186 protein-coding genes and 3 tRNA genes (2 of these 189 running past the window's edge) are annotated in these 230686 nt (G+C 51.1%); 94 read left to right on the plus strand and 95 right to left on the minus strand.

Annotation, left to right across the window (positions count from 1 at the left end; translation table 11 throughout):
• On the plus strand, positions 1-359 hold the 3' portion of the coding sequence (locus tag LX87_RS11660; RefSeq protein ID WP_111628424.1) for a PAS domain-containing protein. Its footprint begins 169 nt before the window's first position; 359 of the gene's 528 nt are visible here — the last part of the coding sequence; its start codon lies beyond the left edge, outside the window; the stop codon is at positions 357-359.
• Between the two features lie 108 nt (positions 360-467).
• Here the strand turns inward: LX87_RS11660 and LX87_RS11665 are convergent, their stop codons facing one another.
• Both LX87_RS11665 and LX87_RS11670 read right to left on the minus strand, forming a co-directional pair.
• Positions 468-1994 carry an aldehyde dehydrogenase (NADP(+)) gene (locus tag LX87_RS11665; RefSeq protein WP_229310636.1) on the minus strand — a complete coding sequence of 509 codons (1527 nt, stop codon included), beginning with the start codon at positions 1992-1994 and terminating at the stop codon, positions 468-470.
• A 4-nt stretch (positions 1995-1998) separates the two neighbouring features.
• Positions 1999-2838 carry a fumarylacetoacetate hydrolase family protein gene (locus tag LX87_RS11670; RefSeq protein ID WP_111628426.1) on the minus strand — a complete coding sequence of 280 codons (840 nt, stop codon included), beginning with the start codon at positions 2836-2838 and terminating at the stop codon, positions 1999-2001.
• A gap of 228 nt (positions 2839-3066) precedes the next feature.
• On the opposite strand from LX87_RS11670, the gene LX87_RS11675 reads away from it, so the two are divergent.
• Together LX87_RS11675 and recO are read left to right on the plus strand one after the other, a co-directional pair.
• Positions 3067-5943 carry a PVC-type heme-binding CxxCH protein gene (locus tag LX87_RS11675; protein ID WP_111628427.1) on the plus strand — a complete coding sequence of 959 codons (2877 nt, stop codon included), beginning with the start codon at positions 3067-3069 and terminating at the stop codon, positions 5941-5943.
• 251 nt (positions 5944-6194) lie between these two features.
• A complete protein-coding gene (gene recO, locus LX87_RS11680) occupies positions 6195-6887 on the plus strand; it encodes a DNA repair protein RecO (protein WP_111628428.1) in 693 nt (230 codons plus the stop codon).
• Here the strand turns inward: recO and LX87_RS11685 are convergent.
• From LX87_RS11685 to mazG, 5 genes are all read right to left on the minus strand, one after another.
• Entirely contained in the window at positions 6884-7246 is a 363-nt protein-coding gene (locus tag LX87_RS11685) for a cupin domain-containing protein (RefSeq protein WP_111628429.1), read from the minus strand. The genes recO and LX87_RS11685 overlap by 4 nt on opposite strands.
• Positions 7212-7985 carry an LPS export ABC transporter ATP-binding protein gene (gene lptB, locus LX87_RS11690; protein ID WP_111628430.1) on the minus strand — a complete coding sequence of 258 codons (774 nt, stop codon included), beginning with the start codon at positions 7983-7985 and terminating at the stop codon, positions 7212-7214. The genes LX87_RS11685 and lptB overlap by 35 nt, the downstream gene beginning before the upstream one ends.
• A 5-nt stretch (positions 7986-7990) precedes the next feature.
• A complete protein-coding gene (gene recJ / locus LX87_RS11695) occupies positions 7991-9724 on the minus strand; it encodes a single-stranded-DNA-specific exonuclease RecJ (protein WP_111628431.1) in 1734 nt (577 codons plus the stop codon).
• Between the two features lie 166 nt (positions 9725-9890).
• Complete coding sequence (locus LX87_RS11700; protein ID WP_111628432.1) at positions 9891-11045, minus strand: T9SS type A sorting domain-containing protein; 1155 nt, start codon at positions 11043-11045, stop codon at positions 9891-9893.
• A gap of 71 nt (positions 11046-11116) precedes the next feature.
• On the minus strand, positions 11117-11953 hold the full coding sequence (mazG, locus tag LX87_RS11705; protein ID WP_229310637.1) for a nucleoside triphosphate pyrophosphohydrolase: 837 nt from the start codon (positions 11951-11953) through the stop codon (positions 11117-11119).
• Between the two features lie 174 nt (positions 11954-12127).
• On the opposite strand from mazG, the gene LX87_RS11710 reads away from it, so the two are divergent.
• The 4 genes from LX87_RS11710 to LX87_RS11725 all read left to right on the plus strand — a co-directional run bounded on the left by LX87_RS11710 (position 12128) and on the right by LX87_RS11725 (position 14206).
• Positions 12128-12793, plus strand: coding sequence for a DUF1361 domain-containing protein (locus tag LX87_RS11710; protein ID WP_111628433.1), 666 nt, complete (start codon positions 12128-12130; stop codon positions 12791-12793).
• Positions 12777-13169, plus strand: a complete 393-nt coding sequence (locus LX87_RS11715; protein WP_111628434.1) for a diacylglycerol kinase family protein — start codon at positions 12777-12779, stop codon at positions 13167-13169. Before LX87_RS11710 ends, LX87_RS11715 begins: the two co-directional genes overlap by 17 nt.
• An 84-nt stretch (positions 13170-13253) precedes the next feature.
• The gene (locus LX87_RS11720; RefSeq protein WP_111628435.1) at positions 13254-13907 is read left to right on the plus strand and encodes a hypothetical protein; all 654 of its coding nucleotides are present in this window, start codon (positions 13254-13256) and stop codon (positions 13905-13907) included.
• The gene (locus LX87_RS11725) at positions 13907-14206 is read left to right on the plus strand and encodes a winged helix-turn-helix domain-containing protein (RefSeq protein ID WP_111628436.1); all 300 of its coding nucleotides are present in this window, start codon (positions 13907-13909) and stop codon (positions 14204-14206) included. The genes LX87_RS11720 and LX87_RS11725 overlap by 1 nt, the downstream gene beginning before the upstream one ends.
• 126 nt (positions 14207-14332) lie before the next feature.
• Here LX87_RS11725 and LX87_RS11730 read toward each other — a convergent pair whose 3' ends face one another.
• Complete coding sequence (locus LX87_RS11730) at positions 14333-14725, minus strand: Hsp20/alpha crystallin family protein (RefSeq protein ID WP_111628437.1); 393 nt, start codon at positions 14723-14725, stop codon at positions 14333-14335.
• A 387-nt stretch (positions 14726-15112) separates the two neighbouring features.
• Here LX87_RS11730 and LX87_RS11735 point away from each other — a divergent pair, with 387 nt between their 5' ends.
• The 3 genes from LX87_RS11735 to aspS all read left to right on the plus strand — a co-directional run bounded on the left by LX87_RS11735 (position 15113) and on the right by aspS (position 18557).
• Positions 15113-15682 carry a polysaccharide deacetylase family protein gene (locus LX87_RS11735; protein ID WP_170139352.1) on the plus strand — a complete coding sequence of 190 codons (570 nt, stop codon included), beginning with the start codon at positions 15113-15115 and terminating at the stop codon, positions 15680-15682.
• 4 nt (positions 15683-15686) lie between these two features.
• Positions 15687-16724: a glycosyltransferase family 4 protein gene (locus LX87_RS11740; RefSeq protein WP_111628439.1), complete on the plus strand. Its 1038-nt coding sequence runs from the start codon at positions 15687-15689 to the stop codon at positions 16722-16724.
• Positions 16725-16787: 63 nt separating this feature from the next.
• On the plus strand, positions 16788-18557 hold the full coding sequence (gene aspS / locus LX87_RS11745; protein WP_111628440.1) for an aspartate--tRNA ligase: 1770 nt from the start codon (positions 16788-16790) through the stop codon (positions 18555-18557).
• Positions 18558-18590: 33 nt separating this feature from the next.
• Here aspS and LX87_RS11750 read toward each other — a convergent pair whose 3' ends face one another.
• Positions 18591-19127 (minus strand): DinB family protein, encoded by a 537-nt coding sequence (locus LX87_RS11750; protein ID WP_111628441.1) that lies wholly within the window; start codon positions 19125-19127, stop codon positions 18591-18593.
• A gap of 174 nt (positions 19128-19301) precedes the next feature.
• Here LX87_RS11750 and moeB point away from each other — a divergent pair, with 174 nt between their 5' ends.
• Positions 19302-20447, plus strand: a complete 1146-nt coding sequence (moeB, locus tag LX87_RS11755) for a molybdopterin-synthase adenylyltransferase MoeB (RefSeq protein WP_111628442.1) — start codon at positions 19302-19304, stop codon at positions 20445-20447.
• Between the two features lie 114 nt (positions 20448-20561).
• Here the strand turns inward: moeB and LX87_RS11760 are convergent, their stop codons facing one another.
• The 4 genes from LX87_RS11760 to LX87_RS11775 form a co-directional block, all read right to left on the minus strand.
• Complete coding sequence (locus tag LX87_RS11760) at positions 20562-21353, minus strand: hypothetical protein (protein ID WP_111628443.1); 792 nt, start codon at positions 21351-21353, stop codon at positions 20562-20564.
• A gap of 325 nt (positions 21354-21678) precedes the next feature.
• Positions 21679-22011, minus strand: a complete 333-nt coding sequence (locus LX87_RS11765; protein WP_111628444.1) for a hypothetical protein — start codon at positions 22009-22011, stop codon at positions 21679-21681.
• Positions 22012-22269: 258 nt separating this feature from the next.
• On the minus strand, positions 22270-22806 hold the full coding sequence (locus LX87_RS11770) for a Rad52/Rad22 family DNA repair protein (RefSeq protein ID WP_111628445.1): 537 nt from the start codon (positions 22804-22806) through the stop codon (positions 22270-22272).
• A 274-nt stretch (positions 22807-23080) separates the two neighbouring features.
• Entirely contained in the window at positions 23081-24469 is a 1389-nt protein-coding gene (locus LX87_RS11775) for a sensor histidine kinase (protein WP_111628446.1), read from the minus strand.
• Between the two features lie 142 nt (positions 24470-24611).
• Between LX87_RS11775 and LX87_RS11780 the strand changes: the two genes are divergently transcribed.
• The 6 genes from LX87_RS11780 to LX87_RS11805 all read left to right on the plus strand — a co-directional run bounded on the left by LX87_RS11780 (position 24612) and on the right by LX87_RS11805 (position 38397).
• Positions 24612-25928, plus strand: a complete 1317-nt coding sequence (locus tag LX87_RS11780) for a glycosyltransferase (protein WP_111628447.1) — start codon at positions 24612-24614, stop codon at positions 25926-25928.
• 229 nt (positions 25929-26157) lie between these two features.
• Entirely contained in the window at positions 26158-27816 is a 1659-nt protein-coding gene (locus tag LX87_RS11785) for a carboxylesterase/lipase family protein (RefSeq protein WP_111628448.1), read from the plus strand.
• Between the two features lie 413 nt (positions 27817-28229).
• Positions 28230-32147 (plus strand): PAS domain S-box protein, encoded by a 3918-nt coding sequence (locus tag LX87_RS11790; protein WP_111628449.1) that lies wholly within the window; start codon positions 28230-28232, stop codon positions 32145-32147.
• Positions 32148-32578: 431 nt separating this feature from the next.
• The gene (locus LX87_RS11795) at positions 32579-33748 is read left to right on the plus strand and encodes an efflux RND transporter periplasmic adaptor subunit (RefSeq protein ID WP_229310638.1); all 1170 of its coding nucleotides are present in this window, start codon (positions 32579-32581) and stop codon (positions 33746-33748) included.
• A gap of 29 nt (positions 33749-33777) precedes the next feature.
• Positions 33778-36963 (plus strand): efflux RND transporter permease subunit, encoded by a 3186-nt coding sequence (locus tag LX87_RS11800; RefSeq protein ID WP_111628451.1) that lies wholly within the window; start codon positions 33778-33780, stop codon positions 36961-36963.
• 39 nt (positions 36964-37002) lie between these two features.
• A complete protein-coding gene (locus LX87_RS11805; RefSeq protein WP_111628452.1) occupies positions 37003-38397 on the plus strand; it encodes an efflux transporter outer membrane subunit in 1395 nt (464 codons plus the stop codon).
• Between the two features lie 16 nt (positions 38398-38413).
• Here the strand turns inward: LX87_RS11805 and LX87_RS11810 are convergent, their stop codons facing one another.
• From LX87_RS11810 to LX87_RS11855, 10 genes are all read right to left on the minus strand, one after another.
• On the minus strand, positions 38414-40075 hold the full coding sequence (locus LX87_RS11810; RefSeq protein ID WP_111628453.1) for an FAD-dependent oxidoreductase: 1662 nt from the start codon (positions 40073-40075) through the stop codon (positions 38414-38416).
• A 70-nt stretch (positions 40076-40145) separates the two neighbouring features.
• Positions 40146-40865 carry an SGNH/GDSL hydrolase family protein gene (locus tag LX87_RS11815; protein WP_111628454.1) on the minus strand — a complete coding sequence of 240 codons (720 nt, stop codon included), beginning with the start codon at positions 40863-40865 and terminating at the stop codon, positions 40146-40148.
• A gap of 75 nt (positions 40866-40940) precedes the next feature.
• Positions 40941-42374, minus strand: coding sequence for a RagB/SusD family nutrient uptake outer membrane protein (locus tag LX87_RS11820; protein WP_111628455.1), 1434 nt, complete (start codon positions 42372-42374; stop codon positions 40941-40943).
• A gap of 19 nt (positions 42375-42393) precedes the next feature.
• Positions 42394-45852, minus strand: a complete 3459-nt coding sequence (locus LX87_RS11825) for a SusC/RagA family TonB-linked outer membrane protein (RefSeq protein ID WP_111628456.1) — start codon at positions 45850-45852, stop codon at positions 42394-42396.
• 27 nt (positions 45853-45879) lie between these two features.
• On the minus strand, positions 45880-46893 hold the full coding sequence (locus tag LX87_RS11830) for a FecR family protein (protein ID WP_111628457.1): 1014 nt from the start codon (positions 46891-46893) through the stop codon (positions 45880-45882).
• A complete protein-coding gene (locus LX87_RS11835; protein WP_111628458.1) occupies positions 46890-47624 on the minus strand; it encodes an RNA polymerase sigma-70 factor in 735 nt (244 codons plus the stop codon). Before LX87_RS11835 ends, LX87_RS11830 begins: the two co-directional genes overlap by 4 nt.
• 490 nt (positions 47625-48114) lie before the next feature.
• Positions 48115-48567: a hypothetical protein gene (locus tag LX87_RS11840; RefSeq protein WP_111628459.1), complete on the minus strand. Its 453-nt coding sequence runs from the start codon at positions 48565-48567 to the stop codon at positions 48115-48117.
• Positions 48568-49050: 483 nt separating this feature from the next.
• A tRNA-Leu gene (locus LX87_RS11845) sits at positions 49051-49136 on the minus strand.
• 46 nt (positions 49137-49182) lie between these two features.
• Positions 49183-49255 (minus strand) — tRNA-Gly (locus LX87_RS11850).
• A gap of 117 nt (positions 49256-49372) precedes the next feature.
• Positions 49373-50251: a UbiA family prenyltransferase gene (locus tag LX87_RS11855; RefSeq protein ID WP_111628460.1), complete on the minus strand. Its 879-nt coding sequence runs from the start codon at positions 50249-50251 to the stop codon at positions 49373-49375.
• A 96-nt stretch (positions 50252-50347) separates the two neighbouring features.
• Between LX87_RS11855 and LX87_RS11860 the strand changes: the two genes are divergently transcribed.
• The 3 genes from LX87_RS11860 (at position 50348) to LX87_RS11870 (ending at position 56814) form a co-directional block, all read left to right on the plus strand.
• Positions 50348-51520, plus strand: a complete 1173-nt coding sequence (locus LX87_RS11860; protein WP_111628461.1) for a type III polyketide synthase — start codon at positions 50348-50350, stop codon at positions 51518-51520.
• Between the two features lie 93 nt (positions 51521-51613).
• A complete protein-coding gene (locus LX87_RS11865; protein WP_111628462.1) occupies positions 51614-52690 on the plus strand; it encodes a TerC/Alx family metal homeostasis membrane protein in 1077 nt (358 codons plus the stop codon).
• A 104-nt stretch (positions 52691-52794) separates the two neighbouring features.
• Positions 52795-56814 carry an AAA domain-containing protein gene (locus LX87_RS11870; protein ID WP_111628463.1) on the plus strand — a complete coding sequence of 1340 codons (4020 nt, stop codon included), beginning with the start codon at positions 52795-52797 and terminating at the stop codon, positions 56812-56814.
• Here LX87_RS11870 and LX87_RS11875 read toward each other — a convergent pair.
• Together LX87_RS11875 and LX87_RS11880 are read right to left on the minus strand one after the other, a co-directional pair.
• Entirely contained in the window at positions 56783-58171 is a 1389-nt protein-coding gene (locus LX87_RS11875) for an APC family permease (protein ID WP_229310639.1), read from the minus strand. The genes LX87_RS11870 and LX87_RS11875 overlap by 32 nt on opposite strands.
• Positions 58172-58231: 60 nt before the next feature.
• Positions 58232-59140, minus strand: a complete 909-nt coding sequence (locus LX87_RS11880) for a LysR family transcriptional regulator (protein WP_111628465.1) — start codon at positions 59138-59140, stop codon at positions 58232-58234.
• A gap of 95 nt (positions 59141-59235) precedes the next feature.
• Here LX87_RS11880 and LX87_RS11885 point away from each other — a divergent pair, with 95 nt between their 5' ends.
• Positions 59236-59637, plus strand: coding sequence for a T9SS type A sorting domain-containing protein (locus tag LX87_RS11885; RefSeq protein ID WP_111628466.1), 402 nt, complete (start codon positions 59236-59238; stop codon positions 59635-59637).
• Between the two features lie 124 nt (positions 59638-59761).
• Here LX87_RS11885 and LX87_RS11890 read toward each other — a convergent pair whose 3' ends face one another.
• Both LX87_RS11890 and LX87_RS11895 read right to left on the minus strand, forming a co-directional pair.
• Positions 59762-60643 carry a hydroxypyruvate isomerase family protein gene (locus tag LX87_RS11890; protein ID WP_111628467.1) on the minus strand — a complete coding sequence of 294 codons (882 nt, stop codon included), beginning with the start codon at positions 60641-60643 and terminating at the stop codon, positions 59762-59764.
• A gap of 79 nt (positions 60644-60722) precedes the next feature.
• Positions 60723-61442 carry a 3-keto-disaccharide hydrolase gene (locus tag LX87_RS11895; protein WP_111628468.1) on the minus strand — a complete coding sequence of 240 codons (720 nt, stop codon included), beginning with the start codon at positions 61440-61442 and terminating at the stop codon, positions 60723-60725.
• A gap of 174 nt (positions 61443-61616) precedes the next feature.
• On the opposite strand from LX87_RS11895, the gene LX87_RS11900 reads away from it, so the two are divergent.
• From LX87_RS11900 to LX87_RS11910, 3 genes are read left to right on the plus strand one after another with little or no spacing between them, the layout of a single operon-like run.
• Positions 61617-62171 (plus strand): GNAT family N-acetyltransferase, encoded by a 555-nt coding sequence (locus LX87_RS11900; RefSeq protein ID WP_111628469.1) that lies wholly within the window; start codon positions 61617-61619, stop codon positions 62169-62171.
• Positions 62168-63106, plus strand: coding sequence for a hypothetical protein (locus LX87_RS11905; RefSeq protein ID WP_111628470.1), 939 nt, complete (start codon positions 62168-62170; stop codon positions 63104-63106). Before LX87_RS11900 ends, LX87_RS11905 begins: the two co-directional genes overlap by 4 nt.
• Entirely contained in the window at positions 63103-63915 is an 813-nt protein-coding gene (locus LX87_RS11910) for a helix-turn-helix domain-containing protein (RefSeq protein WP_111628471.1), read from the plus strand. Before LX87_RS11905 ends, LX87_RS11910 begins: the two co-directional genes overlap by 4 nt.
• Before the next feature lie 54 nt (positions 63916-63969).
• Here the strand turns inward: LX87_RS11910 and LX87_RS11915 are convergent, their stop codons facing one another.
• Together LX87_RS11915 and LX87_RS11920 are read right to left on the minus strand one after the other, a co-directional pair.
• Positions 63970-64473, minus strand: coding sequence for a hypothetical protein (locus tag LX87_RS11915; protein ID WP_111628472.1), 504 nt, complete (start codon positions 64471-64473; stop codon positions 63970-63972).
• A gap of 58 nt (positions 64474-64531) precedes the next feature.
• Positions 64532-65305 carry an SDR family oxidoreductase gene (locus LX87_RS11920; RefSeq protein ID WP_111628473.1) on the minus strand — a complete coding sequence of 258 codons (774 nt, stop codon included), beginning with the start codon at positions 65303-65305 and terminating at the stop codon, positions 64532-64534.
• 218 nt (positions 65306-65523) lie between these two features.
• Between LX87_RS11920 and LX87_RS11925 the strand changes: the two genes are divergently transcribed.
• Entirely contained in the window at positions 65524-66402 is an 879-nt protein-coding gene (locus tag LX87_RS11925) for a c-type cytochrome (RefSeq protein ID WP_111628474.1), read from the plus strand.
• Positions 66403-66739: 337 nt separating this feature from the next.
• Here LX87_RS11925 and LX87_RS11930 read toward each other — a convergent pair whose 3' ends face one another.
• From LX87_RS11930 to LX87_RS11940, 3 genes are all read right to left on the minus strand, one after another.
• Positions 66740-67972, minus strand: a complete 1233-nt coding sequence (locus LX87_RS11930) for a PQQ-dependent sugar dehydrogenase (protein WP_111629173.1) — start codon at positions 67970-67972, stop codon at positions 66740-66742.
• A 137-nt stretch (positions 67973-68109) separates the two neighbouring features.
• The gene (locus LX87_RS11935) at positions 68110-70110 is read right to left on the minus strand and encodes an FAD-dependent oxidoreductase (protein ID WP_111628475.1); all 2001 of its coding nucleotides are present in this window, start codon (positions 70108-70110) and stop codon (positions 68110-68112) included.
• Positions 70111-70318: 208 nt separating this feature from the next.
• Positions 70319-73495 (minus strand): PVC-type heme-binding CxxCH protein, encoded by a 3177-nt coding sequence (locus LX87_RS11940; protein WP_111628476.1) that lies wholly within the window; start codon positions 73493-73495, stop codon positions 70319-70321.
• A 364-nt stretch (positions 73496-73859) separates the two neighbouring features.
• Here LX87_RS11940 and LX87_RS11945 point away from each other — a divergent pair, with 364 nt between their 5' ends.
• Positions 73860-74405 (plus strand): hypothetical protein, encoded by a 546-nt coding sequence (locus tag LX87_RS11945; protein WP_111628477.1) that lies wholly within the window; start codon positions 73860-73862, stop codon positions 74403-74405.
• A 159-nt stretch (positions 74406-74564) separates the two neighbouring features.
• On the opposite strand, the gene LX87_RS11950 is transcribed toward LX87_RS11945, so the two are convergent.
• The 3 genes from LX87_RS11950 to LX87_RS11960 form a co-directional block, all read right to left on the minus strand.
• Positions 74565-76247: a PLP-dependent transferase gene (locus tag LX87_RS11950; protein ID WP_111628478.1), complete on the minus strand. Its 1683-nt coding sequence runs from the start codon at positions 76245-76247 to the stop codon at positions 74565-74567.
• Positions 76248-76664: 417 nt separating this feature from the next.
• Positions 76665-76934, minus strand: coding sequence for a hypothetical protein (locus LX87_RS11955; protein WP_111628479.1), 270 nt, complete (start codon positions 76932-76934; stop codon positions 76665-76667).
• Between the two features lie 157 nt (positions 76935-77091).
• Positions 77092-78654, minus strand: a complete 1563-nt coding sequence (locus tag LX87_RS11960) for an FG-GAP repeat domain-containing protein (protein ID WP_170139353.1) — start codon at positions 78652-78654, stop codon at positions 77092-77094.
• A 133-nt stretch (positions 78655-78787) separates the two neighbouring features.
• Between LX87_RS11960 and LX87_RS11965 the strand changes: the two genes are divergently transcribed.
• Positions 78788-80266 carry a gluconokinase gene (locus LX87_RS11965; protein ID WP_111628481.1) on the plus strand — a complete coding sequence of 493 codons (1479 nt, stop codon included), beginning with the start codon at positions 78788-78790 and terminating at the stop codon, positions 80264-80266.
• Between the two features lie 14 nt (positions 80267-80280).
• Positions 80281-81696, plus strand: coding sequence for an RtcB family protein (locus tag LX87_RS11970; protein WP_111628482.1), 1416 nt, complete (start codon positions 80281-80283; stop codon positions 81694-81696).
• Here the strand turns inward: LX87_RS11970 and LX87_RS11975 are convergent, their stop codons facing one another.
• Positions 81697-82251: an RNA polymerase sigma factor gene (locus LX87_RS11975; RefSeq protein WP_111628483.1), complete on the minus strand. Its 555-nt coding sequence runs from the start codon at positions 82249-82251 to the stop codon at positions 81697-81699.
• Positions 82252-82719: 468 nt separating this feature from the next.
• Here LX87_RS11975 and LX87_RS11980 point away from each other — a divergent pair, with 468 nt between their 5' ends.
• The 9 genes from LX87_RS11980 (at position 82720) to argH (ending at position 90718) form a co-directional block, all read left to right on the plus strand.
• Positions 82720-83430, plus strand: coding sequence for a LytR/AlgR family response regulator transcription factor (locus LX87_RS11980; RefSeq protein ID WP_111628484.1), 711 nt, complete (start codon positions 82720-82722; stop codon positions 83428-83430).
• A 133-nt stretch (positions 83431-83563) separates the two neighbouring features.
• The gene (locus LX87_RS11985; protein ID WP_111628485.1) at positions 83564-84448 is read left to right on the plus strand and encodes a trypsin-like peptidase domain-containing protein; all 885 of its coding nucleotides are present in this window, start codon (positions 83564-83566) and stop codon (positions 84446-84448) included.
• A gap of 65 nt (positions 84449-84513) precedes the next feature.
• Positions 84514-85596, plus strand: a complete 1083-nt coding sequence (locus LX87_RS11990) for a M20 family metallo-hydrolase (protein WP_111628486.1) — start codon at positions 84514-84516, stop codon at positions 85594-85596.
• A 3-nt stretch (positions 85597-85599) separates the two neighbouring features.
• Positions 85600-86577, plus strand: a complete 978-nt coding sequence (locus tag LX87_RS11995) for a type I phosphomannose isomerase catalytic subunit (protein ID WP_111628487.1) — start codon at positions 85600-85602, stop codon at positions 86575-86577.
• A gap of 116 nt (positions 86578-86693) precedes the next feature.
• Positions 86694-87137 (plus strand): DMT family transporter, encoded by a 444-nt coding sequence (locus tag LX87_RS12000; protein ID WP_111628488.1) that lies wholly within the window; start codon positions 86694-86696, stop codon positions 87135-87137.
• A gap of 8 nt (positions 87138-87145) precedes the next feature.
• The gene (locus tag LX87_RS12005) at positions 87146-87724 is read left to right on the plus strand and encodes a PD-(D/E)XK nuclease family protein (protein ID WP_111628489.1); all 579 of its coding nucleotides are present in this window, start codon (positions 87146-87148) and stop codon (positions 87722-87724) included.
• A 112-nt stretch (positions 87725-87836) separates the two neighbouring features.
• Positions 87837-88481 carry a 3-keto-disaccharide hydrolase gene (locus LX87_RS12010; protein WP_111628490.1) on the plus strand — a complete coding sequence of 215 codons (645 nt, stop codon included), beginning with the start codon at positions 87837-87839 and terminating at the stop codon, positions 88479-88481.
• A gap of 212 nt (positions 88482-88693) precedes the next feature.
• The gene (locus LX87_RS12015; protein ID WP_111628491.1) at positions 88694-89170 is read left to right on the plus strand and encodes a Dps family protein; all 477 of its coding nucleotides are present in this window, start codon (positions 88694-88696) and stop codon (positions 89168-89170) included.
• Between the two features lie 189 nt (positions 89171-89359).
• Entirely contained in the window at positions 89360-90718 is a 1359-nt protein-coding gene (gene argH / locus LX87_RS12020; RefSeq protein ID WP_111628492.1) for an argininosuccinate lyase, read from the plus strand.
• A gap of 19 nt (positions 90719-90737) precedes the next feature.
• On the opposite strand, the gene LX87_RS12025 is transcribed toward argH, so the two are convergent.
• Complete coding sequence (locus LX87_RS12025) at positions 90738-91598, minus strand: SMP-30/gluconolactonase/LRE family protein (protein ID WP_111628493.1); 861 nt, start codon at positions 91596-91598, stop codon at positions 90738-90740.
• A gap of 97 nt (positions 91599-91695) precedes the next feature.
• Entirely contained in the window at positions 91696-92940 is a 1245-nt protein-coding gene (locus LX87_RS12030) for an MFS transporter (protein ID WP_111628494.1), read from the minus strand.
• 111 nt (positions 92941-93051) lie between these two features.
• Between LX87_RS12030 and LX87_RS12035 the strand changes: the two genes are divergently transcribed.
• The gene (locus tag LX87_RS12035) at positions 93052-93696 is read left to right on the plus strand and encodes a phosphoribosylanthranilate isomerase (protein WP_111628495.1); all 645 of its coding nucleotides are present in this window, start codon (positions 93052-93054) and stop codon (positions 93694-93696) included.
• Between the two features lie 117 nt (positions 93697-93813).
• On the opposite strand, the gene LX87_RS12040 is transcribed toward LX87_RS12035, so the two are convergent.
• The gene (locus LX87_RS12040; RefSeq protein WP_111628496.1) at positions 93814-94245 is read right to left on the minus strand and encodes an Hsp20/alpha crystallin family protein; all 432 of its coding nucleotides are present in this window, start codon (positions 94243-94245) and stop codon (positions 93814-93816) included.
• Between the two features lie 352 nt (positions 94246-94597).
• Here LX87_RS12040 and LX87_RS12045 point away from each other — a divergent pair, with 352 nt between their 5' ends.
• The gene (locus LX87_RS12045; RefSeq protein ID WP_111628497.1) at positions 94598-95938 is read left to right on the plus strand and encodes a tetratricopeptide repeat protein; all 1341 of its coding nucleotides are present in this window, start codon (positions 94598-94600) and stop codon (positions 95936-95938) included.
• A gap of 83 nt (positions 95939-96021) precedes the next feature.
• Here LX87_RS12045 and LX87_RS12050 read toward each other — a convergent pair whose 3' ends face one another.
• A complete protein-coding gene (locus LX87_RS12050) occupies positions 96022-96792 on the minus strand; it encodes an AMP nucleosidase (RefSeq protein WP_111628498.1) in 771 nt (256 codons plus the stop codon).
• A gap of 98 nt (positions 96793-96890) precedes the next feature.
• Between LX87_RS12050 and LX87_RS12055 the strand changes: the two genes are divergently transcribed.
• A complete protein-coding gene (locus LX87_RS12055) occupies positions 96891-97334 on the plus strand; it encodes a type I restriction enzyme HsdR N-terminal domain-containing protein (protein ID WP_111628499.1) in 444 nt (147 codons plus the stop codon).
• Positions 97335-97422: 88 nt separating this feature from the next.
• On the opposite strand, the gene LX87_RS12060 is transcribed toward LX87_RS12055, so the two are convergent.
• From LX87_RS12060 to LX87_RS12075, 4 genes are all read right to left on the minus strand, one after another.
• Positions 97423-98085, minus strand: a complete 663-nt coding sequence (locus LX87_RS12060) for a YceI family protein (RefSeq protein WP_111628500.1) — start codon at positions 98083-98085, stop codon at positions 97423-97425.
• Positions 98086-98145: 60 nt separating this feature from the next.
• Entirely contained in the window at positions 98146-98607 is a 462-nt protein-coding gene (locus LX87_RS12065; protein ID WP_111628501.1) for a MarR family winged helix-turn-helix transcriptional regulator, read from the minus strand.
• A gap of 140 nt (positions 98608-98747) precedes the next feature.
• Positions 98748-100718 carry a BamA/TamA family outer membrane protein gene (locus LX87_RS12070; RefSeq protein WP_111628502.1) on the minus strand — a complete coding sequence of 657 codons (1971 nt, stop codon included), beginning with the start codon at positions 100716-100718 and terminating at the stop codon, positions 98748-98750.
• On the minus strand, positions 100715-101242 hold the full coding sequence (locus LX87_RS12075; protein WP_111628503.1) for a GNAT family N-acetyltransferase: 528 nt from the start codon (positions 101240-101242) through the stop codon (positions 100715-100717). Before LX87_RS12075 ends, LX87_RS12070 begins: the two co-directional genes overlap by 4 nt.
• Before the next feature lie 85 nt (positions 101243-101327).
• On the opposite strand from LX87_RS12075, the gene LX87_RS12080 reads away from it, so the two are divergent.
• From LX87_RS12080 to LX87_RS12100, 5 genes are all read left to right on the plus strand, one after another.
• Positions 101328-101912, plus strand: coding sequence for a Maf family nucleotide pyrophosphatase (locus LX87_RS12080; RefSeq protein WP_111628504.1), 585 nt, complete (start codon positions 101328-101330; stop codon positions 101910-101912).
• 85 nt (positions 101913-101997) lie between these two features.
• On the plus strand, positions 101998-102468 hold the full coding sequence (gene moaC / locus LX87_RS12085) for a cyclic pyranopterin monophosphate synthase MoaC (RefSeq protein ID WP_111628505.1): 471 nt from the start codon (positions 101998-102000) through the stop codon (positions 102466-102468).
• A complete protein-coding gene (locus LX87_RS12090; RefSeq protein ID WP_111628506.1) occupies positions 102446-103066 on the plus strand; it encodes an NTP transferase domain-containing protein in 621 nt (206 codons plus the stop codon). Before moaC ends, LX87_RS12090 begins: the two co-directional genes overlap by 23 nt.
• A 15-nt stretch (positions 103067-103081) precedes the next feature.
• Positions 103082-103558 (plus strand): nucleoside deaminase, encoded by a 477-nt coding sequence (locus LX87_RS12095; protein ID WP_111628507.1) that lies wholly within the window; start codon positions 103082-103084, stop codon positions 103556-103558.
• Positions 103559-103638: 80 nt separating this feature from the next.
• Entirely contained in the window at positions 103639-104301 is a 663-nt protein-coding gene (locus LX87_RS12100; RefSeq protein ID WP_111628508.1) for a thiamine diphosphokinase, read from the plus strand.
• Here the strand turns inward: LX87_RS12100 and LX87_RS12105 are convergent.
• On the minus strand, positions 104298-105182 hold the full coding sequence (locus LX87_RS12105) for a DMT family transporter (RefSeq protein ID WP_111628509.1): 885 nt from the start codon (positions 105180-105182) through the stop codon (positions 104298-104300). The genes LX87_RS12100 and LX87_RS12105 overlap by 4 nt on opposite strands.
• A 123-nt stretch (positions 105183-105305) precedes the next feature.
• The gene (gene porU2, locus LX87_RS12110; RefSeq protein ID WP_111628510.1) at positions 105306-108695 is read right to left on the minus strand and encodes a putative type IX secretion system sortase PorU2; all 3390 of its coding nucleotides are present in this window, start codon (positions 108693-108695) and stop codon (positions 105306-105308) included.
• Positions 108696-108993: 298 nt separating this feature from the next.
• Between porU2 and LX87_RS12115 the strand changes: the two genes are divergently transcribed.
• The 3 genes from LX87_RS12115 to LX87_RS12125 all read left to right on the plus strand — a co-directional run bounded on the left by LX87_RS12115 (position 108994) and on the right by LX87_RS12125 (position 112841).
• A complete protein-coding gene (locus LX87_RS12115; protein WP_111628511.1) occupies positions 108994-109404 on the plus strand; it encodes a PadR family transcriptional regulator in 411 nt (136 codons plus the stop codon).
• 38 nt (positions 109405-109442) lie between these two features.
• Positions 109443-112013, plus strand: a complete 2571-nt coding sequence (locus LX87_RS12120; RefSeq protein WP_111628512.1) for a PspC domain-containing protein — start codon at positions 109443-109445, stop codon at positions 112011-112013.
• 75 nt (positions 112014-112088) lie between these two features.
• A complete protein-coding gene (locus tag LX87_RS12125) occupies positions 112089-112841 on the plus strand; it encodes a head GIN domain-containing protein (RefSeq protein WP_111628513.1) in 753 nt (250 codons plus the stop codon).
• Between the two features lie 94 nt (positions 112842-112935).
• On the opposite strand, the gene kduI is transcribed toward LX87_RS12125, so the two are convergent.
• Both kduI and kdsA read right to left on the minus strand, forming a co-directional pair.
• On the minus strand, positions 112936-113766 hold the full coding sequence (gene kduI / locus LX87_RS12130; protein ID WP_111628514.1) for a 5-dehydro-4-deoxy-D-glucuronate isomerase: 831 nt from the start codon (positions 113764-113766) through the stop codon (positions 112936-112938).
• A gap of 55 nt (positions 113767-113821) precedes the next feature.
• On the minus strand, positions 113822-114631 hold the full coding sequence (kdsA, locus tag LX87_RS12135) for a 3-deoxy-8-phosphooctulonate synthase (RefSeq protein ID WP_374755124.1): 810 nt from the start codon (positions 114629-114631) through the stop codon (positions 113822-113824).
• A gap of 392 nt (positions 114632-115023) precedes the next feature.
• On the opposite strand from kdsA, the gene LX87_RS12140 reads away from it, so the two are divergent.
• From LX87_RS12140 to LX87_RS12155, 4 genes are all read left to right on the plus strand, one after another.
• Positions 115024-115260, plus strand: coding sequence for an acyl carrier protein (locus LX87_RS12140; RefSeq protein ID WP_111628515.1), 237 nt, complete (start codon positions 115024-115026; stop codon positions 115258-115260).
• Between the two features lie 31 nt (positions 115261-115291).
• Positions 115292-116545 (plus strand): beta-ketoacyl-ACP synthase II, encoded by a 1254-nt coding sequence (gene fabF, locus LX87_RS12145; RefSeq protein ID WP_111628516.1) that lies wholly within the window; start codon positions 115292-115294, stop codon positions 116543-116545.
• Positions 116546-116562: 17 nt separating this feature from the next.
• A complete protein-coding gene (gene rnc / locus LX87_RS12150; RefSeq protein WP_111628517.1) occupies positions 116563-117342 on the plus strand; it encodes a ribonuclease III in 780 nt (259 codons plus the stop codon).
• 486 nt (positions 117343-117828) lie between these two features.
• Positions 117829-119355 (plus strand): Do family serine endopeptidase, encoded by a 1527-nt coding sequence (locus LX87_RS12155; RefSeq protein ID WP_111628518.1) that lies wholly within the window; start codon positions 117829-117831, stop codon positions 119353-119355.
• Positions 119356-119451: 96 nt separating this feature from the next.
• Here the strand turns inward: LX87_RS12155 and gmd are convergent, their stop codons facing one another.
• A complete protein-coding gene (gene gmd / locus LX87_RS12160; RefSeq protein WP_111628519.1) occupies positions 119452-120564 on the minus strand; it encodes a GDP-mannose 4,6-dehydratase in 1113 nt (370 codons plus the stop codon).
• 27 nt (positions 120565-120591) lie between these two features.
• Positions 120592-121212, minus strand: coding sequence for an SPOR domain-containing protein (locus LX87_RS12165; protein ID WP_211325303.1), 621 nt, complete (start codon positions 121210-121212; stop codon positions 120592-120594).
• 119 nt (positions 121213-121331) lie between these two features.
• Between LX87_RS12165 and murB the strand changes: the two genes are divergently transcribed.
• Positions 121332-122357, plus strand: a complete 1026-nt coding sequence (gene murB, locus LX87_RS12170) for a UDP-N-acetylmuramate dehydrogenase (RefSeq protein ID WP_111628520.1) — start codon at positions 121332-121334, stop codon at positions 122355-122357.
• 78 nt (positions 122358-122435) lie between these two features.
• On the opposite strand, the gene LX87_RS12175 is transcribed toward murB, so the two are convergent.
• Both LX87_RS12175 and LX87_RS12180 read right to left on the minus strand, forming a co-directional pair.
• Positions 122436-123350, minus strand: coding sequence for an ROK family protein (locus LX87_RS12175; protein ID WP_111628521.1), 915 nt, complete (start codon positions 123348-123350; stop codon positions 122436-122438).
• 175 nt (positions 123351-123525) lie between these two features.
• Positions 123526-124266: an SDR family oxidoreductase gene (locus LX87_RS12180; RefSeq protein ID WP_111628522.1), complete on the minus strand. Its 741-nt coding sequence runs from the start codon at positions 124264-124266 to the stop codon at positions 123526-123528.
• A gap of 148 nt (positions 124267-124414) precedes the next feature.
• On the opposite strand from LX87_RS12180, the gene LX87_RS12185 reads away from it, so the two are divergent.
• From LX87_RS12185 to LX87_RS12195, 3 genes are all read left to right on the plus strand, one after another.
• On the plus strand, positions 124415-125143 hold the full coding sequence (locus tag LX87_RS12185; protein ID WP_111629176.1) for an MlaE family ABC transporter permease: 729 nt from the start codon (positions 124415-124417) through the stop codon (positions 125141-125143).
• A 107-nt stretch (positions 125144-125250) separates the two neighbouring features.
• A complete protein-coding gene (locus LX87_RS12190) occupies positions 125251-126003 on the plus strand; it encodes an ABC transporter ATP-binding protein (RefSeq protein WP_111628523.1) in 753 nt (250 codons plus the stop codon).
• A gap of 52 nt (positions 126004-126055) precedes the next feature.
• Positions 126056-128227: a sensor histidine kinase gene (locus tag LX87_RS12195; protein ID WP_229310641.1), complete on the plus strand. Its 2172-nt coding sequence runs from the start codon at positions 126056-126058 to the stop codon at positions 128225-128227.
• On the opposite strand, the gene LX87_RS12200 is transcribed toward LX87_RS12195, so the two are convergent.
• Positions 128213-129766, minus strand: coding sequence for a polysaccharide biosynthesis C-terminal domain-containing protein (locus tag LX87_RS12200; RefSeq protein WP_111628525.1), 1554 nt, complete (start codon positions 129764-129766; stop codon positions 128213-128215). The two genes, LX87_RS12195 and LX87_RS12200, sit on opposite strands and share 15 nt — an antisense overlap.
• 385 nt (positions 129767-130151) lie before the next feature.
• Between LX87_RS12200 and LX87_RS12205 the strand changes: the two genes are divergently transcribed.
• The 3 genes from LX87_RS12205 to folK all read left to right on the plus strand — a co-directional run bounded on the left by LX87_RS12205 (position 130152) and on the right by folK (position 133667).
• Complete coding sequence (locus LX87_RS12205; protein ID WP_211325304.1) at positions 130152-132140, plus strand: CHU_0125 family OmpA-like outer membrane integrity protein; 1989 nt, start codon at positions 130152-130154, stop codon at positions 132138-132140.
• A 71-nt stretch (positions 132141-132211) separates the two neighbouring features.
• The gene (locus tag LX87_RS12210; protein ID WP_111628526.1) at positions 132212-132994 is read left to right on the plus strand and encodes a TspO-related membrane protein; all 783 of its coding nucleotides are present in this window, start codon (positions 132212-132214) and stop codon (positions 132992-132994) included.
• 181 nt (positions 132995-133175) lie between these two features.
• A complete protein-coding gene (folK, locus tag LX87_RS12215) occupies positions 133176-133667 on the plus strand; it encodes a 2-amino-4-hydroxy-6-hydroxymethyldihydropteridine diphosphokinase (RefSeq protein WP_111628527.1) in 492 nt (163 codons plus the stop codon).
• Positions 133668-133691: 24 nt separating this feature from the next.
• Here folK and gatC read toward each other — a convergent pair whose 3' ends face one another.
• From gatC to purH, 3 genes are read right to left on the minus strand one after another with little or no spacing between them, the layout of a single operon-like run.
• Positions 133692-133979, minus strand: coding sequence for an Asp-tRNA(Asn)/Glu-tRNA(Gln) amidotransferase subunit GatC (gene gatC, locus LX87_RS12220; RefSeq protein WP_111628528.1), 288 nt, complete (start codon positions 133977-133979; stop codon positions 133692-133694).
• A gap of 11 nt (positions 133980-133990) precedes the next feature.
• Positions 133991-134725, minus strand: coding sequence for a lysophospholipid acyltransferase family protein (locus LX87_RS12225; protein ID WP_111628529.1), 735 nt, complete (start codon positions 134723-134725; stop codon positions 133991-133993).
• 3 nt (positions 134726-134728) lie between these two features.
• Positions 134729-136261, minus strand: coding sequence for a bifunctional phosphoribosylaminoimidazolecarboxamide formyltransferase/IMP cyclohydrolase (purH, locus tag LX87_RS12230; RefSeq protein ID WP_111628530.1), 1533 nt, complete (start codon positions 136259-136261; stop codon positions 134729-134731).
• Positions 136262-136564: 303 nt separating this feature from the next.
• Between purH and LX87_RS12235 the strand changes: the two genes are divergently transcribed.
• Positions 136565-137563, plus strand: a complete 999-nt coding sequence (locus tag LX87_RS12235) for a pyruvate dehydrogenase complex E1 component subunit beta (protein ID WP_310587915.1) — start codon at positions 136565-136567, stop codon at positions 137561-137563.
• 53 nt (positions 137564-137616) lie between these two features.
• On the opposite strand, the gene LX87_RS12240 is transcribed toward LX87_RS12235, so the two are convergent.
• Positions 137617-139146, minus strand: a complete 1530-nt coding sequence (locus LX87_RS12240; RefSeq protein WP_111628532.1) for a SusD/RagB family nutrient-binding outer membrane lipoprotein — start codon at positions 139144-139146, stop codon at positions 137617-137619.
• 2 nt (positions 139147-139148) lie between these two features.
• Positions 139149-142325, minus strand: a complete 3177-nt coding sequence (locus LX87_RS12245; protein WP_111628533.1) for a SusC/RagA family TonB-linked outer membrane protein — start codon at positions 142323-142325, stop codon at positions 139149-139151.
• Between the two features lie 386 nt (positions 142326-142711).
• Here LX87_RS12245 and LX87_RS12250 point away from each other — a divergent pair, with 386 nt between their 5' ends.
• Complete coding sequence (locus LX87_RS12250) at positions 142712-143863, plus strand: sigma-54-dependent transcriptional regulator (RefSeq protein WP_111628534.1); 1152 nt, start codon at positions 142712-142714, stop codon at positions 143861-143863.
• On the opposite strand, the gene LX87_RS12255 is transcribed toward LX87_RS12250, so the two are convergent.
• Positions 143860-144969, minus strand: a complete 1110-nt coding sequence (locus tag LX87_RS12255) for a LuxE/PaaK family acyltransferase (protein ID WP_374755131.1) — start codon at positions 144967-144969, stop codon at positions 143860-143862. The genes LX87_RS12250 and LX87_RS12255 overlap by 4 nt on opposite strands.
• A gap of 71 nt (positions 144970-145040) precedes the next feature.
• Between LX87_RS12255 and LX87_RS12260 the strand changes: the two genes are divergently transcribed.
• A complete protein-coding gene (locus tag LX87_RS12260) occupies positions 145041-145565 on the plus strand; it encodes a hypothetical protein (protein ID WP_111628536.1) in 525 nt (174 codons plus the stop codon).
• Positions 145566-145590: 25 nt separating this feature from the next.
• Here the strand turns inward: LX87_RS12260 and LX87_RS12265 are convergent, their stop codons facing one another.
• Positions 145591-146841: an ATP-binding protein gene (locus LX87_RS12265; RefSeq protein WP_111628537.1), complete on the minus strand. Its 1251-nt coding sequence runs from the start codon at positions 146839-146841 to the stop codon at positions 145591-145593.
• A 322-nt stretch (positions 146842-147163) separates the two neighbouring features.
• Between LX87_RS12265 and hemA the strand changes: the two genes are divergently transcribed.
• Positions 147164-148477 carry a glutamyl-tRNA reductase gene (gene hemA, locus LX87_RS12270; protein WP_111628538.1) on the plus strand — a complete coding sequence of 438 codons (1314 nt, stop codon included), beginning with the start codon at positions 147164-147166 and terminating at the stop codon, positions 148475-148477.
• A gap of 80 nt (positions 148478-148557) precedes the next feature.
• A complete protein-coding gene (locus LX87_RS12275; protein ID WP_111628539.1) occupies positions 148558-149175 on the plus strand; it encodes a DUF4230 domain-containing protein in 618 nt (205 codons plus the stop codon).
• Here LX87_RS12275 and eutC read toward each other — a convergent pair.
• Positions 149172-149927 (minus strand): ethanolamine ammonia-lyase subunit EutC, encoded by a 756-nt coding sequence (gene eutC, locus LX87_RS12280; RefSeq protein ID WP_111628540.1) that lies wholly within the window; start codon positions 149925-149927, stop codon positions 149172-149174. The two genes, LX87_RS12275 and eutC, sit on opposite strands and share 4 nt — an antisense overlap.
• Entirely contained in the window at positions 149924-151303 is a 1380-nt protein-coding gene (locus LX87_RS12285; RefSeq protein WP_111628541.1) for an ethanolamine ammonia-lyase subunit EutB, read from the minus strand. The genes eutC and LX87_RS12285 overlap by 4 nt, the downstream gene beginning before the upstream one ends.
• 184 nt (positions 151304-151487) lie before the next feature.
• Between LX87_RS12285 and LX87_RS12290 the strand changes: the two genes are divergently transcribed.
• On the plus strand, positions 151488-152243 hold the full coding sequence (locus LX87_RS12290) for an HAD family hydrolase (RefSeq protein ID WP_111628542.1): 756 nt from the start codon (positions 151488-151490) through the stop codon (positions 152241-152243).
• An 18-nt stretch (positions 152244-152261) separates the two neighbouring features.
• Positions 152262-153404 (plus strand): TIGR03364 family FAD-dependent oxidoreductase, encoded by a 1143-nt coding sequence (locus tag LX87_RS12295; RefSeq protein ID WP_111628543.1) that lies wholly within the window; start codon positions 152262-152264, stop codon positions 153402-153404.
• 147 nt (positions 153405-153551) lie between these two features.
• Here LX87_RS12295 and LX87_RS12300 read toward each other — a convergent pair whose 3' ends face one another.
• Together LX87_RS12300 and yihA are read right to left on the minus strand one after the other, a co-directional pair.
• The gene (locus LX87_RS12300) at positions 153552-154037 is read right to left on the minus strand and encodes a DUF5606 family protein (RefSeq protein WP_111628544.1); all 486 of its coding nucleotides are present in this window, start codon (positions 154035-154037) and stop codon (positions 153552-153554) included.
• Positions 154038-154180: 143 nt separating this feature from the next.
• Positions 154181-154801 carry a ribosome biogenesis GTP-binding protein YihA/YsxC gene (gene yihA, locus LX87_RS12305; protein WP_111628545.1) on the minus strand — a complete coding sequence of 207 codons (621 nt, stop codon included), beginning with the start codon at positions 154799-154801 and terminating at the stop codon, positions 154181-154183.
• A 222-nt stretch (positions 154802-155023) separates the two neighbouring features.
• On the opposite strand from yihA, the gene LX87_RS12310 reads away from it, so the two are divergent.
• Positions 155024-155569 carry a thioredoxin family protein gene (locus LX87_RS12310; protein ID WP_111628546.1) on the plus strand — a complete coding sequence of 182 codons (546 nt, stop codon included), beginning with the start codon at positions 155024-155026 and terminating at the stop codon, positions 155567-155569.
• Between the two features lie 60 nt (positions 155570-155629).
• On the opposite strand, the gene LX87_RS12315 is transcribed toward LX87_RS12310, so the two are convergent.
• From LX87_RS12315 to tgt, 16 genes are all read right to left on the minus strand, one after another.
• Entirely contained in the window at positions 155630-156751 is a 1122-nt protein-coding gene (locus tag LX87_RS12315; RefSeq protein WP_111628547.1) for a glycosyltransferase, read from the minus strand.
• A gap of 24 nt (positions 156752-156775) precedes the next feature.
• Complete coding sequence (locus tag LX87_RS12320) at positions 156776-157942, minus strand: DegT/DnrJ/EryC1/StrS family aminotransferase (RefSeq protein WP_111628548.1); 1167 nt, start codon at positions 157940-157942, stop codon at positions 156776-156778.
• The gene (locus tag LX87_RS12325) at positions 157939-158544 is read right to left on the minus strand and encodes an acetyltransferase (protein WP_111628549.1); all 606 of its coding nucleotides are present in this window, start codon (positions 158542-158544) and stop codon (positions 157939-157941) included. Before LX87_RS12325 ends, LX87_RS12320 begins: the two co-directional genes overlap by 4 nt.
• Before the next feature lies 1 nt (position 158545).
• Positions 158546-159151 carry a sugar transferase gene (locus LX87_RS12330; RefSeq protein WP_111628550.1) on the minus strand — a complete coding sequence of 202 codons (606 nt, stop codon included), beginning with the start codon at positions 159149-159151 and terminating at the stop codon, positions 158546-158548.
• Complete coding sequence (locus tag LX87_RS12335) at positions 159120-160376, minus strand: glycosyltransferase family 4 protein (protein ID WP_111628551.1); 1257 nt, start codon at positions 160374-160376, stop codon at positions 159120-159122. The genes LX87_RS12330 and LX87_RS12335 overlap by 32 nt, the downstream gene beginning before the upstream one ends.
• Positions 160373-161572, minus strand: coding sequence for a glycosyltransferase family 4 protein (locus LX87_RS12340; RefSeq protein ID WP_111628552.1), 1200 nt, complete (start codon positions 161570-161572; stop codon positions 160373-160375). Before LX87_RS12340 ends, LX87_RS12335 begins: the two co-directional genes overlap by 4 nt.
• Positions 161569-162456, minus strand: a complete 888-nt coding sequence (locus LX87_RS12345) for a glycosyltransferase family 2 protein (protein WP_111628553.1) — start codon at positions 162454-162456, stop codon at positions 161569-161571. Before LX87_RS12345 ends, LX87_RS12340 begins: the two co-directional genes overlap by 4 nt.
• A gap of 173 nt (positions 162457-162629) precedes the next feature.
• Positions 162630-163529: an alpha-1,2-fucosyltransferase gene (locus tag LX87_RS12350; protein ID WP_111628554.1), complete on the minus strand. Its 900-nt coding sequence runs from the start codon at positions 163527-163529 to the stop codon at positions 162630-162632.
• A gap of 360 nt (positions 163530-163889) precedes the next feature.
• A complete protein-coding gene (locus LX87_RS12355; protein WP_111628555.1) occupies positions 163890-164756 on the minus strand; it encodes a hypothetical protein in 867 nt (288 codons plus the stop codon).
• A gap of 8 nt (positions 164757-164764) precedes the next feature.
• A complete protein-coding gene (locus LX87_RS12360; RefSeq protein WP_111628556.1) occupies positions 164765-165661 on the minus strand; it encodes a glycosyltransferase family 2 protein in 897 nt (298 codons plus the stop codon).
• 6 nt (positions 165662-165667) lie between these two features.
• Positions 165668-167011 (minus strand): lipopolysaccharide biosynthesis protein, encoded by a 1344-nt coding sequence (locus tag LX87_RS12365; protein ID WP_170139356.1) that lies wholly within the window; start codon positions 167009-167011, stop codon positions 165668-165670.
• 11 nt (positions 167012-167022) lie between these two features.
• Complete coding sequence (locus LX87_RS12370) at positions 167023-168300, minus strand: nucleotide sugar dehydrogenase (RefSeq protein WP_374755125.1); 1278 nt, start codon at positions 168298-168300, stop codon at positions 167023-167025.
• A 9-nt stretch (positions 168301-168309) separates the two neighbouring features.
• On the minus strand, positions 168310-169371 hold the full coding sequence (locus LX87_RS12375) for a GNVR domain-containing protein (protein WP_111628558.1): 1062 nt from the start codon (positions 169369-169371) through the stop codon (positions 168310-168312).
• Positions 169371-171494: an SLBB domain-containing protein gene (locus LX87_RS12380; RefSeq protein WP_229310643.1), complete on the minus strand. Its 2124-nt coding sequence runs from the start codon at positions 171492-171494 to the stop codon at positions 169371-169373. The genes LX87_RS12375 and LX87_RS12380 overlap by 1 nt, the downstream gene beginning before the upstream one ends.
• Positions 171495-171941: 447 nt before the next feature.
• The gene (locus LX87_RS12385) at positions 171942-173402 is read right to left on the minus strand and encodes an OmpA family protein (RefSeq protein ID WP_111628559.1); all 1461 of its coding nucleotides are present in this window, start codon (positions 173400-173402) and stop codon (positions 171942-171944) included.
• 246 nt (positions 173403-173648) lie between these two features.
• Positions 173649-174779 (minus strand): tRNA guanosine(34) transglycosylase Tgt, encoded by a 1131-nt coding sequence (gene tgt, locus LX87_RS12390; protein WP_111628560.1) that lies wholly within the window; start codon positions 174777-174779, stop codon positions 173649-173651.
• Positions 174780-174851: 72 nt separating this feature from the next.
• Between tgt and LX87_RS12395 the strand changes: the two genes are divergently transcribed.
• The 5 genes from LX87_RS12395 to LX87_RS12415 all read left to right on the plus strand — a co-directional run bounded on the left by LX87_RS12395 (position 174852) and on the right by LX87_RS12415 (position 179760).
• Positions 174852-176108: a glycosyltransferase gene (locus LX87_RS12395; protein ID WP_229310644.1), complete on the plus strand. Its 1257-nt coding sequence runs from the start codon at positions 174852-174854 to the stop codon at positions 176106-176108.
• An 81-nt stretch (positions 176109-176189) separates the two neighbouring features.
• A complete protein-coding gene (rsmG, locus tag LX87_RS12400) occupies positions 176190-176810 on the plus strand; it encodes a 16S rRNA (guanine(527)-N(7))-methyltransferase RsmG (RefSeq protein WP_111628561.1) in 621 nt (206 codons plus the stop codon).
• A gap of 62 nt (positions 176811-176872) precedes the next feature.
• Positions 176873-177160 (plus strand): hypothetical protein, encoded by a 288-nt coding sequence (locus tag LX87_RS12405; protein ID WP_111628562.1) that lies wholly within the window; start codon positions 176873-176875, stop codon positions 177158-177160.
• Positions 177161-177270: 110 nt separating this feature from the next.
• A tRNA-Asn gene (locus tag LX87_RS12410) sits at positions 177271-177344 on the plus strand.
• 121 nt (positions 177345-177465) lie between these two features.
• Entirely contained in the window at positions 177466-179760 is a 2295-nt protein-coding gene (locus tag LX87_RS12415; RefSeq protein ID WP_111628563.1) for an nSTAND3 domain-containing NTPase, read from the plus strand.
• Positions 179761-180153: 393 nt separating this feature from the next.
• On the opposite strand, the gene LX87_RS12425 is transcribed toward LX87_RS12415, so the two are convergent.
• The 4 genes from LX87_RS12425 to LX87_RS12440 all read right to left on the minus strand — a co-directional run bounded on the left by LX87_RS12425 (position 180154) and on the right by LX87_RS12440 (position 184063).
• Entirely contained in the window at positions 180154-181020 is an 867-nt protein-coding gene (locus LX87_RS12425) for a DUF8464 domain-containing protein (protein WP_111628565.1), read from the minus strand.
• Positions 181021-181260: 240 nt separating this feature from the next.
• Entirely contained in the window at positions 181261-182454 is a 1194-nt protein-coding gene (locus tag LX87_RS12430) for a VapE domain-containing protein (RefSeq protein ID WP_111628566.1), read from the minus strand.
• 68 nt (positions 182455-182522) lie between these two features.
• Positions 182523-183779, minus strand: coding sequence for a site-specific integrase (locus LX87_RS12435; protein WP_111628567.1), 1257 nt, complete (start codon positions 183777-183779; stop codon positions 182523-182525).
• A 77-nt stretch (positions 183780-183856) separates the two neighbouring features.
• Positions 183857-184063 (minus strand): hypothetical protein, encoded by a 207-nt coding sequence (locus LX87_RS12440; protein ID WP_111628568.1) that lies wholly within the window; start codon positions 184061-184063, stop codon positions 183857-183859.
• A 138-nt stretch (positions 184064-184201) separates the two neighbouring features.
• On the opposite strand from LX87_RS12440, the gene LX87_RS12445 reads away from it, so the two are divergent.
• Together LX87_RS12445 and LX87_RS12450 are read left to right on the plus strand one after the other, a co-directional pair.
• A complete protein-coding gene (locus tag LX87_RS12445; RefSeq protein WP_111628569.1) occupies positions 184202-184861 on the plus strand; it encodes a helix-turn-helix domain-containing protein in 660 nt (219 codons plus the stop codon).
• A 26-nt stretch (positions 184862-184887) separates the two neighbouring features.
• Complete coding sequence (locus tag LX87_RS12450; protein ID WP_111628570.1) at positions 184888-186687, plus strand: DUF262 domain-containing protein; 1800 nt, start codon at positions 184888-184890, stop codon at positions 186685-186687.
• 84 nt (positions 186688-186771) lie between these two features.
• On the opposite strand, the gene LX87_RS12455 is transcribed toward LX87_RS12450, so the two are convergent.
• A complete protein-coding gene (locus tag LX87_RS12455) occupies positions 186772-188757 on the minus strand; it encodes an ATP-dependent nuclease (protein ID WP_111628571.1) in 1986 nt (661 codons plus the stop codon).
• 572 nt (positions 188758-189329) lie between these two features.
• Between LX87_RS12455 and LX87_RS12460 the strand changes: the two genes are divergently transcribed.
• On the plus strand, positions 189330-189725 hold the full coding sequence (locus LX87_RS12460) for a hypothetical protein (protein ID WP_111628572.1): 396 nt from the start codon (positions 189330-189332) through the stop codon (positions 189723-189725).
• Positions 189726-189798: 73 nt separating this feature from the next.
• Positions 189799-190029: a hypothetical protein gene (locus tag LX87_RS12465; RefSeq protein WP_111628573.1), complete on the plus strand. Its 231-nt coding sequence runs from the start codon at positions 189799-189801 to the stop codon at positions 190027-190029.
• A 137-nt stretch (positions 190030-190166) separates the two neighbouring features.
• Here LX87_RS12465 and LX87_RS12470 read toward each other — a convergent pair whose 3' ends face one another.
• Both LX87_RS12470 and LX87_RS12475 read right to left on the minus strand, forming a co-directional pair.
• Positions 190167-190376: a hypothetical protein gene (locus LX87_RS12470; protein ID WP_111628574.1), complete on the minus strand. Its 210-nt coding sequence runs from the start codon at positions 190374-190376 to the stop codon at positions 190167-190169.
• 520 nt (positions 190377-190896) lie between these two features.
• Positions 190897-191685: a carbohydrate-binding family 9-like protein gene (locus LX87_RS12475; protein WP_111628575.1), complete on the minus strand. Its 789-nt coding sequence runs from the start codon at positions 191683-191685 to the stop codon at positions 190897-190899.
• 629 nt (positions 191686-192314) lie between these two features.
• On the opposite strand from LX87_RS12475, the gene LX87_RS12480 reads away from it, so the two are divergent.
• Positions 192315-194741 (plus strand): ABC transporter permease, encoded by a 2427-nt coding sequence (locus LX87_RS12480; RefSeq protein WP_111628576.1) that lies wholly within the window; start codon positions 192315-192317, stop codon positions 194739-194741.
• A gap of 312 nt (positions 194742-195053) precedes the next feature.
• Positions 195054-198740: a PAS domain S-box protein gene (locus LX87_RS12485; protein WP_111628577.1), complete on the plus strand. Its 3687-nt coding sequence runs from the start codon at positions 195054-195056 to the stop codon at positions 198738-198740.
• Between the two features lie 477 nt (positions 198741-199217).
• On the opposite strand, the gene LX87_RS12490 is transcribed toward LX87_RS12485, so the two are convergent.
• Together LX87_RS12490 and LX87_RS12495 are read right to left on the minus strand one after the other, a co-directional pair.
• Positions 199218-200102: a T9SS type B sorting domain-containing protein gene (locus LX87_RS12490; protein ID WP_170139358.1), complete on the minus strand. Its 885-nt coding sequence runs from the start codon at positions 200100-200102 to the stop codon at positions 199218-199220.
• Between the two features lie 152 nt (positions 200103-200254).
• Positions 200255-200770, minus strand: a complete 516-nt coding sequence (locus tag LX87_RS12495; protein ID WP_111628579.1) for a hypothetical protein — start codon at positions 200768-200770, stop codon at positions 200255-200257.
• A gap of 379 nt (positions 200771-201149) precedes the next feature.
• Between LX87_RS12495 and LX87_RS12500 the strand changes: the two genes are divergently transcribed.
• From LX87_RS12500 to LX87_RS12515, 4 genes are all read left to right on the plus strand, one after another.
• A complete protein-coding gene (locus LX87_RS12500) occupies positions 201150-201629 on the plus strand; it encodes a hypothetical protein (RefSeq protein ID WP_111628580.1) in 480 nt (159 codons plus the stop codon).
• A gap of 331 nt (positions 201630-201960) precedes the next feature.
• The gene (locus LX87_RS12505) at positions 201961-202812 is read left to right on the plus strand and encodes a hypothetical protein (RefSeq protein WP_111628581.1); all 852 of its coding nucleotides are present in this window, start codon (positions 201961-201963) and stop codon (positions 202810-202812) included.
• 4 nt (positions 202813-202816) lie between these two features.
• Complete coding sequence (locus LX87_RS12510) at positions 202817-203263, plus strand: hypothetical protein (RefSeq protein ID WP_111628582.1); 447 nt, start codon at positions 202817-202819, stop codon at positions 203261-203263.
• Between the two features lie 115 nt (positions 203264-203378).
• On the plus strand, positions 203379-205550 hold the full coding sequence (locus tag LX87_RS12515; protein WP_111628583.1) for an outer membrane protein assembly factor BamB family protein: 2172 nt from the start codon (positions 203379-203381) through the stop codon (positions 205548-205550).
• Positions 205551-205622: 72 nt separating this feature from the next.
• On the opposite strand, the gene LX87_RS12520 is transcribed toward LX87_RS12515, so the two are convergent.
• Entirely contained in the window at positions 205623-206525 is a 903-nt protein-coding gene (locus tag LX87_RS12520; protein ID WP_111628584.1) for a pirin family protein, read from the minus strand.
• A gap of 151 nt (positions 206526-206676) precedes the next feature.
• On the opposite strand from LX87_RS12520, the gene LX87_RS12525 reads away from it, so the two are divergent.
• The 11 genes from LX87_RS12525 to LX87_RS12565 all read left to right on the plus strand — a co-directional run bounded on the left by LX87_RS12525 (position 206677) and on the right by LX87_RS12565 (position 219681).
• Positions 206677-207045, plus strand: a complete 369-nt coding sequence (locus tag LX87_RS12525) for a winged helix-turn-helix transcriptional regulator (protein ID WP_111628585.1) — start codon at positions 206677-206679, stop codon at positions 207043-207045.
• Between the two features lie 711 nt (positions 207046-207756).
• Positions 207757-210828, plus strand: coding sequence for a SusC/RagA family TonB-linked outer membrane protein (locus tag LX87_RS12530; RefSeq protein ID WP_111628586.1), 3072 nt, complete (start codon positions 207757-207759; stop codon positions 210826-210828).
• A gap of 23 nt (positions 210829-210851) precedes the next feature.
• On the plus strand, positions 210852-212414 hold the full coding sequence (locus tag LX87_RS12535; RefSeq protein WP_111628587.1) for a RagB/SusD family nutrient uptake outer membrane protein: 1563 nt from the start codon (positions 210852-210854) through the stop codon (positions 212412-212414).
• A gap of 34 nt (positions 212415-212448) precedes the next feature.
• Positions 212449-212601 carry a hypothetical protein gene (locus LX87_RS28800; protein ID WP_170139359.1) on the plus strand — a complete coding sequence of 51 codons (153 nt, stop codon included), beginning with the start codon at positions 212449-212451 and terminating at the stop codon, positions 212599-212601.
• 12 nt (positions 212602-212613) lie between these two features.
• Positions 212614-212805, plus strand: a complete 192-nt coding sequence (locus LX87_RS12540; protein WP_111628588.1) for a hypothetical protein — start codon at positions 212614-212616, stop codon at positions 212803-212805.
• A 4-nt stretch (positions 212806-212809) separates the two neighbouring features.
• Positions 212810-213754 (plus strand): sterol desaturase family protein, encoded by a 945-nt coding sequence (locus LX87_RS12545; protein ID WP_111628589.1) that lies wholly within the window; start codon positions 212810-212812, stop codon positions 213752-213754.
• Between the two features lie 37 nt (positions 213755-213791).
• Complete coding sequence (locus tag LX87_RS28805; protein ID WP_170139360.1) at positions 213792-213938, plus strand: hypothetical protein; 147 nt, start codon at positions 213792-213794, stop codon at positions 213936-213938.
• A 33-nt stretch (positions 213939-213971) separates the two neighbouring features.
• On the plus strand, positions 213972-215804 hold the full coding sequence (locus LX87_RS12550; RefSeq protein WP_111628590.1) for a sulfatase-like hydrolase/transferase: 1833 nt from the start codon (positions 213972-213974) through the stop codon (positions 215802-215804).
• 12 nt (positions 215805-215816) lie between these two features.
• The gene (locus LX87_RS12555; protein ID WP_111628591.1) at positions 215817-217199 is read left to right on the plus strand and encodes a sulfatase family protein; all 1383 of its coding nucleotides are present in this window, start codon (positions 215817-215819) and stop codon (positions 217197-217199) included.
• A 3-nt stretch (positions 217200-217202) separates the two neighbouring features.
• Entirely contained in the window at positions 217203-218600 is a 1398-nt protein-coding gene (locus LX87_RS12560) for a sulfatase (RefSeq protein ID WP_111628592.1), read from the plus strand.
• A gap of 223 nt (positions 218601-218823) precedes the next feature.
• Positions 218824-219681: a DUF2306 domain-containing protein gene (locus tag LX87_RS12565; protein ID WP_111628593.1), complete on the plus strand. Its 858-nt coding sequence runs from the start codon at positions 218824-218826 to the stop codon at positions 219679-219681.
• Positions 219682-220056: 375 nt separating this feature from the next.
• Here LX87_RS12565 and LX87_RS12570 read toward each other — a convergent pair whose 3' ends face one another.
• The 5 genes from LX87_RS12570 to LX87_RS12590 all read right to left on the minus strand — a co-directional run bounded on the left by LX87_RS12570 (position 220057) and on the right by LX87_RS12590 (position 229167).
• The gene (locus tag LX87_RS12570) at positions 220057-220998 is read right to left on the minus strand and encodes a sugar phosphate isomerase/epimerase family protein (RefSeq protein WP_229310645.1); all 942 of its coding nucleotides are present in this window, start codon (positions 220996-220998) and stop codon (positions 220057-220059) included.
• Between the two features lie 175 nt (positions 220999-221173).
• Positions 221174-222670, minus strand: coding sequence for a DUF1501 domain-containing protein (locus LX87_RS12575; protein WP_111628594.1), 1497 nt, complete (start codon positions 222668-222670; stop codon positions 221174-221176).
• A 5-nt stretch (positions 222671-222675) separates the two neighbouring features.
• A complete protein-coding gene (locus LX87_RS12580) occupies positions 222676-225423 on the minus strand; it encodes a DUF1553 domain-containing protein (RefSeq protein ID WP_111628595.1) in 2748 nt (915 codons plus the stop codon).
• A 178-nt stretch (positions 225424-225601) separates the two neighbouring features.
• Positions 225602-227986, minus strand: a complete 2385-nt coding sequence (locus tag LX87_RS12585; protein ID WP_111628596.1) for an ABC transporter permease — start codon at positions 227984-227986, stop codon at positions 225602-225604.
• Positions 227987-228144: 158 nt separating this feature from the next.
• The gene (locus LX87_RS12590) at positions 228145-229167 is read right to left on the minus strand and encodes a S66 peptidase family protein (RefSeq protein ID WP_111628597.1); all 1023 of its coding nucleotides are present in this window, start codon (positions 229165-229167) and stop codon (positions 228145-228147) included.
• A 173-nt stretch (positions 229168-229340) separates the two neighbouring features.
• Here LX87_RS12590 and nagB point away from each other — a divergent pair, with 173 nt between their 5' ends.
• Positions 229341-230686: the 5' portion of a glucosamine-6-phosphate deaminase gene (gene nagB, locus LX87_RS12595; protein ID WP_111628598.1), read on the plus strand. It continues 613 nt past the right edge of the window; 1346 of the gene's 1959 nt are visible here — the first part of the coding sequence; its start codon is at positions 229341-229343; its stop codon lies off the right edge, out of view.

The raw sequence follows: 230686 nt of genomic DNA on the forward strand, positions 1-230686 counted from the left end.
TGACCCGAAACTATGAAAAGCTGTTGATTGCCGGGAACACCCTCGTTATTTCCAACAGGGCCAAATCGATTTTGTGGGTAAGTAACCGTTTCTTTTCCATGACGGGCTACAAACCGCAGGAAGCCATTGGCCGGACACCCCGTTTTCTACAGGGCCCGGATACCGACCCCGCGCGGCTTCGTCAATTGTCGGACGATCTGGCGCAGGCGCACCTACGGTCGCGGCCCCGCCCAATCCGACAACAACTGATCAATTACCGTAAAGGAGGAACGCCTTACCTCTGCGACATCGAAATCGACCCCATCTGGACGAAACAGGGCGAACTGACGCATTTTATTGCGGTAGAAAAGGAAGTGTAACGCATGAAAGGAAAACGTTATTTCGCAGAGTTTAGCAGAGAATACCGGAGTTGAGCGGAGACACCGCTTCTCTCCTGACTCGCTGCTAAACTTTGCGATACACGCCTTCTATTTTTTCCACGCGCCATCTACCAACCGGTAAATGCCCAGCGGGTTATCCGCTTTCAGGGCATCCGGCAGCAGTGCATCGGGGAAGTTCTGGTAACAAACCGGCCGGGCAAACCGTCGGATGGCGTTTGTACCGACCGACGTGGAGCGAACGTCCGTTGTGGCCGGATACGGACCGCCGTGATTCATGGCGTGGCTCACTTCGACCCCCGTCGGAAAACCGTTGATCAGCACCCGCCCCACTTTTTGTTCCAGTATTTCCAGCAAATCGGCGTATTCGGGCAGTTCGTCGGGCGTGCCGAAAACCGTCGCCGTCAGGTGGCCTTCCAGGCCGTTGGCCACAGACAGCATCTCTTCTTTTGTGTCAGCTGTGACCATCAGGCTGCTTGGCCCGAACACCTCTTCTGCCAGCTCGGGGTTTTCCAGCAATACATCCGCCGTAGTAGACAGGAGCGTTGGGTGCCCCGACGCATAACTTTCCACGACGGCTTCGGACTGGCTGGCGATTGTAACCCGCGAAACGGAATTGAGTTTCTCAATGCCGGAGGTGTAAGCCTGATAAATTCCTTTGGTCAGCATGGGCGTCGGCTGCGTCTGCGTCATTGCCAGCCGGGCCTGACTGATGAAGGCATCGCCCCCGTCTGACTGCTTAATAATCGCCAGACCGGGATTGGTACAAAATTGCCCCACCCCCAGCGTCACCGAATCCACATACGCCTTTGCCAGATCCAGGCCCTTGTCCTTCAGAATGGCGGGCAGAAAAAACACCGGGTTGGTGCTGCCCATTTCGGCATACACCGGAATCGGTTCCGGACGGCGGACGGCAGCATCATAAATCGCCTTTCCCCCCTGAAACGAACCCGTAAAACCGATGGCTTTGATCAGCGGGCTTTCGACAATCGCCATGCCGACTTCCACACCCCGACCCTGAACCATCTGAAAAACACCTTCCGGCAACCCGCAGGCTTCCACGGCTTTCCGAATGGCTTTCCCAACCAAATCCGATGTACCGGGGTGAGCCGGATGCGCTTTAACCACTACCGGACAGCCAGCCGCCAGCGCCGAAGCCGTGTCACCCCCCGCGACCGAAAACGCCAGCGGAAAGTTGCTCGCGCCAAAAATGCCGACTGGTCCCAGCGGAATCAGCATCTGCCGCAGGTCCGGACGCGGCAACGGCTGGCGATCCGGCAACGCCGTGTCAATACGGGCGTCGACCCAGGAGCCTTCGCGGAGGTATTGCGCAAACAGCCGTAACTGCCCGGTGGTCCGGCCCCGTTCGCCCGTCAGCCGGGCAATGGGCAGGGCCGTTTCCTGGTTGGCGCGTTGGAGCAGCTCGTCGCCCAGCGCCATGATTTCGTCGGCGATGCGATCCAGAAACTGGGCTTTGGCTTCGCCTGAGAGTTTGCGATACGTGTGAAAGGCCGCAGCGGCCTGCCAACAGGCGTGAGCAACTTGTTCCGGGGTTGATTCTTCGAATACACCGGCTAATTCTTCGCCGGTGGCGGGGTTGATGGCTTGAAAACTCATGCTTTTAACGTTGTACGGTATTAACCAATGTACCGATTCCTTCGATTGAAATACGCACTTCATCACCGGCTTCCAGCGTAAAATCATCGCCGGGTACAATACCGGTGCCGGTCATTAAATAACATCCGTGCGGGAAAGTGGTTTCGCGAAACAGGAAAGAAACCAGTTCGTCGTGTTTCCGCTTCATGCGATTGATGGCAATTTTTTCGTCAAAAACCGTCTGGTTATCGCGCCGGATTTCGAGCCGGATTTCGGTATCGGACGAGATGGGCGCTCCCGGCACGTAGAGGCACGGTCCGACGGCCGCCGAGCCGTCGTAGGTTTTGGCCTGCGGCAGATACAACGGGTTTTCGCCCTCAATGCTCCGCGAACTCATGTCGTTGCCGACGGTATACCCCACAATTTTGCCGTTCGAGGTGATAAACAGGGTCAGTTCCGGTTCGGGCACATTCCAGGTAGAGTCTTTCCGGATGCGTACGCCATCGCCCGGCCCTACCGCGCGGGCGGCCGTCGATTTAAAGAACAGTTCCGGGCGTTCGGCGTCGTAAACCCGTTCGTAGAAATCTCCGCCCCCGGCATCTTTCGACTCTTCCATCCGGGCGTTGCGGCTGCGCATGTACGTTACGCCCGACGCCCAGATTTCCTGCTGACTAATCGGCGGTAACAATTGCGTTTCGGTCCAGCTACGGTATTCGTCGGAAGCGGCTGTAGACGGTATTTCCTGCTGGAGAAAGTTGAACAGATCATCCTGATTAACAAGATAGTCCCAGTCATCGCTGGGCGCGCGGTGGAAGCGGTTTTCGTGTTCAACAACGATGCCCTGGCGGGTACGGTATAGTTTCATGAAGGATATGAGGTATTGAGGGTTTCTATAAAGACCGCAAAAATGGTCAATTTTGCGCAGGATTTCAGAGCATACCCATAATTAATGTAACCGGCAGAAATCTATCCCTCCTAAAGCCCCAAACTTCTCCCTATTCGCCTGTAGCTTTTGGTAGGTGCCACTTTGACCATGATTGATTTTCTCCTACTTTTAACATAAATATTGCTAAAGAAACCCGCGATTTTACCCATGTGTAAATTACATTTGCTTACACCGCTGCTGTTTGCCCTTCTCCTCCTGCTACCCAGGGACAGCGCGGCTCAGGCTTCCAAAACCAAATCCAAAGCTGTTCAGGATACCGCCCGGTTTGATCGTGACTACAAGCTCGAAGCGACCATGCTGGGTTATTTTTCTAAAGACGGCGCCCGCAACCCAACGTTAAAAGCCAACAAAGGCGACCGCGTCCGGATTACCATCACCAACGGCGAGGTAATGACGCACGATATTACCCTCGAGAAGCTGAAGCTCAAAAGCAAAACGATTCTCGAAAAGGGGTCCAGTACCAGCATTGTGTTTACCGCTGACCAGAATGACACTTATTTCTGCTCGGTTCCGGGCCACCGCGCAGCCGGGATGGTCGGAAATTTTGAAGTGGTCGAGGGGTCGATTTCTGACGCTACGGTGGCCGGGCAGATTCCCACGAAAGACGGGCAGCCTCTGAACCTGAATTTCGAAACCGGAACGTTGAAAGACTGGGCTGCCACCGGTGACGCCTTTACCAATCCCCTTTTTGCGCAGGATGACCCGTCGCCCGTTCACGAGAAAGACATGCACATCGGTTTCGACGGCAAGTATTTTCTGAGCAGTGGCGGAACCACCCACTACAAACAAACCGGGACCTTAACCTCCGTGCCTTTCAAGGTCACGCAGCCGTTTGCCGCCTTCAAAGTGTCGGGCGGGGCTCTACAGGATACGCGCGTGGAGATTGTACAGGCCGGAACAAACAAGGTTATTTACCACATCACCGGGCAAGGTCGGGCCACGCTGCAACCCGCCGTCGTAGAACTGCAACCGTATCTGAATCAGGAGATATTCATCCGGATTATTGATAACGAAACCGGCATTTCGCAAATACCGTATATCCCGAACGACAAATGGGCGCACATCAATTTTGACGATTTTCAGTTTTACGCCACACGCCCGACCTTCCCCAATGAACTGAAACAGAAGGACATTATTATCCTGCCGCCCCTGGACCCCGTCCTGAATGCCGGTCTTTCGGGGGTGGAAGCGGCCAAAGCGATGACGTTGCCGAAAGGATTTAAAATTACGCTGGCAGCCGCCGAACCGGAGATCATTAAACCGATTGCTTTCACCATCGACGCCCGCAGTCGGCTTTGGGTGGTGGAGTCGCACACGTATCCCGTTCCGGCACCGGAAGGACAGGGCCGGGACCGTATCCTGATTTTTGAGGACACGAACGGCGACGGAACGCTGGACAAGAAGAAAGTTTTTGCGGAAGGACTGAATCTGGTCAGCGGAATTGAGGTCGGCATGGGTGGTGTGTGGCTCGGTGCGGCCCCCTATCTACTGTTTATTCCCGCCGATTTTAAAAATGATAAACCGTCCGGACCAATTCAGAAGCTGCTCGACGGCTGGGGTACGCACGACACCCACGAAACCCTGAACAGCCTGCGCTGGGGCCCCGACGGCTGGCTCTACGGCAACCACGGGGTGTTTACTCATTCGAACGTGGGCAAACCGGGCGCGCCGGATTCGGAACGGACGAAACTCAATGCCGGGGTCTGGCGCTACCACCCGACCACCCGGCAGTTTGAAGTGTTCGCCGAAGGAACCAGTAATCCCTGGGGACTTGATTTCAACGACTACGGCCACGCTTTCATTACGGCCTGCGTGATTCCGCATATGTACCACATGATTCAGGGCGGGCGCTACCAGCGGCAGGCTGGCAACCACTTTAACCCGTACACGTACGACGATATTAAAACCCACGCCGACCACGTCCACTGGGTCGGTGAGCGGGGACCACATGCCGGTAATTTCCGCTCGGCGTCGGCAGGTGGTGGACACGCTCACTCCGGAGCCATGATTTATCTCGGGAACAGCTGGCCGCAGGAATACCGCAACGAGGTGTTTATGAACAACATCAACGGTGCCAAGCTAAACCAGGACCACCCAAACCGCGCCGGGTCGGGCTACATGGTCACACACAAACCGGATTTTCTGTCCATGAACGACTCCTGGTCACAGTGGCTCAACATGAAATACGACGCCAGCGGCTCGGTCTGGGCCATTGACTGGTACGACAAAAACCAGTGCCATAGCGCCAACCCGGATGTTCATAACAAAACGATGGGCCGGATTTTCAAGATCACCCACGAGAATGACAAATGGGCACAGGTCGATCTGTTGAAAGCTTCGGATAAAGAACTGGTTGCGTACCAGTTGAGCGGTAACGAATGGTACGTTCGTCAGGCGCGAACCATTTTGCAGGAACGCGGCCCTAACAAAAAGGTGCACAAGGCGCTGAAAGAAATTCTGGCTAAAAATCCGGATGCCACCCGTAAACTCCGCGCGCTCTGGGCGCTTCACGTTACGAAGGGTCTGACGGAGAACGAACTGGAAGACTTACTGGGCCATGAAAACGAATACGTCAGAAGTTGGGCCATTCAGTTGCTGGCCGAAGACAAGGCCGTTTCGGGCGAAACGCTGAAACGGTTTGCGGCTCTGGCCCAAAACGATAATTCGGCGCTCGTACGGCTTTACCTGACATCGGCCATGATGCGGCTGGAACCGAGCCAACGGTGGGAGGTGCTGGACGCCCTCGTGCAGAAATCGGCGGATAAAGATGATCATAACCTGCCGCTGATGGTGTGGTATGCGTCCGAACCGCTGGCCGCCATTGATATGAAACGGGCACTGGAAATGGCTCAAAAATCGAAATTGCCAAAGCAGTTGCCCTATACCATTCAACGGATTGCTGCCATTGGCACAGACGATGCGAAGAAACTCCTGAAGGACCTGAATGACCGGGTCGGTAAGCTGGAGCACTCGCACGAAAACCATGAAATCCAGCTGCTGCTGGCCAAGGCGCTGGAGGAGTAAGCAGTGAAAGGTACATGATCCATCCGGTGGGTCCAGACATGACTGGTGTCGTTGTGTCTGGACCCACCCGAGGGCGCGCCCCCGGTTATCCACAGTCAACCCGGTAAATCAGAAAGTAACCCAGTGGGGTAAAACATGGATAACGGGGGACACAGCCCTGGGTTATCCGCGAAAAAAGTGCTAAATTAGTAAGTAATTGGCCGCTTGTAGCAGATGCTTTTTACTGGCCTTTGAGATTTTTTACCGATAAAATGCTTCACAAAACCCGGGGAATCGTTCTGAGTTATTTTCGTTACCGCGAGACATCCATCATCGTTCGTGTTTATACCGAGGAATTCGGGCTGCAAAGTTACCTCGTTAACGGCGTCCGTTCAGCGAAGAGTAAAACCAACCGGATTGCGTTTTTTCAGCCGTTAACACTGCTTGACATGGTGGTGTATTACAAGCCGGACAAAGACCTGCACCGGCTTTCTGAAGTTAAAATTAATTATCCGTTCCAGCATATCCCGTTCGATATTGCCAAGTCCAGTCTGGCGTTGTTTGTGAGCGAAATGCTGACTAAAACCCTGAAAGAAGAAGCCAGCAACCTGACGTTGTATCACTTTCTGGAAGATAGTGTCCGGTATCTGGAAGAAGCCGAAGCCGACTACGAGAATTTTCACATTGCTTTTCTGCTGAAACTGGCGTTTTTTCTGGGATTTGGCCCGAGCAACGCCCGTGAGTTCGAAGGTCAGCTACAGGAACAGAAATACCCGTTTCTACCCGACGAGAACACTGAAAAAGCCCTGAATACGTTTCTGCGGCAACGATTGGGAGCGCCTGTCAAGGTTTCCAGACAAACGCGGGCCGAACTGCTGGACGCGCTGGTGGCGTTTTACCGAATTCACATTGACAGTTTGGGCGAAATCAAGTCACTGGCGGTTTTGCGGGAGGTACTGAGTTAAGAATCCCGGTGCACGGTTTCCGGCGCAAACGCGGGCAAACAAACGGCAATGTATTCGGCACCGCCCGGTTCGGGACTGCTGTAACGAACCCACTCACCCGGATGGGCCACTACCGCCTGACCGGCCCGGACTTCCAGCGAACCGCCTTCGTAGTCCACCCGAACCATCCCGTTCAGGACAACGGTTATTTCCTCAAATTCCGGGCGCTGGCCGGGTTCCTCCCACCCTTCGGGCGATACCATCCGGGCCACGCTTACGGCCGAATGCTGGCTGTTGACCCGCCCGGCGTATTCTTCAATCCGCTTAGGTTTGTTCCCGGCGGCTTCAATGAGAGTCGGTTTTTGGATTAAGGTGGGCATATTGCTTAAACTCTTTTCGCTTCAATTCGAAATTTTGTCCCAGATAGACCCGACGCACCTGCTCATCGTTAGCCAGATCTTCAGCCGTTCCCTGTTTCAGAATTTTACCTTCAAACAACAGGTAGGCCCGGTCGGTGATGGATAGAGTCTCGTTGACGTTGTGGTCGGTAATGAGAATGCCAATGTTTCTGTATTTGAGCTGAGCCACAATGCTTTGAATATCTTCCACCGCAATGGGGTCAACCCCGGCGAACGGTTCGTCCAGCAGAATAAACTTCGGATCAACGGCCAGACTCCGGGCGATTTCGGTACGCCGACGCTCCCCCCCCGACAAGACCTTCCCCTTGTTTTTCCGAACGTGCGTCAGACTAAATTCTTCCAGCAATTGTTCCACCTTATTTTTCTGCTCCTGCCGCGACATGTTGGTCATTTCCAGTACCGCCAGAACGTTTTCTTCCACCGTCAGATCCCGGAACACCGACGCTTCCTGGGCCAGATAACCGACACCCAGCCGCGCCCGCTTGTACATGGGCAGGTCTGTAACATCCAGGTCGTCAATATAAACCTTGCCGCTATTGGGCTTGATCAGGCCAACGGCCATGTAGAAAGAAGTGGTTTTGCCCGCCCCATTGGGACCGAGCAAACCAACGATTTCGCCCTGTTCGACCTGGTACGAAACGTGATCGTTCACCAGTCGGGAGCCGTATTTTTTAATTAAGTTTTCGGTTCGGAGAATCATGTTGCCTACTGCTCAGCGCCTACTGTCGCCTTTATATCTTTCAAATATAACTGCAACGATTTATTCCCGTTATAATTATTCTCCTCAATCTGGTAACAAATGGAAAACGGCTGGTCGCGCCGGAGAAAAAGGGCGTGGTGGGCCATGTTGAAACCAATCGCGGTAAACCGTTTATAAGACCCGGCCTGCTGTACGGTTATTTTCAAGTGCTTTTCCTTCATGATGTACGGTTCTCCGACCAGATAAACATCGCTGGTTGAAAAAACGGGCGCCATGTTTTGCGGGCCGAAAGGCGACATCTGTTTGAGAACGTTGTAGAATTTCTGGTCGATTGCATCCAGATCAAGCTCCATGTCAATTTCGATCATCGGAATGAGCTGTTCCTCCAGAATACGCCGGGTAACCACTTCCTCAAATTTCTGCTGAAATGCTTTGATATTTTCCAGCTTAAGCGTCAAACCGGCTGCGAACGTATGGCCACCAAACTGCTCGAGTAATTCGGCGCATTCTTCAATGGCTTCGTAGACGTCAAAGCCCGGCACCGACCGCGCCGAGCCAGCCGCCCGGTTATGCGATTCGGTCAAAATGATCGTTGGCCGGTGATATTTTTCAATGCAGCGCGATGCCACAATACCGATCACGCCTTTGTGCCAGGTATTGTTGAACAGAACCGTGCTTTTGGCATTCAGGAGCCATTCATCACTCTGAATCATGGCCAGGGCCTGCTCGGTAATGCTGGTATCGTATTGCCGACGGCTGTTGTTGTGCTCGTTAATTTCAAACGCAAAATCGGTGGCTTCCTGCTCGCTTTCGGCCAGTAACAACTGCACGGCGGCTTTAGCGTGCTTAATTCGGCCGGCGGCATTAATCCGCGGACCTAACCCGAAAACCACATTGGTAATGTCCAGCGTAGAATTAAAACCGGCAATCTTGATGAGCGCCTGCACCCCAAAACCGGGTGTGGAGTTCAGCTTTTTCAAACCATAGTAGGCCAGAACACGGTTTTCGCCCGTAATCGGTACAATATCTGACGCGATGCTGATGGCCAGTAAATCCAGAAAATCATATAATTGCTCGAGCGGAATTCCCCTGAACAAACAGAGCGCCTGCAACAGCTTAAAGCCAACGCCACAACCCGTCAGGTCTTTGCAGGGGTACTCACAGTCCGAACGCTTGGGATCAAGCACGGCCACCGCTTTAGGGAGTTCGGCCCCCGGACGGTGGTGATCACAAATAATGAATTCAATGCCTTTTTCCCAGGCCTCCTCGACACGCTCGATGGATTTGATACCGCAATCGAGACTAACAATCAGCGAGAAACCATTCTCAGCGGCCCATTCAATGCCCTGCGCCGAAATACCGTATCCTTCCTTATACCGGTCGGGAATGTAATAATCCAGATTGGAATAAATGGTTTTCATGAAACCGTAGAACAAAGCCACCGAAGTAGTACCATCTACGTCATAATCACCGTAAATCAGGATTTTCTCCTCCCGGACCATCGCCATTTGCAGCCGTTGCACCGCCTTGTCCATGTCTTTCATCTGAAATGGATCGTGCAGATGTGGGAGTTCTGGGCGGAAATACGTTCGGGCCTGGTCAAAGTTATATACCCCCCGTTGCACAAGCAGCATCGCCATGAACGGACTTACTTTCAGATCACGGGTCAGGTTTTCAACCGCCAGTAACTCCTCGGGTGACTCCGGTATCGGCCGGTATATCCAGCGTTTCTCACTCATACTGCAAGTTAAAAAAGAAAAAGGTAGTTCGAAAAAGAAAACCTGTGCGCTCGGGCAAACGGTTTAACCAGAGCGTGCCGCTCTCCCTTTATCAACCAAAAAAGAAAGTTGCCCTGTTCCCTGCCACCCAAGATAAGTTATAGTCCATCGTTACCGGCTAACTGATTTATTTAACAAACACCCGAACACTTTTGCAGCCCTGGGCATGCAGTAGATAAAAACCGGGTTTTAACGGAGCTAAAGGCTCCAGTGTCACTTGCCCGGTATTTTTTTCGATGACGCGAAAGGCGATGTAAGTACCCCCCAAATCGGTCAATCGCAGCGACGACCGATCAGGTTCATTCATCTGCACCCCGATGGAGCGGCCGTCGGAGGGGTTTGGGTAAACCGAAAGTGCGGGCAAGTGTTCATCGTGCCGCACGGCAATGATTTTGGAATAGTGCGTTGCTCCATCTTTATCGACCTGCTGCAACCGGTAATAATTCGTCGTCTGATGCGACTGATCATCCACGAAAGAATACAATTGCCGCCGACTGCCATCGCCAAACGCCGTTACCCGACCGATGGACCTAAACTCGGCTACATCGATACTGTGTTCAACAATAAAATGGCTTGCATTGCGCTCGGACGTGGTTTCCCATACTAACTGAATGACACTACGAATGGGTTTCGCCCGAAAATTGGCTAATTCAACCGGCAGCACTACACCCGCCCACTCCATATCACCGATGGTAAATCCCTGCGGGTTGGGATCAGGACCGGCTAACGGCCCGTTTCCGTAAACAATCGTCACATTTTTTACTTTTTCCGGGAAACTCACTTTATTGACATCCGCCCGGGTACTGGACGTTGCCAGAATTTCGTTTCCATTGACGCTGTAGCCTGCTCCGGCCGGAATGACGGGCATGACGGCATTGCCTGCTTCATCTGTCGCCAGAATGATAATCTTGTCCTGATAGTTGTGATTCTGGTTTGTAAAATCGGTTTTATATTGAAGGGCAAGCAGCGGAAATTCTAACCCCATAACGGGATCACTGAATGTAAAACTATAATTCTTCGTTTCGCCCGCATTGCTAAAATTGACGCTGGGTGTATTCAGCCCGGTACCGGCCCGGCGCGGAGACAGATTCGAAAACAAACCGGGGCCGGTGATGCTGATGTCAACAGTAACCGCTGGTGTACCAATGCTGGTATAGGAGTGAGACAGGGCCCCATCCGGATAAAGCGGAGCGGTGGTGTTAAAATCAAGATCCTGGGCCAGAGAAGCAGTAAAACTCAACAAGGCAGCCAGCCCGGCGGAAAGTAGAAAACGGACGTACATGTTACGGTAAATAAAGGTGTGAATTTTTACTTACCGTAAGACGTGTAACGCTCTAAAAGTCACAGGTTAGTTCAAACAAACTGCTTGGCTTCCTGCCAGTAAACTTCCATTTCGTCCAGCGTCATGTCTTTTAATTGTTTGCCGGTCTTGCGGGCCTGTTCCTCCAGGTACTGAAAACGCCGGATAAACTTTTTGTTTGTACGCTCCAGAGCCGTTTCGGGGTTGATGTCAATAAAACGCGCGTAGTTGACCAGCGAAAACAGCACATCACCAAACTCTTTCTCCGCCCGCTCGGCATCGATTTTCTCGTCGGTTTCGGCGTTGAACTCGGCCTTAAACTCCTGCATTTCTTCCTCTACTTTCTCCCAAACCTGCTGTTTTTCTTCCCAATCGAATCCGGCACCCCGGGCTTTTTCCTGAATCCGCATGGCTTTCACCAGAGCGGGCAACGAACCCGGCACCCCGGCCAGCACGGATTTGTTTCCTTCTTTCAGCTTCAGCTGCTCCCAGTTCTGCTTTACTTTTTCTTCCGTATCGGCTACTACATCGCCGTAAATATGGGGATGGCGGGAAATCAGTTTGTCACAAACTCCGTTCAGTACATCGGCAATGTCGAAGGTGGCCCCGGACTGCGGTTCGGAAGCGATACGGGCGTAAAAAACCAGGTGCAGCATCACGTCGCCCAGTTCTTTCCGGATTTCGGGCAGGTCCTTTTCCAGAATAGCGTCCGAGAGTTCGTAGGTTTCTTCGATGGTCAGGTGCCGCAGGGTATCCATCGTTTGCTTACGGTCCCAGGGACACTGTTCGCGCAGTTCGTCCATGATGGTCAGCAGGCGGTCAAAAGCCAGCAATTGTTCCTGCCGCCGGGCGGGCATCGTTTCGAGTCGTTGATTCAGGTTGGTCTGCATCAGAAGTGTTTTTTACAAAGTTACCACGTTTTAACCACCCCAAAAAGCGTTTGATGATCACCCCATCAAATACAAATGAAATGGCCGCCCGAGCCCTTGTTAAATATTTTCGCCCATCTGCTTGTTCCGGACAAATTCCCTTCGCTACTTTGCAACTCAAAGTTCTTTTGCACCATGCTAAACAAACTACTTGCCGTTTACCGCTCCGGCGAAGGCTTACGGATGCTGATTCTGCTGTCGGTCATGAGTATGGCCATGGTCATTGTGCGTTTACACCCGTGGTACATCAAAATGCTTAGCTGGAATTTGTTTCTGGCCTGGATTCCTCTCGTCGTCGCCCTGGCGCTGCGTGAAGGGCTGGAAAGCCGACAGCTTCCTAACTGGGTCCTATGGCCGGGATTGGTCTTCTGGCTCTTGTTTCTGCCAAATTCTCCGTATATTATCACGGACCTGTTTCACATTCAGCACGTTCCGGTAGAAACCCTCTGGTTTGACACCATGATGTTTTTTATGTGCGCCCTCACGGGGCTGCTGGCGGGTCTATACTCCCAGATTCTGGTCCACCGGATGCTGAACCAACGCCTGGGGCATACACGAACGTGGATCATCATGATCGGGTGCCTGATGCTGACCAGTTTTGGCGTGTATCTGGGCCGCTACATTCGGCTTAATAGCTGGGATTTATTCACGGATCCGCTCGATCTGGCACAACTGGTTATTCAAAGTCTGTTTAATCCCTTTGCCCTGAAACTCACACTTTCGTATACTTTTGCGTTGGTGACGCTCTATATCGGTTTCACCCAGTACGTTCAACGCCGTACGCATGAGTCGCTGGATTGACGTTCGGAAAAACCTGCGGAGCTTTCGGTTTGCAGCCGACGGTATCATCGCCCTGTTCCGGTTTGAAAATAACGCTAAAATTCACTTATTGGCAGCAGTGGCCGTTGTGATTGCCGGTATCTGGCTCCGGCTGGACCGGATCGAATGGGCCATGATTCTGACGCAGGTGGCTCTGGTGTGGGCGGCTGAAGCCTTTAATACGGCCATCGAAAAACTCGCCGATGTGGTTTCGCCGGAACGCCATCCGCAGATTAAAGCCGTCAAGGATTTGGCAGCCGGGGCCGTATTGCTGGTGGTTATTCTGGCGGTTGTCGTCGGTATTCTGATTTTTGGTACTAAATTAATGGAATGGTTGGAAAGGACGGGATGGTTTTGATGGTAGCCATTTACCGTTGAGATCCTCTACGAGCAGACCATAAAAAGCATAACAAACCATCTTAACCATTCAATTTCCTTTTTGATGTCCGAATCGCACGAACATTTACAAACCCTGACGGAAATCCGGAGCTTGATGGAACGCTCCTCGAAGTTTCTGTCGTTAAGTGGACTATCGGGGGTTTCAGCGGGAATTGTAGCCCTTTTGGGTGCCGGAGCAGCATACGTGAAACTACAGAACGATCACCTGACGTTGCTCAGTTACGAACGCATGAGCCGACTCAATGGGCCGGACCGTCGGGAAATGGTTGACTTTCTGATACTGGATGGCACCATCGTTCTGGTAGCGGCTTTGCTGCTGGGCATCTTTTTTACGGTTCGCAAGGGCCGACGACAGGGGCAGAGTGTCTGGAACAGCACCTCGAAACGGCTACTCTGGGCACTGGCAGTTCCGCTGGTTGCGGGTGGCATCTTTTGCCTGGCGCTGATCCGGTTCAACCTGATCTGGCTGACATTCCCGGCAACCCTTATTTTTTACGGAATGGCCCTCTGTAGTGGCAGTAAATACACCGTCCGCGACGTTGAATACCTCGGTTTGTCAGAAATTCTGCTGGGCTTACTGGCCCTGTTCTGGACCGGCTATTCACTCCTGACGTGGGCCGTCGGATTTGGACTGCTGCACATTATTTACGGTACCGTAATGTACCTCAAGTATGAACGAGACGAACGAAAGCGCTGATGCGAGAGTTCCTGATAGGTTTTAATAAAGCGTTTGAGAGTAAGGCCCGATTAGGGATTATGTCGGTTTTGATTGTGAATGAAACCCTGAGTTTCAATTCCCTTAAAGAACTGCTGGACATGACCGACGGGAATCTGGCGACGCACCTGCGTGCGCTGGAGGAGCAGGGCTATGTCTCCGTAAAAAAACAATTTGTGGGCCGTAAGCCCAACACTACCTATTCGGCCACGCCAACCGGTCGCCAGGCTTTCACCGAACACCTCAACGCCCTGGAAGATTTTATCCGTGGTTCCGTTTAAAAAATGAAAAAGACCTGCAAACGAATCACCGTGGAGCCGCCGAAGCGGAACGGTTTCAGATTGCAGGTCTTTTTCCGGAAAGCGGTCTGGTTTGTCCAACCGCTCGTGTGTTAGTCAGGCCAATAATTAGAACAGGTTCTGGATTTCTACCCGGCGCTGGAAATGCTGCCCGTCTTTAAACGGCAGATGAACCAGAACGTGGCCTTCTTCCTGCGTGGCCTCGATATGCTCGGCATCAACAAAATCCGGAATATCGATAACCCTCAAAAACATCGGTACGGCCAGGCTTTGGCCTTCCGACATATTTTTTTGCTGGAGTAATGTATATAAAACCAGTTTTTTTCCGTCGATCAAAACATTAAACGCATCGGGGCCAACGCCGGGAGCGGATAATTTAATTACCAACCGGTCTGATTCCTGCTCGGTTTCCATTCGGGTCATGCTCGATCCACCATACAGAGTATTCAGCAAATCAAACTGTCCTCCCATTCCCTGTAGCGTATTTTCTATCGGTTTCATAAGCCTACTTATTGGTTGTATGGTTACTGTTGTTCAAATTACGTACCTAATTTACCATGCCGCTTTTTAACGCCATATTGGCCGCTAAAAGCCAACAACTTTAAAAAAGCCTGCCAATTGGGCAGTAATTTGTTATTTAACGCAAATAATCCTGATTTTTAGGCCGAAAAAATGATAAAATAATCTATGATCTGGCTAATTGCCACTTTGTTGAGTGTGTATGGAGTGTGGCATTTTTTCCGCACCAGGCAAGGATTCCCCGTGTTAATGTTCCACAAAATTCATCCAGAATTGCAAGACACACTAACGGTTTCAATACCCCAATTTGAGCGGCAATTGCAGTGGTTGCAAGACCATAATTACCAGACCATTACACTTGAACAACTGATGAGGTCGCTACAAGACCCAAAATCATTACCCGACCGATCGGTATTGATTACGTTTGATGATGCCTACGTCAATAACCTGACTCATGCGCTACCGATCCTGCAACGGTTTGGAATGAACGCCGTGCTGTTTGTTCCAACGGCTTTTATAGGTCGGTGCAACGAATGGGACGGCTGTACGGAACTACTCATGGCCACCAACCAGCTCCGGCAACTACTCCCGACGTTCGAACTGGCGCTACATTCACACCAGCATTTGAATTATAAACACCAAACCGTAGCGGTGATTGAGGAGGATTTGACCGAGAACATAACGGCTTTTGACACCCTAAACCTGCCCTACATCCGGGCGTTTGCCTATCCGTACGGGGGGCGCCCGAAAGAGGCAGCCACCAAACAGGCCATGCAGCGGGCCATGCAGCAGTTGGGTATCGGGCTGGCGTTCCGGATTGGCAACCGCCTGAACCGTTTCCCCGTGAACAACCGCTACGAACTCCAGCGGCTCGACATTCGCGGCACCGACACCCTAACGCAATTTGCTCGGAAAATACGGTTTGGAAAACTGATCTAATCGCATGAACATCTTTATTGATACCGAACGTTTGCGGGATCTGAACAGCGGCCTGGGGCAATTCTGCCTGCAATTGGGTCAGGAACTGGTTCGGCAAAAACCACCGTCGGCCCGGCTTACGTTTCTGGTTCCGAAAGGACAGGAAGGCGTTTTCGGCACGAACGTTCATTACCAAACAGCGGCCTGGTGGCGGAAGTGGTATAATCCGGGCACCTACGATCTGTGGCACTGTACTCACCAGGATTCGCGGTTCTGGCCCGCATCCCGACAGACCCGAACGGTTTTAACCATCCACGACCTGAACTTTCTGGAACGGACGGATTATAACGACGCCAAAAAGGCAAACCGCCTGACGGCTTTACAGCGCAAGGTTGACCGGGCCTCGGCGATCACCACCATCTCGGAATACACGGCCTCCGTCGCTCGCCAGCACCTGACGCTTCCGAACGTTCCACTGACGGTTATTTACAACGGTAATTCGCTTAACCGCGCCATTGCCCAGCCGCTCGCCGTTTCGAATCCGTTTTTCCTGTTTGTTGGTGTGATTCATCCCAAAAAAAACCTGCACACGCTGCTGCCGCTGCTGGAAGCCTTCCCGGAATGGCAGCTCGTGCTGGCCGGCCCCGACACCCATCCCTACGCAGCCCACCTGCGCGAACAGGCGCAGCACCTGGAAATTGCGGATCGGCTGGTGATGCCGGGCACGGTCACGGAAGCCGTCAAAAGCTGGCTCTACCAACACTGCGACGCCTTTTTGTTCCCGTCCCTTTCCGAAGGTTTTGGCCTGCCGGTGGTCGAAGCCATGAGTTGTGGCAAGCCGGTTTTTCTGTCACGACTGACGAGCCTGCCCGAAATCGGCGGTACGGATGCCTATTACTTTGAATCGCTGGAACCGGAAGAAATGGCCGAAACCGTTTTTGCGGGCCTCAACGACTTCCGCGCCAATCCGTTCCGGGCCACCCGGCTCCGCCAGCAGGCTGCCCGCTTCAGTTGGGAACGAGCCGCCCAACAATATTGGCAGTTGTATACTGATTTGTTGTAAACGGGTTACGGTATTGGATTTACTTTGGCTACCTTTGCGGCTTATTGAACCATTTTGAAGAGTATGCTTCGAACGCACACTTGCGGAGAAATCCGCATCGAACACGTTAATACCCAAGTTATTCTCTGCGGCTGGGTGCAACGCATCCGCGACAAAGGCGGTTTGATCTGGATTGACCTCCGCGACCGCTACGGCCTGACCCAACTGCTGCTCGAAGAAGGCCAGACCGATCCGGCCATCATCGAGACCGCCCGCTCGCTGGGCCGTGAGTTTGTGGTGAAAGCCACCGGCGAAGTGATCGAGCGTAAATCCAAAAACCCCAACCTGCCCACGGGTGATATTGAGGTCCGGCTGCAAGGGCTGGAAGTCCTGAATCCGGCCAAGCTGCCACCCTTCCTGATCGAAGACGAAACCGACGGGGGCGACGACCTGCGGATGAAATACCGGTACCTGGACCTGCGCCGGAATCCCGTTCGGAGAAACCTCGAACTGCGGCATAAAATGGCCCAGCAGACGCGGATTTACATGGACGGCCAGGACTTTATCGAGGTAGAAACGCCGGTTCTGATCAAATCAACGCCCGAAGGAGCCCGCGATTTTGTGGTACCAAGCCGCATGAACCCCGGCGAGTTTTACGCCCTGCCGCAATCGCCCCAGACGTTCAAGCAACTGCTGATGGTATCGGGTTTTGACCGGTATTACCAGATTGTCAAGTGTTTCCGCGACGAAGACCTGCGCGCCGACCGCCAGCCAGAGTTTACGCAGATCGACTGTGAAATGTCGTTTATTACACAGGAAGATATTCTCCAGATGTTCGAAGGACTGGTTCGGCACCTGTTCAAAACCGTCAAAGGCATTGATCTGGCCGAAGTGCCACGCATGACCTACGCTGATGCCATGCGGCTGTACGGTTCAGACAAACCCGATACGCGCTTCGGTATGGAGTTCGTCGAGTTGAAAGGGGCATTCGATACCGTCGATCTGACGTCGGGCAAAAACTTTGTCGTGTTTGATTCGGCAGAACTGGTCATTGGTATTAACGCCAAAGGCTGTGCGGAGTATACCCGTAAGCAGATTGATGAATTAACGGAATACGTGAAACGTCCGCAGATCGGCGCCAAAGGGCTGATTTACGTGCGTTACAATACCGATGGAACCGTCAAATCATCGGTTGATAAATTTTACTCGGAAGACGATCTGAAACAATGGGTCGTGCAATTCCAGGCCGAACCCGGTGATCTGCTGCTTATTATGGCGGGTGATGCGGCTAAAGCCCGGAAACAATTAAACGAGTTGCGGTTGGAAATGGGAACCCGCCTGGGTTTGCGCGATCCCAATCAGTTCAGTGCCCTGTGGGTGTTGGATTTTCCGCTGCTGGAGTGGGGCGAAGACGAAAACCGCTGGTTTGCGATGCACCACCCGTTTACCTCGCCCAAGCCGGAAGACATTCCGCTGCTGGAAACCAACCCCGGTCACGTGCGGGCCAACGCCTACGACATGGTCATCAACGGTACCGAAGTCGGCGGGGGTTCCATCCGGATTTTCCAGCGGGAGTTGCAGTCGAAGATGTTTGATTTTCTGGGTTTCACGCCCGAAGAAGCCAAGGCGCAGTTCGGCTTTTTGCTGGATGCGTTCGAGTACGGCGCTCCTCCCCACGGCGGCATCGCGTTCGGTTTCGACCGGCTGTGCTCTATCTTCGGCGGTGCCGACTCCATCCGCGACTTCATTGCCTTCCCGAAAAATAACTCGGGCCGCGACGTGATGATCGATTCGCCCGCTACGATTTCGCCGGCGCAATTGGACGAATTGCAGATTGCGGTAGCAAAGAAATAACAAAAAAGGGCCGGCATTGCCGGCCCTTTTTTGTTAAAACAGTTTTTCGTTCGGCGGCTTAATGCCTTTCATCCGGATATAAATAGTTGTCTGTCCCCGGTGGTGCGTCTGGTGTTCAAACGCTTTGGCCAGCATCGTTTCGCGGGACATTTCGCGCGGGCCCATCTTTACATTTTCGGCCAGTTGCGCGTCGCTCAGTCCTTTCACCCCATCGATCACAAAGTCATAACTGTCCATCACGGCTTTCGTCAGACCGGCTTTGGTCTTGAACTCCTCCATGGTTTCCATTTTCTTTCCCTGCATCGGATTGGTTTTTCCGGTAGCGCCCGACGCAAAGTTGTAGTTTGCGTTGGCCAGGTGAAGCATTTGTTCGGCAAAGCTCCGGACCTCGGGTGTTGGCTTGAAGTTTACGCCCTCTTCCGGCATTGCATCGAGGTATTCCTTCGTATACTCTTTAGCGCGCTGCCATTCTGCCGTAATCTGACTAACGGTTGTCAGTTTGGTCGAAAAGCCGCTGAACGTTACCCAGAGCATCAGGGTCAGGGCGGTAAATGCAAGTTTTTGTTTCATAGCGAGAAGGTAATGGTTTGAGAACCAAAGTTAAATCTGGCAGCCAGGTTTGCAAGCCCGTTCCCCTGGATTTCTACTCAAAATTGGGCGTAAAATAAAATTCGACACGAAAATGTAATTTGCATCGCTTTTTCGTTTAAAATGTAGATCAGTTTAGCAAGCAACAAATCAACTATGTTATTACCCGCCGAATACACCCGCTACGAAAAGCACCTGAACCTGCCAGAAATTGGCGTGGAGGGACAATTGAAGTTAAAACAGGCTCGTGTTCTGGTGGTAGGCGCCGGTGGATTGGGTTGCCCGGTTTTGCTGTATTTAACCGCGGCTGGCGTTGGTACCATTGGTATTATTGACCCCGATACGGTTGCTATTAGTAACCTGCAAAGACAGGTACTTTACACTACAGAACAAGTAGGTAAACCGAAGGCAACCATAGCCGTAAATTCACTCAAAAAAATTAATCCAGAAATCAGCTTCAACGCCTACGCGTATTCACTCGACCGTTCCAACGCCCGGACGATCATCGACGAATACGATCTGGTGGTGGACTGTACCGACAACTTTACGGTTCGTTATCTGGTCAACGATGTCTGTGTGATGCAGGGAAAGCCGTTTGTTTACGGCGCCATCCACCGTTTTGAAGGCCAGGTTGCGGTGTTGAATGCCCGGCTGGCCCCTTCGGAGTTTCAGCCCGAAGAAATCCGGCGCGGCCCCACCTACCGCTGTCTGTTTCCGGAATTTCCGAATCAGATGGAAATTCCAAATTGCGCCGACACAGGCGTTATGGGCGTTCTGCCCGGCGTGATTGGCACCTACCAGGCCAACGAGGTTATTAAACTGATTACGGGCATTGGCCACTCGCTGAACGAAGAACTGCTGATGGTGGATTTGCTGGCCATGTCGTTTCAGAAAATCCGGGTTCGCCGACGGCTTGATGCCGAAGCAGCCGCCCAGAACGGTTGGGAAGAAGGCCAGCGTATCATCGCAAAAACCGAAATCCGCCAGAGCATCACCCCGCTGGAACTGGCCGAACGGCTGACCAAGGAAGAAGATATTTTTCTGCTCGACGTTCGCGAACGGCCCGAATACAACATCTGCCATCTGGAAAATGCGGTTCTGATTCCGGTCAATATCATCGCCAATAACGTCAAACGTATTCCGGTTGATCGGCCGGTAGTCGTCTACTGCCACCACGGTATTCGCAGCCAGTACGTGATCGATTATCTTCAGAAGGAGTTCGGTTTTACCAACCTCATGAACCTACAGGGCGGCATTAATAGCTGGGCACGGGATGTCCAGCCGGAGATGGAAGTCTATTAGAGCGTTTCCGGGGTAATAAACTAACGCCCGTTGGCTGCTCTTTGGAGCGAAAGCCAACGGGCGTTGCTTTATCCGCTTCGAACGGGTTCAGAACTGGGTTAGCTCCAATGTCCACTACGGTTCTGTCAGTTCTTTGGAGTCCTTTGCTTTGCCATTCAGCTCGTTTTTTTTCTTTTCAATAACCGTACTTTCTTCCTTCGGAGCCAAGTCAGGCATCGGGCTGGCCGGAACGGCTTTCCCCTGAAAGTCGCCCTCAAGTTGCCGCCGACCGTCTTTAATCCGCATATGGCCCGCAAAATCGGTTGCTTTTCTTCCACCAACATTCAGTGAGCTAACCAACCGCTGCAATTGTGTAGGATCATATCCCACCAGATAAGACAGCAGGGAAACCGTTACGGCAAATTTAAAATAGGAAGCCGCCGACATCCCGAGAATAGGCGTAGACATATCGTTCGCATCGACCGGCACGGAAAAACTCGCTACGTACGTACCCGCCACCAGGATCAGGTAAGCCAGAAACCCGCGAAACATCGAAACAACTGGGTGTTCGGTCATGTAAACCAGGCTCCGGTATTCGAACGAATCGTGATCCAGCGCATCAATGTCAATATGAGGTTTTTCGTTAATGGCACTGAGGTTACTGGCCAGCCCCCCAATAACACCCGCCAGGGCCGCCAGTAGTGCGGTATTGGTCGGCGTAAACGTCAGCGCGTACAACCATAGCGTCTCCCAGATGACATGGCCATCCGTATCAAGGGGTTTCAGCTTCGATGACGAGATGCTTAACCCCATAAAAAATAAAATCAGCCAGCCTAAAAAAAGGGCAATCCCCATTAAGCCACGGTTGCGGACATAGTTTTTACCGACGGTCAGTTTTTCAGCAGCAGGTGCATCTTCTGTTTTCATAGCGATACGGGTTAACAGAATAAATGTACACCAGCTATATACTCATTGTCAATACTTTACCAACAAATACGGTACTAGTACGTATCGGTATCCGGTAAAATACGTGCGTCGGCAGATCGGTTCGAAGTCAATCTAATACCGTGTATCTGACCCGTTCCGGTAGTTGTTTTTTCTATTCGGATGAGGGCGGCATTCCGATTTGTGCCCGTCGCAGATCGACAGGAACCGGCGCATGAACTCGCGCCCTCCAAATTTGTCATACGTAGGACAATCAGAATAAACCCCGGCGGTGCCGGGGTTGTGTTTTAAAACATGGTAACTGTTGCTAGATGTAAAAGCTGTGCGACGTCAGAACCAGGTTGGTTTCATGAAAGTGTTCCTCAAACAAGTCCTGCAATTCATGAACATACTGAATATACCGACGCGACTTGATACACAGCCAGCAGTTCATTCCTGCCACCAGACGCGCATTTTCAAAACTCCACGAATACGCCGATGGATCGGGTTGAAAGCCGAAGGCCTGCAACCAGGGCTTGGTCAGCCTGATGGGCTGGAGATCATCGGACGAGAGACTTCTCAGGTGCTGCTCGGTTAGTAGAACAGGCTCCTTCTGAACAACATAATATCGATTACTCTTTGGGGTTATGATTCCATTCATTGTGCGGGGTAATCATGTTTTACCCTTTGTACGCAGAAGAGTAAATTATATTGCTTTTTTAAGGCGCCTTTCTGTACAACATTAGTTAATGGGAAAATAAACGGACTAAATCTTTATAACACATTGACTATCAATGCATTACCAGAAAGTACTTACTATACGTATGTGGACAATCTACGTATGAATACCGGCAACTATAGATACAAAAAAGCCCGGATAATACCGGGCGTAGAATTTAACGGAATCAAATCAACAGAATCAGGCTGCGGCCCGCACCTGAGGTTGAGGACGTTGCAGTTGACGGACATGATCTTCTTTCAGAACGATGACATCCCGCTGCGGTTTGCCGCTGTTAATGGAATCGACCAGCGCATCCAGAAGCCGATAGGCCCATTCCGGAATGTATTTGCCTTCTACTTCCACAAACACCTTCGGAAAATTGTATAAACCCCGACCAAGCCCGAACTGCACGGCGGCCCGTTTCATGGCATCGGAAATACCGCCTTTCACGGGTTCGATGGCCGTCCGGCTGGCACCGTCGGTTTTGCTGATTACCTGACCGGAAGGCAGGGTAACGGTTATCGTACACAGAAAACCGCCGTCAATTTCCCTGATTTCGTTGCTCCAGTTTGCCCAGCCAAATTGCTCATCGAATCGCTCCATGACCGAACGGTTGGTGATGTATGGTACGACAATCAGCTTGGCTGGTTTGCCGTTTTTCGCTTCAATTACCTGCTGCACCCGCCATTCAATCTCTTCTGCCTGTAAGGGTGTCGTTAATTTTTGGAGTTCCATTTCGTTAGTATTTGCTTGCTTAAATATAACAAATACCGGGCAGGTTTCATTCAAAAATTCCCCGAAATATTCACGTAGAAGTGATAGAATAATCACCGTCAGCGGGCATTAATTTAGCTGCCTGACCAGGCAAAACACAAAACCAGTCGTAGCCATTCATCAACACCGTGGTTGTCGAATGGGAGTTCCCGTTGCTTATCGCCAGTGGCTACAGAAAGCAAGGTCAGAATACGCCAATCTATGGGAAGACAGGGAGAATCTGCCAGACAAATCACTACTCCATGTCAACTTCCTGAACCGTAGCGGGACTGGTTAGCAGCAGGGGTAACGTAACCCGAAACCAGCCATTCGCTTCTTCGATGCGTGGAGTTGGATGATTCAGGAGCCGGTATTTGTCGGTGATGTTGGACAGGCCCACCCCGTTGGATTCGACCCGCACAGCCCGGCGCTGGATATTGTTTTCGACCACCAGATGGCCCACTTCCGTCGTGCCGATACGGATTGTCAGTGGTTCTTCCAGCAGCGCCCGGTTATGCTTAACGGCATTCTCGACGAGTAGTTGCAGCGTGAGGGGCGGAAGAAGGGCATCCTGAAACGTGTCGGCTACGGCAATTTCCGTGCAGATACTCTGTCCATACCGGGTTTTAAGCAGATGCAGGTAAGATCGGATGAAATTGAGTTCTACGCTTAATGAGGTCAGTTCCGAATCACCTGCCCGGAGCAGGTACCGGTAAACACTCGATAATTCATCGACGTAATCGGTGGCCTGTTGGGGATTTTCGTCGATCAGGGCGGAAAGCGTATTGAGCGAATTAAACAGAAAATGCGGGTTAACCTGACTTTGTAAGGCTCGCATCTGAGCCTCGGTAAATTGCTGTTTAAGCTGCTGCACCGTGAGGTCGGCTTCCAGTTGCCGGCGCAGATACTGTTCGCGTTCCCGAATCAGTGTCTGTTCAGCCATGATTTGCTGGAGCGCCTGCTGCCGTTGCCGGTACGACAGTCCGAGGGACACGCAGATCAGGTCGAGCAGGATACCCACCTGCATGATAAAAGCCGGATGCCTGGGTAAGGGCAAACGAACAACAACCTCAATCCCCTGGTCAATGTACTGGTTCAGTACCACCGTAGAGAAAATTTCACCCAGCCACAACGCCACAGTACCGACAAAAAAGAACCGGGCCAGCACATCCGTCCGCTTCAGGTACATGATGAAGGTGTAGAGGATGGTCAGGTTGGTCAAAACCAGCACAATACCCCGTTCGATATCGAGCACAATAGCGTGCCAGCCGGTTTGCCACAGCGACGAGAACAGGTTAAAATACGTTTCGGGCAGGGCAAACAACAACCAGGTAACCTGCATGATCCGGTACCAGCGCAGCAGGCGGGGGTAGCTGGTCAGGTTCATAAACGTCAGGGCCAGTTCCAGATACAGCACAGAAAATACGTAGAAAGGAACCGTCCGGACAAACGCCATGATGGCCGGTTCCAACGCCAGCGCATCCCCACCAAAGGCAATGACCCACAGGAAGATATAGAGACTGTAAAGCGCATAAACCCGTTCCCGGCGAATCACCCACTGGATCAGGTTAGCCGCCATGATCACCATCGTGCCGCCAACGAACAGTAAAATCCATTGATCGTAAGTGGGTAAAATCAGGTGCATACAACGTAAGAAGTTGAAGTTCAACGAAAATAGAAAAAAGTTGCTTTACCTGCCGCTTTTTACGGTTCATGGTTAAAAAGGTTGGGGAATCAGGCGCCTACCGGCAATTTTAGCCCGATCAATTAAACAACAACATCTACACATGAACCCTCAGCGCATCCTTTTTGCAACCGTGCCCTTCGACGGGCATTTTAGCCCTCTTACTGGTTTAGCCGTTCACCTTAAGCAGCTTGGCCACGATGTCCGCTGGTATGTTGGCGGGCATTACGGCGACCGCGTCCGGGCCCTGGGGCTACCCCACTACCCCACTGTAAAAGCCCGCGTTATTAACCAGACGAACATGGACGAACTGTTTCCGGAACGGAAGAAAATTAAAAACCCCATCAGCCGCGCCCGGTTCGATGTCAAACAAACGTTCCTCAACCCGATTCCGGGCTACGTGGATGACCTCATGGCTATCCACGCCGACTGGCCCTTCGACCTGATTGTGTACGATCTGGCCTGCCTGGGCGCCTTGTTTGTGCAGGAGTTGCTCGCCATTAAAGGCGTGGCCGTTGGCGTGCTGCCCCTGTTTGAAAGCGAATCCAACCCACCCGCAGACGACCCGCATCAGTTCCCGCTGAAACGCTGGCTGGTACGCCGGGCAAAGCGGGCTAAAGTTTATCTGACCTTCCGGGTGATGATGAAGCCCTGCAACGTGCTCTACAATGAACTCCGGGGTCAATATGGCCTGCCGCCCGAGTCAGGCTTTATGTTTGAATCCGTGTTCCGGAACGCCCATCTGTACCTGCAAAGCGGGGTGCCGGGCTTCGATTACCCGCACCGGCAGTTCAGCCCGAACGTTCGGTTTGTAGGGCCCCTGATGCCACACCGGTCGGGCCAGAAAACGCCGTTTAGGCAGGCAGAGCGTACCCTTCCCTACAAACACGTGGTGCTGGCGACGCAGGGAACATTTGAGAATGATGTCGAGAAAATCATCGTGCCAACGCTAGAAGCCTACAAAAACGACCCCGATACAATGGTTATTGTCACGACGGGCGGATCGGGCACCGAAGCCCTGCGCGGGCGTTACCCCCAGTCCCATTTCCTGATCGAAGACTTTATTGATTATGACGCCGTGATGCCTTACGTGAATGTGTATGTCACCAACGGCGGCTACGGGGGGGTGATGCTCGCGCTTAAACACAAGTTACCGATTGTAGTTGCGGGCGTTTATGAAGGGAAAGATGACATCGCCGACCGGGTTCAGTTTAACCAGGTTGGTATAAACCTCAATACCGAAACGCCCAAACCGGCCCAGATATACCGGGCGGTAACGAAAATACGGACAGATGATACGTACCGCCAGCGGGCGCGGCAGTTGAGCAGGGAGTTTGAGCAATATCAGCCCAATCAGCTAGCCGTGGGTTACATCAACGCATTGATGACCGAGAAGCCCGGCCTGCTGGTTACCACGTAACCGTAAACCCGTGAAGAAAAGTAGATCATTCCGTACCAACGGATCGACAACCGGCTTTTGGCACGTTTCGGCCCGGCAGCGGAATAGCCAACCCAGGTTATCCATCGAGCACACCGGCGGTACTTTTTAAATAACTTTTTGTATTATATATTTCCAATAAATTATACAAATTGCTATTTGCCAATAACATAGCGGCACCTTTTCTTCACCCTTTACTAACGAATATACGATGAAGCCTTCAAGACGGAATTTTTTACAATCGCTGGGCGTTGGCGTGACCGGTTTGAGTCTTTCACAGGAATCGGTTGCGGCTCCTTCGCGCCCGCCTAAAGCCGTTAAACCCGCCGACGATGAGCAAGTGTTGTTTGTGGGCGACAACATTGCCATTGCCAACACCGAGTATGGAAAAGTCCGTGGTTTTATTCTTCGGGGCATTCATCACTTTTTAGGGGTTCCGTACGGGGCCGACACCTCGGGTAGGAACCGCTTTATGCCCCCTCAGAAACCTACTCCGTGGGCGGATGTTCGTCCGGCCCTCTGGTGGGGAAATTCGGCTCCGCAGATTATGGAAAAACGGTATGCCAATCCCTATGCATCGTTTGTGGACCACTGGAATTACGACGATGTATCGGAGGACTGCCTGAAACTGAATGTGTGGACACCTGCTCCGGATACGCAGAAACGCCCGGTCGTGGTCTGGCTGCATGGGGGTGGATTCGTGAATGGTAACGGAATTGAACAGGACGGCTATCACGGCGAAAACCTGGCCCGACTGGGAAACATCGTTTTCTGTTCAATTAATCACCGCCTGGGCGCTCTGGGGTATACTCACCTGAAAGCGGCCGGGGGCCATCCGGCTTCCGGCAACGTGGGGAATCTGGACATGGTAGCGGCCCTCGAATGGATTAAAAATAACATTGCCAACTTTGGCGGAGATCCCCGCAACGTAACCATCATTGGTCAGTCCGGCGGAGGGGCCAAGGTAACAACGCTGATGAATATGCCGTCCGCGAAAGGATTATTCCATAAGGCGGTGGCCCTGAGCGGCAGTTCGCTTTCCGGCGTTAACAAAGAGTATGCCGAAAAATTAGGGCTCAAAGTAATGGAAGAAGCGGGCCTGAAACCCGGCGAAATTGACAAGCTCCAGCAGATTCCCTGGCGCCAGTACATCGACATTGCGAATCGGGCGGTGGAGAAAATGACCGACGAAGCCAAACGGCTCTCTATTCAGCGGGGCGGTTACTCTCCGGTTGCCGACGGCGTAGCACTGAATGCGGACCCGTTTTTCAAAGACCCGGGGCACTTCTCGGCTGACATTCCCCTGATGATCTGCTCGACGTTTCATGAACAAAGCCCCAGCCGGACCGACGCCATGTTAGAAAGCATTTCGCTGGCGGAAGTGAAGGAAAAAATCAAACCTCGCTTTGGTGAGAAATCGGGTGAAATCGTGGATGCGTATGTTAAAAACTTCCCGAAAGCGCGGCCCATTGAAATCTGGGCGCTGATTGTGTCTAACCGAAAGAATGCTATTGCTACCGCCGATGCAAAAGTGTCGCAGCAAAAAGCGCCCGTCTATGTGGCCTGGTTTGGCTGGCAGCCGCCCCTGTTCGATGGCCGGATGCGGGCTTTCCACTGCAATGATATTTGTTTCTGGTTTTACAATACCGATCTGATGCTGACCCACACGGGAGGAGGCAAACGCCCCCGGGCGCTATCGGAAAAGATGGCGAAATCGTTCCTGAACTTTGTAAAAACCGGCAATCCAAACGGAGGGGGCCTACCAACCTGGAAACCGTATACAGTTCAAAATGGCGAAACGATGATTCTGGATGACACGCCGATGCTGGTGAACGACCCCGACCGCGAAGCCCGGAAAGCCCTCGCCTAGCTGTCCAGCGGGGTGATTGACAGGAATTGTAAGGAACGGATGGATTTTAAAATTGATTGTTTAACGGCTTCAACGTCCTTCTGGAAACTGACGCCTGAAAAAAAATGAAAAATTATGATGCATCTGTTTCAGGTTACACAATAAAGCGTCCGAATCACCGTTTCATAGGATAGTAAGTTTCTTCTGCCCCAGCGGTCACCCTGCTGGTGCTTTTTTGTTGGCCTGGAAAATTTTCAACTGAACTTCGCCCGAGCCGACGGTGGTTATGTATACGGTTCTCCGCGCCTTTCTACTGCCAAACTAGTCCCCATTTATTTCCAGACCTGAAAAACTTTATTAAAGGTAAGGTTGCCAGCAATGTTGGTACTTTTTTTGGTAGCTTTTCCATACGAAACTGTTATCAGACAAAGCCAATGCCTTTACCTCCCAAGGAAGACGAGCGGTTAAGAGCCCTGCATCGCTACCAGATTCTGGACACCGTACCGGAACAGGATTTTGATCATCTTACGCAATTGGCTTCCGTTATTTGCCAAACGCCGATGTCGCTGGTTTCGCTGCTCGACCAGCAACGTCAGTGGTTTAAATCACGGGTTGGGATTGGCGTTACCGAAACCAGTCGGAATATTGCTTTCTGCAACCATACTATCCTGGAAAATAAGATTCTGGAAGTAGAAGATGCTACCCAGGATCAGCGCTTTCAGCACAACCCGCTTGTTACGGAAGATCCTCACGTGCAGTTCTATGCTGGCTACCCCCTGATTGATCCCGACGGGTATGCGCTGGGAACCCTCTGTGTGCTGGATCATACGCCCAGAAAACTGAATCCGGACCAGCGGAAGGCCCTACGGATGTTGGGAGAAATGGCGACCAAGCTGATTGTCGATCACCGGCAGAAGCAGGAGCTTCTGTATCTGGAGAAACTGTTTTCCCAGTCCGCAGATTTAATCTGTGTAATCAGTGCCGACGGTTTCTTGCAGCGCCTAAACCCCGCTTTTCCGAAGGTTTTGGGCTGGAACACCAGCAGTTTGTTACAAACCTCGTTTCTAGCGCTGGTTCATCCGGATGACCTTGAACTGACCCGCCAGGAATTGGCTCGGTTAACGCTTGGCGAACCGACGGTTAATTTTTCGCACCGCATCCAGTGTCAGGACGGTACCTACCGACACATTCAATGGGTGATAAGCCCCGAACCCGGCTCCGGCTTCCACTTTGCCATTGGCCGGGATGTGACCGAGGAAAAGAGAAACGAAGTGCGGCTTTTTCACTCCGAAAACCGTTTCCGCTCCTTTTTTGAGAACTCCCAGGGCTGCATGAGTATTCATGATCCGGCAGGAATCCTGTTGAACATCAGCAAGGCTGGTGCCCAGGCTTTAGGCTACGAACCTCAGGAGTTGATCGGCCAATCCTTGCGTACGCTGGTACCACCGGCTCAGCAGCCGGGACTGGAATCGTACCTGAAATCCATCCCCCAAACCGGAAAAGCCAGCGGACAAATTAATCTTCTCCACCGGGACGGCTCGGTACGGACCTATTTATTTAACAACACCCTCGAAACGGATCTGGACGGCTCGATGTATGTCATTAGCAACGCCATTGATATCACCGACCGTCATCAGCTGGAAGCGGACCTGAAGTGGACGAAGCAGATGCTGGACCAGACCAATGAGGTGGCCCGCATTGGTATCTGGGATGTTGACCTGCTGCGAAACACGGTTTACTGGTCGCCCGTTACCAAGGCCATCCATGAGGTTCCCGGCGACTATGTTCCCAACATGGAGAAAGCGATTGTCTTTTTTAAAGGCACTCACCGGGAACGGGTTCAGGAGTGCCTGAACCGGGCTCTTCATTATGGAGAAACCTACGATATTGAATTACAGATTGTGACGGCCAAAGGCCGACCGGTATGGGTTCGCGCCATTGGTACCCCGGAATTTGAAGATGGTATATGCCGTCGTGTGTATGGCACATTTCAGGACATTAACGAGAGAAAAATTGCCGAGCAGACCCTCCTTAACGAAAAATTAAGACTAACCGCCTTTGTGGAACACGCACCGGCTGCGGTGGCCATGTTCGACCGGGAGATGCGTTATATTGCGGTCAGCCGTCGCTGGATGGAGGATTACCGCTTACCGGGGAGCGTGCTGGGCTTGTCGCATTACGATGTTTTCCCGACCATAACCGAGGAGTGGAAAGCCATTCATACCGAGTGTATACAGGGAGCCGTTAAATCGAGAGCGGAAGAGTGGTGGAAACCTTCCGGCTGGGATCAGGAGCAATGCCTGCGCTGGGAAGTAAGGCCCTGGTATCAATATGACGGGACCATCGGGGGCATCGTGATGTTTACCCAGGATATTACGGAAGCCAGTTTGCAGAAGCAGGAGCTGGAAAAAGCCAAGCAACTGGCCGAACACGCCAGCATTGCCAAATCTGAATTTCTGGCCAACATGAGCCACGAAATCCGCACACCTTTGAACGGCGTGATCGGGTTTACGGATCTGGTACTGAAAACCTCGCTCAACGAAACGCAGCTTCAGTATTTGACACTGGTCAATCAGTCGGCCAATGCCCTGCTGAACATTATCAACGATATTCTGGACTTCTCGAAAATTGAAGCCGGTAAGCTCGAACTCGCCATTGAAAAAGTGGATCTCTATGAGACCTGCGGGCAGTCGGCTGACATTATTACCTACCAGGCCCAGCAAAAGGGGCTTGAAATGCTCCTGAACCTATCAGCCGACCTGCCCCGGTTTATTCAGGTTGATTCCGTGCGGCTTAAACAGGTGCTGGTTAACCTGTTGAGCAATGCCGTTAAATTCACCGAAGAAGGAGAAATTGAACTAAAAGTCAGTCCTTTAACCGATCCAACGCAGCGTTTGATTCTCTACCGGTTTGAAGTAAGAGACACCGGCATCGGCATTAAGCCGGAGATGCAGTCACGTATTTTTGAGGCTTTTTCTCAGGAAGATCTTTCGACCACCAAAAAATACGGCGGAACCGGCCTGGGCCTCACCATTTCCAATAAATTACTGGGTATGATGGGCAGCCGGCTGGAACTGATCAGTGCGCCCGGACAGGGCAGCCGGTTTTTCTTCGACATCTGGTTTGAATCGGAAGCCGGTGAACCGCTGCCGGGCCGGGATTTAAGCCTCATCAAAAAGGTCCTGATTGTCGATGACAATGCAAACAACCGCCTGATCCTGCGTCAGATGTTTGGCCTGAAAAGCATTCAGGTGGAGGAGGCTCATAACGGGTTTGAGGCACTTCAAAAGCTTGGCCAGCACGATGACTACGATGTCATTCTGATGGATTACCACATGCCTTACATGGATGGTCTGGAAACGGTGGAAAAAATCCGGGCTCACTTTCCGTCATCGCCCCTAAATCAATCCATTATTTTACTCCATAGTTCATCGGACGATCACCGGATTATTAAAGCCTGCGAAGCCCTGTCGATCAGCCAGCGTTTGCTGAAGCCCGTTAAAATGACCGAGCTATACCGGGCGGTATCTTCTCTGACCCACACCCTCCCGCCCAAGCATACCGTCGTAGCCGCCGAACCCATTCGACTCCAGTCGGCCTCCGTGAACGTATTGCTGGTCGAAGATAACAAGGTAAACCAGTTACTGGCCAAAACGATTATTTCCCGAATTGTACCGGATGCCAGGCTCCGAATCGCCAACAATGGCCTGGAAGCGGTGGAAGCCTATACCCAGGAGCGGCCCGACCTGATTCTGATGGACATTCAGATGCCGGTGATGAATGGCTACGAAGCGACCCAGCGAATCCGCCAACTGGAATCGGGCAGTCATACGCCGATTATTGCCCTGACGGCCACGACCGTCAAGGAGGAGATGGAACGCTGCCGGGCCGTCGGAATGGATGATGTCATCACCAAACCGATTGTTGAACAGACGCTGTTTGGCATCTTCCATAAATGGCTTAGCCCGGCGGAAGAGGTCGCACAGAACGTTGCTCCCACCACGGACTCTACGGATCATTTTGATTTCCAGATGTTAAAAATGCTAACGGAGGGCGATGCGGAGTTTATGCAGGAATTAATAGAGGCTCTTGAAACCGAGTTAACAAACTCATCGTCCGACCTTACCCAGCTAACCAGAGAATTGGATTCCAACGGCTTAAAAGCAGCCGGCCATAAGCTCAAGGGAATGGCCCGGAATGCAGGCATGAACCACCTGGGCCAACTGGCTCATACCCTGGAAACGCTGCAAACAAGCGATGTAAAAGCCGTTCAGGAACTGGTGGATCGCATCCAGACTGAAATAAAACTGGTGTTTTCTCTGGTAGCAGAAGCCAAAAAAAACGAACTATAACTACTCGACCGGACAATTCTACCGAACTGGAAGCCAATCAATTAAACACAGCCTTTTGTACAAGCTCCACGTATACGGGTTATAAAGAAATTTCGGGCACCTTCCTCCTACCAATCAGGGCCACTGCCTAACTTTCTCCTTCCTTGGTTGCCTTACCTGAAAGAAAGTGGTTGAGAGTTATCAAATACCAGCCGTTCTAACGTATGGAAAGGAGACCAGCAGGCAGAGAGAAAATCGGTTGCAACAAGGGGCAACGGTATTTGCAGATAAGGGCAGACGGGTATCCTCTGTCTGCTGGTTTTATCGTGTCCTTCGATTTCTTTCGTGGTATGCCGTTTTGGTAGCCCCGCGTTGAGTAGTGAACTACTCTCTTCTGTGTAAACCGTTTAAGCTCGAATAACGAAGGTTTCACTCCTATTGTCTCCTTTTACATGCGTTCGATAGCACAGTTCATGTCGGTCACCTTATTGGCAGCCCCGCTCTGCTTTTTCTCATGTGACGGGAATAAACAACAGGCCGCCGGGCAAGCAGCCGATGTGGCGAAGGAGTACCCGGTTCTGACCCTTACTCCCCGGACAACAACGCTGAACAGCGATTATCCGGCCACCATCGAAGGGCAGCAGGATATTGAAATCCGGCCGAAAATCGACGGGTATATCGAGCGGATTTTCGTTGATGAAGGAGCCACGGTCAAACGTGGCCAGCCACTATTCCGGATCAGCGCCCCCCAATACGAACAGGAGGTCCGAACCGCCGAAGCTACCATAAAAATTGCTCAGGCCGACGTCAATGCGGCCCAGATGCAGGTGAATAAAGTCAGGCCGCTCGTCGAAAAAAACATTGTCAGCCGGTACGAATTGCAGTCGGCGGAATTCAATTTGCAGTCCAAACGGGCCGCCCTAGCGCAGGCGAACGCAATGCTGGCCAATGCCCGAACCAATCTCGGCTATACCCTCATTACCAGTCCCGCAAACGGCATTGTCGGCAGTATTCCGTATAAAATTGGGAGTCTGGTCAACAGCAACACCCCGCAGCCCCTCACTACGGTTTCCAACATTGGAAAAATCTATGCCTACTTTTCCATTAACGAAAAACAGGTACTGGCCTTTACCAATCGGGTGAAAGGGGCCACCATTCACGACCGACTGGCGACCATGCCGCCCGTTTCGCTGATTCTGGCCAACGGAACGGAGTTTCCCCAGAAAGGCCGAATTGAAGCCGCCAGCGGGTCCTTTAATCCGGAAACCGGGTCGTCCCGGGTCCGGGCCACTTTTCCCAACCCCAATAGTCTGGTGCGCAGCGGCAGCAGCGGGACGGTCCGTATTCCAACCACCGTCGATTCGGCGATTGTCATTCCGCAAAAAGCCACCTACGAAATTCAGGGAAAGACGTTTGTGTACCGGCTCGAAAAAGATGGAACGGTAAAGAGTGTGGCCATCAACGTGATGGAAAATGACGACGGCCGCTTTTATGTGGTGCGGCAAGGACTTCGTCCCGGTGATCAGATTGTCGTGGAAGGGGTCGCTACGCTGCGCGAAGGAGCCCCGATTAAACCCCGGGCGGTTCGGGTCGATAGCGTTTACCAGCAACCGATGGGATGAAGTAAGATCCGTTAGCCAAAGCAGGAAGTATGTTTAACCGATTCATTGACCAGCCGGTACTGTCGACCGTCATCTCCATCCTGATCGTCATCCTGGGCGTGCTGGGGCTGATTTCCTTGCCTGTTTCGCAATATCCCGAAATTGCTCCTCCGACGGTGGTTGTCTCGACTTCGTACCAGGGGGCCAATGCCGATGTGGTACTCAATAGCGTGGTGGTTCCGCTGGAGGAACAGATCAACGGGGTCGAGAACATGACCTACATGACTTCTTCGGCGGGGAACGACGGAACCGCCCGGATTACGGTCAATTTTAAATTAGGCACCGACCCCGACCTCGCTTCGGTAAACGTCCAGAACCGTGTTTCCCGCGCAACTCCGCTACTGCCCCAGGAAGTAACCCGATCCGGCGTAACCACCGCCAAAAGCCAGAGCAGCAACCTGGTCATTTTTTCGCTCTACAGCGATAGCCCGGCTTACGACCAGACGTTTCTGCAAAATTACGCCGAAATCAACCTGATTCCCCTGATCCGGCGGGTAACCGGCGTGGGAGAAGCCAACGCCTTCGGACGGATGGACTATTCGATGCGGATCTGGCTGCGCCCCGACGTGATGGCCACCTACGGACTGGTTCCGGCCGACATTAGCGCGGCTCTGGCCGAACAGAATATTGAAGCCGCACCCGGCCAGTTCGGCGAGCAGGGGCAGCAATCGTTTCAGTACGTCATTAAATACACCGGTCGCCTGAAAGACACCCAGGAGTTTGGCGATGTGGTTGTTAAGGCTACGGCCAACGGGCAGATTTTACGGCTTCGCGACATTGCCCGCATTGAATTAGGTGCCATGAGTTACGCCAGCAGCAGCACCACCAACGGCAAACCGTCGGTGGGTGTCGCCATCAGCCAAACCGCCGGGTCCAACGCCAAGGAAGTGATTGAAGGCAGCCTTCGGGTTCTGGAAGAAGCGTCCCGTACATTCCCCCGGGGCATTAAATACGTCACGCTGGTCAATGCCAATGAATTTCTGGATGCGTCCATCGAGAAGGTGATTCACACGCTGATTGAAGCCTTTGTGCTGGTGTTTCTGGTCGTCTTCGTGTTTTTGCAGGATTTCAGGTCTACCCTCATTCCGGCCATTGCCGTACCCGTTGCCATTGTCGGGACGTTTTTCTTCCTCGGCCTGTTTGGGTTTACCATCAACCTGCTCACCCTGTTTGCTCTCGTACTGGCCATTGGTATCGTGGTGGATGATGCCATTGTGGTCGTGGAAGCCGTACACGCCAAGCTCGACGAGGGCTACACCTCGGCGCTGGATGCCACGAAAGACGCGATGGGTGAAATTTCCGGAGCCATTATTTCCATTACGCTGGTCATGGCTGCCGTGTTTGTTCCGGTCAGTTTTATTGCCGGCTCGGCGGGGGTATTTTTTAAACAATTCGGGTTAACGCTGGCCATTTCCATTATTCTTTCGGCCATCAATGCCCTGACGCTCAGCCCGGCCCTGTGTGCTCTTTTCCTAAAACCTCACCAGGGCGAAGGGCATCAGAAAAAGGGCGTCCTGCAACGTTTTTACGGCTGGTTTAACCGAACGTTTGACAAAACAAAGGCGAAATACCATCAGTCAGTGGCCTTTCTGATTGGCCGAAAATGGATGGCGTGGGCAATGATTGCGGCATTTGCCGGTCTGTTTGTCTTTTTAATGCAAACCACCCCCTCCGCCTTTGTTCCCAACGAAGACATCGGCTCCATCATGGCCGACATTTCCCTGCCTCCTTCGGCCTCTACCGAACGAACGGAAGTAATTGCCAATCAGGTGGAAGCCATCGCCCGCACCATTCCGGAAATTGCCAACATTCTCCGAATCACGGGCCGGGGCATGATTAGCGGGACGGGTAGCAATTACGGGATGGTGGTCATGCGGCTCAAACCCTGGGACGAACGGGGCGGCAAGGGGCAGGATGTCCAGTCACTGATTGGCCAGCTATTTGCCAAAACCAGCGGTATTCGCGACGCCCGGATTATCTTTTTCGCTCCGCCGACCATCCAGGGCTTCGGAACCTCCGGCGGGTTTGAATTCCAGTTGCAGGACCGCAGCGGCCGCGATATTGCCACCTTCTCGAAAATTGGCAACGATTTTATTGCGGCCCTGAACGAGCGCCCCGAAATTCAGTTTGCCTCCACCTCTTTTAACGTCAACTTTCCGCAGTACCAGATTGATGTGAACGTTGCCAAAGCCAAAGTGGCCGGAATCACCGTCAACGACATTCTGGGCACGATGCAGGGCTATTACGGCGGGGTTTATGCGTCCAATTTCAACCAGTTTGGCAAGCAGTTTCGGGTTATGTACCAGTCGGAAGCGGCTTTCCGGGCCAATCCCGAAGGACTGAGTTCCATTTACGTCCGAAACGCCAACGGAACGATGGCCCCCATCACCGAATTCATCACCCTGAAAAGAGTGTATGGTCCGCAGGCCATTTCGCGGTTTAACCTGTACACGTCAATGGGCATTACCGGCTCCCCCAATGCCGGTTACAGTTCCGGGGATGCCATTCGGGCCATCGAAGAAGTGGCGACTCAAATCCTGCCGGCCGGTTACGGCTACGAGTTTTCGGGCATCACGCGGGAAGAGATTTCGGCGGGCGGGCAAACCGTTTACATTTTCCTGCTCGTGGTGCTGTTTGTGTACCTGCTGCTGAGTGCGCAGTACGGAAGTTACGTGTTACCTTTCGCCGTGCTGCTGTCGGTGCCGGTCGGGCTGGCCGGGGCGCTGATTTTCGCCAACATCTTCGGCATTACCAACAACATCTACCTCCAGATCACGCTGATTATGCTGATCGGCCTGCTGGCTAAAAATGCGATTCTGATTGTAGAATTTGCCGTGGAGCGTCGGCGACACGGTATGTCGGTAGTTGAGTCCGCGCTCGAAGGCGCCGAAGCCCGGTTGCGGCCCATTCTGATGACATCGTTTGCCTTCATTCTGGGACTGGTTCCGCTGATGATAGCGACCGGGGCCGGAGCCGTGGGCAACCGTTCCATTGGTACCGGGGCCGTGGGCGGTATGCTGATTGGTACGGTTCTGGGCGTATTCGTCATCCCGGTTTTGTTCGTCGTTTTCCAGACGTTGCAGGAGCGGATCAGCGGAGGGCCGCCCAAGCCGCTGACGCAGCCAAACAGCACCGACCTCCGGCCGACCGAGGTGCCGCAGACCAGCCATCAATAATTACCGAATTGTTCGGATACGGTGTGTAATAAAGCAACTATGGACCCAAAAAAAGGAAAATTCGGACTCTTTGTTTTCCTGTTGGGGCTAGCCGTAGCCTCCTGTAAAGTCACGCAGCCTTACCAGTCCGCACCCGTCCGAACGGATGGCCTGTACCGGGATGTGTCCGCAACCGACACCAACTCGCTGGCGACTCTGCGCTGGCATGAGCTTTTCACCGACACCCTTTTGCAGCAGCTCATTCGAGAAGGCATCGCCCGGAATCTGGACCTGAAAATCGCTTATACCCGAATTCAGCAGGCCGAAGCGTATTACCGGCAAAGTCTGGCCGTTTTTTATCCCGCGCTGAATGGCAACGTGGGAATCACCGAATCAAAACTTTCCGAAGCGCAGGGCTTTGGCATACGAAACAACGCGACGCAGTACCAGCTGGGATTAACAACCGCCTGGGAAGCCGACATCTGGGGCCGGTTACGCGCCAACCGCCGGGCCAGTCTGGCCAGCCTGTTGCAGTCGGAAGCCGGTGCCCGGGCCATACAAACCGGCCTGATCGCCAGCATTGCCAATTATTACTATCGACTGCTGGCGCTGGATGAGCAAGTGGCCATTACCCAGCAGACGGTTTTCAACTGGGACACCACCGTCACCACCATGCGGGCGCTGAAAGAATCGGCCGTGGTTACCGAAGCCGCAGTTGTTCAGAGCGAATCCCAGCGTTACGTAGCCGAAGTGACCATCCCGGATTTGAGACAAAGCATTCGGGAGACGGAAAACGCCCTGAGCATTCTGCTGGGTGCTCCGCCCGCCGGCATTCCACGGGGCAGACTGGATGACCAGCGGATCGATTCTACGTTACAAACCGGCGTACCCGCCCAACTCTTGGCCAACCGCCCGGATGTGCAGCAGGCCGAACAGAATTACCGGTATTATTTCGAACTCACCAATGTGGCCCGGGCCTATTTTTATCCGGCCTTAAGCATTTCCGGAACGGCGGGGTTTACGTCGCTTTCGTTTGTAAATCTGTTTAACCCCATTTCCACGGCCGCCAGCATTGGGGCCGGTCTGGCGCAACCGATTTTCAACCAGCGGCTCAACCGAACCCGTCTGGCCGTTGCCCAGGCCCAGCAGCAGGAGGCCGCCCTCAACTTTCAGAACACACTGCTGACGGCCGGGCAGGAAGTCTCGGATGCTTTGTCGCTGCACGAAAGGGCGCTCGAAAAAATGCGCATCCGATCCAATCAGATGATCGCCCTCCGAAAGTCGGTGGACTATTCACAGGAGTTACTCCGCAACGGTTTTGCCAACTATACCGAAGTCATTACGGCCCGCCAGAGTCTGCTCCAGGCCGAATTAGGCAGTGTTAACGACCGGCTACAGCGGCTGCAATCGGTCGTTAACCTCTACCGTTCGCTGGGTGGCGGATGGCGCCCGTAGCCCATCCCCGCCCCGATCACAACGTGAGCCGCTGTTTGTCTTTGAGCAATACCTCTTTTAGTTTCTGATACGGAAGCTGTTGCGGAGAAATCTTATTGTTAATCGACAACACCGCAGCGGTAGCCGCCGACTGCCCCAGAATCATAAACACGGGTTCCATCCGGATGGAACCGTAGGCAATGTGCGAACTCGACACACAAACCGGCACCAGCAGGTTACGGCATTCCTCCTCTTTCGGCAAAATCGACCCGTAGGCAATGGAGTACGGTTTATCGGGATGAACGCCAATATCGCCTTCATTCTGCACAAACCCATCCGCTTTGACATACCGCTGCGAGTTGTGCGCATCCAGCGCATACGACCCCATTCCCACCGGATTCGGAACCTCGGTCTTACCGAGTGCATCGGCTTCCTTCATCACAAAAACCCCTTTCATCCGCCGGGCTTCCCGGATATAGAGCTGGTGGGGCCAGTTGCCGTTGTCGGTAAACTCATCTTTGGCCAACCCCCATTGTTTGACCTGTTCCTGCACATCTTTCGGCATCCGGGGGTCGTTGGCCATGAAATACAAGAGGCCCTGCTGGTAACGTTCGTGGTCTTTGATAATCTCCTTCCGGCGTTCGTACGAAGCTTCGGGGTAGTCATAATTCTTACCAATGTAATCCGAACTGAACGGGCCGTGGTTGTTGGTATCGGTTTTGCGATTGGGAATAGGGTCAAACTTCTGGAAAGTTTCGCGCCAACCCGAGTCGAACACCCGGGCCAACAGTTCGTAGCGGGCTGGGTCGTAGCCCTCTGGTTTGGGAAACGGCACGCGGTTGTCGGGGTGGTTACTCATGCACAACCGGAAGCAGTAGGCCTGAATTTTGTGGTCGCCGGAGCCTTTCGCCCCGGGTTGATCCGCCGATACCTCGGGCAGAAGACCGCTGCTGGGATCGCCAGGCACTTTGTAGGGGCTTACATTGGCTTTGAAATAGTGACCGTGCTGAAACACTTCCGTTTGTACCCCATTCCAGGTTTCGTTATAGACCTGATTGGCTTCCCGGCCCACGTGGTAGCTGACCCCGGCGGCTGCCATCAAGTCGCCCTCGTAGGTGGCGTCAATGAACATGGCACCTTGGTAAACAGTACCGCTCAGGGTGCGGAACGATTGAATTTTACCGTCTTTCTTGGTGATGCCTTTGGGCGAACGGTCGAGCCATTCGTCGCGGTGAATCGTCAGTTTGTATTCTTTGACAAAATCCTCGAACACCTGCTCGGCGGCATGGGGTTCGAAAATCCACATGGTGCGGTTGGTGCCGTCAAGCGCCGGTGTCCCCTGACCTTTGTTGCCGTATTCTTCGCGCTTCTGCCATTTCCAGGATTCGGGCTTCTGGTAATGCTGGTAGAGCCGCTGGTAAAACTCCCGGGAAAGCCCGCCAATCACTTCTTTGTTGCCGGTATCGGTAAAACCGAGTCCGCCGGAAGACAGGCCGCCCAGGTGTTTGTCGGGCGAGACAACGATAACGGTTTTTCCCATCTTTTTAACCTGCACAGCGGCAATGACGGCGGCCGAAGTGCCACCGTAGATGATGACATCGGCTTTGCGAACCGCCAACGGTTTATGCTGGGGGAGGGTGAAACTGGTGAACGTGGCCAGCAGGCCAGCAAATAAGGTAATGGCAGATCTTCTTTTCATGTTGGAAACAGGAGTCAATGTATAAAAGCAACTGACCTCCGAAAATTACCGGGGCCAGCGGAAACCAGAATCAAACGTTCGTCAATTGTTGCAGGTAAGCCGGGTAATTTTTCCCATTTCCGTCGCCAATCGTGATGCTGTCGCCAAAGCAGACGATCCGTTTTTTCAGGAGTCCGTTCTGACTTAGAAAGGTATAAATAGCAACGGCCATCGTGCGGTAGCCTTCGGCGGTCGGATGAATACCGTCGGTTTTCTGGCTGTTCGCTTCGTTTTTGATTAAACTGCTGACGTCCAGACCAACGTTGCCAATTTTCTCGAAAATGTGGTGCATATCGAGCAGAGGCAGTTTGTGGTCATCCGCCACCTTTCGGATTGTGTCATTCAGCCGGGCTTTTCGGGAGGCATGGCCCTGCGGCTGGTAAAACGCCGGGTCGTGCCGGGTCATCAGATACGGTTCATAAACCGGCAAAATGGTCATCAGCATCACCTGGCTCCGGGCGACCAGCAAGTCCGACACAATCTGCCGAAGGTTCTTTTCGTACTCGGGCAGCGGCACGTACTTTTTGCTGTTCATATCGTTGGTACCCACCATCAGAATGGTCAGCTCCGGCTGGTGGGCCAGACAATCCTTCTGCATCCGGACCAGCAAATCAACCGTGTTGTTCCCACCAATACCGGCATTAATAACCGTAACCGACTCCTGCCCTGGAAACGGCAAACCAACGGAATACAACTGTCCGGCCAGCGGGGCAGCAACCAGGGCCTGTTGCAAAAACGTTCGACGTTGCATACAAAGAAAAGGGGGTACAGCCCGATCCAAACCGTGGTTCCGACCGGGCTGTCGATAAAGACCTGTTTTCAAAAATTAATAGCCGGGATTCTGCGTCAACAGCGGGTTAACATCCCGCTCGGTTTGCGGAATCGGGAACAGATAATGGTGTTCTCCCACGGCAATACCCGGATTCTGCGCTTTCAGGGCAGCAACCAGCCGTTTGGTGCGGGCCAGATCATACCAGCGATGCCCTTCAAAAGCCAGTTCCAGACGCCGTTCCAGCAGCAGGCTATCGCGGAACTGGGCCTGACTCAGGTTGGGGGTCAGATTGGGCAGCCCTGCCCGGTTCCGGATTCGGTTAACAACCGCGTAGGCGTCGGCATTGTTGGCCGACTGCTCATTCAGTGCTTCGGCATACATCAACAACACGTCGGGATACCGGATAATGGGGTAATTATTGCCGCCGTCGCCGTTTCCGGTCGCCGTGGGGTCCAGGTATTTGTTGACGTAACAGGGGAACAGGACGCTGGCCGGAGCCGCAGGCGTTCCGGTTGCCGAATACAGCCGCAGGGTAACGTCCCGGCGTTTGTCGTCAGCCCGGTAGGTATGGTACAGGTTTTCGGTCGGGGGATCATCACCGAAGCCAGCCACCCCGTTGACGCGGTCAAAAGTGGGCCGCATATAGCCCTGCATCCAGCTTCCTTCACCAAAACCGCCACTGAGGGCCTGCACTTCGAAGACGGCTTCCTTACCGTTCTTGTTGGCAATCGCAAAAGCATCGGCAAAGTTGGCCCACAGGTCATACACGCCCAGGTCGATTACTTCCTTTGCTTTGGCGGAGGCTTTGGGCCATTCCTGGCGGGTCAGGTACACTTTAGCCAGAAAGGCTTTAGCAGCGCCCTTGGTGGCCCGGCCCCGGTCGGCGGTGGAATAGGTCGTGGGCAGCACGGTTTCGGCGTCGGTAAAATCCTGAATGATTTGAGCGTACACTTCATCAACCGACGCCCGCGCCACGTTCAGGTTGCTGAGCGAGGTGGTTTCCGTCGTAATCAAAGGTACACCCCCAAACAGCCGTACAAGCGTGAAATAATAGAAGCCGCGCATGAATTTGGCTTCGGCCAGATACCGGTTTTTCAGGTCGTTATCCATGTCGATAGCCGGTACGCGGGCCAGTACGGTATTGGCCCGGTTAATGGCCGTATAAACGGTTGACCAGAGCGACTGAAAGGTGACGGTTGCGGGCGTAAAGGTGTATTTATCGAGGTCGTTTTTAGGCTGGTTGGCCGTCGATCGCCCGTTGCCCCATTCGGCATCGTCGGTGGCCTGATCCTGAATGATCCACATCACCTGACCGTAGAGGTTCGCGTTGTTCAGGGGGTCATATATCGAACTGACGGCGGCTTTGGCATCGTCGGCATTTTTGTAAAAATTGGCCGGCGAAAAGTTGGACTCGGGACGCTGGTCCAGCACTTCACAAGCCGATAAAAGCCCCAGTAGCAGGAAAAATAAAGGAATATTTTTTTTCATCGAAATACGCAGTAAAGATTTAGAAACCAACGTTTAAGCCAAAAAGTAGCGTCTTGGCAGCCGGGTAGCTGGCGTAGTCGAAGCCCTGACTGCGGCTATCCTGCCCAAAACGGTTTACCTCGGGATCAAAACCGGAGTAGCTGGTCCAGGTCAGGAAATTCTGGGCCGTTACATACAGCCGCACCGACTGGATTTTCAGGCTTTGCAATACCGGATTGGGCAGGTTGTACGCCAGTTGCAGATTCTTCAGGCGGAGGTACGATCCATCTTCAATCTGCCGGGTTGAAATCCGGTTGGCCGGACGCACCGTCGAAGCCCGTGGAATATCGGTATTGGTGTTGGTCGGCGTCCAGCGGTTGAGCATGTCGCGGTCCTGATTGGTGGTGCCGTTCAGGTATTCGAGCTCAAACCGGTTGGCATTCAGGATGTCATTTCCGTAAACGCCCTGAAAAAAGGCCGTCAGTTCAAAACCTTTGTAAGCGAACGTGTTGCTGATACCGCCAATAAACTTGGGCTGCGCCCGTCCGATAATGGCCCGGTCATTATCGTCGATTTTCTTATCACCGTTCAGATCCAGATACCGGCGGTCGCCGGGTTTGCGGGCCTGAGGGTCGCTCAGAGCTGCCAGTTCGTCGGTTGTCTGGTAGAGGCCGTTGGTGACATAGCCGTAGAACGACCCCAGTGGTTCGCCCACGCGGATAATGCCCGAATTGATGTTCTGTCCAATGTTGGCCACACTCCCGGCAAAAATCTGGGAGACGCCCCCAATGTCGAGCACTTTGTTGCGGTTGAGCGCAAAGTTGATGTCGGTATTCCAGCGAAACGCGCCGTCGATGTTGCGCGATGACACGCTCAGCTCAATGCCTTTATTCTGTACTTTCCCCAGGTTTTTAATGGCGCTCGAATACCCCGATGTGCTCGGGATGGTCACGTTCAGCAGCAGGTCGCGGGTGCGTTTGAGGTAAGCATCGGCGGTCAGCGTAATGCGGTCATTCAGGAAGCCCACGTCAACGCCAATGTCAGCCTGCGTGGTTGTTTCCCAGGATAAATCCGGATTGGCAATCTGGTTTGGTCCCAGACCGGTTGAAACCGTACCCCCGAAAACGTAATTCTGCGTACCGAGCAGCGAGTACGCCGGGTAGTTGCCGATGCCGTCCTGGTTTCCGGTCATGCCATACGTCGCCCGCACTTTCAGATCACTCAATACCCGGACATCTTTCATAAACGATTCTTCCGAAATCCGCCAGGCGAGGGCCGCCGAAGGAAAATAACCGTACCGCTTATTGGACCCGAAGCGCGAAGACCCATCGGCGCGGAACGAAGCCGTCAGCAGGTATCTCTCTTTATAACCGTAGTTGACCCGCGCCAGATACGATTGCAGCCCCCAGGTACCGACACCGGATTCGGGCGTTAGCGGCACCGAACCCGACGCCAGGTTGCTCGACCCCAGGTTGTCGTTGACGAAGTTCCGGGCCTGAGCGCGGCTGGTTTCGATTCGGCTCGCCTGCTGCGTAAAGCCTAGCAGGGCCGTTAGGTTATGGTCCGACCCGAAGCTGCGAGTGTAGGTCAGCAGGTTTTCATTCAGCCAGGTAAGGGCCTGTGAATTGTAGATGCCGGCACTTCCGCCCTGCGCCAGTCCACTGGAGACGGAGCGGGGCAGGTACGAATCCTGCTTTTGCAGCACGCCGTCCATACCGAGCGAAATGCGCAGATCCAACCCCGGAATGATCTGGTACTCCCCGAAAACATTTCCGAAAACCCGGTAGGCCGTATTGCGGTTTTTGCTGTCCCGGGCCAGCGCAACCGGGTTATCCGCCGTAAACGTGAGGGCAGGATCGGTCATCAGGTAGGCCCCGCTGGCGGCACGAACGGGCAGAATGGGCGGAAATTGCAGAGCCGCCATCGTTACCAGGCCCGCACTGCCCAGATCACCGTCGGTACGCGACTGGTTCGTCACGGTTCGGTTGACAGTCAGGCTGTTGCCGATTTTTATTTTATTGGTCAGCTTCCGATCCAGGTTCACCCGCAGCGAATACCGGTCAAAATCGGAGTTAACGACAATACCGTTCTGCTTGAAATACCCCCCGCTGATGGCATACTGGGTCTTTTCGTCGCCCCCGCTGATGGATAGCTGGTAATTCTGGATCGGGGCCTGCCGAAAGATTTCGTCCTGCCAGTCGGTTCCTTCGCCAAAGGCGTCAATCTGGGCCGGGGTATACACCGCCGGTCGCCCCTCGTTGGTGTTGGCGTCGTTGACAAACTGGGCATACTCGCGCGCGTTCAATACCGGGTACTTCCGGCGGACGTTCTGAACACCGTAGTAGGTTTCCAGGCTAATGGTCGATTTGCCCGCTTTCCCGCGTTTGGTCGTAATGATCACAACACCGTTGGCCCCCCGCGATCCGTAAATTGCCGTGGAAGAAGCATCTTTCAGGACGGAGATGGACTCAATATCGCTCGGATTCAGCGTACTCAGCACATTGAAGCTCGAACCGCTCCCTGCGCCGTCATTTTTAAACGGAATCCCGTCAATTACGTAAAGCGGTTCATTATCGCCCTGAATGGAATTGCCGCCCCGGATGCGGATGCTTGTGCTGCCGCCGGGTGCGCCGGAGTTCTGCGTAATCTGCACCCCGGCAGCCCGGCCCTGAAGGGCCTGATCGAGTGACGTAACGGCCACTTTACGGATTTCTTCCACCGGCACACTCGCTACCGCGCCGGTCAGGTCACTCTTTTTCACCTGACCATACCCCACCACCACCACTTCGTTCAGGGATTTGGTATCGGGCGCCAACTGAACATTGATGATGGAACGGGCTCTAACAATCTGCTCCTGACTCACGTAGCCCACAAAACTAAAAACCAGCGTTGTTTCGTCGTTGGGAACGTTGATCCGGTAACTCCCCTGGGCATCGGTCGTGGTGCCCCGCGTAGTGCCTTGAATAACGACACTAACGCCCGGCAGCCCTTCGCCCGTTTCGCTGGTTACGGTGCCGGTAATGGTTTTATCGACGGCCTGCTGCGCAAACGTGTTCAGACTTTGCAGGGGCGTCAGGGAAGACAGTTCCAGACGGTCGGCTGCGGGTACGCTGGCCGATGAAGACTCGTCAAAACCGATTTTGGAACCACTCTTTGCCGGAAAAATAACGTAGGCATCCCGACCGACTTTCTTATACCGCAAGCCAACGGGCTGCAAAAGCCGGAGCAGACTGCGTTCGAGGGAGCCTTTCGTATTCAACTGATCGGCGGGAATACTGATGCCTTCCAGCAATTTCTCCTCAAAAAGAAGATCAATGCGGTGCTGCTTTTTGAGCTCCATCAGTGCTTCCCGAAGGCTCAATATCCGGGGTTGCTGTTTCTCCACCGTTCGCTGCGAGAAAGGATGATGGGCCAGCAATTGCGCCGAGGATGGGCCAGGTATCGACAGCCCCCAGGCGATTCCGGCCACCAGAACTGGTAACTGTAAGGGTTTTATCATAGGGAATGAGACAAAGGTATAAGCGGATTATTGGGAAGAAATGAGTTCGTAGGTATCCGGGGCGTCCTCCCCGTACCGGACCTTCATGTTGAGCATATCGCACAGAATGGGCAGAATTTCGTCGGCGGTCCGGGCTCTGAAGGTACCGCCCAGTGTGCGCTGCGCCAGGATACTGTCCCGAATGACAAACCGTACGCCAAACCGCTCGGTAAGCTGGTTGGCCACTTCCAACATGGCGGTATTTTTAAAAATAAACCGGTGGTCTTTCCAGGCACCGTGCTGACTGACCGGCTGGCGGTGGTGGAGCGTCAACCGGCCCTGTTGCGAGAGATTGACAATATCCCCCGGCCTGATCACCAGCGGGGGATCCGTCTGGTCTTTCAGGCGAATCTGCACCTTTCCTTTGTTGAGAACGACCTTACTGCCCCGGTTGCGGCTGTAGACAATAAATTCGGTGCCCAACACCTGAACCTCCAGGTTATCGGGCGTATACACCACAAACCGCCGATGGTCTTTTGTGTGCTTTACCGAAAATTCGGCTTCCCCGCTCAGCCAGGCCCGCCGATCGGTCTGGTACAGGTCAAAACGCGGTATTTTCAGGGTGGTGTTTGCATTCAGGACCACTCGGCTTTCGTCCGGAAGGGTAAACGTGCGGACCTCACCGTAGGAGGTTTTATAGTGCCGATACAACAACTCCTCCTTAAAAAACAAAGCCGTTCCGCTGCTTATCAGAAGGAGTACGGAAGCCGCCAGACTCCAGAAAAACCACCGGTTCTTCACCGGTTTCCAGGCAGACACTTCATCCGAGAAAGGAGTTTGAGGATTTTCAGGTCCTTGACGCTGCTGTAACGATTTACGGTAAGCGGTTTCCTGATCGGGAAAAAACTGCGGATTGTCCCGTTCCCATTCCTCCAGCCATTGAAAGTAGAGTTCCTGATTTTCCGGCACTTCCAGCCATTCCTGAACCAGACTTTTCTGCAATGGCGAAGCTTTTCCTTCAAAGACATTGATGATAGTCTGCCTCGATAATGTTGGTTTCATACGTTGAGAAAGATCGCTGACGGTATGAGTTGAAAAAGTAGTGTTAGTTTTTGCTCAATTGCCCACAAACTGACGCACGCCAGCACGGACAATAACCCGTGTTCCTGCAAAACCCGCCGTAAAATTGTTAGAACTTTCGTGATATGCCCTTCCACGGTTTTGATGGAGAGTTGTAATTCCTGGGCAATCATGCCGTTCTTTTTCCCTTCAAACCGGCTCATCATAAAGACCTTCTGGCTCTGGGGCGGTAAGGAGCGGACGATTTCCTCAATTTTTAACGCTAATTCGTTGTATTGCAGCAGTTGCTGCGGGGTATTGACGGTATCCGGTTCCAGGCGATCGTCGGTGATGGCTTCGTGGCCCAGTTCGGAGCGCAAATGGGCAAAGGCGGCATGCCGAACGGAGGTAAACAGGTAGGCCCGGTACGAAGTCGTTACAGATCGGTACAACTGCTTTTGCCAGAACTGGGCAAAAATATCAACAACCAGATCCTCAGCCACTTCCCTGGAATACACAAACCGAACTGCGTGGCTGCACAGGGGATGATAATACCGTTTGAATAAGAGTTGATAGCCCGTTTCAGGATTTTCTTCAAAAGCCTTTCGGATGAATAATTCAGCATCTACAGGAACGGGTTTATTCTCTTCCACCTCCTGCCTCACCGGATGAGCGGGTAAGCCTTTATTGTTGAAAAGCTGGAAGGCATCTTCCGAGTTAACCGAACGATTCATAGGGGCTTAAAAACAGTCTTTTCATTAAAGAGTATTTTTTGCGGGAATACCCTTGCCCTAACCAATAAATTTTTACCATTCAATCTGGAAATAGTACCGAAGACAAGAGACAGGTAGGCCGGTAAATGAAGGAAATCTGACTACGTTGTGTTTAAATTTAGCCGCACAAGTGGCGACGTACCTCCACACTTTGCCTAGTTGTATTCACGAAGCAAAAAGATAAACCACTGTAAATAAACACTATAAACAAAATCATTAAAACTGGCACAATTTCAGCCACTAAGGAAGTAAACTTTACTTTCAGGTGTTCGCTACAGTATAGTAGCCTAACGATAAATCCAGTATTTTCAACTCAACGTTATGACAGTCCGAATTCCAACCAAAGAGTTGGAATTCGGACTTTTTTATTCGCACTTCCGGCGTAGTACCTAAGGCTATAAAACGCTTTTCAGTTGCCGAAACGGTCTGCAAACCGTACGGCAACGGCCCTTTAGTCGTCGACCTCGTCCTCGGTACCCATGCGAGGTGTCACCCGCTCCGATACCAGTTCGAAGCCAGATAGGCCCCCGCCGAATTCGTAGGGCTGAATCGTAAAATCATACTGCTGATTTTCAAAGTCAAGCCCGATTTTTTGCAGTACTCCTTTCAATTGGATGGAATAGCTCCGGCCAGTTTTAGCCAGTTCAAACGCTTCGGGGTCGCCTTCCTGCGTTGGGAACAGATACAGCGCCTTAACGCCCTTCCGGCGGTTTACCGTACCAACTTTATAGTACGGTTTGGACGGATCAATCTGGAGTCCTTCCATCAGTTTTTGAGGAAATGCCAGGCGCCCGGTTTTGGTAACGGTAGTCGTAAACGCAGGTGGTTTAGGGGTTGCTTTAGGAGTTTTCTCCTGGTTTTCCTGAGGGGAAAAGAAACGGATTTTGTCAGCTTTTACTTTCATGGGGCTAGTTAAAATAACTTACTATTTGGCGGAGATAATTTATTATTCGGCAAAGTAAGCAAGCCATCTATAAAGTCAAGAAGAAAAGCTTATCTTTTTCTACGAAGAGAATCAGTCAGTTGCGATTTGTCGGCTGATGATCGACGCGCGCTACAGCCTATTCAGAACCAGACCCGAATCCGCCCGTTGTTTATCTATGCCTAAAACTGGCTTCTAAGCCCGTACTACAACTAGCAGACCGCATGATTCGGAGAATACATCCGGTGGAAATGAAATCCGGAACGACCGGATTTGATAACGGGTCTTTACGTGAAGAAACGGAGCGATCCAATGATTCAGTTACGAAGAAATCATTGCGCAGGATAAAACGGTTCCGTAGAATCTACCCGATCCAGCCGAATACGCAAAAAGCATTTGTTTCACCCTTTAAAACGAAAAAAGTCATAAGCCACTGAAAAACAGCAACCTATGACTCTTCACAAGTACCGGGAACGGGAATCGAACCCGTACGGACATTACTGCCCACAGGATTTTAAGTCCTGCGCGTCTACCTATTCCGCCATCCCGGCGCGGGAATACCGCATTTACAAAAAAAGCACCCCGAAGGTGCTTTTGAGCGAAAGACGGGGTTCGAACCCGCGACCTCGACCTTGGCAAGGTCGCGCTCTACCAGCTGAGCTACTTTCGCGTTTCACGCCGTTACCGGCCGTTTTGTGGATGCAAATATAAGGGGTCTACCTTTTTTGGCAAGCACTTTTCTGAAAAAATTTTCAATTTATTGCCAACCACAGCAGTTCTATTCTGATTATGAACCGGTTAAAATCAGTAAAAAAAGAAAGAAAAAATTCAGCCCTGTGCCCGACAGCAGCGTCATCGTCATCGCCGACCGAAAATCTGCCTGCCTCACATCCCGATTTACCCGCCAATACCAGAGCAGAAAATAAACAACACCCGGCAACAGACAAACCGGCAACAGCCAGAACAGGGCCGCTCCTCTGAAATACTGGTAAAACCCCACCAACGATACCGCAAACCAGAACACGGCGTTCAGAAACGTGCCCCGAACCCCCAGCAACCGGCTCATGGTCAGATCACCCCGGCGGCTGTCTTCTTCGTGCTGATAAATCTGGGTAATGGGATAAACCGCCAGCAGATTCATCGTACACAGCAGAGCCGCCAGCAACGGCTGAGGTTTCATCAATTCCGCAATCGGCAACCGGTCAATAGCCTGAAGCGTCATCAGGTACGTAAACCCGCCCTGAAACAAACTGACAATCAGCCAGCTCATAACCGGATACTTTTTCAGCCGAATCGCCGGGTGACTGTATGCTTTCGAAATAAAACCGTAAATGAGCAGATACGCGACAAACGGCCAGCCCACCCAGATCCCGAGCAGTAACGCCAGCAAGTCGAGCGCCCAGGCGACGTAAAAAAGCGTTTTATCGACCGGTGGGGGCGTTTCCAGAATACCAATGCTGCCTTCGTCTTTATCAAAATAACTATTGTAGGCATTACTGGCCGGATACAGCAGCAAATGAATGACCACCCAGACCACCGCCACCCGAATCCAGTCGAGCGTTCCCAGCCGAAGCGCGTCCGATTGCGATAGCGCAAACAGAAAAACCGGCAGGAGAAAAAATGAAAACGGCACCCGCAAATGGAGCCAGACAGTCCGGAAGGTCATACAAATTATTGAAAGTCTAACATTAATGAGAAGCGCTGGTTATAGCAAGGAATATGGGAAGAACCGGACTGAGCCGGCAACAAGGACCTGGACTACATGGATAGCTACATCACCGCCATTGGCACCGCCGTACCCCGCTACGGCTTTTCGCAGTCACAAATTGCTTCGTTTATGGCGGAAGCCCTCCAGTTTGACGAGCGCAACCGGCGCAAGTTACAAACCCTGTACCGTCTGACCCGGATTGACCGACGACACTCGGTGCTGCCCGACTACGGTACTTCGCCGGGTGAATATACATTTTTCCCCAATACATCGGATCTGGAACCTTTTCCAACGGTCGGTCGGCGGATGGAAATTTACCGAAAGGAAGCGCTGCCCCTGGCACTGGCCGCCATTGAGAATCTGCATCAGAACGGAAAAACCGTTCAGCCGACGCACTTGATTACGGTCAGCTGCACGGGGATGTACGCGCCGGGGCTGGACATTGACCTGATCGAAGCCTTGAACCTGCCCACGACGCTGCACCGCACCGCCATCAATTTTATGGGTTGTTACGGCGCATTCAACGCACTCAAAACCGCCGATGCCTTCGTCCGGGCCGATCCGTCGGCCTGCGTGCTGGTGGTTTGTCTGGAACTGTGTACCCTCCATTTTCAGAAAAAAACCGATGAAGATCAGCTTCTGTCGAACGCCCTCTTTGCCGACGGTGCGGCCGCTGTACTGGTTGAAGCGCAACCCAATCTTAACCAGCCTGCCCCTTCCTTCCGAATGCGCACGTTTTTCTGTGATCTCTGGCCGGACGGAAAAGAGGACATGGGCTGGATTATCAACGACCACGGTTTTGAAATGACGCTCACCTCGGCGGTGCCGACGGTGATTCAGCACGGTATTGGAAAAGCCCTGTCCCGGCTGCTGGAACACGGCGGACTCGCCATTGAAGACATTACCCACTATGCCATGCATCCCGGCGGCCGAAAAATTCTGGAGGTCATTGAGCAGCAACTAGGCATCGATTCTCACGAAAACCGCTTTGCTTACGAGGTCTTGCGGCAGTACGGCAATATGTCGTCGGCCACGGTTTTGTTTGTCCTGAAAGCAATTCAGAAGCAGTTGCGATCAACACCCGAAACGGGCAATATTTTAAGCTGTGCCTTTGGCCCCGGCCTAACGCTGGAATCGATGATTCTGGAAATAATCCCCGCTACCCACCCCGTACAAACGACCGAAGTAACCGACCAGATAGCCGCTAATCCTGCATTCATTCCGTAAGTCCCTAAAATTGTAAATTCAGGAATCAACGGAAATCACGGCCTGTTACTTGAATAGCGTTATATTGCACTTTTATTCCGTTTTTTCACGAATATCATGAGTTACGAAACCATATTTTTCGCCTGTTTTACGCTCTTTGTTCTGCTGGTGATGGCCTTCGATCTGGGGGCATTCTCCAAGCAGAAAAGCCACATTGTGAGCTTTAAAGAAGCCGGAACCTGGAGCGCCATCTGGGTAGCCCTGTCCATCGCTTTTTACTTTTTTATCAAAAACTACGGCTACCTCGTTCATGGTATTACCGACATGGCGCGGCTGGAAGAAATCCGCAACCGCTACGCCGATCACCTCACGCTGATTCCGGGCAATTTTGAGCAAAGTCTGGCCATTTTCCAGAACAACATGGCGCTGGAATACATCACCGGTTATCTGGTCGAATACTCCCTTTCTGCCGACAATATCTTTGTGTTTATCATGATCTTCGCGTCGTTTGGCGTGCGGGAGAAATTCTACAAAAAGATTCTGGTCTGGGGGATTCTCGGCGCCATCATTCTGCGGTTTATCTTTATTTTCGTGGGGGCGGCCCTGCTACAGCGCTTTGAATGGATCATCTATATTTTCGGCGCGTTTCTGGTCTATACCGGTGTTAAACTGTTCTTCGAAAAAGATGAAGATCAGCAGATGGAACCCAAGAACCACCCCGCCGTGAAACTGTCGGCCAAGTACCTGAACGTGTACCGCCGAAACGTGATCGACCACTTTTTCGTCCGCCGGAAAACCGACCGCAAGCTGTTTGTAACGCCCCTGTTCATTGTCGTCATTGTCGTTGCCTTTACCGACCTAGTGTTTGCCGTCGACTCGATTCCGGCCATTTTCTCGATTACGAAAGACCCGTATATCGTCTTTTTCTCGAACGTCTTTGCCATCATGGGGCTGCGGTCGATGTTCTTCTTCCTGTCGAGCATTATGAGCAAGTTCCGGTTCCTCAAAACCGGTCTGGCGGTTCTGCTGACGTTCATCGGTTTGAAAATGATCTTCCACAGCTGGCTGGAATCCGTTGGGTTTGAAACGGTTTACTCGCTGTATGTTATCCTGACCATTCTGGGCGTTAGTATTGTAGCCTCCTGGGTGATTCCGGAAAAGAAAAAAGAGCCGGAGGAAATTCAGGTATAAGCCAACCCCGGGCCGGGTGACCGATCCGGCCCAGGGTTCAACTAAAGTAGTCAAACGTAACGCTATAAATCGGTGCACGGCCTTTCGTCCGTGGGTACGTCCCTATGCAATTATCCCAGACCGTTCTTAAAGCTTATCTCAAACGCCTGACCAACCTCAGCAGCCGCAACCGTTCGCTGTTGCTGACAAGCCTGCCCGTTGAGCAGTTTCTGGATTTGCACGAAACGGATTTTCTGGATAACAAACCGTCTTTTGACCTCATCCGGCAGTTGATGGCCCGCCGTCCGACGATTCCGCTCTGCGACGTACTCGACCCCCGGATGGAAAAGGCCAATGAGGTCAGCAAAAAGCTCCGGAAAATTGCCCGGACCGACCGGTTTATTGAAGCCGAACGCGGGTCCGAAGATTTATACGTCGGGTACCCATTTGTGCGGGGCAAGCTGGCCGACGGTACGGCGATTCACGGGCCGCTGGTTTTCTTCCCGGTTCACCTCCAGCAACAGGGTAACAAGTGGCTGCTGGTGCGCCGGGCCGACGAGCCGATTACGCTCAACCGCAGTTTTCTGATGGCGTATGCCTACTACAACCAGTACATCCTGCCGGACACGGTGCTGGAACACACGCTGGATGAGTACGACAAAGACGCTACGGTTTTCCGGACCCAATTGTACGAATGGCTGAAAGAAAGTCCGCTGGAGATTAATTTCAATCAGGACCTGTTCACCGATCAGTTGCAATGGTTCAACGCGCTCAAAAAGTCTGATCTGGACAAGCTCGAACGGTCGGGCGAGCTAAAACTTTATCCGGAGGCCGTTCTGGGCATTTTCCCACAGGCCGGTTCGTACCTCGTTCCGGATTATGAAGAGCTGCTCGCTGCCGATGATGTAGGACACCGGCTTGAGGGAATTGATGCCCAGAACATTGAACACGGCTTTCCCTTTGCCCCTCTCCCGTCTACCCAACCTTTGATTCGGGAGGAAAACCTCCATACGCCCCTGGCCATTGATGCCTCCCAGGAGGAAGCCATTCGGCGCATCAAAACCGGGGAGTCGATGGTGGTGCAGGGACCGCCCGGCACCGGCAAATCGCAATTGATCGGGAACCTCATGGCCGATTTTGCCGCGCAGGGAAAACGGGTTTTGTTGGTCTGTCAGAAACGGGCGGCTCTGGACGTGGTCCACGAACGACTGCGGCAGGTGGGAATGCAGCCCTTTTCGGCCCTGATTCACGACTTTAAAAACGACCGCAAAGCGCTTTACGATCAGCTTGCCGGGCAGGTCGAGCGGGTGGAAGAATACCGGAAACAGAACTACGGGCTGGACGCCATTCTGCTCGAACGGAATTTTGATCAGGAAAGCCGCCGGATTGATCAGACACTGACGGAACTGCAAGCCTTCAAGGATGCGCTGTTTGATGAAACCGAAGCGGGTATATCCGTCAAGCAATTGTACCTGACCAGCGATCCCACGGCGCCTACCATTCCGCTGGAAGATATCTACACCCAGTTTCGGCCCGATTCGGTAACGGATTTTGTGGAACGACTCCGGGAATACGGCGCGTACCTGAACCGTCTGGGCCCTACCCATCCGTGGGCCGACCGGCTTTCGTTTGCCCCCTTTTCGTTTAACCAGCTACCGGCGCTCAAAAAGCTGCTCCAAGACTTACCCGGTTTTGTCCGGACCACCAGCGAACAGGCCCAGGCATTGACCAACCGCCCGTTTTCGCTGTCCGACTGGCAAACCGTGCAGGAAGATGAATGGGAAACCTCGGCGCTGTTAACCCTGCTCAAACCCGAGCCGTCGGCACAACGCTGGCACTGGGTGCGCCGGTTGCAGCAGGAGCCCACCCACCCGCTTTTCAGGACCGAACCGGAAGAACTCGAACGTCTGGAAGTGGAGATTAGCGAGTGTCTGAGCGGAAACGGTATTGAAAAAAGCCTACCCGTCAGCGATTTACCCAACACCGCGCAACGGTTGCAGGAAGCCATTCAAAGCCGTTCGTCGTTGCTTGGCCGGACGGTTTGGGGTTTATTCAGCAAAGATAAAACCGGTTTGCAGCACCTTGCCGAAGCCAACGGTTTTGCACTTTCCGACGAAACGCTGCCGGTTTTACTCGAACGCGTACAGCGCCGAATCCGGTTTGAACTGCTCCGCCAGCAGATTGAGCAGAAAACCAAGCAGGACGTAACGCCCGAAAACGCCTTTCTAACCGTTCGGCTGGGCCGCCAGGCACTCGAAATCGTCCGCCGGATGAAAGCAGTTCCCTGGCTGAGTCAGCTTCCGGAATCTGCACTGAAAACCGTCGAAGCGTTTGCCAAAACCGCCCGACACCTCTTGGAAACCGGACGGAATGTGGCCCTTCAGTTGAGCCAATGGCAGCTGTTTTTAAGCGAATCGCAAATCGGGCGACTCTGGCAGGAACCGGCCCAAACCGAGACGCTTATGCGGTCGCTGGAGCAGGATGTGGATTTGTTGATCGAAGCCGACCGGTTGAAAGAACGGTTTTCGGACACTGAACGCGAAATTGTGCAGCGACTCGGTGAGCCCTTATCCGTTGAGCGGTTTCTGAACAGTCTGCATCTGGCCTGGATTGAACACCTCGAAACCCGTTATCCGATTCTGCGCAGTGTTTCCTCCCTAAAAATGAGCCAGTTGGAAACGGCGCTTCAGGAAAGCGTTCAGAAAAAACAGGCGCTGAGCCGTCAGATTCTGCTGGTCAAACTCCGCGAACGGACGTATCAGAACCTGGCCTTTAACCGACTGAATAATCTGGTTACGTACCGGGATTTAAACCATCAGGTAACTAAAAAACGCAACATCTGGCCCGTTCGGAAGCTGATGGAACAGTTTTCGGAGGAGGTGTTTCAACTGGTTCCCTGCTGGATGGCATCGCCGGAATCGGTGTCGGCTATTTTTCCGATGAAACCGGAATTGTTCGATCTGGTGATTTTCGACGAAGCCTCGCAGTGCTTTGCCGAGAACGGTATTCCGGCCATGTACCGGGCCAAACAGGTGGTTATTACCGGCGACAGCAAGCAGCTACAACCCAGCGACCTGTACCGCATCCGGTTCGAAACCGCCCCCGACGAAGAAACGCCCGTTGAACTGGAAGTGGAATCACTTCTGGACCTGACCACGCACTATTTTCCGCAGACCCAGTTGCGCGGTCACTACCGGAGTCGCTCGATGGATCTGATTGATTTCTCAAACCGGCTTTTCTACAAAAACTCGCTACAACTTCTCCCGGATTTCCACCAGCTCAACCGCCAGCAGCCCGCCATTCGGTATCTGAACGTCAAAGGAGTTTGGGAGAATAACACCAACGAAACCGAAGCCCGCGCCGTGGCCGACCTGATCGACCAGTTGGCGACCGAACTACCGGGTCGCTCCGTCGGCGTTGTAACGTTTAACTTTCAGCAGCAGCAACTGATTCAGGAGTTGCTGGAAGAACGCACGCTGGCAGGTTTGCAAGCCGGTTCGTCGCCGGTTTTGCCCTCCCCTGAATCCGTTACAGAAACCACGTTCGTCAAGAACATTGAAAATGTGCAGGGCGACGAGCGTGACGTAATTATTTTTTCCATCGGCTACGCGCCCGACCCGCGCGGACGGCTATCGGCGCAGTTTGGGAGCCTGAACGCCAAAGGGGGCGAAAACCGGCTGAACGTGGCCGTGACCCGGGCGCGGGAACGGATTTACGTCGTCACCAGCATTTATCCGCAGCAACTGAACGTCGAAAATACCGCTAACGAAGGGCCGAAAGCCTTGAAGCAGTATCTGGAATATGCGCTGTCGGTGGCCGAAGGAGCGTACTGCCCGCAACCCCGCCAGACCGACCGGATTCCGGGCGCACGGTTGTTGAAAGACGAACTGAAAGATACCCAGCCCGGTCTGGTTGAAGAGTTGCCTTTTGCCGATCTGACCAAAAAACTGGCCGATCACTACGCCGGACTGCTGCTAACCGACGATGATTTGTACTACGAAAGCAGCCCGAAAGACGCCCACGCTTATACGCCGTTTGCGCTCCGGATGAAAAACTGGCCCTTCCAGCGGATTTACAGCCGCGAGTACTGGCGGGGCCGGATAGAGACTAAGCCTACGGTTCTGCCGGGTCCACCAGCGGACTAGCGGATTGGTCGGCCGCATCAAACGGCCATTGTTTGCGAATTCGGGCGGTAATCAGATAGACCACGATGCCCAGGCCAATAACCGTTAATCCCGACACCATAAATGCCTGACCGGTTGAAATAAAAATAAACGTCCAGATGCCGATAACCAGCAAAACCGGTAACGGATAAAGCGGCATTCTGAACGGAAACGAACCGGTCTGTTTCCGCCGGTGTAACAGCAGTAAACCGATGGCCTGACCGATAAACTGCACCACAATCCGCATCGCCAGAATCGCCGTGATTACGTCGGATAAACGGAACAGCAAGCTAAAACCGAAGCCGAGTGCACCCAGAAACAGCAGCGAAATGTACGGAAAATGACGGGTTGGGTGGAGCTTGGCGAAAACAGGAAAAAACTGCCCGTCGGCCGCTGCCGCGTATGGAACCCGCGAATACCCCAGCAATACCGCAAAAAGGGACGAAAACGCCACAATCAGCACCATGAAGGTGGCGATGGAACCCGCCCGCGTACCGTACAGCCGCTCAATGACCGCGCTGATGATGAACTCGCTGTGCTGCGCTTCCTGCCAGGGAATAACCTTGACCACGCTCCAGTTCATCGCCAGATACAACACCGCAATGCCGATGACTGAAATCAGCATACTGATCGGAATGATCCGCGACGGATTGCGGATTTCCCCGCCGAGGTGGCAGACGTTATAATAGCCCAGGTAACAGTAGATGGTTTTAACGGATGCAATGCCCAAACCGGCCCCAAACAGTCCGGAGATGGCTTCACCCGAGGGAATAGCCAGTGAAACCGTTTGTTGCCCACCCGTCAATCCGCCCCAGATAATCCAGCCGAGCGTGGCCAGCACACAGACCCACAGCAGGATGCTGATGCGGCCAATGGATTCGATTTTACGGTATAACAGCATGGTAATCAGAATAACCACTCCGCCTGATACGGCTTTACGCTGCCACTCGTCAAAGGGAATCAGATAAGACGCATACTGCGCAAAACCGATGGCTCCCGACGCCACTACCAGCGGAGCCTGAATCATGGTTTGCCAGACGTACAGAAACGACAGGAGCTTTCCCCAGCGATTTTCGCCGTAGGCAATTTTCAGGAAGTTGTAGCTCCCACCCGCCTGCGGATAGGCCGCGCCCAGCTCCGACCAGACCAGCGCATCAATCAGCGAAATAACCGCGCCCAGAATCCACGCCCACAGAAAATGCGGCCCACCCATGAGTTGAATCACCAGCGGCAGGACCACAAACGGCCCAATGCCAACCATATCGATCATGTTCAGGGCCGTAGCTTGTAACAATCCCAGTCGCCGGGGCAGCGGGGCAGAATCCGTAGAAGTAGACACAATTCAGGTTAGTTAAGAAACAATGAATAAATGGGTTCGTATGCATTCGACGCCGTTTTCCTAGGCCGAACACATGACAGCGTACCCGTCGAGTTCTTTCATGTAAGACGCCAATTTTTCAATGAACGCGTCGGTATACGGCGGGAGTTGCTTGTTTTTCAGGGTGGCGGCATACCAGGTTCGCAGCAGGCGTTTTTCGGTCAGCGAAACAGCCGCTAGTTCGCCCGACCGCAGATAGGGCCGAACCACCCAATTTGGTAACATGGCCACGCCCATCCCGGCTTTTACCATTTCCAGAATCGCTTCGGTCAGCGTCATTTTATACACCCGCGGAGGCCGAAAGTTTTTGTAGAGCATCTTAAAATTAGTGCTTTGCTCATCCGGAATGTTGTACATGATGTAATTCTGGTTGGCAAACTCATCAATTTCAACCCAACTGCGGTGGGCCCATTCGTGATCCGGAGCCACAATCACCATGAATTCGTCCTGAAACAGGGGCGTGTAGTTCAGCTTGGGGTTTTCGGCTTCTTCCAGAATGGCCACATCAATCTTATTTTCGAGCAGGTGTTGCTCGGCAAAATGCGTGGCTTCAATATCAATTTTTACATCCACTTTCGGGTATACGTCGCGGTAGGCCCGCAAAAAACCCGACAGCCAGTGATACGACGTGTAACATTCCGTGCAAAGCCGTACCTCACCAGCATCTTTCTCGGTCAGGCATTTAACCTTCGCCCTGGTTTCGGCCACTTCCTGCAAAATCTTCTCGGCGGCTTCCAGAACCACCGCCCCGGCATCCGTCAGCAGCATCTGCTTTTTGTCACGGATAAACAACTGTGTGTTAAAAAAGCCTTCAATCTCTTTCAACTGGTGGCTTAACGCCGATTGAGTCAGGTAGAGCCGGTCGGCGGCTTTGGTCAGGTTACCACAAGCTGCCACCTCTTTCACCATCTGAAGATGCCGGATTTCCATGATGAGAAAAATTCATGATTTCGACAAAAATAATTCGTTTTGTTAATAATCCAAAAGGCAGCAATTTTGTCCCATCACTTAAACAACATAGTACAATGAAAACGATTGGACAACAACTACTAATGGCGCTTTTTCTGGGGTTAATCGTACCGGTATCCAACGCCCAACCGACCCATACCGGCAATGCCAGCACTGAACAAAAGGCTTTTGATGTAAACCTGTTTCTGGGGCAGCGGGAGAAAATTAACCTGATGCTGGCCGTTCGGCAACCCCGGCGCGTGACCATCCGGCTGAAAGATGCCCGCAATGCCGTTCTGTACAAAGAATCGCTGACCAAAATCCCGGCCAGCCACTGGCGAAAATTCAATTTCGAAGGCATGAAAACCGGAACCTACTACCTGGAAATCAGCAACGGTGATCAGGTTGTGGTTCGACGGATTGAAGTTGGGGCCATTCCCGCAACCGAAACGCAACGGTTTATCAGCTACGCGAATTAAATCACACCAAACCCCTGCAAAAAAGGCTTCCCCGGTATGGAGGAAGCCTTTTTTGTACCTATCAACTTGCTGTTTTACCCTTTACGGCGTCGCCAGCCTTACAGGCTTACGTCCGTCCGTACGGTTATACATCGCAGATTTGAATGCTCTCGCGCAGTGAAGTCAGCGGGTCACGCTTCGGAATAAACTCCTGGGCAACAAAGCCTTTGAAACCGGTATCAACAATGGCCTGCATGATGGCTGGGTAATAAAGCTCCTGCCCATTATCGATCTCATTCCGACCCGGATTGCCGCCCGTGTGATAGTGCGCAAAATACTGGTGATCGCGCCGGATGGTGCGGATAATATCTCCTTCCATGATCTGCATGTGGTAGATGTCGTACAGCAGCTTAAACCGCTCAGAACCCACCCGTTTGCACAACTCAACGCCCCAGGCCGACTTGTCGCACATATAATCCTTGTGATCAACTCTGCTGTTGAGCAGTTCCATCACCATCGTCACACCGTGTTTTTCGGCGCTGCTCATGAGTTTTTTCAGACCCACGGCGCAGTTTTCCAGCCCTTTTTCGTCGTCCATGCCCCGGCGATTGCCCGAGAAACAGATCACCTGCGTCAAACCGGCATTTTTCAGTTTCGGGAAGATGGCTTCGTAGCTGGCGATCAGTTCATCGTGGAATTTCGGGTCGTTGAAACCGTCGTTGATGCCTTTTCCGGCTCCCTGCGCCATCGAACAGGTCAGACCGTATTTTTTCACCACGTCCCACTGGTTAGGATCGAGCAGGTCGATGCCCGTAATGCCCATGTCTTTGGCGGCTTTGGCAAAATCTTCCAGCGGAATTTTGTTGTAGCACCACTTGCATACGGAATGATTGATCCGGCCTTTCAAGGGCGGATAAACAGTTTTTTCGGTAGCGTCCATCTGAGTAGCGAAGGAGTCAAGAACAGAAAAGGTCAGGGCGGTTCCGGCGAGTGTTTTCAGGGCCGAACGGCGGGATGGTGATTTCATAATTTTGAATGAGTAAATGAGTGAATGATAGAATAGCCACTGTTCGCTCCTTTTATCATTCACTCATTCAAAATTGGTTTTAAAGTTCGCGGATCCGGATATTCCGGTACCATACTTTGTCGCCGTGGTCCTGCAAAGCAATCCGGCCGGTATCGTATTTGTTGAAACCTTCCCAGCCTTTGAATTTGCTTTCGCTCACCATTTTCTCCCATTCCGGGCCGCTGGTTGTGTATTCCACCACTTTCTTGCCGTTCAGGTAGTGCTCCACTTTTCCGTTGTTCACCACCAGCCGCACTTTGTTCCATTCGCCCGCTACTTTCTGGGCGGAGAAGTCCGACGGGGGCAGCATATCGTACAGGGAGCCGGAGGTACGGTTTCCGTTCTTACCAGCTTTGGCATCCGGATGACGCTCGTTATCAAGCACCTGCATTTCCGGGCCGGTTGCATACGTCGTCCGGTACTTCGGATCTTCGTGCACCCGGTAAATAATACCGCTGTTGCCTTTCTCCGAAATTTTCCACTCGATTTCCAATTCGTAATTGGTGTATTCCTTGTCGGTAACGAGGTCGCCCCCACCGCGGCCGGTCAGCGTAATGGCACCGTCTTCCACCTGCCACTTATCCGATACGGGTTGCCCCTGTTTCAGGTAGTTATGCCAACCCGTCAACGTCTTTCCATCAAAAAGTTTAACCCATTTTCCTTTTTTGGGACCCGATGCAATTGTTCTGGGTACACTCGCAACGCTAACAACCAAAGCCAACAAGACCACGCGGGTCATCATGCTGAGCGAAATTTTCATAAAATGTCCTTGAGGTCAAGATTAATCCACTGCACCATTGCAGCAGAACAATATTAGAAAACGGGGACGGTTGCGGCAACTTTTTTAGTAAAAAGCTTCTAGAAAATACGTTTTTTAGAAGATTGATAGATTTTTACACCAAAACTTCCGGCGGCTACCGGCAACTTTACGGCGATGAAACACCGAACCGAAATCAATTGCGGAGACGGCATTACGCTGGCACCACCCACGCTGGCCGACACCGAAACCATTGCCCAACTGGCGAATAACCGCGCCATCTGTCTCAATCTGCGCGATAGCCTGCCGCACCCGTACACGCTGACCGACGCTGTTTGGTTTGTTCAAACCGTCGAACGGGGGGCGCTGGGGCTGGTTTTCGGTATTTATCTGGATAAAACGCTGGTCGGCGTGACAGGCGTGGTTCCGCAAACTGACATTCATCGGCTGTCGGGCGAAATCGGCTACTGGCTGGGCGAACCGTACTGGGGACGGGGCATTGCTACGGTTGCCATTCGCCATATGGTGCAGTATACTTTTGAAAACACCGATCTGATCCGGCTTTTTGCGGGTATCATGGCGCCCAATAAAGCCTCGATGCGGGTGTTGGAAAAGAACGGTTTTACGCTGGACCTTATTCAGCGGGCCGCCGTTTACAAGGCCGGTAAAGTGCTCGACGAATACCGTTATAGTCTGATTAACGAAGAAAAATTAGCCGCTCTCCTGCCGTGACCATCGCCGAAAAAATTCTGCACCGCATCAACCGACCGGACTTGCTGCAAACTTTATCCGAAGAACTGACGCCCTCGGAACTGAACTCGCTGTTACTGGAGGTTTTTGACCGGCGCATCCAACGGCTTTCACCGGCCAACCTGCTGCAACACTACCAGAAAAACCGTTTTGTTAAACCCGCCGACCTCGACGTAATGCGTCTTCGGGAACTGGAAACGCGGATTTTGCAGATTTTTGAAACGTTTCAGTTTCGGCCGGTCGAATTGTCGCCGGTCGCTCCGCTGGGTTCGTGTTCGGTCGTAGCCACGGCCGACCAGAAGAAGGTCCTGTCGGCGCTGCGCGGTACGGAAGTGCTGGCCGACGCCACCAACGCCCTGGCACTGCACGCGGCTGATCTGAAAAAAAGCGGACAGTGGCAACCGACGCAGCCCACCGATCAACTCCGGTTGAGCACCATCCAGCGGCACGTCCGAACGCCCCCGGTGACCGTAGCGGGCCATACGCAGCATTTCAAAATCGGCTGTCTGGTGTCGTCGGGGCGCGACACGGGTAATTTTCAGTTTGAGTGCGAAAGCCTGGCCGAGCATCTGGCCGTTATGACGGCGGTTTTGCGCGACACCTTACAAATCAGTAGCTTGCGGTTCAGGTTCATTCAACGCGCTGGCGTCGATCAGGGGCGGTTACTGGACCGGGTTGCAACCCACATTCGGCAACTCCGGAAGGATTTGTCCATCGAAACCGATACCGCGCCGGGTCGGCAGAACCCGTATTATAAAGGACTGCAATACAAAATACTGATAACCGTCGGTGGGCAGGAATACGAGATTGGAGACGGCGGTTTTGTGGACTGGACGCAGCAATTACTGCAAAATAAAAAAGAACGGTTTTTGATTACCGGTTTAGGCGTCGAACAGCTATTCCGGTTGGTAACATGAACAAAGGACGGGTTATTTACGAAGACGAAGCTGAACCGCATTTCCGGCTGGCCTATCCGCATCCGGGCCTGACGGCTTTTGTGGAGTATTATTTTGAAGTAAACCAACCGGCTACCCTAGCTAACCCGCTGTATTTAAATGCCCTGCCGAATCTTTCGAACCTGCTTTGCGTCAGCCTGCGCCCCCAAAGCTGGCTGTCCATTAACCAGAAAAGTGGGGCGCTGAGCACTGTAAAAGGATCACGGTTTCTGGGCAATCTGACCGATTTACACCTGTCTATTTATCCGGCCAGCGTTCACGAGTTTTACGTTAAATTCAAACCGGGGCTGCTTGGTAAGCTTTTCCGGATTAATCCCGCTGAGGTCGAAAACGCGAATGCTGATTTGATGAATTTCATTCCGCTGCCTGAACTGGAGGAGCACCTGCAAACCGCTCCGTCGTTCCGCGAACGGGTGAGCCTGATGGAACGGATGTTAATGAACCGGTTATACGGTTTTACCCCCGATTACCGGTTTGCTATTGTACAGACAGCCTTGAATCGGTTTGGACAAACCACCGGCGACAATTTTCATCTAAGCCAAATCTGCCGCGAACTGGGTGTTTCGTATCCTTCCCTGCACCGGTATTTTACCGAAGTGCTGGGGTATTCGCCGAAATACTGCCAGAAATTACTTCGTTTCAAGAAAGGGCTGCACCTGTACAAACGACACGGGAGCGGCTATTCATTTGAGGAAATCGGGTATACCGATTTTTCCCATTTCGTGAAAAATTCCCGTCAGCTCACCCAACGTTCCCCGTCCGACTTGTAAAAATGAAAAAGGCCTGTCCAGATGACAAGCCCTTTTCACAATGGTTCAACTTACTTACGACTTACTATTCTTCTCGTTATCATCTTCTTTTCCGTAGCCCATCTTGTGCGGGTCGTACCCTTCCGAAGGATTATCGCCTTCTTCCAGAAATGTGGCCCCCTTCCGGTTAAACAAAGCCTCATCCGAGGGATTGTCCGGCAGTCCTTCAACACTGCTGGGTAAACCGCTCTCTACACTGTCCGGTGCGTTGGCCGCATCCCGCCGATTCTGGGCGATGACGTTTGGGTCCACATCCCATTCCTGGAAGGAGCCGTGCGAGTCCGGACGGGTTTCGTGCTGGTGGCTTCCCCGGTACTTTTCTTCCCGGTCTACTGTCAGGTCATAAGCGGTATCGCCCTGATCGGCCGGGGTTATCATGCGTTCTTCGGTTCCAACCCCCTCACTCGGTTTTCCGTAATCGGAGGTACCATGCTGATAGGGATTACCGGAGTAATATTTATCATCCCGCGCCTGCGGATCGAATTTCTCCCTATTATTTGTTTCTTCGTTCGTTTCCATAGTATGGTGAGGGTTGATTCTCTACTATAACTGGAAAATCGGTGCAAGTGTTTGAAAATTATCGTCCCATCCAGCCGCCATCGACGGTCAGAATAGTGCCGTGTACGTAATTGGAAGCCTGCGAAGCCAGATACACAACGGCTCCTTTCAGGTCGTCGGCTTCGCCCCAGCGCCCGGCCGGAATGCGGGACAGAATGGCCGGGTTGCGGTCAACGTCCGCCCGAAGAGCCGCCGTATTGTCGGTGGCAATGTAGCCCGGCGCGATGGCATTTACGTTGATGCCCTGCGAAGCCCATTCGTTGGCCAGCGCCTTCGTCAGCGACCCGATGGCTCCTTTGCTGGCGGCATACCCCGGCACGTTTACACCACCCTGAAAGGTCAGCAGCGAAGCCGTAAAAATGATTTTCCGATTGAAATCCACGTCCCGCGCCAGCATGTCCCGGCCCACTTCCCGACTCACCAGGAACTGGGCGTTCAGGTTGACATCCATGATTTCATCCCAGTATTCGTCAGGATGCTCGGCGGCTGGTTTCCGACGAATGTTTCCGGCATTGTTGATCAGAATATCAATCGGCGGGCATTCGTCGCGAACGGTTTCCAGAAACATGTAAACAGCCGCGCGGTCGGTAAAATCAACGGGAAACGGATAAAACTTGCGCCCCAAAGCCGTCACGGCCTGTTCTACCTCGCTGCCCGGTTCAAGCGTAGCCGACACGCCAATTACATCCGCACCGGCTTCGGCCAGCGCCACGGCCATCGCTTTCCCAATTCCGCGTCTGGCACCCGTCACCAGTGCGGTTTTACCCTGAAGAGAGAATAAATCGAGGATCATAAAACATCATTAAACGTACGAACGGTAAAGGTAACGGATGCCGCGCTTTACCCGCATCGTTCGGCCTTCTCCCTGCGGTTTTTCCCGCGACGAATCCGTCTGGCGTAGGTTTTTATCCGTCCCGCGTAGGTAAGCAGCGCCGGTTTCTTTGGACTTTTGTGAACGAAAAGCTACGGGATTACACCAAGGCCGACCACACAACAACAAATACACTGAACATGCTACGCAAAATTTTGAAATGGACCGGCATTGTGCTGGGTTCCCTGATTGTCCTGCTCCTGACTGGCTATCTTTTCATTGCCAGCAACATCGCCAACCGGACCGACAAAACGTACTCGTTTGCCGCCGAAAGTCTAGCCATTCCGACCGATACGGCAACCATCAATCGCGGTGAACACCTGGCCGTCATCAAAGGCTGCACCGACTGCCACGGTGCTAATCTGGGCGGAAAAATCATGATCGACGATCCGGCGCTGGGGCGGCTGGTTTCTACTAACCTGACCCGTGGCCGGGGTGGTGTTCCTGCCGACTACAGCACCACCGACTGGCTGCGGGCGCTGCGCCACGGGGTTGGCCGCGACGGAAAACCGTTATTGTTTATGCCCTCGCACGAAACGACACTGCTCTCCCGGCAGGACATGGCCGCCATCATCGCGTACTGCCAGCAGGTGCCCGGGGTTGACAACGAATTACCGGAAAATGATCTCGGCCCGGTGGTTAATGTCATGACCTATCTGGACAAAATGCCGCTGCTTTCGGTCGAGAAAATCGACCACAACCGGCCGATGGTCGCTCAGATTGACTCGACCGAGGGCATTGCACAGGGTAAGTACCTGGCGGTTTCGTGCAGCGGTTGCCACCGGCCTACGTTTAAAGGAGGTGATCCGGTAGCGCCCGGCTTTCCGCCCGTGCCGGACCTGACCCTCACCGGAAACCCCGGCAAATGGACCAAAGACCAGTTTATTGCCACACTTCGCACCGGTAAAACACCCAGCGGCCACCAGATCAACAACGACAACATGCCCTGGAAGATGACGGCTCAGTACACCGACAAAGAACTGGCGTCCCTTTACCAATTCTTCCATTCCCTCAACTGACGTTGCCGGTTTCGGCAACAGCGCCGGAACGGGTTTTACGAAAGACGATCCGGAGACGTAAAGAAGACAACGACAAATCCATTGAATACACATGAAAACGATTATTACGGTAGCCCGGCGGCTTACCCAGCGCTGGCGGGTTTCTGCTGGAGCGGGCACAGTTGATTCACCCCTACGAATTAACAAATCCTCTCAAGGGAACCCACGTCATCGACGGTTATTACTGGTTCGGCCAGCCTTACTAAATGGACTACAGAAAGAGTAGCGTTCATAAAAAGAAAAAGCGCACGGCAGTTGCTGTGCGCTTTTTTATTAAGCGTGAATAACGAAACAGGCGTTATTTCTTATCAATCCGGTACAATCTTCCCTGGTCGGTGACGGCGTATAAAGCGCCATCTTTACCCTGGGTTATATCCCGGAAACGCTGGCCTTCATCCGCCAGCAATCTTTCTTCCCCGACCACCTTGTTGTTCTCAATCACAAGCCGTACAATGTGCATACTGCTCAGACCGCCGATAAACAAATTGTTTTTCCACTCGGGGATGTTGTCGCTGCTGTAAAAAGTCATACCGCTGGGCGAAACAACGGGATCCCAGTAGTAAACTGGCTGCTCCATTCCTTCTTTCTGCTGAATGGGCGCCCCAATTTTTTCACCACTGTATTCAATACCGTACGTAATGGTAGGCCATCCGTAATTCTTACCCGGCTGAATCCGGTTCAGTTCGTCGCCACCCCGTGGGCCAAATTCAACTTCCCACAGATCGCCGGTTACCGGGTGAAACGCAAGGCCCTGCACATTCCGGTGGCCGTACGAATACAGTTCCGGTTTGGCATTAGCCTGGCCCTGGAATGGATTTCCGGCTACCGGTTTGCCATCTTTGGTGATCCGGATCACTTTTCCCAGACTGGAGTTTAACGCCTGGGCCTGGGGCCGGGTCACTTTGTCCGAGCGTTCGCCGGTGCTGATAATCAGGTTGCCGTCTTTGTCAAAAACAATCCGTCCGCCATAGTGCAGCGTGCCTTTATAAGCCGGGGTGGCCCGGTAAATTACCGTAGCGCCCTCCATTCTTTTTTCGTCGGCAGAAAGTTTACCTTTGGCAACCGCCGTCAGATTTCCTTCGGGGAGCGGCTCGGAAAACACCCAGTACACCATTCGGTTCTGTTCAAAATTCGGGTCAAGCCGAATACCCAGCAGCCCGCCCTGCCCGTCGGAATTCACCTTGGGAATACCGGCGATGGGTGCGCCCAGGGCCCCGTTTGTGCTTGCGATGCGCATGGTTCCGGACTTTTCAGTGATGATAAACCGGCCATCGGGCAGGCTCGTGATGCCCCAGGGATTTTTCAGTTCGCTGGTCAGGACTTTTCCTTCGTAAGCCGTACGCGATTTTACCCCGCCAATCCGGGTTTGCCCCGCATAGGCGGGTTTGTAGTTCGTATTGGCGGCTTTGGTTTCGACCGGTGCCGCTGTGGTGTCCGTTTTCACCACGTTCGAGCTTTCGGACGTATTTTTTCCGCAGGCAGAAAAAGCAAGCGTACTTCCGGCAAGAAGTAGAGGCAGAATTTTAGTCATTGTGCTTTTTTGTTTCAGGTTAACGTACTTCAAAAATAGAAGTTTTATCGGGGAGGTAACACCAGATTGGCAAAAAGCGTTTGGCCCCGGAAACGCACACGCTAATTTTTAGCTACTTTCTATTCGTCGTCAGTTTGTCAAAACGCCGGTACGAACAGGACGGCATCGGCTACCACCGGGCCGTCGGCCTGCCGGGCGGCAATTTCAACCGATGCGGCTTTGCCTTTTGGCAACTCATATTCGCCCAGCGCAACCCACTCACCCGAGGTCTGGCCCACCACCACAATATCCGCCGGTTTGATCGGAACGGCTTTGCTGGTTTTGCCATCAAACACCGTGATCGTTAGTTCAGAGGCCGTTTTAGCCAGCCGCGGAAAATAGGTGTAAAGACGGTATTTACCCGGTTTGACTACTTCCGGCGTAAACCGCACGGACGCCTTCTCTCCGTTCTGTTCTTCGTGTACCAGATACGAGGGGCCATACCCGGCTTTGCTCTTGTTCTCCAGTCGCCATGAACCCGTAGTTGCCGTCAGCGCCTGATTCTCATTATCCACCAGAATTTCCGATGTGCTGCCATCGGCCAGCGGATCGGCTTTCAGCCGCTGCTGTAGTTTTGGTACGTCAATTTGCTGGACACTCGTGTTACCATCAATCGCCATCACAGCCGCCAGGGCCGTCGACTGGCCCAGCACCATGAACACCGGCTCCATCCGAATCGACCCGTAGGCAATGTGCGATGCCGACAGGCAAACCGGCACCAGCAGATTCTGGCATTCGCTCTCTTTCGGAATCAGCGCCCGGTAGGAGATCGGATACGGCCCAAAACCGCCTACTTCCACGTTGCCTTCATTTTTGGCCATCTTCCTGCCGTCTTTCTCAATGACAATCCGCTGGATATTGTGCGAATCCATTGTGTAAGCCGCCATTCCCACCCCGTCGGTCACCACCTCTTTTCCCTGGCAGTTGGCCTGCGTCATCACGTACGCTCCCACCATCCGGCGTGCTTCCCGCACGTACAATTGCGGGGACCAGTGGCCGTTGTCGGTGTACTCGTCTTTGGGGTAACCCCATTTGAGCATTTCCTGCCGAAGCTCCTGCGGCACGCGCGGATCGTGACCGAAGAAATACAGCAGGCTTTTAGTATACAGTTCGTGATCGCGGATGATCTGCGCCCGTTTCTGATAACTTCCGTCGGGGTATTCATAATTCATACCGATCATGTCGGTCGAAAAGCCGTTGCGGTTGTTGATGTCGGTTTTCTGGTTGGGCATATGGCTCCAGATAAAATAGTCATTCAGAGCGCGTTTCTGGGGTTGAGCCGCGATCAGCCGCACCAGCAATTCGAATTGGGTGGAGTCATAACCAGCCGGGCGGGTGATGGGCACCTGGTTGGCCGGATTGGAAGTCAGACAGATGCGGTAATTGTAAGCCTGGACTTTGGTGTCGCCCGTACCGTTGGGTTCCAGCTTCGCCGGACTGACGCCCCAGACCAGACCGGATTGCGGCTGGCCCGGTGTTTTGTACGGATCAATGCCGTCCGGCAGTTGGTGCCCTGTCATTAGCTGCACCCCGCTAAGCGTCTCGTTGTACCTTGCGTTATCTTCCCGGCCCACAAAGTACGACACACCGGCTTTGGCCATCAGATCGCCTTCGTAGGAGCAGTCAATAAACATTTTAGCCCGAACCGTGCGTCTGGCCGACGGTTTATCCGAATTCTCGAGTACAATCTCCTGAATGCGGCCCTTGGTTTTCCTGACACTGGCCAGCCGGTGTGAAAACAGCACATCCACCTGACCACGTTTAACATAGTCGTTAAAGAGGTTTTCGGCTACGTGGGGTTCAAAAATCCATTGTTCAAACTTGCCGTAGTGCTGGCCGATGCGCCGGTAATAGTCGCGGGAGATGCCGGTGATGGCGTATTTGTTGCCAATGTCGGTCAGGCCCAGACCGCCGGAGGTCATGCCGCCCAGGTGCCTGCCGGGTTCGATCAGGAGTACGGTTTTACCGGCTTTTCGGGCGGTATAAGCCGCGATGACACCGCCCGAGGTGCCGCCGTAAACGCAGATGTCTACCTGCTGCTGAGCAAGGGTCGAGCCGATGAGAAAGAGATTGAGACAGATCAGTATGACGTATCGCATAGTTATAAATCAGTATGTACTAGCGCTTAACAAAAACCGTAGAACCAGCGAAGTCGGTACCCAACGCTATGCATGGATAGCTAAATTCCTGCGGAATAAAGAAGGAAAACGGGGAAAGCTACTGACAACCCGGCTTTTGCCAGCGGTTATAAAACAAAAAGAACTCGCCAGAACGGGCCAGCGAGTTCTTTTTGCAGATCAGACGTTGTTATTTCTCCATCGGATGTTCTTTCAGCAGTTGATCCGGAGAATAAAAATCTTTTTTGTTTTCGGTCGCCATTCTGACCCTCTTAACCTGTTCCGGCGAAATAGCCGAGGCCTGGTTGCCGAACGAATTCCGCACATAAGTCAGCACCGCAGCCAGTTCATCGTCCTTGAGCAGCCCACCAAAGGGCGTCATCGGAACCTGACCGGGGTAGTTCTTGCCCTGTACTTCAATCGGCCCCAGCAGACCTTTCAGCGCCAGTTTGATCAGTCGATCCTGATTACCGTTCACCCAGTTGGTGCCCGTCAGCGGGGGGAAACCGGAAGCCGCCAGACCTTTACCATCGGCCTGGTGGCAGGTAACGCAGTAGCCTTCCCGACCGTAAATCTCCTTGCCCTGGTTGTAGAGCGCCAGTTCGGCTCCTTTCAGACTGGAAGCCACCACTTTTTCTTTGATCGGTTTCACGTTCTCGTCTTTCAGGTGCGCTACGGCGGTGGCGTGGGCGTGAACCATCCACTCGTCCAGCGGTTTTTTAGCGGCTTCCTCCAGAATGGGCAGCCCTTTTTCCGGACTAATCCAGGAAGCGGCCACAATGGCAGCCAACCGTACCCGACTGTTTTCGTCGCGGGCAGCCTGCATCAGCAGATCCGCCTGATCGGCCACCTGATGCCCCGTATACCGGACCACCTGCACGGCTGCGGCCCGGGCGTGGTAATCTTTGGCTTTCAGCATTTGGCGCAGCAACGACTGGTCTACTTTGTTCAGCCCCCAGCTTACCCACAACCCTTCCAGCAGGTGGTGTTCGTAGCGGGGATCGTTTTTGTCCAGTTTCGCAACCCAGGTTTTGAGTTTGGCCAGCACCTGATTCGCATCCCGTCCGCGCAGTTCACGCCGGGTGCGGTAACGGGTGCGGTATTCGGGCAGCTTCAGGTTATCCAGCAGTTCGTCAATACTGGCGCCGTCAATTTTGGCCGGTTTCACCAGCGGCCGCGATGGGTACGTAATCCGGTAAACCCGTCCGTGCGAGTGGTCGCGCAGGGGGTCGCGGGCGTTGTGCTGCATGTGACCAATCAGAATGTTGTGCCAGTCGATGAGGTACAGCGAACCGTCGGGTGCAAACTCCATATCAACCGGGCGGAAGTTACGGTCTTCGCTCACCACCAGATCCATGCGGTGTTTGCTTTTATACCCCGTGCCGTCATCCACCAGCGTGTGTTCTTTTGTTCCCAAAAAACCGATGGTGTTGTTGATCAGGAAATCGCCCTGCAATTCGTCGGGAAAATGGCGGCTCGATACAAACTCCAGACCGGACGTAGGACGCACACGGTGGGCCTCCTCAACCAATTGCGCCGACTTGTGCGTGGCCTGTCCGTACCGCGGAAAGACCGACCCCGGCATCATCCAGCGTACATCGGGGCTGGAGGTTTCGGCAAAGAAAGGCTGCCCCCAGTCATCAAAGGCAATGCCCCAGGGGTTCGGAATGGAAAGCTGCGCCGTCCGTTCCAGCTTTTTGAGTTGCGGTGCGTACCGGTAAAAACCACCATTGGTGGCGCGTACCGGCCCGTAGGATGTTTCAACGTTGGTATGCAGAAACACGCCCTCGCCCGAGTAAATGGCCCCGGACGGATCGACCGTAAAGGCGTGGCTGTTGTGGTGGGTGTCGTGGTCGTCAAAACCGCTCAGCAGAACTTCTACTTTGTCGGCCTTGTCGTCGCCGTTGGTGTCCGTATACAGTTTCAGGTTGGTTCCCTGCGAAACATACACGCCTTCCTTGGCGATTTCAAAGCCCAGTGGCAGGTGTAACCCATCGGCAAAAACCGTCTCCTTATCGGCTTTATTGTCGCCGTTGGTATCTTCCAGAATAATAATCTTGTCGTTGGGTCTGGTGTCGCCGGGCTTGTAATGCGGATAACTCGGCATACACGCTACCCAAAGCCGTCCTTTGCTGTCGAACGACATCTGCATCGGTTTGGCCAGATTCGGAAACTCCTGTTCGGTAGCAAATAGGTCGATTTTGTAGCCCTGCGATACTTTCAGTTTCGCCAGCGCGTCATTGCCGTAGAGGTACGTCAGGCTGCCGTTTTTCTCGGGGTTGAAGTTGGTTTTAACAGGGGGCAGCGGGCGGGTATTCTTATCAGCCGCAGCCAGGTCCGTTTTTTGGCCTTTCGATGCCGCCAGCCAGATGGCTTTATCCCGAATGTCGGTCATCTCCCGGATTTTCTCGATCTCGGCGGGGTAGTTGTCCGGACCAAACGGGTTATACCGACGACCGTAGACGTGCACACCGTTCGGAATTTTGAAGTCGTTGTGCCACATCCAGTTTTTCTCCATCACCATCTCGTGCACCAGTTTGCGGTTGGCCTGGGCTTTGGGGGCCACTTTGCCAAACACCTGATCGGCCAGCAACAGGCCCAGTTTCTGGTAGCCCGCTTCGTTCAATTGCGAACCGTCGATGGTTAAATCTTCTTTGCTGGCGGCATACCATTGCTGCGACGGCGTGAAGGCATCCACAAATAGCACGTTATTTTGCCCGGCCACTTCCTTCATGGCCTGGGTGTACAGCGCCAGATTCTCGTTTTCCTTTTTGCCATTTGGCAGGTCAAACTTGGCCGACAAATCTTCAAAGGCGATGGGCGACACCAGGGCCAGTTGCGGGGCCGAAACCCCGTTGTATTTCTGATTTAGCGTCCATTTTACAAACGCATCCAGTTCGGCTTTGTACCGGTCCAGTCCTTTTTTTCCCTGAAATGATTCATTGTAACCAAAAAATGCCACGATGATGTCCGCTTTCAGTCGGTTGAGCCATTGTTCGGGGGTATCAAAATGCCCTTCACTGTGCGAATTGTTCGCAAACTCGGTTCCTTCAAAAAACTTTTCGGCGCCGGGAAACGCCCACGGTGAGTTGCGGCTGGCGTGGGGCCGAAAGCCGGGCGTGTCGCCCCCGTCGCACATATTCCGGATGAAAAGAGCACTTTCCGGATACCGGACCTGCATTTCGGTTTCGAAGGTCCCGTAGTTCATCATGCGCGAACCCAGGTTGTTACCAAGCAACACGATATGCGCTCCCTTTTTGATTTGTAACGTTTTAGATTCATTAACCTGAAACGCACTGAATGCGATCAGCGCCAATCCAACTGCCGTGAGCAATCCAATGAGGCTTCTTTTTCGGGGTTTAGACATTTGCTTTTTGCGAGTAGAATCCAACTTTTTAAACCAAATTCATTTCAACGACCCACTGGTTTAAAGCAGGTTATGGGATAGGACACTATTCATCTTAGTAATTAAGTCAACGTTGCGATTTTTCTACCTGTGAATGCCCATTTTAATCTGGAGGGTCATCGTCTCCGCAGAGCCGACGCTTCCCTTTCGGATTCAAAATGCCTCTTTCCGATTTCAGCCACAACAATTCAGTCGTTTATTTCAGCAATTCAGTCATCGGTTCCGGCTTTTCGCAAAGCCGGTTTTTGGGTGTACGGATGCGTTTACCTTGCTTTGCACTCATTCTGACAATCAGAATAGCAAACAACAAAACGACTGAACAAGTATGAAAATGCGTTTTCTGGCGCTTATGGCGCTGGTTATCCTCTCAGTCGCCTGCAAAAAAGGCGGCAGTGAAATTGATCCGGAAACGGGTGAACCCTCCGGCGGTTCCGGCAAAATACCGTCTGAACTGGTCGGTAAGTGGTCGTACGGCATTTTCTCTCCGACTAACTTCTGGGACTATAACGGTAAGTATTCCGGCAACGCCTACGAGCAGGCACTGGTATTCGAATTTCACCCGAACGGCACGTACGAAGAATACATCATTAACTCCACCACGAGTTACAACTGCCGGACGGAAGCCTATACGTTTTTCAAAGGAACCGTGAAGGTAAATGAAGCCAATCGGACCTTTACAATTACGCCAACCAGCGGCAACTACCGGGGTTTTTATTCCTGCGCTCCCAAAAGCAACATCAACCGCGACGCCCGCAAAGACGAGCTGAAACAGGAAACCATGAATTATCAGGTGGAATCGGGCAAAGTCGCCATTAAGCTTTCGGATGCCGAAAATCCACAGGGTGTGCGGCTCAAGGCCGTTACCTGGTAAACAAACCGTCCGATTTCATGCATTTCATGACGGCTTTGGGGCTGTTCCGGCTGGTATGCAGCGTCATATTAGGTACTTCCGCGCCAGTAACCAGGTACTATAAAACGAAAGCCCGATATGCATACCGGGCTTTCGTTTTATAAAATCACTCGCTTCGTTCTAGGTCGAAAACGGTCTGCCGGATGGCACAACGATCCGCTGGCGGCTGGACGAAACGGCCGATCGTTTGGCCGTAAATTTCGCGTTGATGTACTCAACCATGTCAATCTCGCCGGTAATGGTATCGCCCGAAAGTTTTCCGTAAAACGTCATCACCAGGTTATCGCCCGGTACACTATACCGGCTCTGGAACCGTACCTCGTCTCCTTCAATCGAACCAATCAGATCGCGGGCCGCAAACTCGCCTTTGTGCGTTCCCGTCAGCCAGTTACCATCCTGTTTTTCAATGATGAACGTATGCTGGCTTTTGCTGGTGTAAAAATCAATGCTCACCTCCCACCGGCCACTCAGATCGGCTGCGGGCGCTTTCATTTCGGTTGGTGTGACTGATGCACTGCGTTTGCGGGTCAGGATTTCATGCACCCGTTTGGCTACAATCACCTCATTACCCGCTCCCATCATGTAGGCAGCAATCGTAATGGAAGTGGTCGGTGGAGTGGAACCGGAAGCAGGCTGTCCCCGCCGAAAACCAGTCCCTACCGCAACCCGGGGCTTGGTGGTTGCCAGTTCATCGGCCACTTCCTGCCCGGTGATGTGCAGTTTCGTCGGGTCCCAGCTAATGGTCAGCATGGGGGTTGCATTGTCCAGCGCGCCTTCCTCCGGCCGTCGCACATTTAGCTGCACCCCGTTGATACCGGACAGCTTTTTCGAGATGGTTTCCAGCCAGGATACCCAGGTGTCCATTTCGGCCTTATGGTCCCGAACGGCCCAGGCTTCCACGGCCGCCAGCATCCCGATTTGCTCCTCGCGTCCAATCTTATTGTTCCGACACGGCCCGTGGTGGGGGGCACTGGCCTGCCAGGCCGACATCAGAATATCTTTATTTCCAAGCAACAGACCGGCGCTCTGCGGCCCCCGGATCACTTTCCCTCCGCTATAGCCCACCACCGACGCTCCGGCCTGAAGGTGGATATTCGGGATGGTAAGCCGTTCAGCGGCTGCGTCGACCAGGATGGGGACATTTTTCGGTTTGGCGATTTTGGCTACGTTGGCAACCGTCCAGGGCTCCTGACCCGGCATCATATAAATCATGGCCGTCCGCGGATTGATGGACGTTTCCAGTTCTTCGAGGGTATGAACCGTAATTACTTTCACTCCGCAGTTCCGGATGGCGTGATCGTACACGTTGCGGGATGACCGGGGAATGATGACTTCCGTTTTTTCAAAACCTTCCAGATTCGGAATACGAATCAGTTTTTCGGGATTGCCGCCCGCCAGAATGCCCGCCGTCACCTCGTTGAGACCCGCAGCGCAGCCCGACGACACCATGCCCCATTCAGCTCCGGTAATTTCAGACAGCCGTTTGCCGATCCCGAAGGCCAGTTCGTCAATCTGAACGTTGTACCGGCTGGCGTACTCCATAGCCTCCTTCACTTCGGGGAGTTCCATCGATGCACCAATGATGGTGAACGTGCCACGGCAGTTGATGATGGGCTCCACTCCGATGGATTGGTAAATCTGCGGCCCGGCTTTCAGCGGTCCCATGGCGGGCGCTACCTGAGCTGCGGCCTTCCGGAACCAGTTTGATGCCGGACGGCTTTCTGCAAAAGCTTCTACACTGCCGACCATACTTCCCGCCAATGGTAGAAGACTTAATTCTTTCAGTATTTCTCTTCGTTTCATACGCTTACAAAGCTGAATTTTAATATAAAATAAGTGGTGAGCTTTCAATGCCTGTAAATTCCGGTATGAGCAGCGCAGGGATCACCTGGAGAGATGGCCTAAAAAACGTCGTATGGCTATGGGGACAATCGAACAGTTATTATTTAAACAACAAGTATACTAATACAGCATGAATTTATCGTAATAAGCGGCTGATTTTTCAGATCGTTTGCCAGAGAAACTGTTTATCCAATCATTCTTTGGCTGCTTCTTCTAGAAGGCATTTCCAGAAGCGGCTCGTTCGGAGGTTAGATACGGGGAGCCTATAAAGAACTCAGCCACAATGCCGTACGGACAAATGGCAACCAGAAACCGTAAATAAACAGATGGGAACAGGCAAAACCACGATTTGATTGTTGGCAGGACCGGCCGTTTTTGTTAATTGGCCGACAGGTAGTAACCATCTTTGAAACGGGTGGCGTAAACGTACAGAATGGCCCAGTTGACTTTTGCAGGTGGCGTTTTGAAAGGGATAAAATCAATGCAGGTATTGATAGGTGTGCGGCACGTTTCTAAATCCTGCTCAATAGCATCCAACCGGAGGCTGAGTTCCTTCAGGCGCTGATTGATCATGCGCTGCCTTCGGGCAATTTCGTCCACTTTCGCCAGCAATTCCTGGCATCTTCCAATCAAATAGCTTTTTTTCATTGGCTTCACTTCGCCGATGAATACGCTTCACCTGCTTTTTTTAGTACCCTTCTAAATCGGGATAATGTTACCACTTAGCAGACTAAAAACCCAATTAGTTAAAAATTTTTTTATTTATTTGTAGATTCCCAAGTTCTAAGCCATTTTATCAGCAAAACTAATCCTGTTTTTTCGTCTGATTTTCGAGGAGCATCACCCCTGCTTTTGTTTTTCGCCACCGCTCCAGCAATTCTTTCGGGGTGGGCGTTACGCGTAACGCAAACGACCCCAGCAGAATATCTTCATCCCCATCCTGATCAACGTCGGCAGCGTCCATCGTCAGCCAGGCTCCCCGATCGGCTTCCGGAAACATGGCGGCCCGGAAACGGTTTTTGCCCCGGTTTTCCAGATAGACAAAGTTTTCCAGCCGTTTCCGCGAAAAATCCGGAAAGAAAGCGATAGCAGCCACATCCAGATCCCCGTCGCCATCGAAGTCACGGGCCAGGGCTTTCGTCGCGCCGTGCATGGGGTAAAACCAGACCTGCCGAAACCGGAAATTACCGTCGTTGCGAAACAGCCGAATACCGTGATACCGCTTCGGGGAACTGGAAAAATCGGCATTGTCGCCGTTGGTATACAGCAGGTCCATATCACCATCCTTGTCAAAATCAACAACATCCAGGTGAATCGAGCCGAATACGGGCGGAAAACGCAGCACGGTTTTTTTCCAGAACCGCCCCCCGCCTTCGTTGTTAAAAATCGCCACCTGCTCATCGCTCTGGGACAACAGCGCCACAATGTCGGCCCGGCCGTCGCCGTTCATATCGGTCACCACGGTTCGGATGGCCCCCGGCACGGGTTCCAGGATGTGTTCAATGTAGGCCGTTCCGGTATTTTCAAACCAGCTCAACTGCCCCAGGTAATACCCAAACTGGCATACCAGAATGTCTTCCCGGCCATCCCCGTTCAGGTCGGCATACGTGGCCTCGACCGGTCGTTGCAGCTTTTGCAGCAATACCGTCCGTTCCGGTTTCTGCGTTGCCGGGTTTAGGTGCAGCAGCTCGCCATTCATTCGATCATTGGGGTCCATGGTGCCCATCGTCAGCACATCCAGACTCCCATCGGCGCGGACACGCAGGCTGGACGGCGGATTGAACGTGACCATCGAATCAACTTTTTGCAGATCTTGGTCCAGAAAAAACAGTTTCCCGCGCCGACTGCCCACGGCTATCCGGCGGCTGCGGGGTTCGTATTGCAGCAGCGTAATCAGGTTATCGACCGGCTGGGCGGGCTGGCGGACTTTAAAAAGCGGCAACTGACTAGTGATTGCGGGCTTTGGAGCCTGGGGCAACGGCTTTTCCGGCGCATTGGTGACGTAGTAATCCGTGATTTTCTGCCAGTCGTCGGGGTGTAGCATGGGTGCGTCGGCAAAAGCGCTGGAATGCATAACCCGTTCAATTTCGTCCGGCCCGCTCATCTGCCGAAAAGGCGATAAGGAGTCCGCCATAAAGCCCATCCGAAGGGCCATGTGCGGCAGGACTTTGTGCTTCCAGATTTGTTTCTCCAGCAAATCCGGCGTCGGAACGGCGTGGCAATTGTTGCAATAGGTCTGGGCAAGCTCCCGTCCACTTAAGCCCGACGGCTCTTTGGGTGTGGTCGACTTTGGGTTCTGTTGACAGGCAAATAAACAGCTTACAAAAAACAAAAAGGCGAAAGACGAAATTGATTTATTAAAAGACATCTTATAAAAAAAGGCATTTAACAAACTTATCACAAAACCGTCTGTTTTCAAACTGGCCAGAAAAGCTGACGGTAGTTTTGCGAAATCACTATCACTTTTTCTTTTTTCTTTGCACGGCACTAACCCTACTCGAATGAACTGTATCCTCGGCGTCGACATCGGAACCACGAATGTTAAAGCGCTCGCTTTCCATCCCGAATCCGGCGAGATTGTTGCGCACGCATCGGCTCCACTGACCACCCTCAATCCGCAACCCGGCTATGCGGAACAAGACCCGGAGGAGGTCTGGAAGAAATTGACGGACGTTCTGGAAGAGGTGTGCCGGGAAGTGGGGCAGCAACAGGGCACCGTCGAAGCCGTGGGATTCAGCGCGGCCATGCACAGCATTCTGGCGGTTGATGACCACGGAAAACCGCTCACCAACGCGATTCTCTGGTCAGACAACCGCTCAGAGAAACAGGCCGATGCGCTGCGGCAGGAGCAGGCTGATCTGGGCAAGACCATTTACCAGCAAACCGGCACCCCGCTGCACCCCATGATTCCGTTGTGCAAACTGGCGTGGTTTCGGGAAAATGATCTGCGGCTGCTGCGCCGGGCCACCGGCTGGCTTTCGATCAAAGAATACATCTGGCATAAACTCACGGGCCAGTATCAGGTCGATTATTCGATTGCTACGGCCACGGGTCTGTTTGACAGCCAGCAAAAGGCGTGGTACCCCGTTGCGCTGGACTATGCCGGCATTCGGCCTGAGCAACTGTCAGAACCCGTACCGACCACCCACGCCAGCAGGCTTAACTACCCCGATCTGCCCCAAACCGTTACGGACTGCCTGACCGGTGCCACCTTATACATCGGTGCATCGGACGGCTGCCTGGCCAATCTGGGCGCGGGGGCCATCGGTGCCGGGATTACCACCATCACGATCGGCACCAGCGGAGCCATCCGGCGCACGGTTCAACGACCGCTTCGCGACGAGCACGGACGGTTGTTCAGCTATATTCTGAATGTTGACGATAAGACCGATAAAAATTATTTTGTTGTGGGTGGCCCGACCAACAACGGTGCAAACGTGTTGCAATGGCTCTCAGAGAAATTGATGCTGGCCGAAACCGATGCGGTGCTGGCCGAAGCGCAAACGGTACCCGCCGGCTCCGACGATCTGCTGTTTTTACCTTACTTACAGGGTGAACGGGCCCCACTGTGGGATGCCGGGGTGCGCGGTTCGTATCTGAACGTCGACTGGCAGCACGGGCGGGCGCACTTTGTCCGGGCGGCTCTGGAGGGTGTTTTGTTCAATCTGCTCCGCACGGAGCGGATTTTATCCCGGCATACCGGCCCAACGCAGGTGATTCACGCCAACGGCGGATTTGCCCAGTCCGAATTTTGGGTGCAGATGATGGCCGACATCTTTGGCGTTCCGGTCCGACTCAACGAAAGCAACGAAAGCGGGTCCATTGGCGCAATTTTATTAACCATGAAAGCTACCGGACGAGTTACCTCTTTGGGAGAAGCGATGCGCTACGTCGGGTTCGGCCAGACGTTTGAACCGGATGCCGAGTGCCACCGACGGTATCAGCAAGTGTATCAGCGATTTGAGAAGGCACTACCTTAATCGTATCCACAACCATGAAATTAAAACTAACCGGTAAGGATCTTCGCAAGATTGGCTATCCGGAAGGAAAAGTCATCAGCATTGCCATTAGTGTCATGCAGCATTCGTTTAAGCATACTTCCCACAAGGAAGCGCTAGAACTGCTGGAGAAAGTGCGGCAAAACCCTACGAAATACCTGAAAAACGAGACACTCGGAACGATTGCCGCCGAACTGATTGAAAAGCCCGCCCCTAAACCCGCCGACGAAATTCCGCTGAGCGAAGAACGGAAAGAATATACGGTTTTCGGGGCCGACCACATCGAAGCCGGTGCCATCAACCAGATGGAGATTGCCATGCGGTTGCCCGTAACGGTGGCCGGTGCGCTGATGCCCGACGCTCATCAGGGATATGGTCTGCCAATTGGCGGGGTCCTGGCTGCCCACAATGCCATCATACCGTACGGGGTGGGTGTTGATATTGGCTGCCGAATGTGCCTGAGTATTTACGACTTACCCGAAAATACCGTTTACGGCGAAACCAAGAAGCTGAAAAACATCCTGCAACGTGAAACACTTTTTGGCGCGGGTCGGGAGTTCAGCAAGCCGATGGACGACGAAGTACTCGACCGGCCCGAGTTCCGGCAAATCCCGTTGCTGCGTGGACTGCACGACAAAGCCGTCCGGCAAATCGGTTCGTCGGGGTCGGGCAACCACTTTGTGGAGTTCGGCATTGCCGAAATCACCGATCCGGACAATGAATTTGGCGTTCCGGCAGGCACGTACCTGGCCTTGCTATCGCACTCGGGTTCGCGGGGGTTGGGAGCCAGCATTGCTAACCATTTTACGCGGGTGGCGATGGAGAAAACCCCTCTACCGAGCCAGGCCAAACATTTGGCCTGGTTGTCGTTAGAGAGTGAGGCAGGACAGGAATACTGGTTATCAATGAATCTGGCTGGCGATTATGCGTCGGCCTGTCACCACCAGATTCACCACAAAATTGCCCGGGCACTGGGTCAGAAACCGCTGGCGATGGTGGAAAATCACCACAACTTTGCCTGGAAAGAACGCCATGCCGGACCGGGTGCCGAACCCCAGGAGCTGATTGTTCACCGCAAAGGAGCCACTCCGGCAGGCAAAGGCGTACTCGGGATCATTCCCGGTTCCATGACACAGCCCGGCTTTATTGTGCGCGGACGGGGCGAAGCCGCTTCTCTGGATTCGGCGTCGCACGGAGCCGGACGCAGGCTCTCGCGCACGGCGGCTAAAAACAGCCTCACGTGGTCGCAGGTCCAGGATATGCTGAATCAAAATGGAATCACGTTGCTCGGCGGGGGCCTGGACGAAGCGCCGATGGCTTACAAAGACATCAATCAGGTAATGAGTTTTCAGCGCGACCTGGTTGATGTAGTAGGGCGGTTTCAGCCTAAAATTGTCCGGATGGATGATTAATTAATCCGCAACAAACTGTCTCTGATACGCTTCAGCGATCTGGTCACGGGTGCGTTTCAGACGCATCTTGACCGCGCTGTTGTTGATATTGTATTGCCGGGCGATGTCGGCAATATCAATGTTTTCTATATACTTAAGCTGGAGCAGGGCCTTTTTATCCGGTTCAAGCCCCTCTAAAACTACAGCCAGCTGACTCAGCATCAGATGCTTGATATCTGTCACGTCGGTATCCTGAACGTTCTCAACATCGACTTCATCCATAGCCACCAGCTCCATCCGACTGGCAGCCCGGGCTCTTTGCCGACAGTAGTTCTGAGAAATGGCGAATAACCAGGTTGAAAAAGCAGAGCGCCCCTGAAACTGATCTATTTTTACAAAAACCTGAAGAAAAATGTCGTGCATATAATCTTCGGCTTTAATCGGATCACGGGTAAATGCCAGACAACTACCATATACCTTCTGTGCGTATCGCTTATAGAGAGTAGATAGACAAGCTGTTCGATTGCTAACCAAGTAAGAACCAATGAGTTCCTCATCACATAACATACATTTCATCGGACAGAAAAAATTAGGATTATAGATACTACTCTGCGTTAATCAGGGAAAAAAATAGCTTGTCTGCCTGCTTTATCAGACGTTAACTGTCCGCTATGTTACAGATTTTGCTTGATTTTAAGGTACTGAGCCCTTTCTATATCAGCCAAACACAAATAATAACCATATCAATCAGCATTTTAACCATATCAAATAGCACGTTTTGGCCCTAATTGCCACTACTCAGACAAAAGTACTTATAACCAAACCGTCTATCACTTCTGTTGTATGTTACCCATTTCATGAAAAATGGAACATAAATAACTTTTCAGGAGTCCTGGGCACATAGAATTTCCTATCTTACTAAGCGGCCTCAATTCTTTTTAATCAATTCTTTGTATGAACAAAACGTTTACGTACATTTACTAGTCGTCATATATTGGTAACCGCCCATTACAACTCTGCCTATTATACCTTATTAACTCGCTTATGCAATACCGTTCCTGTCTTATTATCGAAGATTCGGGTCCTGACGCGGACGTACTTAAAGAATATATCGCTAAAACGCCTTTTTTTTTGGCCCCTCAGGTTTGCTCTAACATACTGGAAGCCTCAACCCTCCTGCAAAGGCAGCATTTTGACCTCATCTTTCTGGATATTAAGCTCCCCGGCCAGTCGGGCCTCGACCTTCTGCGCTTATTTCCAAAACCGTTACCCGTCATTGTCACAACCGCCTATCCAGAATTTGCCGTTGAATGTTATGACCTTTCGGTGGCAGACTATCTCCTGAAACCTTTCACATTTAGCCGCTTTACGCGAGCCCTCAACCGCGCATTGGGCGTCCAACTGGCTTCCAACAGCCTGACGGAGGACAAATACATCTTCTTAAAGGTGGGGCATTCGATGCAGCGTTTCGATTATGATGCCATCGACTATATTCAGGCTTTCGGTACCTACTGCAAAGTATTTATCAATCAGAAGGTCGTGGTTGTCAACGAAATCATTTCCCATCTGGAGAATATTCTTCCCAAGCAAAAATTTCTACGAATTCATAAGTCTTACCTGACAAATCTGGCGAAGATCAACAGCTACAATTACCGGAGTGTCGTTGTCGGTTCGGCAAAACTACCGCTGGGGGCCTCCTACCGTGAAAAGTTTGAAGGTTTTCTGAACCTGCTCGACCGCCGATCCGAAGTATAACCTTCCGGCTAAAGGCGTCCTGGCCTTGAACTGGCGAGCTTATTGATGAATAAGCGGTAGCAATTGAACCCCGTTCGACTCGAATCAAGCGGTGGATTTATTATCTTGCGCCCCTGTTTTTACCACCGAAATTATGTTTGTTGAAGCCATTGAGCGGGTCGACCCTTTCGTGCGTCCTATTTTATCGATCGTCCGGCGGTATGGCAGCAGCGAAGTGATTCCGGCCTGTTCGACCATGTTTTTCGTCAACGAGCAGGCGTATGCCGTTACCTGTAAACACGTTGCCGAGCAACTGATACAGTCGGAAACCATCCACCAGAATTATCTGAAGTTTCAGGGCGAACGCCGTTCGATCATGCGGGCTCCCAATTCGGCACGCCGGCTGGAAGAACTGGAAAAAAAATACAACCTGCGGCAGGAAAGCATCATTCAGATCAAAAATCAATTCGGCAGTTCGTTCGATCAGTCGTCACGAATTACCTACCACCTGCACCCCACGCAGGATCTGGCGGTGATTCATTTTGAAGGGTATAACCAGCTTAAATACAATTCATGCGCGGTGTTCCTGCGCGACAGCAGCAAAATCAGGCAGGGCCGGAGCCTGTGCCGGTTAGGCTATCCCTTCCCCGAATTTACGAACTACCGCTACAACGCAGAACGCGACGAAATTGAATGGACCACCGACGGGCGCACCAGCACCCCCCGGTTTCCCATCGACGGCATCGTAACCCGGCTGCGGGCCGAAAACAACGAGGTTGTAGGGGTTGAAATGAGCACCCCCGGTTTGCGCGGCCAAAGCGGAGGCCCGCTTTTTGATACCAACGGTATTATTTACGGAATGCAGAGCTCAACCCGGCATTTGCATCTCGGGTTTGACATTGAAGACCGTGAAGTGATCGTTAACGGACGCCTGACCCGGGTATCGAATTATCCCTTTCTGAACGTCGGGCAGTGTGTTCATGTTGATATTATCAAGAAGTTTCTGCGGGAACTGAACATCAAATTTTATGAAGGATAGACCCGTTCTATTCCTAAAATGCCCTGAATACCGGGTGAGTGCTTATACCGTAACTTGAACACGTAATGATTTCACAATTAACGGCGTATTCGTTGGAGACACAAACTGAATCGGCGATTGACTTGCTTAAACGTCTTATAGCAACACCTTCGTTTAGTCGAGAAGAGGACCGCACGGCCCTGGTGATCGAAGATTTTTTCCGGGAGCAAAACATCCCCTATCGGCGAACCAAAAATAACGTCTGGACGCATAACCACCATTTTGACCCGGCCAAACCCACGCTGCTGCTTAACTCGCACCACGATACCGTCAAACCCAATGCTTCGTGGACGCTCGACCCGTTTCAGCCCCTCGAACGCGACGGCAAACTTTACGGTCTGGGCAGCAACGACGCCGGGGGAAGTCTGGTGTCGCTCATGGCAACTTTTTGCCATTTCTATAACAAAGAGGACCTGGCCTACAATATTGTCATGGCGGCCACGGCGGAGGAAGAGATTTCCGGGCGTGATGGTCTGGAACTGATCCTGCCGGAACTACCACCCATCGATTTTGCCATCGTGGGCGAACCGACGCAAATGCACCTGGCCGTGGCCGAAAAAGGACTGCTGGTGCTGGATTGCACGGCGAAGGGCAAATCCGGTCATGCCGCCCGCGACGAGGGTGATAACGCCATCTACTACGCCATCAAGGATATTGCGTGGCTGACGAGCAACCCGTTCCCGAAAATATCGCCGACGCTGGGGCCGGTGAAGCTGTCGGTGACGGTCATCAACGCCGGTTCGCAGCACAATGTCGTGCCCGACACCTGCACGTTTACAGTCGATGTGCGCGTCACGGAACAATACACGCTGGAAGAAATTGTCGAAACCATCCGCCAGAACATCCGCTCCACGGTACAGCCGCGCTCCATTCGGCTAAAACCGTCGAGTATTCCGCTCGATCACCCGATTGTGCGGGCCGGTATCCTGATGAACCGCGAAACGTACGGGTCACCGACTACATCCGATCAGGCCCTGCTGGATTGCCCCTCGCTCAAATGCGGCCCCGGTCATTCCGAACGATCACACACCGCCGACGAATTTATTTATTTGCGGGAAGTTGAACAGGGAATCGAGTTATATATTCGAATGTTGGAACAAATCCTGTAAACCATGCTCTACCCACTCACATTTGAGACCATTTTTAAAGATAAAATCTGGGGCGGCCAGAAAATAAAAACCGTTCTGGGCAAAGACTTTTCACCCCTACCCAACTGCGGAGAAACGTGGGAAATCTCCGGTGTTGCGGGTAATATTTCCGTGGTGGCCGAAGGGCCGCTTAAGGGAAAAAGCCTTCAGGAACTGCTGGAACAGTATAAAGAAGAGTTGGTTGGCAAACACGTATACGAACGGTTTGGCAACGAATTTCCGCTGCTGGTCAAATTCATCGACGCCAACGACGACCTCTCGATTCAGGTACACCCGGACGACAAACTGGCGAAAGAGCGGCACAATAGCTTCGGTAAAACCGAAATGTGGTACATCCTTGAAGCCGACCAGGGGGCCACGCTGAACTCGGGTTTCAACCGGGAAGTGACGAAAGAAGAATACGTGAAAGCCGTTGCGGACAACACGCTGATGGACATTCTGAACATCGAAAAAGTCGAGGCTGGTGACGTGTTCTTTCTGCCCGCCGGACGGGTTCACTACATCGGAAAAGGGATTCTGCTGGCCGAAATTCAGCAAACTTCCGACATCACGTACCGCATTTATGATTTCGACCGCACCGACGACAAAGGGCAGAAACGCGAACTGCACACCGAACTGGCCGTCGATGCAATCAACTACCAGCACTACGATCACTACAAAACGCAGTACGATCAGCAGCCGAACCACAGCGTCAATGCCGTTACCAGCGACTACTTTGTAACCAACGTCCTGAATTTCGACCAGGAAGTCCTGCACGATTATACCCATCTGGATTCGTTCGTCATTCTGGTCTGCGTCGGCGGTTCGCTAACCGTCGAAACCGGCGAAGGCTACCGAATCCCGCTGAAAATGGGCCAGTGTGCGCTGCTTCCGGCTTCAACCAAACAAGTAACGCTGGTTCCCGACGGCGACATGACCGTGCTGGAATCATACGTTCCCTAAAGGAGTTAAGAGTGATGAATGAAGAGTGAAGAGTTGGCTCCGCCGGAGATAGCGTGCATCATGCCTACTCATAACTCTCCATTCTTCACTCTTAACTCTTCACTCATCACTCCTGTATGAATTTTATTTACTTTATTTTTGCCTTTCTGGTTGGGGTGGCTACGAGCGTGCAGTCGGGCGTAAACTCGCAGTTGCGGCAGTTGGTAGCGCATCCCATTCTGGCGGCCATGATTTCGTTTGGGTCCGGCTTTCTGATTTTGGGGGTGGCCAGTCTGGCCCTTCGCGCCCCGATACCGGCCTGGGAAACCCTGCGCGAAATCAGCTGGTGGAAATGGACCGGCGGACTGCTGGGCGCGGTTTATGTAACCACGGTTATTATTACCGTTCCGCGAATCGGAGCGGGAAATATGCTCAGTCTGAGCGTGGCCGGTCAGTTGCTGGCCGCTGTGATTCTGGACCATTACGGTTTGCTTGGATTTAAAGAACACGGCCTGACCGTGTGGCGGCTGGCGGGTGTTCTGCTGATTGTGTTGGGTGTGGTGCTGGTGGTGAAGAATTAACGCAAATCATGATTAAATACCGTTTTTATCCGACGCTGTTAAACGTTTTCTCCCGCTATCTGGCCGGGGGTAATTTCTCGCAGCAGCAGTTACTCGACACCATCAACCGGGTACCCTCACCCACCACAGCGGCTCAGGAGCGCGGGGTACGGTTTGAAGATGCGGTGGTCAAAGGAGAAGAAGAGGAACGGTTTAACCCGGATATTCTGGAAAAATTCCGACGGTATTTGCCCCGGCCCATCGTCGAAACCCAGGTGTATTGTCAGTACGAAATCGACGATGTGCTGTTTTATGGATATGTCGATCTGATTGGCAAATTCAAAGCCGTTGACATCAAAACCACCGCTTCGTACCAGCACCCGCGGTACACATTTAACCACCAGAACCTCTATCTGCACGCGCTCAAGAAACGCGGCATCCGGCTGATGGAATACCTGATTACGGATTTTAAGGACGTGTACGTCGAGAGCTATTCGCTGACGCATCCGATTGATAAACAACTCGAAGAAATCCGGCTTTTCAAGCAATTTCTGGAAGAACACCGCGAGTTGATCACCGACCCGAAGATTTTTGTGAATCCGGAGTGAGTAAAATTCTTGTTACACAGAGTTTATCAGAGAAAATCGGAGGTACACAGAGAAACCCTGATTAACTCTGATATTCTCTGATTAGCTCTGTGTAACAACAATCCCCAAACCCATGAAAAAAACCACCCTTCTCCTCGCTCTTTCATTCACCCTCGTGTTCTGCTCCTTCCAGAAAGATAAGTGGATCAAGCTCTTCAACGGCAAGGACTTTACCGGCTGGACCATTCGCGGGGAGCAGGTGAAGAACGACTACCGCATTGAAAACGGCGAAGTTGTGGGCACCTCGAAACCCAACTCGCAGAACACCTTTCTGTGTACGGATAAAAATTACGACGATTTTATTCTGGAACTGGAAGTAAAAGTGGATACGGGTATGAACTCCGGCATTCAGTTTCGCAGCGAAAGCCGTCCGGATTACAAGAAGGGGCGGGTTCACGGGTATCAGGCCGAAATCGATCCGTCGGCCCGGGCCTGGAGTGGCGGTTTGTACGACGAAGCACGGCGCGGCTGGCTGGTCGATCTGAAAAACAACCCCGAAGGACAAAAGGCGTTCAAGAAATTCGATTGGAACAAATACCGCATCGAAGCCGTTGGCAAAACCGTTAAAATCTTCCTGAACGGTGTGCAGACAACCAATTACACCGATACACTCGAAACACGCGGCTTTATTGCCCTGCAAGTTCACGGCACCAAAGTTCAGCGCCCGATGGAAGTCCGCTGGCGCAACATTCGTTTGCAGGAACTGGCGAAGAAATAGACAACTGAGGGTTGCCCGCAACGGGTTGGATGCTGGTCATGGGGCTATGTCTGGTGTCGGCAGGTGGTTTTCGGGTAAAGTAAAACCGGTTATTGCCGAAACTGTGTAAGGAAATACCGTGTTACTTATTTACCGCTTATCTGGCTTAGGGAGAAGATTTTTATACTTTCCCGCCAGTAAACGATTTGCTCATTTACCCCAAACACACTAACATGGAGACGCTAAATCGAATTGGACTGGATACCGAAAAAAGCGAAGAACTCGCCACGCTGCTGAACGAGTTGCTGGCCAATTATTCGGTATTTTACCAGAACACCCGGGGCTATCACTGGAACATCAAAGGCGACAAGTTCTTTGAACTGCACCTGAAATTTGAGGAATTGTACAGCAGCTCGCTGTTGAAAATCGACGAAATCGCCGAGCGAATTCTGACGCTAGGACATACCCCCAACCATAAGTATTCAGACTACGCCCAGTTATCGACTATTCAGGAAAGCAACGAGGTTTCGGACGGACGAAAAGCCATTGCCGAGATTCTGGATGCGTTTAAGGTTTTACTCCAGAAGGAACGGCACCTGCTGTCCCTATCGGCTGAAATCGACGACGAAGGTACCAACGCCCTGATGAGCGATTACATCCGGGAGCAGGAAAAACTGGTCTGGATGTATTCCGCATTTCTGAACCGGTAACAAAATCAGCTTTTTAAAGCTGGAAAGGCTTGACTGTGGATAACCCCGGAGTTATCCACAGTCAAATCCCTGGGGCTGGCGGCTTAGGAAGATTATTACGGATTACCGACTAACGGTTTTTCACGATTTGGCTTAATAGTCCGGAAAGAACCGCTTAATTTTGCCCTTTCCACTGACTCCCTTACAGTCTTGAAACTCTGGCAAAAAGCAACTACGGATACGAATTCCAAGGCGATCGCCGACAAAATCGAACGGTTTACGGTTGGGCGCGACCGCGAAATGGACCTCTACCTCGCCCCTTTCGATGTGCTGGGCAACCTCGCCCACGCCACCATGCTCGAAAGCATTAACCTCCTGACAAGTGATGAATTAAGCGTTCTGCAAGAAGAGTTAAAAACGATTTATCAACAAATTCAGGCCGGTCAGTTTGTGATTGAGGAGGGCGTGGAAGACGTTCACTCGCAGGTAGAGCTGATGCTGACCCGCAAACTGGGCGACGTTGGCAAAAAAATTCACAGCGGCCGGTCGCGGAACGACCAGGTACTGGTTGATCTGAAACTCTTTACCCGCGACCGGCTCTGGCAGGTAGCCGAAGCCGTCCAACGGGTTTTCGACCGGCTGATTATCCGTTCGGAACAGCACAAAGCCGACCTGCTACCGGGGTACACGCATTTACAGATTGCCATGCCATCGTCGTTCGGGTTGTGGTTTGGTGCCTACGCCGAAGCCCTGTCCGACGATATGCTGACCCTACAAACCGCGTACCGGCTGGCCAACCGCAATCCGCTGGGTTCGGGCGCGGGCTACGGGTCGTCGTTCCCACTCAACCGCACGCTGACCACCGAATTGCTGGGTTTTGAAGGTATGCACGTCAACGTAGTGTACGCGCAGATGAGCCGGGGTAAAACTGAGCAAACCGCCCTGACGGCTTTGGCCGCCGTGGCCGCTACCCTCTCGCGGATGGCGATGGACATCTGCCTGTACAATAGCCAGAACTTCGGTTTTCTGACGCTGCCCGATGCCCTGACGACGGGTTCCAGCATTATGCCGCACAAGAAAAACCCCGACGTTGCCGAACTGTTACGGGCCAAAACCAACCGCCTGAAGGCCCTGCCGATGGAGGTAACGCTGGTGATGAGCAACCTGCCATCGGGCTACCACCGCGATATGCAGATTCTGAAGGAAATCCTGATGCCGGCTTTTGAAGAGCTGCTGGATTGTCTGCAAATCACCGATTTCATGCTCGAACACTTGCAGGTTAAAACCAACCTGCTCGATGATCCGAAGTATGATCCGCTGTTCAGCGTGGAGCGGGTGAATGAGCTTGTTTTGCAGGGCGTTCCGTTCCGGGAAGCGTATTTGCAGGTAAAAGCGGAGGTTGAAGATGGGAGTTATACGGCTTCCCGTGAGCTGAGGCACACGCACGAAGGCAGCATTGGCAACCTGGGCAACGACCAGATTGTGAAGCAGATGACTACGGCTTTGCAGGGTTTTGGCGCGGAGAACGTGCAGAAAGCCCTGCATCAATTGGTTGGAACGCAGCCTTAAGGCTGCGTTCCAACGCCTTTTACTCGACCCGATAGGCCACCAGCTTATTCTTGAAAAACGTCGGTACCACTACCAGCTTTTTGCCGGGAACATAGTCGATATCGGCGGAATTGACTTTTTCGTTGCGGGTATCGAGCAACTGCTGTTTCTGGCCGTTGGCCGTGATGTAGAAAAGCCGTCCGTTCCAGTCAGAAACGATATAATCCTTGCCAACGGCCACAATACCGTCCGTGTTGGCCATACCGTCGGCGATTTTAGTCAGTTTTTTGGAGGCCACATCGAGCGATTGCAAGGCTCCGATTTTGGTGCTGCCCACCATCATGGTTTTGGTGCCGACGGCCAGCAAACCGTTCGGATTGTTCAGGTCGCCACCGTCCATCCAGATTTCCCATTTGTCGTCTTTCAGGCGGTAAATTTTGTTGTTCCGGTTGTCCGACACATAGATGGTACCATTTTTATCAACCGTCACATCGTTCAGAAACGCCTTTTTGTCGGTAGCATCCCAGGTTTGTTCGGCCTGACCGTTGCTCAGGTTAAGAGCTACCAGACGGTACACATCGGTTACATACAACCGGTTTTTGTAGATACCCATGCCTTTGGGCGCGTTCAGGCCCGTGGTCCACTTGAGGTTTTCGATTTTACCGTCGAGCGACACTTTCGAGATAAAACCGTCCCCATCCAGCGAATCGGATTTCCCGACGATATTGGCCACGTACAGCACGTTTCCTTTCGGGTCGTACAACACCGATTCCGGTACGCTCAGCGTGGAGTCGGTTTCCCAGACCTTGACAAGTTTCTTTTCTTTTTTCGGTGATTCAAAGGCCGATAGCGTAACGGTCAGTAGGATACTGCCGCCCAGCAGGAAGTTTAGTAAACGCATGATTCGATAGCAGATGGATTTACGCTTTTTGTCGTAAGTAACAATATGCCCGGCTTTATTCCAACCGTTGTCCCGCTTTGTTACCGACGAGCCTTTTTTAGCTTAACCGAACGGCAAAGAGCTCTTTGGAATTGTAGTAGACGTAAGCGACCACCAACAGCGTAACCACTCCGCCCAGCGCAACCGATGGCACCACGCCCAGAAACCGGGCCGCTACGCCCGATTCAAACGCACCAATCTCGTTTGACGAGCTGACGAAAATACCGTTAACAGCCGCCACCCGGCCCCGCATATGGTCGGGCGGAAAAATTTGCAGGATCGTATTCCGGATCACCACGCTGACGCTATCAAACGCCCCTGTCACCAGTAAGGCCACTGCCGACAGCCAGAAGTGGGTTGAAAAAGCAAAAATCAGGGTAAAAATGCCGAAGCCCAGCACCGCAATGAGCATATTCCGCCAGGCGTTGTGCGTGGGCGGAAACCGGGTCAGGAGCAGCATGGTGCCAATAGCGCCCACAGCCGGAGCCGCCCGCAGAATGCCCAATCCTTCGGCTCCTACTTTCAAAATATCTTCGGCAAAAATGGGCAACATGGCCACTACCCCACCGAATAAGACCGAGAATAAATCCAGCGATATGGAATAAAGAATAATTTTGGTTTGAAAGACAAACCGGATGCCTTCGCGCAGGCTGTTCCACAGACTGTCCTGCTGCCCTTCCATTACCGGCACCGGCTTTTTCTTGATCATTGAGATTAAAACCAGACATACCAGCAACAACCCGATTACCACCAGCAGCGAATTATCCAGTCCGAGCCAGACGTACAGAAACCCGGCCATACCCGGCCCGGCAATGGCACCCGCCTGATAAAACGAACCGCTCCAGGTGGAAGAATTGGCGTACAATTCGCGCGGCACCAGAAACGGTTTCAACGACGAACTGGTGGGCGAATAGAACCCTTTGGCCGTACCAATCAATACCAAAACCCCGTAAATAACCGTTAACTGCGCCGTTTGCGACAAATGCGCTACCACCGATGGCTGAAAAACAAGATAAAGAATAACCGACCCCAGAATGATGACTGACAAACTGATTTGCAGGATGGACCGCTTCTCCCGCCGGTCGGCCAGGTGACCGCCAAACAGCGACATGGCAATAAACGGCAGCGCTTCGGCCAGCCCCACGAAACCCAGTGCCAGCGGGTCGTGCGTCATTTTATAGAGCTCATAACCCAGAATGACCTCCTGAATCAGAAGGGTAGCCGTAATCAGAAAACTATTGGTGACAAAAAAGCGAAACTCGGGGTAACGAAGGGCAGCGTACGAGTCATTTGGTGTATTCATACCGCAAAAGTAACTGTTCAAGCAGGATTCTGCTTTTTATAAAGCGCCGGGGTGATTTCTTTGTTCATTAATTTGTCATTATAACTAGTCAAGCCGTCAAAATAATTCGATATGCGCGTTAAAATCTGTTGCATCAGCAGCATCGAAGAAGCCCGCATGGCCGTAGCCGCCGGAGCGTCAGCTCTGGGGCTGGTCGGGAAAATGCCGAGTGGCCCGGGTATCATTGGGGATGAACTCATTCAAACGATTGCCAAAACCGTTCCTCCGCCCATTGCTACCTTTCTACTAACGAGCGAACCCACCGCCGAAGCCGTGATTGACCACCAGCGCCGGGTTCAGACCAATACCGTCCAGCTTGTCGATGCGCTCCCAACGGGCAGTTACCGGGTTTTGCGGGCGGCCCTGCCGGGCATTAAGCTGGTGCAGGTTATTCACGTTCTGGACGAGTTGAGCATCGACGAAGCCCTCGCGTCGGCGGAGGAGGTTGATGCCCTGTTACTGGATTCGGGCAATCCGAAATTAGCGGTGAAGGAACTGGGCGGTACGGGTCGGCGGCACGACTGGAAGCTGAGCCGCCGGATTGTGGAGCAAAGCCGTGTACCCGTCTTTCTGGCCGGGGGGTTGAAACCGGAAAACGTCCGAGAAGCCATCGATACCGTACAGCCGTTCGGTCTTGACCTTTGCAGCAGTGTCCGGACAAACGGAAAACTCGATCCGCAAAAGTTGGAGAACTTTTTCTCACAGGTTCATTCCTAGAGCTTTACGCCTTTTTTAGTTAAGAGAACCCAACAACATGGAATAAAACCGGCTGGATAGAAACACAAAAACCCCGATCCGAGAGGACCGGGGTTTCTTTCTATGCGTCTACTAACCTTACGCTACTGCAATTTGTTTGGGTTCAACTACCGTTTTTTCAATTTTCGGCAGATCGATTTTCAAGATACCGTCCGTATAGGCCGCTTGAATTTGTTCGTTGTTTACGTTTTTCGGTAACCGGAAACTCCGTTCGAAAGAGGTATAACTAAACTCTTTGCGCGTGTAGTTTTCCGTTTTTTCTTCGCCCGCCTGTTCCTGTTTGGCCGAGATGGTCAACTGGTTGTTGTTCAGATTGATGTTGAAATCTTCTTTTTTCAGCCCCGGAGCGGCCAGTTCGATGTGGTAAGCCGTTTCATCTTCGCTGATATTGGCGGCTACCGGTGTAGCGGTTTTAGCCACAGCGGGCGCGCTGAATTGCCGATTGAACTCACGGGCTACCAGATGATTAAATAATGAAGGTACGTGGTTGTATTGGACTAAGGTTCTCATGACTTTATGTTGGTTATGTTTTTAATTTCTTGGTGACGGTATCTCTTTATTCAACTTGTGTACCAATCCAAAAAACAAAAAATAATACGACAAAATGTCATTAATTTTGGTGCATTTACAATTTATTATGACATTTTGTCTTTAACAGGCTTCCAAACTGTCATAATTCAGGCATTGCTCTACTTTAAACAAGTGCTTCGGCTTTCATTTTTCAGGAGTAAGCAGTCTCCCATTTGTAAAAAAATAGTCCATTCGGAACGTGAAAAAATATACTGGATTACTTTTTGTTGTATAAGCAAACATAATTAACTTTATCTTTATTTATACGTTCTATTCAATCGTAATCTCACGTATGTATAATTTTCGCCGTTCTCTCCCCTTTTTGCTATGCGTCGCGCTAAGTACCACGATCTTACGGGCGCAATCGACCGGAGCCAACTTTTTTGAAGCTGGCATTACAAAAAGTAAAACAGGCGATTTTATGGGCGCACTACAGGCGTTTAGCATGGCTATTGGCGCCAACCCGGAAAATGCCCCCAGCTACTACAACCGGGGACTTGCCAAGGCCATGCTGAAGGACCACCGGGGCGCCATTCTGGACTATGACCGGGCTATTGAACTGAATGCGAACGATGCGCTGGCCTACCTGAGCCGGGGAGTCAGCAAGAGCAAGCAGGACGATTACCGCGCGGCCCTGATGGATTTCAGTCGGGCCATCGAGCTGGCTCCCGAAGACGCTCAGGCGTATTACAACCGCGGCATTAGCCGAAGCCGTCTGGAACAACACCGGGGAGCTTTGCAGGATTTCTCCAAAACCATTGAACTGGACCCCAACAACGCTCCGGCGCTTTACGCCCGCGGCATTACCAAACAAAAGCTGGATGATTTTGCAGGTAGCCTGCCCGACTTCTCAAAAGCCATCGAACTCAATCCCAGACGGGCTCAATCGTATGCCGGTCGAGGTGCTTCCCTGATTCAGTTGGCCCAGTATCAGAAAGCCATTGAAGACCTTACGAAAGCACTTGAACTGGCCCCCGATGACGGCGAATCATTTTACAACCGGGGGTTTGCCAAAAGCAAGCTGGAAGATTACAAGGGTGCTCTGCGAGATTACGACCGGGCCATCGGCATTGACGGAACCCATTACCGGGCCTATTACGGCCGTGGTTTCAGCCGTGGCAAGATGGGCGATCAGAAAGGGGCGGTTCAGGACTTTAATACCGCTATTGAAATCAATAACACGAATGTAGAAACCAAGGTGGTTTATAACGGTAAAATATCCCGGGCGGTACTCGATGAGTTACGCAATGCCGTGCATCAACGCAACAAAATCGACGCACTGACATCCGAACGCTCGGAAGCCTATTTCAACCGGGCCATCAGCCGCAACAAAATGAACGACATCAAAGGTGCCACCGCCGACCTGAACAAAGCCATCGAACTGAACCCGACGTACTCCGAAGCGTATTTCACCCGGGGCCTGATTCGCTCGCAGCAAGGCGACCAGAAAGGGGCCATTCTGGACTGCAACAACGCCATCCAGCTTGACCCTAAATACGCCGAAGTATATTACGTCCGGGGCCTCATCCGGCACAGCCTGGGCGACGAAAACGGCGGCTGCCTCGACCTCAGCAAAGCCGGCGAACTCGGCTACACACCGTCCTACAAGGCCATCAGCGACTACTGCAATTGAGTGATGAATTAAGAGTTAAGAGTTGGCTCCGCCGTTGCCTGTAAAGTGGCGGAGCCAACTCTTAACTCTTAATTCTTAATTCTTCATTCAAACCGTAAGTGTTTGACGGATTCGCCGGAGGTGGCCAGTTCCTGTAGGGCGTCGATGCCGATTTGCAGGTGTTTTTCGACAAACAGGCTGGTTACGCGCTTATCGCTTTCTTCGGTTTTAACGCCCTCCGGCACCATTGGATTGTCGGATACCAGCAGCAACGCCCCGTGCGGGATGGAATTGGCAAAACCGACGGTGAAAATGGTAGCGGTTTCCATATCAATGGCCATCGCCCGGATTTCAACCAGGTAATTCTTGAAGTTTTCGTCGTGCTCCCAGATACGCCGGTTGGTCGTGTACACGGTTCCGGTCCAGTAATCCATTTCGTGTTTTTTGATCATCGACGATACTGCCCTTTGCAACCGAAACGACGGTAAAGCCGGAATTTCGGGCCGCAAATAATCATTGCTCGTTCCTTCACCCCGGATGGCGGCAATCGGCAGAATCAGGTCGCCAACCAGCGTTTTTTTCAAACCACCGCATTTCCCCAGAAACAGGACGGCTTTCGGGTTGACGGCCTTCAGCAAATCCATCACCGTTGCGGCCATGGCGCTGCCCATTCCAAAGTTAATGATCGTGATGTTATCGGCGGTAGCCGTTTGCATGGCCCGACCTAGCCCGTGAATCTCTACGTCGAACTTCTGCGCAAACAGCTCAACATAATTGATAAAATTCGTTAGCAGGATATATTCACCAAATTGCTCGATAGGCGTACCCGTATAGCGGGGCAGCCAGTTCTGGACAATTTCGTCTTTCGTTTTCATAGAAATGAGGAGTAGAAGATTGCCGGATCAAAGGGTGGCAGGACTAATTTTTTCTTTACTCCCCCACGCCTTCTCCCCTTCAATCCTTATTTTTGACTATGGACTCGTTAAACCTACCGGTTTTTGATTACAATACGAAGCAGATCGACGGGAAACCCTATATTTTCGATGTGCTCCGAAAGAAGTATGTTTTGATTACGCCCGAAGAATGGGTGCGGCAGCACGTTGTCCACCTGCTTTTAAATCAGTATGGTTACCCCAAAGCACTTATCCGGAGCGAAGGCGGCCTAAAGCTAAATCAACTCCGTAAGCGGACGGATCTTCTGGTATTCGACCGCTCCGGAAAACCGTTTTTGCTGGTGGAGTGCAAGGCGCCCCAGGTTTCGGTCAGCCAGCAGGTGTTCGACCAGATCGCCCGCTATAACCACATCCATCAGGCTCCCTATCTGGTGGTTACAAACGGCCTGACGCATTTCTGCTGCTGCGTTGACCATCAGCTCAATACCGTTAATTTTCTGGACGATCTGCCCCGGTTTGAGTGATATAACGTCCTACGGCCTGAGCCCGTACGTACAAAAAACCGCGCCCTGATTGCAGAGCGCGGCCGTTGATGAAGTTACGAGAGGAGACTTATTTTGCTTTGGCAGAAGAAGCGTTATCAGCCGTGGCAACAATGTTCATATCGACGGTGAAATCATCGTAAATCACTTTGTCACCCAGGTTATCAAAGAACGACTTCGAACCGTATTTGATATCGTATTTGGCGCGGTTGATGGTTGCTTTACCCGTAGCGGTCAGTGTGTTACCGGCAACGCTCACTGTAACCGGGAATGTAACCGGGTTTGTAATGCCTTTGATCGTCAGATCGCCGGTTACTTCAGCCGTGTTGCCGCTTCCTTGTTTTACTTTCGTGATTTTGAAGGTAGAAACCGGGTATTTGGCAACCGAGAAGAAATCATCCGACTTCAGGTGGTTGATCAGCTTATCGTGATACTCCTTGTTATCTTTCAGGTCGCTGCTGGTCATGGTCCGCAGGTCGATCGATACCACACCGCCGGTCAGTTTATTGCCGTTCAGCGTCAAATACCCTTTTTCAGCTTTTACAGGCCCGCTGTGCTCGCCGGTTACTTTTTTACCATTCCAGGTCAGGACGCTCTTGTCCACGTCGATGTTGTAAGTCGTCGTTTTGGCAACGGCTTTTTTTGTGTTGTCGGTATTCCGGTCAATAGCAGTAGCGGGGCTACTAACGGCCAGTGCAAGGGCCACAAATCCAACTAAAACTTGCTTGTACATGAGATTTACGCTTGGTTAATTGATGGTGTAAACTGAAACTTATTATCTGAATTTAAAATGCTATTCTGATGAGCCACGAAGTTTATCCAGCAGCCGGTTTAGTTCGTTGGCTTCGGCTTCCGTGAGGTTATGAAACCGTTTTTCCCACTGATTCTGATGCTGATCCAGGACTTTCAGCAGATCGAGCCCTTTCTGTGTAATCACCACGTCAACGGCCCGCCGGTCGTTGGGGCATTCGGTGCGCTGAACCAACTCTTTCAGCAGCAACTTATCAACCAGCCGTGATGCGTTCGACATCTTGTCCAGCATCCGCTCGGTGATATCGGCCACTTTAACCGGGTTCGGATACTGTCCGCGCAAAATCCGCAGCACGTTGTATTGCTGGATGGTTAAGCCGTGGGGTTTCAGCAAGTACATCTGCTCGTCACAAACCCATCCGTTGGTATACATCAGGTTAACAGTCATCCGATGATACGGCGATCGGAACGAGGTTGTTTGTTTTATGTCATTTTCAATTGCCATGTTCGTCCGTACTGGAAGAAGGGTTGCTACTGGTTTTGTGTAACAAAAGTATGACTTACCCGTTAACAATCCTTTTCTATTACCGTTGCAAATATAATGTCTATACATTTAATGTAACAACACTATATCGTAAAAAAGTTTCAGCGGAATGGAATTATTTCGGGCGCAGAAATAGCGAAGTCACGGAACCGGGCCGTAGGGACGCCTTCAAATCCCGGTCGCAGGGGCGCCGAATTGCCCGGAATGTTGGGATACCAGGCCAGTCGTATCTGGAAACTGTTAAAGGTCAGGTTTTCGTTCCGCAACCGGAAAGCAACACCGTATCCCTGATACAAGGGCCCCTGCCATAATCGTCTGGTCTGGTAGCTGGCCAGCCCCAGGTTGGCGAAGGTGACAATGGCTACCCGGAAACCAACGATGTTTAGGCGCGAAAAAAGGATGTTTTCGATATTCGTCAGCAACAGCTTGGTGCCGCGCATGTTATCGTTGTTGATACCAATCCGGTCACGCCCACTGAGCGTAAGAAACTCATTATCGAATCGCTGCGCTCCCATGGTGTACCGCAGGTTGATAAAATGCCGCCAGTTGCCCCAGGTAGTGGTCCGCAGTGGGGTAAAATAACTCGATTCGACCGACAGAACGCCCTGTTCCAGATCGTTCTTATTCCGGATAAAACCGCCAATGTCCAGAGAACCGTAGAGATACCCGAATGATTTCAGGTAATGCGCTTTGGAATACTTAAATCCGAGGTACTGGCGCTGGCCCAGTTCCGCGTTATCATACCCAAAGACAATGGACGCCAGGCTCCCATACGGAACGTCCTCGGTCCGGCCAAAACCGTAGATCAACACATCCCGCGTGTAACGACGGCGCGACAAACCGATGGTAAACAAGGTGGCATTGGTATTCTGAAAAAATTGATTGGTATCCGACCGCACTTCGGGCCGCCGGTCAAAAGCCGTTCGTGTAAACCGGGCAGCCACCACCAGCCGCGTCCGGTCGTCGCCCTCACCCAGAAAGCTGAAAAACGGTTTGAAGGCATAACCTGCCCAGACATCATTATAAAAATACCTGATGTTGGTCAACTGAAGACTGTCTTCGGAAAAAACCCGGTAGCGGGGATACCGGTTATAACTCAGTTCGGCGGAGCCCGCCCACCGGGTATCCGGCGTCAGAAAGGGTCGATACACCCGAACGGCATACTGCTTTAATTCGCGGGTCTGCATGAGGTCAGCCTGCCCCGTCAGAAACGTTTTCCCAATGTACGGAATTAGATACCGCCCCCTATACTCAAGTTGCTGATAAGGATCTCGGGCGTTATAAGATACCTGATTGCTGAACGTGTGCGCCAGTCCGCGGAAGTTTCGCTGATCCAGCCGCAGGTCGAACCGATCCAGACCGCCGACGCTCCCCGACGGTATCAGCGACCAGACATCCTGCGTAATCACATACACATCCACAAATCCGCGGCTATTCGCGTGGGGCACCACAATAATCCGGGCATCGTGAAAAACGTTGGAACTCCGGAGCAGACGCTCGTTGTCGCGCAGGGTGTCGGGATTTACGCGGTCGCCTTCCTCAAACAGCAGAAACGACTTCCGAATGACGCCCTCGCGGGTGTCGGCATGGAGCCGGTTGGCAAACCGTTCGAGCCAGCTCCGGGGCTGGCGCAGCGTGTCGTAAACACTCGGCCCGAACACTTCCAGCCGCCGAATGTAAACGTTACTGATAATCCGGCCCCGGTATCTCGCAAACGGGTTAATCTCGATCTGATTGACATCCTGGTTGGCATCACCGGTTTTGATCCGGCTGTTATACATATCGTGAAACAGCAGTTTATGGAGTTCGCGCGTGATCTTGCGCTTGGACATCCGCTTTTTCAGATTCGTGTAAAACACGCTGTCCCGCACTGTCAACGCACTGTCCCGGGCCGACTGGGCCAGTGAATCCGCCAGCGTAAGCGAATCGGCTTGGGTGTCGGGAACTGGAATTTTAATTTTCTGCGCCTGCGCCACGGAAACCGTTACCAGCAGCCAACAGCCCACCAGCCACCCAATCCGGAAGAATACGGTGGTGCCGGAAATGATCACATGGCGCAGAAATGGTTTCACAGGTCTTTTTTCATCCAGTAATCCCGTTGTCGCTCGGAGCCAAACTGAAAATAATGCCAGCCACACCGCTGAAAACCTATTTTTGTATAAAAGTTAATGGCACGCACATTCCGTTCCCAAACGCCCAGCCACACGGTTGCGTAGCCTTGCCGCCGGGCCAGATTCAGGCAGTATTCCATCAGTTGTTTCCCCAGCCCTTTCCCGGTTTGCTCCTCGGCTACGTATAAACGCTGAATCTCAATAGCATGTTGGCCTTTTAGCTGCCGGGGCGGACGACTTTGACGCAGTTTGGCGTAGCCCACCAGTTGTTGATCAGGGTCGAGGGTCAGTAAAAATGTATTTCCGGGGTCCAGCAATTCCTGCCGGATTTGGTTACTGGAAAAGGCTTCCTGGATATACGCTTCGACGAGTTCCGCCGGATTATGCGGAGGCCCAAAGGCTTCGCGCATCGTCCGGATTGCCAGATCGGTCAGTTCCGCAGCATCATCCGGCACACCGGTTCGAATCGAAAAGGGTGTTTTCAAGACCGTTTAGTTGTTAAGTTTGCATGGGATAGATGCATTTCTCCCCAAAACAGTTTAAAGTATACGAATAATAATTCAGAAATCCATGCAATTGACCCGGCCACTGGTGTTGGCATCCAATTCGCCCCGACGGCAGCAACTGCTGCGCGAAATGGGCTGTACATTCCGTGTCGACGTGCGGCCAACCGACGAAGTTTTTCCGGCGGAAATGCCCGTTACCGAAGTTCCGGCGTTTCTGGCCCGCCAGAAAGCCGACCGCTTCCGGGATGATCTGGGCGACCAGCTCGTATTATGCGCCGATACCATTGTGGTGGTCGATACCGATATTCTCAACAAACCCGCCGACGCCGACGAAGCCGTGCAGATGCTCCGCCGACTGTCGGGCCGGCCACATCGGGTCATAACGGGTGTTTGTCTGCTATCGGCGGAAGAAACCGTTTCGTTTATCGACGAGGTGAACGTTTATTTCAACCCACTGGACGACTACGAAATCAACTCGTACGTTGAAAAATACCGCCCGTTCGACAAAGCCGGGGCCTACGGTGTTCAGGAACCCATCGGCATGATCGGCATTCAGCGCATCGAAGGTTCGTTCTATACCGTCATGGGCCTGCCCGTCCACCTCGTCTACCAGGCCTTGAAGCGTTATGAGTTAAGAGTGATGAGTTAAGAGTTAAGGCGCTGCCGTTTTCAGCGCTTTTGAGCTTGCTCTCCTTTCAACTCATCACTCGTCACTCTTAACTCATCATTCCTTTATGTTTTCTCATGTAGATTCGACGGGTAATCCGTCTATGGTCGACGTTGGCGATAAAGCCGTTACCCGGCGGGTAGCCCGCGCCCGGAGTATTGTGGTCCTGAACGACGAAATCATGCAGCATTTGCAGGGTCAGGACATTCAGACGAAGAAAGGGCCGGTGTTTCAGACGGCAATTATTGCGGGTACGATGGCGGCCAAACGGACTTCCGATCTGATTCCGCTTTGTCACCCGCTGGGGCTGGATAGCTGCAAATTTTCCGTCACCACCGCCGGAAACGAGGTAATCATCGAATGCACAACGGCCCTCGAAGCCAAAACCGGCGTCGAAATGGAAGCACTGGTTGGCGCGTCGGTAGCGGCCCTGACGGTTTACGATATGTGCAAGGCTTTTTCGCACGACATTGTGATCAAAGAAACCCGGTTGCTCGACAAAACCGGTGGCAAACATGACTTCCACCAGACAACCTGACCGGCCTACTTCTCCCCTGCTGGGTCTGGTGCTGGCCGGTGGCCGCAGCACCCGCATGGGTACGGATAAAAGCCAGATCAATTACCACGGAAAACCGCAGGTTGAGTACCTGCATGATCTGCTGGCCACCTATTGTGAGGATGTTTTTTTGTCGGTTAACGCCGAACAAGCGGACCAGTTAGCCAACAGCCGGTTTAAGCTCCTGGTGGATCAGTCGCCCGTGGCCGGACCGCTGGCCGGTATTCTGACGGCTTTTCAGCAGCAATCTGCCGATCATGCCTGGCTGGTGGTGGTATGCGACTTGCCGTTGCTCTCCGAACAGTCAATCCGGAAGCTGGTCCAAAACCGCAATCCGGAGAAAATGGCGACGGCTTTCTGGGACAGCGATCATCAGTTTCCGGAGCCCTCCCTTTGCATCTGGGAACCGGCGGCTTACCCGGCCATGCTCCGGTCCATTGACGAAGGAAAACCGTATCCACGGACAATTCTGATGCACAACGACATCGATCTGCTGGAAATGGACGACATCAACGAATTGACCAATGTAAATACGCCCGACCAGGTAGCTACGGTTCAGCGAAACCTGAAAGCAGACTAACAGCGTTCTAACTTTATGAATGAGCAAGAAGAAGTTTTTTTACGGGAAGCCATCCAACTAGCGAAAGAAGGGATTCGCACCGGGCAGGGCGGCCCTTTCGGAGCGGTGGTGGTCAAAGACGGTCAGATCATCGGGCGCGGCTGCAATCAGGTTACCTCCACCAACGACCCTACGGCCCACGCCGAAATTGTGGCCATCCGCGACGCCTGCCGAACCCTGAATACGTTTCAATTAACGGGTTGTGTCTTGTATACCTCCTGCGAACCCTGCCCGATGTGTCTGGGGGCCATTTACTGGGCCCGTCCCGAGCGCATTGTTTACGGCTGTTTGCATAGCGACGCAGCACAGGCCGGTTTCGACGACCATTTTATTTATCAGGAACTCGAAAAACCGCGCGAAATCCGCCGGATTCCGATGCAGCAACTCCTCCGCCCCGAAGCCTGGACGGTGTTTGAAGAGTGGATAGCGAAAACAGACAAAACCAACTACTAACGGGAGTGAAGAGTTAGGAGTGCGTCAGCCAACTTTTGACCCTTAATTCTAACCTCTTAATTCTTCACGCTTCACTACCTATGTCTTCTCATCATATTGTACGCGATAAACAGGAACCGGCTTTGCTAATTGCTAACGGCGAAAGCTGCGATCCGGACTTGCTGGGCCAACTGCTCGAATGGAACCCGTTCGTAGTGGTGCTGGATAATGCCATCTGGCGCGTACTGGATCTGGAAATTAAAGTTGATGCGCTGCTCGGCGATTTCGACAGCCCACCCGATTTTGAATTGATCCGGCAACGGCAATACCCGATTGAAATCATCCATACGCCCGATCAGGACAAAACCGATCTGGACAAAGGCATCGAGTTTCTGATCGAACGGGGTTTTCCGGCGGTTAATATCGTGTGGGCCACGGGGCGCCGGGCCGACCATACCATCACGAATCTGACCAACATCATTCGGTACAAGGACCGCATTAAGATCGTGATGATCGACGACCATTCGAAGGTAATTCCGCTCAGCGGTTCGTTCGAAAAATGGTACGCCAAAGGAACGCCCATTTCGCTTATTCCGGTGGGCGCGGTTAATGGCCTTGTTACCGAAGGACTAAAATACAACCTGGCCGACGAAACCCTGACGCTGGGCTACCGCACCGGCAGTAGCAACGAAGCCGCCGAAGACGGTTTTGTAAAAATCCAGTATCGGAACGGCGATCTGCTGTTGATGGAGTGCTGGGACTAATCCACTTTTTTGGCAATATAAATCTGGGCAATCACCAGCAGCGCAATACCGTATTCGAGCCAGCCAATGGATTCATCCAGCAGCCAGGCGGAAATAAGCAGGGTAAAAAACGTTTGGAGCAGTTGTAACTGGGAAACCAGCGCTACCCCGCCCATTGCCAGTCCTTTGTACCACGGCACGAAACCAAAAAGCTGGCTGAACAGGGTTACGTAGATAAATCCGGCCAGCGCACTGCCCTGCACGGCTTGCGGAGGCTGGTAATTCCAGGCCACGACCGCAGCCGGAAGCGTCAGGGGCAAGACAATGACCAGGGCGCAACAAATCACATCCAGTCCGGAAATCCGCTTACTAAGCTGCGCCCCCAGTGCATAGGCGAAACTGGCAAAAAGAGCCGCAGCCAGCAACAGCAGGTCAGCCGCCTGAAACTGCACCTGATCGCGGAACAATACGTAGCCTAGTACCGTCAGGCAACCACTGGCCGAAATAGCCCAAAACAGCTTGCTATGCGATTCACGGTGAATGATAGCACCGAAAATAGCCGTTGTTAGTGGCAACAGGGCCAGCACAATCCCCGCGTGAGAAGAGGACGTTGACGCCATCGCGACGCTCATCAATACCGGAAACCCCAGCCCTACACCAAGCGATACGCCCGCCAGCAGGCGAAAATGCGCCCGGATGAGGTGGAGTTTGTTCTGCTGCTGTAAAATGGCGAGCGAAATCAAACCTGCCCCGGCCAGACGCCCGAAACTAACCAGCCAGGGATTGATACTCAGCAAGGCTAACTTGGTCATTGGGACGGTGAAGCTGAAACAGATGACCCCGAGCAGTCCCAGAAAAAGTCCGTATTGGGTACTTGTTAACGTTGGTTGTGTAGATTTCATTAGCTCTCTGCATTCACCCCGTCTTGACAAGGCTCACGGCGTGGCAAAGAAAACAAATCCTCCCGGCAATCAGTGGCCCCCAACGAATTTTAGCCGACCAAATCGACGCAATGGCTACTACCGTTAACGACTTAACACCACTTTACCGCTTTTTTCCCGTCCGTCGTTCAGCAGCAGGCGGAACAGGTATAAACCGTTGGGCAGTTGCACCCCGCCCTGGTCGGTACCGTCCCAAAGAATGTTGTTTTCGCCAATCCGAACGGTCTGCCGAATGGTCCGAACCAGTTGCCCCTTCAGGTTTCGAATCTGGATTTGCCCCTCACCCGGGGCATCCTTGCCAGAAACCGTAAACCGAAACCGCGAAACCAGGGCAAAAGGATTGGGCGTAGGCAGAACGACCGACAAGCTATCCTGACTTTTTACCCGAAACTCAATCTCGTAGGGCACGGGGCCAACCCGGTTTCCACTCACATCAGCCGCATGAACCTGAAGGGTATACACCCCGTCGGTCAGGTTGCGGGGTGTAAAATCGATCATAAACCGGTTGTCGGAGCCAGCGGGTTTCCAGCTTACGTCCGGGTCACTCAGAGCGACCCGTTCGAGCGCGCAGCTTTCACACGGTTTTTTCAGATACACGTCAATGCCTGCGGTATCCTGGCGAATGCGGTATGGGTCTTCGTCCTGCAAAATAATCTGGATTAGCGGATTGGGCGAAACCAGCGCCCCGTTCCGAATGATCTGGCGGTCGAACGTCACGTCCAGCAGCGGGTTAAAACGGTCGGGTGGGTAGCGCTGCCCCGAATCCGGTAACACAACCGTGTAGCCGTTCGCGTCGGATTTCAGGTCAAACACCACGACGTTATTGGTTTCGTCCACCTCCTCAATCAGCCCATCGGGATCGACCACAATTTCAAATCGATTGGGTGTCATAACGGTATTAGCGTCCTGCCGGGCATCGGGTTTATAGGTATAATAAAGGGTATCCCGGAACGCAACGGCCTTATGCAGCCGGGTTCCGTACGACCGTACTTTTCCATCGACCAGCCGCTGCCGAACCGCCAGCCCAACCCGCTGACTGGCTTCAAAACGACCCGCATTGGTCGCGACTACGCCCAACCGCACCGAATCATTTTGTGCCCCGGTCTGAAACACACCCGCCGAGGTGAGGCTGAAATCCGGCTTTTGAATGGGGTACATCCGCAGCACCGGGTCGCCCTGCAACACCATTTGCTGCGCGTTTGTTATGTCGTAGGGGCCGTTGTAGGCTGCCAGCACCCGCCGGGTGGTTTCCTGCTGGATCAGCCCAATTGATTTATTCAGGAACGAACTGTCGGCAAACAGCGTATGGTAAAACTCCTGCGTATAGGTTTCGAGCGGACCGGAAAACCCGGAACCGCTGTGGGCCAGAATGGCAATAGCCCCTTTTTCGGCTGTCAGCAGCCAGTCGGTAGACAGGTTATTGGTGGCTCCGAAAAAGATATTACCGACCCCACACCCATTGAAGAACATCAGCGGATACCGCCCTTTGTTATGATAGCCATAAGCCGGTTTGGACACATAGCCAAAATCCAGGTCCGTCACGATGGGCGACGAGTGCCCGAAAAAGGTCATGAGCGAAACCCCGGAATTTACAAGGGCGCTCACGTCGATTCGTTCCACCGGCTCGTCGGTTAACTTACCTTTGAGTGTGATGCTGGCGCCCACGTATTGCTGCCGGGCGGTTTCACCCGCTTTATCCAGAATACGCCGGAACGTCGACAACTCGGAAATGGAACGTCCCCCGCTCAGATGCAGCACTTGCTTACGCCAGGGTTCGTTGACCGGTGTCTGTTCAAACTCCTTTACTTTTGCCAGATACGTCAGGACTTCCTGCGGATTGAGTGTATTGATCCGCCCGGTCGGAATGGCCGGTACGTTCGCCGGAAAGCCCGCCAATCCCTCGGTCAGCAGCAGGTCCGAACCGGGCACGTTGCCAATGGTCGGCACCAGATCACGGAAATACTGGTCGGGATGGGTCCGGTTGGGGTAGTAAGCGTTAGCCCGCCCGATGAGCAGCATGTATTTCGGCGAGTCGGCAGAGGCCGGTTTGCCGGTCAGCATGTAAGCGGCAAACCGGCGAATGGCCAGCGGAGTTCGTTCGCCGTAGCTAAACTGGTTGAGCAGTTGTTTTGTGGTAACCACCAGCGTGTCGTATTTTCCACCCGCCACCGAAGCCCGGTATCGTGCGTATTCTTTCACGGGATTGGCTACGTTGCCAACCGGTTTCATCAAAGCCTCGTGACTGACGATCAGGTAATTGTGTTTATCTGGATCAATCTTCCGAAAAACCGTCCGTTCCAGACGGGCGGGCGTCATGGCCCCGGCGCTGACGAGAATCCGGCGCGACGTTTCGGTATCGGGCACCACCAGCTTCAGCGTGGCACCTTCGCGGGCGGCTGTCAGACGGCGGGGATTAATGGGGTCGGTCAGGTCGTAAAGCAACGGACTGGCGGGGGCATTCGGTAATTCGAGATAAGACCGTTTTTTCGGATTGGGCAGCAGGTTCAGCGTTTGCTGGGTCAGGTTCCTGAGGGTAAATTCCTGCGGATACCGAAGCCGGTAATAACTCACCGAGTAGCGGTCGGTATCAAAAGGGCCCTGTGATTGCAGCGTCAGCACCAGTTCGTTGGTCGCGGATACCGCCGTTACCGGGATTTTGAACGACAGGCGGGCTGTTCTGAACCACTCGAACTGCGCAGTGGCCAGCGGTTGTGCCGCAACGGTATTGCCGGAGAATACATTGACCACGGGGGTTGTATTATCGCGGCCATTCAGCAGGATTTCCATTTCGGGCTGAACCGGGGCGGTACGTACCCACCCAGCCAGCCCGAACGGTTGACTCACCAGGCTATCTTTTTTCAGCATCGGTCCGGTAAATCCTTCACCTTCTTCAAAATACAATTCGTAAGCCGTCAGAAAAGGCGACGGGCCGCCGTTGGCCTGGTTATTGGAAATTTCGCTGGTCAGCACCGTGAGGTGTTCGGCCATGTGATACGGTTCCGGCGTCAGCCCTTTGGGGTCGGTATCGGTCACCACGTTCATGCGCTTACCCGGTTTACCGTCCAGCCGCCAGGTCAGAAAGTAAGCGGCCGTGTCCGAATACATGCTGTAATACGGGTGGGGCTGCGTGCCCAAAGGCCGGTAGAGCAGCGAGTCCTGCTGTCCGTCGTTTCGTTCGCCGATAAATTCCAGGTAATCATCCGGATCAAATTTGGTATCCGATTCGCCCGCTACGTAAATGGAAAGCTCCACGCCCCGGCGAAAAAGCTGTAAGGTGGTGGGGTTGATACTCGCCAGCGGAACACCGGCTTTTTGCAAATCATTCGTTGTTAACCGGTAAACCCCCGCCTGAGTGACCGGGATGCGGTAATACGTCTGATCAAAATTGATCCACTCATTGCCCACATTGTTTTCTTGTGCAAGCAAATTAAAAATGAAAAAACTAAATACAAGGGAGAGGCCAGCTCGTTTCATAGTCGAAATTTACAGCAAAATACGGGCCGATCAATGGATTGTCCGGTAAGTATTGCTCCAGAAGCCGCCACTCATCTCCGTATTTCTTCCGTTCATCACTTCATGGCCCGGCAATTACCAAAGTACCTTGCATTGCATAGTACCTTTTTGTACCTTTGAGACAACAAAACTGGAAAAGGTCAGGAGCTGGTTGGGCACTTTAAACTACGTAAACAACCACTGATGAACAACAACTTAAGACGCTCGATAAACCGATCAGCTCCTGCTTCCATCAACTTTTTTAACGTCATGCAGTGATATGAATATTGAAAACGCTCAGGTGCAAATGCGGAAGGGAATCCTGGAATTCTGCATCCTGCACATCATTTCGCGGGGCGAAGTGTATGCTTCCGACATGCTGGAGGAGCTGACGGCGGCCCGCATCATGGTTGTGGAAGGCACGCTTTACCCCCTGCTCACCCGGCTCAAAAATGCCGGGTTGCTTGATTATAAGTGGGTAGAGTCAACCTCCGGCCCACCGCGTAAATATTACCTGCTGACCGACATTGGCCGGGCGTCGCTGAAGGGAATGAACGATACATGGCAGGAATTATCCGACTCGGTTAACTCGATTGTTAGCAAAACCGAACAACACAAAGCCGCTACCAACGGATTTACGCCGGTTGCACCGGCTGGTAGCGATCCGAACACGCCAGCAACGGAAATCTGACCTAAACTCCCTCTCGACTCCTTCACACGCTTTTTGCCATGAAAAAGACCATTAGTATAAACATAAGCGGAGTGATCTTCCACATTGAGGAAGATGGCTACGAGAAATTAAAAGGCTATCTCACGTCGATTCAACAATACTTTTCGACCTACGAAGACAGTCAGGAAATCATTACCGACATTGAAAACCGGATTGCCGAGAAACTGCTCAATAAGCTGAAAGCCGCCGAAAAGCAGGCCAATCCCCGCCAGGTTGTTACCCTGGAGGACGTGAACGAGTTGATTCAGTCGATGGGTACCGTCGCTGATTTTGAAGCCATTGAAGAAGAAGACGTGATTGGCGCAGCCCCGGCGGGTGCCAGTCGTCCCCAACCCGTATACGAGTCGGTGCCGCCCCTTGGCGAAAGCCGTGGCCCGGGTGGTGGCAACTTTGCGGGCAGTGGTCCGGTTCCTCCGCGTCCGACGAATGCCCCGCCCCGCAAACTGTACCGCGACCTGCGCCGGAAAATTGTCGGTGGTGTTGCCTCCGGGATTGCCAATTACTTCAATATTGACCCGGTTTGGGTCCGACTCATTTTCGTTACCCTGATTCTGGCCCTGCCGCCGTTTAGCGGGGCCGTTGGCGGTGGTAGCACGGAGTTTTTCGGTAGTCTTTCCGGCTTTACGGTTGTGCTGTACATCGCCATGTGGATTGCGTTTCCGGGTTCGACAACGCTGGAAGACGATAAGAGCGTCAAGAAATTTTACCGCAATCCGGACGACAAAGTGCTGGGCGGGGTTGCTTCGGGAATTGGTGCCTACTTTGGTATTGACTCCGGCGTGGTCCGGCTGCTGTTTGTGCTGACGATCTTCCTGTTCGGTACGGGTCTGCTTGCTTATATCGTTCTCTGGATTATTTCGCCCGAAGCCAATACGCTGACCGAAAAGATGGAAATGCAGGGGGAGCCCATTACGCTCTCGAACATCGAGAGCAATATCAAGCGTAGCCTTGATATCAATGAAACCGCCGAAGAAAGTACGCTGGCCAAAATTCTGCTGTTTCCGTTTCGGCTGATTGCCACCATTTTTAACGGACTGGCCAGTGCACTTGGACCACTGGCCCGCGGCATCGTGTCGATCATTCGGGTGCTGGCCGGGGTATTTCTGGTGGTGGTCGGATTTGGGGTCATGATTGCTGCGCTCGGCGCACTGGGAACGGTTTTCGGCCTAAAAGGCATCCACTTCGGAGGGGGCGAAATTCCGTACATGATTCAGCGTGAAATCAGTCCGTTGATGATGTTGTCGGCTTTCATCACGGCTTTTCTGCCGGGTCTAGCCCTGGCCATTCTGGGACTGATGATTATTTCGCAAAAATCCCTGGTGCCTACGGGCATCGCCCTGACGCTGCTGTCGATCTGGTTTCTGGGGCTTATTGGGCTGGCCGCCACCGTGCCTCCGCTGGTGAGCGAATTCGGAAGCAAGAGCCATGTTGAGGAAACACAAACCATCACGCTTCCGGCCCCCATTCCGACGCTGGACATCAACGACATTGAAGATGGAAGTATTGACTTTCATACCTCGATTGAACTGGAAGGCGTTGAAGGAACCGCCTGGACGCTGACCAAACGGCTCGAAGCGAAGGGACCAACCCGCCAAATAGCCCAACGGAACGCCCGGACCATCATTTACAACTGGACCGTCAAAGATTCGACCCTTCGTTTCGACAATAGCTACGAAATCAAGCCGGGAGCCCGGTTCCGGGATCAGGATGTGGATGTGATGATTCATATTCCGTATGAACGTCCGTTTCGGATGACGGAAGCGTTTGCCCGCCACATCCGCAATGAATTTGGCCATCAGGAACTGGAACGGATGAAAACCAGCATCTGGAAGTTTAGCCGCACCGACGGTCTGGTTTCCCTGACCCATCCGCGGGAATTAAATGAAGACCGTTATCAGGAAGACTTCAATACGAACGACGCCATCGATGAGGTACTCCGGAACGAGTTGGGTGACGATTTCTTCAACAAAGGCGAGTATACCCGCCAGTTTGAAGTAACCAATTTCTCAAAAATTGATATTGGCGGTGCTTTTGCCGTACGGGTGAAACAGGGTGCGGCCTTCAAGGTAGTGGCTGACGGTCGCGAGGAAGACATGGACGATCTGCGGGTTCGCGTTGACAACGGCGCCCTGCACGTTGATTTCCGCAACGAAGGGATTCTCCAGTGGCGCAACCGGAAACGCATTGGCATTACCGTCACCATGCCGGATGTCGAAACCATCCATTTTTCGGGCGCAACCCAGTCGATCATCACCGGTTTTGAAAACATCGACAAGCTGGATGTAACGCTGAGCGGGGCCTGTAAATCGCTGCTGGACGTAAAAACAGCCCAGCTTGACATTGACCTCACGGGCGCGTCGAAGGCTACCCTGCGGGGCCGGTCGAATCAGCTGGACGCCCAACTGTCTGGTGCCTGCAAACTGGATGCAACCAATATGACGGTGGGCCGGGCCAATGTCAATGCGGTCGGTGCCAGCAATGCCGACTTCGGTACGGTTGAAGACCTGACTTCCAAAACCAGTGGAGCCAGCAGTGTCAACGGCCCGACGAACAGAGCGAACGAGCAGTAACGCACCCGGCAAGCCGATGCAACGTTTTCGTGTCTGACTGCATCTTTACCCAAAATCTTCAACTCATTACTTATAATGAAAAGGTCCCTTGCCCTCTTTACCCCTCTTTTTCTGTCTACGGTCATGGTGTCCGTAGCGGCCGTGAGCCCCTCGGGAAGCCAGTTAGCGGAAATTATGAGTACCCTGACCATGCAGGAAGAAAGCCGTACGTTCAATGTCAGCAACTTCGACAAACTGGACCTGGGCAGCGCCTTCACCATTCACGTTTCACGCGGCAGTAGCTACAAAGTAACGGCTTCCGGACGGAGTTCCGATCTGGAAGACCTGGAAGCGAACGTCAGTGGGGGCAAACTCCAGATACGTTACAAGAACAAAACGGGCTGGAACCGGAATCGCCAGCGGGTCACGGTCAACATAACGATGCCGGAACTGAGCCGTGTGGAATTTTCGGGTGCTTCGCGTTCTGACGTAACCGGTTTTCGGAATGTGAAGGAATTGGGCATCAGCATTTCAGGGGCCTCTTCGTCCACCATTGAAGTGGATGCAGAACGCGTTACGGTCGATCTTTCCGGCGCATCGAGCGTAACCCTGACCGGACAGGCCAAACGGCTCCAGGGCGAGGTTTCCGGGGCCACAACGCTGAAAGCCTACGACCTGAAAGTAGCCAGCGCAACCGTTGATCTTTCGGGTGCCAGCAGTGCCCGAATGCACGTGACCGACCGGCTGGAGGCAGAAGCCAGCGGAGCCAGTAATCTGACCTATCGCGGTTCAGCATCCCTCCGCTCCAATACGTCCGGCGCCAGTTCCATCAAAAGTGCCGACCGCTGATTTTAAATTAGTTACAACATAGATTGGTAGAATCAAAAATGCCCTCTAAGCTTAGAGGGCATTTTTTTGCGTTTCCGGAGCAAGGGTTTCCAAACTACCGGATCTCACCCAATGGAACAAAATCCATGTCCGTAAACGTATAATTTTCTCCTGCCATCGCCCAGATGAACGAATAATGGCTGGTTCCGGCTCCCGCGTGAATCGACCAGGGCGGAGAGAGAATAGCCTGCTCATTGCCGACCAGCAGGTGACGGGTTTCCTGCGGATGACCCATCAGGTGGAAAACACGCTGGTTGTCCGCCAGGTCGAAGTAAATATAGGCTTCCATCCGGCGGTCGTGTACGTGGGGCGGCATGGTGTTCCAGATGCTGCCGGGTTTCAACGTCGTCAGCCCCATCACCAGTTGACAGCTTTGCAGACCGTCGGCATGAATGTATTTGTAGATCGTGCGCTGATTAGCGGTTTCCTGTGCTCCCAGGTCATTGGGCGAAGCGTCCGCCGAGGTCAGTTTGGCCGTCGGGCAAGTCCGGTGCGCCGGGGTTGAGAGCAGCGCAAACCGGGCCGGCTGGTCGGCCTGAAGGCTGGCAAAAACCACCTCCTGGCTCCCTAAACCCACATATAAGCAATCCTTTTTGGCTAACTCAAACACCTGCCCATCGACCGTTACCGTACCGTCACCGCCAATATTAATGATGCCCAGTTCGCGCCGTTGCAGAAAAATATCAGCTTTCAGCTCGTCGTACGTTGGCAGTGTCTGCGGCCCCTGAACCGGCATAATTCCCCCCACAATCATGCGGTCATAATGCGAATACACCAACTCGAACGAATCGGGTTGAAACAGGCTTTCAATCAGAAATTCGCGACGGATACGGTCGGTATCGTAGTGTTTGAAATCCGTCGGGTTCGTGGTGTACCGGGTTTGCATAAAGATAGATCGGGTTACAAGATGCAGAAAGTAAACAACTGTTTTACAGGAACCGCTACGAAATGGCCTGCCGGATGCGGAGTAACTTTTCCAGCAAACCTTCCAGTTGATCGAGCGGCAGCATATTGGCCCCGTCGGATTTGGCTTCCGAGGGTTTGGGGTGCGTTTCAATAAACAAGCCGTCGGCACCCACCGCAATAGCGGCTCTGGCAATGGTAGCAATCAGGGCCGGTTTGCCACCCGTAACGCCCGACGATTGGTTGGGCTGTTGCAGTGAATGGGTGCAATCCATTACCACCGGCACACCGTGAGCCTGCATCACCGGCAAATTACGGTAATCGACGATTAGATCGCCGTACCCGAAGGAATTGCCCCGGTCGGTCAGGAAAACCTCCGCAGCCGGGTTAACGGACTTCACTTTTTCGACGGCAAACGCCATCGAATCGCCCGACATAAACTGCCCTTTCTTGATATTGACCACCTTACCGGTCTGAGCAGCCGCCGTGAGCATATCCGTTTGTCGGCACAGAAAAGCCGGAATTTGCAGCACATCGACGTAACTGGCAGCCATAGCGGCTTCCTGCGATTCGTGAAAGTCGGTGATCGTGGGTACATCAAACCGTTCGCCCACTTCCTTTAGAATTTCCAGCGCCGGAATGTCCCCGATTCCGGTAAAAGAATCCAGCTTGGTACGGTTTGCCTTGCGGTAGGACCCTTTAAATATATACGGTATTTTCAGCCGTTCGGTCAGCGCAACCAACTTTTCGGCAATGCGCAGGGCCATGTCACGGCTTTCGATGGCGCACGGCCCGGCAATCAGGAAAAAGTTGCCGGAATCGCTATGCTTTAGTTTTGGAATGTTCACAAGTATTTTTTCGGACAAAATTACACATTTGCCCGTTCGGAAGGCAGAAAACTATTAAACAGGCGTCGCTTATAACTTTTACATAGCATCATTAGTTAATGAATCGATCCGTTTACCGACAGCTGGAGATGCGATTTTCGGGTTACTGGTTGATTAATTTAACCATTGCCCTGCCTGTGAATCACGTACTTTGGTGATACCCGGCTAGGCTTATTCTCCATACCATAGTAGCTTTAGTAGACAAAATTTTATTTCGTAATAAGCTGTTAATCTGACCATTCACAAAAAAAATGGAAGGTTTTTAAACGATTTCGGTTCGAAAAAATTATTTGACAATGCTATTTTAAATCTCTTTCTTTGCACAGTTTTTAGAACCCCAAACGCATACAGAAATGTCAGATATTAAATCAAAAGTAATTGCAATCATTGTTGAAAAACTGGGTGTTGAGGAGTCGGAGGTCACGATGGAAGCTAGCTTCACCAACGACCTGGGCGCAGATTCGCTCGACACCGTTGAACTGATTATGGAATTTGAAAAAGAGTTTAACATCTCTATTCCGGACGATCAGGCTGAAAATATTGGTACGGTAGGCCAGGCCGTGACGTATCTGGAAGAGAATGTGAAATAAGCGTTTCCTTGTTTGTTTTTGAGTTTATTCTATGCCTTTTAAACGAGTAGTAATCACCGGCCTGGGCGCTCTTACGCCGATTGGTAATACAGTACAAGAGTTCTGGAACGGCTTATCTGCCGGTGTAAGTGGCGCCGGTCCGATTACTAAATTCAATGCCGAAAAGTTTCGGACAAAATTCGCCTGCGAAGTCAAGGGCCTGGATGTCAACCAGTTCATTCCTCGTCAGGATGCTCGTAAAATGGACCCCTTCGCCCAATACGCGCTCATCGTGGCCGACGAAGCGGTGAAGGATGCCGGGCTTGATCTTACCAAGCTCGATTTAACCAAAGCCGGTGTGATCTGGGGTTCCGGAATCGGAGGGCTTAAAACCTTCGAAGACGAAGTAAAAACCTACGCAACCGGCGATGGCACCCCCCGCTACAACCCCTTCTTTATTCCGAAAATGATTGCCGACAGCGCATCGGGTATGCTCTCGATTCGTTACGGGTTTTACGGAGTTAATTATGTCACGGTATCGGCCTGTGCATCGGCCACCAACGCCATGATTGACGCCTTTAACTTCATTCGGCTGGGTCGGCTGAACATCGCCATTTCAGGCGGTTCGGAGGCTGCCGTAACGGAAGCCGGGGTCGGTGGGTTTAACGCCCTGCGGGCATTGTCGGAGCGGAACGATTCGCCGGAAACGGCATCGCGGCCCTTCGACAAAGACCGCGACGGTTTTGTGCTGGGCGAAGGGGCTGGGGCGCTTATTCTCGAAGAATACGAACATGCCAAAGCGCGCGGAGCTAAAATCTATGCCGAACTGATCGGCGGAGGTATGTCGTCTGACGCCTACCACATTACGGCTCCCCATCCCGAAGGACTCGGCGCGGTAAACGTCATGAAAGATGCGCTCAACGACGCCCAGATTGGTCCGGAAGATGTTGATTACATCAATGTTCACGGAACGTCAACCCCGCTGGGTGACTTTAGCGAAGCAACCGCCATCGAGAAGGTTTTTGGCGAGCATGCCTACAACCTGAACATCAGCTCAACCAAGTCGATGACGGGTCACCTGTTGGGAGCAGCCGGCGCCATTGAAGCCATTGCCTGCCTGATGGCCATGCACCACGGTGTTGTTCCACCGACAATCAACCACTTTACCGACGACGAACAATTTAACCCGAATCTGAACTTTACGTTCAACGAAGCTCAGAAGCGCCCTATTTCTATTGCGCTCAGCAACACGTTTGGTTTTGGTGGTCATAATTTTTCTGTTATATTTCGTAAACTTGAATCCTAACAGTTGTCATTAGCCGCGTGCAAGCCGCTTCATCCAACAACGTCCTCGATCCTATCCTCAGTTTTTTCCGGCTGCGGGGGAACAGTGAGCGCAAGAAATTCAAGCGTTCCATCGAGCACATCATTGGTGAAACTCCTTCCAACATCGGTTTATATCAACTCGCTTTTCGACACACTTCCGCATCGCGCGAAACGGGCATTAAGGGCTTCAAAGAGTCCAATGAACGGCTTGAGTACCTGGGCGATGCGGTGTTAGGGATGGTTATTGCGGAATTTCTTTTTAAAAAATTCCCCTACAAGGACGAAGGCTTCCTGACCGAAATTCGCTCCCGGATTGTCAACCGCGAAACCCTGAACGGTATTGCGCGCAAAATCGGTCTGGAAAACCTGATTGAATACGACGGCAGCCGCAGCCGGGGCATTGTGCCTTCTCGTACGTCCATGTACGGCGATGCGCTGGAAGCCCTGGTTGGCGCCATCTATCTGGATAAAGGCTTCCGGTTTACACGCCAGTTTATCCTTAAAGAATTACTGGGGCATTATGACCTCGAAGCGTTGATCAGTAACAACGCCAACTACAAAAGCCGCCTGATTGAGTGGGCGCAGCGCGAAGGAAAAAAAGTGGAGTTCACCATCATCTCCGAACGGGGCAACAACCACTTCCGGGAGTTTATTTCGCAGGTAACCGTTGACGATGAGCCTTTTGCGCAGGGCAGCGGCTATAGCAAGAAAAAAGCCGAGCAATCGGCCGCCGAAAAAGCCTGTGAGCAGTTGCAAATGAAGCCGGTTTCCAATTAGGCGGGTGCCTCTGCTGAGTTAATGGTCCTTCTACAGCCACCTTCCCTTATTTCCAGCCGATTTTTTTGCGTAAGGTCGGAAAGTAACTGCTGTGTCTCTCTTCCAAACGATCTGCCGATTTAGCATCATTTCCCGAAAGGATTTACGGTTATTTGTGGAATAGCCTGTCAAATTGACTAGGCATTCTGCCAAAAGTCTTACTACAACCAGCCATAATGACATAATTCTGGACAAACATTCGACTGGTACGGATGTTGTCTTTTAAGGAGTATAGTTTATACATCCTGATCCGAAAGCTATGCATCGGATTCTGATTTTTTCATTTATTCAGCGTACACTTTCTGAATACCGGTGCAATCAACATTCGTTCGTTAAAATTTGTTAATTGCGTTATTAATGCGAATTTTTGGAAAAGCGGATTTCGTTATCTCTTTGAACTGATACGAAAGCAGTAAACGACCCCTTTTAGAATCTTAGAATCAAGTCATGAAAAGCAACTGGAAAACTTTAGCGATTATCGCTCTTTTATCGAGCTTTGTTACGCTGGCCGCTTATAACATTCTGGGCTTTAATAAGCAAGATGTTATATTTAATGAATCGGCTCCAGCCTCTCAGCCCATTGGCCGACTGGCTGCCCTGACCGGCCCGCAATCGGCCCCGGGTGATTTTGCCTACGCTGCCGAAGCCTCTACCCCGGCGGTTGTCCACATTAAAACAACCATTACGCGGACCGTTCGTCAGCAACAGATTCCGGACATCTTCCGCGACTTTTTCGGTGATGAGTTTGGCCGTGGCAACAGTACTCCACAGCGCCAACGCGGGCAGGCTTCCGGTTCGGGTGTGATCATTAGCCAGGACGGTTATATTGTTACAAACAACCACGTTGTGCAGAATGCCGACGAAGTAGAAGTAATCCTGACCGACAAACGCAGCTTCAAAGCGAAAGTGATTGGTACCGACCCACTGACTGACCTGGCCGTAATTCAGGTAAACGCCAAAAACTTACCTTCCATTACCCTGGGTGATTCAGATGCCCTGAAACTGGGTGAGTGGGTTCTGGCGGTTGGTTATCCGCTGGACCTCGAATCGACGGTAACTGCCGGTATTGTGAGCGCCAAAAGCCGTCGGATCGGTATTCTGGACCAGAATATCAACCGGAATGAAGAAAGACCGGAAGCTCCGGTTGAAGCATTTATCCAAACGGATGCCGCCATCAACCCGGGTAACTCAGGTGGTGCGCTGGTAAACCTGCGTGGTGAACTGGTCGGTATTAACTCGGCCATTGCTTCAGCAACGGGCTACTACAGCGGTTACGGTTTTGCCGTACCGGTATCACTGGTGAAAAAAGTTTCGGCTGATTTAGTGAAATACGGTGCTGTACAACGCGGTTATCTGGGCATTATTCCAGTTGAGTTGAACAGCCTGCGTGCTCAGGAACTGGGCTCTAAAATAGGACGCGGTATTTACATCAACGAAGTAGTTGAAGGAGGTGCCTCCGCAGCGGCTGGTCTGAAAAAAGGTGATGTGATCGTGAAAATGGAAGGTCAGCCTGTAGACTCTGACGGCCAGATGCGTGAAATCATCGGTCGCCGTCGTCCGGGTGATGTGATTGCCGTAACCGTAAACCGCAACGGTGATCTGCGCGACTTCCGCGTTGAACTGCGCAACCGCAACGGTGGCCGCGACATCATCAAGAAAAGCGACAACGTTTCAGCATCCACTGCCGCCAAAACTCTGAGCTCATTGGGTGCTGACTTTGAAGAACTGGCGGCTGCTGATGCCAAACGCCTGGGCGTTTCCGGCGGTGTTCGTGTCAAACGTGTTCGGGATGGCAAAATGGCAGAAACGGATATTGAAGAAGGTTTTATCATCGTGAAAGCAAACGGTAAAAACGTTCGCACCGTGAAAGATCTGCAAGCGGCCCTGTCTTCTACCAATGCAGGTGACGGTCTGATGCTGGTGGGTATGTACCCGAACAGTTCACGGATGTACTACTATGCAGTTCCCGTCTAAGGCATAGCGAATCCATAAACGAAAAGCGGGCCACTTCCCAGAAGTGGCCCGCTTTTCGTTTATACCCTTTTCTTTTGATTAGAGATCGAACGGAAGTTACTCGAAGTAATTCATCACCCGGTGGCCGCTCTTCTCCAGCAACTGATCGCGCCGGAACAGATCAATATCGGCGGCAACCATCTCTTTCACCAGGGCGGGCAGGTCGTATTTGGGTTTCCAGCCCAGTTTGGTCATGGCTTTCGTCGGATCGCCCAGGAGCAAATCCACTTCTGTTGGACGGAAATACCGTTCGTCGATGCAAACCACTTCCCGGCCAACTTCCAGCGCATACTCCGGATTATTTACCTTGGCGATAACACCCGTTTCATTGACGCCTTCGCCTTTAAATTCCAGTTCAATTCCGACTTCGGCAAAGGCCATCCGGATAAACTCGCGGATGGGGGTAGTGATCCCCGTTGCAATCACGAAATCTTCGGGGGTTTCCTGCTGGAGCATCAGCCACATGGCTTCCACGTAATCTTTAGCATGACCCCAGTCGCGCTGGGCGTCCAGGTTCCCCATATACACTTTATCCTGCAACCCAAGCGCAATCCGGGCCACAGCCCGCGTAATTTTCCGGGTTACGAATGTTTCACCGCGCAGGGGTGATTCGTGGTTAAAGAGAATCCCGTTGCAGGCATACATACCGTACGCTTCCCGGTAATTGACCGTAATCCAGTAACCGTACAACTTCGCCACGGCATACGGTGACCGGGGGTAGAACGGCGTCGCTTCGGATTGGGCGTGGCCCTGCACCCCGCCATACAGTTCGGAGGTTGAAGCCTGATAAATACGGGTTTTTTGGGTCAAGCCCAGCAGACGAACGGCTTCCAGAACCCGGAGCGTTCCGATACCGTCGACCTGAGCCGTGTATTCCGGTTCCTCAAAACTTACCCGCACGTGCGACATTGCCCCCAGGTTGTAGATTTCGTCGGGCTGCACTTCCTGAATGATACGGATAATATTGGTTGAGTCAGACAAATCACCATAATGCAACCGGAACCGAACATGCTTTTCGTGCGGATCCTCGTAGATGTGATCAATCCGCTGGGTATTAAAAAGCGAACTCCGGCGTTTGATACCGTGAACTTCATACCCTTTTGCTAAAAGGAGTTCGGCCAGGTACGTACCATCCTGCCCCGTGATGCCGGTAATAAGTGCTTTTTTCATGGTGATTCGATAAAATTTTACTTTCTATTAGTTAACTGCCAGACTCTTCCGGATCTCAATTCGATCCGACAACAGCGTTGCCGATGGAAATTGCTGACGAAGCTGCGCCAGATACCGTTCTGCGTCCATCCGGCGCATAAAATCACCCACCTTTAACCGGTACGTGGGAGCCCGGTAGGTAGTATAGGGGTTCAGTTCCGGAAAATTCTGATACGTAAACCGTTTAAGCCGATCAACCTCGGTCCGTTCGTTGCCAACATAGATCTGAATCCGGTAGCCCTGCGCATAACGGATGGCATGATTTCGGACGGAAATTGTATCCAGAACGGCGTCCAGTTTTTTATTGATGTGCATCGGCTCGACCAGCGGCATCGTCCGACGGGGTTCGGTAGCCGGTCGGGCGGGCGGGGCTGAAGGTGCGGTATTTGTCGTTGTTGGCAACGAGGCCGTGTATTTCGGACGGGTAGCCGACAGGTCGTACGTATACGAATTATAATCTGCTGATGAAGAAGTCGACGAACCAGCCGCCGTCTTACCGGATGTCACCTTTTTTATAGCGGCACACGAGCTCATCCAGCTCGAAAAGGCCATTAAAATGACCAGGATAACGGCGTTATCCAACTGAATCTTATCTCTGTATGCTTTCATTCCGTGTTTACAAAGTTAGCAACTATCTGGTTATGCAACAATCTGCCCGATCTGATGTTGAGCCATACCGCTGTTTTCCCTTCTTTTTACTTATTTTGAGGCAGCATTCTTAGCTAATCATGTTAGATATTCAGAGCCACGTATCGCTAAAACCATATAACACATTCGGCATCGACGCCAAAGCTCGTTACTGGGTTGAAATCCAAACCGAAGAACAACTCAAAACGCTCTTTCAACTAACCGAATTCTTAACCGTTCCAAAGCTCGTGCTGGGCGGGGGCAGCAACCTGGTCTTTACGCGGGATTTTGACGGTCTGGCCATTAAAATGGCGATCCAGGGCATTGAGGTTGTCCGCGAAGACGAATCCCATGTCTACATAAAAGCCGGGGCAGGCGTCAACTGGCACCAGCTGGTGATGCACTGCGTCGAAAATGGGTACGCCGGTATTGAAAACCTTTCGCTCATTCCCGGCACGACCGGTGCGGCTCCCATGCAGAACATTGGTGCTTACGGAGTTGAGATTGAGCAGGTTTTCGACCAGCTTGAAGCCGTTGCCATTCAAACGGGCGAAACGCGGGTTTTTACCCACGCCGAATGCCGATTTAGTTACCGCGAAAGCGTTTTCAAGCACGAAGCCAAAGGGCAATACATCATCAGCAGCGTCACCCTGCGCCTGAACAAACAGGCCGTGTTTCATGTCGAATACGGCGCTATTCGGGAAACGCTGGCCGAAATGGGCATATCGGAAGGGCAACTGAGCATTAAAGCCGTCAGCGAGGCTGTTATCCGCATCCGGCAGAGTAAGCTTCCCAATCCCGCCGAGATCGGGAATGCCGGTAGTTTCTTCAAAAATCCGGAAATTTCAAAAGGGCAGTTTGAAGACCTTAAAACGGTTCACCCAATGATGCCCGGTTATCCCACCGGCGATCTGACCGTGAAAGTACCCGCGGGCTGGCTCATCGAACAGTGCGGCTGGAAAGGCAAACAGATGGGCAATGCGGGCGTCCACTCCAAACAGGCGCTCGTGCTGGTCAACCTCGGTGGTGCCACGGGTGCCGAAATCCTCCACCTCGCCCAGAACGTCCAGCAGTCGGTGGAAGAAAAATTTGGTATCCGGCTGAATCCGGAAGTGAATATGGTTTAAAGCAAAATGGCTGGATGATTTCAATGGTTTCTCTACTTAATATAACCCCGAAAATCATCCAGCCATCAAATTAACTGGTTACTCAAAACACAGCGATGCGGCCCCCAGCAGACCCGCGTCGTTGCCAAGGGTGGCACGTTTGAGCGAGAGCCCGTTCTGATAATAAGGCGTCAGCCAGAAGTCCAGTTGCTTCTGAACAGCGGGCAGAATGTAGTCGTAGGAAGCTGACAAACCGCCCCCAATCAGAACTTGCTTGATGTCTAGCACCCGGATAAGCGCAACAAGGCCATCGCCAAGCATCTCTCCCACTTCCGTCCAGATTTGCAGGGCCAGCTCGTCGCCCACGGCGGCTGCGGCCACCAGACTGGTTGTCGAGATACTGCCATCGGCGGGCAATTGGGTGTTGCCTTCAAATTCTTCCCGGCGCTGGATGGCTAAATCCAGCAGTTCTTTTTTGCCGATGTTGCGTTCCAGCACCCGGTTATTACGCGAGGGGATATGCCCTGGCTCCATGGCGTTGCCATCTCCCCCGACGAATACTTTTTTATTGATAATGGCCGCTCCGCCAACACCCGTACCGAGCGTGATGAAGATGTAGTTCTCGTCAATTTTTTCGTCGGCAAAATAAAATTCGCCAAGCGCGGCAGCATTGGCGTCATTTTCCAAAAAAAACTGAACATCCGGAAACCGTTTATTCAGCTTTTCAACCAGCGGGACACTGTTTAATTCAGGAATAGCCGTGATTTCGAGGGGAATGGTTCGCTCCCGGTTGATCATCCCAGGCAAACCGATACCGACTTTTTTGATCTCTTTGTGTGCGTACAGTTGAAGCGCAATGGCATCGGCAAAACGCTCAACAAAATGCCCTGATTCGCGCCAGCTGGCAGTATCATGACTGTAAAAATTAGAAATATTGCCGGTTTGTGCGTCGACAATTCCCATTTTAACATTGGTACCACCGACGTCGATACCCAAATATTGAACAGATTCCATTACTGGAGTTTTATGTTTAAAAGACTACTTTTCTGTTTAATTTCTGCTGATGAGGCCGCAAGATACGAAGGAAGCGTGGAATCAGTAACGTATAATAACTATTGAAGCTTGGTTGGTTACGGTAAGGTTACACCAGTGCTGTTATTATGACCTATTTATAATTCCTTCTTTCGTTCTATTTAATATCACCCAATTGCGGCCGCAGCAGAATTTCTTCCACAACGGCTCCCGCCGATAGGTGATACGCCGACCAGATCACCTCGGCAATATCAGCCGCCTGCATAAACCGCGTTTCCGGCAAACCGGATGCGGCCCAGCTATCGGTATAGGTAGCACCGGGCATCAGCGTTGTAACTTTCACCCCATACGGTTTCATCTCCTCCCGGAGTTCTCTGGCCATTCCCAGCAGGGCAAACTTGGAAATGCAGTACGAACCGCCATTAGGATACGCCGTGATGCTGGCCGTTGACCCCATCATAAAAATGTGGCCGCTGCGCTGTTTCATCATGTCGCCGATGAGGCCGCGCGTCAGGTGATAGACGCTGGCGACGTTGAGGTTCATGGTGGCTTCAAACGTTCCTTCGGGTTCGCTATGAATCTGGCCCGGCAGAAAAATACCGACATTGTTGACCAGCGCACTAACCGGACGGGCCAGACTCTGGATAAACTCAATCAGGCGGTTAACGTCGGTGCGTTGCTCCAGATCAGCCGCAAATGGGAAAATAGTTGGCACAACGGCATCGTCGAACCCTTCCAGCACTTCCGCAACCGAACCCTCTATGTCGTGTTTCAATTGCCGCAGATCCTGCTCGTTGCGTGCACATACGACGACATCAAAACCGCCCTCTGAAAACCGTTCCACTACGGCCCGGCCAATGCCTTTTGTACCGCCCGTAACTACTAATAATGGATTCATACAATCAGCCAATGGTCATTAGCCCCTTCCAATCTATTGCTAAGTACGAAAGATTGTTCATGAATGACTATTGACTCTTTGATGTTTTTTGGCAAGATACGCACAAAACCGTTCTATCTTTACGGTAGTTTTGTTGTTATTTGTGGTCATGCATTATCTCGGACGTTATTTCATCTTCTTAGGCTCCCTATTCCGGAACCGGGAAAAATTTGGGGTTTACACCAAGCTGGTTCTGGACGAATGCATCCAAATCGGCATCAACTCGGTCTTTATTGTCTCCATTGTTTCTACCTTCATCGGGGCGGTAACGTGCGTCCAGACGGCTTATAACATGGTGAGTCCCTTTGTTCCGACGTACATTATTTCGCTGATTGTTCGGGACATGACGGTGCTCGAACTGGCTCCGACCATTACCTGCGTGGTGTTATCAGGAAAAGTCGGTTCCAACATTGCGAGCGGTCTGGGCACGATGCGCATCACCGAACAGATTGACGCACTGGAAGTCATGGGCATCAACTCCAGTTCGTACTTAATCCTCCCCAAAGTGCTGGCTTCCATGATCACCTTTCCGATGCTGGTAATTCTGTCCGGATTCTTATCCATTTACGGGGGTTACATTGCCGGGACATTAGCCAAACTCATTACGTCGGAAGAATATATTTACGGTCTGCGTTCCGACTTTAACCCGTTCAATATCACATTTGCGCTCATCAAATCCATTGTGTTTGCCTTTCTGATTTCAACCATTTCGTCGTTCAAAGGCTATTACACGTCGGGGGGCGCACTGGAAGTGGGGCAGGCATCGACGGCTGCCGTAACCAATAGCTGTATTGCGGTACTGGCTGCGGACTTTTTATTAGCGCAGTTATTGTTGTAAAATGAGATGGTTGCACAGAGTATATCAGGAAAAATCAGAGTTAATCAGAGATTTCTCCGATATACTTTGATATCCTCCGATTAACTCTGTGTAACAACCCAAGCATCATGATCGAAATTAAAAATATACAGAAAACCTTCGGCGATCGCACGGTACTGGCGGGTGTTTCCGGGACGTTTAAGCCCGGTGATACCAGTCTGATCATTGGGGGCAGCGGGACCGGGAAAAGCGTTTTGCTGAAATGCATGATCGGCCTCGTCAAACCCGAAGTCGGTCAGGTGCTGTACAGCGGTCGTGATTTCCTGACCGGCGACCAGGACACGCAGAAAGCCATCCGGCGCGAAATGGGCGTTCTGTTTCAGGGCGGTGCCCTGTTCGATTCCAAAACCGTGCTGGAAAATGTCCGGTTTCCGCTTGATATGCTCACCCAAATGTCGGCGGCTGAGAAGCGGGAACGCGCCCGGTTCTGTTTGCAACGGGTGGGGCTGGACGCAGCCGCCGACCGAATGCCATCGGAAATCAGTGGCGGGATGAAAAAACGGGTCGGTATTGCCCGGGCCATCGTGATGAACCCCAAATACCTGTTTTGCGACGAACCCAACTCCGGCCTTGACCCGCTGACGTCCATCAAAATTGACGAGCTGATTCGGGAAATTACCGACGAATTCAAGATTACGACCGTTGTGATTACTCACGACATGAATTCCATGATGGAAATCGGCGAAAAAATCATGTTCCTTTATAAAGGCAAAAAGCTCTGGGAGGGGAACAGCGCTACCATTACGCATTCAAACGTCCCTGAACTGAATGAGTTTATTTACGCCAATAAGCTACTGCGCGACTCAGACTCCCACCAGTAAGTCAGGGCCGAACCAGTTATGCGTCCGTTTACGGAATACAGCGGGAACCATTTTGGCCCTCTGGCTGGGCTTTCTTTCCATCGGTTTTGCCCAGCAGCCCTGGCCACCGGTCTACGAAATCAGGAAAGATACCGGCGTATATCCCATTGATACCGCTCACTTTCAGGTATTGGAAGACCGGGCGGGCAACCTTACCTTCGAGCAGGTTCAACGCAGTTCGGCCTTCCGTTTCGATTCTCACTATAATCCCACGCGACAAACCCACGTCTGCTGGCTCCGGATGCAGATTAAAAACGGGCTCGACCATGACATGAAGCTGTATCTCTGCGAGTTCAAGGCTACTTACTTTGACCTCTACACGCAGGCTTCCGATGGGCGATGGCACCACCAGCGCACGGGCGAGCTGATCCCCAGAAGTCAGCTTCCGGTTCACAATGGCGGAACCGAACAATACCGTTTATTTCTCCCGCTCCGGCCCGGCGAGCAAATTACGCTCTACCAGCGTTCGGAAAATCCTTTCTGGTACCCCTTCCTAACCAACCTTACGCCCGAACTGCAAACCGAAGAAAACCGGATCCATTCCACTTACACAGCGTTTCGGGTTAATCAGCAATGGAAGGAGTATTTCTTTGAAGGAATCATGATCGGAATGCTCTTCCTGGCGGTGTGTTACAATTTATATATCTATTTTTCGATCAAGGACAAAGTTTATCTCTATTTCGCCATTTGCCTGCTGTTCTTCAACCTGGATCGCAACGGCTTCAATCTTCAACTGGCGCTCTTTCCCGAACAACCGTACCTGTATAAGTCGCTCCAGAACTTTTTCTTCCTCGTTTTTTATACCTTCTTTATTCAGGCCATCCGGAACTTCATTCAGCCCACACCAGATCTATCCCACTTAAACAGGGCGATTACGTTTTTTCTGGTGTTGCTGGCATTGACGAATGTGCTCCAGTTTTTCATGTACCGGTTTTCCTTCGTTTCACCGGTCATCACCATCGCTGTGCTGGAAATCGTCATTCGGGTTATCTATGTTTTACTGGCGATCAGCATGGTAAAAATGATCCGGCACGGCTCGCTCGACGCCCGTTTTGCGCTGCTTGCAACGGCGCCCCTGTTTACATTCTGGCTTTTTACGCTGGCTACCCACCTGGTATTCAGACTATTTTCTATTAACCTAACCAACTGGGGCTGGTATAACTTTGGCTATTACGAAAGTGCCTGCTTTGCCTGGCTCATTGTTTTCTTCTCCGGGGCACTGCTCAACCGCTACAACCTGGCCCGGAAACGGGTGGCGCAGCAGGCCATTGAAAAAGAACAGCTCGAAAAAGAGCGGGAAATGGAGCGAAGCCGCATCATCGCCAGCCAGAACGAACGGTTGGAGCAACAGGTAAAAGAACGAACGTCTCAATTGCAGACCTCCCTCGAAAACCTGCGGGCCACGCAGGATCAACTGGTTCAGAAAGAAAAACTGGCCTCCCTGGGCGAACTGACCGCCGGTATTGCCCACGAGATTCAGAACCCGCTCAACTTCGTCAACAATTTCTCGGAAGTCAGCACCGAGCTACTGACCGAACTTGAAGAAGAACAGCAAAAGCCGGAGCGTGACCCGGAACTGGAAAAGGAACTTCTGGGCGACCTGAAGCTCAACCTTCAGAAAATTTCCCACCACGGCAACCGGGCCAGCCACATCGTTCAGAGTATGCTGGCGCATTCCCGCAACAGTACGGGTGAGCGTCAGGCCAGCAACCTGAACCAACTCTGCGATGAGTACCTGCGGCTGGCCTACCACGGTTTGCGGGCCAAAGACAACACGTTCAATTGCGAACTGGTGACCGATCTGGACCCCAATCCGGTGCTGGTTCGTATCATCCCACAGGAAATCGGGCGGGTGTTGCTGAATTTGTTCAACAACGCTTTTTATACCGTTCAGGAAAAGCAGAAACGGACAGCGGAGCCTTATCAACCCGCCGTTACCGTAGCGACCAGATTTACCGACCGCCAGGTCGAAATCCGCGTGATCGACAACGGTATGGGCATGACCGACGCCGTAAAGGCCAAGCTGTTCCAACCTTTTTTCACCACCAAACCCACCGGCGAAGGCACCGGCCTGGGTCTGTCGCTTAGTTACGATATTGTCACCAAAAGCCACGGCGGAAGCCTGACCGTAGAAAGTCAGCCCGGCCAGGGGTCGGCGTTTATTCTTGTTTTACCGGTTGTTTGATTCCGGAACGACGTTTTTACGGCTTCCCCGGTTTCGCACCCTTGCCAGCAACGGCCCGAAGGTTTTGCGCTCCATAACCAGCATCGTTCCGATGTACAGCAGGAACAGCAGCATGTGGTATGGAATGGAAACCCAGAGGTTGGAAATTTCGATCTGGGAAGCCATGTAGATGAGCAAGCCCCCACTGAACACGTAAATCAGGGCCGAAAAAACATCGTAAGGAACGGGATAATGCTTTTCGCCCAACAGGTAACAGGTAACGCACATTACGACGCTCGACACCAGGTACGCAACGGCGCAGCCCATGTAGCCCATAATCGGAATAAGCAGCACGTTCAGGATAACCGTTACTCCGGCACCCAATACCGTAATGACGGTTCCGTAGGCGGTTTTATCGCTCAGCTTGAACCAGAATGCAATGTTGTAATAAACGCCCAGCACGAGGTTGGCCAGCAGCAAAATGGGCACCACCCCCAGCCCCTGCCGGTAGGTTTTCCCGATAAACAACCCAATCCAGTCCAGATTCAGGCTGATACCGACCCAGATAATAACGCAGATGATGATGAACCACTTATTGACTTCGGCCAGCAAACCGGGGGCATTTTTGTCCTCTGCGCGGGAAAAAAAGAACGGATCAGCCGCAAACTTGAACGACTGAATAGCCAGCGTCATAAAAACCGACAGTTTGTAGCAGTTTCCATAAATCCCGAGAACGTCCTCCGAGGTGAGTCCCGGATAAAAGCCTTCCGGCAGCAGCGGACGCAAAAACCAGCGGTCAGTCAGCATATTGATGCTACCGGCCAGCGCCGTCAGCATCAACGGAAAGGAGTACGCCAGCAGAACCTTCACCTGCGGTTTGTCGAGCTGGAAGCGGAAACCGGCAAACGTTTTTCGTAACAGGACGAAATAAACCAGATTAGCGATCAGGTTTGCCAGGAAGATATAGCCGGGCCCCACGGACGGATCGTAGAACAGATCAATGGCGGGTTGCAGGAAAAGCAGGTAGTCGCCGTTGTAAATCTGCGGACAAATGACCAGGAAGAATACGTTCAGGGCCACGTTGATCACAATATTGATCAGTTTTGCCTTGACAAACTCCCGGGCTTTGTTTTCAACCCGAAGCCGGGCAAACGGAATGGCAACAATCGCATCCGTGGCGGCAATCATGGCCACCCAGCTAATAAAGGTTTCCTGCCCCGGATAGTCGAGCCAGTCCGCAATTTGAGGGGCCAGCAGGATGATGAGGGCTGTGGAAATGACGCTTATGGCCAGAACGATGCTCAGCGTTTCATTGAAAACCTTTTGTTTATCTTCTTTTTGCCGGCTTGCGTACCGAAAAAAAGCCGTTTCCAGACTTAAGGTATACACCAGCAGCAATACCGGCACGTACGAAAACAACTCCACATTCGAGGCCATTTCGCCGGTTCGGGGAAACACACGCGTGTGTAACGGTACCATCAGCCAGTACAACATTCGCCCCAGTATCGTGCTAATGCCGTAAAGCGCCGTATCGCTCGCTAACTTCTTAAATCCGCTCATATCATTTCGTTAACACAAAGATAGATTTTCCGGCATTAACCAACGGGGTTTTATCCCACTAACTCCGGCCAAATCCACGGCAATTTGCCCGACAAAACTGTTCCAGCCCCAGAGAATCCAAAGTAAGGTTCTTACGCGGATTTATTTTGAAAAATAAATAGACTATTTTTCAACCTGCAAACTATTTGCCTTTGTATAATGTTTTCTACATAATTGCGTCTTTCTCAAAAATCCCGCCCCTATCCGGCGGGATTTACTATTTCTGCCGATGCCGTTTCCCACCTGATTTTTCGCCAATAAAATGGACTTCTTATCGTTAAAATGTAGAGCCAAGCGATAAATACTTAACTTGGCGGTAAACTCAGCATACCATTACAGTAACCCTATGAAAATCAGTACCTCCTATTCGCTGCTGGTGGCGCTGGGGCTGGCCGTTGGGCTGGCTGGATGCAACTCCGCCATGCAGATGTATAAAAAAGGCGTTCGACAGTTCGAACAGGGCGAATACAACCTGGCCATTGAAAGTTTACAGAAAGCCGCTAACGGGAAAAGTGTGGAGGATGCAGCCCGGCTAAATTACCTACTGGCTGAATCGTACCGCCTGTCGAACCGTTTTTCGCAGGCCGCACCGTTCTACCAGAAAGCCATCGAATCCGGCACGGCGGAGGCCAATGCCAAAATGCACTACGCCTACGCCCTGAAGGCGCAGGCCCGTTACCCCGAAGCACTGGCTCAGCTTGAGCAGTACGTGTCTTCCAAACCGGCCAGCAAAGTTAACCTGGAAAAAGCCCGGCGCGAAGCCGAAACCCTGCGGGCCATCGACGTAATCAGCCAGAAGAAAATTGCCTTTCAGCCTAAAAACATCGGAAATCTGAACTCGCCGGGTTCGGAATATGCGCCGGTGATTCGGGGAGACGAACTGGTTTTTACATCGTCGCGGAAAGAAAAGATCTATAAGAATAACGGGCTGCCGATGTCCGGTATTTATAAAATCAAGCTGGGGCAAAAACCCGACGAAACCGGTAACAATCCGGAAAAGTTCAGCCCCAATATCTTCAGGGAAGACGTCAATGAGGGAACGCCCGCGTTCTCGAAGGATGGCAAAACTATGATTTTCGCGCGGGGCAACAACGGCAAACGCAAAGGCGGGCTGGACGTTGACCTGTACATCAGTCGCTTAACAGACAATACCTGGAGCGATCCGCAGCGCCTGCCCATCAGCGACTCAACGGCCTGGGACGGCAGCCCGGCTTTCTCGGCCGACGGCAAAACGCTGTACTTTGCTTCAAACCGCGCGGGTTCCGTGGGCGGCATTGACCTTTACCGGACCAATATGGACGCGTCGGGCCGGTTCAGCCGCCCTGTCAACATGGGCCGCGACATCAATACACCGGGTGATGAGATGTTCCCGTACGTGGCCGAAGACGGCAAGCTGTATTTTGCATCCGACGGGCATCCGGGTCTGGGCAAGCTCGATATTTTCGTAGCTACCCGCTCGCAGGGCATTATTTCGGTTGAAAACCTGGGTGTACCGATCAATTCACCAGCGGATGATTTCGGGCTGGTTTTGATCAATAACCACAAAGGGTATTTTGCCTCCAACCGTGATGGCGGTAAAGGCGACGACGATATTTATTACTTCGACGACTCGGAGGGCACCACGGAAAATCCGCCGATTGCGAGCAACACACCAGCCGAAGCCCCGAAACGGGTCCGGTATTTCATTGCGGGTACGGTTTCGGAAAATGCCACCCCGCAGGCTCCGCTGGATTCGGCAACGGTCCGGATCATCGAAGACGGTGTTGAAACGCCTATTGCTCAGGCCCTCACCGGTAAGCCGGGAACGTTTGGCAAGTATCCCCTGAAAGAAGGAAAAGATTACACCATTCTGGTTGAGCGGCCGGGTTACCTGACCAAACGGGAGCAGTTTACGATGCAGGGACGGAGTATTCCGCCGATTTTCCTGAAAAAAGCCGAAACCGACACGACGTTTGAAGTGCCGGTTCTGCTCGACAAGGTATCATTGGGTAAAACGTTCGTGCTGGAAAACATCTACTACGATCTGGATAAATACAACATCCGGCCCGATGCCGCCGAGGAACTGGATAAACTGGTTACGATCCTGAAGGATAATCCGACGCTGAAAATTGAGCTGAGTTCACATACCGACGTTCGTGCCCCCGATGCCTACAACATACGTCTATCGCAAAACCGGGCGAAGGCCGCTGTTGATTACATTGTCTCGAAAGGGATTGCCGCCGACCGGTTGATTGCGAAAGGCTACGGCGAAACGCAGCTTATTGTCAAAAATGCGAAAACCGAAGATGAGCACCAGCGCAACCGCCGGACGGAATTCAAGATTCTGAGTTTCTAAATTCGGGCCAGGCTTTAAACTTTACCGCATCAAACGGGTTAGATAGGTAGCTATTTAACCCGTTTTTTGTTATGAAAAGCGATAAAATCCGACAATTCCTGGTTGTCTTCATCGTCATTTCAACCATTATCATGAATTACCTGTCGAACGCACTACCGTTTGGAGGGCAAACCAACGCGCAGGTTTCGGACAAGTATTTTACCGACTTCACACCGGCCGGTTTCGCGTTTTCAATCTGGGGCGTTATCTATCTCGGCCTGCTGGGTTTTGCCATCTATCAGGCACTCCCCTCGCAACGAACCAATCCACGATTCCGGGCCATTGGTCCGCTGGTTATGCTGAACGGCTTGTTCAACAGCTTGTGGTTACCGATTTTCCAGAATGAGTGGCTTTTTATTTCCGTTCTGTTCATTGCCGGTATCCTGTACACCTTATACGGTATCAATGTTGGCCTTCGTCTGAACACAGCGCAGATTCCTACGGCCGAAAGCTGGCTGGCCCGCGTTCCCTTCGGGCTTTATTTCGGCTGGATAACCGTGGCCACCATTGCTAACGTCTGCGTCTGGCTTGAATCGAGTGGCTGGAACGGCTGGGGTATTAGCGGGCCGGTTTGGGCGCAAATCCTGATTGCCGTCGGCTTGGCCATTGGGCTTTTTGTGTTTAGCCGACTGCGAAGCTTTTCGTATTTGCTGGTTTTTGTCTGGGCCTATTCCGCCATTGCAGCCGGGCAGCAAGGCAACGGATCGGTGTCGCTGGTAGCCGTTATCGGTGCGATTATTGCCGGGGCCGTCCTTCTGTTCAGCTTTTTTCAACGGCCGAAATCACCGTCGCACTCAACCCCTTCTTTCAGCTAATTGGTTACCCGCTTAACCTGCAAGATCAGAAGCCTTGCAGGTTAAGCGGTTTTTTTGCAGGTTTGCGGGCCATTCTGCAACCGTTTTGAACGGCCTCAGAAACCGCTAATCGAAAACCAATATGTCTTATCCGGATGCCAACCCACTTCGTCCGAAAACGCCCGCCAATCCGTTTTAACGCATGACCACCTACACGGTTTTTCTGCTGCTGGGCGCTAACCTCGGCGACCGGGCGGCTACCTTGCAGCAGGCAATAGAGCAACTAAACGTCGATGTAGGGCCGGTTTTGCAGCAATCGGCACGTTACGAAACCGCAGCCTGGGGTGTTACCGACCAACCCGCTTTTTTAAATCAGGTGCTGAAAGTTTTAAGCGTTTTTCCGCCCGAAGAGATTCTGCAAAAAACGCAGGCAATTGAAAACCGCCTGGGCCGGGTCCGACGCGAAAAATGGGGCAGCCGCGTCATTGACATCGATTTGCTGTACGTAAATGATCTGATTTTGCAGCAGGAAACGCTGACGATTCCGCATCCGTTTCTGCACGAACGGCGGTTTACACTAGTGCCGCTGGCGGAGATTGCCCCGGACTTTGTTCACCCGGTATTGCATAAGACCCAGGAACAGTTGCTGGCCGAATGCCGGGATACGGGTGAAGTAAGAAAGTGGACGCCGTAGCTGCTGGCGTCCACAAACTCATTTTCATTCAATTACTTTCGGCACCTGAAAGTATTGTTCGGTCTTATCCGGAGCGTTTACAAGCGCCTGCTCCCGTGGGAGTTGGTGCGCCACCTCGTCTTCGCGCAGAACATTCAGCTCGCTTGAAATATGCGTTAACGGTTCGACCCCGGTGGTATCAATTTCGTTGAGCTGCTCCATCCAGGTCAGTACTTCGTTCAGACTTTCAACGAGAGGCTGTTCCTCTTCGGGCCGCACGTCAAGCCGGGCCAGGTGCGCGATTTTGTGCAAGGTTTCGTGATCAACTTTCATACATCTGACTCTTAATTCACCGCTACCCGGGCCGACTGATTCATCAACGACTCATCGATTACCCGGTACGTTTCCTCTTTTAACCGCTCAATATCGGCCTGCGTCAAGCCCCTGGTTTCGATGGGTGGATGCACCACCGCCCGAATGGGGCGCCAGTACATCCGTAGTTTTTTCTTATCCGGAAAAATCTCGTGGTTATTCAGAAGCGAAATCGGCACAATCGGTACCTGCTGCTGAACGGCCATCGTAAAAGCCCCGTCCTTAAACGGATGGAACATTTTGGGCGGATGTTTAGCCCTGATTCCTCCTTCCGGAAAAATCATGATGCTCCGTCCGCTTTTCAACGTCCGAATGCCCTTTGACAGCGAGTAGGCCCGGCTGTTGGCATGGCTCCGGTCGACCTGAATGTGCAGTTTGGCAAACATATACCCGAACAACGGAGCGCGCTTGATGGCACTTTTGCCGACAAACGCGTAGTAATTCCGGATGATGACGCCCATCACGGCAATGTCGAGGTACGAGAAGTGGTTGGCGCAAAAAACGTACGTCTGCCGGGGGTCGGGCCGGTACCGGTATTCAACCTGAACCGGCATACCGATAATCCAGAAGAACAACCGCCCCCAAACGTAATTAAGTTTATGCGCGTACGGTTTCCATTCTTCCCGTTGCAGAAAAAGAAACATAAACGGAAACAGCACCAGAAACAGCGCCAGAAACCAGAAACCGCACCAAATCGTGTAGACCATACATTAATGCTTGAAATGGCGGACGCCCGTGGTCACCATAGCCATGCCACGCTGGTTGCAGGCGTCAATGCTGTCCTTATCACGGATGGAACCGCCGGGCTGCACCACCGCCGTAATACCGGCTTCTGCCGCAATCTCAACGCAGTCGGAGAAGGGAAAAAACGCATCAGACGCCATCACCGCGCCTTTCAGATCGAACCCGAACGTCCGGGCTTTTTCAATCGCCTGTTTCAGCGCATCGACCCGGCTGGTCTGCCCGACGCCACTCGCCAGCAACTGGCCGTGCGACGGACCGCCATCGTTGGCCAGCACAATGGTGTTCGATTTGGTGTGCTTACAGATTTTCAGCGCAAATTCCAGCGCTCGTTGTTCACTGTCGGAAGGGGCTTTTTCCGTCACCACCTTAAACTGGCCGGCGGTTTCGGTCTGGTTATCTTTATCCTGTTCCAGCACACCGTTCAGCAGCGTCTTGAACATCTTCGGGCTGAATTCGACCGGTTTGCGTTTCAACAGGATACGGTTTTTCTTCGAACTCAGCAGGGTGAGTGCTTCCGGGTCGAAATCCGGCGCAATCAGGATCTCCATGAAGAGTTTATTCAGTTCTTCGGCCGTTTCCAGATCAACTTTCGCGTTGGTAATAATCACCCCGCCAAACGCCGAAACCGGATCGCAGGCCAGCGCGTTCAGGTACGCTTCCCGGGCCGTCGGAGCCGTGGCAACCCCGCAGGCGTTGGTATGTTTAATGATGGCAAACGTCGTGTCCGTAAACTCGTCGATCAGGCTGACGCAGGCATCCACATCCACCAGGTTATTGTACGACAACTCTTTACCGTTTAGCTGGTCGAACAGGGCGTTCAGATCGCCGTAGAACGTAGCCTGCTGGTGCGGGTTTTCGCCGTAGCGCAGCGACTGGGCCGGAAGCTGGCGGAAATCGCTGCTATCCGTGGTTGATCCGGCAAAATAATTATGAATGGCGCGGTCATAGCCCGACGACATGGCGAACGCTTCTTTGGCAAACCGGCGACGGTCTTCCAGATCGGTGGCACCCTGCTTCTCCGTCAGCAGGTTTACCACATCGGCATACTGGTTCCGCGACGACACGATCAGCACATCTTCGTAATTCTTGGCCGCAGCCCGAATAAGTGAAATACCGCCAATATCGATTTTTTCGATAATGTCTTCATCCGAAGCGCCCGACGCAACGGTTTCTTCAAAAGGATATAAATCAACGACCACCAGATCAATCGGGTTGATATCGTGACGGCTGGCCTGGGCAACGTCTTCGGCCAGGTTCCGGCGGTAAAGAATGCCGCCAAACACCACGGGATGCAGGGTTTTAACGCGTCCGCCAAATATGGACGGATAGCCGGTGATGTCTTCCACGGCCGTTACCGGAATGCCCAGTTGTTCGATAAACGTCTGGGTTCCGCCCGTTGAATACAACAGAACGCCGTTTTGGTGCAACAGCCGGACCAGCGGCTCCAGACCGTCTTTGTAATAAACCGAAATAAGTGCTGATTGAATGGTCTTCGACATGTAAAAACAAGATTTTCTCGGCTGAACCCGGCTGTTCTCTGCTTAACTCCGCGAAATAGTTATAAAGTTGTTTCGCAGCGTAGAGCGGAGTCGAAAGAGTTGAGCAGAGGATTATGGGACAAAGATAATTGAAAGGTTCGGAACGGAGACTTCTGATCGAAAAGGAGTTTGTAACTTTATGAAATTCGTCACCCTGATTGGCAGCCTGAACGACGGTCATCAGCGGGTTCGATATCGGCCGCAAATCCGAATTGTTCTTTTAGCCCGTTTTCGCTATTTTTGACCGTTTTTTACTAGCAGACGATAACTAACTCACATACGATGAGAGAAATACAATTCCGCGAAGCCCTCCGTGAAGCGATGTCCGAAGAAATGCGCCGGGATGAGAGGGTCTTTCTGATGGGCGAAGAAGTGGCCGAATACAACGGAGCGTATAAAGTCAGCCAGGGTATGCTCGACGAGTTTGGTCCTCAGCGGGTCATCGATACGCCCATTGCCGAATTGGGCTTTGCCGGTATTGGTGCCGGTGCAGCCATGAACGGTTTGCGGCCTATTATCGAGTTCATGACGTTTAACTTCTCGCTGGTTGCCATTGACCAGATCATCAACGGCTCGGCCAAAATCATGTCGATGTCGGGCGGGCAGTACTCCAACCCCATTGTGTTCCGCGGACCGACCGGAAATGCCGGGATGCTCTCGTCGCAACACTCGCAAAACTTCGAAAACTGGTACGCCAATACATCCGGCCTGAAAGTGGTGGTGCCGTCGAACCCGTACGACGCCAAAGGTCTGCTGAAATCGGCCATCCGCGACGACGATCCGGTTATTTTTATGGAATCGGAACTGATGTACGGCGATAAAGGTCAGGTTCCGGAAGAAGAATACCTGATTCCGATTGGCAAAGCCGACATCAAACGCGAAGGCAACGACGTAACGATAGTGTCGTTCGGCAAATTCATGAAAGTGGCCCTGCAAGCCGCCGAAGAACTGGCGAAAAACGGCGTTTCGGCCGAAGTGATTGACCTGCGTTCAGTCCGGCCAATCGATTACGATACCGTCATCAATTCCGTTAAGAAAACCAACCGCTGCGTGGTGGTGGAAGAAGCCTGGCCGCTGGCCGCTATCTCATCCGAACTGGCGTATACCATCCAGCGCCGGGCATTTGATTACCTCGACGCGCCGGTTATTCGGGTAAACAGCCTGGACCTGCCGCTGCCGTATGCACCAACACTGATTGAGGTGATTCTGCCCAACGTGAAGCGTACGCTGGAAGCCGTTGATGCAGTGATGTATAAGAAATAAGAAGAAGTTTTATAACAGAAAAGGGCGCCCGGAGCGCCCTTTTCTGTTATGGACTATTTATCCCACCAGACGCGGGTATCGAGGTTATCAGGCCCCTGCCGGGAGGTGGCTTCACTCAGGTTAGCCGCATTTACCGATAGCTCCGAGTCCGGATACGAGATGCGGTTGATAAATTGGCCCTTGATCTCCTTGCCCGGATACGGATTGGGTGCCAGTTTCGGGTAATCACTCCGCCGGAAGTTGGCAAAGGCTTCCGGGCCGTTCAGGAACGATGCTACCCAATACTGCGTGTTGATCTGCTCCAGACCGTTTGCGGCCACGTACGGATGTTTCTGAAGGTAACTCGTAATGGCAGCCGCCGGAACCGCCGAATTAGCGTCGGCGTCGCCCAGTTGCTGCATGTGGGCCGTGATGCCTGCTGCATAGAAATCTGCCGCGCTGCCGGTAATCCAGCCCCGTTGAGCGGCTTCGGCCAGGAGAAGCTGCGTTTGAGCCGTCGTGACCAGGAACGTCGGTGCGTCGAGTCGGGCCAGCCGGGTGCGATCCACCTGCGAATAATCGTAGAAACTCGCCAGTTTATCCGCTGTAGCCTGCGCTGGAATCGTCCCGTTATCGAAGCCGAGCGGCATCCCGATCTGCACCGACGGATCGCGGTTGGCCTTGGCCGCCGTTTGTTCGGCCCCACTCTTGGCCCCAACATACCGCACCGCAATGGAAGCCAGCCGGGGGTCTTCGTTGGCACGCAGATAATCCACAAACGTGCGGGTGAGGTAGAAATTGGCGGCTTCTGTTGAGTTGAGCGTTCCGCCAACGGGGTTCTGGTAGTTGGGGTTGTTGCGAATCAGGGCATTGTCGGCGTTAGCCGTCATGACCCCGCCCGCAAACGCCTTGGCAGCGGTCGACTGCGCCAGCGTCGGATTTACCTTGACCAGCCGCATCCCGGCCCTCAACAACAACGAGTTACCCAGCTTTTTCCACTTTTCAATGTTTCCACCGTACATGATCTCCCCGGCTTCCGTAGGCTTGCTGGCATCCAGAGCGGCCGTTGCTTCCGTCAACTCTTTCAGAATATCATTGTAAATACTCTCCTGCGTGTCGTACTTGGGCGTCACATTAGCCTGCAAAAAGCCCAGACCCGCCTGCGAATACGGAATATCGCCATAGCTATCCGTCAGAACCATCGACGCATAGGCTTTCCAGATGCGGGCCATGTTGTACAGGTTGGACCGGTTGACATCGTCTTTGGTTTTAGCCATAACATCCACCAAATAGCGCACGACATCCCGGTAATACCGTTGCCAGATGCCCGTATTAGCGCCCGTGGGCCCTCGGTTATCGACGTTGTAATTACCACCGGCAATAATTCCGGAATTGGGCGAAAAAACCTGTTGGACAATGGCGGTTTCAAAAATCAGAGTCTGACCCGGAAAGGTGCTGTTGATCATCGCATTGTTAAACGTGAACAGCGGATTGATCGACGTGGCTGCGGTGGGGTTAATATTTAATTCATCGAATCCCTTCTCACACCCGCTGACACCAAGCAACAGGGCTACTAACGGTATATAAATCAGTTTCTTTTTCATGATTAGAAGCGAACGTTAAGGTTGAAGCCGATGCTGCGGGTGGTGGGCAGGCCCGTTGATTCAAGCCCGACCAGGTTGTCGGAGCTGAAACCAAATTGCTCGGGATCAATGTTGGGTACCCATTTTTTCAGGATGGCGACGTTGTTGGCCACGGCGCTCAGGCGAATGCCTTTGATAAACAGTTTGCTGGGGAGCATTTTCGTGAAATCGTAGCCAAGCGAAATCTGACGGAGTTTCCAGAAACCGGCGTCGTAGACCACCTGCTCACCCAGGCTTTTCGACCGGCCCACGGAGTAATAATCCTGCACGAAGGCCCGGACGGTATTGGCTTCTCCCCGTTCGTTGACGCCCACGCCCACCATCTTGTTGTCGGCTTCTCCCCGGCCCACCAGCGTCTCTTTGTGCAAACCGTGCCGGTACGCATTAAGGTTGGTGCCCGAAATCATTTTACCACCCAGTTTGAAATCAATCAGGAACGACAGGTTGATTCCCCGGTACGTAAACGAGTTGGTAATACCGCCAACGTATTTAGGCAAGGCCGAACCAAAGGAAATCGCCGTCGGGGTTCGAACCGCAAGCCCATCCCCGCCGTGCACAATCCGCCCCTGCGCATCGCGTTGATAGCCAAATGTATAGAGCTGCGCCAACGGCATTCCGACCACGTGGCGCAACTCGCCGACATAAATACCGTTCCCGACAACAATCTGTTCGCCCGGTGTATCGGTCAGCAGCCGGAGCAGTTTGGTTTCGTTATAGGAACCGTTCAGCGTAATATCCCAGGAAAAACCCTTGGTGCGAACCGGCGATCCCGTCAGCAGGACTTCAACGCCCCGGTTCCGGCTTTTACCACTGTTGATCAGCGTGTTTGTATACCCGGAAGCGTCGGACGACTGAGCCGCCACAATCTGGTCGCTGGTGATCTTGTTGTAATAAGCCAGATCAACGCCCACCCGGTTATTGAACAGCTTCAGTTCCAGCCCCACTTCGGCTTCGGCGGTCCGGCTGGGTTTCAGGGTTGCACTCGGAACGGTTCCGGAAGTGATGTTCCCAACGGGCTGCCCCAGACCCGACGGATTCGGGAACAGGTTAGCCGCTACACTGTAAAACAGGTTGTTGGAATACGGGGCTACGTCGCCATCGCTTCCCACTTCGGCATAAGCCGCCCGGATTTTGCCGAAATTCAGCCAGCCCGGCAGGTTGTTGAAAGCCTGCGAGAACACGAAACTTCCCGTGAGCGACGGATACAGAATGCTGCGATTGCCCGGTGCCAGCGTCGAAAACCAGTCGTTACGCGCCGTTACGTTCAGGTAGAGGAAATCGTTGTATGAAAATTCGGCGGCCCCGTACAGCGAGTTCACTTTCCGTTCGCTCAAACCATACGTCGGATCTTTTACGCGGCCATTTTGCGGAATATAAAGGTCGCGTACAATGAAGTCCGTCACCAGCACACTGTTCACATCGCTCCGGCGGTATAACTGGTTGCCCCCGGCGGTAACATCGATCCCAAACTTGCCGAATGTCCGGTTCAGGCCGATCAGGAAGTCGGCGTTGAGTTCGCGGAACCGCCGGGCTTCCTGCACATAGGCCCCATTTACAAAACCGGCGGGGGCGGCTGCCAGCGAAGCCTGGCCCGTCGGGAAGTTATAGTCCTGATCCCGCGACCAGAAATCCTGACCAACCCGCCCCTGAAGATACAGCCAGTCAGTGAAATTGTACCGGGCGGTCAGGTTGCCAAAGAGCCGGTCGCGCCGGATATTTTCAAATTTCTGACTCAGGACAAAATACGGATTGGTCCGGTTCTGAAACCGTGTCCAGATGTATTCGTTGCCGGTGGTTGGGTTGATCTGGTTCGCTTCCAGCACATCGAACGGCATGGAATTCGCCATAGTGTAGATAACCGTCGGCGTACTGTTGTCCTGCTGCGCAATCTGGGGCGGGTTTTTGTTATACTCGTTGGAATAGTTGAGCGTTCCCGTTACCGTTAATTTCGGCGACAGATTGTAGCTAAAACCAAGGTTGATGGTTTTCCGATTGAACGTATTGTTTGGCGTAATGCCTTTGTTGTCGGTATTGGAGACGGATAGGTTGAAGCCGCCCCGATCGCTGCCGGACGAAACCGAAACCGAGTTGGTCCAGGTCGAACCGGTACGGTAAAACTTCCGGATGCGGCCTCGGATGGGTTCATACGGCACGGTTATTCCGCCGAACAGCACCTGCGTCTGCCCGTTGAATTTCTCCCCAAAACTCCATACGCCCGAAGTCGGATTGGGAGCCGTTGGCCGAACACCGTATTCACCCTGCCCGTACTCATACTGATAATCCGTAAAGTCCAGCGGCTGGTCGGTAGTAAAGTTGGTATTGTAGACAACGCCGATGCCCTGTCCGCTGCCTCTGGTTTTGGTGGTGATCATGATCACACCGTCTTTGGCCCGCGACCCGTAAAGAGCCGCAGCCGTTCCGCCTTTCAGCACAGTCATGCCCTCGATGTCGTCCGGGTTGATGGACGAAAGCCCGTCACCGCCGTCGGAATAGTTCCGATCGCGGCTACCGACCGAACCGTCGCTGCCCGTGTTCCCGTTGTTCTGCCCAAAGTTGGTGTTGTCAATGGGTACGCCGTTGACAACAATCAGCGGGTTGTTCTGACCGGAAAACGACGACTGGCCCCGAATCCGGATTTTACTCGTTCCGGCTGCGCCCGTTCCCAGGCTGGAGATATTTACCCCCGCCACTTTGCCCTGTAGGGCGTTCATGAAGTTCACCGTGCGGTTAGTGGTAATTTGCTCGGAGCTTACATTGGCGGTAGCGTACCCCAGGCGTTTGGCTTCTTTTTTAATACCGAGGGCCGTTACAACCACCTCATTCAGATTCTGGGAGCCCTCTTCGAGCGTAACGGTCAGAACGGTTTGATTGCCAATGGGGACTTCCCGCCCCAGGAAACCGATGGAACTGAATACCAGTACCGCATTGGCTGGTGCGCTGAGACTAAATTTACCGTCAGCGTCGGAGGATGTTCCCAGGGTTGTATTCTTAATGACAACAGATACCCCGGCGATAGGCTGTTGATCTTTCCCGGAGAGGATGGTTCCGGTGACCCGCCGGTCTTGCGCCTGAGCACCTGCTACCCATAAGGCTCCGAGCCATAAGGTTAGCAGACTGCGTAGGAAGGTAGAATAACGCATAGAGAGATGGAGTTTTAAAAATAAAGATGGTAAGGAGGCACGTATAGCGTAACAGATACCCATTAGCTATTACTGTAATTTGTAGCAATTTTTAGGATATTACAAGGCTTTTTTTAGATATTTTCTGCCACCTGATTTCAGTTTAACGAGTAAATAATTTTAAAAGATTAAATTATCATACAAGAAATGTCTGTTTATTTGTCTTACTTAATTACTTAGTTTTAGAACAAAAACCCTTTAGGACTGTATTTCTTTCATACGGACTAAAAAAATAGAGGTATGCTTGCTTATTGCCATCTGTTTCTATTATTTTCCATTAAAATTCAGATTCGTACGTGTCATTTTCCGGACAATCGACCGGGTTATTTTTAAAGAAATCTTGATTTATGGCTAGGTTAGTCATTATTGACGACGAAAAAAGCATCCGGGATGCGCTCCGCGATATTCTTGAGTATGAGGGCTACGAAGTGGACGAAGCCAAAGATGGTGAGGAAGGGTTGGAGCTTATTAAACAGAACAACTATGACGTAGCACTATGTGACATTAAAATGCCCAAGATGGATGGTCTTGAACTGCTTCTGAAAGCAGCCGAAATCGGGAAAGGGACTCAATTCATCATGATTTCTGCCTACGGAAACGTAGAAAACGCTGTAGAAGCCACCAAACGAGGAGCCTTTGACTTCATCATTAAACCCCCGGATCTGAATCGCCTGCTGGTAACTGTACGGAATGCCATTGAGAAATCGAAGCTGGTTGTGGAAACCAAAACACTTAAGCGGAAGATTTATAAACTCAATGAAATCGTGGGCGAATCCGAACCCATACGCCGGGTTAAAGAAACCATTGAACGCGTAGCCCCCACCGAAGCCCGCGTACTGATTACGGGTGCCAACGGAGCCGGGAAAGAAATGGTGGCCAAGCAAATCCACGAAAAAGGCAACCGGACCTCCATGCCGCTGGTTGAAGTAAACTGCGCAGCGATCCCGAGCGAACTTATTGAAAGTGAGTTATTTGGTCACGAAAAAGGAGCATTTACAGGCGCCACCAGCCGACGCGCCGGAAAGTTTGAACAGGCCGACGGCGGCACGCTTTTTCTGGACGAAATCGGTGATATGAGCCTGACGGCGCAGGCCAAAGTACTGCGGGCGCTACAGGAAAGCAAAATTACCCGCGTGGGTGGTGACAAGGAGATTAAAATCAACGTCCGGGTTATTGCCGCAACCAATAAAGATCTTCGCCGGGAAATCCAGGAAGGAAACTTCCGTGAAGATTTATTTCACCGGTTGAGCGTTATCCGCATCCACGTTCCTCCGCTGGCCGAACGACCCGAAGACATACCGTTGCTGGCTGAAAAATTTCTGCACGATATCGCCAACGAATACGGCGCACCGCCCAAAGAAATCACGAAGGATGCCATGGACTACCTGCAATCGCTGCCCTGGACCGGTAATGTCCGCGAACTCCGGAATGTAGTGGAACGACTGGTGATTCTGTGTGGTGATAAAATTACGCGCTATGATGTAGAAATGTACGCTTAAAGTACCATCAGATTACAACCTCGAATATCCGAATTATCGAAACGCCCGATGACACGAAACGCATCGGGTATTTCTTTCTCATACTGGCCCAGGTCCTGCGTTTCAATAAAACTACAGGAGTCGAGGTTGGCCAGATCGATGACGTTAATGCCCCCCGTTAGCCGGACGGTTTGTTTGCCTGACGACTGCTCATCGGGTGCCGGATAAATCGAAAATGGATCATTCACGTCCCGAAGCAGAATGCGTAGCGTTGACGACATCCGGAAAACGCCCCCACCGACGGAGTAAGCCTGCGAGAGCAGTTCCGTCATCCCGTATTCCGAGTGAATGCCCGAAACACCCAGCCGCCGGATGAGCACCTCGTGGACTTCTTCGCGGAGCAGTTCCTGCCGACGGCCTTTCATACCGCCCGTTTCCATCACAATCAATTGGGGAAGTTTTTGCAGAAACAAGAAATCCGTGTCGGACTCGGCCCAGTCGAGTAGCGCAAACGTAACGCCAATGAGCAGAACTTTACGCTCCGGTTCCCGTTGTTCGGCCAGTTGCTGAAGCGTTGCGGTTAAGTCGGCGGTATTATGCAGAAAAAAACCCGAAACCGGGGAGCCGGTTTTTTCAATAAACCGCTGAACCATATACACCAGCGACGAGTTATTTCGTTCAAGGTATGACGGTAGTAAAGCCAGAATATGGAAGCGGTCGAGCGGGCCGTATACGTGCTCGAATAACTGCTGACTAACAGTATCATACAAAGCCGGATCGGCCACGTAATGACGGCTGGTGACGGTTCCGGTCGTACCGCTACTGGCAAATGTCAGCCAATTATCGACCGACGGTAGCAGGCCGGTTTCCAACGGGGTCTCCGACCGGGTCAGAATGGGGTGATGTTTGAAAAAAGCGATCGGCAGAAACGGAATCTGCTCAATCCGTTGTATCTTTTCAGGTTGAACCTTAAGGTATTCCAGGTAGCGGCTATAAATCGGGTTGAACCGGGCCTGATACCGGAAAACGGCCAGCGCAGTGGCGTTAAATGCCGACCGGTCAGCCGGTTGTAAACGGACAATCTGGTTGCGGAGGTCCTGACGAATGCTTGATGGTGACAACGTAATGAAAGAAATTAGCTTGCAACGCGTGTGTAAGCCGAGTAAACACTAACTGGTAACAATAGTCTATTAACACAATGTCTACGCGAATTATTCGGCACGGCCTGTTTTTTTTCGGGATTGCGGCCCTGCTCGTGGGGTGTCTCGAACCGCCTGATTTCAGTAATGTGCCCTCCATCAGTTCTCCATCGGTTACGTCTTACCCGGCTTTTGACGATTTTTCGCAGATTCCCAAAGACTCGGTCGTCATTACAGTAAAGTTTCAGGATGGCGATGGCGACCTGGGCGAAGACCCGGAGGCCCGGAATGACACCATAAAATACGCCGAATGGGGCAACTACGAACTGAAAGTCTATCAGTTTGTCAATGGACGATTTGAGTATGTCGATTTGCCGGTTTTAAATAAGCTGTTTTTCCCGCGTCTAAAACCTGACGATAAGGGCAGTCCGCTGGAAGGTACGCTGGATTTTTCCCAAAGCTTTCTGCGTTCGCGGAATGCCAAAATGACGCCGGTTAAGTTTGCCATCCGCATTCGCGACCGCGGTATGAATGTCAGCAACGTTGTAGAAACCGATACAATCTCGATTCCATTGAGTTTTTAATATCCGATGCGCAGTGCTTCCGGGATCAGGAGGCACTGCGTACGGTTTTCTCGCCTTTCACCACCGGCCCTTCGCTCATCACGTTTTCTTTCAGCAGAATCCGGAAGGTGGTTCCCTTGCCAACCTCGGAGCTTTTCACAAACAGCCGGCCTTCGTGGTACTCTTCAATAATTCGCTTGGCCAGTGTAAGCCCCAATCCCCAACCCCGTTTCTTGGTGCTGTAGCCCGGCGTAAACACCTTTTGCAGGTTTGCCTTGTTGATGCCTTTACCGGTGTCGGTGATATCGATAGCTATTTCATTGCGGGGCAACGGCATGAGCCGAATGGTCAGCTTTCCGATTCCGCCCATAGCATCGACGGCATTTTTGCAAATGTTTTCCACCACCCACTCAAACAGCAGTTTGTTGATTTTAACCTCTTTGCCGTCAACCAGAAAATTCTCGACGTGTATTTTTACTTTCGTTGAAATCCGCTTTTCAAGGTAGGCTATAAACTGACTGACCGTTTCGTAAATGTTTTCACTTTTCAACGTCGGCACGGAGCCAATGCTTGAAAACCGGGTAGCAATCGTCTCCAGCCGCTTGACATCCTTTTCGATTTCATCCGCAACAGAGTGATCAACGGACGGATCGCTCCGCAGATACTCCACCCAGGCCATCAGCGACGACAGGGGTGTACCCAGCTGGTGCGCCGTTTCTTTCGCCAAACCCACCCAGACACGGTTTTGCTCCGCCCGGCGGGCCGAACTAAACGCCAGATAAGCCAGAAAACCGAGTGTTACCATCACGGCCAGCAGGACATACGGAAAAAACCGGAGTTGGGTAAGTAACAGCGAGTTATGATAATAAATATAGCCGTTTATTTTGCCGTCCACTTCAACCACAATGGGTTGATGTTCTTCTTTCATATCGGCCAACTCCTCCTCCAGGATGCCGAGTATTTCTTCGTCGGATGTACCCGGCGGGAAGGTGTAGTTGTGAATCGGAATTTTAGGAATCTTGTGGTTCTCATCCACATAAATCGTCGGAACCTGGTTTTTCTGATTGACGAACATGATTTCGTTCGTAATAAACGTCAGGTCTTCATCGGCGTTCTCATCGTAGACATTGACCAAGGCTCTGGCATATAATTTTACGTCATTTTCCTCCCGCTCTTCCAGCTTTGCAATCAGGCTGTTGGTGTAAAGCAGCGAAGCCGTACCAACCAGTAGTAAATTTAGGGCAAGAACAATCTTAAGGGTGTTTCGCTGACCGTATATTTCCAGTGACTTTAACATAAATCTCGTTTTGAAGCAACCCGACTACGGCTTTCTGCGTATCTGCTGAAAATGATCAGGTTGCCGACTGACCAACGTCATCCTATTCGGACTTCTCGAGTAGTAACTTAGCATGAATTTACGTCATAACGCAGAATTTTGGCAATTCAATGTCTTTATTTCCCATCTCACCGGAATAAACTTGTAAATAGGATATAAAGGGGAGAACTTTACAGTAGTTTATAGAGGTTCTAAATAAGTGTCGAGTAAACTGAAACTGCTCCAATAGTGTTTTCAGTGAAAGAATTGTATTGTAATTTTGGGCATTATTTGAATAGTAGCAATGCACGAGATCTTTAAATCAATTAGTTTATCCTATAAAACCGCCCCGCTGGCCGTTAGAGAGCTAATTGCATTAAACGAAGATGAGTCCAAGCAGTTTCTGATCAAACTCCGGGAGTTTTTCGGCGCTACAGAAGCGCTGGTTCTCTCCACCTGTAACCGTACGGAGATTTATTATACCTCCAGTCAGAATCTGAATCAGGAAATTGCCCGCCTGCTGCTGGCTGAAAAAGGGATTACCTCCTCCGACGAATACCTGCCTTATTTTCATTTTTTTGATACCCAGGCTACTGCTGTTCGCCATCTTTTTGAAGTTTGTACGGGTCTGCACTCCCAGGTTGTGGGCGATATGCAGATTCCGAATCAGGTCAAACACGCTTACCAGTGGTCGGCAGACCTTGACATGGCCGGGGCCTTTCTGCACCGGTTGATGCACACGATTTTCTTCACCAACAAACGGGTTGCGCAGGAAACCAGTTTCCGCGATGGAGCCGCTTCGGTTTCGTATGCCGCCGTTGAATTAATTGAAGAACTGGTTGGCAACAATGGTTGTCCGCACCTGGCCGAACAGGGCTCGGCGGCCCCGTCAATTCTGGTGGTGGGTCTGGGCGAAATTGGCGCGGACATCTGCGAGAACCTGGCCGCACGCAAATTAAACCGGATTACCCTTTGCAACCGCACCCGCTCCAAAGCCGATGCACTGGCAGAGAAACACGGTTTCCGGGTTGCCGACTTTGCCGATCTGACGCAGGAAATTGCGAAAGCGGATGTGATTATTTCGTCGGTGCTGGTGGAAAAACCGTTGATCACCGCCGAATTGCTATCCGGTTTGAACTCCCTGACGTTTAAATATTTCTTTGACTTATCCGTTCCCCGGAGCATCGACGTCAACGTTGAACAGGTTCCGGGCGCACTGCTGTATAACATCGACCAGATCCGGACCCGGGCCGACGAAGCCCTGAGCCGCCGGATGGCTTCCATCCCACAGGTAGAAGCCATCATTGATCAGTCGATTGCTGATTTTAACGACTGGTCGCGCGAGATGATCGTGTCACCGACCATCAACAAATTCAAAAATGCGCTGGAGCAGATTCGGAAAGAAGAAATTGCCCGCCATCTGAAACACATGACTGCCGAAGAGTCCGAGAAAGTGGAGAAAATTACGCGCAGCATCATGCAGAAAATAATGAAAGCACCCGTTTTGCAACTGAAAGCTGCCTGCAAACGGGGCGAAGCCGACACACTGATCGATGTGTTGACGGATTTGTTCGATTTGGAAAAACAACCAACCGATGCTTCCCAAAGCTTTCACTAACCTATGATGAATTAGTTGCCGGGATCCCAAACTAAGCAATTGGTTTGGGATTTTTCGTTTATAGTATAGCCGCTCTGCTTATGACCCGTTTTATCAACTCATTGCTCCGCTTCTTTCTTGTTCTTTTGCTGGTTGTTGGCCTGGTCGTGTTGTGGGAACAGCTACGCGGCTGGTCGGTTTTCAGCGGTTTGACCAAAAAGGAAGCGTCGGTTCAAACGGTTGTCTTGCAGGAAGTAACAGAGTTGGGCAAGCTCGAACTGGTCAAATACCGTTTCAAAGACATTGTTGAACATCAGCTGATCCGGGAGTGGCTGCCCAACCCGAAAGCCGTCCTGATTGTGGAGGGCGAAGCCGTTGGTTGTCTGGACCTGACCAAAATCACGAGTGAGGACATTACTACGCAGGGCGATAGCCTCATTGTTCACTTACCCGACCCGGAACTCTGTTCGTATAAAATCGATCACCGGAACTCGCGCGTTTTCAACACAGAATACACCTTTTTTGAAGAAGCCCAACTGGTCAGCGAAGCCTACCGCCGGGCCGAAACTCAAATCCGCCGGGCAGCTCTTAACAGCGGTATTCTGGAACAAACCCGTCAGAATGCCGACAAAATCCTCAAACCCATGCTGGAGCGAATTTCCGGCAAAAAAGTTTTTCTGACCACCCGCCTGAAAGCCACCCTGCAACCGCTCCGCTAGTGCGTCAGCAGGTTATCGTCAAATTCATCTTTTAGCTGGACACCCGACAGCTTGCGGGTTTTCATTTCCGTCAGTAAATACAGGAGTTTCTGCACGGCAGCTTCGTACGGCAAGCCTTCGGGCCGAATGTTGGAAATACAATTGCGGGATTCATCGGTCAGGCCCGGCTCCGGGCGGAACGTCAGGTAAGCACCCAGGCTGTCAGGAGAGGTCAGGCCAGGCCGCTCGCCAATCAGAACGACCACCGTTTCAGCCTTCAGCGCGTACGCAATTTCGTCTCCAACGGCCACGCGGCCCTGTTCCACGACACACAAAGGCGCCAGCGACCAGCCCTGTTTCCGAACTTCCTCCACCAGTCGGGTTACCACCGGCAGCGCGTGACGGTTGATGGCCGTTGCCGATAGCCCGTCGGATAAAACAAGGCAAAGGTCAAAACGGCCCGAAACAGACAACTTGACACGGCTTTGCTCATCCAGTTTTCGGCCCAAATCCGGACGTTGCAGATACTGCTGGCGGTCGGCAGCACGGCTATGAAGCTGCAAAACCGGTTCCTGAACGGTTTTGAGTTGACGCACCAGTTGATCCCGCTCCAGTTCCGAATAAACGGCATCACGGGCGCGGGCGTGGTCAAGCTGAAAATCCAGCAGGGCGCGGGTGGGCAGGCTGTGACCGGTGCGGCCGCGGGCAATGCGGGCGGAGGTGTGACTTTGCAGGAAAGCCCACGGATCGGGCTGGTCGGGAAGTGAGTTCATAGTCCGGCGGCTTGTAATAAACGGTGGGTATTTTTGACCGGTAACAATCGGCCTTCAGTGTTGATCAGGTCCATGCGGAGCAGCCAGTCTTCAAACTCCGGGGCGGGACGCAGACGGCACAAATTCCGCACGTACAGCGCATCGTGGAACGACGTACTCTGGTAATGCAGCATCACATCGTCGGCGCCGGGAATGCCCATAATAAAGTTGACACCCGCCGTACCGAGCAGTGTCAGTAGCGTGTCCATATCGTCCTGATCGGCCTCGGCGTGGTTCGTGTAGCAAATATCAACGCCCATCGGCAGCCCCAGCAGTTTGCCGCAGCAATGATCTTCCAGCCCGGCGCGAATGATTTGTTTGCCATTATAGAGGTATTCCGGACCGATGAAACCCACCACGGTATTGACCAATAGCGGTTCAAAAAGCCGGGCCACGGCATAGGCCCGCACCTCGCAGGTTTGCTGATCAACCCCGTGGTGGGCGTTGGCCGACAGGGCGCTCCCCTGCCCCGTTTCGAAATACATCACATTCTGACCAACGGTACCCCGGTTTAGCGACCGACCGGCTTCCAAACCTTCCCGCAACAGGGCCAGATTGACCCCGAACGACGTATTGACGGCTTCGGTCCCGCCAATGGACTGAAACACCAGATCGACCGGTGCGCCCTGCTCAATGGCCTGGAGCGTGGTGGTAATATGGCTCAAAACGCAGGTTTGCGTGGGAATATCGAACCGCTGCCGAATCTGATCCATCATATCGACCAGCCGCATGACCGTCCGGACGTGGTCAGTAGCCGGATTAATACCGATCACCGCATCGCCACTGCCGTAAAACAGTCCATCGACAATGCTGGCGGCCACACCCCGAAAATCGTCGGTCGGGTGGTTGGGTTGCAGCCGGGTCGAAAATCGTCCTTTCAGGCCAATCGTATTCCGAAACCGCGTCACTACTTCGCACTTAGCGGCCACGGTAATCAAATCCTGATTTCGCATCAGCTTGCTCACGGCGGCCACCATCTCCGGCGTCAGACCCGCTTGCAGGTTTGTCAGCATTCGGGCGTCGACCTCATCCGACAGCAGGTAATTCCGCAGATCACCAACCGTCAGGTGACGAATGGAGGCAAACGCATCGGCATCGTGCGTATCCAGAATTAACCGGGTAATCTCGTCGATTTCGTAGGGAATAACGGCTTCGGTCAGAAAGGTCGTCAGTGGCAGGTCGGCCAGCGCCATCTGAGCCGCCACCCGTTCCTCGGCGGTCCGGGCCGCTACGCCCGCGAGTTGATCACCCGAACGCAACGGAGTAGCTTTCGCCAGCAGAGTCTTGAGGTCGTCGAAGCGGTAGGTTACGTTACGAACAGCACAGCGGTACGCCATAGTGGTAACAAATGCGTAAAAGATTGTACGAAAATGGGAACAACAGAAGGACTTATCCCGGAAAATGAAATCTACAAAGAAGCTGGAATTAGCCCAAGGATTACCGGAATTTAATACGCCAATAACAGTTTATAAACGGGGCTTTTGTAAGTTTGGCGTTTGATCATCTCCTTATTTCTAACCCATGAACTCATTCCAACTGGTGGTATTCGATATGGCTGGCACGACCGTCCAGGACCAGCACGAAGTAGAACGCTGTTTTGCCCAGGCCGCTTCACAAACCGATCTGATTGTCAGCGACGAGCGGATTCTGGCGATGCAGGGACTTTCCAAACGCTTTGTTTTCGAAACGCTCTGGAGTGAGCAACTGGGTACGACCACGCCGGATGAACTAAAAGCAAAGGTGGATCACTCCTACCAGCTCTTTACCGAAATTCTGGAAAACCATTACCGCACCCAACCCATCCGACCGACCGAAGGATGCCTGGAAACGTTTGAATTTCTGCGCAACAACGGCATCAAAATCGCCTTAACGACCGGTTTTTACCGCAAAGTGACCGACATTATTCTGGAGAAATTAGGCTGGCTTGAAGGTCTGGACGAAAATTACATCGGCAACGACCAAACCGTGATTCAGGCATCCATTGCCAGCGACGAGGTCGAACAGGGCCGTCCGCATCCGTTCATGATTCAAAAGGCCATGCAGTTACTCAACATTTCCGATCCAAAACGGGTTGTCAACATCGGCGACACGCCTTCCGACCTGCTGTCGGGACAGGCCGCCGGGGTTGGCTTGAATCTGGGCGTTGTAAACGGCACCCACAGCCCCAGCCAACTGGAACCGCATCCGCACGATTACCTGCTCGCATCGCTCGCCCAGTTACCGGCTACGCTATCCATGTCGTCGGCTCAGGCGCTTACCAACCAGCCCAATCTTTAATCATAATCGTTTCTTCTTTTGGCTTCTTTCGATTTTATTATCATTGGCTCGGGCATTCTGGGAACGTTTCATGCGCTGCACGCAGCCCGCGCCGGAAAAAAAGTACTGCTACTGGAAAAAGACAACCGGCCCGTCAGCGCCACCGTCCGCAATTTTGGTCAGGTTGTGCCGTCTGGTCTGGGCGGGCGCTGGTACCAGTACGGACGGCGCAGCCTGGAATTATACCGGGAAATTCAGCAGGAATATGACATTACCGTTCGGCAAAACGGCTCGGTGTATGTAGCCTCGGACGCCGATGAATGGGCGCTGGCAAACGAACTGTACGACCGACGGCGGGCCGACGGTTATCCGTGTGAACTGTGGTCGAAGGCCCAGACACTGGCAACTTATCCGGTTTTACGGCCAGATTACGTGCAGGGCGCACTGGTTTTTCCGGAAGAAATCAGCGTAGAACCCGATCAGATGATTTACCGGCTCATCGGTTACCTAACAACGAAATTCCCAAATGTCACGTACCGAAACAACGCTGCGGTTGTCGGTTGTGCTTCAACGGCAGACGGTGCTACGGTACAACTGGCAAACGGCGAACGGTTTCAGGCGGGTAAGGTGCTGATCTGCAATGGCAGCGAATTCCGGCTCCTGTTTCCCGACTTATTCACCCAGAGTGGTCTGGTGGTGAGTAAACTCCAGATGATGCAGACGGTTCCGATGCCGGAAATAAGGCTGCCCGGCAATATCCTGACGGGTTTGACCATCCGGCGGTACGAATCGTTTGAAGAATGTCCGTCGTACGCCAACCTCCAAACACCGGACCATCTGGCCGAGTTGAAAAAATGGGGCATCCACGTCCTGTTCAAGCAGGCACTCGACGGTTCAATCATCATCGGTGATTCGCACGAATACGCTACGGCCACGCAAACCGATGATCTGGGCTTTGATACGAACGATTACGTCAATCAGTTAATTCTTCAGGAAGCCCGCCGAATTGTTGATTTTCCCGTCGACCGTATCCAGCGAACCTGGGCCGGATTTTACGCCCAGACCACCCAGGAAATTTTCGAAGCCGACCTCGACAACGTTCACATCGTCACGGGCATCGGCGGCAAGGGCATGACCTCCAGCGCCGGGTTTTCGGAGGAAAACATGAAGCGGTTTTTATAAAGACAAAAGAGGTAAGACAAGAGAAAAAAGACTTCTGGTATCGTTTGTCTTACCTCTCCTGTCTTTTGTCTCCCATCCCAAAAATTAAAAAAAGCAGGAAAGCCAAGGGCCAGTTCCTGCTTTTTAAATTACTGAAAAATGGAAAATCTACGCTTTCTCTTCCTGCGTTTCAGCAGTTTCAGAGGACGTTTCGTTTGATGTTGCGTCGGCTTCGGCTGTTTCTTCGGCCTTTTTCTCAAACGCTTCCGGCAGGTTTTTCCGCAGAATGTTATACCAGCCGATCATTTTCTTTACATCCGACATATGCACCCGGTCGCGGTCGTATTCCGGCACTACTTCAGCCATGAAATCCGCCAGCTCGGCGTTTGAAGCCGCCTTAGCTACAATCGGCAAATCATCATTGTATTTCTCATAAATGGCCATGAACACGTCCCCCAGCGGCTTCGATTGTTCATCGTCATCCGTATAAATTGAAATGTCTTTCAATACCGATACGCGCGCGGTGGGCCCAATCATCGACTTTTCTTTCTTTTCGTCGAGCGATTCCACAATCACACCCGTTCGGCTGGGTTTTACAATCCGGTATAAGCCGCCTTTTCCGGCAATATTCGCAATTTCTTTCAGCGCTTCCATGCTGCCTTGTTTAATGGGTAACGGTCAATTTGATTTGGTTATTGCCACTATTTCTAAAAACTGAAGGGCAAAGATACGTTGAATCCCCTGCCAATCGTACTGATCAGACGGTTTTACTACGATTAAAACCGCCTACCAATCAATTATTTTTTTGGGTTGACCTGCTCGTGAAACTCTTTATTCAGCTGGTCGATATACCCCAGAATTTCTTCTCTTCCCCGCCCGCTCACCGCTGAAGAAAGAAACATGGGCGGCAGTTCGGCCCAGGTTTTTCGCATGGTTTGCTCATACCGCTTTACGGCCTGCTGAACGGCGTTTGTATTACTTTTTTCGGTTTTTGTAAAAATAATGGCAAACGGCAATCCGCGTTCGCCCATTTTTTCCATAAACTCCAGGTCGATGCGCTGCGGGTCAATGCGGCTATCGACCAGTACAAACGTGCAGATTAGGTTCGAGCGGTTTTTGAGGTAGCTATCAATCATTCGCTCCCACTTTTCGCGTTCGCGCTGCGGTGCTTTCGCAAAACCGTAGCCCGGCAAATCGACCAGATACCAATCATTGTTGATCAGGAAATGGTTAATCAACTGCGTTTTCCCGGGTGTCTGCGAGGTCTTGGCTAGTTTATGCTTGATCGTCAGCATATTAATAAGCGACGACTTTCCGACGTTGGAGCGGCCAATGAAGGCATACTCCGGCCGGTCCGGCTTTGGGCAGCGGGACGGGTCGGAATTGCTCATGACAAACTCGGCTTGTTTTACTTCCATAGTGATGCAGAAAGACGGTTTTAAAACCGTTCTCCGGCCGCAAAGTTCGTAAAGAATTGATAAGAGTACTATTACATCCTGAAATTGAAGCCGGAACCAGGGTTTACAAATCCATTTTTTTGCTTAAAATTGTATGTTCTTTGGCGGAAAAATCCAGTCCAGGAAACAAAACAGAACCCCTCCATCGTTATCCTGTTATCAGAACGAACCGATTTAAGAGTTATGAAGAATACAAGTTTGCTCTCCCTGCTGCTGGTGTTTGCCCTGGTTTTCAACGCCTGCAACTCCCAAAGTAAATCAACGGACGATCAGTCGGCCACTACTGAAACCACGGCGGACAATACCGAGGCCGTGAGCGAAGAAGAAAATACCGTGCCCGAGGTCAGCGCCACCGCTACCGGCACCGAACCGGGTATTCAGTTTTCGGATGCCACCTGGAAAACGCAGTTAGCCAAAGCCAAAGCGGAGAAAAAACTTGTGTTTCTGGACGCCTACACCAGTTGGTGCGGCCCTTGTAAGCTGTTGCAGAAAAACGTCTTTACCCAGAAAGAAGTCGGTGACTTTTTCAACAAGGAGTTCATTAACGTGAAAATCGACATGGAAAAAGGCGAAGGGCCGGAGCTGGCGCTGCAATACCCGCTGGAAGGCTACCCAACCTTGTTGTTCATTGATGGCGACGGAAAAGTGGTGAAGACAGTGCTGGGTTACCAATCGCCGGAAGAATTGCTGACTATTGGTAAAAGCGTCAAAAGCCAGTCGGCCTTGTAAATAAAATTTGTCTATTGGTGCCTAAAGCCGCAAACGCAACCCGTTTGCGGCTTTGTTTTTTTACCGGGGAAGCACCTTCCGGTACAGATTCAACAACTTTTTCCCCTCCGTCTGCCAGTTGTAATCCAGTTCCGTCGCTCGTCGTCCACGCCGTCCCATTTCCGCTGCTTCCTGCGGGTGTTCAATTAAATACCGCATCCGGTCGGCAAATACCCGTGGGTCGGTCGGATCAATGCAGAAACCGCACTGGTGTTTTTCCACCACATCGCGGTATAGTTGAAAATTAGCCGTAATAACGGGAAGTCCGAGCGCCATGTATTCAAACATTTTCGTGGTGTAAGACTCCGGATAATCGCCAACGGGTTTCAGCAGGGCCAGCCCGCAGACCGATTTTGCAGCGTACGCCAGTGCTTTCGCCTGATCCGTATACCCGTAAAAAATCAGGTTTTCGCGCAGGTTGTGGTAAGCCGGGATGCTCTCCAGTTCCGTCTGGGTACACATACACCGCCCGAACAGGTGTACCTTGAAATCCGGATAGTCGGTTTTCAGCAGCGCCAAGCCTTCCAGCAACGTTTCGATGGCCCGCTCGAAACTCAGTAAACCAATGTAAAAAAATTCAATCGGGTCGGTCGGCTTCCGGTAAGGCCGTCGGAAGGTTTCCATAAAGGGCAGAACCGGGTAATTATAAATAACGGCATACGGTCTGGCCAGTTGGGTATAGGTGGTGAGGTAACCGTGTTCGGTGAAAATCACTGAAAAATGCCGCCACGCCAGCCGGTCGAAAAACCGAAACGCCCATTGCAGCAGCCAGCCCCGGTTCTGCTTTTTGAGGTGAATCTTCTTGTACAGATTTTCCTGCACTTCGTAAATAACGGCGGCTCCCAACAGCCGGTATACGTAAGCAAACGGCAGAAACTCCGACGAGTATACGTGAATCAGGGCCGGACGCAGCCGCAGGGTTTTCCAGAGAACAACAGGCCCCGTAATGAAAAACCGCCATAGAACCCGCCGGAAATAGGGCAGCCTGATAAAACACACCGCCGGAGCCACCTCAGCATCGGGCCGGGGCAGGGCACAATACACCTCATACGTTCCGGTCAGCGTGGGAAAATATTTATAAACAATCCGGGGATCGTAGGTGGGGTGTATGGTGCTGATGTGTAAAACCCGTTGACGCGGCATAGAGTCTGCTTTTTTAGCCGGTATTCAGGCGGTTTGAGACGGCAAACGCTGGTCCTGCGGCAGGGAAAAGGTTTCCTCGATACAGGCCATTATTTTGTTAAGCTGCCCGGTTGTCAGGTTGGAGCCCGACGGTATGCAGAGCCCGTTTTCGAAAAGCCTCTCCGACACGCTGGACCCGTAAAACGGTGCGCGGGCAAAAACCGGCTGCTGGTGCATAGGTTTCCATAAGGGCCGTGCTTCAATCCGCTGTTCGGCCAGGGCCAGCCGAATGTCTTCGCGGGTTACGCCATCGGACAACTCCGGATCGACCGTGATGCAGCTTAGCCAGCGATTCGAAAAAAAGCCGTCGGGTTCCGGCTGGAAATCCACACCTGGCAACGGCTTGAGTCGCTTTACATAACGCTCAAAATTGGCCCGTCGCTGCGCCACGCGCGTCTCCAGAACCGCGAGTTGCCCCCGCCCGATTGCTGCGCAGACATTACTCATCCGGTAATTATAGCCGACCACCGAATGCTCATAGTGCGGAGCCGGGTCGCGAGCCTGCGTCGCCAGAAAGCGGGCCTTTTTAATCAGGGCTTCGTCGTTTGACAACAAGGCGCCCCCGCCCGATGTTGTTATAATTTTATTGCCATTGAAGGACAGGACGGCCAGTTTGCCCAAAGTTCCGCACGGTTTTCCCTGATAAGCTGAACCCAGTGCTTCGGCAGCATCCTCGATCAACGGTATTTCGTATCGCTGGCAGATGTCCAGAATTTCCGCCATCCGGGCCGGCATTCCGTAGAGGTGAACGACAATAACGGCTTTCGGGCGTTTTCCCCGGGCAATACGGTCTTTCAGAGCCGTTTCCAGCGTATCCGGGCATATGTTCCAGGTCGTGGTTTCGCTGTCGATGAAAATCGGGGTAGCCCCCTGATAAAGAATCGGATTGGCACTGGCCGCAAACGTAAACGACTGGCACATCACCTCATCGCCCGAGCTAACGCCCAGCAGCACCAGCGCCAGGTGTAAAGCCGCCGTTCCAGACGACAAAGCGGCCGCGTAACTCGCCCCCGTTGTTGCGCACAGGTCCTGCTCAAAGCCGTCGACGTGCGGGCCAAGCGGGGCAATCCAGTTGGAAGAAAACGCTTCCTGAACATACTGAAGCTCCCGTTCGCCTAGGTGCGGAGAGGAAAGGTAAATCTCTGGTGTCATAGCGGTTGGTTCATTTTTATAATTCGGGCCGGATTACCGGCCACCACAGCATACTCCGGAACCGGGCGCGTCACAACGGCCCCGGCTCCAATAATCGCCCATTGCCCAATGGTCAGGTTCGGACAAACAATGGCCCCGGCTCCAATGAGTGTTCCGGGACCGATCCGGATGCCACCGCATACAACGGCCCCCGGAGCAACGTGCACAAAATCGGCCACCGTACAATCATGATCGACGGATGCGCCGGTATTGACAATGGCGTGGCTTCCGATGCGGGTGTCGGCCTGAACAATAGCACCGTGCAGGATGACAGTGCCTGCACCGAGTTGTGCGCTCGAATCAAGCAGGGCCGACGGATGCACGGCGGTTCCATACGGATGGCGAATCTGCTCCGCCAGACGGCACCGAATTCGATTATCCCCGATAGCGATAAGCAAGGGTTCGCCGGATTTATACTCGGCGCGATAGCCGCCCACTACGGGGATCGCCAGGAGCATCTTTTTGTCCGGGTCATCGTCAAAAATAGCGTCCACGGCGATTTGAGACGCTTGCAAACAACTGGCTATCACTTTCGCATGGCCGCTGGCTCCGTATAGTAACATCTTAGGTCGTTCCCGTAAATTTTTCCATGGTAGCCGCCGAAGCCGAGGAAATCCCTTCCGACTTCAGGACTTTCTGAAGGGTCAGCAGAATGATTTTGCAGTCCAGACTGAAAGACAGGTTATCGACGTACCAGACATCATACTCAAATTTTTTCTCCCAGCATAAAGCATTCCGCCCATTGACCTGCGCCCAGCCCGTAATTCCGGGCCGTACTTCGTGCCGTCGGCGCTGCTGCGGGCTATAGAGCGGCAGGTATTCGACCAGCAGCGGACGGGGACCAATCAGACTCATATCGCCTTTCAGGACGTTCCACAATTGTGGCAACTCATCCAATGATGTCTTACGGATCAGACGGCCAACCGGCGTCAGACGTTCGGCATCAGGCAGCAAAATACCGTTGGCGTCCCGCCGGTCGTTCATGGTTTTGAGCTTGATTAGCCGAAAGATGCGCCCGTGCCGACCGGGTCGGGACTGCACGAAAAAGGGCGTACCCCGGTTGGCCAGCGCCAACGCAGGCACCAGGACCAGCATCAGGGGCAAAGCCACCAACAGAGCGACTAACGATAGGCTGACGTCAATCAGACGCTTTCCGGTTTTTCGGTACATCGGCAAGACATTGTAAGTACTCGTCGGCTAATCGTTTCCGGTCAAAGTGCGTTTTGGCGTATTCGTATCCGTTTCGGCCGTGTCGGCAGCGGAGTTCGGGCTGGTTTAGGTAAAGCCTGATTTTTTCGGCCACCTCAACGGGCTTCCGAAGCTCGACAAACATCCCGGCATCTGCCCGTTCTATTACTGAGCGCGAAATACCGTCGATAGCCGTCAGAATCGGGAGCCGGGCCGCCATGTATTCGAACATTTTGTTGGCGTAGATGGTCTTGAAAATATCCAGCTGCTGCATGGTCATAATTCCGACGTCTGACGCCAGAATGTATTGAAAAGCCACTTCGCGGGGCAGCGCATCCAAAAACCGGATGTTTTGCAGCGACCGCCGTTCGGCTTCAGTCCGTATGGTTTTTTTGGCCATGCCGTCGCCAATCAGCAAAAATCGGACGGGTTGGTCCTGCAACAGAGCCGCCGTTGCCACGAGCAGGTCCAGTTGATTGGCTATACCGTGCGCTCCTGCATATACGATCCACAAAAACCCTTCCATGCCCTGCTCCTTCCGAAAACCGTTTCGGTCGAACAGGGCCGTTAGCTGGTCGGTCCGCTGAAAATCGGCTGCGTTCGGAATGACGCCGATCTTTGAGGCCGCAACGCCCTTCCGTTCCAGCAACACCTGCCTGAATGCCGGGGTTAAGACCACCACTTTTTCCGAGCAGTTATACAGCCAGTTTTCCAACGCATAAGCCGCCCGAATCAGAAAAGACGGCTTTAAAATACCCATTTGAACGGGTGTATCTGGCCACAAATCCCGAATTTCGGTTACTAAAGGCAGTCGTTTCCACCGGGACAGAACAACTCCCAGCAAACCAAGCAGCAAAGGCGGTGAGGTAACAATTAATACATCATAGCCGGTACCCACCCGGAACAACCCCGCCCAGAGGCCGGAAAACAGGAAGGTGCTATACGCCCACAACCGTCCGGCCCAGTTCACATTATGCCATTCCGACACATGCGTCCGAACGACGCGCACCCCCGGAATGTCGTTTTCTTCCACCAGCCACTTACCCCAGCAATGTTCGTATTTGCGCCCCCGGTTGTAATGGACCATGCCGGCAATCACCGTAAGCTGATGGCCTTGTTCGGCCCACAACCGGCACAATTCGTTCCAACGATTCCCACCGGCTTCGTGTGGAGGGAGGTAATATTGATGTAACAGCAAAATTCTCATACCGGCACACTCGGTTTTTCGGAGTCGGCCAGCGGTATTCCCGCCGACTGCAACGCCCGTTGATAAACCGCCAACTTTGCTTGCCAGATGTCGACGGGGTTGAAATCCCGTAGCACCCACCGCCGGGCGTTCTGGCCGTGTTGCCGCACCAGGTCGGGGTTATCCAGGTAAAGGCGCATCTGGCGGGCCAGACTTTCGGCGGAATACGCTTCACAGAACAAGCCAGTTTGGTCCTCAATCAGCGCATCAACGGTTCCCGTCACGCGGCTGGCAATGGCCGCCACTTCCATCGCACCGGCTTCGAGCAGTACATTCGGCAGTCCCTCCCGATACGTAGGCAACAGGATGAAATTCAGCAGGGCGTAATAATAGGCCATCTCCGACACATAACCGATCTGGCGGACTCTGGAGTCCTGAAGCATCTCATCCACTTTTTCTTTTTCGGGAAACGGCTCCAGTTCCGACGCACCGATCAACAGCAACGTAACGTCCGGGTAGTCGCCACGGAGCATTTTCCAGGCCGATGCCAGTTCCACCACACCTTTATCGCGCGTTAGCCGCCCTACAAATCCGATCACCGTCCCTTTCAGGTTTAAGTTTTCCCTCAACTGCTGTAATTTTCGAGCATCCAGATTTTCCGGATTAAACTTATTGAGGGCATCCACCCCGTTGCAGCTTCCGTGGTGCGGCACCGTGACTTTTTCCGCCTTTGCAATCGACAGCTTAACGGACTGATTCCGAAGAGAATCACTAACAGCCAGTACATGCGTGGCGGCCCGGCAAGACAAGCGTTCCATGCTCATCAACAACCAACGGCTGAGCCCCCTCCGGCTCTCAAACGGAAAGCCATGAATCTCGTATACACGAACAGGCACGCCCGCCAACCAGGCCGCCAGCATGGAAAGCAAGCCAGCTTTGGGTGTGTTTCCGTGCACAATAGCCGGTTTCTCCCCCCGCAGGATTCGGTACATATGCCAAAGACAAATCAGGTCATGAAGGGGGGTAATAGCCCGTTTAAACGGAACAACGTCATAATCAATACCGTATTTCTGGGCAAAAACCGGTAGGGCAGCCCCGTCGGAGCAGATAATCCGGACGGTTATTCCTTTTTGCTCTAAGTACGGTATTTGCCCGTCAATAAAGCCGAGCGACACCGGCACTGTAAAAGTCTGTATTACCGTACGTACTTGTTTCATAGATGAGCAGAGGGGTCGGGCTGATTTCGTGCAATTGCCCGGGCCAGCAGTGATTGCGCACGCGTTAATTCATCCGCATCCAATTGGCGGTTTCGTAGCGTTAACAGCCAGTTTTCGGCATCCAGCACGGCTAGCACCCGATAAACCAGCCCCTTTGCGAAATACCTAAGCCGCGCCCTGAGGTAATAGGTAAGCCCCAGCTTTTTCCGCTGTCTGTAGTTCTTCAGAAGCCTCTGTATGGTTGCAATGCCCCGCGTATATTTCTCCAGATAAGGAATACCTGCTTCCCGGTAAAAAATCAGCGGTTTATCAATAATCGCAAATTTTGAATGCTCGATGGTGCGCAGCCAAAGCTCAAAATCGTGGCAGCGTCCAATCTGTTCGTCGTAAGGATTAGCCAGAAACCATTCCCGACGGGCCATCACCGTCGGTTGAGCAATCGGATTTTTATGAATCGCTTCCCGGATGGTTTCAGGAATAGACGTTGCTCCCCGTATGCCGTAGACGGTATTCCTGACTGTAATGGTGTAGAGATACGAACCGACCATATCAACCGTCGTATTCTGTTCCAGCCAGGACACCTGGTCCAGCAACCGGTTGGGTGTCATAATATCATCCGCGTCGAACAGGGCGATATACCGTCCCCGGGCCAGTTGATTAATCTGGTTGCGACGGGCAGCGCCCCCCCGGTTTTTTCCATCCGAAATAATTTTTATACGTGGATCGGTAAAACTCTGCGCCACGGAGAGCGAATTGTCACTTGAGCCGTCGTCTATCAGCAGCAATTCCCAGTCTTTCAGGGACTGATTCATGACGGACTGGATCGCATCGGCCAGATAGGGTTCTGCATTATAAACTGGTAAACCAACAGTAACAAGTACCATATGCTGCTTGGAATGAGTTTCACGTATCTATGGGCGGCAAAGAATCCATCACTGTTTGAAATCTCGTGTGGTATTGCAACTTCTCCTAAACGCTGATTCCCTTTCTTTAAGAAGGCAAACAAAAGTCTCAATATTTGCTTTGTAAAACAAATATCAAAATAAGCAATAGCTTTTTAAATAGTAAGCCACCCGGGATAGGTCAATTCATCTGAACTAATAAAGTTCTGGTTAACATAAGCCCACTTTTTGGGAGCCACAACCACCTTATCTACGCTGGGATTTAGCCAGGCCGCCCACCAGCCAAATGTACTGTTAGGTATTATAAAATGGTGGCAAAACGTCATTAACTGTAGGTGTGTTTGTGCCCGGTTCCCTGCCCATTCGTTGCCAACAAATACCGTAGGTGCATTAAACCGGATATGAGTTCGACACCATTCAATGTCGTCAGAAAATACGTAAAAAGCTGGTGTCTTTATTCGTTCTGAAATTAACCGTTCCGCCTGCTGATAGTACACTGGCGGAACAACATTATGTCGCCTGTTATTTACAAAATCACTCCGTCTGACATGAACAAAAACGGCTGACGGATTACTCCTGATCTCTTTAGCTAATCCAATTGCGTAATCAGGAATCGGATCAGCGAATTGCAACTCTTCCCTTAGCTGTTGCTGAATACATTGAAAATACCGGATACTTTGCCAATAACCGCTTAGGTATACATTGTCCCTAAGGTTATCAACCCGACTATCATATTGATAAGGAGTACGCTCATAAATATACTGCAAATGGCCCACTTTTAGCAATCGATTAACCCATCGTTTTATATGCCGAATCAATAACGAAGAGCCGTTACCATACCGTACCGAAACGGATGATGAAATTAAAGGCGGCTTTATTGTAAAAATGTCGAGATCATAATTTCGATAAGTAACATGTCGGCTCTCAACATTCCGACTCATTAAAAACTGCGTATCTACAAACAGCTCCGTATTATTTCGTAACGCTAAACTTTTTCCAGCAGCATACTGAAATAGCTGATTACCCAGCCCGCCCATCAATTCAACTACGATCATACACAACCTGATGTGACTTAATTACACTACACGAATCCGGAGAAGAAACCGGCCTAGCCTTTATTTAGCAACTGTGCTAGTAAGATAAATCCATTGATCCGGATCAATTCATTGTTCATAAAAGAGATAGCAATAGCATAATTAATAAAGCAGTAGTAAGAGACATATAAAATATCCCTTGTAGCATTTGCCTTATTATGAACATACGCTGCGATAGCGCCTAATATGAACGCCGAAAGAATAGCACCCGATACACCAAAATCTAAAGTACCCGCATCCAAATATGTATAGACATTAGTGGATGGGCCATAGGTATATTCGCGCACCAACGGAGGGTATTTATCAATCAGACCGACTTTCTTAAGTATTATAATTTATAAAATCGACACTATACATTTTAACATCATAAAACGATATATCAGGATATTGCCCATTCAATATCGTTTCATAAGCTTTTATACCGCCAAATATATAAAGCTTCGCCATTTCCAACAATTCCTCGTTGTCCATCCCGAACAACATAGTTGTTATAACAACTGGCGATACAAGAAAAAATATATACGCATAAAACCTCTTCTTTGTAACATTAAAACATATACTACTAGCGGTAATAATAGTAATGGCCCAAGACAGTATAGGCGCTCTGGTTAATGTTATTATACAGGTAAGCAAGCCAACAACACAAGCAACAAATAAAGTAAACTTATTGATATGCTTACACCTATACCCTATCATAGCTAAAGGAATATAAACAATAAAGCATTTTGCAAATAGCTGATAAATGATGGTTGATTGTTCATCCAGCAATTTGCGGCCTTGTAACCTTAATGCGATTAATCCAAATTTGAAAAAATTCAAGCTCCCTGAAAGGGAATACATAGCTGCTATATTAACAATAAGGCTTATTATTATTAGCGTAAATAAAGTAAGCTTTAACCGGTTTGCATTAAGGCCATAAGTATAGTCAATGGAGCACTCCTCATCGTTTGTGTTGCAAAACAATAGGGATGGAACCAGAAAAGAAATCCAAGCAAGGTAAAATACAAATAAAGTAAAGATATCAGCAGAATAAGGGGAACCGGCCCATTGAGATCCTATCAGCAGTAGAAACCATAAGGATGAGTAGATATCCAAATAACCCGGCTTGTTAACTTTCTTTTTAATAATATACAAGAGTAGGACAATGAATACCAGAAAAAAGAGGTTAAGCCCAAGCCGCACAATCATACCTTTATCTATTTATAAGAATACAAAAGCGATTTAAGTGCAAATTCAAACAAACGTACCTTTCTAATTATAGAAAGAGAAAACGCTGAAAACTTATGATATTTACTCAGGAGGTACGCTTCGCTATCTACAAAAAAACAGAATGCTTTTCTACTACTTTTCCCTCGTTTATTTACTGAACTACCCGCGTGTAAATGAGAGGCAAGTACTCCCCCATGCAACAGGCAAGTTTTATGTAATCTCCGAATTTGTTCTCCTAATATTAATTCTTCAAGGTATAAGAAGGTGCCCTCATCCAGTAAGTTTATACGGTGCAGAAACTCACTCTTCACCATAAATACAGCGCCATTGATACTCTCTGTACGGTATACTTTTTCCTGGTAAGGAACTAAATCATTATAAATAAAACGCAAATAGTGTTGTTTAATAAGTGGCAGGCGCCGTAAAATCGGACTTTGGCAAACTATTAACCAGCCAGGTGCAACTATTCTCCTTACCTGAATTTGAAAGCGAACAGGGGTAGGATTGGAAACTGTATGAATTAATGGCGAAATAGCAACGGCTTCTGAATCTTTTGCTAATTCATTGCGTAACTCCCGAATTGTGCCACTCTGAGTCAAAAAAGCATCACTGTTAACGAACAAATAATAGGCAGCGTCAGGTAACCCCTCAAGCTCTCTACATCCACGATTATTTCCCGCCGAGAAACCAACGTTCTCTTGAAGCCGTATCAACTTTACGAAAGAAGGCAACTTTCCTTTTAAACGCTGAAATTGCTCTCTTGTCGATCCGTTATCGACTACCACCATATGGGTGAATACATCCTTTTGCCGGAGAACATAATCAACACACTGAAGGGTCAAATCAGCTGTATTATAGTTTAATATTATGACTCGCGTAATCATCTTCTATTAAAACAAATTTATTAGTAAGTACAAACAAATAGTAGCAAACATAAAAAGGTATCTTTTTTTTTGTTTCGGCTTACATTCAGGCTTTATCCTGCATAACAACCAATCTCCGGCAGCAAACCAGCCGTAAGCCATCAGGGCCGAGGACAATGCTATGACAGTGAGTGGTACCTGACTTTTGGCCAGTATATATTCCACTGACAGGCTTAGGACAAAAAAGATAACTGCCAGAGTCAGGAAAAGCCGTTGCTTATTTAATAATTTAAAGACGCTAAACTGAATTAGTTGGACTAATACATAAGGGCCGATAAAACCAGCCAGATAACGGATGTAAACTACCGATTCCAAATAGTTGGGTAAAAATCTGGGCATGAGTAGTTGCAGAAAAACTACGCTGAACAGCAAAGGAGTGATCAGCAGTAAAATAAAAAAAACGGCTTTGTTATAAAAAATTTCAACTGTGCTACGGTAAGGCGCTATTGTCTGCATCATGAAATTAGCCACAGAAAAAATAACCGTTAAGCAAACATTTAGTAAAGTGGCGGCAAAAGCATAGAATCCAAATTGACGCGCTGGATATAAACCAGCTATAAGCAACTTGTCGATATGTTGGAAGCCCAGGAAAAGTAAGCCAGCAAGTAAAATAGGCAGTCCAAAACCAATAGACCTTCTGATATTTTTTAATATACTAGATAAGTAAAGATCTTTTTGTTGAATAGCCGTCCAGTCCTCTGTCTCTTTGAACGCTAGATATAACATGGGTATCATACTGACCACGAGCTGTATATTACTCAGCAGAATAAGATCTAACGATTTAGTATAATCTATACTGTAAGCTATAACGCCTACCAAAAAAACCGCCTGACTAAATAGCGTTAATAAAGGGCCATAGTAGAAATTATGATTCCGGTTAAACAAGGATTGAAGCAACCCCGATACATTTTGCAAAATAATTTGATTGGCAACCAATACAGCTACACTACTTGTGCGCGCTTGCGGATAAATACCACTCCTTACCAGAACAATGACAAGACCATACATGACTAATTGTTGAATAATAAGATATAAAAAGTCACGTTTAGCACACTTTTTCCACTCTACGCTATCTTTAAACAGCCATTGAATTGTAACACCGTCAGTAAAGCCAAAATGAAATAACCCAGAAAATGACGTAAACATCAGAAACAGACGCCATGCGCCATATTGTTCGGGACTTACCTGGTCAGCTAATAGATAGTTAATAAATAATGTAATAACAATGCTAACACCCGTCAAGGCTATTAATTTAACGGGTGTTGCATATAACTTTGCTGTAGATGTTTTATGTATACTACTGGTCAACACAAATTTCAGGTTTATAATCGGCTATCCACAATGCTCTTCTCCAGCAAACCTTTCAGATCATAAATAACCGTCTTGTTGGTGCGTAAAACCGTGTGATCCAGTTGTCGGAACTGCTCATGAGCAACCGCCATAATAATACCGTCGTAAGGTCCGGCAGGCTGATCAATGAGCCGGAAACCATATTCTTTCTTTACCTCATCCGCATTGGCCCACGGATCATATACCTCAACGTTTATGCCATATTCGGTCAGCTCTCGGTAAATATCGATCACCCGTGAATTCCGGATGTCAGGGCAGTTTTCTTTGAAGGTGATTCCCAACAGCAACACCCGTGTATCTTTGATGGTATGGCCTTTCCGAATCATGAGCTTCACGAGCTTGCTGGCGACAAATACACCCATATCATCGTTGATGCGCCGACCCGACAGAATAACCTGTGGATAATAGCCCAAGCTTTCGGCTTTGTGGGCCAGGTAATATGGGTCGACCCCAATACAGTGCCCTCCTACCAGCCCCGGCTTGAACTTCAAAAAATTCCACTTGGTTCCGGCCGCTTCCAGCACCTCAAGCGTATCGATTCCCATGCGATCGAACATCAGAGCCAGTTCATTGACAAAGGAAATATTCACATCCCGCTGTGCATTTTCGATGGCCTTGCTGGCTTCGGCGACTTTGATTGACGAAGCCAGGTGAGTTCCGGCCTGAATAATCGACGCATAGAGCTGATCAACAAACCGGGCGGTTTCCGGCGTTGATCCGGACGTTACTTTCTGGATCGTCGTCAGGGTATGAACTTTGTCGCCCGGATTGATTCGCTCCGGCGAATACCCGCAAAAAAAATCAACATTAAAGATCAGCCCCGACTCTTTTTCGAGAACCGGAACGCAGTCTTCCTCCGTGCAGCCGGGATAAACCGTGGATTCATAAATAACCACATCGCCTTTTTTCAGAACCTGACCAATCGCACGAGTTGCGCCCAGCAAAGGCCGTAAATCTGGTTTTTTATAGGCATCAACCGGCGTTGGAACCGTAATAATATACACCGTGCAGTCGGCAATAGCTTCCAGACTGGAACCGAATTGCAAGCGATTTGCCTGCCGAAGCGCCGTTTCTTCCGTTTCGCGGGTTCGATCATAGCCACTTCTCAACTCCGCGACTCTTCGTTCATCGATATCATACCCTACAACCTCATATTTTTTACCAAATTCAACGGCCAGCGGCAATCCCACATAGCCTAAGCCAACAACGGCAATGCGCGTGGCCTTCATTTCCTTATTCTCGCTCATCATTATCGGGCTTTACTGCCGCCAATCTACGTGTCTTATCAGTACAATCATAATACCGATGATTCCTCCGACAAAGGTATATAGAATAACCATGATGGTGCGACGGGGTTCGCTGCGTTTCGTGGGCACCTGCGCCGGTTCCAGTATTTTCAGAATGGGCGTTTCTTCCTGAATTTTAATTCGCGTTTGTTCATACTGCTGCGTGATGTTGCTGTATAGCCCCTGCGCCAGCTCAAATTCGGCCTGTAATCGACGTTCCTCAATGGTACCAAGCTGCGTCACCATGTAGCGATGCTGGTCTTTGTAAGCTGACACGTTGACCATAGCCCGGTCATACCGTTTTTTGGCTTCCCGAAACCGTTCCGAGAGAAACTTCAGGTCTTCGCGCGTTTTTTCGGTTCGATAAGAAATGACATAACGCGTCAGGTAATCGATGGCAATCTGGCTCACCTGGGCCGCCACTTCAGCATCCGGCATTTTTATCTTGATGATGATAACACCGGATTGCTTATCCAGATCAGACAAGATACGTTCTTTGGTATCCTTCACCAACAACTCCTGATCGCGCGTCAGATGCAGCGTTTGCCGATCATTAACTGCCCTGGGAACCATAAGCGTTTTTTTCTCCTGAAACCAATCCAACCACGAAGGCTCCTGCGTTAAAAAAGCCGCTAACGTGGGATAACGCTGTCCACCAACGGTTTTAACCGGCTGGTTCAGCATGTGCAGAATAAACGGCGTACTTTTCAGGACATCCGGGTACAGATCGGGTCGAACCGCTTCCGTATTCCCTACACCTTCCAGGTTAATACCGGCTAATTCGGCCAGAGCGCCGAACCGTTTCAGGTTCATGGCCGACCGTGCCTGCAATTCCGGCATCACCTGCACTTCCGACGTAAATTCGACGGGACTCAACAAAGCAACCACGATACCAATAACCGCAAATAGAAAAGCAATTTTCAGCACATTGCTCCGCTGACGCCAGACCGTAACCACCGCCCACCGCGGCTCCACCTGCGAAGATGACCGGATGCTATCGGTATCTTTGGGAGATAACGTTATCCACTTTTTCATCAAAACAACCGGATAATAGCTAACACTACAGCTGCCAGTGAAGTAATACCCGTCATGACCGCAACCCGTTCAGCGGGCGACAGTTTGCTCTCTGTTTTAGACGGTTTTGACGGAACGACCACTTCCATACCCGGTTCCGGGTCGGGGTAATCCCGAATGCCTAAAAATCCCCGGGTGTGCTTTGCCTTGCCGTTGGCATAAATGACGTAGAGTTTTCGCCGGAAAGCTTTCGAGTTAAAACCACCTGATTCACTTACGTATGATTTAATCGACTTCCGGTAACTAAAATCTACGACTGATGGGTTGAGCACTTCGCCCCGAATTTTGACCAGCTCGATTTTTCTGGGAATATGAATGGAATCGCCCGCCAGCAACAGCAAATTTCCGCTATCGGAGGGCCTGGCAATAATTTCGCTGATGTTTACCGAAACCAGTTCCTGGTTTCGAATGAAGCGGGTTGCTTTTAGATAGGCTTCCGGCCGCAGCCCCCCAGCCCGATTGATCAATTCTGTAATACGCTCGGATTTATCACGAATCGGATAAGCACCCGGATAAGGCACTTCGCCGGTAATGATTACTGTTTTCTGCGCTTCGTAGCGGGATGATGTCCTTACAAACACCTGATCGAACGGGCTGAGCACAAAACGGGCGTCGGCTTCGGTCAGTCGCAACTGATCGTTCAGTTCAAATTGAAAAATCCGTACATTCTGGGTTTGCGGTAAGTCAGCCGTGTCTTTCCGCACTCGCCGGGCAATCTCGATTCGGGAAGCCGTGGCTCCGTCGGTAAAACCGCCCGCCAGCACAATCAGGTTAGCCACGCTCATGCTATCGGCGTAGGCATACGGACCCGGTCGATTGACAGCTCCCATAATGGTTACCACCCGGTTTTCGCGCAAATCGCTGAAGGCCGGTATTTCAACCACATCTTCCCGTTGCAGCATGATATCCGGCACTTCGCCCCGCATCAGTTTGCCCAGATCGACGGCAATCAGTTCCGGGTCCAGATTCTCCCGTAACCGCCGGATGGTCGCCCGGTTTAGAAAGGCGTCTTCCCGCAACCCTTCAGCCGTGGCAATGAGTTGCCGCAGGCTTGAGTTTTTTTGCAGGGCATAAACACCCGGACGAAAAACCGCGCCGTTGATGGTCACCCGGTTTTCGTAGCGTTCAATAATGGCTCCAACGGTGTATAAATCACCCCGCTGCGGAACAAACGCTGGAATATCGGCGGCCGGAACGGTAAAAATCTGCAACTCTTTGGGGGTGTTCCGGCGCAGGGTCAGCGAAGCCGTATAGGCTTTTTCTGTAAATCCGCCCGCAAATGCCAGCACATTCTTCAGGAGTTCCCCTTGCTGTACTTCGTAGATCGCCGGTTGTTTTACTTCGCCCGTTAGCTGGACGCGTGTCTCATAGTGGTTGATAAAAACAATATCCTGATCCTGCAACCGAATATTATCTTTCTGATCGGCCCGCAGCAGAAAATCGTAAATATCCAGCGTGCGGATCAGCCGATTGCCACGGTATACCCGAATGTCACGAAATGAACCCCGGTCCGGATCAGGCCCGCCTGCTACATAAAGTGCATTAAAAACCGTAGCTAACGACGAAAGTGTATAAGTACCGGGTTTGACGACCTGGCCTATCAGGGTTACTTTAATGCTCCGGATGCTGCCTAACGTAACGCTGGCCAAAATGCCACTGGCCGTTGTATTCAAGCCGGCATATACCTGCCGCAGTCGGCTAACAATTCGCTGCTCTGCCTGTTCGATGGTCAAGCCGTTGACGTAGACAGGAATCAAATTTTCCAGTTTGACCGCGCCTTCCGGACTAACTTTGGCCCGGTAATTCCGCTGGGCATTTCCGTAAATATCAATAATCAGTTCATCATCGGGGCCAATCTGGTAATTTTTCGGAGTCGGAATCCGAAGGTTAGGCTCAAACGTCAGATTCGAATTGGCAAACAGATTCGCACCAAATACGGGTAGTTTGTTTTCAGCCGCTTCGGGTCGGGAGGGCGGTGCTGTACTCAGGCTGGCTTTATCGGTTTGTTCACGGCTGTCTCCCGTCGAAACCGTTTGCGGTTCCTGAACGGAATAGTTGTTTAGCTCAGCAACTCTCGCACGCATTTTTTTAATATCGGCCTGCGTAAACCCACGTTCGAGGGCCAACTGCTCGATCTGGATTTCGGACAACCCGCTTTTTTGAGCCTGTTCAATAAACTGACGAACCTGATCATCCGACAGGTTCTCTACTGTCTGGGCATAGATAGCTGGCTGTACGCGTAAAACACTAAAAATTATTAACAGGCCAAACCAGAGTTTACCCCTTTGAACTTTCCTACCTGGACTAAACACGCTGTCAGTAACTGAGTTAAGAAATAACCGTATACAACAAATAAGGTCTTTCTGTGCCTAAAAGAGCAAAAATCACTTTGCACGTAGTTAGTAGCACTTCCCTATTCGTTACCAGACGATTTCGTCTATTTGAATTTTATCCCACTATGCTATGATTTAGACGCAAAAAGCCCCGAAGGTAACACCTTCGGGGCTTTTACTTTTTAGATTTTAACTAGCTTACGGAACGAGCCGCAATTCAACCCGGCGGTTTTTCGTCAGACCCGCCCGGGAGTTGTCACCGATGGGCTTGAATGAACCGAAGTAGTCGATGATGATCCGGTTCGGATCGTTCAGACCTTGTTTAACCAGGTAGTTCTTGACGGCTTCAACCCGACGGCGTGACAGAGCAATGTTGTACCGGTCAGAAGCCCGGCGGTCAGCATGACCTGACAGTTGCAGACGGCATTGGGTTTTGTTCAACAACTCAACCACTTTGTTCAGCATATCGTAGAACTGCGGCTTGATAATGTTTTTATCCGTATCGAACGTTACGTTTGTCAGGATTTCTGCGCAGGCAATACCCGGCAATGCTGCACTCACGTATTTATCAAAGTCGATGGCTTCACCAGCACCCGAGACGATACTACCCGCCGGCGTGTTGGGTTGACGGTCGAAGTAATCCGATACACCATCGTTGTCGGTATCCATCAACAGTTTCGGATCGATGTCTTTCGGACGGTTTGCTTTAGCAACGGAGTCGATTTGCTCCAGCGTCAGGATGACCGGCGGTTTGATCAGGTTTTTCGGATCGGTCCAGCGCAGGTGGTAAGTTCCGCGAGTGGTATCGTAATCGTACTTACCATTCACTTTCTGAACTTTAACGGCGTTTTTACCCAGTTTGTAGGTAACTGACAAAGCAGCATAGCCCATTTTATCCATGTTCGATTCGCCTTTGCGCTCGAACGGGTTGTCAAACTGGCCGCGCGTTCCGTATCCGTCGAAGTAGCTTGAGCTGTTGCCACCAATGGTAGCATCCAGACGGTCGGTGTTCACATTCGTAAACCGGAAGTCAAGACCCAGATCAAAACGGGGGCTCAATTCGTAGTTCACAGCTAAGCCAATGGGGATAGCCCAGTCTTTTTCGTACTTAGCTTCCCGCAGAATACCGTCACCGTTGTTGGTTTTGGTCCAGCGACGTACCCGGCCTGTTCCTAATTCATACGCCGTCGATTTGAAGAATACCACGCCAATACCGGTGTAGGCATCAATCTTCCAGCGTTTCATTTTGTTAATGCCAAACAGCAGACTTTTCAGGTTAACGCTCCCTGTCAAATCGGTTTGAATGTAGTTGGAACGGAAATAAGAGAAGTACAACCGGCGTTTCATCCCAACCAGATTACCGTATTGCCCATCCAACTGAAGACCAAACAGGTGGGACAACTGCTTTCCGACGGCTACGCCAACAAATGCTGAGTTGCGCTCGCTGTAGCTATCGGCGTTGGTTTTTCCAACCGGATAGAAGTCGTATTCTCTAAGATCTCCAAAAAACTGGGTGGGTCCGCCCATGACCGAAACCGACCAGGTGTTCAGTTTGGCTGGGCCTTCATACGAGGCTTTCGGGTTATACTGAGCACTGGCACCTGTCGCTGCCAGCAGAGCCAGTCCAATTGCCCTCACGAACAGGGATACTTTTTTCATACTTATCAGGTTATTGTTTGACAGTTAATAAACCATTGAGTGTGGTGAAACAACTTATCTCGGATAGTTTAGCCGGCTTTTTACGCTACTTTCAACGCTTTGGCGCAAAACTATAGATTTTCGTCTAGTTTGCAAACAAGATATCAGTAGTTTACAAACAAGTTATCTACTGCTTTGTTCAACGAACCCATAAACGAAAATCTATATTGGTTTCTCCGACACAAGAAAAACAGGATTTGGCTATCATCAAAGACGTTGCATCAGTTTTTTTGTCATTATTCCTTTCCATTTCGCAAAATTTCCCGCAACAATCTCTTTCCGGGCCTGCTTCACTAACCATAAATAGAAGGTAAGGTTTTGCAGACTGGCAATTTGTGCGCCTAAAATTTCTTCTGATCGCATTAAATGCCGAAGGTAGGCTTTTGAATAAAAGGTACTGGCGTATCCTCCAAGCTCTTCGTCAATGGGGCTAAAATCGTCCTTCCAGCGTTCATTTTTTATGTTGATGATCCCTTGTGTGGTAAAAACGATACCGTGCCGGGCATTCCGGGTTGGCATTACACAATCAAACATATCAACGCCCAGGGCAATGGCTTCCAGAATATTTTCGGGTGTTCCGACGCCCATCAGATAACGCGGTTTGTCAGACGGAAGAATGGCATTCACCAATTCAATCGTTTTGTACATTTCTTCCGCAGGTTCGCCCACCGCCAGACCACCGATGGCGTTGCCCTCCCGGCGTTGCTCGGCTACAAACTCCGCCGATTGCTGCCGAAGGTCTTTATAAGTACTCCCCTGAACAATTGGAAACAGGGTTTGCTCATAACCGTATTTAGCGGGAGTGGAATCAAACCGTTCAATGCAGCGGGTCAGCCAGCGGTGCGTCATGTCCATTGAGGCCCGGGCATAGCCATATTCGCAGGGATACGGCGTGCATTCATCGAAAGCCATAATAATATCGGCACCAATCGTTCGCTGAATATCCATGACCCCTTCCGGCGTAAAAATATGCTTCGAACCGTCGATGTGGGATTTGAACGTCACCCCATCTTCCTTGATTTTACGGGTATTCGACAAGGAATAAACCTGATACCCCCCGCTGTCGGTCAGAATGGGCCGCTTCCAGCCGTTGAACCGGTGCAGACCACCGGCTTTTCCGATGACGTCAAGACCGGGCCGCAAGTACAGATGATACGTGTTGCCCAGAATAATTTCGGCCCGAACATCCTCCACTAACTCCCGCTGATGGACGGCCTTAACGGTTCCGGCGGTTCCTACGGGCATAAAAATCGGGGTTTCAATCAGGCCGTGATCGGTTGAAAGAACTCCCGTACGCGCCTTCGATTCAGGGTCGGTCGCTTGTATGGTAAATTGCATCTTGTTCGCTCCTGCTAACTTTTAACGCTGCAAAGTTGGAAAGACCAGCGACGAAAATCAAAAGGTGTATATTTGCCGACGTATTCAACGGCTGTCTGGCAGCCAATTATTCCGTATTGCGTGATTTCTATTGTGGTGGTTGTGTGCCTGTTAGCCGTCGGCCTGCAACTTATATATATAATCGGTATTTTTTCCCGACTGGTATTTCACACCAGCCGGAACGGCAGCGAATCGTCGGATTCGACCGCTGCTCTTACTTCTTCTTTGCCCCCGCCGGTCAGCATCATTGTTTGCGCTTGGAATGAACTGGAAAATCTTCAAACCCTGCTGCCCCTGCTCGACAGCCAGGTCTACCCAACGTTTGAAGTGCTGGTCATGGACGACCGCTCGACCGATGGAAGCCGTCAGTTTCTGGAACAGGCCGTCGGGGAGCTGCCCCACCTTCGTTTCATACGTATTGATCGGGAACATGAGCACGTTACCCCGAAAAAATACGCCCTGACGACGGGCATCCGGAACGCGGCCCACGACATTATTCTGCTCACCGACGCCGACTGTGAACCGGCCAGCGAATACTGGCTGGCGGGAATGGTGGCGCAACTGGATGAGCCGGAGAAAGAAATCGTGCTGGGCTTTGGCGCCTACAAACGGGAAAAGGATGGCTGGATAAACCGTTTAATCCGCTACGAAACCCTGTTTACGGCCATACAGTATCTTTCGATGGCACTAACGGGGCTACCTTATATGGGCGTGGGCCGGAATTTAATGTATCGGCGGCAACTGTTTCTGGAAAACAAGGGCTTTTATTCGCACATTCGGGTGTTGGGCGGAGACGACGATTTATTTATCAACGAAGTAGCCACCTCCCGAAACGTTGCCGTTAGCCTCCATACCACTACCTTTACCTATTCAAAGCCCAAAGCGACGTTTGCCGAATGGTGGCATCAGAAGCAGCGGCATTTGTCGGTGGGGAAATATTACCGAACCAGCCATAAATTCTGGCTGGGGCTGTTGTCGCTGTCGCACATTCTAAGTTGGCTGACCGGGCCGGTTGTGGGCGTTATTACGTTGGTGGGTGTTCTGGATACCGGCTTTTCTGCACTGGTCAATCAGCCAGACGGCCGGTTGCTGGTAATTGCTTCCGGCTTGTTTCTGCTGCGGGTGCTGCTGTTCTGGGTTATTGTCGGGCGCATCAGTTACCGGCTGGGCCATACCGTCAACTGGCCAACCATACCGGTTATGGATTTGGTTCTGGCGGTTTATTATGCCATTATGGGTTTTGTTACGTTACGGCCCCGCAGTAAAAAGCGAAAAATAACGTGGAAGTAGGAATTATAACGGAAGGATGAAGGATCGCTTACAAAAAGGCTGTAAACCGTAGTTTTCATTATTCATATATTTAAACAAGTTTTGGAACTGATAAAAAAATATTTCCCGGATCTGACGAAGCAGCAGTTCGACCAGTTTGCGGCTTTGGAAGAACTATACCGTCATTGGAACGCCCAGATCAACGTCATCTCCCGACAGGATATTGATTCGTTGTACGAAAAACACGTTCTGCATTCGCTTGGGATAGCCAAAGTTATTCAATTTGTACCGGGAACCGAGATTCTGGATGTTGGAACCGGTGGAGGTTTTCCCGGCATTCCACTTGCCATTCTGTTTCCGTTAGTTGATTTTCACCTGGTCGATAGTATTGGCAAGAAAATCAAGGTAGTTACGGAGATTAGTTCAGCGTTGGGATTAACCAATGTAAAGGCGGAACAGGCGCGGGTTGAGCATCTGAACTCGACGTACGATTTTGTGGTAAGCCGGGCCGTAACGCGGCTACAGCCTTTCCTGGGCTGGGTACGCTACAAGATTCTAAAAAACGGCAACAATAAACTCCGGAACGGTGTTTTGTACCTGAAAGGCGGTGATCTGGCCGAGGAGTTAAGGGAAGTCCGGGACAAATACGAGCTCTACGAATTATCCGAATATTTTGACGAGCCATTTTTTGAAACCAAAAAAGTAATTTATATCCCTAAATAAAGCGGGTTCTTAGGCGTTAGCAACGATTCTGAGGCCCTCAGCAGCAATCTCCGACAAACCATATGGCAGAAGTTTTCAAATCCAGCGGCTTTAAAGACCCGATTAATCGGGATGTCGTCGAGTTTAACGATAAAGGAGTTTCCTTTCGTGTCAACCGCTTGATTGGCGGCACGGACAACTTTGTATTTTACAGCGATATTTCTGGCGTAGAGATCGACAACGGAATGTTTTTTTCAACAATCCGCATCATTCCCCGGGCCCGTCCTGAAATTATTATTAAAAATTTTACCCGGGGTGATGCCCGCAGGATCAAGGAGTTAATTCTGGCACGTGTGCCATCGCTTGGTTGATAAATGGGTGAAGGGGATCAATTCTTGCGGATTTTTTAAAAAATGCTTGCAAGAGTTAACTCCGACCATTACTTTTGCACCCACAATGACCCGCAACAACGGGTTGACACTCCCGAATAGCTCAGTCGGTTAGAGCATCTGACTGTTAATCAGAGGGTCGCTGGTTCGAGCCCAGCTTCGGGAGCAAAAAGCCTCAAATCGCAAGATTTGGGGCTTTTTTTTGTTTTTGTATATTGATTTGTAACACATACATAATTACTTGTTGGATAAAATTATTATTATTAAAGTTTTACTGTACCTATTATATGCCCAGCTACGATTTTTTAAACTTATCGCCCACAGAATTCGAAGAGGTTTCACGAGACTTGCTTCAGAAGAAATTAGGTATACTATTAGAAAGTTTTACATCTGGTAAAGATGGTGGTATTGATTTAAGATATTGCTTAGCAGGCAAAAAAATAGTAGTACAATGTAAACGATATAACAATTTCTTAAGCTTGTATAACAATTTAAAAAAAGAAAAAAACAAATTACTACAATTACAACCTACTAGATATATAATATCTACTTCTGTCGGATTAACACCAAATCAAAAGTTGAAGATATACACTCTTTTTAGACCAAGTATTTTGGAAGAATCAGACATACTAGGGAGGGATGATTTAAACAACCTTTTAAATATATACCCTGATATTGAACATAATCACTTTAAATTATGGCTTTCTAGTACGAACACTCTAAAAAAGATACTAAAAAGTAGGATATACAATTTGGCTGCTTTGGAAGAAAAAGATATAAAAGATATAATAAAGTTATATGTAGAAAACGACAGTTTTACTGAAGCTTTAAAAATTATCGAAGAAAAAAACTTTGTAGTTATATCTGGTATACCTGGTATTGGAAAAACAACACTTGCTAGAGTCTTAGTTTATTATTTCCTTTCAAAAGGTTACGAAGAGTTTATCTATTTATCCGACTCTATTAATGATGCATATGATTCATATAAAGACAAAATCAAACAAGTGTTTTTATTTGACGATTTCTTAGGAAGTAACTTTATTGAAAATAACCTATCGTTCAATGAAGATGCTAGACTTGTAAAATTCATTCACAGTATTGGTAAAGCAAAAAATAAAGTTTTGGTTTTAACTACAAGAGAATACATCTTGGTTCAAGCAACGCAAAAGTATGAAAAAATAGAAAACTCTTATATTAACTTAGCAAAATGCATAATTGATTTGGAGCAATATACAAAAACCATAAGAGCTAAAATATTATACAACCATCTATATTTTTCAGATTTACCTAAAGAATATATAAACAATATTATCGACACAAAAAGTTATCTATCAATAATTGAACATAGAAACTATAATCCCCGAATTATACAAACATTCACAAATAAAGACATTTGGGCAACTATCCCGTTTGAAGAATTTTCAAAAAAAATAATTCTATTTTTAGATAATCCTGAGAGTATCTGGAAACATGCGTTTTCGCATCAAATAATGGTTATCTCCCAATTTTTGCTATTAAACATGGTTCTATTTAATGGCTTTGTATTGCTAGAAGATTTAAAATTAGCAATACAAAGTTTTGCTCGACTTTGTTCAACAAAATACGGTTTCATTTTTACCGAATTTGATTTTAATAAGTCTATCCGAGAGCTTGAAGGCACATTCATAAAAATTGATAAAGATTTTCAAAACAATTACGCTATAGACTTTCAAAATCCTTCAATATTAGATTTTTTAATCAATTACTTATCAACTTATCCAGAACTTATTAAAGATTTAATAGAATCTGCACCTTATTTCAATCAATTAACTAATGTGTTTATTATTGATGAAGATTTCAGCAACAATACAAAATATAAAAAAATTTTACTTAAAGGAAATATACAAGAATACTTTATTAACAAATTAATTGCTGAATTTGATAAAATGCCCTTTATCAAATCAACAATGGAATTTATTAGTTTTGAAGAATTTGAACTTCAAAGGAAAGTTGAATCTATTTATTATAAACTATCTATTATAACACAAATTATTGACATTCATAGCCATGCTAATTTGCTAGAATTCATCTTGTCAAAGTTTGAGATAATTGAAGATTTTAGTTTATTATCTAAACAGGAAATCGATAGTTATCTTACAGTAATAGATTCTATATCGGACAATATTGCATGTAATCCTTTACAAATAATTAGCCAAATAGAAAAAACGATTAATTCTCTGAGTGATGTTGAAATATTCACAAAATTAAGTCACGTATTTCACTCCGAGTTAAGGCAATTTACTTTGAACAATACCGCTCTATATAACAAAATAGAAAACTTGATTAATGCGAATATAGACTATAGCGACTATAGCGAGTGCAACTTTCTGATTGAAGATATAGAAACTATAGAATACGATTTGGAATTAAATTATTCTGAGATTAAAAATAAAATATTATTAAAAATTAGTGATTTTGAGAGAGAACACTATGAAGATCAGAGGGAAGAGGATTATATACCCAAAGCATCTATAGAAGAGAATGAAGACCTATATATAAATGACCTATTTTTCAGTCTATCTTCTGAAGAAAGAAATTCATGAAGAAAGAAAAACCATATTCATTATTAAATTATAATTCCCTAACCTTATTTCTTAATCTCAAGTGAGCCTTTTGACACCCTTGACAGCAAAAAGACGCATCTATACGCCGAGCCTCAAACTCTTTTTGGCAGAATAAACAATTCTTTTTATAAAACATACCGATTGTAACTTCAGTGTAAATACCAAGTCCGTATTCACATCGATCGATCTCCTTGTTTTTGTGAACAGTGTTGAAACCATAATTTCGTAAACCATTTTTGCCCTGTTCAATTTTTCCGTTTTTCATCTTAATATACGCGTTAACTACTTGTTAGTGATTTGTAAATGGTGTATTATACTACTAAACTACCCTGAAATCTACCCTGTAAACTACCCTGTAAACTACCCTAAAAACTACTTCTGCATATAGTAGGCATTGTAGTCCTTATAAGAAGCATATAGATATGAGCAGTCGGAAACTAACAGGTTATGTTGTTTGAGCTTTACTAATGCTTTCCTTCCGGCAATGTCATTGTCAAAAAATGTATTCACACTTTGATATTGGCTTAGTGCTGGTAATGTCTCCTGTAGCAAGGAAAGAGAATTCAGGATGATTGTTAAGTTGTTTAAACGGTTTGTGTCGTGATGTTGACAGCAGGATAGGAAATCAAAGACTCCTTCAAACAGATTAATGACTCCTGTTTGCTGACCAGGTAGAGTTGTAAACCATTTCGGAGAGGTAGCCCCTTTGAAGTATAAGCTTCTTAGTTCAAAACCTCCTTTGTCGTTTTGAAAGCCAAGCGCATAATATTGTTTATTGGCTACTATATAGTGTACTTCCTGCAAATAGCGGCTGGCAACTTCGTACGAGATACTGCGGCTAGATAGATACCTCAGCAATGCTCTGCTACGTAAGGGCAGAATATTTATCAAGTCCACATTGCCCTTGGCTGCTTGATCAGGTTTTAAGCCGCTAAAAGAAAAGGGAACGGTTTTCTTGGAGTTTGTGAACTTCCGCAAAGTCTGGATAGCCTCAACGAACGAACAGCCATGTAAGTATTGCAGTAACCGGATAACGTCCCCTTTCTCTCCTTCTCCACTAAAATCATGAAAAACGTTTCTTATCGGGTCTACCAAGAAAGAAGGTGTGTTTTCTTCATGACATGGCGAATAATAAACTAACTCCTTTCCAACTGTTTTTACTGGCTTGTGTCCTTTGCTTAATAAATAGTCCGTAATGGCTATCTGTTTTATTCGTTCAAGTTCTTGTGATGCTATCATTGCTTTTTCTTTTAGCGGCTTAAATTCTTCTTACTCGTTTACTCAGTGCAATTCTCATCTTATTTTCAATTAGTTAGCTTCAAAACGTCGAGTAATGACTATCTAATGGCTACTCGCTTTTATGCTAATTTTCGAGCATTTAGTAACTACGAGTAAATAAGTACTTACTCAGTATTATACTTTATAAAATGTTGATTTACAGAAGCATATTAACTATCGAGTAATCGAGTAGGTAGTTTGTTACTTAAGTCGAATATAATACCCTTTCTCAGTGTATTTCTTTTGAGCGTTGTACGTTGAAACCTGGTTGAAGCCTAATATTTGAAGTGCTTTACCAATCTGATTCCGGTAAAGTTTTAAGGTGACTTTCGTGCGTAGATTTTCTTCAATGTCTGCTGCGGTATAGAATTCCGCCCCCTGCTCTGCTTTTTCCGCCGGTTCGTAAAACTTATTAATCGTTTCCATTTCCGTTGTAGTCCGTAAGAACTTACGGTTGTAGAGTTCTAAGGTTTTGATTTCGTCGTTGGTCATGTTGGGGTTAAATGCCGAATCATTCAACAGGGCATAAGCCTGGGACCAAACTAAATCAATATTGACTTGAGCCATATAGCCGTTTAAACCGCCATTATCATGCTGTATTTCCTTGACAATGAACGGTAACCAGCGTACGTTACCTGTCTCATCTGTGAGAAACTCAAACTGGTTTGTGCTGGCTACAAAGCTGGCTCGCCTTTGAAAGGCTGTTTCCACATTTTGAAAGAGTGGTCGGTACTTTACAATGCCTTCGGATAAGACCGTTTTAAATTCGTTATTCAATTCTTTCTTGTCGAAGGAGGCCAGTTCATCCAGGTTCACCATGAAGTTCTGCACCAGCGAAAACTTGCCCTCCTTGGAGCCAAAATCAAACCCTTTCTTGACATAATTTTTTAAAGCGTTGGGAACAAGAAAATCCAAAAACGTAGTCTTTCCATCATTCTGTTTGCCGACTAAGGTTAAGCATTGCTTGTTAAAGGGTATTACACCAATAGCTTGCCCGGCACAGCGAACCAACCACTTTTTAAACATGGCTTTCCACCAAATACTATCTTCCGTTTTTACATAGCTGGCTAGTATATCAATATGATCAGGCTGAGTAGGTTCCCAATTTGGCAAACTCTGAAAGTATACCTCGAACGGGTCATATCGAGGAATTGCCTTTGAGCCGAATAAGGCCCTCAAAGCATCTTTGAACCCTTTTAAACCGTATTCATATAGCTTCAATTCAACATCACAAAAATTCACTAATTCCCACTCAGTATCCTTCTTTGCTTTTTGCTCTAGCTGGTTCGAAACCACATCAACCCTAAAATCGTATTCAGCAAATAAATAATGACGAATTCGGTATATAATAGGCTGTATTTCAACCTTTTGTTTGTCATTCTGACTAGATTCCATAACTTTGTTATATTAATTATCATAAGATTAGTGTTGAAAGCCACCCCCTTTTAGGGAGTGGCTTTTTATTACATGGCTTTCCGAACTATACCCTCATTCTCCTTCCGTTCCCGAAACTCTTGAATATGCCGAATAACCGCTTCTTCGGTTCGCTCTGTATAATACTGCTCTGTGGTGCTGGTTTTTTTGTGGCCTAACATGGTTGCTACGCTGGTCAAAGGGACACCATTAGCGATGTAATAAGAAGCACAGGTTTTACGAGCTACATGAGTCGTAAGCCGAACTGAAATACGATTAGCGGCTTGAATCTCCTTTAGGATTCGGTTCATGACCTGGTTGGCATATACAGGCAGCAAACGGTTTCGCCGAAGGCAATCTTCATGATTGGCATACTTCTCTAAAATTTGCAGCGCTTGCGGCACTACCGGAATAATACAGTTATTACCGTTCTTACCCCGTTTAATCTTGATAAGATGGTCACCGTTCTCCAATGTAAGCAAGTGAGCAGAATTGAGTTTACTTACATCGACATAAGCCAACCCCGTATAGCAGCAGAATAAAAACACGTCTCTAACGTAATTGTATTCTTGGCTGAAGAATTGCGTCTGCTGTAAAAGGTGAATATCCTTTTCTTTAAGAGCAACGACTGCTTTCCTTTCTCGTTTAGGTCGAAAGAAAGCAAAGGGATTCTTTTCAAGCCACTCGTTAGCAATCGCATAATTCAATGTCCGTTTTAAAAATTCAGCGTGTAAAACGGCGTGATTGTGTCCATGTCCGAAAGTCTTCTTACAAAACGCTACAATTTGTTGAGCATCAATTGGTTTTAGGTCGGACAGCTTTAAGTACGGATTTTGACGAGAGGTGAGAATGTATTGTTTAATGCGCTCAACCAAATAGTGTTTTTTTTCAACCGTCTTGCGTTCAAAATCGATGCCCGATAGTGCTTCAAATTCGTCTTTGTAAAACTTATCCAGGCACTCAATTACAGTGGGTTTATTTGGCTCTATACTCGATTTGTCTATTACTACCCTTTTAAGCTCTCTTAAGTCGGGAGTCCGTTTGGTTAGTAGAAAGTCAGTAAATGCACGTTGAAAGTCTGATTTTAACGCTTGTAGATAAGCTGTTGCTGACTCATCATTCAGAACCGTAAAGGTTTTTGTATCTAGTTGTCTAGGACTACAACTTATGCCAGTGCTAAAAGCCAGGTTACGGCCATTGTAATGAAGCTTCAGGTAAATATTCGAACCCCGCTGGTAAAGCAGAACTGTCAGGCGCTTCATTCGAACATTTTCAGTGACTTGAGATAAATGCTTTATCTTTGCCATAATCAATCAATGTTTTAGTGGATGTTGGTTGAAAAATAAAGCCCGTAATCGTTGGCAGACGATTACGGGCATTTTGTTTACAGAAGACTTTCTAAAGGCACCTCAAAAAACATAGCCAGGTTACGAGCTTCAAAGCCAAAAATCGGCTTCTCCCCTCTTACCAACTGTCCAAATCTTTTTTGATTAATCTTAACTTTTTTATAGAAGCGGTTGTCTGGCTTGAAGCGTCCTCCAATTCTATCTTCGTAGCCCTGTAGAACTACTTTTAACAATGTTTCTTTCATAATGCATAAAATTTGTGACATTAATTCTAAATATTAATGTCACAAATCTATGATATTAAAGAATTAAAATCCAAATAATTTCTACGCTCCTGTAAAAAATGTTTTACTTAATTTTGCATTACTCTAAATATCAACCACATGGATGTATCAAATAATATACGCTCAATACGAGAAAAGAAAGGACTAACTCAGGTTGATGTAGCGAATCGAATGAGCACTGAACGGAGCAACTATGCACGACTGGAGAACAGAGGTATCAACCTAACCTTAAAGCAGGTTCAGGAGATAGCTGATGCTTTAGAGGTTTCGGTTTATGATATAATTGGAAAACAGCAGACTTCAGAGTCATCAAATGAACAAAGGGAGATACTTCAACGGCTGGAAGAGAAGCTAAGAATGACTGAAGAAACATTGAAGGATAAGAAGCGTAATATTAAACTATATAAATCTTTTATTGAATGGACTCGAGAAAAATTCCAGGAGCAGTTCACAGTCATTACCTTACTTGCTGTTAATGACTTGGGAATGAGGGAAATAACACCAAAGACAGATGAGGAAGTAAACATCGATTATTACAACTTTACTGAACAAGAGCTCAAGAAGATTGGAGACTATATGTTCAGCAGTGAGAACACGAACTATTTTCTGGCTGATTTTATAGCACTATGTGGTTTTGTATCTGAAAAATGGTTTATTGATGCATACAAACGACATAATAGAAGAAATAAAGAAAAGGTTGCATTTGCAGAAGTTAAAAACTGGGTAAATGGAATTTTTGGATTTCTAGAAGAAGAGTAAATCGGAATTTTAAACATTACCATAAAATGGCAACTAAAACATTAAATTTTGCAGAGATAGTTAACAAGGCAAAAAGAGGAGAATACAAATTACCAAGTTTTCAAAGAGGATGGAAGTGGGAGGTTAAACAGGTTAAACTCTTCTACGAATCTATAAGGCTGACCTATCCTATTGGTTCTTTCCTTGTAATGACATCACAAGAAAGTGAATTACTCGCACCAAAAGCATTTCACGGATCAGGTAGAAGAGCCGAGGAAAATAAGAATTTAGAATGTTTAGTACTAGATGGACAACAACGCATTACTGCAGGCATAAATTTATATTACGGGCTAGATGATATAGAAAAAGGGTCAGAATATTATATAGACCTTAACAAGATTAAAGCAATATTTAAATTATCAAACACTAATATTGAAGAAGAAGACAAAGTTAAAGAGTTCTGTGACGGACTTGATGTAATGGAACATGGTTATTTAGTAAACAAACCAAAAAGATTTGATAGAAGAGCAAATTTTGTTAAAGACAAGTTAATATGGACTGGCTATCTTACAAAAGAAAAACAAGATGATTTAGACGAGATAATTGAACTTTGTAAAGACAATGGTGATAAAAAGATAATAAAAAGGTTATTAAGAAAAAATTTAATGACAGATCTTAATGTTCAGGTTCCAGTAATAGAGCTTGGGAAAGAATTTGGATTAACTGCAATAAGTAGAGTTTTTACAACCATTAATACTACTGGAAAGTTGCTAACACCTTTTGAGCTTGTTGTAGCCATATTATATCCATATGGAATCAATATAGCTGAAGATATAAAATTATTGAAACTTGAAAATAAATATTATAACTATATGGACAAAAATGGAGAGATTCTTCTGCAAACTATAGCTTTACTGTCTAATAGCTCTCCAAAAAAATCAGATCTCCCAAAGAATATTAATAAAGAGAACTACAATCAGTATAAAGAAGATGCCGTAACTCTACTTAATAGTCTAGGAGAATACCTAAGCGACAAACTTGGTATGGGACTAGATTCGACTGAAAAACTAATCCCTTATGATGCAATATTTGCGCCAATGGCTTTAGTGCTTAAATATATCGAAGATAATATAAATGATCATACAAATAAATCTAAAGCGAAAAGAAAAATTGATATATGGTTTATCGCTTCTGTTTTAAGCCAGCGATATCAGGAGGGAGTACATGCAAAGCAAACTAAAGATAAAGATGAAATGATTGAATGGATAAAGGATGAAAAATTAAAGCCTCAATGGATTACGGGCACTTACATTTCCCCTGTTATAATTAAAAATGCGATACCATCAGGTGCTATTGGAAAAATGATAATGTGCTTAATAAATAAAGAAATGCCAAAAGATCCAATAGCTGATAGATTAATTGGTTTTAGAGATGGCGCTTATTCTACCGAATTTCACCATATATATCCTTCAAGGTGGGCTCCAAAAGGCCTAAAAGATTATAATGAAAGTATTAAATTAAATGTAGCTCTAAATATAATGTTTTTATCTACAAAAACTAATGCTGATTGGCTGAATTTCGATCCTAAGCAGTCTATATCACTAGTCAGAAATATCTACAACGACCCAAAAGATATTATAAAATTTTTTAATAGTCAATATATTTCAAAAGAGGCTATCGAAAATCTTGAAAAACTAGATAAAACAGTCAAGGATTATCAAGAATTTATTTCTATTAGATATAATACAATTTTAGAAACTTTAAAATCTTATGGTTTCAAAGAGGCATCTCAGGATGAATACACAGATGAGCAATTAAATAATAATGAGAATTTGGTTGATGATTAAGCACAAGCAATTTAAGTTTAATGCAAATTCCGTATTTTTACATAAAGATCACATTACAATTCTTTACTATACGGCCTATATATATTACGTATCAATTAAATGTCTTATTACTTTTACACTATCTATTGGAACAAAAGGAAAACATTTTCCTACAATTATACTCATTTTTTTTTGTATTGATCCTGTATCTGAAAAAGCTTTTGAGTCGAATACTGGAAATGATTTTTTTAGAATATCTTCAAGAAAATGTCCTTTTTCAGGATTTAAATACCATATAGGAACGCTTATATGCTTATTATTTGCATACTCGATTTCATGTCTTTGACTATCAAATTCTTTATAAGCAGGGTATTTTTTATATATTAAGTTTAATATATGATCACTGAATCTTTGAAGAACATCATTTTCCTCAAGACCAATAGAAAACTGATTATAATCAGGACTTAAATCAAAAATAGAATGTAAATTATAAGCTTCAATCTCTAAAAAATAAACGAATAAAAAGATAGGTTCAAGTATATAATTCTCTAGTGAATATCTATTCCCAAAGCCATGAATTATAACATTTTCATCTATTTCACTTCTATTTTTATTATCCCAATCTATTATTCCAAAAACAGTTGTATTGCCAGAAGCTCGAAAGCTTTTAACTAAACTTATAACTTGCTCACAGTTCCCATCACCATAACCATTTGATATAAAGTATAATTTTAATTCTGGAAGCAACTGACCAACTAATTTATTATAAATTAGTTGGTAATAGAATAAATCTGTAGGACTCTCTACAATAACTTGTCTGTGATTATGGTAACTTATGCTTAAGAGTGGAATATTAGCAGTTAAAATATGCAATGCTTCATCTTTATCGATCTTTATTAATTTAGATTGTTCATCGTTAAATAACTGAAATATTGAATCGTCAGGTGATAAAGCTACTGTTGTTGGAGAATGAGTTGTTAAAATAACTTTTGTCTTATTCTTTTTTACAATTTCGTTATTGAGTGATTTAATTAACGCTTCCACTCCTGCGGGATGCAGATATGCATCAGGTTCATCTAAAAGTATTAAGTCAGGGAAACGACCATTTGAATAATATTTTTTATTAATAAAAATTGAAAGATAAAAGTTAAATAATATCTTTTCTCCTGAAGATAAATCTGACATATTAACTTCAATGCCATTAGCAATATTTTCTATAGCTATTACGATGATACTACTCTCTTTAAACTTATTAAAATCTATATCTTTAACCTTATATTTAAAATTAAAACTAACTAACAATTCATTTAACTCACTCAATGGAGAAGGAAATCTGTTAATATATTCTTTATCAGAAACGGAAGCATTATCAATTCCTTGAGTTATCTTATCAAAATATAAATTAGAGTTTAATCGCCTTTTGTAAGTATATGTAAACAGTATATACATGAAGGCACTTAAATCATAACCATATTTAAAGAATATTAAAGATTCATAGTTTAATAAATTAAAATCTTCGTCTAAAATATCTATCTTATGCCGCTTTAAAGTGCGAGAAACTGAAAAAATAAAATTAATTATATACTCGTTTTCCTTTAAGTATTTATCTAATAGTTTAATAGCGGTTTCAGGAGTAACGCTACTACCTCTAACTGACCCTCTGTAATACCCGTTTGAGATCAAAGAACTTATCGACTCATTAGTTTTATCTTTAAAAACATTGGTATATCTGTTACTAATAGCATCTTTGATTTCAATTTCATTTGTATATAGATAGTTCAAAAAATCTTTAATAATATCTCTAGTATCATTCCAATACCTGAATACCTCATATTTGTGCTGGTTCCATGTATCAATATTATATTCTAAATTACTTAATTCATTAAACTTCCAATTTAATATATTAACTACTTCATCTGAAAACTCAATAACTTTTGGCTCATCTACTTTTAAACTATTAGAATTTGCAATCACATTTATCAACTGTGTTTTACCACTACCATTAAATCCAGTAATAACTGTAAAGTCAGACAGTTCCTCGCTAGTGAATGGCCTTAACGACATATAGTCTATATTAACTTTTAATTTCATTATAAAATACGTTTTTATTTAGAGGATTTAATCTGTTTTTTATCTGTTCACAATACAAATAATAATTATAGAGATAATATTAGCCTAAAAACTTTAATTGTAAAGATTATTAAACAGATAAATGTACAATTCAACTCTTAGATGTAAACTAATACATTGATTTACAATAAATTACGCTTATACAATCATACTCATTATTATTACAACATGATAAATTTATACATACTGTTTTAAAAAACAGAGTTAACACATTGATATTCAATAGTATATTCAATAAATACTACTTCAGCTTCGGGAGCAAAAAGCCTCAAATCACTTGATTTGGGGCTTTTTTATTTTACGTTGCTGCTACTGATGGCTCCTGATTTTTAAGTAAAACTGCCATTCCCCTAAAACCGCCCTGTCGTAAAATGCAGCTAACTTTCCTGAAATCAGGGCTTGGAACGTTAGGCACTACCGGGCATACTACACCATCATGAGTCGGGTGTATTTTTTATGGCTCCCTAAACACTCGAGGGGCAATTTGACTTAACAGGTATTGACGTCTCCCTGAAACTAGCCCGAGATACCGTATGGATCAGATTCTTACCACCGATGAATTAGACGTACTGGAAAAGTACCTGTCCGAGCTAAACAAGCCCGCTGCTGATGAGGCCATTTTACAAAATAATCCGGATCTTCTGGAAGCCATTATTTTCCCGGCTCTGGAGAAGCTCATTCGTTACAAGCAGAACAAGATCGATCCAGAATTCGATGAATGGCCCGGCTTTACATCCGCCTGGATGACGGCCTATGGGCATCAGAACGCGAAGGAACTTAAGAAAACCATCAAGGAATACCGGGTTGAAAAAGTGGCTTGGGAGAAACAGCAGCTCTATAACAAGGAACTGATGAAAATGACGGGCCGGGATTTGTTGCAACTGGTCAAAAACATTCTGGAAGACCTCCACATCAACAAAAACCAGTGAATTTGCCGGCTTGAAAATTAGTCTGAAAATTTAACGTTATGCCTGTGACGTTTCCATCTAACAACATACAGCTATGCAATCTCATCTGACCAATGCACTTCTGAAAACAATTTTGCCCCTGGTGTGCCAGACGGCAGCTTCACAGCAGGTCATACTGTCTAATCAGGTCCGTCTGCTTTCGCTGCTGACCAGCAGTGACTATGACGCGATCATGCAGGAGCAACAACAACTCATCGAAAAGCACGGTCAAAACCTGATGGAGATGGCATTGCGAGAAATCACAAAGCTGACCGATGAAATCTGATCTAAGCCGATAGATACTTAATTACGGCACTTAATAGCATACCTTTACCTGTCCATAATCCGGAAGCCGCCTTGCCAATCATGAGACTTCATTTGGTAGCTTCCTTGACGTATATAATCCAGCCTGTATAGACCGTGTTACGTCGGATCAGATGTATGCGTGAAGTGAATAAAAAAAGGAGCGTTGGTTTCGTGATCATAGATCACCACTTTGTAAGCGCCTTTAGCAACCAGTTCGTCTTTTGCTCCGATGGCTTCGCTCATCTCATCCCGGCTGATTACCTGCGTCACCTTCCTGTCTTTGTCAAAGGCAATAATTAACCAACGGTTTTTGTCCTCCTCGTTCATAGCTACAGGTTTTAGGTTACGGTGTTCACCTACCGCGTCCAGACTGTTGGACTAGCAGGTAGTCTGCAAGGTTGCAGAGGATTGCGTATCAAATTTACCGTTTATTTAGCTTAAATCATTTGCCTTAGCCCCATTACCATAAAGCCGCCGGTATTATAAGTGTGCTAAAGCCTACGAAGAGAGACAGACTTCGGTTGGTATCAGCTTCACTGTTACGGGGAGCATTTTTCACGAAGGCACTGGCAGGAAGTCTGTTAACAACAAACCCGTTTACCCATACCATCTAATCACATTCCCGGCCCAGATAATCATCGAAGTTGTTATATACACAATCTGGTGCGCAAATCCGCGCCTGCCGTTTTCTTTGTCTTGTACAGGCCGGACCTTATTGGGGAGGTCCGGCTTTTTATGGAGGCTTACCGGAACAAACTAACGCCTGGGGGCTACTCTCACTGGTTTTGCTAACCGTTCCCGCTCATAATCATCTGATTACAAAACCGATGTAGTGGAACACGCCCTTTCAGTCTTCAAACACAATTTTGCTCCAGCGTTCGGGCTGATGTGTATCATAAACGCCATGCGGGGTCAGAACCATAGCCTGGTTTGCTACTGTACCCGAAACCGGGATTTTCTGAAAACGGCCCAGAAACATTTTCCATATATCCCCACGCTGCGGAGGTAATGAACGACCGCCCGCAAGCCACGTCAGGCTCTGCCACGGAATGGCAATCTCCAGGCTCCATCCTCGATCTATATCGGTATGATCATTTAAGGTACCATCTAGCTGCACCGCCGTTTGCAGACCTGGTAAGTCATAATTGAGAAAGGCCCAACGCACACCGCGCGGATGGGTGCCATACCAGAAAGTCTGATCATGGCGGTCGAAGTTGCCAGCGAAGGTCAGCGTCTGCGGATGATGCACGTCAAAAAGGGGAACGTCAAACCGCCCACCGGGCTGATAGGCGTCACGCCAGATAAAAAACACTTCGTAGATGGTGTTACGGGCATTGACTTCAAGCTCATAATAGCAGTCGCCCCCGTCAATTAATAATTCGAGGTCATTCTCCAGAAAGATAGTCGAATCCCGTTGGGTAAGCTGAGCCTCCAGAAAAGGTTCTTCGGCTCGAAACGCTACGTAAAGATGCGTATCATTCCAGAGCACGGCGGTACGGGTATCGTACAAACCTGGGGCAGCTGTCACCATATCGACAAAGCGATGGCTCCAGGTGGCCGACTGCCAGACAGACTTGGTGAGATCACCGTTAACTTCTAATGTTTGGTGGATTTTCTGAGCGGTATAGTCAGGCATAGGAATAGTTATTTTGGCAAATATACCTAAGCTCCAAAGAAGATTGATGGTTTTAGATCACGGTTTCTGTAGCCTCGCGGCAAATTGCCGATTGGATTTTCGGCAGGATGCGTCGGCAGGTTCGTAAAAAACCGCTTGTTGGATGGACGAACACCCGGTTCATCCAGTTCGATCACCAAAACCCGGTTTTGATAACTTTCGGCTCCCTATAACCGCGTTCTCAGGACAAGCCCTCAGAATCGGACAATCACAGGGTAATCCTGTCCGATTTCGGACAGTCAGTTACAGAAAGATCGCCCTTTAGAGCCTATAAAACCCGTTTACCAATCGTGGTACAATAGTTGACCCCGATTGGTGACCACGGTTTTCGCCCTTTGATCGCTTTTGGTGTAACCAGATCCGCACAATGACATTCTGGGGCTGACTTTCAAATTATTCAGGTTACCCGGGACTTAGGGCGAACGTACTATCGGTGCCAACCAGAAGGCCAGATTTCTGGCATATCAAGGATGGTTGTTGGTCATGGCTGAGTTACTGGAGGTGGGAATTACGCTACTGCCGGTCAGGCTCCAGCGTCTGAAAGGTACACTTACGGCCCTGGTTGAATTAATCACTAACTCCGAAGAGTCATGTTCATCAACTATTTAAAAATCGCCTGGCGGAATCTGTGGAAAAACAATGGCTTCTCGCTCATCAATATAGCGGGGCTAGCCACCGGTTTGGCGGTAGCGTTGCTGATTATCCAGTATGTGCGCTTTGAGCTGAACTACGAACATTCAAACCCGCTGGCCGATCGGATCGTGCGGCTCTCCATCAACTATCTGAACGGTGGCACGGTCGACGCGCAGGATGCCGAAACCTATCCTCCCATGGGTGCCAAAGCCCTGCGGGAAATGAATGAAGTCGTCAACTATACCCGCGCCTATCCTTTACGCAAACAGCTTTCAACGGTTCAGATTGGTGATCAATATTACGCACTCAATAACGTCTATGCGGTTGATTCTTCTTTTTTCTCCATGTTCCAGTACCCGTTGCTGCGGGGCAGCCGAAAAGGACTCTTCAGCCAGCCCCGGCAGGTGGTTCTGACGAAAACAATGGCGTTGACCTACTTCAAAACGCTCGAGGTGCTGGGTAAAACGCTGAAAATTCCTACACGGGGAGGAAACCTTCTGTTGGAAATACGGGGCGTAGTACCGGATAGCCCAGTCGACACGCATCTGAAATTCGACCTGCTTCTCTCCTATCCAACCATGCTCTCGGACTTTGGGGAAAACGAAGAAAACTGGAACAATAACAACACCTACACCTATCTGCAACTTGCCGAAAACATCCGCTACGACGGGTTTACCCAATCGCTGGCTGCTTTCAGCGACCGGTTACTGCGGAAAAAAAAGCTAACCAATCAGCAGGTGATTGGCCAGACAATCGGTGACATCCATCTACATTCCCATAAAACCTTTGAAACTGAACCGAACGGCGAAGCCCGGTCGGTATACTTGCTGCTGGGCGTAGCGTTTCTAGTGCTGCTGAGCGCCGTTATCAACTACGTGAATCTGACTACCTCCAAAGCCCTCGACCGGGCACGGGAAGTCGGTGTCCGAAAAGTAGTTGGCTCTACCCAGAGTCAGATCAGGGCCCAGATTCTGGTGGAAACCGTGCTGGTCAACCTGCTGGCCGGGCTCCTGGCCGTGGGATTGATAGCCGCGCTACAGTCGGTATTCATGGAGGTAGCAGGTCTGCCGGAAGGCTTTAGCGTATTTGGCGACCTGTTTTTCTGGAAGAGTGCCGGGGTCTTTCTGGTGCTAAGCGTTTTTCTGTCCGGGTTTTATCCGGCCATTGTCCTGGCTGCCTTCGAGCCGGTTCAGGTACTTAAAGGCAATTTTTCCCGATCGGTCAGCGGCACTTTTCTGCGTAAGGCGTTTGTTGTTTTTCAATTTACCATTACCCTTATTCTGCTGGTACAGACGTTGGTGATGTATCGACAAGTCAGCTTTTTGCGGCAGCAGAACTTAGGGCTAAACATCGAGCATACGCTCGTGGTCAAAGCCCCGGCGGGAAGCGATGCCCGACAGCAGTACGGTGCATTTCGACAAATGCTGCTCGATCAGTCGCAGGTAAAAGCAGTCTCCCTTTCGGGCACCGTACCGGGTCTGGGTTCGGCCCAGATGGGATCAACAACGGGCGTGAATTTATCTGGCACCGGTAAGAAGACTTCCTATAATTATTATCTGACCCGGATTGACACCGCGTTCATTGACCTGATGGGGATTCGGCTGCTGGCGGTTAAAAACTTCGATGCGACGACACGGCCCGGTTTTTCGGACACGACCAATCGGCAACTCATCGTTAATGAGGAGACGCTCCGGCTTTGGGGGATTCCTACTCCACAAGCAGCTATCGGTCGGCGGGTAGATCTGTGGGGCAACCAGGCAACCATCCGGGGAGTTGTCAATAATTACCATTACGAATCACCTAAAGCCCCCCACATCCCCATCATCCATATGTACTCGCCCCGGTTCGATTCGTTCGCCAGCGTCAAGTTTGCGGAGGGCAATACCCGGGAACAACTCGCTACCCTGAAGCGGGTCTATGAGGCCAATTTTCCTTATTCCCCCTTCCGCTATTTCTTTTTGGATAGTGAGTACGACAAGCAGTACAAAGCCGATGACCGCTTTCAGCAGGTATTCAGCGCCCTGACGGGCTTTGCCATTATGATTTCCTGCTTAGGGTTGTTCGGCCTGGCTACGTTTACGGTTTCCAAACGAACCAAGGAAATTGGTATCCGCAAAGTTATTGGAGCCAGTACGACCAACCTGCTTGTGTTACTTTCGAAAGACTTTATAAGAACCGTGCTGCTATCCATTCTGATCGGCCTGCCGATTACGTATTTTTTAGTTAGAACCTGGCTGGCAACCTACGCAACCCACGTGGAGTTAAGCTGGTGGTTTTTTGTGGGGCCTGCCCTATTGATTCTGTTTTTGGTCCTGATATCCATTGGCAGCAAGACTATCGCCACCGCCCTGATGAATCCCGTCAACTCACTAAGAAGCGAATAAGAAAGTACGTTTTCCGGCGCCCCACTGGATTGTTTGTCGGCTCATCCATCCGACGGATCTTATTAGCCGTTCTGGAGGAGAAAGCGAGGCCCCTGTAGCACCATCCAGACCCCATTATACTAGCCAGGATTCGACAGCTAATCTGACAGAAAGTGCTTCTTCACTGCACTGCGCATAATAAAGAATAAACATTCTCCCTTCGCTGTTGCCTGCAGCAGGACGCAATCCGGACGACCGGGCCGCTTGGCTTGCTACTCGAAAACTAATTGAATATTAGTTAGTTTACCCCTTTGGTCTATTCCATTTGCAACCATGTCTGAAGGACAACCCGATATGTTTCTTCCTAGCTACCGTGCGGCTTTTGAGTCGATGAGCCAGGGATTTTGCTTATTAGAAAAAGTGCCTACCCCAGCGGGTACCCCGAGCGATTTTCGTTACCTGTTGACCAATCCGGCCTTTGAGCAGCAGAGTAGCCTTCATCACGTGGTGGGCAAAACCATTCTGGAAGCACTTCCCGGAACCGAACCGCAGGTAATGGCCTATTATGACCAGGTTGCCTTGACAGGCCAGCCGGTGCATTTTCAGGTCTACCTTTCGGCGCTCGACCGCTGGATAGATACCCATGCCTTTCGACTCGATGGGCATGATCCACCCCGCGTCGCCGTGCTGTTTGCCAATATTACCGAACGTAAAAAGGCGGAAGAAGACTTACAGAATAATAATACCTGGCTCATGCAGGCCATGAGTAGCGCCCGGGCTGGCTGGAGCATCTGGGAAATAACCACTGATCAGATCAAATGGAGTCCCGAAAGCCTGGAAATTCTGGGCCTTCCCTCCGATCAGACACACTATACCTTCCAGGAGTGGCTCCAGCGCATTCACCCCGACGACCGGACGAAAGTGCAAGCCGCCATCGACGCTATGTTGGCCCAACGCGAGGAATTCAATTGTGAGTATCGGATCATATACGATGATGGTCAGCAACGCTGGTTGCGCGGAACCGGCAAATTGTTTGTTGACTCCAACGGCAAGCCTTACCGCAGCACGGGCCTGGTGGTGGATATCACGGATCGTAAGGAAATTGAACAAGCCCTGCGTGAAAGCCAGGAACGGCAGGCTTTTCTGCTCCAGCTGAGCGATGCGCTTCGACCGCTGAGCGATGCCGATACCATCAAAGCCACGGCCTCGCTGATGCTGGGCAACTACATAGGCGCCGACCGGGTTTTTTATGCCGAGTTCGTCCAGGAAAACAACGAAGATTTCTGGCTGATCGAAAATATGTATCACCGGTCTGACTACCCTTTTGACCAGGGCCTTTATCCACTCCAAAATTGGGGGTCAGATTCCTATAAACTCCTCAAAGGCAATACGGTAATCGTCGATGATGTTTTTGCCCATGAAGATTTATCCCAACCGGTAAAAGAAACGCTTCGGACGCAGTCAATTGCGGCCTATGTGTACCTGCCCCTGATCAAGGAAGGCCGGTTGGTAGCTCTGCTGGGGATACATCAGGCCACACCACGCCCGTGGAAGCCTCAGGAAATCAGCCTGGTGGAAGAACTCGCCCAGCGCGTCAGGACCTCGGTGGAACGCGCCCGGGCCGAGGAGTCTTTGAGGCAGTCGGAACAAAAATACCGTACCTTATTTAACTCCATTGACGAGGGGTATGCCTTCTGTCAGATCATAACCGATCCGGCTGGCAACCCTATTGATTGCCGTTTTCTGGAAGTAAATCCGGCTTTTGAGAGCATGACGGGCCTGCGTATAGAAAAAATTCTTGGCAATACGGCCCGGCAGGCGGTACCCGAACTGGAGGATTCCTGGATTGAAACGTATGGCCGAGTGGCCCTTCAGGGCGAAACGCTACGGTTTGAAAGTCGAATAGCTCAGTTAAACCGCTGGTATGATGTTTATGCGGGGGCCGTCGGACAGGCGGGTAGCGGGTTGTTCGCGGTAGTTTTTAAAGATATAACCTCGCGCAAACGCCAGCAGGACCACCAGGACCTGCTGGCCGACATCACCGAAGCCATCACAGACCAGGTTGACACCCAGGAAATTATGGCAATAGCAGGCCAAAAACTCAGGGCCATTTTACCCATTTCCTCCTTTAGTATCTGGGACATCCGGCCCGACTCTGACGAAGTGTACCGGCGTTTCTGGTGGGCAAAAGACATCCTGCTGCTGCCCGAAAGAACCAATCTTTCCGCATTCCATAACCAGGAATTGGTCTGGCGGTTTCGTCAGGGTGAAAACGTGGTTATTAGGGATACCCAAACCGATTCGGGGGCCAATGCCGAGGCTTTTAAAGTTCTGGACATCGGCTCGTATGTAGGCTTGCCATACCGTCGGGAGGACCGCTGGAAATCGATCCTGACCTTCTTTTCGCCCATTGCCTACGACTGGCAGCCCGACCAGATTGCCCTGCTGACGGATGTGATGAACCGGCTGCTGCCCCGCATCGAGCGCGTCCAGGCTGAGGAGGCCCTCAAAGCCAGCGAAGCCCGGCTAACGGCCTTTTTTGAAAGTCTGCCCCTTGGGGTGGCCGAAGTTGACACCAACGGTAGACTGGTGCTCGCTAACCGGGAGATGCAGCGCTTTGCGCCGACAGGAATCGTGCCCTCCCGGGATGCCGAACGGCGAGACCGTTGGCAGGCGTATCACCCGGATGGCCGTCGCCTGGAGCCGGAGGAATACCCCAGTGCCCGGGCGCTGCGGGGGGAGCGGGTGGTGCCGGGCATTGAGGTGCTTTACACCCCGGAGGAAGGGCCTCCCATCTGGACCCGCGTGGTGGCCGTACCGATCTGGGACGGTGAGGACCGCGTTACGGGGATCGTGGTCATGATTAACGATATTAGTGAGTTAAAACAGGCGGAAGAGGCCCTGAAAGAAGCCAGCCGACGCAAGGACGAGTTTCTGGCCATGCTGGCCCATGAACTGCGCAACCCTCTGGCCAGCATCCGACTGGGTATGGGGCTGCTAAACTGGACGGACGAGACCGATCCAGTACTGGAGCAGACCGTGGGGCTGATCAATCAGCAGGTGGACCACCTGGTCCGGCTGGTTGATGAGCTGCTGGATGTGAGCCGCATCAGCCGGGGTAAAATAGAACTCAAGCCCGAGCGCGTTGAGCTGGGCGCTTTGGTGGAGAGTGCCGTCGAAGCGATTCGGCCGCAGTATGAAGCCCTGGGCAAACCGCTCCATCTGACGCCTTGTCCCATGCCGCTCTTTGTGCAGGGTGATCCCACCCGACTGGCGCAGGTGGTGACCAATCTGTTGACCAATGGGCTGCGCTATACGGGTCCACAGGGGCAGGTATGGGTAAACCTGAAAGAAGAAGACGGTCAGGCCCTGCTGCAGGTGGCCGACAACGGCATTGGGTTGGCCCCGGACCAGTTAACGGCTATTTTTGATTTGTTTGTGCAGGTAGATACGTCCCTGGCTCGTTCGCAGGGAGGGCTGGGCATTGGCTTAACACTGGTTAAGCGGCTGGTGGAAATGCACGGGGGGCGGGTGGAAGCCCGTAGCCCGGGATTAGGCCAGGGCAGTGAGTTTATGGTGTACTTGCCGCTTGTTCAGGAAATAAACCTACAGTCTGTTAACAAACGTATCGTGACGAATACCCGGCCGGGCGACCATCGGATTCTGGTGATCGACGATAATCCGGGTTTGGCTTTTTTGTTATCGCAAACGCTCAAGATGAGAGGGTATGAGGTTCATACCCAGTACAATGGCCGGGAAGGCATCCAGGCGGCCCAAGTGCTTCGTCCCCGGGTCATTCTGTGCGATATTGGTATGCCGGAGCTGGATGGGTACGAAACCTGCCGGCTGATTCGCCAGCAGCCCTGGGGGCAGCACATGGTAATTATCGCTGTCACGGGGTATGGTGGGCAGGAGGATAAGCAACGGGCGAAGGAAGCGGGCTTCGATGCCCACCTGGTCAAACCCGTTGATATGGACGCACTGATACGGTTGCTGGAAGCATACAACGAGCGGACATAAAGGCTCAGGGCCGTCGCAGCAAAAGAAATTTAAGACGTTTTTATAACCCCTCGTTTACTAAACGAGAATCTCTCATAAATAAAAAAGGATTTAGGGAGGATTATCGCGCAAACTACCCACAGCCTACCAGCGAAGCTCTCGGCTTTGTATGCCTACCCGACTCCAATTTACCGTCTATTCAATATCCCGGTAAACCTAGCACCTTCCGTGGCTTGATTTTCCACCACCTGCCATAGCGTCTGAGTTTTCTTCCACCTGCACGTTACGGTTTTAAAACGATGCAGCGTCTTCAGGCTTAGGCTGAACGCCAGCGACTGCGTCAGGCACACACCGTTTAGTTGTTGGTCTGAAGCAAAGAAAAACCATTCAAGCTATTTTTCAGGCATGAATGAAGGCCAGCGCCAGTTCGACCTCAGTAAAAAAGCCGGCCAGGAATCCCAGCCGGCTTTCCAAACTATTGCGAGATGTAAAAAGATTTTACCGGGAAATTGTCAGCGCACGGGTGAATTTCCGTCCATCGCTGAGTCGAATGCTGTAAAAGTAGGTTCCGGTTGGTAAGAACTTGCCCCTGTCACGTCCATCCCAATCATTCTGATAGTCTTTCGACTCGTAGACCACCGTACCGTTACGGTCAAAAATGGTCAACTCGGCTTTGAGTTGGCCTACATTTCGAATGACAAACTGATCATTTTTTCCATCACCATTAGGCGAAAAACCCTCCGGAATCACTACCTCGCCCGTCGCTTCAGCGCTAGTACCTGAACATAAATTAGCTATGGAAGCAATACTGATGTCTTCGAACACACCGCCGGCTTTGGCCACGTACGAATCATAATCAAATTCAGACCCGTTTTTTTTCAGAACAACCTCACTCAGCCCTGTAACCGGAAACGACTTGTCGTCATTCCATTCGATGATCACACCGTTCTTTTCCGTCAGACTAACTATATCAAACTGGAGTGTAGCAACGGACATCCAGTCGGTTGTAACCTGTGTAGCACTCTGCTCCGAACCGCTGTACAGAACATTTAACGAAACGATGCCTTTGGTGCTGCGCTCTACCGAACCGTTGAGCGACAACGGGCTATAGTTAAGATTGCCTTTTGCGCCCTGACTGGTAAAGTTCTGCTCCTCGACAATAACCGGACTTCTCACCAGCCGGGCGTCGTAGGAAAAACGTAAGTTGGCATTCCCCATCAAAAATGAACTGTTTTCATCGTGCGCTTTTAATTCCACCGCTACTAACAGTTTCTGATTGGCACAGTCCGCCTTCTTGAGTTGCAGTCGCACATCAAACCGACCATTTTGTGCATTAGCCAGCAGCGATGAACAGACTGCCAATATGAAAAGAACCCGTTTCATCTTTATTGCTTTTTCGTTCGCTCTCATACACTTGTTCGTCATTGTAGCAGGCCGGACCGCTGGCGAAAATCAGCGGTCCGGCCTGGCAGATTAGTGAGGCACTTTCGAATACCGGCCATTATTTTTCTTCCACAAAACACTGTCGGAGAAGTTCACGTCGGCATCCATGTTGGGAAGTCTTCCGGGCGGTTGGTATGCCACACCAGCGGAAAGCAGTTGTTTTGAATCAGCTGCGTATTGAGAATATCGAACTGAATGCAGGAGACGGTAATCCAGTCGGTACTGACTAGAGCCGCGCCGGTACCCGAACCCCCGTAAGTGGTGTTGAGCGAAACGGTGCCCTTCGTTGGCCCAAAGGTACTCCCGTTAAGATTCTGTACGCCATACCGGGTATCATTGGCAGGTGCCTGACTGGAAAAATTTTCCTGACTGACAATCGTGGGGTTGTTGATGATTCGCGGATCGTAGTCGAAACGGTAATTGGCATCGCCCATCAGAAATGTGCTGTCCGGTGAGCTAGCTTTCACCTGAAGCTGGATGACGGCTTTAGCTGTGCCGCAGTCGATGGTTTTTACCGTAAAGCGGACGTGGAATCTTCCCTTCTGGGCGAAGGAGGTGCTGACAAGACCTAAAAAAAGACCCACCAGGAGGTAAAGTTTTTGCTTCATAATACAACCAATAAGGCATAGCTATGCGCATAAATGTGCGTTAGCATTCTACACTCTAGACTTGAAATGGAAAGGTCGGTCACATTTTCCCAGACACCGCCCTAGAGCACCCGCAAATCCGGCGTCATTTCTCCTTTCCAGAGGCCGTATAGGCTGGGTATGATCCGCCGTGAAGGGCTATTTGTCAGACAGGCTTACCAAGTCAATGTTCAGCCCTTTATCCGAAGTTCAATGATGATTCTGCTACCGTTAGCTCCTACAGACAGGGTGCTTTTTCATTCTTATTTGCAGGAAAATTAGGAAGGGGAGCATTAGTCAAAATCACGTTCATTCTTTAAATTAGCAGCCTTTATCTTCATGAATGAAGAATGTTAAACTTATGAGAAACTGGCTTGTTTCACTGGCTTTCCTGCTTGCCCCCTTTTTTACCTGTTCTGGTCAGGACCAGTATCTAGGCCAATCGATTGGAGAAGTCAAAACCCAATTGGACAAAAAGCGCATTGTTTATACCGAACAATCCTCGCCAACGGGTGATGCCACAATACTTTCGTACAGCGTTTCGGAAATCAACCCTGCACGAGTCGACTTATTTTTCAACCACTCCCTCATTTTCCAGCAGGCTGCCAAGGATCAGTGTGTTCAACTCATCAGTACGCCCATGCTGCAAAAACCCTGGGTTTCCGATACATTGAAAAACCGGCTGATGACAGTGGGCTACCGAAAAATTGATGAGAGCCAGTTCACCAACGACAGAACCGATTGCATGGCTGTTCTGGAATACGTAAAGGATTCGCAACATCCCAACGTCAGAATGGTACGGATTGTCTATCGTAAACAACCGAAACAAGCTGATAAATAGGCGCTTTACAGGGATGCGCACTTCTTATTTCATCCGTAGATAGCCACTTTCGGATGCTGACGGCTTTGCTTATATTCATCCTGAAATGACCGGCTACGTATTGCCTGATTGACATTGTCCCCATTAGGTCCGATGGACCCGCCAACTTCCCCTGACGCTGCAATTGTTGATCGAAAAGGCGGTGAAACATAAGGCGGTCTTACGAACCGGCCCGATGCTAATTTACCGTTTAAAAAAAATCCTGTAAACGGTAAAAACTCCGTTGGTATCTCGTTTTTATTTCCGCTACTTGTGTCTGCTTAAGCCTGTTTCTCTTTACGGTATTCTATTTATGAAGTCCATCCTTTTACCGCTTATCCTGTTGGCATTCATCAGCAATGGATGCGTTTCGTTTGAATCGGTCAAAACCGTGGGAAAAGTTGGGACCGCATTGACCGACTACAAAGCCGTTAATGAAGACGTTACCTTTTTGTGTAACGAAATCAAGTCCATTCAGGGTTTCGAACGGTTGCCCTGCGACAGCCTGGCAGATCGCAGCAAACGGATTAATCAGGGAGTCGACATTCTGGTTGGCTATAGCAATGCGCTCCTGCTGGCTACGCAGGACAACGATTTCACCCTGAGCGATGTGGTAGAACAAACCGTCAGAGCCGGACACGCAGCGCAGTGGATTTCCGCTACCGATAATCAGTTGGCGGGCGCCAAAGAAGTATCTGACGGTATTCACCAACTCATTACGGGCGGTATTAAGCGCCGGGCCATCGGACAGGCCGTCAAGACCCAGGGCCCTCACGTCGACCGGGTTTGTGCCGGGCTGATCGAACTGATCGCCCTACAGAAGCAACTATTCCAGACGTACTTAAACAGCGTTCAACTCCGGGCCAACGAAAACGCCGGTTTTCAACTACAATTAGCGCGTAAAAATAACATTGACCCAACCCCGCTCAATCTGGATAAGGATGTCATCACGCTGGTTAAATTGTACGTCAATGCGGAAACGAAAAAACTGGATCAGATTGAAACAACTGTGAAAGCCTTCCGGGCTGGCCATCAGGAACTGGTGAAGCAATCCGGAAAAGTAGGCCGCAAAAAGGACGGAGACGTGGTGAAGCAGATCATTCAATCGCTGAAAGGCATCTACAACGGTATCGAACAATTCTCCACACCCGACCCCGCCAATTAAAGCCATGAACCGTCAGGAAATTTCCGCAGCCGTCATCGCCACCTCCCAACTGTACAACGAGATGGCCCTGTCTATCTCGCAAAAACTGCTGGCCGACCTGCAAAACAACAAAATTGATTTCGACCACTTCATGAGCGTGAACGCCAATGTGGTCCGGCCCTTAACCGTTGCCTCGACCAAGATGCTCATTGATTCGTCCATCGTTATCATCGACGGGCTCGACGAGCATTTTCAGGCCATTCTGGAAGGGTCAACCCGGTTAAAAGATGCGATTAACAAAATCGATCAGGTCGAAAAAATTATACAGACAGCCTCGCTCCTGCTGTCAACGGCGGCCCTGATTGTCACCTTCGTGGCGGCCCCAAATCTGGCATCGGCCACGGCGGCTGTTTCCTCGGTCGGCAATCTGGTTAATTCCCTGAAATCCGACTCCGAGGATGCGGAAGAATAACCTCGGCTATTCTGTAATTCAGACCCATACATTGCCTTTTAACGGGTTTATTTTTATAATTTGCCTTCTGGCAAAGATGCCTTAAGCCATTTCATTTCCTGCCTTTATCCTCTTTATGATTGACGTTCCAAAACGCCTTGCGTTTCTGTTGAATAAAAATACCGCTGCGGTGCTTACGGCCTTTGCTTTCTGGGGTTTCATGGCCTACCAGACCGACAACGAAGAGCGCACCTGGAGCATCTACAAAGCCGACTCCCACAGCACCAGCTACGCCCGACTCAATCAGATCAATCCCTCCAACGTGACGCAGCTGCAACCGGCCTGGACGTTCTCGATGCAGGACATGAAAACGGGTGCCCGTCCGGGCCGGAGCGAATGCAACCCGATTGTGGTCGACGGCGTAATGTATGCCACCTCCGCCAGACACTGGGTATACGCGGTCAATGCCGCTTCCGGCGAACAAATCTGGTCGTTTGATCCGTTTGACGGCGCGGAGGGCGGGGGTGTCAGCCGCGGGGTCACCTACTGGGAGGAGGGCAACGACAGACGGATTCTGGTAACCGGGGGTGACCAGTTGTTTGCCCTCGATGCCCGCACCGGTAAACCCATCACCAGCTTTGGCAAAAACGGACGCGTCAGTATGAACGTCGGTATGCGCGACAACCCCGAAACCATTTCCGTTATCCCGACCTCACCCGGCATTGTTTACAAAGATTTACTGATCATGGGCGCTGAAGTGTCCGAGTTATACGGTGCCCAGCCGGGGTATATCCGGGCCTATCACTGCAAAACCGGCAGGCTGGTCTGGACGTTTCACACCATCCCGTTGCCCGGCGAACCCGGCTACGAAACCTGGCCGAAAGATGCCTATAAATACGCCGGTGGGGCCAATGACTGGGCCGGTATGAGCCTGGACCCGGAGCGGGGCCTGGTTTTTCTGGCGCTGGGTTCTCCTTCTTACGACTTTTACGGGGCCGACCGAATCGGGAAAAACCTGTACGGCAACAGCGTGGTCGCTCTGGATGCGGCTACGGGCCAATACCGATGGCATTTTCAGACCGTTCACCACGACCTGTGGGATTACGACCTGCCCGCACCCCCGAATCTGGTAACGGTGGAACGCGACGGAAAACGCGTGGATGCAGTAGCCCAGGTAACCAAACACGGCTTTATCTTCGTTTTTGACCGCGAAACCGGCCAGCCGCTGTTTCCGATTGAAGAGCGTCCGGTACCCGCTTCCACCATTCCGGGCGAGCAGGCATGGCCCACACAACCGTTTCCGTTAAAGCCCAAACCGTTTGCCCGGCAGTACATGAGCGAACAGGATTTGACGCATTACACCGATGCGGGCCACGACTCAATTGTGAAAAAATACCGTTCGATGCGGTATGAGGGACTTTTTACGCCCCCGGATTTGAAAGGAACGCTCATGCTGCCCGGTTCGCGCGGGGGAGCGGAATGGGGCGGGGCGGCTTACGATCCGGCGAGCAGCGTACTTTTCGTAAAGTCCAACGATTCGCCCGAAATTCAATCTATGGTCAAAGTTGACCCCGAGCAGGAAACCCGGAATATGAGCGTATTTCAGCAGGGGAAAGCCTTGTACATGACGTACTGCGTGGCCTGCCACGGCAAGGATAAAAATGGCGATGAGCCGACTTACCCCTCCCTGATTGGCCTTAAAAACCGGATGACCCGGGAAGCGGCTCTGGACAAAATCAAAAAAGGGGGTGGTAAAATGCCCGCGTTTGCCAGCGTGATTAAAGGCAAGGAAAAAGGCATCATCGCCTTTCTATACGAACGGGAGCAGCAAAAGAGCGATGCCGTTACCAAATTTGAAACCGGCAAAACGAAGGAGGGCGCCGACCGGTACCTCAACCTGACGGCCTACGGTCATTTCCGCGACCCCGACGGCAATCCGGCGCTCCGGCCACCCTGGGGAACCCTGAGTGCCGTCAACCTGACGACGGGTGATTACGTCTGGCAGACACCGTTGGGAAATGATGAAAAACGGCAGGAAAAAGGCACACCCGAAACCGGTCAGGAAGGCTCGGCAGGACCGATTGTTACGTCCGGCGGACTGGTGTTTATCAGCGGCACCAACGACCGGAAACTTCGGGCTTTTGACAAAACAACCGGAAAACTGATCTGGGCCACCACCCTGCCTGCCGTGGCCAACGCGACGCCCTGCACCTACAGCGTACGGGGGAAACAATACGTGGCCATATCCGTAGGCGGCACCGACAAGAATCCTTCCGGCTCCATCATGGCCTTTGCACTACCCCGTTGAGGTGTTGCCATCCAGTACTTTTCAACCCCTCAGAACCTCCATTGCAGGTTCTGAGGGGTTAATCGACAGCAATCAGTAGAGTAGTCGCTGAGCTTCGGGCAGCGTGGATACATGGTTCATTTTACCGTGCCGAAACACCCGATACAGTTCTCTGATTTCCTCGGCGGTATCGGCAATGAACGGACCGTGCGAAACAATCGGATCGTTTTGCGGCAAAGCAGCATAAAGCACAACCCGCCCGCCAGACTCACCCGCCGTTAAATGCAGGTCACTGGTCGCATTGCCCGCAAACCGGTTCAGCCAGCCCACCTGATTGAGTTGTAGAACGGCCTGATCGTCACCGATGGCAACGCTTCCTTCAAGTACGTACAAAAAGGCGTTGTAAGCCCCCGGAAGCTGTTGGGTCGTGCTGATGCCGGGTTGCAGGTGAATGTCGGCAACAATAAGCGGCACATAATTTTGTATGGGCGATGTGATTCCGGCCAGCGAACCGCTGTAAAGCCGGATGGTAAGTCCTTCCCGCGATACCGTAGGAACGTGCGCCAGCGGGAGGTCCTGTACCCGTGGGCTAGTCCAACGATCTTTCTTCGGCAGATTCAGCCACATCTGCAAGAGCCTCATTTTTGCTTTCTTCTCAGTGGTTTCCGAGTGGACAATACCGCTTCCGGCCGTCATGATCTGAAAGTCGCCCGCTTGCATTTGGTGGGCCGAATCACCGATTTCTCCTTCCAGCAACAGCGAGACGGTTTCAAAACCCGCGTGCGGGTGCGGACCGCCCACGGGTTCATCGCTTTTTTTATCAAGTACATCGTCCATCAGCAAAATGAACGGATCGCTCTGCGAAAAGTCGGTTTGAATGACCGCCCGGGCCGTATGATCAGGTCCCAGAAAACCGGTTTGGGCGGGTGGTGTATGGACGACGGATAGTGTTCTTTTCAGAACTGTCTCCGGTTTTGCAATCAGTTGTGTTTCCATAATCTTAGTATTTATTTAGCAAATTTCAACGGTAATCCGCTGAAGCAGAACATCGTTGTCTTTACGAAACAAATGTATCCTTATTTACTATACATTTGTAAGCACTATACTTCCTGATAGCACTATCCTCTATGATAGTACAGTAAGCCTTATGGAAAATACAGCCATTGAACCAGAACATTCAGAATCAGCGTGCAAAGGAACGCTGCGGCCTATCCGCGACGCGCTGGATATTTTAAACGGGAAATGGAAACTCCCGATCATCGTAGCCCTCACCTTTGGCGAAAAACGGTTTAGCGAAATTGCGAAAGAGATTGACGGTATTACCGACCGCATGCTTTCTAAAGAATTGCAGGACCTGGTTACCAATGGGTTAGTCAAACGAACCGTGGAAGAAACCTTCCCCGTTAAGGTGACGTATTCCCTGACACCCCATAGCAAATCCCTGGATGACGTAATTGAGTCGCTCCGAAAGTGGGGTATTCTGCATAAATCCTATTTAGTAAACCGAGATAAGTAACCCCGTAAAGCAACGCTCAACCGGACTACACAGACCCCTTCTTACATCTCCCAAAAGTCCAATCTATAACGCCCTGATCTTCCTGGTTTTTAATAAATGAAGAAAAATCTTGCATTTCGAATCTGCTTTACATTACTTTGTCGCGTGACTTAGTAGACTAAGTTGTCACACAACACCGACGCGCTCACTCCAGGCGGGTCGGCTATGTTTAACCTTTCATTTTACAAAAATGAAAAACAGGTTTACCGTTCAGGCATCCGCTACGCAACCCGTTGATGGGATGGTCTCTCCCTCTGGCAAGTTCTTATCCGTATGGTCTACAGACAGCTGCTGTTGTTGCTAGCCGTTTGCTTATTTCTGTAACACATCGTTCGCTGACCCTTTTCCTGCTTTCCCACTTGTCAATTCCTTTTTAAGGAAATTAACGGCCTGCCGTAAAGGGTCTTACTCTTATACGTCCGGTTTTCAAAAAGAGAGCAGAACATTCTTTTCATCGTGCATACCGGCTACCGCTCCGTATATTATATATAACCTATAGATTTAATGAAAATAAAAACAGAAACGTAACTCTCACTCGAACGCCATAAAAAAGCCAGTCCTGCGGCAACAGGACTGGCTGGTTAAAAACAAGGCTCACTTTGGCAAATGATTCAGGCAGTCGCTTCAACGACTGTCCCAATACCCTATTTTCTATTTAACCAGTACAAAACAATGAAAAAAAGTTTATTTTTCTTACTTGGGCTGGGCTTTTTGCTCCACGCTTTCAGGCTTTCGGCCCAGGATACCGGCCCCATCATCAATGCCACGCTCTCCGGCAACATCATTGATTCCAGAACCAAAGAGCCACTTCCCGGCGCGTCGGTTCAAATCAAAGGAACAACCAACGGTGCCATCACCGACGCCAACGGGAAATTTGCCCTCAAAACCGGCCAGAACCTCCCTTTCGTACTGATTGTCAACTACATCGGATATATCCCCCAGGAGGTCGTTGCGGCTACGAATACCATTGACATTCAACTGGTTGAAAGCGTCAACCAACTCAGCGAACTGGTCGTTGTTGGATACGGCACCCAGAAGCGGAGTGATATTACCGGTTCCATTGCCTCCATTCCGGCGGAGGTAAAAATGCAACCGGTGGCGTCGGCCGAACGGCTTTTGCAGGGAGCCGTCGCCGGAGCCGTTGTTACCCAGACTTCCGGGCAGCCGGGCGGGGGCGTCAGTGTCCAGATCCGGGGCAACAACTCCATCACGGCGGGCAGCGATCCGCTCTATGTCATCGACGGTTTTCCGATTAACAACGACTACTCACTCAACGATGCGGGCGTTACCAACGGTTCGAAAATCAACCCCATGTCGACCATCAACACCGCCGATATTGAAAGCATGGATGTCCTGAAAGATGCTTCTGCGACGGCCATCTACGGTTCGCGGGGTGCCAACGGAGTGGTGATCATCACCACCAAAAATGCGTCCAAAGGCAAGTCGTCCATTACCTACGACGGTTATTACGGTGTTCAGAGCGTTATCCGGACGGTGCCGGTACTCAATGCCGGGGAATGGTGGCAACTGCGCAAGGATGCGGCCCGCAACTCCGGCAAGAGCGTAACGATTCCGTCTACCATCGGGTACTCCCTCGACACCAGTGGAGTTGGCACGGACTGGCAGGCGGCCGCGTTCCGGAAGGCCCCGATCCAGAGCCACAGCCTTTCCATCCTGTCGGGTTCCGACAAAACCAAACTGGCGCTTTCTGGCAATTACTTCAACCAGCAGGGCATTTTGCAAAATACCGGCTTCAACCGGTTTTCGGCCCGCATCAACATCATCCACGAGTACAGTAAAAAACTCCGCCTGAGCGCCAACATTACCGGGAGTACGAGCCAGGCGGATGTGGCCCCGGCGGCCATTGTCGGGAACCTGCTGCTAACCCCGCCTGCCCTGCCCATCTACCGGGAAGATGGTTCGTTTGTGGTCAACAGCCCATTTGAATCCAGTCTGCAAAACCCGATCAACTCGCTCTACAACCAGTTGAACGAAACCCGCACGAACCGCTTTCTGGGCAACATCTCGGCCGAATACACCATCACCGACGGTTTAATTGCCAAGGTGCTATTCGGTGCGGATGTGGTCGATAACAAGCAAAACCGGTACCTGCCCATCTCCACCGCCGAAGGACAAAACTTACAGGGCAATGCGCTGGTCGGTTCGGCATTTACAACCAACTGGCTGAATGAAAACACATTAAGCTATACGCGGGAGATTGACTCGAAAAACAAGATTGATGCCGTCGTCGGTTTTACGGCCCAGCAGTCCAACTCAAAAGGGGCCGTGGCCGAAGCCGCCGGTTTTGCCACGGATGCGTTTTCGTACAACAACCTGGGCACCGGAATCACCAACCGAACACCCGGTTCATTCGCCACCCAGTGGGCGCTGGCTTCGTACCTGGGCCGCGTCAACTACGCCTACGACGACCGGTATTTGCTGACGCTGACCCTTCGGGCCGACGGTTCTTCGCGGTTTGGGGAAGGCAACAAATGGGGCTATTTCCCGTCGGCGGCTTTCGGCTGGAACGTCAACAACGAATCGTTTTTCAAAAATTTCCAGCACGTTAGTCTGCTGAAAGTCCGGTTGAGCGCCGGGCTGACGGGCAACCAGAGCATTCCGCCGTACCAGTCACTGTCGCAACTCGCTTATTTCCGGTACAACTTCTCGAACACCACCGTTTCCGGTTTTGCTCCGAATACCGTTCCGAACCCCAATTTGGGATGGGAGAAAACCTTCCAGATCGACGGCGGGGTTGATGTGGGGCTGCTGAATAACCGGATTCAACTGGTGGCCGATTACTACTACAAAAAAACCACCGATCTGCTGCTGTCGCGCACGGTTCCCGGTACGTCCGGTTTGTCGAACTTCTACGGCGGGCAGGCGTCTACGGTTTACCAGAACATTGGCGCGGTTTCCAACAAAGGCATTGAACTATATATAAACTCCCGCAACCTGACGGGCGACTTCAAATGGAACACCATTCTGGTGTATTCCAGAAACATGAATAAAATCCTGAGCCTCGGCGACGGTGTTGACCAGATCATTCCGAACATTTCGCAGGCTTCCATTGCTAAAGTTGGTTATCCGCTCGGATCGTTTATTGTGTACCAGACCGATGGTGTTATCCAGAACGGCGATGCGGCCCTGACGCCCCAGGCGAACAAAAGTCCGGGTGGCCAGAAATACAAAGACATCAACGGCGACGGCGTCATTACCCAGGCCGGTGATCGGGTGGTCATTGCCAATCAGCCGGGTTTTACGGCGGGTCTTACCAACACCTTCAGCTACAAAGGCTTTGACCTGACGGTTTTCTTTCAGGGGACGTTCGGCGGTAAAATCTACAACGAGAACCGCGCCAACCTTGAACTGGGCACCGGCTACACCAACGCATCGCGCAATCTGCTGAACCGCTGGACGCCCGCCAACCCAAACATGGACGTGAAAGCGGCTTATCAGGACCCGGCCATCACCATCTCGGATCGCTTCATCGAAGACGGCAGCTATGTGCGGCTGAAGAATCTCTCGCTGGGCTACTCGATTCCCAGGAGCGTTCTGGCCAAAGCCCGGATTACTAACCTGCGCCTTTACGTCTCGTCGCAGAATGCCGTGACCTGGACCCGATATACCGGCTACGATCCGGAAGTGAGCCTGAACGGTCAGTCGCTGATCAACAAGGGCGTGGATTCGGGCGTGTACCCCAACAGCAAATCGTATCAGGCCGGGATTTCCCTGACCTTCTAATCAAGGAATTTAAAGAACTGACAATGAAATTATTACAATATACCGCCGTAGCCCTGCTTTTTCTGACGGCGGCTTCCTGCTCCGAATTTCTGAAAGAAAGCCCAGAAGCGTTTCAGTCGGAAGACCAGTATTACAAAACGCAGGCCGACGCCATCACAGCCGTCAACGCCGTTTATTTCCTGCTTAATTCGGGCGGCACCATTCAGACGCCGTACAACACGCTGTTCAACACCGGGATGAACATGGCCAGCGATGACGAAGATCCGGGGCCGGGCGCGACCAACGCCGATGTGCGGTCGCTGTCGGTGCTGGCCCACTCCTCAACAAACCTGCGGGTCTACGAAATCTGGCAGCAGCATTACGCGGCCATCAAAAAAGCCAATGTGGCGCTGGAAAAAATACCGGCTATTGACTTTGATGAGACGCTCAAAAACCGTCTGCTGGGTGAAGCTAAGTTTCTGCGGGCGCTCTATTACTTCAACCTCGTGCGACTGTACGGTGACGTGCCGCTGATTACCAACTACCAGAAAGCCGTTTCGGCGTCAGACTACGCGGTTGCTAAATCGCCCGCAACGGACGTGTATGCGCAGATTGAGAAAGACCTCACCGAAGCGGCCAGCGTTTTACCGGCTTCCTACAGTGCCCCGGATGTAGGTCGGGCCACGGCTGGTGCGGCCAAGGCGCTGCTGGCAAAAGTATACCTGACCAAAGCCTCGTTGCCGCTTAACCGGGTGGCCCATTATCAGGATGCCGTCAAAAAGGCCGAGGAAGCCCTTTCGCCCGCCGATGGCGGAACGGGAACCTATGGGTATAACCTGTTTAGCAACTACGCCGACGTATTTTTGCCCGCAACCGAGAATGGCGTGGAACACATCTTCTCGGCCCAGTTCAAATCCAACTCGCAGGGCCAGGGGAACAACGAAATGTCGCGGGCCATTCTATCGGCCATTCCCGGACTGACCGGCAATTATGCCCACATGGTACGATTTTATACGGAAGGGGCCGACAGGTTTTACAGCATTTATAAGATGTATAAGCCCGCCGACAAGCGGAAACGGGCCACGTTCGTTACCAGCTTTACCAGCCCCACCAACGGGCGTAAATACGCGCTGCCGTTTGCTAATCCGGCTGTTCCAAACGACTCAACGCCCTTCTTCAATAAGTGGTGGGACCCCAACTCGCTGGCCGTCACGAGCGAATCCGGAACCAACGTACCCATCCTGCGCTATGCCGATCTGCTGCTGATTCACGCCGAAGCCGAAAACGAAGCGCACGGCCCCACCGCCAAAGCGTATAAATCGCTGAACCGGGTGCGGAACCGGGCCGGTTTGCCCGATCTAACGCCGGGGCTGACCAAAGATCAGTTCCGGGATTCGCTCTACCTCGACCGCCGGCTTGAACTGGTGTACGAGTACCAGCGGTGGTTTGACCTGATTCGGCAGAAAGACGCGGCTGGAAACAGCACGTTCGTGCGAAACCTGCACAAAGTAGGCAAAACGAACGCGACCGAGAAAAACCGGCTCTACCCCATTCCACAGTCGGAAATCGACAACAATTCACTGCTGACCCAGAATCCGGGCTGGTAATTGACACGCTTTTTAACCGCAAACCTCATCCTTCATGACCCGATCAGACCTTATTCTGCTGGCGAAAAAGATTGCCGTTGGCATTCTGGTCACGCTTCTCCCGGCCCTTATTTTATTCTGGGGCCTGCATCTGACGCAAACGTTACTGAAGTCGTCGCCCCCGAACACCCAGGTCAATCACCCTTAAACAACGTCTCGTATGAAAATGGAACCCCAAATTGCCCGACGCATCGTTCGGAATGCCCTGCTCAGCGTATTGCTCTACGCCCTGCCGGTGCTGCTCATGTTTGCCACGTTCTATGTGACCGGACAACGGCCCTGGGAGGAAAAGGCCCGGCAAAAAGCGGCCCAGGCAGCCGCCGTGACAAAAGTTAAACCACAAACCCGTTAACGCCATGATCAACTTTTTTGAAGATGTTTTCCGGAATCTGAACACCTGGGGCCTGCCCACGCTGGTCCTGCTAATCGGTATGGTAGAGTTTTCGTTTGGCTTATACAACAAGCACTGGGACAAAAACGAGCGGCTACTGGACATTGCCTGCTTCACGCTGCCGAAGCTGGTGGTCCGGCCGCTAGTAACGTATTTCAGCCTGCAACTCCTGCCGCTTGCGCTGCCCGACGTTCAAGATGCGTTCGACTGGGTGCCGTTCTGGTGGGGTTTTGCCATCATTTCCGTGGCCGACGACCTGACGCAGTACTGGTATCATCGGCTGCACCACGAAGTGCCGTTCCTCTGGCGGTTTCACCGAACGCACCACTCCGCCCCCTACATGGGCATGGCAATGGCGAGTCGGCAGAACATCATCTACACCATGTTTTTTTCGCAGACGTACCTCACGGCGGTTCTGGTGTATCTGGGACTTGGCTATCCGGCTCTGTTCGTTCGGGGGATTAAATCAATCATCACGACGCTGGCGCATTCGAGCATTCCCTGGGACAAACCGTTCTACGACCACAAGTGGCTGCATCCGGTGGCCTGGGTGCTCGAACGGCTCATCTCGACTCCGGCCACTCACCACGCGCACCATGCCGATACAACCGACGACGGCGTAGGTCACTATAAGGGCAACTTCGGTAATATGTTTTTTCTCTGGGACGTCATTTTCGGTACGGGCCTGATTACCCGTCAATACCCGAAATCCTACGGTATTTCGCATTACCAGCAGGAAGAATGGTATGCCCAGTTTATGTGGCCCATCCTGAAATCGAAGAAAGAAGGCAGTGAATTGTCGCACGGTGGTCCGATGGTGAAGGAAGACATAAAAGACCCCGAACCGGCTGCGCAACCCATCATCACCCCCGGTTCGCTGTACGTGAACCCGGAGTTGAAAGTGATGTAGAGACGCCGAAGCTGACTATATCCACTCCGGCATCCCCATGACACGCCATCGCCCCATGCCGCGCAATTTAAAACAGACGATCAACCTGTTACCCGTTTATTTCAGTACCTTTCTTTTCCCGACGGGTGCGCTGCCTGGGGCGATGGATACCCGGGGCACCAAAGGCTTCGTCCGGGGGAAATAGCAAGCCGAAATGTGTCGCCATCTGTGACTGATTATGAAAATTGAAACCCTGCTAAGTACGCTGTTGCTGCTGCCCGTTCTGTGGAGCAACGCCCAAGCGACCGCCGACCGTCCAAACATTCTCTGGATTGTCAGTGAGGACAACAACACCTCGCTCATCGGCTGTTACGGCAATGCCTTTGCCACCACGCCTAACATTGACCGGTTTGCGAAGGAGAGCATTCTGTACAAAAATGCATTTTCGACGGCCCCGGTTTGTGCGCCGTCGCGCAACACGCTCATTACGGGGATGTACCCTCCGTCGCTGGGTACGGAGCATATGCGCAGCACGAACCCGATACCGTCGTTTGTCAGGTTTTTCCCGAAATACCTGCGGGAAGCGGGGTATTACACCACGAACAACGCCAAGAAGGATTACAACACCGTTGATCAGACCGATGCCTGGGACGAATCGAGCAATACGGCGACGTACCAAAATCGAAAACCGGGGCAGCCGTTCTTTGCGGTGTTCAACCTCAATGTGTCGCACGAAAGCGCCCTTCATCAGCCCGCAGCCACCCTGCACCACGATCCGGAAAAAGTACCGCTACCGCCCTATCACCCGGCGACGCCCGAATTTAAACGCGACTGGGCGCAGTATTACGACAAGGTGGAGGAAATGGACCGGCAGTTTGGCAAACTTCTGACCGAACTCAGGGAAGCGGGTCTGGCCGATAACACCATCGTTTTTTACTACGCCGACAACGGCGGGGTGCTGGGCCGCAGCAAGCGGTTTATGTACGAGTCGGGGCTGCACGTACCGCTGGTAATCCATCTGCCGAAAAAATACGCGCACCTGGCCAGGGCACAGGCCGGTTCGCAAACCGATCAGCTCGTGACGTTTGTGGATTTTGCGCCGACCCTTCTAAGTCTGGCCGGTATCCCGATTCCGGATTATATGCAGGGGCAGGCGTTTCTGGGCCTCCAGCAGAAGCCGGAACGTCAATATGCCTACGGTTTCCGGGGGCGCATGGACGAAGCCATTGACCTGTCGCGGTCGGTGCGGGATAAAAAATACCGCTACACCCGCAACTACCTGCCTCACAAGCCCTACGGTCAGCACCTGGAATACCTCTGGAAAGCCCCCTCGATCCGGTCCTGGGAAGCTGAATACAAAGCCGGGCGTCTGAACGAAATCCAATCCCGCTTCTGGCAGCCGAAACCCGCCGAAGAACTCTACGATGTAGACGCCGACCCGGACAACATTCACAACCTGGCAACCGACCCGCGGTATGCCAACGAATTAGCGCGTTTACGGAAAGCCAACGACCAATGGCTCCGCGAGAGTAAAGATGTGGGCTTTATTCCCGAAGCCATTCTGTCCAGAATTGCTAACCAGACGCCATTGTACGATTTCGCCCGGCAGGGAAAATACAACGCCGACCGGGTGATCGAAACCGCTACGCTGGCGTCTTCCCGCAACCCGGCAGACGCCAAAGAACTGGTCAACCGCCTGAACGACCCCGACCCGGTTGTACGGTATTGGGCGTCCATGGGCTGCACGGTATTGAAACCGGCCAAGGCCAAAAAACCACTCCTTACCTTATTGCAAGACCCGGAAGCAGCCGTTCAGATAGCGGCTGCCGAAGCCCTGTACGGACTGGGCCAGAAAGAACAACCGCTGGCGGTGCTGAAAAACGCCCTGACCAGTCCCAGTCGTCCGGTTCGGCTTCAGGCGCTGAACGCACTGCAAACGTTCGGCAAAGATGCGGCCCCGGTGGCCACGATAGCCCGAGAGATTATTGCAAAAACACCCACGACCAATCCGGTTAATGATTTCTATGACGTTCGGGCGGCCCAGACGCTGCTGGACGCAATTGGCAACTAACTCCTAGTAGCGATGAAAAAACCGATTCTAATGCTGTTTCTGCTCTTGTCTGTAACGACGGCTTTTACCCAGCAGCGTCCGGCAACCCGACCCAACGTCATCATCATCATGGCCGACGATCTGGACAGTCGGCAGTTGAGTTGCTACGGCGGCCAAAACCTGAAGACCATCCATATCGACGCGCTGGCGGCTGATGGGCTGAAATTCAATCACATCTATACGTCCGAAGCGATGTGCGTACCCACGCGGGCGTCGCTGTTTACGGGGCTGTATCCCGTGCGGCACGGGTCGTTTCAGAACCACAAGCCGGTTTATGATACACTGAAAAGCGTTGGGCATTACCTGGCGGACCTGGGTTACCGCGTCGGGCTGACGGGCAAAGACCACAGCACCAAACCCAAAACCGTTTTCCCGTTCGAGATTGTCAACGGCTTCGAACCAAACTGCGTGGCTCCGACGGACGAGTATAGCCTGGACGGCGTTCAGGAATTCATCACCCGCAACACCAGGCCGTACTGCCTGTTTGTGATGAGCATCAATCCGCACACCCCCTGGACCGTCGGCGACACCACGGAGTTCAAGGCGGATAAACTGATTTTGCCAACCAATTGGGTGGACACCCCGATTACGCGTCGGCAGTTTGTCAGATACCTGGCCGAAGTCCGGCGGCTGGACGATCAGGTGGGCGACATTACTCGGCTGTTGCAGCAAACCGGACAGGACCAAAACACTATCGTGGTGTTTCTGGGCGAGCAGGGCGCGCAGTTTCCGGGTGCCAAGTGGAACCTGTGGGATGTGGGTCAGAAGAGTTCAATGCTGGTCAAATGGCCCGGAACCGTTAAGCCACGGACAGAAACCGACGCGCTGGTGCAGTACGAAGACATCACCCCGACGCTCATTGAGCTGGCGGGCGGCAAACCCATCGCCGGACTTGATGGCAGGAGTTTTCTGCCGGTGCTGCTCGGCAAAAGTCCGAAAGCGCGAACGTATGCGTACGGGATTCACAACAACATTCCGGAAGGAAATCCTTACCCCATTCGCAGCATCCGCGATACGCATTACAAACTGATTCTGAACCTCGCCCCCGATCAGGAATACTACAACCGGTTTATGATGAATGCCGAGCAAAGGGGCCGCAATTCGGTTTGGTTTTCCTGGACCGATCAGGCTGCCAGCGATCCGGAGGCCCGGCAAATTACCGAACGGTTTGTAAAACGGCCCGCCGTCGAGTTCTACGATACCCAGGCCGATCCGTGGGAGCTCAACAACCTGGCCACCCACCCGACCGCCCAGAAACGGATTGAGCAATACCGGCAGGAACTGGAAAAATGGATGCAACAGCAGGGCGATACCGGGGCCGCGCTGGATGTTCGCTACACTAAAAAAACGGAATAACCGATGCAGCGTATCACCCTACTTTTTGCTTTCCTGTTGATCGGGAACACGGTTTTCGGCCAATCAACGAAGTCTAAACCAAACATCGTCTTCATCATGGCCGACGATCTGGGTTACACGGACCTAGGCTGTTACGGCAATCCATACATCCGAACGCCCCACATCGACGCACTGGCAAAAGGCGGTTTACGATTTACTCAGGCATATTCGGCCTGTCCGGTTTGCTCGCCCTCCCGGGCGGCCATTCTGACCGGCAAGCACCCCGCCCGACTGCACCTGACCAACTTCATCGCCGGAGATCGAAAGGATACGGCGTCGCCCCTGCTGCCCGCTCCCTGGACCAAATACCTGGCCCCTTCGGAAACCACGCTGGCGGAACTTGTGCAGCGCAACGGCTACCAGACAGGAATAGTCGGGAAGTGGCATCTGGGCAATGGCAATGCCGACTCCACGGCCCCGGCGGCTCAGGGGTTTTCCTACGACCGCGTCATTGCCAGAAACGGACTCGATTATTACAACTACACCATCACAGCACGGGGCAAAACGGCATTTGAAGACAAGGGCACGCATTACCTGACCGACAAGCTGACGGATTATGCCGTTGAATTTATCGACCAGAACAAAGACCAGCCCTTTTTTCTGTACCTGACCTATTCCGCCCCGCACGTCATGCTGGTACCGAGGGCCGATAAGCTCAAGTACTATCTCAACACCTACGCAATACGCTCAAACGGAAAGTTCAACCCCAACTATGCCGCCATGATCGAAAGCATGGACGATGGTGTGGGACGGGTGATGGAGCAACTGGCTAAACACAAGCTGTTCGACAATACTATTGTGGTTTTCACGTCGGACAACGGCGGTCTGGGATTACCCGAACTCGGTCCGACGCCCACCAATCTGGCCCCGCTGCGGGCCTGGAAAGGACACGTCTACGAAGGCGGTATCCGGGTTCCGCTGATTTTCTGGTGGAAAGGCCAAATTAATGCGCAGACTGAAACCGCCAATTACATCACCGGCACGGATTTCCTGCCCACCTTTCTGGAAGCCCTGAATCTTGGCGGTCAGCCCGCCAGTCCGGACGGCCAGAGTTTTTACCGGGTTTTGAAGAATCCCGACCGGCCCGTTGACCGGGGACCCATTTTCTGGCACTACCCGCATTTCAGCAACCAGGAAGGGCGGCCCGGCGCAGCGATTCGCTGGGGTGATTACAAACTGGTGGAACTCTACGAAACCGGCAAACTCGAACTCTACAATCTGAAACAGGACATTTCCGAGCAGAAAGACCTGTCGGCTTCCTTGCCCGACAAGACGAAAGAACTGGCCGATGCCCTGAAAAAATGGCGCTCGGCGGTAAAAGCCAATATGCCCGTACCAAATCCTGCTTACAAGAAATTATGACAGGTTTCTAAGATTATTCTTCCGATAGTCCTTTTGGGTCAGGTCGAAGTTATGTCTATGTCAGCGTGCGAATCAAGTGACGAACAACAATGGGTTACAACTTTCGCTGTAACCCGTTGTTGTTTTGCATAGTCTGGTTTTCTGTCGCCTTCGTACTGATAAGGAGAATGTTGTAAATTTTTATAACTTAAAAGTTATTTACTGATCCCTTCCAATTATACCGATGACCAGAGCTTTTACGGATGCAATCCCGCAACAGGCCACTTCGGCCATGAATACATTTAGCAGCAAGGCACTAAACGGGTCGGGGATTTTGCTGGTGGCTACCGTCTGGGGCAGTGCCGCCTTATTCGGCCTTTACATTCTGGCTTTCTACGCAGCCGCCCTGTACGAAGGCAACATGGAACGCTGGAATCAGATTTTACCCGGTTTATACGAGCGCGAAAGCAATACGGCTACCACCGGCATCGGTCTGCATTTTGCCACGGGCGGAATCATTCTGATACTGGGAAGCATTCAGCTTATTAAAGCCATTCGGGTTCGTTTTCCGGCCCTGCACCGCTGGATAGGCCGTTTATATGTTCTTTCGGCTTTATTGGCAGCCATTGGTGGGCTGATCTTCATTGCTCTCAAAGGCACCATTGGCGGCCCGGTCATGAGCCTGGGTTTTGGCCTCTACGGTATCCTGATGTTTGTTTCAGCCATTGAAACCTACCGGCATGCGGTCGCTGGCCGACTGGAAAAACACCGGCGCTGGGCACTCCGGTTGTATGCCCTGGCCATCGGCTCCTGGCTATACCGTATGGACTACGGTTTCTGGCTGCTGCTGACCGACGGTCTGGGACATACGCGCACATTCAGCGGTCCCTTCGACCACGTGATGGATTTCTTCTTTTACATTCCGAACCTGCTGGTGGCCGAAGCGTTCATCCGGGCCCGGCAGTATCAGGCTTCTTCGGCCCTTCGGTTGGGGGCCAGTCTTCTGCTCATGCTGGCAACCGGTTTTCTGCTGGTCGGTACTTATTATTTTACGATTTTTTACTGGGGACCGGCTATTCTGGGATGGTTAACGCGTGCCTGATTGCGTTTTGACATTATCAGTTATATCAAATTTACTTCTTTTTAAAACAACACCGTATTGCAACGCTTTGAATCGGCGGGCTTCCTTCGTGCTTTACCACTAACCCATAGGTCACACTTGCTATATTGCTGATACTAGCGGCAATGACAGGTGCGCCTGCCATAACCAGCGTTTTTACACAACTATTTTTCAGACGTTATCAGTAGTAAAATACCGTTCGGGTCTTTTAGTGCTACCAGTACCGCGCAGCCTTTTGGAGGGTTATCGCGGATGCTCATGCAATAAACGTCCATTTACCATCTCTATTGAAAGCAGCCCGGACCCAGTTTCCGGGCTTTTTTATGGCTTCCTTTATGCTGATCCGTTTTCGGGAGATTACCCCCAATTTGCTTTCTGGATGTTGTCAATGCTGATTTTGATGCTTTCGAGCGGGGGGCGTTTGCAGATATCCTGCTCTACGAAATAATGCTTCATACCCGCTTCCCCGGCTTTATCAAAAATGGCAGCAAAATCAATCGAGCCGGTGCCTACCTCGGCAAACTCCTTCTCCGGCGTATTGGCCATGTCCTTAACGTGCCACAGCGGGAAACGGCCCGGATATTTGGCAAAATAATCGGCGGGTTTCTGGCCCGTTCTGGCAATCCAGTAGAGGTCCATTTCCATCTGAACGGTCGTGTTCTTCAAGATTAGTTCATACGGCATCTGACCGTCTACGCGCTCATTGAATTCAAAATCGTGGTTATGGTAGCCCAGCGTCAGACCGGCCTTCCGGGCCGTTTCCTGCCCTTTCGACAGCAACTCAACCAACTGTTTATAATCGTCCGGTTTGCGCTCATCGTCAAACAGATACGCAATGATGATGTATTCCTGACCGATGGCCGCAGCATCATCGACCACCCGCTGCCAGTTTTTAGTCAGGCCGTCTGCGCCCCCCGCCTGTTTGGAACGCGCGGTTAAGGTATGCCCGCTTACGGCCAACAGACCGTTATCTTTTAGAAGGCTGCTATACTCAGCCGGGGTTTTTCCAAAGAATTTCCCGTCGGTGTACCCAAAGTTTTCTACTTTTTTATATCCCAGTTTGCCGACCTGCGCCAGAATGGTTTCAATCCCCTGCTTCTGAATGTCATCCCGAAGTGTATAGAGTTGCAGACCAACGTTTTTGGTTGTCGCTTCGGTGGCCGTGCTGGAAGCAGCCGTTGAATCGGCGCTCGATTCAGCGTTTGAACTGGAGTTGGAACTATTGCAGGCATTCAGTGCAAGGGCGGAGAAGGTACCTAGCCCCAGCGAAGCGCCAAGAAAATTTCTACGATTCATCATTCGTGTATCATTACGTAAAATGTACGCAATGATACACGTTTTTAGGAATGAAAAAATACAGCTCGAATATGAATACCCTAATATTTTCCCAATTTAATACACAATTAATCTGATTCGCTACCTGCAGACGTGAATACGCAAATCAGTCTGCCCAGGCTTTTCTCTCCGGGTAAAGCTAGGCTAATACCGGTTTGACCACCTTTCCGGCAACGTCTGTCAACCGAAACGGACGGCCCTGAAACTGGTAGGTCAGCTTGGTATGGTCGAAGCCGAGCAGGTGCAGAATCGTGGCCTGAAGATCATGTACGTGGACTTTATCTTTAGTAGCGTAATAACCAATGTCGTCAGTTTCGCCGTAGCTGAAGCCCCGTTTGACCCCGCCCCCCGCCATCCAGACGGTGAAGGCATCCAGGTGGTGATCGCGGCCCATGAACGGCAGCGTCTGCCCATCGCGGTTTTCCTGCATGGGTGTCCGGCCAAATTCACCGCCCCAGACCACCAGCGTTTCGTCCAGCAAACCGCGTTGTTTCAGGTCTTTCAGCAAAGCCGTCACGGCCTGATCGGATTCGTTGCATTTGTCGCGCAGACCGGTTTCAATCGAACCGTCCTTGCTCGTGCCGTGCGTGTCCCAACCCCAGTCGAAAAGCTGGACAAACCGTACTCCGCGCTCCACCAGCCGCCGGGCCAGCAGGCAGTTCCGGGCAAACGAGCCTTTGTTCGGATCAACCCCGTAGGCATTCAGAATGTATTCGGGTTCGCTCTTGATGTCCATCGCGTCGGGCACCGACATTTGCATTTTAAACGCCATCTCGTACTGCGAAATCCGCGTCAGAATTTCCGGGTCTTTTACCTCTTCGTACTGCTGGCGGTTGATGTCGTTGATCGCGTCGATGGTTTGCTTCCGAATGTCGCGGTTCATGCCCTTCGGATCGGATACGTACAGAACCGGGTCGCCGTCGGTACGGCACTGCACGCCCTGATACACCGTTGGCAGAAAACCGCTGCCCCAGACCGATTTACCCGCATCCGGCTGTTTACCGCCCGACGCCAGCACGATGAATCCCGGCAAATTATCGTTTTCCGACCCCAGCCCGTACGTCACCCACGAGCCAATGCTCGGGCGACCCAGCCGCGCGTTGCCGGTATGCATCAGCAACTGCGCCGGGGCGTGGTTGAACTGGTCGGTATGCATCGATTTGATGAACGTCAGTTCATCAGCCACGGTTTGCAGGTGCGGCAGGTAATCCGAAATCCAGGCTCCCGACTGGCCGTGCTGCGCAAATTTGCCCTGCGGCCCGAGCATCTTCGGCACACCCCGAATAAACGCGAACTTTTTGCCTTCCAGCAACGCCTGCGGACAGTCTTTGCCGTGGTATTTCATCAGTTCCGGTTTGTAATCAAACAGCTCCAGTTGCGAGGGCGACCCGGCCATGTGTATATAAATTACCCGCTTTGCTTTCGGAGAAAACTGCGCCGGGCGTGGCGTCATCGGTTCATTGGGAGCGGTGGCACCCAACGCCTGCTTTTCTTCTTTTTTATCGAAAAAACCGCAGCCTGCCAGGGTTGAACTCAAGGCCATCGCCCCCAAACCCGTTGAGCAGGTGTGCAAAAAATGCCGACGGGTTTCGCGCTGCAAAGCCGCTTCCTGAAGTTCTCTGAGTAATTTGTTCATTGGTTTTATTCTTTCGTAATCACTTCATCCAGGTTCAGCATGGTGTTGGCCGTCACGGTCAGAGCCGCCAGTTGGGGCGTCGCTTCCTCGCAGGCCAGCAGTTTTTTCGCTTCGTCGGGATGCTGCTGATAATAGGTTTGGGTATTGCGGTACAATTTTGCCAGAACCGCCAGCTTTTTCGGTGCCAGATCCCGCAGCATAATCATGCGAAAACCGGACTGAATTTGCTGTTCGGGGGTTTTACCGCGCAATTTCATGGTTTCGGCCAACCGCTGGGCGGCTTCCACATACACCGGATCGTTGAGCGTTACCAGTGCCTGAAGGGGCGTGTTGGTCCGCAGTCTCCGCAATTGACAAAACTCCCGGCTGGGACTATCGAAGGTGATCATGGACGGATACGGGGCCGTACGTTTCCAGTAGGTGTACAAGGCCCGTCGGTAGCGGTCTTCACCCTCGCTCAGTTTCCAGCTTTCGCCACTGTAGGGCGACTGCCAGATACCGTCCGGCTGGGGCGGCATCACACTCGGACCGTATAATTTATTGCTCAGCAGGCCCGTCACGGATAGCGCCTGATCGCGCACCTGCTCGGCCGCCAGCCGAACCCGTGGCCCGCGCGCCATTAATTTGTTGAACGGATCTTTGGCGAGCAATTCCGGCGATACGTCGGAACGCTGGCGATATGTTGCCGACATCACCATGCGTTTCAGCAGTTTTTTCACACTCCAGTGATCGGTTTCCATGAATTCGACCGAGAGCCAGTCCAGCAATTCACGGTGCGTCGGCGGAATACCCTGCGTACCCACATCCTCAACGGTTTCGACGATGCCGGTACCGAACAGTTGTTCCCAAAACCGATTGACAGCCACCCGCGCCGTCAGCGGCTGTTCGCGGCTGACCATCCATCGGGCCAGACCCAGCCGGTTTTTGGGCAAGTCCTTCGCCATCGGCGGCAGCGATTTCGGCACGTCGGGTTTCACTTCTTTGCCTTGCACCAGCCAGTTGCCGCGCTCAAAAACGTGGGTTTTCCGGGCCAGATCGCCGGTTCCTTCAAACATGATGGGCGTTACTTCGGGCCGGGCGTTCAGGATTTGGGCCAGTTTCAGGTCCATTTCGCCCAGTTCGTGAGCAGGTTGACCGGGCAACGCAGGCTGAAACGACACCCATCTGATCTGTACCCAATCTTTCGGCGTTTCGGGGCTGCTCAACGTCCAGTAGAGATGATGCCGTCCGGAAACCGTCGGCAGGGCAAAAATCATGGTGGTGTCGCGGCCATTGGCGGGCGTCGGGATTGTCAGCAGAACCGGCCCGGTTGGGCTATCCTGATGAAGGGTCAGAACGGCGTTTTTCGCCTTGGTTCCCCACTGCATAATCAGCCGGTTTTTGCCGGTCAGATCGACGCTTTTAATCCGCCCGGACCCCGCATCCTGCATCCCGAAAAATTTAGCGTCCAGTAGCGAGGCATTGACGTACTCATCAAAATCGTGGGAGTTGATTTTCGGCTCCGTAATCCGGACAAACTGCATCACCTGCTGAAGCTGCCGGGGCTGTTTCAGGTGGGTTTTCAACCAGCTATTCAGTTCCTGTACTTTCAGCGAATCTTCTTTTTTGTAAAACCGCAACGTCGGTGTTTCGGTCGTTACGTCCTCATCGCGGGTGTTGTTGAAGAAAGCTAGGTATTTGTAATATTCTTCGTGTACAAACGGATCGTAGGGGTGGCTATGGCACTGCACGCACGAGAACGTCGTGCCCTGCCACACATCCCAGGTGGTGTTTACCCGGTCGATGACAGCCGCCACCCGAAACTCCTCATCCTGTGTACCGCCCTCGTCGTTGGTCATCGTGTTGCGGTGAAAACCCGTAGCCACCAGTTGATCGTCGGTGGGGTTGGGCAGCAGGTCGCCCGCCAGTTGTTCGACGGTAAACTGGTCGAACGGTTTGTCTTCGTTGAAGGCTTTGATCAACCAGTCGCGGTACCGCCAGATGCTGCGCCCCGGGTCACGCTCGTAGCCTTTGGTGTCGGCGTAGCGGGCCAGGTCCAGCCACATACCCGTCCAGCGTTCGCCATAGGCCGGAGATGCCAGCAACCGATCCACCACCTTAGCGTAAGCATCCGGCGATTGGTCGGCGACAAAGTCTGCAACTTCTTTTTCCGTTGGCGGTAATCCCGTTAAATCGAGTGACACCCGACGAATCAGCGTGGCTTTGTCGGCTTCGGGTGACGGTTTCAGGTTTTCCGCTTTGAGTTTATCCAGAATGAAATGGTCGATTTCGTTTTTAGCCCACTTTAATTCGTCGTTTTCGGCCAGACCCAACCGCGACCAGAACGTACCAATCTGTGGTACATCCGGTTTTTCAACGGGTTGGTATGCCCAATGGTCTCCCCATTCGGCTCCCTGATCAATCCATTTCCGGAGTAGTTCAATTTCTTCGGGTTTGAGCGGGGGCGCTTCCAGCGGCATCCGTTCTTCGTGGTCGGTAAGTGTCAACCGGCGGATAAATTCACTGGCGTCGGCATCGCCCGGAACAATGGCCGGTTTGCCGGATTTGGCCGGAGCGAGTGCTTCGTGTTTAAAGAGCAGACTGAAATTGGACGCCTTTTTGACCCCGCCGTGGCAGGCGATGCAGTTTTTATTGAGCAGCGGCTTGATTTGGGTATTAAAGTCCACCTTATCCTCGAATACACCAAGGAACGAGGAGAGCGTAAGCGCAACTACTACGGCCAACCCGCCAGCCATCAGAAGTTGAGGTTTCATAATAAGGGTTAGTTTTTAACTACGGACTCTTTACAAAGAGTACAAAATCGGTAATGTACTGTATAGTAGTACAAAAATTATAAAAATTCCGGACTTTTCCTTGTTAAAATTGAGAATGATTGAGATGACGCGTCAATCGGCCCATTCCGAATGCAGAGCCCGCACGCCAGTGAAAGCCTTATTCGCTGCGCAAACTTTTCACGGGATTGGCCAAAGCCGCCCTGATACCCTGAAAACACACGGTGAGCAAAGCCACGAAGATGGACACCAACCCCGCCAGCGCAAACACCCACCAGGCCGGATCAAGCCGGTATTCAAAGCTTTGCAGCCATTGACTCATGACATACCAGGCAATGGGCGTAGCCAGAACGATGGCGACAGCAACCAGCTTCAGAAAATCCCGGGACAACAGCGCGACGATACTGGCCACCGACGCACCCAGCACTTTACGAACGCCGATTTCCTTGGTCCGCTGTTCGGCCGCAAAAGCCGCCAGTCCAAACAAGCCCAGACAGGCAATAAACACCGCCAAAACCGTGAATGTCAGCAGAATCTGCCCCTGTTTGCGTTCCGCCTGATACTGCCGGGAAAAGTTTTCGTCCAGAAAGTGAAATTCCGGCGTACTGGCCGGGTCGAAGGTTCGGTAAACCGACCGGATGTGACCTAGAGCTTCCGTTACCTTGTCGGGCTGAATCCGCAGGTAGACGTTGTCTTTGTCAGCCGGTACGGGCATTTGCAACACCAGCGGCTCAATTTTGTGTTGAAGCGAATAGATATGAAAATCCTTCACCACCCCGACCACCCGGGCTTCGGCGGTGTTTTTTTCGGCATCAATGAAATATTTTACCCGTTTGCCGATTGGTTTTTTCCAACCGAGTTGTTTGACCAGCGTTTCATTGATCAGGACCGCTTCCCACAAATCGCTTTTAAATGATTCGGAGAAATTCCGGCCCGCCAGCAGCTTAATTTCCAGCGTTTTGAGATAATCTTCATCGATCAGAAACTTCTGAACCACCTGCGAACCGGCTGAAATCGTACCATTCTGCTCGAAGAACATTGCAGTACCGCCAATGTTATTGTTTCCGATCGGGTTGCTGGCGGTCGACACGCTCTGAATCAACGGGTTGCGGAGTAACGCTTCCTTGAGGGCGGTTACGCGCTGGCGAACTTCCTGGCTGTCGATGTGAAAGGTAAGCACCTGCTCCTTGTTGAAGCCCAAATCCTTGTGCATCACAAACCGCATCTGCCGATAGACCAGACCTGAACAGACAATCAACGCAAAGGCGGCTACAAACTGAAAGACCACCAGCGATTGCCGGAACAGCGAATTACCCGACTGGTCGCCCACCATTCCGCGTAGGGCAGCAACGGGCCGAAAACCCGACAGCAGCAGGGCGGGATACAGACCGCTCAACGCGCCAATCAGTAGCGAGAAGATGACAACCGCCAGCCAGGTAGCCGGCAAATTATCGAAAGACAATGCTTTATCGGCCAGTTGGTTAAAGTAAGGTAAAGCCGCCGTGACAAGCGCCATGCTCACCAGCCCCGCGAGAAACGTCATCAGCATCGATTCGGTCAGGAACTGTCCGATGAGTTGCCACCGGTACGACCCGATGGCCTGCCGAACGCCCACCTCGCGGGTGCGTTTCAGCGAGCGGGCCGTGTATAAATTGACGTAATTGATGCAGGCAATCAGTAAAATGAGGACGGCCACCCCCGCAAAAATGGAAACCGTGCGCGCATTTCCATTCGGGCCGATCTCGTAGTCCAGTTGCGAGTGGAGGTGAATCGAGGTCAGGGGCTGGAGTTCGATTCGATAATCGACATTGCCCATTTCCGGTTGAATGTATTTCTGGAAAAAACCGGGCAGCTTGGCTTCCAGCGTTCTGGCATCACTTCCCTTCGCCAGCAGCAGGTAGGTATACAGTTCAAAATTCTGCCAGCCACTGGTATAATTAGCCGGTAGCGAACGCAAAGCACTGAACCTCAGATGAGAATTGGTCGGCACATCCTCGATAACGCCCGTTACGGTATTAGGGAAATGATTGCTGAACTCGACGGTTTTACCGACGGCCTGGCTGGCGTCTCCGAACAGGGCTTCGGCCAGGTTTCGGGTCAGAACGATGGTTTGCGGTTTTTGCAGGGCCGAAGCCGGATCGCCGTAGAGAAACGGCAGACTAAACACGCCAAATACCGTCGGGTCGGCGAAAAAGATATCGCTGGCTTCTATTTTTTTATCGTTGAAGGTAATCGTTCCGCCCCCTTCCGGGTGAATCCGAACGACTTTTTCCACTTCCGGATACTCATTTTTGAGGGCAGGTCCGTAGGGTGCCGACGTCGGTGCGAGTTTCAGATTGCCGCCCGGCCACTGGGCGTAGTGTACAACCCGAACAATGCGGTCGGCCTGGGCATGAAACCGGTCATAGCTCCACTCATCAAACACATACAGAGCCATTAGCCAGACAGCGGCCATGCCAATTCCCAGCCCAACGACATTGAGCCCGCTGAACAGTTTGTTTTTCCAGAAGGTCCGGAGCGTGATTTTCAGGTAATTGCGTAGCATGTCCGTAAACCGTTGATGTTGTAAAACCGTATCCCTGCTTTCAGGCCCCAAATGCTGTACCAGACAAATAACTAACTGGCTATCAAACCCGTAACCTCCGCCCCATCCGACGAATGTCCGTAAATGGACGGTTTTTCTGACCGGTAATGGACAGCCATTCAGCGCACCGCCGGTTCGAGCAGCCGGATCGTGCCGGTATCGGCATCCATTTCGGCTTCGATGCCCACCGGAACCGTAAACTTGTGGGTAATATGCCCGATCATCGCGCCCGAATAGGCCGGTTTCCTGAGCGGAACGATATGGTCGCGAAACACGTCTTCCATCGTCAGGGAGCCGTATCCTTTCCCCGGATCGCAGTCGGTGCATTTCCCGAATACAAAACCGCTGATTTCATCCAGCACCCCCGCCAGCCTGAGTTGTGTAATCATCCGGTCCATCCGGTAAACATCTTCGCCGATATCTTCCAGAAACAGGATGCTTCCTTTCCAGTCGGGCAAATACTTCGTGCCCATCAAATGGCTCAAAACCGTCAGATTACCACCCAGCAGCCGTCCGCGTGCTTTTCCGGGATGCAGCGTCGTTATGCGGTCCTTGGTCTGCGCCAGCAAATCGCCTTTGTCGTGCGGATTGTCCATCAGAACGGCCTGACCGTCCATCAACGTCTGCCGCAGGTAGTTTACCGTAAATGGATTCCAGGTGACGGCCCCCACCGGACCGTGCATGGTGATTAACCCCGTCTGGGCGTAAATACCAAGCAACAAAGCCGTAATATCGCTATACCCCACCAGCACTTTCGGGTTCCGGCGAATCAGGTTGTAATCGAGCAGGGGCAACAGCCGGGCGCATCCCCAGCCGCCGTGCATGGCCATGATGGCGTTAACACCAGAATCGGCAAACATGGCGTTCAGGTCGGCTGCCCGGTCGGCGTCGGTTCCGGCCAGGTAGCCATACCGGTCGAAAACGTGTTTGGCAACCACAGTTTTGAAGCCCAGCGCCTGCAACGACTCCACCGTAATCTGCACGGTTTCGTGGCTAAAGGCCGGAGCCGCCGGGCCCACCAGCGCAACCGTATCGCCGGGTTTCAGGCGGGGCGGTTTGATTGCCGGAACCGGTGGATGAAAGGCGGTTGTAGCCGCAGCTGCGGAGATCGTCTGCAAAAAATGTCGGCGGGAAAAAGACATGCGATCAGAAACCAGTAGTAAGAATTTGAAGAAAAATAGTAACAAGATAGAAGCGATCCCTTAATTTGGGGAAGATTCGCAATTCTTAAAAAAATTTAAAATATTTTTATTGGTGTTACGGATCAATATGCCGAATTTTGCCGCTCCGCTCGAACTACATTTTACCATTCGTTATGATTTCTGAACCTTCCGTTTCCGAAAACGCGTTAGGTCGCCAACCGGGAGAACCGGTCCAATCGGCCATTACCTACGAGAAAATTCCGACACACATCTACGCTGATGCGAAAGATGCCTCCCGCGCCGTCGCACGGGAAATCGCAGCGCTGATTCGCGAAAAACAGCAGAAAGGTCAGCAATGTGTGCTGGGTCTGGCCACGGGTTCGTCCCCCAAGACCGTCTACGCCGAACTGATTCGTCAGCACCGCGAAGAAGGTCTGAGCTTCCGCAATGTGGTTTCCTTTAACCTGGATGAATACTATCCGATGGAGCCCGATTCGCTGCAAAGCTACGTGCGCTTCATGAAGGAGCAGTTGTTCGATCACGTCGATATTCCGGAAGGCAACTATTTTATTCCGGACGGAACGGTAGCACCGAATAAGGTTTCTGAATTCAGCCGGGCGTACGAAGAAAAAATTCAATCGTATGGCGGTCTGGACTTCCAACTGCTCGGTATCGGGGGTAACGGTCACATCGGTTTTAACGAACCGGGTTCGCTGATCAACTCGCACACCCGCCTGATGATGCTCGACCACTCGACGCGGGCAGCCGCAGCCGGAGATTTCGGTGGTCTAGCTCAAACGCCCAAGAAAGCCATTACGATGGGTGTAGCGCCGATTCTGAGCGCCAAACGGATCGTTTTGCTGGCCTGGGGAGAACGCAAAGCCCCGGTGATTCGGGCGGCTCTGGAAGGAACCGTTACCGAGCAGATTCCGGCATCCTATTTGCAAACCCATCCCAACGCCCTGTTTGTCATTGACCAGGCCGCAGCGTCGGACCTGACCCGGATGCAAACGCCCTGGCTAGTGGATACCGTAGAATGGAATAAGCAGATGGTGAAAAAAGCCGTAACGTACCTGTCGCGTACACTGGGCAAACCCATTCTGAAGCTGACCAACAAAGATTATAACGATAACGGGATGAGCGATCTGCTGGCGCAGGTAGGCCAGGCGTATGATCTGAACATCGACGTTTTCAACCAACTCCAGCACACCATTACCGGCTGGCCGGGCGGTAAACCCAATGCCGACGACACCAACCGTCCGGAGCGTGCCCAGCCTGCCAAAAAGCGTTGTCTGATTTTCAGCCCGCACCCCGACGATGATATTATTTCGATGGGTGGTACATTCCAGCGGCTGCACGATCAGGGCCACGAAGTACACGTGGGTTACCAGACCTCCGGAAACATTGCCGTAGCCGACGATGAAGCCCTGCGCTTCGCGGATTTTGTGGTCGACTTTAACGATAAATTTGGCATTGACAGTCCGGAAGCCACGCGGATTTTCCGGGATGCTGCGGCTTT

This window comes from Larkinella arboricola (genome assembly GCF_003259745.1).
In the GTDB taxonomy this organism is placed as follows: Bacteria; Bacteroidota; Bacteroidia; order Cytophagales; family Spirosomataceae; genus Larkinella; species Larkinella arboricola.

Bases quoted from the DNA above. Each gene is read 5' to 3' on its own strand.
- LX87_RS11665 (WP_229310636.1), bottom strand. From the start codon at position 1,994: ATGAGTTTTCAAGCCATCAACCCCGCCACCGGCGAAGAATTAGCCGGT.
- LX87_RS11670 (WP_111628426.1), bottom strand. From the start codon at position 2,838: ATGAAACTATACCGTACCCGCCAGGGCATCGTTGTTGAACACGAAAAC.
- LX87_RS11675 (WP_111628427.1), top strand. From the start codon at position 3,067: ATGTGTAAATTACATTTGCTTACACCGCTGCTGTTTGCCCTTCTCCTC.
- recO (WP_111628428.1), top strand. From the start codon at position 6,195: ATGCTTCACAAAACCCGGGGAATCGTTCTGAGTTATTTTCGTTACCGC.
- LX87_RS11685 (WP_111628429.1), bottom strand. From the start codon at position 7,246: ATGCCCACCTTAATCCAAAAACCGACTCTCATTGAAGCCGCCGGGAAC.
- lptB (WP_111628430.1), bottom strand. From the start codon at position 7,985: ATGATTCTCCGAACCGAAAACTTAATTAAAAAATACGGCTCCCGACTG.
- recJ (WP_111628431.1), bottom strand. From the start codon at position 9,724: ATGAGTGAGAAACGCTGGATATACCGGCCGATACCGGAGTCACCCGAG.
- LX87_RS11700 (WP_111628432.1), bottom strand. From the start codon at position 11,045: ATGTACGTCCGTTTTCTACTTTCCGCCGGGCTGGCTGCCTTGTTGAGT.
- mazG (WP_229310637.1), bottom strand. From the start codon at position 11,953: ATGCAGACCAACCTGAATCAACGACTCGAAACGATGCCCGCCCGGCGG.
- LX87_RS11710 (WP_111628433.1), top strand. From the start codon at position 12,128: ATGCTAAACAAACTACTTGCCGTTTACCGCTCCGGCGAAGGCTTACGG.
- LX87_RS11715 (WP_111628434.1), top strand. From the start codon at position 12,777: ATGAGTCGCTGGATTGACGTTCGGAAAAACCTGCGGAGCTTTCGGTTT.
- LX87_RS11720 (WP_111628435.1), top strand. From the start codon at position 13,254: ATGTCCGAATCGCACGAACATTTACAAACCCTGACGGAAATCCGGAGC.
- LX87_RS11725 (WP_111628436.1), top strand. From the start codon at position 13,907: ATGCGAGAGTTCCTGATAGGTTTTAATAAAGCGTTTGAGAGTAAGGCC.
- LX87_RS11730 (WP_111628437.1), bottom strand. From the start codon at position 14,725: ATGAAACCGATAGAAAATACGCTACAGGGAATGGGAGGACAGTTTGAT.
- LX87_RS11735 (WP_170139352.1), top strand. From the start codon at position 15,113: ATGAGGTCGCTACAAGACCCAAAATCATTACCCGACCGATCGGTATTG.
- LX87_RS11740 (WP_111628439.1), top strand. From the start codon at position 15,687: ATGAACATCTTTATTGATACCGAACGTTTGCGGGATCTGAACAGCGGC.
- aspS (WP_111628440.1), top strand. From the start codon at position 16,788: ATGCTTCGAACGCACACTTGCGGAGAAATCCGCATCGAACACGTTAAT.
- LX87_RS11750 (WP_111628441.1), bottom strand. From the start codon at position 19,127: ATGAAACAAAAACTTGCATTTACCGCCCTGACCCTGATGCTCTGGGTA.
- moeB (WP_111628442.1), top strand. From the start codon at position 19,302: ATGTTATTACCCGCCGAATACACCCGCTACGAAAAGCACCTGAACCTG.
- LX87_RS11760 (WP_111628443.1), bottom strand. From the start codon at position 21,353: ATGAAAACAGAAGATGCACCTGCTGCTGAAAAACTGACCGTCGGTAAA.
- LX87_RS11765 (WP_111628444.1), bottom strand. From the start codon at position 22,011: ATGAATGGAATCATAACCCCAAAGAGTAATCGATATTATGTTGTTCAG.
- LX87_RS11770 (WP_111628445.1), bottom strand. From the start codon at position 22,806: ATGGAACTCCAAAAATTAACGACACCCTTACAGGCAGAAGAGATTGAA.
- LX87_RS11775 (WP_111628446.1), bottom strand. From the start codon at position 24,469: ATGCACCTGATTTTACCCACTTACGATCAATGGATTTTACTGTTCGTT.
- LX87_RS11780 (WP_111628447.1), top strand. From the start codon at position 24,612: ATGAACCCTCAGCGCATCCTTTTTGCAACCGTGCCCTTCGACGGGCAT.
- LX87_RS11785 (WP_111628448.1), top strand. From the start codon at position 26,158: ATGAAGCCTTCAAGACGGAATTTTTTACAATCGCTGGGCGTTGGCGTG.
- LX87_RS11790 (WP_111628449.1), top strand. From the start codon at position 28,230: ATGCCTTTACCTCCCAAGGAAGACGAGCGGTTAAGAGCCCTGCATCGC.
- LX87_RS11795 (WP_229310638.1), top strand. From the start codon at position 32,579: ATGCGTTCGATAGCACAGTTCATGTCGGTCACCTTATTGGCAGCCCCG.
- LX87_RS11800 (WP_111628451.1), top strand. From the start codon at position 33,778: ATGTTTAACCGATTCATTGACCAGCCGGTACTGTCGACCGTCATCTCC.
- LX87_RS11805 (WP_111628452.1), top strand. From the start codon at position 37,003: ATGGACCCAAAAAAAGGAAAATTCGGACTCTTTGTTTTCCTGTTGGGG.
- LX87_RS11810 (WP_111628453.1), bottom strand. From the start codon at position 40,075: ATGAAAAGAAGATCTGCCATTACCTTATTTGCTGGCCTGCTGGCCACG.
- LX87_RS11815 (WP_111628454.1), bottom strand. From the start codon at position 40,865: ATGCAACGTCGAACGTTTTTGCAACAGGCCCTGGTTGCTGCCCCGCTG.
- LX87_RS11820 (WP_111628455.1), bottom strand. From the start codon at position 42,374: ATGAAAAAAAATATTCCTTTATTTTTCCTGCTACTGGGGCTTTTATCG.
- LX87_RS11825 (WP_111628456.1), bottom strand. From the start codon at position 45,852: ATGATAAAACCCTTACAGTTACCAGTTCTGGTGGCCGGAATCGCCTGG.
- LX87_RS11830 (WP_111628457.1), bottom strand. From the start codon at position 46,893: ATGAAACCAACATTATCGAGGCAGACTATCATCAATGTCTTTGAAGGA.
- LX87_RS11835 (WP_111628458.1), bottom strand. From the start codon at position 47,624: ATGAATCGTTCGGTTAACTCGGAAGATGCCTTCCAGCTTTTCAACAAT.
- LX87_RS11840 (WP_111628459.1), bottom strand. From the start codon at position 48,567: ATGAAAGTAAAAGCTGACAAAATCCGTTTCTTTTCCCCTCAGGAAAAC.
- LX87_RS11855 (WP_111628460.1), bottom strand. From the start codon at position 50,251: ATGACCTTCCGGACTGTCTGGCTCCATTTGCGGGTGCCGTTTTCATTT.
- LX87_RS11860 (WP_111628461.1), top strand. From the start codon at position 50,348: ATGGATAGCTACATCACCGCCATTGGCACCGCCGTACCCCGCTACGGC.
- LX87_RS11870 (WP_111628463.1), top strand. From the start codon at position 52,795: ATGCAATTATCCCAGACCGTTCTTAAAGCTTATCTCAAACGCCTGACC.
- LX87_RS11880 (WP_111628465.1), bottom strand. From the start codon at position 59,140: ATGGAAATCCGGCATCTTCAGATGGTGAAAGAGGTGGCAGCTTGTGGT.
- LX87_RS11885 (WP_111628466.1), top strand. From the start codon at position 59,236: ATGAAAACGATTGGACAACAACTACTAATGGCGCTTTTTCTGGGGTTA.
- LX87_RS11890 (WP_111628467.1), bottom strand. From the start codon at position 60,643: ATGAAATCACCATCCCGCCGTTCGGCCCTGAAAACACTCGCCGGAACC.
- LX87_RS11895 (WP_111628468.1), bottom strand. From the start codon at position 61,442: ATGAAAATTTCGCTCAGCATGATGACCCGCGTGGTCTTGTTGGCTTTG.
- LX87_RS11900 (WP_111628469.1), top strand. From the start codon at position 61,617: ATGAAACACCGAACCGAAATCAATTGCGGAGACGGCATTACGCTGGCA.
- LX87_RS11910 (WP_111628471.1), top strand. From the start codon at position 63,103: ATGAACAAAGGACGGGTTATTTACGAAGACGAAGCTGAACCGCATTTC.
- LX87_RS11915 (WP_111628472.1), bottom strand. From the start codon at position 64,473: ATGGAAACGAACGAAGAAACAAATAATAGGGAGAAATTCGATCCGCAG.
- LX87_RS11920 (WP_111628473.1), bottom strand. From the start codon at position 65,305: ATGATCCTCGATTTATTCTCTCTTCAGGGTAAAACCGCACTGGTGACG.
- LX87_RS11925 (WP_111628474.1), top strand. From the start codon at position 65,524: ATGCTACGCAAAATTTTGAAATGGACCGGCATTGTGCTGGGTTCCCTG.
- LX87_RS11930 (WP_111629173.1), bottom strand. From the start codon at position 67,972: ATGACTAAAATTCTGCCTCTACTTCTTGCCGGAAGTACGCTTGCTTTT.
- LX87_RS11935 (WP_111628475.1), bottom strand. From the start codon at position 70,110: ATGCGATACGTCATACTGATCTGTCTCAATCTCTTTCTCATCGGCTCG.
- LX87_RS11940 (WP_111628476.1), bottom strand. From the start codon at position 73,495: ATGTCTAAACCCCGAAAAAGAAGCCTCATTGGATTGCTCACGGCAGTT.
- LX87_RS11945 (WP_111628477.1), top strand. From the start codon at position 73,860: ATGAAAATGCGTTTTCTGGCGCTTATGGCGCTGGTTATCCTCTCAGTC.
- LX87_RS11950 (WP_111628478.1), bottom strand. From the start codon at position 76,247: ATGAAACGAAGAGAAATACTGAAAGAATTAAGTCTTCTACCATTGGCG.
- LX87_RS11955 (WP_111628479.1), bottom strand. From the start codon at position 76,934: ATGAAAAAAAGCTATTTGATTGGAAGATGCCAGGAATTGCTGGCGAAA.
- LX87_RS11960 (WP_170139353.1), bottom strand. From the start codon at position 78,654: ATGTCTTTTAATAAATCAATTTCGTCTTTCGCCTTTTTGTTTTTTGTA.
- LX87_RS11965 (WP_111628481.1), top strand. From the start codon at position 78,788: ATGAACTGTATCCTCGGCGTCGACATCGGAACCACGAATGTTAAAGCG.
- LX87_RS11970 (WP_111628482.1), top strand. From the start codon at position 80,281: ATGAAATTAAAACTAACCGGTAAGGATCTTCGCAAGATTGGCTATCCG.
- LX87_RS11975 (WP_111628483.1), bottom strand. From the start codon at position 82,251: ATGAAATGTATGTTATGTGATGAGGAACTCATTGGTTCTTACTTGGTT.
- LX87_RS11980 (WP_111628484.1), top strand. From the start codon at position 82,720: ATGCAATACCGTTCCTGTCTTATTATCGAAGATTCGGGTCCTGACGCG.
- LX87_RS11985 (WP_111628485.1), top strand. From the start codon at position 83,564: ATGTTTGTTGAAGCCATTGAGCGGGTCGACCCTTTCGTGCGTCCTATT.
- LX87_RS11990 (WP_111628486.1), top strand. From the start codon at position 84,514: ATGATTTCACAATTAACGGCGTATTCGTTGGAGACACAAACTGAATCG.
- LX87_RS11995 (WP_111628487.1), top strand. From the start codon at position 85,600: ATGCTCTACCCACTCACATTTGAGACCATTTTTAAAGATAAAATCTGG.
- LX87_RS12000 (WP_111628488.1), top strand. From the start codon at position 86,694: ATGAATTTTATTTACTTTATTTTTGCCTTTCTGGTTGGGGTGGCTACG.
- LX87_RS12005 (WP_111628489.1), top strand. From the start codon at position 87,146: ATGATTAAATACCGTTTTTATCCGACGCTGTTAAACGTTTTCTCCCGC.
- LX87_RS12010 (WP_111628490.1), top strand. From the start codon at position 87,837: ATGAAAAAAACCACCCTTCTCCTCGCTCTTTCATTCACCCTCGTGTTC.
- LX87_RS12015 (WP_111628491.1), top strand. From the start codon at position 88,694: ATGGAGACGCTAAATCGAATTGGACTGGATACCGAAAAAAGCGAAGAA.
- LX87_RS12025 (WP_111628493.1), bottom strand. From the start codon at position 91,598: ATGCGTTTACTAAACTTCCTGCTGGGCGGCAGTATCCTACTGACCGTT.
- LX87_RS12030 (WP_111628494.1), bottom strand. From the start codon at position 92,940: ATGAATACACCAAATGACTCGTACGCTGCCCTTCGTTACCCCGAGTTT.
- LX87_RS12035 (WP_111628495.1), top strand. From the start codon at position 93,052: ATGCGCGTTAAAATCTGTTGCATCAGCAGCATCGAAGAAGCCCGCATG.
- LX87_RS12040 (WP_111628496.1), bottom strand. From the start codon at position 94,245: ATGAGAACCTTAGTCCAATACAACCACGTACCTTCATTATTTAATCAT.
- LX87_RS12045 (WP_111628497.1), top strand. From the start codon at position 94,598: ATGTATAATTTTCGCCGTTCTCTCCCCTTTTTGCTATGCGTCGCGCTA.
- LX87_RS12050 (WP_111628498.1), bottom strand. From the start codon at position 96,792: ATGAAAACGAAAGACGAAATTGTCCAGAACTGGCTGCCCCGCTATACG.
- LX87_RS12055 (WP_111628499.1), top strand. From the start codon at position 96,891: ATGGACTCGTTAAACCTACCGGTTTTTGATTACAATACGAAGCAGATC.
- LX87_RS12060 (WP_111628500.1), bottom strand. From the start codon at position 98,085: ATGTACAAGCAAGTTTTAGTTGGATTTGTGGCCCTTGCACTGGCCGTT.
- LX87_RS12065 (WP_111628501.1), bottom strand. From the start codon at position 98,607: ATGGCAATTGAAAATGACATAAAACAAACAACCTCGTTCCGATCGCCG.
- LX87_RS12080 (WP_111628504.1), top strand. From the start codon at position 101,328: ATGCAATTGACCCGGCCACTGGTGTTGGCATCCAATTCGCCCCGACGG.
- moaC (WP_111628505.1), top strand. From the start codon at position 101,998: ATGTTTTCTCATGTAGATTCGACGGGTAATCCGTCTATGGTCGACGTT.
- LX87_RS12090 (WP_111628506.1), top strand. From the start codon at position 102,446: ATGACTTCCACCAGACAACCTGACCGGCCTACTTCTCCCCTGCTGGGT.
- LX87_RS12095 (WP_111628507.1), top strand. From the start codon at position 103,082: ATGAATGAGCAAGAAGAAGTTTTTTTACGGGAAGCCATCCAACTAGCG.
- LX87_RS12100 (WP_111628508.1), top strand. From the start codon at position 103,639: ATGTCTTCTCATCATATTGTACGCGATAAACAGGAACCGGCTTTGCTA.
- LX87_RS12105 (WP_111628509.1), bottom strand. From the start codon at position 105,182: ATGAAATCTACACAACCAACGTTAACAAGTACCCAATACGGACTTTTT.
- porU2 (WP_111628510.1), bottom strand. From the start codon at position 108,695: ATGAAACGAGCTGGCCTCTCCCTTGTATTTAGTTTTTTCATTTTTAAT.
- LX87_RS12115 (WP_111628511.1), top strand. From the start codon at position 108,994: ATGAATATTGAAAACGCTCAGGTGCAAATGCGGAAGGGAATCCTGGAA.
- LX87_RS12120 (WP_111628512.1), top strand. From the start codon at position 109,443: ATGAAAAAGACCATTAGTATAAACATAAGCGGAGTGATCTTCCACATT.
- LX87_RS12125 (WP_111628513.1), top strand. From the start codon at position 112,089: ATGAAAAGGTCCCTTGCCCTCTTTACCCCTCTTTTTCTGTCTACGGTC.
- kduI (WP_111628514.1), bottom strand. From the start codon at position 113,766: ATGCAAACCCGGTACACCACGAACCCGACGGATTTCAAACACTACGAT.
- LX87_RS12140 (WP_111628515.1), top strand. From the start codon at position 115,024: ATGTCAGATATTAAATCAAAAGTAATTGCAATCATTGTTGAAAAACTG.
- fabF (WP_111628516.1), top strand. From the start codon at position 115,292: ATGCCTTTTAAACGAGTAGTAATCACCGGCCTGGGCGCTCTTACGCCG.
- LX87_RS12155 (WP_111628518.1), top strand. From the start codon at position 117,829: ATGAAAAGCAACTGGAAAACTTTAGCGATTATCGCTCTTTTATCGAGC.
- gmd (WP_111628519.1), bottom strand. From the start codon at position 120,564: ATGAAAAAAGCACTTATTACCGGCATCACGGGGCAGGATGGTACGTAC.
- LX87_RS12165 (WP_211325303.1), bottom strand. From the start codon at position 121,212: ATGAAAGCATACAGAGATAAGATTCAGTTGGATAACGCCGTTATCCTG.
- murB (WP_111628520.1), top strand. From the start codon at position 121,332: ATGTTAGATATTCAGAGCCACGTATCGCTAAAACCATATAACACATTC.
- LX87_RS12175 (WP_111628521.1), bottom strand. From the start codon at position 123,350: ATGGAATCTGTTCAATATTTGGGTATCGACGTCGGTGGTACCAATGTT.
- LX87_RS12180 (WP_111628522.1), bottom strand. From the start codon at position 124,266: ATGAATCCATTATTAGTAGTTACGGGCGGTACAAAAGGCATTGGCCGG.
- LX87_RS12185 (WP_111629176.1), top strand. From the start codon at position 124,415: ATGCATTATCTCGGACGTTATTTCATCTTCTTAGGCTCCCTATTCCGG.
- LX87_RS12190 (WP_111628523.1), top strand. From the start codon at position 125,251: ATGATCGAAATTAAAAATATACAGAAAACCTTCGGCGATCGCACGGTA.
- LX87_RS12200 (WP_111628525.1), bottom strand. From the start codon at position 129,766: ATGAGCGGATTTAAGAAGTTAGCGAGCGATACGGCGCTTTACGGCATT.
- LX87_RS12205 (WP_211325304.1), top strand. From the start codon at position 130,152: ATGAAAATCAGTACCTCCTATTCGCTGCTGGTGGCGCTGGGGCTGGCC.
- LX87_RS12210 (WP_111628526.1), top strand. From the start codon at position 132,212: ATGAAAAGCGATAAAATCCGACAATTCCTGGTTGTCTTCATCGTCATT.
- folK (WP_111628527.1), top strand. From the start codon at position 133,176: ATGACCACCTACACGGTTTTTCTGCTGCTGGGCGCTAACCTCGGCGAC.
- gatC (WP_111628528.1), bottom strand. From the start codon at position 133,979: ATGAAAGTTGATCACGAAACCTTGCACAAAATCGCGCACCTGGCCCGG.
- LX87_RS12225 (WP_111628529.1), bottom strand. From the start codon at position 134,725: ATGGTCTACACGATTTGGTGCGGTTTCTGGTTTCTGGCGCTGTTTCTG.
- purH (WP_111628530.1), bottom strand. From the start codon at position 136,261: ATGTCGAAGACCATTCAATCAGCACTTATTTCGGTTTATTACAAAGAC.
- LX87_RS12240 (WP_111628532.1), bottom strand. From the start codon at position 139,146: ATGAAAAAGAAACTGATTTATATACCGTTAGTAGCCCTGTTGCTTGGT.
- LX87_RS12245 (WP_111628533.1), bottom strand. From the start codon at position 142,325: ATGCGTTATTCTACCTTCCTACGCAGTCTGCTAACCTTATGGCTCGGA.
- LX87_RS12250 (WP_111628534.1), top strand. From the start codon at position 142,712: ATGGCTAGGTTAGTCATTATTGACGACGAAAAAAGCATCCGGGATGCG.
- LX87_RS12260 (WP_111628536.1), top strand. From the start codon at position 145,041: ATGTCTACGCGAATTATTCGGCACGGCCTGTTTTTTTTCGGGATTGCG.
- LX87_RS12265 (WP_111628537.1), bottom strand. From the start codon at position 146,841: ATGTTAAAGTCACTGGAAATATACGGTCAGCGAAACACCCTTAAGATT.
- hemA (WP_111628538.1), top strand. From the start codon at position 147,164: ATGCACGAGATCTTTAAATCAATTAGTTTATCCTATAAAACCGCCCCG.
- LX87_RS12275 (WP_111628539.1), top strand. From the start codon at position 148,558: ATGACCCGTTTTATCAACTCATTGCTCCGCTTCTTTCTTGTTCTTTTG.
- eutC (WP_111628540.1), bottom strand. From the start codon at position 149,927: ATGAACTCACTTCCCGACCAGCCCGATCCGTGGGCTTTCCTGCAAAGT.
- LX87_RS12285 (WP_111628541.1), bottom strand. From the start codon at position 151,303: ATGGCGTACCGCTGTGCTGTTCGTAACGTAACCTACCGCTTCGACGAC.
- LX87_RS12290 (WP_111628542.1), top strand. From the start codon at position 151,488: ATGAACTCATTCCAACTGGTGGTATTCGATATGGCTGGCACGACCGTC.
- LX87_RS12300 (WP_111628544.1), bottom strand. From the start codon at position 154,037: ATGGAAGCGCTGAAAGAAATTGCGAATATTGCCGGAAAAGGCGGCTTA.
- yihA (WP_111628545.1), bottom strand. From the start codon at position 154,801: ATGGAAGTAAAACAAGCCGAGTTTGTCATGAGCAATTCCGACCCGTCC.
- LX87_RS12310 (WP_111628546.1), top strand. From the start codon at position 155,024: ATGAAGAATACAAGTTTGCTCTCCCTGCTGCTGGTGTTTGCCCTGGTT.
- LX87_RS12315 (WP_111628547.1), bottom strand. From the start codon at position 156,751: ATGCCGCGTCAACGGGTTTTACACATCAGCACCATACACCCCACCTAC.
- LX87_RS12320 (WP_111628548.1), bottom strand. From the start codon at position 157,942: ATGACACCAGAGATTTACCTTTCCTCTCCGCACCTAGGCGAACGGGAG.
- LX87_RS12325 (WP_111628549.1), bottom strand. From the start codon at position 158,544: ATGTTACTATACGGAGCCAGCGGCCATGCGAAAGTGATAGCCAGTTGT.
- LX87_RS12330 (WP_111628550.1), bottom strand. From the start codon at position 159,151: ATGTACCGAAAAACCGGAAAGCGTCTGATTGACGTCAGCCTATCGTTA.
- LX87_RS12335 (WP_111628551.1), bottom strand. From the start codon at position 160,376: ATGAGAATTTTGCTGTTACATCAATATTACCTCCCTCCACACGAAGCC.
- LX87_RS12340 (WP_111628552.1), bottom strand. From the start codon at position 161,572: ATGAAACAAGTACGTACGGTAATACAGACTTTTACAGTGCCGGTGTCG.
- LX87_RS12345 (WP_111628553.1), bottom strand. From the start codon at position 162,456: ATGGTACTTGTTACTGTTGGTTTACCAGTTTATAATGCAGAACCCTAT.
- LX87_RS12350 (WP_111628554.1), bottom strand. From the start codon at position 163,529: ATGATCGTAGTTGAATTGATGGGCGGGCTGGGTAATCAGCTATTTCAG.
- LX87_RS12355 (WP_111628555.1), bottom strand. From the start codon at position 164,756: ATGATTGTGCGGCTTGGGCTTAACCTCTTTTTTCTGGTATTCATTGTC.
- LX87_RS12360 (WP_111628556.1), bottom strand. From the start codon at position 165,661: ATGATTACGCGAGTCATAATATTAAACTATAATACAGCTGATTTGACC.
- LX87_RS12370 (WP_374755125.1), bottom strand. From the start codon at position 168,300: ATGATGAGCGAGAATAAGGAAATGAAGGCCACGCGCATTGCCGTTGTT.
- LX87_RS12375 (WP_111628558.1), bottom strand. From the start codon at position 169,371: ATGAAAAAGTGGATAACGTTATCTCCCAAAGATACCGATAGCATCCGG.
- LX87_RS12380 (WP_229310643.1), bottom strand. From the start codon at position 171,494: ATGCGTGCGAGAGTTGCTGAGCTAAACAACTATTCCGTTCAGGAACCG.
- LX87_RS12385 (WP_111628559.1), bottom strand. From the start codon at position 173,402: ATGAAAAAAGTATCCCTGTTCGTGAGGGCAATTGGACTGGCTCTGCTG.
- tgt (WP_111628560.1), bottom strand. From the start codon at position 174,779: ATGCAATTTACCATACAAGCGACCGACCCTGAATCGAAGGCGCGTACG.
- LX87_RS12405 (WP_111628562.1), top strand. From the start codon at position 176,873: ATGGCAGAAGTTTTCAAATCCAGCGGCTTTAAAGACCCGATTAATCGG.
- LX87_RS12415 (WP_111628563.1), top strand. From the start codon at position 177,466: ATGCCCAGCTACGATTTTTTAAACTTATCGCCCACAGAATTCGAAGAG.
- LX87_RS12425 (WP_111628565.1), bottom strand. From the start codon at position 181,020: ATGATAGCATCACAAGAACTTGAACGAATAAAACAGATAGCCATTACG.
- LX87_RS12430 (WP_111628566.1), bottom strand. From the start codon at position 182,454: ATGGAATCTAGTCAGAATGACAAACAAAAGGTTGAAATACAGCCTATT.
- LX87_RS12435 (WP_111628567.1), bottom strand. From the start codon at position 183,779: ATGGCAAAGATAAAGCATTTATCTCAAGTCACTGAAAATGTTCGAATG.
- LX87_RS12440 (WP_111628568.1), bottom strand. From the start codon at position 184,063: ATGAAAGAAACATTGTTAAAAGTAGTTCTACAGGGCTACGAAGATAGA.
- LX87_RS12445 (WP_111628569.1), top strand. From the start codon at position 184,202: ATGGATGTATCAAATAATATACGCTCAATACGAGAAAAGAAAGGACTA.
- LX87_RS12450 (WP_111628570.1), top strand. From the start codon at position 184,888: ATGGCAACTAAAACATTAAATTTTGCAGAGATAGTTAACAAGGCAAAA.
- LX87_RS12455 (WP_111628571.1), bottom strand. From the start codon at position 188,757: ATGAAATTAAAAGTTAATATAGACTATATGTCGTTAAGGCCATTCACT.
- LX87_RS12460 (WP_111628572.1), top strand. From the start codon at position 189,330: ATGGATCAGATTCTTACCACCGATGAATTAGACGTACTGGAAAAGTAC.
- LX87_RS12465 (WP_111628573.1), top strand. From the start codon at position 189,799: ATGCAATCTCATCTGACCAATGCACTTCTGAAAACAATTTTGCCCCTG.
- LX87_RS12470 (WP_111628574.1), bottom strand. From the start codon at position 190,376: ATGAACGAGGAGGACAAAAACCGTTGGTTAATTATTGCCTTTGACAAA.
- LX87_RS12475 (WP_111628575.1), bottom strand. From the start codon at position 191,685: ATGCCTGACTATACCGCTCAGAAAATCCACCAAACATTAGAAGTTAAC.
- LX87_RS12480 (WP_111628576.1), top strand. From the start codon at position 192,315: ATGTTCATCAACTATTTAAAAATCGCCTGGCGGAATCTGTGGAAAAAC.
- LX87_RS12485 (WP_111628577.1), top strand. From the start codon at position 195,054: ATGTCTGAAGGACAACCCGATATGTTTCTTCCTAGCTACCGTGCGGCT.
- LX87_RS12490 (WP_170139358.1), bottom strand. From the start codon at position 200,102: ATGAAACGGGTTCTTTTCATATTGGCAGTCTGTTCATCGCTGCTGGCT.
- LX87_RS12495 (WP_111628579.1), bottom strand. From the start codon at position 200,770: ATGAAGCAAAAACTTTACCTCCTGGTGGGTCTTTTTTTAGGTCTTGTC.
- LX87_RS12500 (WP_111628580.1), top strand. From the start codon at position 201,150: ATGAGAAACTGGCTTGTTTCACTGGCTTTCCTGCTTGCCCCCTTTTTT.
- LX87_RS12505 (WP_111628581.1), top strand. From the start codon at position 201,961: ATGAAGTCCATCCTTTTACCGCTTATCCTGTTGGCATTCATCAGCAAT.
- LX87_RS12510 (WP_111628582.1), top strand. From the start codon at position 202,817: ATGAACCGTCAGGAAATTTCCGCAGCCGTCATCGCCACCTCCCAACTG.
- LX87_RS12515 (WP_111628583.1), top strand. From the start codon at position 203,379: ATGATTGACGTTCCAAAACGCCTTGCGTTTCTGTTGAATAAAAATACC.
- LX87_RS12520 (WP_111628584.1), bottom strand. From the start codon at position 206,525: ATGGAAACACAACTGATTGCAAAACCGGAGACAGTTCTGAAAAGAACA.
- LX87_RS12525 (WP_111628585.1), top strand. From the start codon at position 206,677: ATGGAAAATACAGCCATTGAACCAGAACATTCAGAATCAGCGTGCAAA.
- LX87_RS12530 (WP_111628586.1), top strand. From the start codon at position 207,757: ATGAAAAAAAGTTTATTTTTCTTACTTGGGCTGGGCTTTTTGCTCCAC.
- LX87_RS12535 (WP_111628587.1), top strand. From the start codon at position 210,852: ATGAAATTATTACAATATACCGCCGTAGCCCTGCTTTTTCTGACGGCG.
- LX87_RS28800 (WP_170139359.1), top strand. From the start codon at position 212,449: ATGACCCGATCAGACCTTATTCTGCTGGCGAAAAAGATTGCCGTTGGC.
- LX87_RS12540 (WP_111628588.1), top strand. From the start codon at position 212,614: ATGAAAATGGAACCCCAAATTGCCCGACGCATCGTTCGGAATGCCCTG.
- LX87_RS12545 (WP_111628589.1), top strand. From the start codon at position 212,810: ATGATCAACTTTTTTGAAGATGTTTTCCGGAATCTGAACACCTGGGGC.
- LX87_RS28805 (WP_170139360.1), top strand. From the start codon at position 213,792: ATGACACGCCATCGCCCCATGCCGCGCAATTTAAAACAGACGATCAAC.
- LX87_RS12550 (WP_111628590.1), top strand. From the start codon at position 213,972: ATGAAAATTGAAACCCTGCTAAGTACGCTGTTGCTGCTGCCCGTTCTG.
- LX87_RS12555 (WP_111628591.1), top strand. From the start codon at position 215,817: ATGAAAAAACCGATTCTAATGCTGTTTCTGCTCTTGTCTGTAACGACG.
- LX87_RS12560 (WP_111628592.1), top strand. From the start codon at position 217,203: ATGCAGCGTATCACCCTACTTTTTGCTTTCCTGTTGATCGGGAACACG.
- LX87_RS12565 (WP_111628593.1), top strand. From the start codon at position 218,824: ATGACCAGAGCTTTTACGGATGCAATCCCGCAACAGGCCACTTCGGCC.
- LX87_RS12570 (WP_229310645.1), bottom strand. From the start codon at position 220,998: ATGATGAATCGTAGAAATTTTCTTGGCGCTTCGCTGGGGCTAGGTACC.
- LX87_RS12575 (WP_111628594.1), bottom strand. From the start codon at position 222,670: ATGAACAAATTACTCAGAGAACTTCAGGAAGCGGCTTTGCAGCGCGAA.
- LX87_RS12580 (WP_111628595.1), bottom strand. From the start codon at position 225,423: ATGAAACCTCAACTTCTGATGGCTGGCGGGTTGGCCGTAGTAGTTGCG.
- LX87_RS12585 (WP_111628596.1), bottom strand. From the start codon at position 227,986: ATGCTACGCAATTACCTGAAAATCACGCTCCGGACCTTCTGGAAAAAC.
- LX87_RS12590 (WP_111628597.1), bottom strand. From the start codon at position 229,167: ATGTCTTTTTCCCGCCGACATTTTTTGCAGACGATCTCCGCAGCTGCG.